This window comes from Bacillus sp. SM2101, from assembly GCF_018588585.1.
GTDB classification, from domain to species: Bacteria; Bacillota; Bacilli; order Bacillales; family SM2101; genus Nanhaiella; species Nanhaiella sioensis.
This window is the reverse complement of record NZ_JAEUFG010000009.1, coordinates 57,672-232,873: the sequence shown is the minus strand read 5'-3', so window position 1 is coordinate 232,873 and position 175,202 is coordinate 57,672. Positions and strand designations below refer to the sequence as shown.

Genomic DNA, 175,202 nt, shown 5'->3' with positions numbered 1-175,202 from the left:
ACGGTAAGTACCTTGCGCTTCCTTAGTGGTTGGTCGATGTGTACCCCCACAGTGGACTTTCACCACCTAGATAGTTGCCATGCCTGGCACACTAGAAAAAAGAGTACTCAATTTTCATGAGTACTCCAAGAGGGAGGAAAATTTGTGAACATTTACTTATTGTGCGACATGGATGACAAAGTAACAATTATTCAACCATGTTGTTTTTATAGTGTGTCGCATTTGTACAATAATTATGCAAAATAAAGCAGTCATTGAAGAATGAGTTCAAACTTACTTTGTAGCAACATATTCAACTTTAATACACCTATCCATAACAACAGTGTATCCTTTATCATTTAAAAAATGATATGCTTCTTCATTAATAAGTCCTAATTGAGCCCAAAAAACATCAGCATCTATTTCTACAAATTCCTTTGCAACGTCATAAAGTTTCTCTGACCGACGAAATACATTAACGATATCTACATGACCTTCAATCTCTTGAAGAGATTTCACTGCTTTGACACCTAATACTTCATTAACAGTTGGATTGACTGGGATGATTTCATATCCTGCATCCTGCATAACTTTACTAACTTTGTAGGATGTTTTTTCTGGATTGGCAGAGAGACCAACAACCGCAACCCGTTTACTTTTTTTTAAGATTTCTCCCAATTCTTCTCGATTTGGAATTTCAATTGCCATCTAATCATCTCCATGTATTAGTTATATACTTATTGTATCACTATCACCTTAAGCTCAGAAATAGAAATGCTTACGTATTTTAAAACAAATCACTATCCAATCTTATCTATTTACATACAAAGTACAAACCAATGTTACACCTCTTACTTTTGCGTGACTTGGATATGTTTTAACGAGTCAGAAAGGGCAGTCCAAGCACCTTCATTACCAAACGTTCTAGCCCAAGTAGCTATACCTGCCAGCTGATACGAATGTACAATTTGAGCTCTCTTTTGTAATGAATAGTCATTTTCAATCCAAATTTTATACATTGCTTGTTCTTTTTCATCCATATATTCGACGTAGTATTGTCCAGATTTTTCGTCATATGCTGGTTCTAAATTACGTTCATTCATCCACTCAAGGACAAATTCAATAGAATGCGCCTTTGAAGATACTTCTATTTCACCATTATCATTCTCTTTCTCTTCCCATATTCGTGTATATAGTGGGACACCTAAAATTAATCTGTCGTTAGGAATCACTTCTAGTATTCTTTCTAGATTATTTTCCACCCAAGGAAAACTTGCTACACTACCTGCAATAGGTGACGATGCCCAGTGTTCATCATACGCCATAACCATCATATAATCGACAACATCGGCTAGCTTTTCTCTTTCATAAAACTTAGACCAATTCTCACTTTCAGATATAAAAGTAACATCCATGCTTACTACTAGCCCTGCTTCATGCAAGTAAGGTGTTGCTTCTCTTACAAATTGTGTGACGAGTGGTCCATCTTCCAAATTAACATTTTCAATGTCAATGTTGATGCCATCTAGCTCATACATTTGACTGTATTGAAGTATTTGGCGAATAATTTTTTGTCTTGTATCAAAATCTTTAAATGCTTCATGGGTTTTTTCAGGGTCAAAATCGTTAGAAAATACAGCCCATACTTGATAATTACGTTGTTTAGCCCATTCGGAATATGCCGTAGATCCCAAATTTGTAACATCTCCCTCATTATTTTTCAGCGAAAACCAAGTGGGAGAAACTACATTTAAACCGTCCATCTGTGGCATTGTTGATGTATCAGGATTTTTAGAGTACACAGCTTCCCAAGTTAAATTTATAGGCCCATCTATTAACATTCTTTGTTCTGCACGCAAATCTCTCGATAAATTAACCGTCGTCGGTTTGTTTAAACTTATCGAATTCTTTTTAATATACCCTGCAATCCCGTTTTCCTTTCTGATGAAGTAATATTCACTATGATCATCTTTTTCAATAACAATAGATTCATTTCCATCTAACTCCGCAACGTATTTTGACTTAAGAGATGGCTCTACCCTCAATCTTGATTCATGCTCATTTAATTTATCTTTTACAACACCTGTTAACAATGTTTGACCGTGTTTTTGAACAATAATAGCGGATGTTTCATCATTCAGTTTCACTTCTATTGGATATATTTGTAATATTTGATCAATATTAATATAACGATCACCTGCTTCTGTAACTAAAGCAGGTACCTCTAACTTAAATGGTTCTTCATTTATAAAATAAGTTAACGACTCTGAAGGAAGCTGTAAAACTTTATTACTCGTAGTAATAATAATAGAGTTCGAGTTTTCATCAAAAACAATAGAAGAATCTATTTCTTCTTGAATAAATGAAAATGGGAAATAAATTGCGTCATCAACAACATACGCAGTAGACATCATCTCGCCTTCAAAAATAATGTCATTTTCCGCCTGAAAGTATTCAACACTTTCTGTTGAAGGTAATAAATAAATATATAATAAAATACTAGATACTATCATAATTAAAGATATACTTAATCCCATTACAATATAGGGTGTTTTAGTTTTTTTCTCTTTATAGGTTTCAAGCCTTGACATAAAATCCCCTCCTATCGACATATTACGCAATAAATCACAAATTGAAAAGAATAAATTCTTCCTTTCTTATAATTTTTTTTATGTTCATGAAATTGTATGGTGTTTTTAGATAGAAGTGGTAAAATGAAAGAAATAGAAACGTTGTTATCAAAGGAGATTCATAAATGTCAGAAGTAATGATTATTGTAATTGCATATCTATTAGGTTCCATCCCATTTGGGCTTATAGTTGGAAAAATAGGGTATAATATAGACATACGTGAACATGGGAGTGGAAATTTAGGGGGTACTAACACCTTTCGTGTATTGGGGAAAAAAGCTGGGATAATCGTAACTCTGGGTGATATTTTAAAAGGAACGTTAGCTGCACTACTGCCTTTTCTCATTGAAGTTGATATTCACCCACTATTAATCGGATTATTCGCATCAGTCGGTCATATGTTTCCAGTATTTGCAAAGTTTAAAGGTGGTAAAGCAGTAGCGACATCGGGAGGTGTTCTGCTAGGTTATCAGCCGTTGACTTTCTTGTTCGCTGTAATCGTATTCTTTCTTCTTTTGATTATGACAAGATATGTTTCACTCTCCTCTATGCTTGCAGGTGTTTTAACAGTCTTTTATAGCTTTTATACAAAAGATGTTCCGTTAATTATCGTAGTTAGTGTTTTAACAATATTTATTATTTATCGCCATAGAGCTAATATATCGCGACTAATTAATAAAACAGAACCAAAAGCAAAATTATGGTAACGCTTTAAGTCCAATCATACATAACATTTTTTCTCAAAGCTCTTTTCGTAAACATTGTTGTTTTTCACTACAAAATCAAAGCATGATGAGTATAATGTGAACTCAATAATTGTAAAATATAAAGGATGTCACGAGCTATAGATGTATACGTGCTTAAATTTTAGAACGTAAAGCAACAATCATTGTTTCACAACAACATATTACCATTTATAAGGAATTTCTATGTGAAGTTCCTTTTTTTTGTGGAAAAAAGCGACGTAAAATAAAACAATTTTTAATAATTTAGGACAATAGAACATACTTAATTTTTTCAAATTACATAAACTAACCCATCACCAGCGATATGAAAATTTATTTTACCAACCGTACTGAATTTAAATTAGTAGGTTATATATTTAGCAGATACTGATTTAAGCTTTTTCTTTGAACAAAAATGGAGGGAGAAGGTGTGCTAACATTTTTCTTTATTCTTTTAGGAGTATTTTATCTTTGGTTTTATTTATAGGTATGTAATGAGGGGGAATTCCCCCTTAAAATATACTTTATAATTTTTTTGCTAATTAAACATATTCCTAATTATATATTGCATTTTTATTACCTGATTTTATAATAATTGTTATAATTTATGTAAACAAAGAAATAGAGGTAAACATATGATGTATCGGAAAATTTTGTTCGTTTCATTAGGAACAACTGTAACAGTTTGTATATCCATTTTTAGTTGGTTTTTGTTAACATCTATTAATACTCAAAGCGTTCAGGTAGTTGTTAATACTCATCATAATAAAACTCATCACTTGTCCCAAAAAGACTTTACGACTAGCTTAACGATAGGAGCAGTAGGTGATATATTATTGCATAGTACAGTATATAACGATGCTAAAACATCGGATGGTTATGATTTTACACCTATGATGTCCAATGTATTTCCCCTACTAACAAAACCAGATATTACATTTGCAAATCAAGAATCCATGATTGGTGGTAAAGAGTTAGGAATTTCTACTTACCCACGATTTAATAGCCCTTATAACATAGCTGATACTATAAAGGCTGCTGGCGTTGATATTGTTTCTATTGCAAATAACCATACGCTAGATCGTGGAGAACGTGCCGTATTAAATGCTACTGCTTACTATGATAAAATCAATATGGCTTATGTTGGGGGATATCGTAGTAATCAAGATAAAGAACAACCACGTATACTTGTAAATAATAAGATATCAGTAGGTTTTCTTGCCTATACATATGGAACGAATGGCTTACCTATACCTAAAGGAAAGGAATACTTGGTTAATGTAATAAATGTTACAAAGATTAAAGAGGATATTAAAAAATTGAGGGCGGATGTAGATGTCATCGTTGTAAGTATGCATTGGGGAAATGAATATGAACGGTTCCCGTCTTTTCAACAGCAAGAACTTGCTCATTTACTAGCAAATGAAGGGGCAGACATTATTATAGGTCATCATCCACATGTACTACAGCCAATCGAGTGGATTGAAAGAGATGATAGCTCTAAGAGTATAGTCGTTTATTCTCTAGGTAACTTTCTGTCAGGACAATATAATGACTATAAAGATATAGGAGGATTATTTGAAATAACTGTAACGAAAAGTTTTTCAGGTAATGTAAATGAAATACACTTAGACAATCCAACATTTACTCCTACATATGTATCGAATCAATATCAAAGTAATTTCGAAACACATATTTTAAGTGAACTGATTAGTTCCAACAATGACCATCTATATGAGCAAATGTATAATGATACAATGGAACATATGTATCAATGGCTAGATGAACAACCTTAGCATAATATTTCATAGTAATAATAGGCTCTTTTGTATTTGTATTTATACAACATTACGATAGTAAAAAGAATTTTTGGATACTTATCAATGGATACTTATCATCATATTATAGAAAAGATGCCACGAAACTATTGTTGAATGCTTGCAAGGTAGCCGTATCGGAAGGTGAGGCTGGATCTCACCTCCCTTCTAAGGAAATATTTGAAGCTAGACATTATATAAAAAGACGCTTTTGTTTAGAACGAGAAGCAACAACCATTACGAAAACAGCTTAATAAAAAAGACGATCTGAAAGTAAAAAAACTTGAAATTTTCTTTCAGACGTAACGGCTGTCTCAATAGTATATGTGGTGGCTATGGGATGCCTTTTCTTCATGTTATTGTAAAAGCTTTGTCAATTAACTAATATTTCTCTAATCCATTCCGACATAAAATATAATTATCGTTGATTTTTTACCTTTTCATATGCTTCATGCCATTCAGGAAAATATTTAGCTATACTGATTGGGCGGAAAGAATCTTTTTTTACACACACATGCTTCGTCGTGCCACATACAGCTAACTGGCTTTCGGAATTGGTAATTTCGTAGCCATACACAACTCTCAACCCATCATATTCTTCAACCCAAGTTGTAATTTCTGCAATTTCTCCATAACGTATTGGCTTTTTATACGAAACATGTGCTTCAAGAACTGGACACAAAATTCCATCATCCTCCATTGCTGCATAGGAAAATCCTAAATCTTGAATATACTTTGTTCTGCCTACTTCCATCCATGTTAAATAATTTGCATGATTAACAACCCCCATTTGATCTGTCTCAGCATAACGAACTTCTATTTTTTTCTTTGATTTTAACAACCTTAATTCCCCCTATGAATTATAATGCTATTTTTATAATTTTAATTGTTAGGCTCTTTTCGTAAACTTATGTTACTACTTTACTTGAAATAGCAATATGATGAGTTTTATGAGTACTTAAAAATTTTAAAAGTAGAAAATGCCACCAACGCTACAAGAATGCGTGTTTAAATTTTAGAACAAATTGCAATAATCAATAAGAGAACAGCCCATTGTTATTTTACATGAAGAGAAGAGCAAGTAAAATATCGTACTTATAAAAACACTACACCATATATGTGAAATAAGCATGAATAAAGTTGAGTCTCTGTAAAAATGTCTATATTTATTTTTAGAAAAAGTATGTTCAAACAACAGTTACAGAATCACTATTTTCACAACAACCTCATTAAACAATAAAAGACATGAGCCCGGTTATTCCCGAAATCATGTCTTAAATGTGACTTAATTGTAGCTTTAAAGTCTTCTAGGTTGGCCTTTGGGGAGAATATTACTTATAACCGTTTTCACGGTCTTGAGCTTCATCTTTAATTTCTTCTCTCATCGCTGCAATGCTTTCTTCTCTACGTTGATTTTTTGCCTCGATTTGCTCTCGTTCTTCATCACTAGCAAATTCCATCGTATCATGTGCTTCCTCAATATTTTCAATCGTATTTTGCACCATATCTTGTAACTTTTCTACATTATCACTACGATCATCAGGCTTTGGTCTATTAGTCAATACTAACCCTCCAATACAAATTGTATATTGTACATCACTAGTGTGTTTCAAACCTCTTGAAATTATGATTAGAAGTCCGTTAAAAAAATCAATGAAATTGCTTTTGTTAATTACATATGAATGACTGATGTGTATGGTATGTTTTTCTAGCGTCTAGAGAAGAAAAGATGCACCGAACGTTTAGTATATTCATGTATTACTCTTTAACGGACAGCAATGTTTAGATGTAAGTTTCAAGTTAATTCATAGGCTTTTTTCAATATTGTTAATGTTTAAAAGTAATACACCTACACTTTAACAAAGTGGCACTTTTTCAACTTTATATTGATAATGAACTAACAAAATACCCTCGATATGGTAAAGGTTAATAAATAAATTCTAGTAAAAAAAGCTAGAAGCGATTTCATGCCTCTAACTTATTTATGACTATGACAACTTTTGCTATAGGAGAATACATACAAATATTGAACCTTCTTATAATTAACTAATTACTAAGGGCTCTAAAGCACAATATTTAATAACTTCATTCACCTTTTGTTTGAATGACATCTGGTTTGTCACCAGATTGATCTTGCATTTTTTTCCCTTTATTACCACCGAAGCCTCTAGGCTGAGTTCCGATATGATTTGGTGTATAATGACTACGTTTATCATTAAACTGTTTTGCCATGTATAACCCCCCCTTTTCATCATTTATTATGGTCAAGTTGACCTTATTCATGTATGAAAGGAGCAAATGTTTTCATCTGTAAAACTATTGGATTTTTCTGATCATTTTCTGTTCAAGCTTTAATTCAATTCTCTCTAGTGCCTCTTGATCTTTTAATAATTCTTTTTTATTTTCTCGTACCAATTCCTCAAAAGTAACTTTTTTAATTTTTCGCAATTTTCTCACCATCCTTTATATATTATTTTAACGTTAGTATTACCCAATAAACGTATAAATTATTACAACTTTTCGAAAAATCATTATTATACAAACACAAAAAAAGAAACTATCTTTGATAAGTTTCTTTTCCTCACTTTTCACATTTGGCTTTTTTTGCAAAGATTGTTGTTCATTCAAAAATATTAATACTAAGTCGATTAACAATAGTGACATCTTTGCTACTATTGCAAATATTGAGCTCTCTTAAAACTCCATAATGTCCTTTTACCATTATATATAACAACAAAGTTTATAAAAAAAGCCTTACATTTTGTAGCATACATCCTACAAACGTTTATTTTCTTTATGAATTAGCAAAACATCGTTTCTAATTCATATCATCAACAAACTTTTCCATCTTTTCATAAGACAGTTGACCCACAAACTTATTTCTAATTATCCCATTACTATCAATAAAATACGTAGTAGGGATTGATAATACTTGAAAAATCCTATTTGCCTGATCATCTTCATCTAACAGAACAGGAAAAGTCATTTCATATTCATTCACAAAACTCTCAACATCATATTCTGGATCAACATTTACCGCTAAGATCACAACATCAGAGCCGTATTTTTCATGAAATAACTGAAAATCAGGTATCTCTTCTTTACATGGTGGACACCAAGTTGCCCAATAGTTCACTATTACTTTTTTTCCCTGTAGATCAGAGAGCTTAATTGATTCTCCAGTTAATGTAGGTAATTCAAAATCAGGAGCCTTATTTCCTACTGCAATACCTTCAACAGCAGCTTCTGCGTTACTAGTTTTTTCATCAACATCAACGATATCAGTACCATTTCCAACATGTTTGGCAACTTCTTCAATGCTACCATCTTTCCCAGCAGATACTACTTGCCAAATACTTACTCCAATAAAACCGATTATTAAGATCCCAGCTATTATTTTTTTCATTCCAACGCTCCTTAAATACCATGGTGAAAAATCATGTAACGTTATATTGTTTATTATAATTGTTTATATGTAATAATAATATTTCTCTTTATAAACATTTTATGACAAGCTCTATTCACACACTTAGTTGCTTTTTTCCTTACATAGAGTCACTGATGTATATTATAGAGCTTTTATAGTCTTTAGTGAAGAAAAGGTGCCTCGAACGTTAATGATATTTGTGTTTAAATTAAATCTTATTACGAAAAGCAATTATAAATGTGGACATTGCCGTTAACTAAGCCTCTTTGCTTACACTTTGTTGCAATTTTTCTTACTATAACTCACCGATGTATATTATAGAGATTTTATAGTCTTTAGTGAAGGAAAGATGCCTCGAACGTTAATGATATTTGTGTTTAAATCTTATTACGAAAAGCAATTATCAATGTGGATATTGTCGTTAACTAAGGCTCTTTTCTTACACTTTGTTGCTTATTTTCCTTACATAGAGTCACTGATCTATATTATAGTACTTTTATAGTCTTTAGTGAAGAAAAGGTGCCCGAACGTTAACGATACTAAAGACAGCTATCAATACCGAAATAGTCTTTAACAAGGCTCTTTGCGTAAGCATTATTGCTTTTTCCACTTACATTTAGTTACTAATCTATATTATAGAATTTTTATTATGTTATAAACGTGCTTAGATCTTATTATTAAAAAACAATATATGTGTAAACTGTAAAAATAACCTTACAAAAAAGCGTCAAAAATCAACGCTTTTATTGTAAGTAATTCTAATGTTAATGATTTGACGGCTCAGCAACTTTCACTAATAATTTGCCTAAGTTTGTACCTTTAAATAAGCCAATAAATGCTTCAGGTGTATTCTCAAACCCTTCGATAATCGTTTCTTCATATGTTAATTTTCCTTCTTTTAACCATTGTGCTAATTGTAGAACCCCTTCGCTTGCACGATGTGCATAATCACCTACTAGAAACCCTTTCATTAAGGTGCGGTTTTTAATTAAAGTAGTTTGAATGCGAGGTCCAATGTCTTCTTGCAAATTATATGCAGAAATCGCTCCACACACTGGGATGCGTGAATGTACATTTAAATGTTTAAATACTTCATCAGACACATTTCCTCCAACATTTTCAAAGTAGACATCTACCCCATTAGCACATGCGCTTGCTAATTCATCTTTGAAATGTTCACTCTTATAGTTTATAGCTTCATCAAATTTAAGTTCATTTACTAGGTAGTCGATTTTATCTTGAGAACCTGCTATCCCAACTGTACGAGCGCCTTTGATCTTCGCAATCTGCCCAACGATCATTCCAACAGCCCCTGCAGCCCCCGATACAACAACAGTCTCCCCTTCTTTCGGTTCACCAATATCCAGTAAACCAAAATATGCGGTTAAGCCAGTCATACCGAGAATTCCTAACGCAGTCGAAATTGGTGCAAGGGATGGATCAATTTTCTGGAGCTCTGATTCATGGACAACTTGATTTCTAGCCCATTTCTGAAAACCTACAACGATATCCCCTTTTATCAATTTCTCTGACTTTGATTCCATTACTTCACTAATAACACCACCGACGATTGGTTGATGAAGTTCATATGGGGCAGCATAAGACTTCCCTTCCCTCATTCTTCCTCTCATATATGGATCTACAGATAAGTATAAAGTTTTTAAAAGAACTTCCCCAGAATTGAGAGCGGGTAAATTAATTTCTACAAAATTAAAGTTATCATTGTTTGGAACACCTTGCGGCCTTGAAGCTAGTTGAATTTCTTCACTACGCATATTTGAATCTCCTTTCTCTTTCTATACTACAAACTACCCTACACCGTTAGATTATATACTAAACTGTTCTAAACAAAAAAGAAGTTGATTTCATCATAACAATAAAAATATTGAACGTAATAAATTTGGCAGTTAGACTATATTATCTGACCAAGTGTGTTGATAAACAAACAGGTAGTTGTCCCTTTTTCTTCTACTATTCAAACTAATTGATTTATATACGATTTTTACCTATTGCTAGATACTTTTAACAGGGTTGTCATTATATTAATTATAATTGATACTCCTACAATAAGGTCATTTTGATGTCCTTCCTTTTAAGCTAAAAAGCTGTTAAGAGTTTAAGTACTGTATCATAAACAGCTATATAAAGAAAAAGGGCCAGACCTTTATACTATATTATGCAAAAATGTTGGTATACTCCCTTTCACATTATATAGAATTAGTCAGACCCTTTTTAACTTACTTAATATATTCTAAATTATCCGTGTAATTTGTCACGAAGAACCATTTGTAAAATACCACCGTGGCGATAGTAGTCAATTTCAACTTCACTATCAAATCTCACAAGTACTTCGAATTCTTTTTGATTACCCGCTTCATCAGTAGCTGTCACTTTTACATGGTCTCGTGGGCTTACAGATTCATCGATAGCAACTTCGATTGTTTCTTTCCCTGTTAACCCTAAGCTTTCAGCACTTTCACCTTGTTTAAACTGTAGTGGTAGAACACCCATAAGAACAAGGTTACTACGATGAATACGTTCAAAGCTTTCAGCAATAACAGTTTTGATTCCTAGAAGGTTCGTTCCTTTTGCAGCCCAGTCACGTGAACTTCCCATTCCATAGTCATTGCCAGCTAATACAACAAGTCCTGTATCATCTTCCTTATACTTCATACATGCTTCATATATTGACATGATCTCGCCAGTTGGCCAATGAGTTGTCCAACCGCCTTCTGTACCTGGAGCGATTTGGTTACGTATTCTAATATTAGCAAATGTACCTCTTGTCATCACTCGGTCATTTCCACGTCGAGAACCGTAAGAGTTAAAGTCTCGTGGCGTTACACCTTGTTCTTGTAGATATTTACCAGCAGGAGTATCTTTACCAATTGACCCTGCAGGTGAAATATGGTCTGTTGTGACAGAGTCTCCAAATTTAGCAACTACACGTAAGCCTTTTAAGTCTTGTACTGTACCTGGCTCTTTTGACAACCCTTCAAAGAACGGTGGATTTTGAATATAAGTAGAATCTTCATCCCAACTATACAATGCTTCTTCAGAAGTCTCTATTTCATTCCAACGCTCATTGTCATCAAATACTTGTTCGTATTCTTTTCTAAACAATTCTGGTGTAACAGTTTGATTAACAACTTCTTTTACTTCTTCCATAGTTGGCCAAATTTCGTTCATGTAAACGTCGTTACCGTCTTTATCTTTTCCAATTACATCTTTTTGCAATTCAATATCAACAGTACCTGCAAGAGCGTAAGCAACAACTAATGGAGGTGATGCTAAGTAATTTCCTTTGACTAAAGGATGAATACGGCCTTCAAAATTTCGATTACCAGAAAGTACTGAAGTAACTAATAAATCATTTTTCGCAACTGCTTCTTCAATTTCCTCTGCCAATGGACCTGAGTTACCGATACATGTTGTACAACCATAACCTACTACGTTAAAACCAAGTTGCTCTAAGTATGGGAGTAAACCAGCATCTTTAAGGTATCCAGTAACAACTTTAGAGCCAGGAGCTAATGATGTTTTTACATATTCAGGAACTTGCAAGCCCTTTTCAACTGCTTTTTTCGCTACTAATCCAGCTCCCACTAAAACATATGGATTTGAAGTATTCGTACAAGATGTGATAGCAGCAATCGCAATCGCACCAGTTTCCATCGTTGTCTCATTACCGTTAGCTAATTTGACAGCTACTTTTTTATCAAATTCAGCTTTATCTAACCCAAATCCTTGGTTGCCAGCTTCTGCTGTTAAAGCTGTATTAAATGCTTCCTTCATTTTAGTAAGTGGTATTAAATCTTGTGGACGTTTTGGTCCTGATAGGTTTGCTTCTATTGCTGATAAGTTTATCTCAACCACATCAGTAAAGATAGGATCTTCTGCATCAGCTGTAAAGAACATACCATTAGCTTTACAGTAAGCTTCAACAACTTTCACTTGTTCTTCTGAACGTCCTGTTAAACGCATATATTCAAGCGCTTCCTCATCAACTGGGAAGAAACCACAAGTTGCCCCGTATTCTGGAGCCATATTAGAAATTGTCGCACGATCTGCAAGTGGTAATTCAGCAACACCTGGTCCATAAAACTCAACAAATTTTCCTACAACTCCTTTAGCACGAAGTACTTGAGTTACTTTTAATGCTAAATCAGTCGCTGTAGTGCCATTCGGTAAAGCTCCTGTTAGCTTCACACCAATGACTTCTGGAACTGGAAAATAAGATGGTTGTCCTAGCATACCTGCCTCTGCTTCTATACCACCAACACCCCAGCCTAGAACTCCTATACCATTGATCATTGTCGTATGTGAATCCGTACCTACAAGTGAATCAGGATAAGCTATAAATTCCCCATTCTCCTCTTCAACCGCTTGAACAACATTTGCTAAATACTCTAAATTTACTTGGTGAACGATACCAGTAGCTGGTGGTACAGCACGATAATTATCAAAAGATTTTTGAGCCCAGCTTAAAAATTTATAACGCTCTGCATTTCGCTCAAATTCTAAGTCCATGTTAAAGTTTAACGCATCTGCACTACCTGCTTTATCAACCTGTACAGAGTGATCAATTACTAAATCTACTGGAATTTCAGGGTTAATTTTATCTGGATCTCCACCCATATCTGCCATAGCTTTACGCAGTGACGCTAAATCAACGACAGCTGGTACTCCTGTGAAATCCTGTAAAATAACACGTGATGGCTTAAAAGGTACATCTATGGCTTTTATATCCTTAGTACCCCATTTAGCTAAATTTTCCACATGATCTTTTGTAATTACTCGACCGTCAACTTGACGTAAAACTGATTCCAACAAAACTTTAATAGAATATGGTAGGCGAGTAATGTTACCTAATTTTTGTAAAGAACTTAATTGAAAATAATTATACTTTTTTCCATTAACCTCAAATGAAGAACGTGCTTGAAAAACGTCTTGCTTTGTCATTTGTCCTTCCCCCTGTGTCGAAATTTTAAGAATGTAGTCTCAAAAAACATTCTGAGCGCACATTAATTTGAACATATTATTAATATGTTCAATAATTAGTTGAGAGTATTATCGAAAAATATCATTTTTTCTCCCAATTCTAAATTACTTCTCATCCATCTTAATACAAGGAAGATTATAAGTAAATATCAATAATGTTATTGAAAATGATAAGTTTCCCTTATTATACATATTTTTTCCCTTGCAAATAAAAAATAGTAGTGTATGCAATTTATCAACAAAAATTGTAATTATAAAGATGATGGAGGTGAAGAAATGGGCAAACGTAAAGCAAACCATGTCATCCCTGGTATGAATGATGCAAAATCACAAGGAATGGGTGCGGGTTATAATGAAGAAATGCAAAATGAGCCATTGACTGCTGAGCAAAGAGCAAACAATAAGAAGAGAAAGAAAAATCAATAAAAGATACCAAACCTTTTCGTAAATTTTGATCATGATTAATGCACGAACCTTGTTTTATATAACATTACATCATAAAAATATTCTGAACAAAGTTTCAAGGACAAGTGCCATTTCGCAAGAATACACCGCTTCTCTTGTGAAATGGTTATTTCATTATTACATTAAATAAGTTCAACTCACATCAATTGAATCTAGAAAATTTCAAGAAACACGAAATTAACATGATGAAGACAAAAAAACCTGCTCAGGCAGGTTTAAGGTGTATTATTGATTTCATTTACAATCGTGTGTAAATCTTGCTGAAATTGCTCTAGTTTCGGCTTTTGGTTTTCAGAGGCAACTTCAAGTGCATTATTTATTTGTTCGTAAGCTTCATTTATTTCATTAGATAAATGTTTTAATTCAGATCCATAATCCGCACGATTCTCTACGATATTATTGTATACGTCCCTAACTTCCTCTGTACCTTGTTGTGCAGCTTGAAAAGCTTGCTGTTTATTTTTTTGATAAGGCACTTAATGTCAACTCCTTCAAATAGATGGAACTTTCTTAGCTAGTATAGACAAAGCTTTTCATATCTATTCATTGAATAAAAAAAAACTATACTGTCATCCTAAAAAAGAAGGAGGAGATTTATCCATGGATGAAAATAATACTAAAGGAATTCGTAAAAATGCTCCTGATGGTGAAAACCCTGGTCAGCCTGAGCCATTAGACGGATCGAAAAAAGTAAAAAATCATAACCATACGAGACAGAAGCATAATAAAGGACATGATATGTAAAAAATCATGAAATCCTATGTAATATATCAACTATTACATTTGCCTCTTCTACAGTCACAGTTCTAAAATCTAGTACGACCTTACCTTTATTAATTCTAGTAACAATGCTCGGTGTGCTCCTTCTTAACTGTTGTGATAGCTGTTGAGACGATTTGCTATGGTGCTCTACTGTTACAACATATGTGGGGAGAGTAACTCCTGGCATTGTTCCTCCGCCAATTTCGGATTCATCTTTTAATAAAGCGAACTTATAATCATTTGTTTTGGTGTTAACCGATTCTATAAAATGCTCAGAACGTTGTTTAATCGCTTCGGTCGTTTCCAATATATCTCGCAATGTTGGGATCTCAAGTATATTACCTTTCAAGTATGATAAAAGTGTATCTTCAAGTGCTGCAAAAGTCATTTTATCAACTCTTAAGACTCGTGCAAGCTGATGTTTTTTTAACAGATCAATAAGAGGCTTTTTCCCAACAATTATTCCTGCTTGAGGACCCCCTAATAATTTATCACCACTAAAAGATACTAAGTCAACTCCTTGTTTAAGGATGTCTCTTACTACAGGCTCATTCCCAATGTCATTTTTCTGAAAATCGAATAAACTCCCACTACCTAGATCTTCATAAAATATCATGTCTTGATGCTTTTCTTTAAGCTGTACAAGATTTTGTGTAGGTACTGTTTTAGTAAATCCAATCGTTTTAAAGTTACTCGTATGCACCTTCATGATCATCGCAGTTTGCTCATTAATTACTTCTTCATAATCGTGTAGATGAGTTTTGTTTGTCGTCCCAACTTCCTTAAGGGATACTCCACTCTCCTCCATAATAGCTGAGATTCGAAATGAACCCCCGATCTCTACAAGCTGCCCTCTGGACACAATGACCTCTCGATCCTTTGCTAATGCTCTTAATACTAAAAATACAGCAGCGGCATTATTATTGACAACCATCGCAGCCTCAGCACCTGTCACTTTACTAATAATGTTCTCAATGATGTCATGCCGAGAACCCCTGGTGCCCGAATCAAGGTCAAATTCTAAATTGGAATAGTTTGATGCAATTTCTGCTACTCTCTTTACAGCTGAATCACTTAAGCGGGCTCTCCCTAAGTTTGTATGTAGGATTACTCCCGTAGCATTAACTACCTTTTGTAAATGATATTCAGACATTGACTGTAGTTTAGCTTTAACTTTAGAAAATATATGATCAATCATGGAGGCCTGCCCATGAAATTGAATGATATATTCATTAGATAAAAGCTGTTCTCTCAATTGATTCACTTCGGTTTGAATAACTTGAGTCAACGTTGGCTCGTCTATATTAAACTCTAATAACATAGTAAAAAATTGATTGTTTTTTTGCAATATATGTATTGGTGGTATTTGTCTTAATAAATCAATTCTCATGAAATCTTCCCCAGTCCATTTTTTATCAATTATTTTTAACCATTTTAATTGTTGACACCTTTTTCGTTCAATCATCATATCATATCCAATAGTATATTTCTGGAGGATAATTCAAATGGTTAATAACAAATATCCTAAAGCGATGCAAATCCAGTGTATTGAAGATTGGATGGAGCAATTTTTTCATGACTCTTTCTATCAAATAATTGACGAGCAACAATTTAGAGTTGATTTATTTGAGACTGAACATGAATATATAGTGGAAGCAGAATTACCAAATGTGAACAAACAGCATATTAATATAACTAGACACAATAATGAGGTTTCAATTATCGTTAACAAAGATGAGCAAGAGGTAGTTGAAAGAAACGTGACTCTTCCATTTTCTATTGAATCGAAAGAAATGAAAGCACTGTTTCATAATGACATTTTAGAAATTTATATTAGTAAAGAAGCTAAAACAAATGTTCAAACACAACATATTAACATACAGTAATATCCTATTCATCTTCTACAGTATTTCGTAGAAAATTTGACCGCAAAAATAAGCATCAGTCACAAGCTGTGAACAGATGCTTTTTAAATTGCTCTGATTGCTTTATAAGTGTACCGCTACCGAGATAAATGGGCTATTTTGCAACCTCGGTCAGGTGAAATAAAGTCTCCACATCATACACCAATGTTTATGTTATTTTGAACATGTTCACATCTTATTCCATTTATTCTTTTTGCTCAATCATATTTATAATTTCATTGGGATCCGGATGTTCACCAGTTTCAAGTTTTGAATAAATCTTCTCACCATTAACTGAAACTTCGAAAGCACCACCTGAACTTGGAATAAGCTCAAGACTTGTTATTTTAGAATAAAAATGAGAAAACAACTTCTCTGCGAAACTCGCAGCTCTAGGTGCATAGTTTCACTGCATACAAAATTCTACGGATACTTTGTAATTTTTCACAACTATTCCTCCAGTACTAAATTAATTATTTCAGCATATGCCTAAGTAACATGGGATAGCAAATATTTTGCAACCACTTTTATTGTAGTACATCCATTATTATATCGTAAAGTTACTTAAACTATTGGTTTTTTTTTATTGTCAGTCTATACTTTTATTAACGGAGGTGAAGATGATGAGTGAACATGAAAAAATCCGTTTAACTGCGTTATCAACAAAAGCTGGTTGAGGCTGTAAAATTGGTCCACAAGACCTAGCGCAAGTTTTGCGCTATTTACCTGAACAAAAGAATAATCCAAACCTTCTGGTCGGACATGAAACATCCGATGATGCAGGAGCCTACAAAGTAACTGATGAACTAGCATTAGTACAAACTTTAGATTACTTTACTCCAATCGTTGACGATCCATATATGTTTGGTCAAATTGCAGCTGCGAATGCATTGAGCGACCTATATGCGATGGGAGCTACGCCAAAAACAGCATTAAACATTGTCGGTTTCCCAATCAAAAAACTAGGGGCAGAAATTCTAGCACAAATCTTAAAGGGAGCTGCTGATAAGGTAGCAGAAGCAGATGCACTAATTATTGGTGGGCATTCCATTGATGATCAAGAGCCTAAATTTGGGTTATCCGTTACTGGCTTTGTTCATCCGAATAAAATATGGAAAAATATTGGTGCTACAGCTGGAGACGTATTAGTGATTACGAAACCACTCGGTGTAGGAGTTTTAACAACTGGCATTAAACGCGATAAAACTACACTCGAACAGACAAAACAAGTTACAGCCATCATGGCTCAGTTGAACAAGTTGGCAGCTGATTTGTTACAAAAATATACACCAAGTGCTGTTACTGATATAACGGGATTCGGATTACTTGGACATGCAAGTGAAATGGCACGAGGAAGCAATGTAAGTATGTTAATTGATTACTCGAAAACACCTCTATTAGACGGTGCACATAAGCTAGCACAAAATGGAGTAATACCAGGAGGCTCAAAAGCCAATCATAAGTGGCTAAAACAATTTGTCGCATATGGTACGAACATCACTGAAACTGAACAGTTACTATTATGTGATGCCATTACTTCGGGTGGGCTCTTTATAAGTATGCCTATAAACGAAGCAAAATCGTATGTAGAAGAGCTACATAATAATGGTCTTGAAGACGCAGCCATTATCGGGCGTGTAATAGAAAAAGAAGATCAGTTTATATACGTTCAGTAAGTTTTTACTTTAATTGAACGTATATACGAGAAATAATGGTTAAACCATTACAAACTAAGTTGTTCACAAGCCATGAAATGATTATAGCAAAAGGTCCAAAATGTAGAAGCAGCGGGAATCTATTCTGAACCGCTGCTTCTTATTTGAACCCATACTCTGTTAGAGTCTTCTCTCATTGTATATTTTAATTTATCAATCAGTTCAAGTAATGGTACTAAATACTTCCTAGATAGTTGTAGAACATCTTTAGCGTCTTTAAGCTCAAACTGTTTCGGAAAATGTGAGCGTAGCTTTGTAATAGCTTCTTGTAACGCTATAAAATGAATATAGTATTTATCACTCATACGTACTAGTTTTCCAGTAGATATCAAATAATTTCTTAGTTCTTCAGCTTCCCTATCGGGTAATCCTGATTGTTTTACATATTCTGCCCAAGACAGAACTGTGATTCCGTCCTTTCGGATCGTTTGAATCATATTCTCCATTCGTTTTGACCATTGTTTAGGATAACTAGGAGTAAAGCAACGCATTGAGATAAATTGCTCTTTCTTAATAAATATATCTTGATCAGACGTTTGATTAAGTACAAAATCAAGCACTTGTGTTGGATATTTGGTAGAAAAGTGTTGAAGTAATTCCGCTTTGTTGATTCCTGTTCTTAATGGATAACGAACATGGTAAGTATGTAAATATGATTTCATCTCTTCAATTATATTAAGGATAATAGCATTTAGAGTAACTTGGTTCTTTTTAATAACAACAAACTCTGGATGTAAGACCAATTCACCTACCAGGCGTTCGTCAATCGAACTACGCTTATTAATGTCAGGTATGGAAATGATACCAGCTTGTTCGATCATATCTAGTAAACGTTCTTTCGGAGTCCCTTTCATTTTGCTATGCAACATAGATACTGTATCTTTGCCAAATCGGTATTTCTGACCATTAGGGTCAATTACCCATCCCCCACCAATTGTTTCTACTGGAGTAGGCCTACGAATGATAAAACGATCTCCTCTTGTCACAACCGTAGACTCTGCTAAACGGAGTTGACAGAGAATTTCCGCATGATCTTCATCACTATTAACCTCATTACGATCAAAGAAGACAATTTTCGCCATTATTTCAGCTGTTCCAATGTGGCATTTTACTAGAGACCTTTGTTTTAGTGTGTGCTTAACATGCTTACTAAGTGAAAGTGCAATATCAATCGTATTAGTTACTAAATAAGATTCTGAAGAAGAAACTAACACATCACCACGCTTCACTTCATCACGTAAAGACGATACATTTATAGCTATTCTTTGTCCAGCCCAAGCTTCATCTACTGGTTTGCTATGCATTTGCATTTGCCTTATATTTACTCTTTGGTTTGAAGGTAGTATCGTTACTTGCTCATCTTCCCGCACAGACCCATCAAAAACTGTTCCTCTTACGACTGTGCCTTGACCTTTTAACGTAAAAACTTGGTCGATTGGCAAGCGAAATGCATGTCTTGTATTTCGTGGAGAGATAGTCCGTAATAGTTTAAGTAATACCTCTTTAAGCTCATCTATTCCCTTGTTTGACAAACTATCAACTAAAAGGGCTGGAGCATATTCAAAAACTGTCCCTTGTAACTCTGACTGAATATCTTCTTTAACGAGTTCAAGCATTTCGTCATCTACTGTATCTATTTTCGAAATTGCAATAACTCCATGTTTAATTCCTAAAAAAGATAATATTTCTAGGTGTTCCTTCGTTTGTGGCATGACACCTTCATCGGCTGCAATTACAATAACAACAACATCTATGCCAGCCACTCCTGAAATCATCTGCCTAATAAACCGTTCGTGACCAGGACAATCAATGATTGAGGCCAACATGTTTTCATGAAGGTGCAAAGGTGCAAAACCTAACTCTATAGTAATCTTGCGCTCCTTCTCCTCTTTCAATCTGTCAGTATCTACATTTGTCAACGCTTTCGTTAAAGCTGTTTTTCCGTGATCTATATGACCAGCTAAGCCGATCGTATAATGCTGCTCTGTCATGTAACATCACCTGCAACTCAATCACAATATTACATTGTAATTTCTCTTTGTATGATTTTTAAAACTGATGAAGTAAAAACCTATTCTATGCACCTTTTAGATAGCTATTGGCGAAAAAACTACTAATCACACCATCTTAAAGGCATAATTTTTGAGTGTCAGAACTCGAATACTTGATATATGCCATGACATTTTATTACGCAATGGTAGCTGCTTGTTCTTCTATTGCCCTTTGCATATCTTGGTTAGTTGCACGTTTTTCAACTTCATCTAGTAGATCATGAATCTTGTTTTCAAAATACTGTACTTCTTCTTCTGTTAAGGCATTCTTCATTTTTTCTGTTAGCCCATCAACCTGCTCTTTCTCTGCTTCAGTTAGATGCTTTGCTAATCCTCGCATGAAAAGACCTCCGTTAATTTATCAGTACTGCTATTATATCATAAAAACCTTTAACCGTTAGATCATTCATGCGACTACATTAACCTTTTTTTAACACGTTCAAGTCCATCCACTTTTGTTCTCTCTGTTTTAATTTCTCGATGTAATAATATATTTTCAGCTGCCATTCCTGATAATATTGAAATACCGACTAAATCTGTAACATTACACGGTGAAAATAAATATGTTGTGGCTAATATTGCAGCCACTGAACCTATTAAAAAATCCGCAATAAAACCAACATCATAACCTTTTGGCTGTGTCCTTTTTTTGGGGAAGATGAGAACTCTTTTATTACGAATGAGATGGGCAATAATTCCCGTAACTCCCCCTACTATCGCCGAAATTAACACGGTTTCAAGTAGCATTTCTCACCTCAACCTCCTTTTAGTTGTAAAAGCACTAAAATTCCATTTAACTTCCTTTACAATTTTACAAAACCTAAGCATGTGACTGCATAGATAGCAGTTAATAAAGAGTTAATTCGATATTCAATTGCATAATATAGGTTTGATAGAAATTGGAAGCAATAGTTTTAATAGTGGGTAGATATTTTAATAAATATATTGGGGATTGAATTTATTGGAGTAATAAAAGTAAAGTAGATCTTATTTTTCTTAATTTTCAGTCTTTTTCAAACGTTTCTAAAGCTTGTTCACTGTCCTTTAATAGGCTATATTATTATTTATTATCATAACATATATATAAACATTATTTTCCTTTTTTATCTTATAATTATAAAAATAGGAATATGTACTTGCATAACTCTTGTTTTACTATAGTATTCAAGTACTAGTGTATATATTGTTGGAACAAATACCTTAATTAACATCCTTCAATTAATCACTAGTATTATTATTAATATATAATTATCAGGTTCCTTGAGTTAATCTATTAACCATTAAATTAATATATGCAAAAAATTTCTCTTGCCGATATTATGTAGTGAATTGTATAATGTTACTCGTAAATTACTATTAATAATCTAAACTTTATCAATGTGGGGCTGGGTGTACATCTGGTGAGTGCCACGGTCTTCAAAACCGTTTGAGAGGCGCGTGTCGTCTTTGGTGGGTTCGATTCCCATGCAGTCCCGCCAATACACATTACGGCATAAGGGTTTCTAGTGATTAAAGAAAGACTGGTATGATCATCCGTAATGAAAAACCGTTACAGTCTGGCGATGAAACTGTCCGCTTTCAAAAATTGAAAGGGGCTATTTTTATGCGTAAAAAAACTATTACGAGAAGATACAATCGCGACAATTCCTCAAGAGAACGCGTAGATTTATCGATGTCAATGAGCGAGATGTTCGAACAATTTATGTATCTCAAGAAAGCCGAAGGACTCACAAATAGAACTATCGACGAATACTACATTCACTACGAATATTTTATGCGGTATGCTGAAACTGATCTTCCACGCGAGGAAATGACGACAGAATTATTTTGCAGCTGGATTGCGCACATGATTGAGGAGATGGAACTAGCGCCAGTTTATATTAATATTCGAGTCAGAACTATGAGGGTATTTGTGCGCTATGCGTACGAAGAAAAAGGTTGGATAGACGAGCCGGTACATAAACGGTTTAAACCAATTAAAGCGCCGATAGACATAATAGAAGCATATACAAGTGAGGAAGTTAAGTGAATGATAGGTGTGATTGATGATTAAGTATATACCTCGCTGTAAAGGACGAAACTCATGCCGATTTAGACGATGTTTTTACACTTTGCGTTTTTAATCCTCGTATGATTGTTGACTTTCATTTTAAAGCCGGCGAAGAATGCGGTTAAGGATAAAACTTCGCCTTGCTGAACTAGCAATTGACTCCGTTTAATTATGGACGGGGATTTTTTACTTCTCAGGACGGAAATTACCGCATACATTTGAAAAAACTAATTAACAAAGGAGGTCGGTACAAAGATGTTTGCCTATGTAACGAATTTAAGCGATGGTACTGTCTCTGTTATAGACACTAAAACCCATTGCGTGATTGCTACGGTGCAAGTCGGTGCAAACCCTCGAGATATATCCTTCACTCCTGATGGTAAGCTCGCTTATGTAACTAATAGCGGTGATGTTACTGTTTCCGTTATTGACACGAAAACCCATTCTATTATTGCTAATGTTCAAGTAGGTGCGGCTCCAACTTCCGTTGAAATTACACCTGACGGTAAGCTCGCTTATGTGACGAGACGAGGAGATACTATAGTTTCTGTCATTGATGTGAAAACGCACAGTGTGATTACTACTGTGGATGTTGGTGATGGCCCATTTTTTATTTCAGTTACACCCGACGGAAAACTGGTTTATGTGACAAATTCGGCCGCACCGGGTACTGTATCCGCTATTGATGTTAAAACGCACTCTGTTATTGCGACTATAAATGTTGATGGATTTCCACAAGATGTCAAATTTACACCTGATGGGAAACTTGCTTATGTAGCTGGCTCTAATGGAAATAACCCTTCTATTGTCTCCGTTATTGATACAAAAACACACTCCGTAATTGCTTCTGTTACTATAGGACTTATGGCGTTTAAAATTGCGTTTACAACAAACGGCAAGCTCGCTTATATAACTAACGCTGGAACTGGCCCTCAAGCAAGTAACTCCGTTTCCGTCATTGATGTAAAGACGCATAATGTGATTGCAACAATTCAGGTTGGTGGCATTCCGTTTGATGTCGCTATAACACCGGATGGAAAACTCGCTTATGTTTCTGTTGCCGGTAGCAATAATAATAATACTATCAGTGTTATAGATACTAAAACACACTCTATCATTTCTAACATAATTACTGGTTTTGTAATCGGCACCGCCCTTTTTATAGCTTTGTCCCCTGATGGAAAATTAGCGTATTTCCCAAACACAATTGGCATGGGTATAGTTACAGCTGTTGACGTTAAGACTCACTCTATCATTGCCTCCATACCAGTAGGTTCGGAACCCCTCATTATTGCCTTCACACCGAATTAACCCCGCTCATTTGAACGGGGCTTTTTTGCGGAGGTATTCACCGATTGTTCCGTAGTATTCTCCGCTAACCTATTTATTATTATAACATCGTAACCACTTGCGCCCTCGTACACGCCTCCTCTATCCGTTCACCATTCGATATACCTTCCGCTTTCGCCCACGCAACAGCTTCCGCTAATTCTTGTTCGTAGGCTGATTGCGTTGGTTCAGCCGGCTTATACTCGTACCCAACATGGCGACAAAATGCCCGTACAACTGCCTCCGGGTAATCTTGCCAATCGTTAAGTAGTTGCGCAACATCATCCTTTTTCGAATCGAATTATACTCAGCGTCAATTAACGAAATAATTTCGTTTATTTCTTCAATTTTGTGCTGTCGTCGGTCGTATTCGAGCCATTCGCCATTTTCCCACGCCATAAGATCATCCTCCTTTCCGTTTTAGTACACGCGAAAAAGCCCGCCGTCGATGGCGAGCTTATATTTAGTTTAAGTAGGTTATATTAATGCGACGTGAAAGCGATAGCAACTGGATTAGAGCCAACTGGGACAGTTGCGATTATTGAATGCGTTTTTACATCAATTACTGAAACATTATTACTACCATTATTCCCCACATAAGCAAGTTTTCCGTCGGGTGTAAAAGAAACAAAACGTTGTTGACTACCCACTCTGACTACCGCTATGATTGAATGGGTTTTAGTATCAATGACCGTGACGGTATTTCCATTTCGAGTAACTACATACGCTAATTTACCATTCGGTGTAATTTTTACGTTATCGGGTCGATTATTAACGTTACCTACTTGAGTCGTATTTATAACTGAATGAGTTTTTATATCAATTACTGAAACTGTCCCTATATTATTTTGATTTTCACTCACAACATAAGCAAGCTTTCCATCTGAGGTAATTGCGGCATCTTGCGTAGAATTTGGCACAGCCACGTTAGCGATGACCGAATGAGTTTTAATATCTATAACCGAAACAATGCCTGGTTCGCTAAAATTCGAAACATAAGCAAGCTTGTTGTCTGGGGTAATTGCAATTGTATTCAGAAAGTCGTTAACTGACAACGTCACGATAACTGCGTGTGTTTTTGTATCAATTACTGACACTCTACGATCCATAGCATTAGATACATAGACAAACTTCCCATCGGGCGTAATAGCAATATTCCCGGGTGCGTCTCCCACGGTAACAGTCGCAATTACGGAATGTGTTTTAACATCAATAACGGAAATAGTGTTATCAGTCTGAACACTAAATATCCCTTGATTTGCGACATATGCTAATTTCCCATCTGGTGTAAATTTCACATCAACCGGACTACTTCCGACCGGTACTCTTGCTATAATAGAATGTGTTTTAGTATCGATGACTGTTACCGAATTAGTACCGAAACCACCGTTCGTAACATACGCAAGCTTTCCATCCGGTGTGATCGCTATATTGGTAGGGGAACCACTAACTGTAAGCCTTGCAATCTCACTATGTTTCTTCACATCAATCACAGAAACATTACCGGTTGAAGTTTCGTTAACAACGTAAGCCAGTACCATAGCGTACCGACCTCCTTACAATCGTTTTTACCAATGTATGCTAACTTAAAGATCAAAGTGATTTTTTGAATCCGTAAAGGAGCCTATACATAAACGGTTTAAGTCTACTAAAGCCCAATTAATCCTAAACTTCATCATAGCCAATGGCTCAGACAACTTTGTGAATGAGTGGGCTAAGAATGCGGTTAAAATGTGATTGAGCACGCGAAAAAGATCGAGAGAGAATGCTTCACCTTGCTATATAAGCAATTTACCCCGCTCAATAAGAACGGGGCTTTTTATTCTAACGGATGAAATTACGCATACACTGAAACAAAACGTATATAAGGAGGTCGGTACGATGGTACTGGCTTATGTTGTGAGTATGTCACAGAATGAAAATGTAACTGTTATAGACACTAAAACTCACTCCGTAATCGCAACCATTCCTTCTATAAATTTTCCAGCTAATGCTAATATCGCTATTACTCCAGACGGAAAGATCGCCTATGTGTTAATTTTAGATAACATAGATAATATTAGTTTAGTATCTGTCGTTGATACGAAGACACATTCAGTTATTGCAACCGTGCAAATAGGAAGTAATATAGGGTTTGTCCCACAAAATGCAATTTCCTTTACACCGGATGGAAAACTCGCATATGCAACTGTAAGTGGAGGAAATATCGTAACTGCCATAGATGTAAAAACACACTCTGTCATAGCTACTATACAGGCAGATATGGTACCAGATGATTTTGTCTTTACTCCAGACGGAAAACTCGCTTATGTTCTTAATGACTTTACACCAGGTAGTGTGTCTATCATTGATACAAAAACACACTCGGTTATTGCAACTGTGCCAGTAGATAACAGACCGAATTCTATCGAGATAACACCAGATGGACAACTTGCCTACGTAACGAACCGATTTTCCGAAAACGTATCGGTTATTGATGTAAAAACACACTCGGTCATAGCTACTGTTGTAGTTGGAATAGCACCTATCAAAGTAGCTTTTACTCCTGATGGGAAACTCGCATATGTTGTAAATTCAAATCCAAATGGTGTGGGTTCAGTTTCTGTCATTGATGTAAAAACTCATTCTGTTATTAAAACAATTTCTATTGCTGGTACCGGAGATGCGCCGAACAGCATCGATATTACACCTGACGGAAAACTGGCTTATGTAGTTACTAGGAACAGAAATATTGTCACAGTTATTGACATAAAAACACACTCGGTTATCACTATTATTCAAGTGGGCAATAATGATCAACCTCAACGTTTTGTCGCTTTCACGCCAAATGGAAAATTAGCATACGTGGGAAATGACATCGATGGAACTGTATCAGTAATAGACGTAAAAAACCATACTGTAATCGCAACCGTTGACGTTGATACGAACCCAGCTGCTATCGCCTTCACGCCAAATTAACCCCGCTCATTACGAACGGGGTTAATTTGGGGAGGTTTTCACTGATTGAGGAGTAAAGTTCCCCGCTTACCTACTTCTTATTCTCCAAGATCTGATATGCATCGTCAACATTTGGTGTTTAATACACCGTACCTCCAACCGTTCTCCATTCAGAATACCTCCTTACCCACACAATTTCTTTTTGGTCATCGTATGACTCATACACACCTCCTCTAACCATTTCTCATTCGAACTGTATGACGCTATTGAGCTTATTTTTAGACAGGTGTGAGGTCCTTGTGCTGATTGATTGATACCGTTAGAACTTAATGCGTGCTAATTTCGTCGTTTTCAATCTTCTACAAATCTGACGTGGTCGAAATGATAGTTCCTTTTATATTGTTTGCACTTTAGTATTAAACTGGGTAAATATCTTAATTTATAGTCAACATTTGTGTATATTTTACATTACATAGATGACGCTGTTCTTTAAATAACTTCAATCTAATCTCCCCTCCCATGAGCTGTTATTGTTTCATTTTGCTTTTCTCTATAAACAAACATAGCCTATAATACATTTTTTTGAAAAACTACATTCTAGCTTTGAGAATCAGTGCAGCAAACGACAAATAGAGTGCTTAAAATATATATGACTTATAAACTGCATCAGTTACCATTTTACATCTAAAGTAACACAATTTTTATTTATTATGTATATTCTGTAAAGAGGTGATATCATGCAGCTACAAGCAATAAACTCATCAAAAATTGAAGCAGTGGGATATGATAACAACGGGATGATTTTAAGGCTTAAATTTAAATATATTACTTGTGACTACTACGAAGTTCCCAGCGAAGTATACAGAAACTTTATGGCAGCATCTTCAAAAAATGGATATTTTACAAAACATATTAAAAATTCATACCGTTATTGTATCGTTTAAATCATATATATGAGAAATAACTGCTATACAAGTAGTTATTTCTTGTTCCTCTCAAAGATCTACACTGTAATATTTTAGATGAGACACGAGAACAGTATGTATAGATTTTCCCATGTTATGTATTCCTCTTTATCAATAACAATGGAAAAAACAAGTTTTTGCGGAACTTTTCTTTTTGCTCTTTTTATAAACTTTGTTCTTTTTACTTCTAAATCCATCGTTTTAATAGTAGAAAATTCAAAACAACACAATCAAAGAGAAAACACTATACATATAGATCTTGCCACAAGGATGCTTCTCCCATTAATTTATATAATCAGGTATACGTTTAACATATACTTTATATTTTAATGTACGAAAATTGTTACAATTAATGTCGAAATGTTATTTAAAACATTTTCATAGAATTTGTTGCTTTATAGCTCAAACAATAATAATATTAATTTTGATGTTATGAACGTGAGAATTTTTTGAGGTGAAAAAGATGTTAACTGGTTGGTTTTTATGGTTTATTCTGTTTTGGGTTGTTTTTCTTATTGGCATGTTTGCAATCGGAGGCTATTTCATGTTCCGCAAATTCTTCAAAAGACTTCCGAAAGAGGATGGTAAATCCGAATTGGATTGGCAAGATTATTATATTGAAAAAACGTATCACTTGTGGCCTGATGACCAAAAAGCTTTATTAGAAGAATTAGTTAAGCCAGTACCTGAACTTTTTAGGGATGTTGCCCGCCAAAAGATTGCAGGGAAAATTGGTGAAATAGCATTAGAGGAAAAAGCAAACTCAATTACACAAAGTCTAGTCATTAAGGGGTATATTTTAGCAACACCTAAGAGAGATCATAAATTTTTAGTTCGCACATTACGAGAAAAACAAATTGATCTAACACCGTACGAAAGTTTTTTTTAACACATTAAAATAGGCTGACTCAATTAAAGTGCTCCCTTTAAAGGTCATTTTAATTGAGAACAGCCTATTTTTACGTTTGCTATCATTGTTTGTTGTTTTCATATTAAGAGTAAACGGTGCTTTATGCACCTTATCATCACTAATTTCATCAAAATCGATTCTATTTTGGTAACCGTTTTTGACAAGACCTATGCTAAAAGCTCTTCAAAATTTGCAAGTTTATAACGATTCGTTCGTGGCTAACCTTGATGTATAAATCTTTCTATATTGAAAATACATTGCAATACGCCAAGGTACAATCATGCCAAAAGCTAAAATCCAAAACATACCACTTAACTCAGCATAGTTAATTTGTGTGCTTAAGTATGATTTAAAGATGATTCTTATGATAAGTAGCCCTATTAAAATGAATACAAAAGCTTTTGATCTCTTTAAATATATATCTTCCCCTCTCACTTCAAACTTAGAAGTCTTAATTAAAAGTATTGAAAAGAGAGCCCCGACCGTCAATGCTTCTATCAATTCAGCTGAAGAAACACGAAACATCGGATGGATAAACATCAATGCCCCCGTGCTCATAAATATTGGTGGTAATACTATTTTTTTAACATTCGTAGGTTTCTTGGCCGCTTTCATTCTAATTAAGATGACAGCAATCGCCATTAAAATTGCAACTATTGATGAAGCGTAAATCAATCAAATCAATCCTTTGCTTATTTATCTATAAAGTTTATTATACGTAATCATCATTATAAACGATAGTAGATAAATAAAAAAACCATTTAAGTCTTTTCTTAAATGGTTTTTTACATTAGCTTTTTTTAACTTATGTTGCGATCGTCTAGAACATCAAAATGAGGTTCTATGCTATCGTCTTTAAATTAGGTGATTTCCGCGACTTTACATCCTTAGAGCTAACACGATTATATCAATCGCTCGTAGCATTTATGCCACTCTTAAGACCAACTGCTCAAATTTTATGAATAATAGCAAAAACTTTTCTGAATGGAGCTTAGTTGTAAAGAAGAAAAGCATGAACTTTAGGGATAGTGTCGTTAATTCCTTATTACCAAATTACGTCAACAGAAACCTAAACATTTTATCGACTTAAATAACTCGATTAATAGCTTCTATTACACGACCCTCATCGAACGGTTTAACAATAAAATCTTTTGCACCTGCTTCTATTGCTTCAACAACCATTTTTTGTTGTCCCATCGCTGAACACATAATAATTTTTGCATGTGGATATTTTTGTCTAATTCCTTTAACTGCATCAATTCCACCCATACCAGGCATTGTTATATCCATAGTTACCAAATCAGGTTGTAATTCATCGTATAATTTAATCGCTTCATTCCCGTTTTCACCTTCACCAACGACTTCGTGGTGTGCTTTCTTTACTATGTTTCCAAGTGTCATACGCATAAATTTCGCATCATCAACAATTAATACTCTTGCCATACAATTCTTCTCCCCTCGACTCTAATAGCTCTATAGTCAAAAAGTCGTAACATCATATACTTTATCGAAAAATCACAATTTTTTCAATACTTTTGTTGTGATATGAAAGTCCTCATTTATTATAAAATGACCGTCTAAAAAATTAACGGGAACAAAAGTCCCCGTCACTCCTCTTAAGTTAAAACCCTGTAAAACCACCAAAAAATGGCGTAAGATAAATCGTTATTTTCGTCATTAAGTCAAAAAACAACATAATTCCAAAGACTATCATTATAAATCCACCAATTTTCATAATGGTTACATTATGTTTGCGTATCCAGTGCATTTTTCCTATGAAAAGGGATAGGATTAAAAATGGTATTGAAAAACCTAAAGAGTACGCAGTCATGTATATTACTCCTGAACCGGGATTGGCTGCAGCTAGCACTAATACACTTGAAAGGATTGGACCAGTACAAGGTGTCCAACCTGCTGCGAATGCCATACCAATTAAAGAAGATCCTACATAACCAGATGGACGATTTTTAAATTCGAGCTTTACGTCTTTCATCATAAATTTAGGTTTAAAGACTCCAATTATAACTAGACCAAAGAAAACAATTAATATGGCACCAATTTGCCTTATTAAATCTTTGTAGTTAATAAAAAATTCTCCAATAAATGATGTACCAAATCCTATCGCAACAAAGATTACTGAAAAACCAAGTAGAAAAAATATTGTATGTAATAAGCTTCTTTTTGCTAATTTGGTATTTTCATCTTTCAATTCTCCAACAGAAACACCGGTGATATATGATAAGAATGCTGGATATAATGGCAAACAACAAGGCGATATAAAAGATAAAAAACCAGCTCCAAATGCTAGAAAGATGTTAACATCAGCCATTTAAACAACTCCTACGTAGTAGATTCTCTTTATATTCTAGCAAATAAAAGAGGTAAATCCTCATTTGAAATTGTGACATATTTGTGTCGAACTTACTATCTCTGTTCATGATTTCCTTAAAATACTATTTCTTCTAATTTATCAGATTGACCATTTTGTAAAATAAACATTTTATAGTATAGGCCTTTTAATTGAAGAAGCTCTTGGTGAGAACCTCTTTCAACAATCTCACCTTTATGGAGAACGAGAATTTGGTCTGCGTCTTGGATTGTTGAAAGTCGATGAGCAATTGCTATTGTCGTTCTACCCTCTCTCATTTTAGATAATGCAGCTTGGATGGCTTCCTCAGTTTCAGTATCGATATTTGCGGTTGCTTCATCAAGTATAAGTACCTTTGGGTTTGTTGCAATTGTCCTTGCAAAAGCGATGAGTTGACGTTGACCACTAGAAAATGTTGACCCTCTTTCAACTACTTCTTGATTATATTTATTCGGTAGCTTATCAATAAATGAATCAGCTTGGACAAATTGTGCAGCTTTTTTCAAATCCTCTTCTTTTATAGAATTATTTTTCAGTTTGATGTTATCAGCTACCGTACCAACGAATAAAAATGGGTCTTGAAGGACGAGGCCAAGACTAGACCTTAATTCCTTATTTTTATATTTTCTAATAGATACTCCATCAATAAGAATATCTCCTCGATTAAATTGATAAAAATTCATTAACAGGTTGATGATCGAACTTTTCCCGCTACCAGTATGCCCAACCAAAGCAACTGTCTCTCCTTTTTTTGCAGTAAACGAAATGTTCTTTAAGATATCTTGTTTACCATCGTAAGAAAAACTAACATTTTTAAACTCAATATTGCCAACTTTGATCAAAGGATTGTTATCGCTATCGCTTTCAGGTGCTAGTTCATTTTCATCCATTAAATTGAATACTCTATCAGCTGAAACAATGGCTTGTTGATAAAGTGATAATCTCATCATCATCTCATTAACAGGCTCAAAAAAACGGTCTAAATAGCTAATAAATGCATACAGTACTCCAATTTCAATAGGTCCATCCATTGAAATTATCCCGAAATAAGAAAGCACTAGGATTAATGCCAATGTAGCAACTACGTTTATAGCTGGACGTAATAACAAACCATCTAATTTAATATTCTTCATTCCCGCACGAAAATGACCTTCGTTAATATGAGCAAACTCTTCTCTTAATCTGCGTTCTTGTCTGAAAACTTGAATGATTGCCATACCTTGAAGGGATTCATTTAGTTTAGCATTTAACTGACTCAACTTTTCACGCATATCTTGATAATATTTAGAACTGTAACGACGATAAGTTTTCATAATAAGAAAGATAATTGGAATAAGGACTAAACAAAAAATTGCTAATTGGACATTTAATAAAAACATAGCCACGAAAATACCAATTAAAAATACACCGTTTTGAACGAAAGTTGCTAACACACTTACAAACATATCTTTGATTGCTTCTGTATCATTCGTTACTCTAGAAACAATGCTCCCATCAGGAGTTTTATCGAAATACGATAAACCAAGTTGATGCACTTTATTAAATACATCAATTCGTAATTGCTGAATAATCTTTAGTGCTATTTGCTGAAACTTTAATAATTGGAAATATTGAATAATGACCTTAGCCAAGATGGAACCTAAATATCCAATTGCCAACAATAGAATCGGTCCATATTCTAAATTTTGTGGCGTTAAATAGTCATCAATAAATATTTTGACTAAGATTGGACCGATGATATCAGCTGTTGTTGCAGTTATTAATAAAGTAAATGCAATGACAAAAGATTTTTTATGGGCTTTCGTATACGAAAGCAGTCGAAACAACACTTGACGCTGCTTTTTAGCAGAAATTGATTTATCCATGTTTATCCTCCAAATTCAACAAGTGCTTCTAATTGCTGAGTAACATACATCTTTTTATACCAGCCAGCTTGATTCATTAGTTGTTCATGAGTCCCTTGTTCCATAATTCTACCTTCATCTATAACTATAATGAGGTTTGAATGTTGAATAGCACTCAATCGATGAGATGTTATCATTGTTGTTTTGCCGTTACGGTTGTCTTTTAGAGACGAAAGAATTTTCTCCTCTGTCTTCGCATCTACGGCTGATAAAGAATCATCTAAAATAAGAAGTTCTGGTTCCATCAATAAGGCCCGTGCAATTGCTATCCGTTGCTTTTGTCCACCTGATAATGAAACACCCCTTTCTCCAACTATTGTTTCATAACCATGTGTAAATCCGATAATGTCTTCATGAATATGAGCTAGCTTTGCTGCATGCTGTATTTCAAATATTGATGCTTCTGGTTTAGCAAAGGCTATATTATCTGCTATTGTACTTGAAAACAAAAAATGATCTTGTGGCACATAACCTATGGCACTACGTAATTCATGCAAAGAATACTTCTCAATAGGATGTTCCCCAAATAAGATTTCCCCTTCATATTTATCGAACTTTCGTAGAAGGAGCTTTAAAAGAGTTGTTTTACCTGCACCCGTTTTACCTACAATACCAATTGTTTCTCCTTTTCGTAGTTTAAATTTAATTCCATGTAAAACATTTTGCTGTTCATTAGGGTACGTAAAGCTATTAATATCATAGGTAATATGACCAGAAGGAATTTTCTTACTATCTATTGAATCATCGGCAATGTCGATTTTTTCAGATAATAAATTAGACACACGGTCATATGATGCTCTTCCTCTTTCCACAATGTTAAACAGCCAACCAAAAGCCAGCATAGGCCATATAAGTAAACCTAGATACGTCGTAAATGAAACTAACTCTCCTAATGTCATCTCACCTAGTAGGACATATCTGGAGCCAAACCCAACTGCCAAGAGAAAAGATAGTCCAACAATGAGAGATATAGTAGGGTCAAACAGCGAATCAATCCTAGCCACAGTTACATTCTTTTTGACGACGTCTTCAGATTGTTCAAAAAATGCCTCATTGTCTTCTTTTTCTTGTCCAAAAGTTTTAATAACTTTTATCCCGCTAATGCTTTCTTGAACTTTGTCGTTTAAAGAAGAAAAAGCTTCCTGTGCTTTATGAAAATGTTTATGCAATAATGTTCCGTAAAAATTGGTTGCTAATGCCATAAAAGGCAAAGGTATTAGACTAATTAATGTTAATTTCCAACTAATCGTGGCTGCCATCGTAATTAATACAAAACCACCAGTAGCTACTGAGTCGACAAGTGTTAATACTCCCGCACCCGCTGTTTGCTGAATGGCTTGAATATCATTTGTAGCATGTGCCATTAAGTCACCTATACGCTTTTTTTGGTAAAATGATTGAGACATTTTTGTGAAATGTTCAAATAATTGGTTTCGTAACAACCTAGCCAGCTTTACTGAAGATCCAAAAATCATCATCCTCCATACTAAACGGAGAAAATAAACTATAATAGTAACCGCAATTAGTAACAACATCCACTTTAATAAGAGATTAATAGATAACGTCTGATCATTAATATGATCTACAACAATCCCAATTACTTTAGGCGCAACAAGTTCCAGCATAGCTACTATACACAACACGAGAATTCCAAAAATATATGACTTTTTTTCTTTTTTAAAAAACCACATCAAGTCTTTAAAAACACTCATCTTTTGTCCCCCATTGAACTCAGTCAAGTAAGCTTGAAAATCGCTGTACTAAGTTAAGTCTCTTGCCTCACCCTCTTCACCAATAAGATTTCATCGCTCAGTGAGAAAGTGCTTGATATTTACTATGATAAGGTATGTACATATACATAAACATTAAAAATAATGTTTATTAGTATTGCAAAGAAATAATATGTATGAATAATCTAACATATACGAAAACTTCATAACAGTTTATTTGCAGACCATCTTCATTATTTGTAATCGAATTCATAAAAAGACACCCAACCATTTGAGTGCCTTACAACTTTATTTTATTTGGTTGTTCATTGCTTTCATCATTTGATTAATTTTCTTTTGTGATGGCTTTTGACCCATTTGCGCCATCATCACTTTCAACATTTGTTCATTAATAGGTGGATTTTTCTTAAGATAGTTCATCATATATTTTCGAGCTATGAAAAATCCTAGAGCAACTCCAGCAATTAAACCTAAAGATACCCATAGAACTATTTCCCACATACTATTTTCCTCCTTCAAATTGTCTACATTACAGTGTACTAAACCAAATACGATTATACAATAGTTAAGCACAAAAGTCTCAATAAGAAGTAATTTTTATAAAAAACATGTCATTTTATTATTTTTTACAGAATATTCAAAATATTATATATACAATAATGGTAATGAAAGATTCACTAACATTACTATAGAGCATTCATTTTAACTGGTTTTAACCAGCCATACCGATCGAGCTGTATATCCATTGCTAAGAAACATGGGTCGAATTTTCTTATTATCTCAAAAAATACAGCTTCAGCTTCATAGCTTCCTTCAGCAGTTAATTGCATGTATTCTTCATATACGACTAATTTTGCATAGCTTTTGTTATCAGGCAATAATATGGAATGAACCTTACGATGAGAGTTATTATCGTTCTGGTTGTGTAGTTGTTTCACCAATAATTTGTGGATTGTTTGAGTAGGAATTGGTTGAGTTATATACTCAATTTGTTTTTTTAGTAATTGTTTTCTTGCACCATTAGCATGTTCATAATCTACAAACAGCTGTAATAGCATTTTCTCTCGTCCAAAATAATGCTTAGCAAATTGTTCTTCAATTAAATAAATACGATAGTGTCTCACAAAGTTCCCTCCCTTATCCTACATATTTAATTTAATTATAGACTTGTCTTATTTAAATTATTGTCTTATTCCGCAAAAATGAACCACTTGTTTTGCCGAATTCTGTCTAATCTCTCTTTTAATGATAATCACCTATTTTATTTATGAGCGTATAATATAAAAGTTGAAAGCTACTTACACATAGATAAATGTTTTTCCTTCTAAAACAAAAAACATGCATACAATTCGTGTAATATAACAATTAATGCGAAAACGACGACCAAGCGAAAATAGCTTAACAGAAAGATTGAAGGAGGTATGATAAGGTGTTTAACCCCAAAGGTAATTGTGATCCTAGTGCATACCATTATCAAATAATATATAATTCCCCTCCATGCCTTAACGACTATCATATAAACCATACTAGTCGACACCCATATAACAACAGACAATTTCCTCCTGTTGACACTACAATGTTTAGTAAATCCGCAAAAGAAATGCAAAAGTTGATGAGTGAGGCCGCTTTAGTTCTAAATAAAATTGCTTACTCTAAGGAATTTGCACATCAGGTCATGACCGCCGCTCAAGAGTCTCAGTTAAATAAAGTTGAACAATTAATTAAATCAACAGGGATTACTTCAGAAGTTGAATGTTCATTTAATCCAGATGGTATTACAATCACTTTTATTTTAGCAACTAGTGAAATTGATTGTTGCCATTTAAGTATTATTTTGCGTTGGAGAAGTTAAGCTATCGTTCCTATTCTAAAAGAAAAAAATGTCTGCGAAAACAGCCTAAAAAAAAGAGCCCTTGAAAAAAGGCCCTCTTTTGCTTATTTTTGTAATAAGTTCTTTACTTTGTTAACTACATTTTCAACTGTAAAACCATACTCTGCCATTATTTTTTCTCCAGGTGCAGATGCGCCAAACTGATTGATCGCTATAATTTCACCTTCATCGCCAGTATATCTTTCCCATCCTAATGAAGAAGCCATTTCAATTCCTAAACGTTTTTTAATGTTTTTAGGTAAAACAGCATCTTTATATTCTTGTGGTTGTTCTTCAAAACGATCCCAAGATGGCATACTAACAACTGATACATGAATGCCATCATTAGCTAATGACTTCTGCGCCTCAACAGCTAGACTAACCTCTGAGCCAGATGCTAAGAGCAATGCATCTACATTGTCATTATTTGTTGGAGACACAACATATGCTCCTCGTTTTACACCTTCATATGCATCACGCTTCGTGTTTGGTAAAGTCGGTAAGTTCTGACGTGTAAGCACAAGTGCGTGTGGCTTATCAGTAGCTTCAATTGACACCTGCCAAGCTGCAGCTGTCTCATTGGCATCACCCGGTCGAATGACTGATAGACCTGGCATTGCACGTAGGGCTGGTAGCTGTTCAACTGGCTCGTGAGTTGGTCCATCCTCACCAACAGCAATACTATCGTGCGTAAATACATACGTTACTGGTAATTTCATTAAAGCTGCTAAGCGAATGGCAGGACGCAAGTAATCAGAAAATACAAAGAAAGTCCCACCAAATACTTTCACACCACCATGAAGTGTCATACCGTTTAGAGCAGCTCCCATGGCAAACTCACGTACACCAAACCATATATTTTTTTCTCCATATGAATTTGGCATAAAGTCATTTGACTCTTTAATCATTGTTTTATTAGATCCTGCTAGATCAGCAGATCCACCTATAAATTGTGGAACACTATTAGCAATAGCATTTAATACCTCACCAGAAGAGGATCTTGTCGCTAAGCTACTTCCTTCCTCATAAGTTGGTAACTCCTTTTCCCAACCATTTGGAAGTTTCCCTGTAATAGCTGCTTCTAGTTGTGCTGCTAACTCAGGGTATTGCTCCTTATACTGAGCAAACATTTGGTTCCATTCATCTTCTGTTTTACTACCAGCATCTTTCACAGTAGCAGAGAAATTGTCGTACACTTCAGACGGTACATGGAAATCTTCTTCAAATGTCCAGTTGTAAGCCTCTTTCGTTAACTTTAACTCATCTGCACCTAGTGGAGATCCATGTACTGCCGACTTACCTGACTTATTAGGTGCTCCGTAGCCAATGACTGTTTTAATCTCAATCATCGTTGGATGGTCAGTATCTGCCTTCGCTTCTTCAATAGCCTGCGATAATTCTTGTATATCATTACCATCTTCAACACGAATATACTGCCAGCCGTATGATTGGTAACGGTTTTTGATACTTTCAGAGAATGACTTATCGAGGTCGCCGTCTAAAGATATATCGTTTGAATCATATAACACAACTAGACGTCCTAGCTTAAGGTGACCTGCTAGCGATGCCGCCTCAGCTGATACACCTTCCATTAAGTCACCGTCACCACAAATTGTATATGTGTAGTGGTCTACAACATTAAATGTATCTTTATTATATGTAGATGCCATATGTCTTTCAGCCATAGCCATACCAACAGCCATCGCGATACCTTGACCAAGTGGCCCTGTTGTTGCTTCAACTCCAGCAGTATGCCCATATTCTGGATGCCCTGGTGTTTTGCTTCCCCATTGACGGAAATTTTTAATATCATCCATCGTTACGTCATAACCACTTAAATGTAATAAGCTATATAATAGCATTGATCCGTGCCCAGCTGATAATACAAAGCGATCACGATTAAACCATTGAGGATTAGACGGGTTGTGGTTCATATATTTAGTCCACAACGTATATGCCATAGGAGCAGCTCCCATCGGCATGCCTGGATGTCCTGAGTTAGCTTTCTCAATTGCATCAATCGATAAAGTTCTGATTGCAGCAATAGATAAATCATCAATATTAAGTGACATAAAATACCACCCTTTCAATCATTATAGTACATATCATATATTCAAAATGAACAAATGTACATACATTGTGAAAAAAAGATACATTTTGTTCAAGAAAACATCTTTTCTTAGTATGTACAAAAAACCATACATAAAATGATGTATCCTTAAACTTCCTTCATTCAGCTTATAATTTAGGAAGATTATAAAATAAAAATTTACGAATGGTAATAACTCTAGCCTTAATGAAAACGGCTATTCTTACTCTTTTTTAATTTTGTAGGCGTAACATCATTTCCTTCTTTATCTACTACTTTTACTGAATGTAAAGTATTTTCCATCGAATTACGAAACGATTGAATATATTCCTTGCGTAAATCCTGTTGTTCACGTTTTTCTTCATCCGTTAACCCAGATGATTTAGATTTTTTTGACAAATAGTTAATACGATTAATTTTTTCATTTGATAACACGTCAATGCTCCCTTTCTATTCAATAGGATATTATGTTCTGTACATATTACAAGAAGAGAGCTTCATTTTCAACGGTTTTGTTTTAGTACAAAAAACTAAAGACTTATACAATTAGCAATTGCTGGATTTTTTCTTCTCTGAAAACATTGTCAATCGGCTAATAATTACGTTTTAACCTTCCACTTTAGTTGAATACAATGATATTGCCAATAGTGTCATTTTAATAGCCTATTTTCATACAGACTGTTGCTTTTCAGACTAAGAATTAATCACGTATACATCTAGCTTTTGTCGTACCTTCTCTACTTATAATTTTGGGGACCCAATCAAAACTCCGTCTTACTGTCTATTCCTTTATTATAATAGCTACCAAGTTTCGAAAGGCTGTTTTCGCATTGATGATTGTTTTTATATTTAGACTCAACTGCAGATTGTGGCATCTATTCTTCTCTACAACGATGACTAACATGTAAAGCCACTTTTCTTGGTACTAAAGTAATAATAATAGTAACAAAGCTTACGAAAAGTGCCTTTCAATAACAACGTAATAAAAGTATACAATTGTAACTTGTATACTACAGCATTCGTTCATTCTATTGTTAGCCATCTACTCTAAATTATTATGCATATATTCTTTATAACGTCGATGTACCGTTGCTTTTGACACATCAAATCCAAGACCACGTAATGTTGCCGCTATATCTGAAAACGTGAGATTATTTTGTCGTAACCTTATGATTTCCTCAATAGGTATTTCCTTTCTTTCTCTACCTGAGCTTACATGGATGTTTTTTAAATTTCTCTCAGGTCTATATCCTTCTTCGATAGCTCGTTTCATTCCCCGTTTAATTTTTAAATTATGTATTTTCCGTTGATATTCCTCAACAATGCTAACAATTTCCAACATCATGGAATCAGCTTCTGACAATTGTAACTCTCCATTATGATGAACTGTGTATATTTTAACTCTTTCCTTTAAAATAAAATGCAGCAAAGCTATTCTTGCATTACCCCTACCTAGCCTCGTCTCATCTTGTATTAAAAGGGCATCGATATGCTGTTCTTTAATTACATTCAATAACTCATAAATGCCATCTCTATCCATGTCATATCCGCTTGCCCTTTCTACAACCACTTTCTTTACATCAAAATGGTAACTGTTTGCAAGCTGGAGTAATTCTGCCTTTTGACGTGTTAATGATGTCTCCTGTGTTTGCTTATTTGTACTAACACGACAATATATTATTGCTTTTTCCATTTCTACCTCCGATTAATTGTTAACTGCATAAGTATCATACATTTTATTACCTTCTGATTTTAACACTGGAATATAAATTTCATCACCATAAAAAATTCTATCAGGAGCTATTTGATTTACATCCTCTACCCAACTGATAAAGTCATTGATTGATAAATCGTGACTGTTACTATACTCGGACGCAATATCCCAAAGTGTATCTCCATCTTCTACTTTAATAGTAATGTAATCATTTTTCTCGATATCCTTATAAGAAGTAATTAGTGCAAAAGCAAAGCCGATAAAAACAGTAAAAAACAAGATATAGTAAATTTTAGATTGTTTCATAATAAGTCCCCCTGATTAACAGAATACTTGTTCGTTTTTAGTTATTGTATACGAACAAATGTTTTATGTCAACATTTTTACGAACTTACGTTTGTTATACATAACAAGTCGTGCTATAATGAATGAAAGTAAAATCTTTCTAGTATATCCTTACAGTATTAATAGATGATCTTAATTTTTAAATGTTATGAACGGGTATACATGCTAACAATAGAAAAGATTATTATAATGAGGTGCTAACGATGGCAAAATTATCGAAAAGGCAACAAGACATACTAGATTTCATAAAACAAGAAGTACAATCAAAGGGATATCCACCTTCTGTTAGAGAAATTGGAGAAGCGGTAGGGCTAGCTTCAAGCTCAACAGTTCATGGTCATTTATCTCGTTTAGAAAGTAAGGGACTAATCCGTAGAGACCCAACGAAACCTAGAGCAATTGAAATATTAGATTTAGATCCTGCTGATGTAATCCCAAAAAATAACGTCATGAATGTACCGATCATAGGAAAGGTAACAGCTGGTCAACCAATAACAGCAATTGAAAATGTTGAAGAATACTTCCCTCTTCCTGATAAACTTGTATCCCCTGACGAAAATGTATTTATGCTTGAAGTAATGGGAGATAGCATGATTGAGGCCGGTATATTAGATGGGGATCACGTCATTGTTCGGCAACAACAAACTGCTTCAAATGGAGATATCGTTGTTGCAATGACAGAGGATGACGAGGCAACAGTAAAAAGATTTTTTAAAGAAAAAGACTATATAAGACTTCAGCCAGAAAACTCAACTTTAGAACCTATTATTCTTCGTAATGTAGCTATATTAGGAAAAGTAATCGGGGTGTATCGTACCATCCATTAAACACTATTGTACATAACGAATGTATGATCTATTCTTTGACAAACAGTCTCTTTTAAAAGGTTGTTCCAATCAGTTTGATTAACATACAGGTTAGCAGTCCACAATGCTTTTTAATGTATTCATACGATCTCATATTATAATCCAATCCTTAGCTTAGAACCTCTGAGCTAAGGATTTTTTTGTCATATTGTAAGCTCCCTCCGAATTCATTTTGATTGGCTATTTTCACAATGGTTGCTGTTTTTACTTTTAAGATATACACACGTATATATCTAGCGTTCAAGACACCTTTTCTAGCTCCTATAAAACTCATAATACTGTCCATTTTTAGTAAAAAAACAAAATTCAAGCAAAAAGTCTTTAGTTTAAATTTATCATTCAATGATTTTCTTAGTCACTTTTTCTCATATCCCCCACTATGCCACCAATTTTATGCTTGTTATCCCGAGATTAGACTTGACGGTCTAGACCATTCGGTCTAATATATATAATAAGCAAGCAGCATTAACTATCAGGCTATTTCAGCATAGCGTGTTTTTTTGCACTAATAAACACGAATACAGCTAGATTTCGTGCCATCTATTCTCATATAAAACGATGGTATTCTTTATCTTCAGGATAAAGAACTATAACAACAAAGTTTACGAACAGAGTTAACGATTAAGATTAAAAACTTGTAGGAGATGATGTAATTGACGCGAGGATTTAATAAAGAATTCGAACATTCAGATGCGTTAATGCAAGCAGCATTAAATGAATTTGTGGAAAAAGGCTATGACAAAGCCTCATTAAATCATATTTTGAAGACAGCGAATATGAGTAAGGGCTCATTTTACTACCATTTTAACAACAAGGAAGATCTTTACTTAAATCTCATAGACATGTTGATTCAAAAAAAGCAACTATTCCTTGTCAAGGTTATGAATCCAAGTGATTATTCCAAAGACATTTTTTCGATATTTAAAACACAAATCAGAATTGGAATGCAATTTGCCAATGAATATCCAGATATTAATCGTTTTGCAAACAGCTTTATTAAAGAAAAAGGAACTCCCATATACGAAAAGGCGTTGACAAGGCATAATTTTCAGGATAATGACCAAATGAACAAGCTCATTGAAGCATCCTATAACAAAGGTGAAATTAGGCAGACACTACCACTGGAATTCGTCCAATCACTAATTGGTTTCTTGTTCACTAATATTGTGGATGTAGCGGATATGTCAAAGCCTGATCACTATGAGTCAAGTCTAAACCACTTAATTGATTTCCTTAAAAATGGCCTGACAGATCAATAATGATCTTAACCATCACATGTTGACATCAGCAAAGTAGGTGAAGATTTAAGTCTCTACCTGACTAACTGATAATTTGGAGTAAGGTATATGCTACATCTGTGCATCGTTGAAGTAATGGTTCCTTTCTGCATTCAATTATTTTTCAAAATAACGAGCTTAATTTGAAAAGGAGAGTTATTATATGGCCCAATTTGATTATCCTGTAGGATACCATGATTTTCATAAAACAAAAATTATAGACTATCAAATGAATCGGTGGTATTCAATGGGATACACACGAAAAGAAGACATGGTGGATGCAGCTACCAGAATAAAAAAGTTAGAAGATTGGAAGGAGGAAATGATAAAGCAGGCTGAAAAAGCTATTGATGAAAAACGCATAATGAATGGAACATTTTATTACAGGGCTGCAGAATTTTTTACTCATCCGAATGACCCAGATAAATTAAGACTGTATGATACATTCATTGAAATGTTTTATAATGACCTGTTTGTTGAACATGATATTGAACGTTATAACATACCCTACGAAAATGTATACTTACCTGCAATGAGACTACCTTCTAACAATAAAAATGCCAGAGGAACAATTGTCATTCATGGTGGATTTGATTCATTTATGGAAGAGCTATACTCAATGGCAAGCTATTTTGCACATTTAAACTATGAGGTCATATTATTTGAAGGTCCAGGGCAAGGTGGTGCCTTAAAAAAATCTGGCTTAGCACTTAGTTATGAATGGGAAAAACCAACAAAAGCCGTTCTAGATTACTTTAAGTTAAATGACGTAACCTTATTAGGTGTGTCCATGGGTGGCTGGCTTTGCTTCAGAGCAGCTGCGCATGAACAGCGAATTAAACGAGTGATTGCTCTTAGTATAGCCTACGACTACATGAAAATCCCCCCACCTATTATTGAGAAGTTTGCTTTATGGCTTTTCAAACATCCTAAATTAATGTATTGGATGGCTGATGTAAAAATGAAGATGATGCCGCAAGAAAAATGGGGAACCGATAATTTAATTTATATTACTAAAACTGATACTCCGTTAGATGGTGGCATGGCATTATTAGAATTCAATGCTGCACATTTAAAATCAGAACACGTTACACAAGATGTATTAATATTAACAGGGTCAGAAGATCATTTTATACCGCTAAAAATGCACGATATTCAAGTAAAAGCTTTAACGAATGCAAAGTCTATAACTGAAAGAATCTTCACTAGAGATGATCATGCTCATAATCACTGTCAGGTGGGAAATTTCGGCCTTGCTCTCAGAGTCATGGCAAATTGGTTAAATGAAAAAGAATAACAATTTTGTAGGATTAGAAAAATAAAGATAAAGCTAACCTGCTGAAGAAAACCCATTAACTAATATAAATCAGTTAATGGGTTTATAATTTAAGTTGTTTTTCGTATTAAGAAAGAACACGTTTCAACTAGAAATTCTTAGCATTTTTTCTTCTGTACAACGATGACTAACATATAAAACCTCGTTTATGGGCCTTTATTTAAAAATACAGTTAGTTTTATTTATTCTCCCCCTCCTCCTCCGCTGTCACCACTGCCCCCACTGTCGCCATGACCGTAATCAGATGAATATAAGCCTACACCATTTCCATCATTGTTACTACTAGTTGATGAACTTGTCTTATGAATACGATGTTTTGTTCTGTTAGCATTTCCAGTACTAATCGCAGTAATGGCAATAATAATAACTAACAAGATAAACCCAAATATTATAAATTTCATACAAACTCCCCCAAATTTAGTTATATATATAATATACGAATAAAAATAGTAGGAAGTTTCATGATTTTGGCAAAGAATGCGGATTGAAACAGCAATACATTAACATTTCTACCTAGTTCAGATTTTTCTATTGGCTGTTTTCACATTAATTGTAGATTTTCATAACAGGCTGGTTTTTGTATAGAATGTAGTTTGCGTAACAAAATATAACTCGTATAAAACTAGTATTCGAGACAAGCTTCTTCTATAAAACGATGACTGTTGAGTAAAACAGTATCTTTATCATCTGTTTTAGGAACTATAGGAACAAAGTTTACAAAAAGCGCCTTATAATAAGCGCTAAACACGTTCGGCACCTTATCTTCTTTAAAGACTATAAAAATCATATCATACTCATCCAGTTGCTCAAATGTAGGTGAAAAAATGCAACAAAGTTTTCGAAGACCCTTTCTTATTAACTACTTATAAAGCGTAACAATTCATTAAATGCATGCTTAGCAGATAATTCACAATAGTTCTCTGAGTTGTTATCGCTAAATCCATGATTTGTTCTATATTTTTTAATGGTGATTTTTTCTTTATCGTTTAGTTTAGTAATCAATTGATCGACATGAAATGATTTTTCATTCTCTGGGAAAATTAGTAGTGTGGGACAAGCTGGGATCATGTCAATAAAGTCCCTTATCCTTGAACCGTAATAACTAATAACTCCATCGCAATTCTGGTCTTCACTGCACAGCCATGCGACTGTCCCACCTACACTATAACCAAGAATAAAGATTTTACTGTATTCCTGCCTAGATTTTTTTAAAAGTGCCTTAACGTAGGTAGCTGCTCTAGCAAATCCGACTTTATTAACAAAATGGTGATAAGCCAATTTCTCCTCATCGTAATGAAATTGATTGTTTTCACTATACAAATTGGGACAAATCACATCGAAGCCTTTATTGAATAGTTCTTTACAAATATGTCTCATATGCTCATTTACGCCGTATATTTCATGAACAACGATCACTAATTTGTCTGATTTATTTTTGTAAGAAATCATTTACTTTACCCCTAATAATTATTGACCTAATTTCTTCAATGTATAATTGTGCTCATACATTGCACACTTAACCATAAATGCAGAGCGTATTCTTTTCTTTATAACGATGACAACCTTATAACCTACTTGTTAATGATGTCATTTGTTTGTTAACAATAGTTAAAAAATGTTCGTACAGAACCTTTTCTACAACATATAGACTCCTCAATTGTTCGGATTTGTAATTAGAAAAAATCTTTAATTGATTAATTATTGAGCGTATTTTCTATAATGGGTTCATTCTGTTTACCTTATTGTAACTTTGATAAAATTAAATAATAGTCTATTAATTTGTAAATTTTTCTAGTAGAATAATTAACAACTTTAATTAGGCTGGCTTTTTTACAAAAATTTGAGTGTTCAATAGTTTTTAAAGATTAATTATAATTAACTATTCCATAAAGTAAGTGGAGGGATAATCATATGAGTAAAAAATGGCAATCAAAGCAGCAATTCATAGATCTTCTTTGCCAGCTTGTAAGTATTCCTAGTGTTACTGGTTCTCAAGCAGAAACATGGTTACCACAATTTGTAATATCTGAACTCGAGTCACTACCCTATTTTCAAAATCACAAAGACCATATAACCTTACATGCAACAGACGATGGACGTTATTTTGCGTCGGCTCTAGTTAAAAGGTCTGACAAATGTAAAAAAACCGTCATTCTCCTTAGCCACTTTGACGTCGTTGACGTTGCTGATTACGGCAACCTCCATCACCTTGCCTTTGATGCGAAAAAGTTAACAGCATATTTCTATAAACACAAATTTGAAATGGCAAAAGAAGTAAGCGATGATTTGGAAACTGGGGATTGGTTATTCGGAAGAGGTACGATGGATATGAAATGTGGCCTGGCTATGCACATGGCAATGATTGAGTTAGCATGTAACGGGGATTTTGATGGAAATATTTTATTGCTAACAGTTCCTGATGAGGAAGTGAATTCTGTAGGTATGAGAGCTGCTATACCTACCCTTCTTGAATTAGCAGATACTCACAAATTAACATATACTGCTGTACTCAATTCGGAACCGATGTTTTCACGTTTTCCAGGCGATCAAACAAAATATCTTTATACCGGAACAATTGGCAAAGTTTTGCCCGGATTTTTTTGTTATGGCAAAGAAACACATGTTGGCGAGCCATTTTCAGGACTAAATGCCAATTACATGGCTTCAATCATTAACGATGAATTAGAGTTAAATACAATTCTTTGTGAAAAAATAAATAATGAAGTAACCCCTCCACCAACTGCCCTTATTCAACATGACCTACAAAAAGAATACTCTGTACAAGTAACAAATAAAGCTGTGACGCTCTTTAATGTATTCATGTTTAAAAAACCAATGAATAAACTTACAGACGAATTAAAAAAAATTACGGATACAGCTGCCTTACGTATCCAACAATCATTTGTTGATAAAGCTAGCAGCTTTGCAGCATTAACAAATTCTGAAACACCTTCCCTACATGTAAAAGTTTATACGTATGAAGAGCTCGTTACATACGCAAAAGAAAGGTACGGAAGTAAAAGAATTGAAGCATTGCATCAAGAAATATTCGAACAGCATAAGCAAAATCTAGATGATCGAGAGCTTTCTATTACTATAGTTGATCAACTTTCTTCTTTATGTAAACATTTATCACCAATGATCGTTCTCTTTTTTGCTCCACCCTTCTATCCAGCTGTCTATTCCCATGAACATCCAATGATTCAACAAGTTATGTCAGACTTAAATATCCATGCTAACCGTATGCACAACATACTATTTCAGCAAGTGCTGTTTTTTAATGGTATATCCGATTTAAGCTATGTCGGACTCCAACATTCACCATCATCCATTCAACCATTAATTGCTAATTTCCCACTTTGGGATCATGGATATTCACTGCCAATTGAAGATTTAAAGCAATTAGATATACCTGTATTAAATGTTGGACCAATAGGACGAGATGCTCATAAATGGACAGAGAGATTAGATGTTAATTATACTTGTGACACGTTGCTGGAGTTGTTCCCATACTGTATCCAAAGATTATTTGATTACTCGAAGTCTGATCAAGGTTGTTAAATGTATTTTCTCCTTCTGCCGAAAAGTCTTCAAAAAGATGAACTAGATATATACCATCATTCCAAAGAGGTTACGTGATCGGGTTCATGTCGTTTAATTTTCTGGAATGTTTTATAACAGAACAAAAACATTAAAACGTAGAATTCTTTTATTGCACATTTCACTGCTGTTGACTACAATAGAAAATATTCTTAAGTGAAATGAGTGATATACTTTGAAGCAAACTAAGGTTGGAGTCTCTTATACAATTATAGCGTATGTGCTTTGGGGAATACTGCCATTATATTGGAAATTGATTGAGCATGTTCCTGCTAGTGAGATACTCGCTCACAGAATTATTTGGTCCTTTATATTTGTTTTATCAATTATTATCTTTAAAAATAGATTTATGAATTTTAAAAAAGAGTTTAATTCATTACTAAATCGACCGAAGAAATTGGCAGCTGTATTTCTTGCAGGGGTTTTAGTAAGTGGAAACTGGTTTATATACATTTGGGCGGTAAATACCGACCACCTTATTGAGGCTAGTTTGGGCTATTATATTAATCCCCTTTTAAGTGTATTACTCGGTGTACTCGTCTTACGGGAAAAATTAACAAAATGGCAGATTATATCTGTTCTCTTTGCGGGGATAGGTGTAGGAATATTAACGTTGCAATATGGAAAGGTCCCTTGGATTGCATTATCATTGGCACTATCCTTTGCCTTATATGGGTTAGCCAAAAAATTAGTTAAACTGGACTCACTGTTCGGTCTCGCAATAGAGACCTCTATCGTTACTCCAATTGCTTTCATCTATCTTGGAACGATACAAGCACAAGGCACAAGCGTGTTCTTGTCGAGTTCTTTCAGCACAGTGTTATTATTAATTGGAAGTGGAGTAGCAACAGCGATACCATTACTATGCTTTGCAGAGGGAGTAAAACGCATTCCATTATCAATGAATGGTTTTTTTCAATACTTAGCTCCTACAATAAGTTTATTAATTGGGGTGTTTATTTTTAAAGAAGAATTTACAAAAGTTCACCTAGCAAGCTTTACGTCCATTTGGTGTGGTCTTGTTATTTATACAGCTTCAAATTTACATCTTGGTAAACAAACAGAGAAGAAAACTCTACGTGCGTGAACATTAATTCAAGACTTTGTGCGCTAAGCTTTTATACTATTATAACTAGCTGAATCTTCACGCCATTCATCTAAGTTTAATGAAGAAAAGGTATCTCCAGTGAGAGTTGCTTTCGTGTTTATGTCTAAGAAAAACAATCATCATTGTAAAACAGCCATCATAACAACTGACAAATAGAAACAGGTAATTGAATATACGCACCTGTTTCTATTGCTAGATAATTAGCATACAAGCTTAATATATACTTTTTTACATATTTAACTTTATTCAGCCATGGAAGAAGTTTGCATCAAAAGCGTTTTTTATGTGGGTTAATTCATTGAATCTAATATCTGTAATCAAAATGGTACCAATGATAAATATCATAGCCCCGCCACCAAAAAAAACCTATGATCACACATAAAAATATCACATTAAATATGATGCCTCTTCTATTACCTTCTCTAAAATTTTGTATTATTTTTTCAACTCCATCAATTAAGAACCATCCCCCCATAGACAGAACTCCTAAAAACGGTCTGCCGAATACTAACTCGACACTCCCGAAAACTAGCAAAGCTACTTTCAATATCCTATATATTTGTTTTAGTATTTTAGTCAATCTATTTTCAACTCCATCATTAACATTTTTTTAAGAAATTTTTTCGGTTAACATTCTTCGAAATAAAATTAGGCTATTTTTATAAAAATGGACGGTATGATGAATTTTGTGAGAGTTCAATAAGTAAAAAGTAGAAAAGATGCCACGTATACGTGCTTATATCTTAGTAGGAAAAGCCCCAATCTGAAATAGCCTAGCCTTAAATTATGTAAGCTGCCCTCCTACCATTCTATAAATCCTTAGATTATTAGCTTTTTATAGTTAGGCTCTTCTCTTAAACTTTGTTGCTAGATCAATAGTCTTGAAACTAGAAAAGGTCCGAAAAAATAGATGTATACATACTTTTATCTCAAAAGTAACAATCAATTAATGCGAAAAAAGCCTTTACTTTTAATAATATCATAGTCTATTCGTTATTTTTTAATGGTATTTTATTACATAATAACGTTTTCCGTAAATTTAGTTACCATTGTACAACAAACGAACGTCGTAATTTTAGATTAATAGGTTTTAGAAAAAAATGTTATGAACCGTAGTTGAGGCGTTAACTTCTTAGTACGAGAAACAACTGTTATTGCAAATGCATGCTAAACAAAAAAACATTACTCCTCATTAATGAGGGTAACATTTTTAAGGGTTATGCTTTTTTATAAATATAAGGTTACGAGGCAATATCTTTTTTTCGATAAACAGTAAATGCCCCTAAGAAACTCACTGTTATGATTAAGAGCATAATTATCAAGTACAGAGGTTTTATCGTGTTATCAATCATGATTGAGGCAGAATCAACATATTCGAACGGTGTAAAATATTTTATTGCGTCAAATTTATCTGAAATGCCAGATATGATATCTAAAAAGTATGAAATTAATACAATACCTAGCGATATGGAGATTATATTTCTCGATTTTTTCATCACACTAGATATGAAAAATGCTATTGCCGCAAATGTTAAATGTAGTAGAAAAGGTGCTATGGTGATTAGAAAAAATGTTGTTGATTCTATAGGCTCATCACCTGCAATCGTAAAACCAATGTATGTGATTAACGACAATGCTATATTAAAGACTATTAAAGATAATAACACAGCGCATAATTTTTGTCCTACAACCTCCGTTCGAGTTAGCGGTTTAGAAAGCAAAAATTCTGCTGTCTTCTCACTTTCTTCTTTAACGAGAATACTAGAAGCTAGTAGGACCGCGTATATACTTCCGAACAATGTTGTAAACAAATAGCCTTCAATAGCATAAAATCCAAGAACCGTATGCAAGCTAAATTGATCCATGTTAAATGCCTGAAGCATAGCTTCTGGGTAAGCATTTAACAATTGGTCTAATGTTTCTTGCTGCTCAGCAAATGAAGGGTACATACTTAGCATCATTATGATTAACCCTCCGAGAACTGCTATCCAAATCCATAATGCTTTCTGTGCTTTTGCAAACTCCCTTTTGAATAACATTGCTTTTCTCCCCTCAATTCTCATAATAGTGCATGAACACTTCCTCTAATGAAGGTTCCTCAATGTTAATATCTCTTAATTTGAAATTGTATAATTGTTTAATTAGCGCAGTCGCGTTACCACTATATAAAAAATGCATTTCATCACCAACTACTTCTTGATTAATAACACCCTCTAAGTCCAAGCCTTGAGGCGGATGTTCAGAGAACAGAATTGAGACTTTTTTAAATTGATTATGGCGGAGCTGTTCAATCTGTTCTACTTTCAATACCCTTCCCTCTTTAATAATTCCTACTCTATCACACATTTTTTGTACTTCACCTAAATAATGCGATGAGAAAAAAATAGTTGTTCCATCATTCCTTAACTCATGAAGTAAATCAAAGAACGTTTGTTGTATTAACGGGTCTAATCCACTTGTAGGTTCATCTAAAATTAATAGCTTCGGTTGATGAAGAAGAGCTTGGATTATTCCTACTTTTTTTCTATTCCCAAATGACAAATCTTCGACCTTTCTCGTTAAATCTAAATCTAACCTTGCCGCTAATTCATTAATTTTAGCTGTAGCATCTAGTTTATAAAATTTCGAAGAATATTGAAGTAGATCTTTGGCTTTCATATCATCGTAGTAATGTACCTCTGAAGGAAGATAACCAATTATTTTACGAATTTCTTTCGAATCTTTTACTACATCCATTCCGAAAACAGTAGCACTTCCTTTCGTAGGATATATTAAGTTTAATAATGTACGGATGGTTGTACTTTTCCCTGCGCCGTTAGGTCCAATAAATCCAAATATTTCTCCTTCTTCTACTTCTAAGGTAACATTTTCAATTCCTCGATTTTTACCAAAAAACTTCGTTAAATTATCCATCTGAATGGCATTCACGGTATTCCCCTCTTTCTATTAATGAGAAAACATTTCACTTTTTGTGCTTTTTATTTCTCTTATTAAAATAGTATCCACCTCTCCTCACAAATAGCACATAAAATAAAGATGGCATAGGGGCTTGTATTAACCCAATGATTCCCCACAGCCAATAGTTATGCCCATGTCTTCTTGCGTCAAAAAATAACAAGGTACTTTGAGTAATTAGTATGATGGCTACAATTGGTATAACAACTAATTCTTCGCTAGTCATCCATCAGCCACCTGCTTATCTTTTGTAAAATAAACGATAATTGGAAGGATGGCAGTGACAACAAGTTGTAATGCAACAAAAATTTCTGGCGATTGAGTTAATATCACAATTAACCCGGAGCCTACGGTCAAGATTATCAAAATGTATATGAGTATATCTCGTATAAATTTCTTTCTCAAAGCTAATTTATCCGCTATTATTTTTTGTTCAAGCCAGTTTAAATCTGGTGTTTCGATTGAGAACTGATGATCGATACTTGCTAAGCCTTTATTAACCTCTTCCACAGTGCTCTTATAGCTTTTTTTGTCGTCGATGTGTGTTACTTTGTTTTTCGTCACTAATTTTCAACTCCCTTCTAATCTTATCTATACCATAATGAATACGTGATTTAGCCGTACCTACTGATATATTAAGCATTTTTGATATTTCTTCATACGTATATCCATAATAATGCTTTAGTACAATCGGGATTCGATAATTACTAGCTAATTGTCCCAATGCTTGATTAACATCAGCCCACTCCTCATTTTGAGTTTCAAACTGCCATCTCATTTCCCGCAAAGCTTGCATTTGTTCAAGCCATTTTTTTTCACGTTTGTTTTTTCTACATTGATCTATATAAACATTTGTAGCGATAGAAATGAGCCACGAAGAAAAAGCCGACTTCCCATTGTATAACCTTATTTTTTCTATGCATTTTGTCATCGTTTCTTGAGCAAGTTCCTCTGCCAAATTGTAATTCATTGTGACTTTTATTAAATACTTTACTAAAAAGGGATAATGATGTTGAAATAATATTGCAAAAGCTTGTGAATCTCCTCGTTTTGCATTCTCTATCAATTCCTGTTCCTGCATACCCACCCTCCTTCATGGGAACCCAAACACCCCAACCTTCGAGTCAATAATAATACGCTATACATGATAGATTCGTTCAAAAAACCTTACATAAATGCGTAATAATTTTGAAAAGTATATTTAGATGACAGTGAACTATGATTATTCACTGCCTATACATATTATAAACAAATCTTTAGCTTAAGATTAAAACGATTAAAGTACTCTTGAAATAACGTTGTATTTTTACGAACATTTTTATTAATTTATTTTATATTATTCGTGATTTAGTTGACATCTATTTAAATAATTGTTATATTATCCTCTGGTTAGAGCAAAAAAATAATATTTGTAAATTCACAATATAAAGTCAATGGAGGATTTCTCATGAATTTTGATTATGATGTAATTATTGTCGGTGCAGGACCAGCTGGTATTTTTACTAGTTATGAAATTTCGTTAAAAATGCCTCATGCCAATGTCCTATTAATAGATAAAGGTCACGATATATACCGTAGACATTGTCCAATTCTAGAGAAAAAAATCCAAAAATGCCCTCCACCAGCTGGAAAGAAAGATTTTTCAGGTTGTTTACCAGCATGTTCAATAACAAACGGGTTCGGTGGAGCAGGAGCATACTCTGATGGAAAATTTAATATTACAAGTGAATTTGGTGGATGGATGACAGATTACCTGCCTAATTCTGAAGTTGTTGATCTTATAAAATATGTTGATCAAATTAACTTACAACACGGAGCTACAGAAACAATTACAGACCCATTAACTTCCAAGGTTCGTGACATTGAAAAAAGAGGTTATGCAGCAGGTTTAAAATTATTACGTGCTCAAGTTCGTCACCTTGGAACAGAACAAAACCTTCAAATACTACAAAGTATTTATGAATACTTAAAAAGAAAAATAGAGATGAAATTTAAAACTGAAGTTGCCGATATCATTACAGAGAAGAGTGACGGTCATCATACGGTGAAAGGAATCGAACTTACGAACGGTGAAATTATAACATCAAAAAAAGTCGTTATTGTTCCTGGACGTGACGGTTCCGCGTGGCTATCAAATATATTTAGAAAACGACGACTCAACATGATAAATAACCAAGTAGATATCGGTGTTCGGGTTGAGACATCAGATATAGTTATGGAGGAAATTAATACACATTTATATGAGGGTAAATTTGTATTCAATTCTTCTGTAGGAACAACCGTTCGGACGTTTTGTAGTAATCCATCTGGTCATGTTGTTGTCGAAAACCATTCAGGGATCATGCTAGCTAATGGACATTCGTACAAAGATCCTAACTTAGGAAGTAGCAATACTAACTTCGCTCTACTCGTATCACATAAATTTGCTGAACCATTTGATCAACCAAATGAGTTTGCACACGAAGTATCTAGATTAGCAAACCGTTTATCAAACGGCGGGATTATCGTTCAAAAGTATGGTGATATCTTAAAAGGTCGCCGCTCAACTGAAAAAAGAATGAAGGAAGGATTTTTAGAACCAACTTTAAAAGAGGCCGTACCTGGAGATTTAGGTCTTGTATTACCTTATAACACGATGAAAAGTTTAATAGAGATGACAGAAGCACTTAACCACGTTACTCCTGGTCTTGCATCTGAACATACACTTTTTTACGGAGTTGAAGCAAAGTTTTATTCAGCACGACCGAATCTTAATAATAAGTTTGAATCAGAAATAGATGGACTTTATGTTGGTGGTGATGGGGCTGGTATCACTCGTGGTCTTGCTCAAGCTGGTGCATGTGGTGTATGGATTGCCCGTGATATTATTGAAACAATTAAATAGTTCAGTAGTTTAATAATATCAAGTAACTACTTTTTTAAAACCACATGGGCATCAATATAACCCATGTGGTTTTCCTCGTTGCTATTATTTGTCTTTTTAATGTTTGAACTACGAATTTTGTTATGATGCTGCAGACTCATCCACCTTTGCAGATCGTTTATTTTGTGACAACATTAAAGTAATCGCCATGCCGATAAATGTAAGCACAATTCCAATCATTTGTAGAAAGCTAGGTCGAAAACCTGTAATCATTGTATCGAGTAAAATGGCTACAATTGGATCTAAAAAAACTAACGCTGATATTAAACCTGCTGATAGATGTCTCACACTTCCAAAAAACAAAAAATAGACAACACCTGTATGGAGTGATCCAATGAGTGTTACAGCAATCCAATTACTTGTTTCTAACCCCATAAACGCTTCAAAATTAACAAGAGGTAATAACAAAATCGCGCCGAGTGTTGTTTGAATGACAGTCACTGCATATGAACTTAATTGGCGAATGTTTTTGCTTAATAGTGTAAGAAAAGCATATAACACAGCTGCTAAAAATGCCCAAATGAGACCAGATGAAAGTAATTGGCCAAATGGTGTATTAGTTCCTAAACCCGAAACGAGCATTGTTCCTAGAAAGCAGACGCTTATCGTTAATACAGTCACAACAGTTAACTTTTCTTTATAAAAAAGACTACCAAACAGTAAAACAATCACAGGGGCTAAATAATAAATTGATACAGCAACAGTGACAGGCATCATTTCGAATGCTTTAAAAAGAAACACCCAATTTAGCACTAATATAAGACCACAAAAAATAATTTGTTTTACTTCATGTTTGTTCCACTTTTCCGAAGCGAATTTTCCTGTTAATAACCAAAATACGCCTAAAAAAATTGAAGCAAAAACACATCGCACAAAAACTAATTCAAACGCATGAAGTCCAGTTTTTGCAGCTACAAATCCAATAGATCCAAAAATACTCATAGCTACAATCATGCCAACCATTGCTGCAGATTTCTTTGATCTCGAAAACTTTGTCTTCACTAACAATGCTCTCCTTTTTGTCCGACTTTAGTTTATTTCTATTGGAAATGCACTATATACTCTGACTGACATTAAATATTAATTATAAATAATTTCAAAAGCATTGTAAAATTTGCAAAATAATAAAAATTAAAGTAATGTACAAGTATTAACGATAATCTCGATTACTTCAAGATTACTTGTTATTTTTCATGAATGTTTTATTAAAAATTGCATATATTAAATTTTGGACGAATTGTTTTAGAAAGTAAATCGTTTCCTGAACAAATGGAGCTATCCAAAATCGGATGGCTTCTCTTGTTACATCACTTAGGAGGTTGATTGGATGGTATTTGGCAAAAAGGTTATCAAAGAAATTGAAACAGAAGAAACAAAAATATGGGTATGCTCATCTGAGTTGTGTAATTGTTGGGTACGAGATAATTTTAGAAGTAAAGACCAAACTACTTGCCCCGCTTGTAATAGTGAGATGGAGATGGCATTTAAAGAGTTGGAAATCGTTCCTAATAACTCCATTATTTCATAACCTCAATAATATTATCTATCAACGAACCATATTAACCATTAACAAACCATTTCTATAAGCATAGTTTGTAGCCACAATTACGATCCGTGCCATCATCAGGTGACCTAATATGACAATGATGGCACGGGATTGATTGAAACATGAAATCGTCCAAGGACTGTCACAAATTGACTTAAGCCACTAATCTCCTGGTAGAAAAACCACCACCTTCATAGGTAGCAATCTCCAACACTCTTTACAATTAACTTAAATTCTCCCATGAAATTCAGCTATTTTTTCTTTCATTTCAAGTCTTTTGCTCTCGATTTTTCTAAATTTACGCAAAGATATCAATGATATGATAGAAAGAAGGAAAAACCCTATATAAGTGATATTATGATTTTGCTGAATAATATTTGTTTTCATCAATTCCATCTCCTCCCCAAGCTTTATGAAGCACTATTCCCATTCATACATTTTTTCTATTAAAATCGATACCTAGTCTAAAAGTGCATGCTCTCAGCTGCATGTAAATCCACCGTGCCGTTCAAAAAGAGCTTTTCATTTATGTATTAATAAATATTAATCCACCTTCTATTTTTTGCACTTTATTATAACATCTATTATACGATTTATAATGATTTTTACGTACCCTAAATAATTTTAAAGTATCATACTAATATTTTCCTAAGCATTCCTGTTGCATTGCGACAAAATTAGGTGTATATTTTATATTATAATAATTAGGAGGCTAACTAAATGGATGATTATCTCAACCATGTTGGTTTCAACTTAAAAGTAGTTGCTAGAACACTTACAAATATACAGAATAACAAATTAGAGCAGCACGGAGTAACGATCGCACAATACCGCGTCCTTTATCATCTAAAAGAAAAGGAAGGCTTATCACAGTCAGAGCTACTTGATGCTTTGCAAATTAAACCTTCCTCATTGACAGGGTTAATTGAACAACTTGAGAATAAAAAACTTGTGACAAGAAAATGTGACAGTAAAGACGGACGTTTAAAAAGACTCTATTTAACTAACCAGGGGTCTGAAAAGATTGAACAGTTATGGAATATTATTGTCGAATTAGAAAATGAGCTTACAAGTGGATTTTCACCAGAGGAAAAGGCCCTTATGGTATCTTGGTTAAAGAAGTTGAAAAGAAATACTTGCAAGGAAGCAAATGAATAAAGAGAGTATAATCTTGACTCCCCTCTTAGATATCATCTACCAAATATCCATATCTGACTAGTTCATTAACATTAACCACATTGGTTAATGTTAATTATATTATTGCCACTTTAAGGATGATGGTTGGAAAAAAATATTTAAAAATAGTTAGGAAGCTAATAAATTACAAATGGGGGAATATGCATGAATAATAGAAGTGAAATCTTAGGTACCGAACCAATACCCAAACTATTGTCTAAGTTATCGATTCCTGCAATGATCGGCATGTTAGTTATGTCGCTTTATAACGTTGTTGATACAATTTTTATAGCTAAAGGTGTAGGGACACTTGGAGTTGCTGGCGTATCAATAGCCTTTCCTTTGCAATTGATATTGTCTTCAATAGCTGCTGCCATTGGTATAGGTGGTTCGGCAGTCATATCAATTAAACTTGGGCAAAAAAAGCAAGAAGAAGCTAATCATGTTTTTGGTAATTTTCTTGCTTTATTACTCGGCTTAAACTTAATAGCAATTACTCTTGGACTTTTATTTCTAGAACCGTTACTACGACTTTTCGGTGCAACGGATTCCATCCTTCCTTATGCAATGGATTATTTAAGCATTATTTTATTAGGAATGATCTTTTTTGCATTTGCTATGTCTTCGAACAATATTGTACGCGCAGAAGGTAACGCAAAAACAGCCATGATAACAATGATTGTTTCATCGATTATCAATATTATCCTTGATCCTATATTTATTTTCACATTAAATATGGGTGTCAAAGGTGCTGCCATCGCTACTATTATTTCACAAGTTGTTGCAGCGCTTTATATATTTAATTATTTCTTTATAAGTAAGAAAAGTAGCTTGAGCATTTCATTTAAACATCTCAAACTAAAACTATCATATATTAGATCCATTTTAACTATCGGCTCTTCTGCTTTCATTAGACAAATCGCAGGTAGTATTATGTTTGTTGCAGTAAATAGGATGTTAATTATTTACGGTGGTGAGCTTGGGGTAGCAGTATTCGGAATGATTCATAAGGTAATGGCGCTTTCTGTCATGCCGATGTTCGGAGTTATTCAAGGCTTGCAACCTATTGTTGGCTTTAACCATGGGGCGAAACAGCCTGAACGTGTGAACGATACAGTAATGTTATCCATTAAAGTAACAACAATTATTTCAACTGCAGTATTCGTAATTGTCCTAGCATTTGCTAAACCATTAATTTCAATTTTCACATCTGATGTTCAGGCAATTACGATGGGAGAAAATGCGCTCAGAATTATATTTGCACTCATGATCACAGTTGGTTTCCAAATGGTAATTGGAGGTGTTTATCAAGCACTTGGCAAAGCTAAACCAGCATTCATATTATCAATGGCTCGCCAAGTATTATTTTTAATCCCTCTCGTTTTATTATTACCTCGTCTGTATGGATTAACAGGCGTATGGCTTGCTTTTCCGCTAGCTGATTTGTTTGCATTTATGATAACTTTTGCCTATGCATGGAAGGATCGTATAATTACTTGGAAGAAACAAACACAAAATAGCAATGCAAATGCCTCCGCCTAGTATAAATTGACAATAACTGCAATGACTGTATTTTCCCTTACATTATGTTTTTTTTAAAATGATGACAATAGTGTTTATTCTCCCTACTTATAATAAATATTACTTTTTCTACACACATAGTATATTTATATAGTAAAAAAGATTGATCGGCATAGCGATCAATCTTTTTTAGGTTCTATTCACGAAGTTTGTTTAAAAAGGATTTGTATTGGACAATAAATACCAACTCACCTACTTTATTAAAAATACTATAAGAATTCACAAAAATGATCTTGATTTACAGCTATACATGCATTAATATGGAAATGCTTGCAGAAAATACAGGTTGCTTTGTTAACTCGACTATGTATTTAGCAATTAACTAATGTACTAATGTTAACGTTACCACTTTTAGAAAGGGAGACACGGATGAAAATTAAAACAAAACTGTTACTTTCATATTCATCTTTAATAATAATCCTCATTATACTGGGGAGTTACGCCGTTGTTAATATTTCTAATATTAACGAAAACGGCAAACATATAGTAGATGAAAGACTAGTACCTACCTCTTCAATTGGTAGAATTGCACAGTATGCTAGTAACACGCGAATTGAAATGCTCCAAGCTTTAGTCAATGAAGATAGTTCAATGACAGCAAAGGCGAAAATTAGTATGGATACCGTTGATCAAATGTTACTATACTATAAGGAAAATTCAATGACTGCTGGAGAAAAAGAAATTTTTCAACAATTAGAAGATGATTGGGAACTATTTAAAGAACGAGTCTCTGAAAATACTGAGTTTATTATGCAAGGTCAATATGAAAAGGCTCGTGAAGGAATTGCATTAAGTGGTGATCAATTCGACAAAGTTGAGGACAAAGTCGGAAAACTCATGAAGGTTAATATAGATCTTGCTAATGAACTATCATCACAAAACAATAAAATTTACCAATCTACAAAAACGTTATTATTGATTGGTCTAGTCATAGCAATAATCACTTCCTTTGTTATCGCACTAGTCGCAGGAAGGAAAATTACTAATCCTTTAAAAACGATAAGTATGCGTGTAAGTCAAATTGCTGATGGAGAATTAACGGGTGAACCCATCAAAATTAAGACTAAAGATGAATTATTTTTGTTAGGAAATGATATCAACACAATGCAAGATAATTTAAAAGTGTTAGTTAATAATGCAGCTGAAGCAGGAGATCAACTAGCAGCAGCAGCTGAAGAACTAAGTGCAAGCACAGAGCAAAGTTCATTAGCTACTGAACAAATGGCAACACTGGCTCAACATTCGGCTGAACGTGTTGAGAAACAACTACAAGGTATTAATAATATTTCTTCAACGATTAAGAAGGTATCTGACAATACATTAGAAATAGCACTTAACAGTAGTGACATGGTAGAAATCTCTAAAAAAGCAACGGCGGCTTCTGAAAATGGCTCTATTATTGTTACAAAAGTGGTTGAACAAATGAATATGATCACTAATATAGTAACTGACAGCACAAGTCAAATATATCAGCTTGACCAAAAATCCAATAAGATTAGTAATATTATTAATATTATTACCGATATATCAGAACAGACTAACTTGCTTGCCTTAAACGCTGCCATCGAAGCGGCTAGAGCCGGAGAAAATGGTAAAAGCTTTGCTGTTGTTGCAGATGAAGTAAGGAAACTAGCAGAAGAAACAAAGCAATCCGCATCACAAATTGCTTCTGTATTACATGAGATACAAAATGAAACAAGAAGCTCTGTAAAACATATGAGTGAAGGTTCAGACAAGGTAAATGAAGGCATTACGTTAACAGAAGAAGTAAATGACGTATTCGGCAATATATCTCAATTAATATCTGACGTTGCTACGAAAGTAGACGAGGTTATGCGTTCTATCCAAACGATGGCTGAAGCAAATGAGCAATTAGTTTCAAGCTCAAAATCTGTAGAAGAAATGGCACATTCATCTGTTTTAGCAAACCAAGAAAGTTCTGCAGCTTCTGAAGAACAGTTAGCTACTACAGAAGAAATCACAAGTTCCGCAGAATCCTTATCTGCCTTAGCCGATAAATTGCATAATCAAATATTGAAGTTTAAAATAACTAAGTAAAATTCACTATAGTTAACGATTCTTCGATGGAACTGTAGGAATGACATTAAGTTTACTTATCACTTTTTATAAAACTCAATAAGTTACAAATATAAAAAGCGTGTTTGATAAAAGATTGATCAAAGCACGCTTTTTATGTATTCTCTTTTCCACACTCTATTATCGTGCTGGCTTCTTATATTCATATGTCGAAACCATTCTCTTTTCCTTATGCATGTGATAATACAGATTAATCACTAACAAGCTATCTTTCATTACTGGTATTCCTAAAAAAACGTTTAATTCATAGTTAAAAAGTGATTTCTATGAGTAAACCTAGGTATGTATTATATGGTTAAGTGAGATTTTTTAATAATTTTCCAGCCTTGCCTTTCCATGCATTTGCTAAGTCTGTACATTTTAAAATTTCCTCTATAGCTTCTTTATTCTTCTTATCATGAAATAAAACTTGGTTAGCAGACCAGATGGACACGTTATTTTGTGCACGCTCGATCAATTTGATCTCTGAGTTACAGTTCACAGCACCTTCTTTAATGACCTTAAAGAAATAACCAGTATACCCTGTTTCTACGAATCTAGATAGTAGAGAATCAATTTCGTTGAACTTCGAAATCGTATTACAAGGAATTCTGCCCTGTGAAACTTGAACAATTGCATCTCCAAGAGCAAATATATCTCCTATAAAAATATCTTTCTCAAGCATATTCCTCACTGTTATATTTTCACCAAATGCTGGTGGTTCAATAGATTTATTAAACTCTTTTTCAAACTGTAAGTAATGCTCGTATGGATAAACACAAACCGCCCTATCTGGACCACCATGATACTTTTGATTAGCTACTCCATCACCTACAAACCCCTCTGTTGTTAAAAACGCTTCCTCAATGATTTGTTTCCCTATGCCTGAATCTTCGGTTTTTCCATTCCAAACATAACTTTTGGGTTGCCCAATACTTATAGAAACTATGTTTCTTTCCATGTTAATCACCTCAATTTTCCATTAACGTTTTTATTCTAGCTGTTATTTTGAATATGTTCAACATTTTCCTTTTATGCTCAATTGCTTCATATAATAATCTTAGGAAATTGAACATCGGCAAATGAAGTGACAACCCTATCCAAAGCTCATCTGCAGAGGTGTGAACTTACGCAACAAACGTCTGTCATTATTTAATAAGAAGGAATGATGACAGTGAACACATTAAATGTTAAGAACGGTAATACAAAATTTATAAAATCTGATTCGTAACTTTATTACTTTTTCGCTGTTTACATCATGCGATACGACCAAACGTTAATTCGATTTCCATCAGGGTCAAAAAAGTGGAATCCTCCCCACCCTTCCAATGGATTCCCAGCAATTTCTGATAATTCCATATGCTGATCTTTGAGTCTATTATATGTTTCATAAAATTTATCTGGTCTAATATCAAAATATGTACGTACTGCTGGATTCCCTCTAACTGGTTCATTAATTTTTTCTAGAAAAATATTATCCATCAATGTTTGTTGATGAACATTGAAGTCATAGGCATCTTCCGTTTGAAGATGAGCATATCCTTTCTCTGTGTGTTCAATGACCTTCAAAAAACCTAGATGAGTTGTATACCAATCAACAGCTTTGCTTATGTCGGTGACACCGATTCTTGCATTTATCTCACCAAATCCTAATAGTCTAGCATCAGGGTAATGATCCTTCTCTGTAGGATTTTCAAAAACTGTAAATCGAGCATTTTCAAACCCATAAAAATCAAACGTTTTCAAACCATTTACTAATGTGACCTGTTTTGAGTATGTAATGCCATGCTGTTCAAAATAGTTAAGTGTATTTTCGATACTGCCAATCTCAAAACACAACCTAACATTACCTTCTTCCGCAGTTTCATTTATGAAATGGTCTATATCGGAATCAAATGATTTTACCGTAACTACTCCTTGTCTAGGCATTTTCAAAAAAGCTTTTTTCCCCAATGGCGTCTGAACCTGATCTAAACACTCCCATCCCATATGTGTTGTGTACCAAATTACCCCTTCGTCAAATCGCTCCCACGAAACCATGATGAAGCCTCCATCCCAACGAAACATAACCAATCACGCTCCTTAATATGAATATCTACATATATATCCTAAACCTTAAAGTGGGTTTAATGTCAACATTTTTTGGAAATTCTGTTTTTAAAAACGCTTTCATAACATTCTTTGCTATAGTCCAACCTAGAAAATAAAGAAGTCGTTTTCACAACAAGCATCTATTTAAAGTATCCAAAGATGCTACGAACGCTAGATGTACCTCCTTATATCTTACTAAGAAAAAAACCTAAAACAAAAAAAGAAACTCCTTTTATGTAGAAGTTCCCATGTTAAAATTGCAGTTTTTTCGTGAATTTAATGCTATTAGCACTGAGTAAATACAGCTAATTATTCTTATTAATCATCGTTGGTACAAAAATATTATTTTTTTCCTTTGTTTGAGACGACTTATTTTCCCATCTACCGCTTCCATAGGAAGTTTGCCAATACTAATCCCAAAATTACCCGTTAGATGTAACACCTAAACTAACGTAATATTCATTGCCTAAATAGACCAAAATGCGTTAATCCAAAACTTCAATCTTTCCAATGGTTGCTTGCATTGGGCTACTATCTAAAACTTCACCATCTATTCATACTTTAAACTTCTTATCTTTTTCCAAGCTGCTTTTATCAACCGACTTTCCATAGCTTAGAATAATATTTCCGGTGTTTCCTTTTTCAAAAAAAACACCTTGTTTAACTTCCATTTCTATTGATTGATTATTAAGTTTTATTATTTCCCCAATAAAGTCTGATTCGGCTAAATATTCTTCATTATTGTTACAGGCTGAAAGCAATATTAAAAACAGTAAATATCAAGAGTGATATCCTTATTGTCATTATTGGACACCCACCATAAATTCAATATATTTACCTCGTTCCAGTAGAGCCGTGGCCACCTCTATTTTCATTATTTAGAAAGTCTACTTCCTTAAAAGTCACATGCTGCATTTTTTTTATCATTCTAAATTGACAAATCCGATCTCCAAATTCAATCTTAGTATCTCTCAGAGCATACGCTGGGAAAAACCATTGATCATTATCACCTTTATACGACTCATCGATTACCCCCATTGAGTTTGTTTGGATGATACCGAAATTTTTAAATGTACTTGATCTAGGTACAACATGCGCTTCGTACCCATCAGGGAGTTCCATCGCAACACCAAGAGGAATTAAACAGAACTCTTCCTTTTGGATTACTACAGTTTTAGCTGCACGTAAATCAATCCAATCCCCAACTTCAATTTTATTGATTTTTGGTAATTGATTATGAAAATACTTTATTTTTATCGTTAATGACATTTATGTTTTCTCCTCTACCATGGACTAATTTATATAGTAAAAATAAAGTAAAATAAAGTTATGCTAAAAACTATTGTCCATACTCTATTAGTATAAACCGTTTTATTGTACGAACCCTGTCTATGTTCTTTAATGACAGTATTTATCTTTATGCGATATCGCAACAACCAACAAAAAAGATGCATAAATGCACCCTCGCTAAGCTGTTATGTCACGTTTTAACGTTTTAATGGATAAAATTAAATAAGTGATTACAACTGCACCAATGAAGAATATAACTTTAAGATATATTATGGCTGACAAAAAGAAAAATGTATAAAAAACTGAGCTCCAAATAATCAAGACCCCTATTATCTTTGGTTTCATAGGAATCGCTTTATGCTCCCGATAGTTTTTTATATACTCCCCAAGTATTTTATTATTCATCAACTTATCATATAATTTTCTCGATGATTTAGCATAACAAAAGCCTGCTAGTAATAAAAAAGGTGTAGTCGGTATTAAGGGCAATATGATACCTATGACACCACATATTAAAGCAACTGTTCCTATTACGATCAATACGGTTTTTTGAAGTGTTTTCATAACCGAACTCCTTGCTGCTAGATTAAATAATTATATTTGTCAAAAAATAACCAAGTATTATGAATTAAATTGTTTAGAGTTAACATTAGCAACATTATAACACCGTAGATAAGGAAAAGCTAACCGTCGGCGGTATGCATACTTAATTTTTATACAATGTTACCATTAAATATTTATCTAGACTTTTTTCCATTGTTGGTATGTTACTACGGCTATTAGAGTTTTATATTGCTAGTTATTAAAATTTATAAAATCCCCATGGAATATAGTAGCTTTTCTCAATATTTCTTTCTCGTTAAGCGTATATATATCCATTTGAATTAATGTCATTATTTTCGTAAGGTGGAGTTTTTTCACTACATGTAGTTATAATGTAGTTTTCCTCTTGGATTACATATATCTCATCATTTAGCCTCCAGTCAAATAATTTTGCTATTAAACTGACTATTTAAATGTATTCTACTCATATTTCATCAACATAAAAGTGTGAGTTGCACCCTATCTTTTATCAAGCTTCTTTTCATACACTTTGTTGCTATTGATACCACGATAAATAATTTTATTCAATCTTCATTTTACATAAGAGGAGTTATGATCGTGTTTATTTCTTAAAAACATTTTTAAATAAAACACCTTTATAGAACATAAAAACCAATAAGTTTTACTTATGTTAAGTATACATTAATTCGTATTTTAATTATAAATAAATGGGTTATATGATAAAAGATATGAAAGGAGGGATTTATATTTATGATGATTTTACTAATATTAATAGGGATCTGCGCATCATTTATTGGAACATTGGCTGGTAGCGGTGGACTTATCAGTATGCCAGCTCTACTTTTGCTTGGTGTACCTATTCATTCAGCTATCGCTGCAGCCAAATTTTCAAATATATTTAGTTCATTTTCTAGTTTTTATACGCTGTTATGGAAAAAAGAAGTTACTTTCTCTTCAGTAGTGGTTATTGTTCCTTTAGCCTTACTTGGAGGGATTGCAGGGGCACTTTGTGCATCTGTATTATCTGAACAACAAATGACGATGATTGCAATTGTATTACTCAGTTTTGCGTTAGTGGTGAATTTACTAAAGAAACTACCACAAGAAAAAGTAGTGAATAACATCATTCTGAAAAATACACACCCTCTGTTATTCTTCATCGGAGTGTATGACGGTTTATTTGGACCAGGACAGGCTACCATATTATTGTATACCCACTTATACAACGGATTGTCATATATTAAAGCAGTGGCTTTTACACGTTTTCAGACCTTTATGAGCTGTATCGGCGCATTTTTCACCTATTTCTTTGCTGGTTATTTCGATTGGCAAATCTCGATATTGCTAGCAACAGGTTCACTAATTGGTGGACTCATAGCTGTAAGAGTTGCTACAAGGCTCTCAACAAATCACGTAAAGAATCTCCTGAGAATAGTAACTACCATACTAATTATTCAACTAATTCTAAGTATATGACCACCTGAATTTGAGACTATCCTTATATTAATAAACGAAAAACGTGGCTACACGGTATTTCTTGAAAAGGATTAACTACCAATAATAATATAGCTTATATTCCTTTGGGACTAGAGAATGTAGCACGAGCAATTTGCTACGAACGCTATGCGTATATGACCTTATATTTAAGGACAAAAGGCGTCAATCAATACGAAAACAGCCTTGAACAAATACCTAAATCACCATGAGTTAAAACTAAGGGTGGTGTTTCGTTACAAGTAAGAGAACATTGAATTTCATATTGGAGGTGTGCAAATGAATGATTTTCAACAAATTATCCAAAACTAGAACTTTGTCACCTTACTACTTGGATGTTAGTGTTTTGACGAACGATGCCAGCCATATAACTAACGTTAGCAGATTTTCTTCTACGATTCATTTGCGAATAAGACTTCTAGAAATTGTAAAGTAATGCTACCCCTATGAAACTATCAATCATCATTTATTAAGTGCTCAACCTATTCTCACCCATATCTTATAAAAAAAATAAACTTTTGTTTATCCTATTGACAATTTAAATTATCGTAATATGATTAATCATAAGTTTTTGAAAATTCGATAATTTATAAGGTGGCTATAATATGAAATATGGATTTGCTAAACGAGTTCAACATTTACAAGGGTCAGAAGTTCGAGAGCTATTAAAAATCATTGAGAGCGGAGATGTAATTTCTTTTGCTGGTGGTTTACCTGATGAGAGTTTATTTCCTATTAAAGCTGTTGAAGATGCTTTCGAAAAAACATTTTTATCAGGAAAAAAATCTCTTCAATATGGTGTTACCGAAGGCTTTACTCCACTACGTGACTTGATTGTTGAGCTTTTGAAAAAACAAAAAATTGTAACAACTACTAATGAATTATTGTTAACGACTGGTTCACAACAAGCGATTGACCTTTTTTCAAGGATAATGTTTAACCCTGGTGACATCATACTAACTGAAAATCCAACTTACTTAGCAGCTCTTCAAGTTTTTAAATCATGTGAGGCTACTATATTGCCTGTTTCAAGTGATGAGCACGGCATGTTACCTGATGATCTTGAATATAAAATTAGAAAATATAAGCCGAAATGTATTTATGTTGTACCAACATTTTCAAACCCTACAGGTAGAGTATGGTCTATGGAACGTAGACAAAAGTTACTAGAGTATGCGAAAAGGAAAAACGTTATTATATTTGAAGATGATCCTTACGGACAAATAAAGTTCGATGACCAAGAATACTTACCTGTTGCAGCACTGGACCAGAGCGGGACTCAGGTTGTTTATACAAGTACGTTTTCTAAAACCGTAGTACCAGCATTACGCACAGGATGGATTAAAGGTCCTCACCAAATTATAAGGATGATGACACAGGCAAAACAAGCTGCAGATCTTCATTCCAATTCTTTATCTCAACAAGCACTCTATCACCTTTGTACAGACTTTAATCTTGATAATCATATTAAACAAATTCGAGCTGTTTATCATAAAAGAATGAAAATCATGCTGGAATTGTTGGATTCAGCTAATATACCAAACATTTCTTATGATATTCCGAAAGGTGGCATGTTCTTTTGGGTAACTCTCCCTGCAAACATTGATGCTACTAAATTATTGACAGCTTGCATTCAAAAAGGTGTTGCGTATGTACCAGGTAAACCATTTTATGTTAGCTCTCCTGAACTAAATACTCTACGCTTAAACTTTTCTCACTCGACTCCCGACAAGCTTAGAGAAGGAATGGGCACTTTAGTCGACGTGTTTGCAGCTGAAAGCATGCTTCCAAATGTCTAACTTGACATCGTACCTGCAATAGTTCATTTGTTCTTTACCAGTTTGACCTTCAACCCCATGATTGACTAATAATGCTTAAGGATTGTTATGAGAGATAAAGACCTGTGATAATAATTGATTCAGGTTGCATTCCTGAACGTTTTAATTTCACATGCCCCATTAGCGGTAATTTTAAATAAAAATACTTCAGAGGCACTAACATAAAGCTTTATCGCCAATTTTCATCGAACGGAAATAAAGTTCTTAAAATATATCATTACCAAAATTGCAACAGTATACAACCTTCTAACCCTCTAAAAAGTTAATGCTTCTGCAGTCATCACTAGCACATTTGTTAGTGATGACACAGCATTATCACAAAAACCATTATTTCTGAAATAGCTAAAGTAACTAAACATAAATGGGGTTAAGTCCTTGTTGAATAGCTTATGTAAACCGATCTTTCTTATCATTACAGCTGTATAGCATTGTAATAATTAGGCTTTAAATCATTGTAATAGCATAACAGCTAAGTTAATAAAGGCAGCACCTATTATTTCAGTAAGGTAGCCATCCGGAGCATTCCATCTATGAATATGTATATAAACATCTGTCATTGCTTGTCAATATCATTATTAAAGCTTCAACCATTCCTGCCACTACAGTTGGAACTTATTCAAACAGTGCACACACACTTTACTTTCAGTAAAGTGAGCTTTTGACTGTTTTCCATAACCCCAGTCATGATGACATTAGCTTTTTTCTTTGTCCTCCCCCCTCACTTGTCGCCTTCCTTTTATTTACGGTTAAATCTTCAAATTAATATTATATGGTCGTTCTACACACTCAATCCACTTCAATAACAATAACAATATAATTTCCAGGCTTTAGTGAAATTTACACTAAATAAATGATCAGGTTTCGTAGTATAAAGGAACATACCTCTACTTAGATGGTTGAAAACTTATAAGTTCGTTGAGCACATTGCGTATTGAAGCTCTCTGGAATTAGATTTAGTAATAGTTTTTCAATCAAAAAATGTTGTGAGCGCTTATCTCAATTGGAGTGAATTAATAAGGTGACAAAGGGTCACTGATGACAGATTTATATGTGGACGTATACGATAGTAAGTTTGTAAGAAAATTTTTGTATTTTATTACAACTTTTTTGTAATCTTATTCGTCTGTATATATAAAGGCTAAAAAGGAGGGTTTTTCTAATGAAAATACAAATCAAAAAAATTTTAGCAACACTTATCATAGTTCTTGTTTTTATAGAGTTCATTAGCATAGCGTTCTCGGATTACATATTTACACCTTTCCTTATAATAGATGGAAATATTAGTCTTTTATATTTTATTTTTTCCTACGCAATCATTACGTGCATAATTTTACTTGGCTGTATGTTATTCATAAATATTATGATTTCTACTTTTTCACTTAAAAAATAAATCTAGCTACTCTACTAAATTTTCTTAACTATGGAGAAAAGGCCTGAGTATAATGTTTTTCCTGATTATATTCCTATCATTAATGAGAAAATAGCAAATATTGTATTCATATGATCTTAAAATGCCTTTAATCTTTTCACTACATATTTAAGATAAAAAAGATTACCAATGTATTAAGTAAGTAAAAAACCAAACCATCAAAACAAAACGGTTTGGTCTATTGGTAATTAGGTTATCTATTCATTCTTCCGCTTTTTGAAAACCTTAAACAGCTTGTACGAACATCTAACCTCATTTGAATAATATGATTTGCTTGCTAGTCAATTTTTGACTGCTCATCCATTTACCTCTATCGCTTCACGATCTGCCCAATATAAATCTGAAAAAATTTCTGAGAAAGCGTCAACACTTCTTTCAAGTTCTTCAAATGTATTGTCTACACCGCCTATTTCTAACGTGATAGCTTTACTAGATATATCTTGATTATATATTCCATTTCCATCTTTTTTTGATTTTTGATATATTCCTCTACTAATTCCAGGGTACCTTTTATTCAGCTCTGCATTAAGTTTTTCGACAAATTGTTTATTTTGCTCATAATTTATATTTTCCGTTCCTAATACAAAATATAATGTTGCGTATTCAATTCCATTAATCATTTTAGTTGTAACATCTCTACGTGCCGAGTCCCGATGTATATCAATATAGTACTCTACATGACTATTGTTATTTGTGTTGACTTCTAAAATCTCACGAGACAAGTTATATGACATTGTTGTTTTCCATTCTTTCTCATGCAACTTTGCTGTCATATTCGTTTGATCATGATGTGCTCCGATCCCTTCTTTAAGGAGATTAGCTGATAAGCGCTTACCTAGTGCAACGACATTCACTCGATTATCATTACTGATTGCATGATTTGGACTGCTAGCATCTTTTATATATGGTAAAAAAGATTCCCAACTATGCGTCTGATAGATATATACAGTCTTATTTGGTATATGATCAACAAGATTATTTTCAACTAACATTATGTTTTCATCCTGTTTTAGTTTTTCTGTTGCGACTTCTCGTTCTTTTAATAAAACTTCAATTGGTGGTGACGATTCAAATACGTACTCAGTTTCTTCGGTTATACTCGTTTTGTTTAAGGAGGAAGTTATGCCTGGTAATTCTCCGCCAAAAAATGTTGTTGAATCACTTAGAATAATATTTGTGCCAAATTGTAGAATAGATTCAGCTATATTCTTAATAGAAAATAAATCATTCTCACTTTCTTCTAGAGTAAAATGTTGATTTTCTGCCTTCAGAAAGTGAATTAGTAGGTCTTCTGATTCTACATTTCCTAACGCAGTATCAATAAAGCTAGATTCATATTTAACGTTTAAGCTAACGATTAATGTTGATATGAAGAAGATGAAAAATATCAGCATTGGAATACTAGTCATGAGCAATAACCTTTTGTTTCTATACGGCTTCATAAATATAATCCCCCCTATGTTAATCTATATGCATAGAAAGGATACAATATATTAATTTAATAAAATAATATAAAGAATAGTAGATTATACCACTAATTTCCATTAACACTATTAAGTACAGGTGGTCGGACCTATTGGCTTTATCCTCATATGTTATAAAGAAACAGCTTCTAATTCGGAACCTTATATATATCCCGTATAAATAGATTTTGTAATAAAAATTGAAAAAATCTACTGATATCATACCGTAAATCATAAATTTAATTTTTTAGTAGAATGTGATTACTGTGGATATTTTAATGGTATTTATAGAGATACAAAGGATAAACTGTTTCCAATGATCTTTAGGATTTTGAAACAAATGACCTTTGGGTATTACTTTGGTAGTTTTAGCGATAAAAAGACATTGTAAAGTAGTTCAACCAATTTCAACAGTCGTAGAAACAAGCAGAGAAAGTTCGAGGAGCAACAAGAAGGTTATTAGGCATTGGTAACAGTTCCGATAAGAAGCTTTTGTACTGACTGATTTATGACTGTGAAGAAAAATGATTCCTTTCAATTTACGTTGTTAGTGAATCCTTTTCCATTAGCAACACATTGATAATTCACAATAACTAACCAAGCGGTTTTATATCCAAGTACTTACTATGCTACGTTTATCATTCTAAAAATGCATGTTTTCACATGCCAAATATAAGTTTCTTAGGTATTTTAATCATTTTTTTATTTTCTTGTCATTTTCCTACACAAGTTATAACCATTAGCATAAAATATTCTATCTTACTATATAGTATGATTTACCCTTTTAGGAGAACAATTGGCTTTTTGTAAAGATCATCGTTGGAATTTACTATTTTGACATCCAGTAATAAAAAGCTACTGTTATGATAATAAGCTTAACAACAAAATATGGATTATATAATCAACCCCAAATACAGGAAAGCATCCTGTAACCGAGAAACAGCTGAATTGCTATTACACTAATAATCTTCCTTCTTATAAAGTTTAACAGAGTGGTCGGAGCCACTCTGTTTTTTATTTTGACTCTATTCATAAACTTCGTTGCGATCGTTTCAAAACTAGAATATAAAACTGTCGTTTACTCAGCATTCACCATTTTTTAGAAGAAAAGATACCACTACATCCAGTTGTTTTCGTGTTTATTAATTAGTACAAAAAACACTAACCTATGCAAATATAGTCTTTATTTAATTTAGCTACTACTTTCCCACATTAACGCATTGTGGGTCAGATCCCCGGCACTAAAACAATTTTTCCAGTTGTTTTTCTTGCTTGTAATAGTGTATGAACGTTTGCTGCTTCTGCTAATGGGTATACGCCTCCAACTGTTAATTTTAATTGGCCTGTCTGTACATATTGAAGTAATTCTAATAAGCTAGATTGGAGGAGCTGTGGTTTACGCATAATTTGTGGTAAAAAGAAACCAATAACCGATTGGTTACGTCTCATTAACTCTGCTGGTTGCATTGTGCTCATTTCTCCACTAGCTACACCATATATGACAAGTCTACCGAATGGTGCTAAACAACGGACTGTTTTATTAAATATATCTCCACCAGCCATTTCAAGTGCTACATCTACACCTTTACCTTCTGTCGCTTTCTTTACTTCTTTATCCCAGCCGTCTACAGTGTAGTTTACAGTTACGTCAGCTCCCATCTCTTGGGCGAGTGCTAACTTCTCATCAGTACTAGCTGTTGCTATTACTTTACCTGCACCAAATAACTTAGCGAGCTGAACGGCAAGTAAACCGACTCCACCAGCAGCCGCATGAACAAGGACTGTTTCACCTTCTTCAAGGCGCCCCATTGTTTTTAAAATATGATAGGCACTTAATCCTTGTATCGGCAAAATAACAGCATGGTTATAATCAACCCCATCAGGTATCGGTATGACTGATCTTTCATCGACCATCGCAAACTCTGCATATCCACCTGATTCCATGATAGTCACAACTTTCGAACCTATACTAACAGAAGTAACATCTTCTCCAACTGCAACTACAATACCAGCAACCTCGCCTCCTAAAACATACGGTAATGTTGTCTCAACTACATACTGTCCTTCTCTTCTCGCTGTATCAGCATAATTTACTCCGATGGCTTTTACTTCAATTAATACTTCATTGCCTTTAGGCATTGGTTTATTCAAATCAACATATTGTAAAACTTCTGGTCCACCAAATTTATCTATCTGTACTGCTTTCATAGTCATATTCCCCTTTTCTATTTACCTTTAAATTGTGGCTTTCTTTTTTCTTTAAATGCGCTAACACCTTCTAAATGGTCTTCAGTATGAATCATCAACGTTTGTGTAATTCGTTCTTGCTCCAAAATATCATCTAATGATGACTCGTAAGATCGATCAATGATTTTCTTCATCATTCCATAAGCTTTACTTGGACCATGGGCAAGCTTCATCGCTAGCTTTGTCGTTTCAGATTCAAGGCTTTCAAGTGGAACAACTCGATTTAATATACCTAGTTCTTTAGCTTGGTCAGCGGAAACTGTTTCTCCACTAAAGAATAATTCTTTAGCACGATATGGCCCTACTAACCTTGGAAAGAAATAGGACCCTCCTCCGTCTGAAATTAGTCCTACTTGTGAAAAACTAAAGACAAATTTACTGTTGTCAGCTGCTATAATAAGATCACAAGCCAATGCTAAATTAAACCCTGCGCCCGCTGCAAAACCATGTACAGCTGCAATAATTGGTTTAGGTAGATCTTTCATAAGCTTTATACATTCATTTAGCTTACCAATATGATCGTAAATTTGTTGTGACGAAGCTACGCCCATAGATTTTACATCTCCACCTGCACTAAATGCTCTACCTGCCCCTCTAATGACCACAGCTCGAATATCATCATTGTCTCTAGCTATTTCCATTGCCTCTGATAAACCTAGTATCATATGTGAACTAAACGGATTAAGGCTTTCTGGCCGATTCAACGTTAGAACCATAATAGGGCCTTCGATATTAACAATTAGGTGCTCATTTTGCATTTCTATCAGCCTCCCTTATTACTAGTTTCGCAGCTTATGATATAAGCCAGCCACCATCGACAACGATATCTGATCCGGTCATATATGAAGCTTCAGATGATGCCATGAAAGCTATTACATTGGCTATTTCTTCTGCTTCGCCTACCCTACCCATAGCTGTGCTTCTCTCAATCGTTTTCATAAACCGTTCACTTTCAAGACTTATTTCAGTCATGGGTGTTTTAATAAAGCCAGGTGATACGGAGTTCACACGGATTCCAAATTGTGCAAGTTCATGAGCAAGTGTTTTAGATAAATTTACCACCGCTGCTTTTGCAGCACTGTAATGAGGTAAAGTTGGCGCAGCTTTATGGCCTGATAATGAAGCGACATTGACAATTGTTCTGTCTTTGCGCTTTCCTTCATCCTTTTCACTACTTTCCGCCATCAGTTGTCCTAAATATTTAGAAACGAGAAACACACTTTTTAAATTTGTTTCTTGAACAAAATCCCAGTCTTCTGTTGATGTATTAAATAATCTAGAAACGGGGGATGCTCCTGCGTTATTTATTAAAATATCTAAGTGACCATAGTTTTTTTGTACAAAAACAGCTAACTCTGTGATACGTTCTTCATTTGTTACATCTGCCACGAAATATTGAACAGCATTTCTATTGACCTCTTCATTAATTTGTTTTGATACTGTTTCTAATTTAGATTGAGTCCTTCCTACTATTAGAACATCAGCGCCCTCTTTTGCTATTCTATGAGCTGCTGCCTCACCTATTCCACTACCTCCACCGGTGATCACTACGACTGTGTCAGAAAATCTCATACATATTCACTCCTTTTTTATTTTGGCTCTTTTCGAATAGATTGTTGCTGTTGTAATCTGATTAATACTATAAAAAGCGGTATTATATTGTTAGTCGCTGTACAGAAAAATAGATGTCATGATTCTAGTTGAGTACGTGTTTACTTCTCAATACGAAAATCCAAGCGAAAACAGCATTTATTTTACTTAAAGTTTTAAATAATCAAAATATTTTAAGTTCATGTTTGTAACAATACCTATCAGTTATTTATGTGTAAATATTGGTTTGCGTTTTTCTAAGAATGCTTTTACACCTTCTTTTATATCCGCAGTTTGAAACACTTCTTCAAATAATTCTGCTTCCCTTTTAAGACCGGCTTCAACCGTTAATTGGCCACCTTCTTGTATGGCTTGTTTACTGCGTGATATTGCAGCAAGTGAATATTGACAAATGGTCATTGCCATCTCCTGCGCAGCTAATAAGCCCTTCCCACTTGCCACTACTTTATTTACAAGGCCAATACGCCAAGCTTCTTCCGCATAAATAGGTTCCCCAGTGAAGATCATTTCCTTTGCTCTAGCTTCCCCTATCAATCTAGGGAGTCGTTGAGTACCTCCTCCACCTGGAAAAAGACCTAGCTTTATTTCTGGCAATCCTATTTGCACGTGATTTTCAGCAATTCTAATATCACATGCTAATGCTAACTCACAACCTCCACCAAATGTTATCCCATTAAGAACAGCAATCGTAGGCTTGCTAAATGTATCGATATAGTTCAGCACGTGATGGCTTTCTAAAAATTTGCTTTTTAATCCAGTTTTCCCTATTAAACTAGGAAACTCACGGATATCTGCGCCAGCCATAAATGCTTTTGAACCAGCACCAGTCAAAATAACAGCAACCACTTCAGTATCATCTTCAAGCAATAAAAATGTTTCTAATAATTCTTTACTTACTGAGCTACTCATAACGTTTAACGGTGGGTTATTAATGGTTACTATCGCTGCACCATTTACTTTTTCGTATTCCACATTAGGCTCCATTATTGCTTCACCTTTTTGCTTGAATAATCATAAAAGCCTTTTCCCGTTTTTCTTCCTAACAAACCTGCCTTTACCCTTTCTTCAATAAAAGCTGGTGGTTTATCTTTTGGATTTCCAGTTTCAGCGAAGCGCTGCTGCATAACATAATAACCTACATCTAATCCCGATAAATCCATTAATTCAAACGGTCCAATCGGATGTTTCAACGCTTGCTTTACAATCAAGTCGATGTCTTTATAATCAGCGACTCCTTCTTCATATAAATACATCGCTTCTTTTTGAAGAGCAATGAGAATTCTATTTGCAACAAACCCTGAAATTTCTTTACGTAGTAGAATTCCTTTACGGTTAATTTTTTCGCAAACATCTAAAGTAATTTGTGCAGTTTCTTCTGAAGTTTGCTCACTCATTACTACTTCAACACAATCCATCACAAGAGGCGGGAAAAAGAAATGCATATTACAAACCTTCTCAGGACGTTTTGTTGCATCTGCGATAAGTGAGTTGACGATCGTCGAACTGTTCGTTGCTAAAACAGCATGTGCTGGCGCATACTCATCTAACTTTTTAAATACCTCGCGCTTTATTTCAAGTTTTTCTACAATTGCTTCTATAACAAAGTCAGCTTTCGAACTTGCCTCTTCTAAACTTTCAGTAAATGACAACCTTTTAAGGGCTGCTTCTTTTTGATCCTCAGCTATTTTACCTTTCATTACCCATGTTTCCATAATCGACTCAAGACTTGTCTTAGCTTTTGTTAATGATTGTGAACTCACATCTTGAATTATTGTTGAAAATCCACCTAATGCGCATAGCATTCCTATTTGATGTCCCATTTGTCCAGAGCCGACTACACAAATATTCTTAATATCTTGAATATTCATAATATACCCTCCTTTATACTGACTAGTTAGTATGTAGATCTTATTCAAACCCTAGCAAAACTAGAGTAGACTTAACTTATTCTTTTTGTATTCCTCGTAAAATCATATCAATATATATTTCTGCAACATCATGATCAGATTTTGTCCCTGCTGGATCAAACCATTGATACGTCCAGTTTGTTACACCTAATATACCAAAAGTAATGATGTCTATTTCAAGGTCCTTACGAAACTCTTCCTTCGCGACACCATCAGCTAGTAGTTGCTCGATATTCAGTCTGAATTTGTCACGTTTCGTTAGAATTTTTTGAAGATGTTCATTAGTTAAATTTCTTAGTTCTCGTAAGAACACTCGTGCACTTGGCCCTTGTTCTTTTATATCCGTAATAAGCAATAATACAACATCCTTCAGCTTTTCCTTACAGCTTTTTTTATTATCTACTAAAATTTCAAGTTGATGTTGTAGCAGATCGTCGATGTAATGTAGATGAATATCCATTAATAGTTGTTCCTTACTTGAAAAATAATAATAGAACGTTCCTTTTGTTACTCCTAGAGCATCAACAATATCTTGTATAGAAGTCTCAGTAAATCCTTTTTTCTCAAACAGAAGGATGCTCTGCTCTTTAATACGTTGTTTCAAAGTTATATCCTCACATTCTATATTTTTTAATGGAATTATAACACAAAATATCACCTCTAATTTCTATATTAGTTAAATCTAGATTTGCTTGATATTGTTTCATTAGGCTACTTTCGCAATGTTTATTGCTTTTATAATTAAGTTATAAGCATGTATACAACAGTGTTCTTAACATCTGTATACATATTAATTATTAAGTTCCTATAAAACTCATCACACAAACCATAATTATAAAAAAACAACTTTACGAAAGAGCATTTCATTTATATAGTGTGTACACGACTAACCCCAATGGCATTTTAGAATTCTGTTGTTATAATATCGGAAAAACAGTATATACAATAAACTCTTTTAGCGGTGTTTCTATGATAAAAAAAGAACGGAAACATATCGTTAGACAATATGTATCTTAATCAATATGCTCCCTGTTCGTCTTGAATCATCTTTCAAAAAGATTTTACGTAACATTATTCTCCCGTAAAGCACGCCTTAATATTTTTCCAACCGTCGTTTTCGGTAATTCAGCCTTGAACTCTATAATTGTTGGTACTTTGTATGAAGCCATATGGTCTTTGCAATAGTTAATAATATCTTGTTCATTCGGTTGTTCCCCTTGCTTAAGAACGACAAATGCTTTTACTGTTTCACCCCTATATGCATCCTGTACTCCAACCACTACAGCTTCTTGTATAGAAGGGTGTTCATAGAGAACTTCCTCTATATCACGCGGATAAATATTGAAACCGCTTGCAATAATCATGTCTTTTTTTCGATCAACGATATACAAGTATCCATCCTCATCCATTCGAGCAATGTCCCCTGTATATAACCAACCATCACGGAGAGTGTGCATCGTTTCATCAGTCATGTTCCAATATCCTTTCATGATCTGAGGCCCTGAAACGATCAGTTCACCAACTTCCCCTGCTGGTACCTCTAGCTTGCCATCTGCAATGTCAACGATTTTAAAATCAGTTGAAGGGTATGGAATCCCAACACTTCCTGTTTTTCGCTCAGCGAATAATGGATTAGAATGTGTAACTGGACCTGATTCAGACATGCCGAAGCCTTCAACTATTTTAGAGCCAGTTTTTTCTTCAAATGCTTTTAGTACTTCCACTGGCATTGGTGCTCCTCCACTATTACAAACCTTAATACAATCAATTCCGTAGTCAGTGGCATTAGGATGATTTAAAATAGCAATAAACATTGTCGGAACTCCTGGGAAAATCGTTGGTTTTTCAGCTTTTATCGTATGCAATACTTCCTCAACATCAAATCTCGGTAGGAGGACCATTGAAGCAGCATTAAATATTGAAAAATTCATACATGCCGACATACCAAAAACATGAAAAAATGGTAGAACTATTAAACAACGCTCTTTACCCTTTTCTACATCATTTTTGAAAAACTCTTGTGCTTGCACATTATTTGCTATTAAATTACGGTGTGTTAGCATAGCTCCTTTTGGTCTACCAGTCGTTCCACCTGTATACTGTAGGACAGCTATATCATGTTCAGGATCTGTGTCAACTGGACTAACAATTCCGTTTCCAACTTTCATAAACTCATAGAAGGATATGTCTGGTTTATATGTTTGATCGTTTGGTTGTAGACTAACAACTATAATATTTTTTAATCCTGTATTTTGTTGAATCGCCTTCACTCGAGGGTATAACATATCTAGGACAACAACAGTTTGCGCCCCAGAATCTGCTAAAATATATTGCAATTCTCGCTCTACCAGCATTGGATTAATTTGTGTTACGATTGCTCCTGCAGCCAACACCCCATAAAATGAAATGACATATTGAGGACAATTAGGTAGCATAATTGCAACGCGATCACCTTTATTAATTCCTGACTGTTGTATTGATGATGCAAAAGCTTGAACAGACATATTTAATTCTTTATATGACATCTTTTGTTGGTAGAATAAAATAGCATCATTTTGTGGGTATTCCTCTGAAGTATTTTGTAAGATTTGTGGTAATGTTGTGTTAGGAATTTCAACATCTGTTGAGATATCATCTGGATAATGGTTTAACCAAACATGCTTATCAGTCACGAAACAACCCCCAAGTTATTATTTTTTCTAAGTTAACCCTCAGATGTAAGACAATTTATTCTCACGTATCTAACAACTTACTTTTATGAAAAATAATTTTGATAGGGTATTTGCAGCATTTCATCTATAAACGAAAGATAATATGTTGTTTTGTTGAATTTCTGTTTTTACAATTTATGCGAAGCTTTCAATATTCATGATAGATTCACAATTTTAATACTATCACCTCCAATTCGATAACGATTGATAAATGTCCAGTCATTTGTCATGTAATACTCATACAAAACTTAAAAAAAATATTCTATAATGACTATGTTATTAATAATTATCATATTTTCACCCATGCCATAAACATATGAAATCAACCAGCCTTCTCATATAAAATAATTGGTAATTTGTATAAAAAACTAACAACTCACTGAACTAATTAGTTAAGTAACAGCAAAGTTGAGGAAGTCTAGTTGATGGATTGTATGAAAGTTTTAGACATTTCACATATGTTTAGATTCTTTCAGTTATACAGAGAAGAATGTCCTTTAACGAATTAAAGTTTACTTAAAGGATTCCAAATTGAAAAATTAAGATGGCTTTTCAAGCTCTTGTTTAAGCTTCAACATACCCTTTTCTGCTCGATTTTTAATTATTATTTTTGCTATTGGCATAAAGAAAACATTGGCTAACCTCGAATGGTTTCTACTCTCCATTTTCCAAGTAACAAGGGTACTACCTATTGTTTTAGCCGAAAAAGTAACTGTCATTCTTTCCATCAAAGGTGGAAAATCACCATCAGTTACGAACTTTGAATTATGTGTTGATTCAATGACAGTGATTGGTATTGATTTTTTTATATTGAAAGGTAGTTTCGTTTGTTCAGTATATTTTTTACCTATTTCACCGTGAGCTAGCGTATTATTAGAGGTCATTTCTATTACATTAGGAAACCATTCTCCGAAATTTTCCATATTAATTACATAATTATATACATCTTCTATTGGTCTGTTAATTTCTGCTTGTTTTTCTGCTAGGAATATCAACATAACGCCCCCTCATTTTTGTCCTATGTATATTTGAACTAACCGGTTGGTATGTTTGATAATTCTATCATATTATGTAAATCATAGATACGCAAGTTTTTTCACTGAATATTTATACAATCTAATATTAAACTATGTAACATACACATAAGTCTGCATTAAGCAAATAAACACGTACAAAACGACCGTTCGGATCATCTCTTCTCCTGTAACATGATAACTAGCATTTAAAGCCACTTCTTATAGTACAAAATTCGTGATTATAGCAATAATATTTACGAAAATAACCTTCAATTATAAGTAGTGTCTTAAACTATACTTGTATTTTTGGGATTCTCCCTAAATGTATATTTGCCTTATGGCATAGGCGTGGAGAGACGATGATTAAAAGATAAAGAAGGTAATAGCAGTATGTTAACATTTGAATATTAAATTTCCTCTCCTTATACACAAAGCTGTTATAACTGTAATATGCTATAAAAATGCTGTGACTGTAATTATATTGGGGTGAAGTTAAATGTCCGAAAACTCAGCAGGCTTTAGTGTACGTCTTGCCGCATTATTCTTTGATTGGTTACTTATTGGTTTACCCATTACATTTATCGCATATTACATTTTCAATGAACAAAGTTTCCTACTAAACGAATTTGAAGTAATCTACGGAACCTTACTTCCTGTTTTTTGGAAGGGATACACAGTCGGAAAAAAAATAGTAGGTATTCGAATTGTTAAAATAGATGGCACCAATGTTCACCTCGGGACTATGGTTTTGCGTGTCATAGTTGCAGGTATCGTATATGGTTTAACACTTGGTATAGGCATTATTGTCAGTATATTTATGGTTCTGTTACGTGAAGATAATCGCTCAATACATGATTTTGTTGCAAACACATACGTGACTTATGATAATTAGCTTATAAGTCACGTATGTGTTTGAACATCGTGGATCAAAAGAATAGACTACATTTACTGCATGGCTCTATTGAGGAACTTGACTACTAAAGACAATTATTGCAATTTTTAAAACCCGGATTTTAGTTATACTGTTTACTGCTTTAGCACTAATTGTTATTTTTTAAAGTAAGGGAAAACACGTACACAACTAAAATTCGGTCAATCATTTCAATATTCACCAGATATTTAAATTTATGAGAATAAAGCAACCAAGAATACGAAAATAGTCAAAGAAGCTTTTATGAAAATTATCCTTATTTTAAACAACCTCAATCGCACTGTTAAAAATAAGCTAGCTATATAAAGAAATTAACGATTATTGTTTAACGTTTTAGTAAGTGCAATCGCTGTAATAGATGCTCCAATAGCTTGAAGCCAACTACCTAAACTTGACAAAATTCTTCCCATTTTCTCTTTGCCATTTATTATGTAAAGAATACCAATTGCTAACAGAGCCGCACCGAAAGATTGAATGCTATTTCCTAGAGCCAACAGATCTGATGACCTAAAAACAGCACCCACTGCGCCGAATGAAGCCCCGAGTGATTGTACACTATTACCAATCACTCCAATTTGCAAACCTTCATCTTCATTTTGTGCCTCCATCATTGCAGCACCTACAGCACTTGCAGCAGACCCTCCTGCTAGTAACCAATTCCCAAAAATAATCAAATCATTACCTTTGATATTTTCAGCTAGTTGTTGTTTTTCTCTTCCTATAGCTCTAAAAGAGTTCCCTACAGCTTTTAAAGAATTTCCTAGCACAATAAGTTGGTCATTAACGGCTTGTTCATCAACCCGTCCAGATTGCCCAATTGCAGCTATAACACTCCCAACAACTTGAATCCACGCACCAAGAACTTCTAATTCTTTCCCCTCAGTCACCACCCGCCTTGCACCACCGTTCTAAAAACATTGATACATTCATTGTATTCAAGTGATATAAATTGTTATGGAGCAAGGCCTACACCGATCGTATAATTTTTTCAATACGTTTCCTATTATTTATTTTGTTACAAATTCAACATAATTAATAGCTAGATGGTCCATCGCTTCACAGACCCAAAGGAACCTTAAGCCTTATTTTATACGATGATCAACAATCAAGGACATCCTTGGTTAATTAATAAAAGTCTAATTGCTCACGGCTTGGGGATTGGGCATTCTTATTACTGTAAGGAGCCTAACAAATCAGCAACAGAACGATACCAACTACGTACGTCATATAAGCCAATACCAACAATATCAATATGATCTGTCGAATTGAATTCACCCAAATAATTCCATACCCCTTTTTCAGGTAACCCTTCGTAAAATACTATCTCGTCTGTGGATCCTAATGTTGGTCCATCCATTGAATTTGTATTGACTACACCATCATTTTTCCACCAGTCACTATTAATAGTAATACTACCGTTTTCTGTATATTTTCCAAGAAAATCACTAAGAACGTATAATATTGGGTTCATAAATAATTCAGGTTTATGATTTCCTGACCATATAGATGGGTAAGTTTGTTCCGTGGAAACTGAAAAATAATATGTACTAGGTTGTGCTGATACCCAGCTATTTATTTCACGTGCACCTTCTGGGCTGGCATCCCATTCTGCAGTATCTTTCGTATCGTTCCAAATAGAACTGTTATATACACGATTAGCATAGCTTTCAAATGTTTCCCCTTCTCTTCTTTTTAGTCCCCATTGATCTAGCTTAAAGTCATATAGAATATTGTCAGTTTTTCCTGTTAAACTTGCTGCTAAAGCTATTATCTCCTTTGTCATTGGAAAAAAACTGTCTACTAATCTTGTAGCTGTAGATCCATCATGCGGAGAAGATATAGTAAACACACTACTAACCATTGAAGAAGTCTCTTTCTTAAAAAGAGATGATATGTCGTTTGAATCTGATACAGCTAATTCATTTTCGTCCCCATGTTCCAGCAGCTGTGTTAATAAACGAATCGTTTGACCGCCTAAACTATGACCAACTAAATGTATTTTATTCACCTCTCCAGTAGTGGAATTCACCTCTCCCCATTCAGGATAAAAACCACTATATGTTCTACCGTAACGATCATGACCGTGCTCAAGTGAATGTACCTCACCGTAATCAACTGTTCCTCCTTTGATTTGGGCAAACAACTCACAGGCTCTATCCCAGTTGCTTGAAAATGGTCCAACTGCTGCACTGTATGTCTCATAACCATAGGAATTTAAATCTTTTTCAATATCCGTTAATCCACCCCAATATCGAAAACCTAATAACTCATCACGTCCCCACCCTACTAATCCATGAACTAGTACAATTGGGTAATGATTAATCCTAGCTAAGCTTTTCTCACTTGGTAATAGATTCTGAGGAAATGGTTGTGGGTCAGTTAATTGATCACTAAGAGTTGTAAAATTACTATTCTTGAATGAGGAAATCTGCTCAGCGCCAACATTGTAAGGGCTTACAAAAAGAACGACACTAATAACAAATAAAACAATCATTCTAAATATTTTCATCGCACACCTCTATTGTTTGAATTTTTTTAAAATTTAACATCTTTGAAATTTATAGTCAATATTTATATTGAATATTTCCTTTATAGAATCGATAGTTCTAGTTGTTCTTTTAATACTTGTAGTCCTATACAACTATCAATATTTTATATTTTTACATTAATGTTATATTTTAACTGTTTACATTATGTATATAATGTTATGTTTGTCCAATTTATACTAGAATTGTAGATATTGATGTAACAAGTCAAACATTATTTTCGAACTAGTAGTTGTTATGTAAGACTAGAATTGTTAAATACTAGTCTAAGATATCATTAATTACAAATTTATATTTTCCTATACTGGTCTAACTTGAATGTGATAGGTCCAATGACTTGTGCTTGTGTATTAGCTTCAATGTTTTCAACTGTTAGTATATATGATACTTTACCTAGCGTCGGTTTTGTATCTACATGAGTAAAGCTATCTATCGCAAAATCATTACCACCCTCATCTAGTTCACTTTTAGCACTGAAGATAAGATTAGAAGCAACGATAGAATTCCTATACACCTTATATAACAAATCAGGATTACCTCCACCATCTGAAACTTTTGCTCCAACGGTAGCATTTATTACGATCATGTCGCTCGGTCTTATTTTTTCAAAAGATGAACGTGCTAATTCCAGTGGGTCCATACCTATGTCCATCATAATACTCTCAGATACATTTGTTGGTAATACGAACTGATTCACATCGACTAGCTCTATATTGGAAGCTAGGTTACATGTGCATTTACCACTTTGCTCTGTTCTAATTTGCTGAATCACAAAAGATAGTGGTCCTACTACAGAAGCTTCGTCATTAAAAGATGTTTCAACCTCAACAGTTAGGATGTATTTTACCTTTCCTAATGTTGGTTTAATATCTACATGAATGAAGCTATCAATACTAAACTCATCTTGAAATGTTTCATCTATTTCCGTTCTTGAACTAAAAATGAGATTAGCATCATTAACCGAATTTCGAAATATTTTATACAACAATATTGGACTTTGCATAAGCGCTTCTGTACCTACGGTAGTCTTCAAGAGAACAATATCATTTGGTCTTATTTGATCTAAAGATAACTCTGCCAGCCTTAAAAACATTGGTCCTACAGGAATCATCCCATCTTTGAAGCTTCCAGACTCGTTCGGTGATAAAACTATGTGATTTAAATCTACAACTGTCTGTTTAACAGCTTGAGTACACATGCATTTGCTTTTTAGTTCTGCTCTAATTTGCTCTATAACGAAAGTAATAGGACCAACTACAAAAACCTGCTCTTGGCTTTGTTCTATAAGCTCAACGGTAAGGATATACTTCACATTGCCCAATGACGGATTTATATCCACATGAAAAAAGCTATCAATGCTAAAATCATTCTGATTATCATCTAATTCAACTCTACCACTAAATATAATATTGGCTTCACTAATCACATTTCTATAAACTTTATAAATTATATCTGTGTCTCCACTTCCCTCTTCTACTCTAGAACCAACAGTTGCATGAATAGATACTTTGTCTGTCATTCTTACATCTTTTAGCTGCAGCTCTGCTAATTGGAGAAATTGTGGTGACAAAGGGATCTCTTTCTCAACACTGCCAGATGTATTCGGATTTAATGTAAATTGTTTTGTTTTAATTAATGTCTCTTCAACGTTTTGTAGACACTTACATACTTGTTTTCTCATTTTATTCCCCCCATTTATGTCATAATGTATTCTATGACTCTAAGGTGCTCTTTGGTATGGGGATTATTCTTATAAATAGTGATAAAATAAAGTATAATAATACACAAATTCTGTTGAGATGTAGTCCTCATCTACTAGAACTTGTTACATATTATCCTAATAGAATTTATTAATCTCTTGTCGAAAAAAAATTGCTATTTTAAATAATGCTTAGATTCAGCATTAATTGTTGCTTTGCGTAATAAGAACTAAACACGTATATATTTAATGTTCGGGACATCTTTTCATCTTTAAAGACTTGAACAATCATAAAAAATACACACCAGTTGCTCAAATTCAAAAAAAGAAACAGTTTTTGAAAAGAGCCCTTACCACTGTCGTTTTCGCAGCAAATTAATTGGTGCTTTGCGTAATAAGAGCTGAACACGAATATTTTAACGTTCGGGACATCTTTTCATCTTTAGATACTTAAAAACCGTAAAATACGCATAAGTTACTTAAATTTAAATGAAGCAGCAATAAAGTTTTTGAAAAGTGCCTTAACTAATGTTGAACAATTAGATAGTGGTTTATCAAATTGACATTGTATAATAGCTAAAAAAATGTCGTATGTAAATTGAATACATGTTATCTCTTAAGCATAAAAGCTACCAATTCGTCCAATCTAGACCTGTCAATATGGTCACATCCTAAATACGATAAAGTTTACTAATCAATAGTAGTATTTTGAAAGGAAGATATTTATGAAAGTTGTATCCTGTGTTCCAGCAGCAACCCATATGATTAATAGTTTAGGCTTAGATCAGTTTTTAAGCGGGGTTACGTTTGAGTGCCCATCTTCTAAACCAAAAGTAGTTAGATCAGTACTAGAAGATAACCAATTGACCTCTTCAGAAATTAATGAAACTGTCTCTGAATATATGGAAGAACAAAAATCGCTCTATTATATAGATCAAGAATTACTTGAACAAATTGAACCCGACATCATGTTCACTCAACACGTTTGTGACGTTTGCCAAATCGGAACATCCTATGTAGAAAAGGCTATATACCAATTATCGAAGCAGCCAAAAATTGTACCGCTTATTCCAAAAAATCTTAACGATATTTTTGACAATGTCATAACAGTTGCTAATGAGCTGGGTTCTGAACAAAAAGGAATAGATGCAGTTAAAGATTATAAGGATAGGCTTAATCAAATTCAAAGAAAATTGATGGAAAGTAACAGAAGAAATAGTCAAGTTTTTTTCATGGAATGGATAAATCCAATTTATAACTCGGGTCATTGGATTCCAGATTTATTACACCTAGCTGGGGGAGATGATATTTTTGCAAAGAATGAAGGGCACTCTAACCCCATAAAGTGGGAGGACCTAAAACAATATGATCCCGAAATAATAATTATTTCACCGTGCGGATATGATCGGAAAAAGGCCGTTGAAGAAGTAAAACAACTCCAACAACTAGATGGTTGGAAACAGCTGAGAGCTGTAAATAACAATAATGTTTACCTAGTTGACCCAAATCTATTTACACAACCTAGCATCGGTGTAATAGATGGTGTAGAGCTTTTGGCAGCTCTTTTTCATTCAGACATAATCTCAATGCCTAAACATCTTACAAGAAAATATATTAAGATATAAATAGTTGGGGTTTATCCCCCAACTGTTCGCCACATTAAATCACTGGGGGTCTGACCCCCTCTTGCTGTATTTCCGCCTTTTCTTCTTTTTTAGGGTCTAAATGAAACGGATTTTTATTATTTTGATTCAGTTTATCGACTTCCATACTAACTCCAATTGAGGCACCAGAGTTGGTCGTTGTATCATTTAGAATTCCATCTTGGCTAGTAGGGTTTGTATGATATGAATGTTCCTCAAAACTCATTCCTTTTTTAGGCATGGACCCACCTCCTTTACGTATATCATTTGTGTTCTAGACAAATCTATACAAAATAATATATAAAGGAAGCAAGTTAAAAAGACATTCGTTTCCAATCGTTAAAAAACAAATCTTTTCGTAAATTCTGTTCATATGTATACAAATTTACCACAGTAAAAAAGAAGATTAATATCATATTATAGAAGCAAAGATTTCAGGAATGATCATCGGATAAAGGGGTATTCATATTTCGAAAAGCAACATTAATGCGCAAACAGCTATAAATCAAATAGGATACTCAAAAACTGAGCATAAAACCTTATTATATTCAAAAAATAGGGGATCATATATTTATATTGAAGTAACAATACTTTCAAAGCTACAATTACTGTTTGTTGACTCTCATTGGGGACAACTTATGGATCTTTACAATTGAATGGTAATTTTATAGTAGGAAATAAATTTAAATGCATCCACAACTTACTTTTATATATATATTGACACTAACTATCTACAACTTTTTCGAGAGGAATAACTGTAGCACTTACTCTTAATTCAGGATGATAACGTATTGATATCGATATTTTTTTCTATTTAATGAAAGGAAGGATATTTAAGTACTAGAAAAATCTCGCTATTCATTGAGTCTTTCATATTCTAGCTTTTTGTTTAGTTCACTTAACAATTTATTTTGCTCCTCTTGCTTTTCAATGATTGTCATTAAGTGCTTTTGAACATTACCCATAAAAGATAAGACAGTAAATATAATAACTAGCCATAGTACATATATTACTATTTCCACAATATTCACTTCTCCTTTCTTAAATCCTGTACGATACGATTTAGTTCGGATTAAGGTAATTTTATGTTGCCAAAGTGTATGCTTTGTATGACCTCCGGAAGAAATTGTTTTTCACAATGAAAAACTCTCTTAGCCAAGCTATGGACAGAATCGTGTTTTAACACATCAACTTTACGTTGTGCTAATATTTTTCCCTTATCATAAACTTCGTCGATGATATGAACAGTCACCCCTGTAACCGTTTCTCTAGCCCCTAATACCACTTTATGAACGTTATTCCCATACATACCCTTTCCACCGTATTTCGGTAATAGAGATGGATGAATATTAATAATTCTTCCTGAAAAAGCTTCTAATGTTTTTGGACCTATTTTTTTTAAATACCCACTTAAAATGACAAGGTCTACACCGTGCTTCACCAAGGTATCTCTAATATGTAAATCCAGCTTTGTTGAGTCGTTAATAGTATTGTTGCTAATGTGATATGACGGAACCCCTTCTCTCCTTCCAAATTTCAAAGCTTCTGAGTTACTATTATTACTTATTACAACACTCGCATTTGCTGATAAGCTCCCCACTTTAATCGCTTCTACAATTGATTTCATATTACTACCACCGTGAGAAGCTAAAAACCCTACCTGTAATAACTTCTTTTCTACCTTCGGCTCTTGATTAATTTGCATGTTAGATACACCCCACATAGAAACTTCACTTAATTTCATAACGAACTTACAATGATGAGATTGACTATATCATTCCACTGTTAGTTTACCAGCAATATCCTAGTATTGACAGGGTATTTTTACCTTTATTGGTATATTTATAGAAATAACCTGTTGTTTTTTGTAAAGGGTGTTTTGCCATCAATTATTGTTTTTCTTATTGAGATTTAAACAGCTACACTACTTGAGTTCGTGGCATTTACACTTTTCTAAAAAGGTGACCAAGGTATATAACCATATGTTTCAGTTCAACTTTGCTAACCGCAGCAACAAAATTTACGATAAAAGCTTATGTAAATAATAAGTGCTTTGAACATAAATGCTATTTGTCGGTTTTAAATAAATATTTATATACACTTTTAATATTGCTTCATTGAGTTTCAACAAGTACTTTTTGATAATAACCAACTTCAAAAACACTTGATCCGTTGTCTAAAGCTTCTTGTTAAAACACTAGTTCATTAATAAAAGAAAGATACGATATTGGTGATGGAATCAGGTGAAATGCGATATTCGTGTCATGATAAATTAGCGTATTTATCATTTGCAGTTTTTAGACCATCCAATAGATGTACCCCTTTATTAGCTATTAATCAAACAATTCCTTAAAATAAAACTCTCGATTTTCTATATATCTTCTCGTAATTTGATAATGGCTCGTTTGTTCATAATCAATTGTGCTTATTGGTGAAGTATCAAAAGAAAGAATTTGTGCATTTGGGAATCCCAATAATATCGGAGAATGTGTTGCAATGATAAATTGAGAATATTCTTGTAGTTCATGAATTATACTTAATAATGATAGCTGCCGTGTAGGAGATAAAGCTGCTTCAGGTTCATCTAACAAATAGATCCCTTTGCGATCAAACCGATTTGTAAATAGAGTAAGAAATGATTCACCATGAGACTGTTCGTGTAATGATTTCCCCCCATATCCCTGATAATGATAAGCTCTATCCTCTCTTGCTAATTGATCTAAGTAACTTGCAAAATGATAAAAGCTTTCTGCTCTTAAAAAAAATCCATCAGTCATTTTCGGAAGCCAAGAAAGACGAATGTATTTACTTAAATGTGACTGCGATGCATCTACCTCATATATATTATTCCTACTCCCACCTGCAGTATGAAAATCACATTTATCAGCAATTGCTTCAAGCAAAGTTGATTTTCCTGACCCATTTTCACCGACAAAAAAAGTGACATTACTCTCAAAACGGATTTGTTCCATTGATCGAAATGCTTGTATGTTAAGGGGATAGTTAGCTTTTTCTCCAATTTTTTCTTTTAAGAAAGTTAATTCTCTTAGATACATGATATTCTCCCTTTTAATTATTCCATTACATATGTGAGAGTTCATTTTACCATAGTCAGCAGTATCAAATGAACAGAGACAAGGCTTCAAGATACATAAACCTAGTAACAATAGGAAGGTACTCATTGATGTTGGCACACTATTGTTCATTTAACTAATTTTTATTAAGAAAGAATTTGTTGCGCTAAGCGGTGCTTTTACACATTTGTACATTGTTGCATCCTATTCAATAAAATACCTCTGTTTTCCAATTGATTGTTATTTATAGTTCTAAGAAATAAACGCACACATACTTCTCTACCCTTTCAAAGGTGACTAGTGTGGCAAACTTTCTCTTCAAATAAGAAACAGAGGCACCAAAGCTTACGAAAGAACTCTAAATAACAACACTAAGGAGAGAGGGATGCGAATAAATGAAACCCAAATTATCTGACGATCAAATGCTTCATATTATATCAGCTGGATTAAAAAAATCACATATACCTAAACACATTATTATTATCGGAGCAGGGTTAGCAGGGCTTGTTGCAGCATCATTATTAAAAAATGCTGGACATAAAGTGACCATTTTAGAAGGAAATGATAGAGTTGGAGGTCGTGTACATACGTTACGTTCTCCATTTAGTAGTTCTCAATATTTTAATACTGGTTCTATGCGGATTCCTGAAAATCATCGATTTGTCTTAAGCTATATTAACAAGTTTAAATTGCCTACAAATCTATTTATAAATCAAACCCCGTTGGACAAAATTTATATAAATGGGACCCATACTACCTTGAGTACGGTTAAGTGTAACCCACATATTTTAAACTATCCTTTGGATGAAACTGAAAGTGGTAAAACTGCAGTAGAACTGTTGCTTTCAGCCCTTCAACCAATTGTCAATTTTATTCAGCAAAATCCAGAGAAAAATTGGAAAATAGCAGAAAAAAAATACCGAAAATATTCATTTGGTTTCCTCCTACAATCTTATTTTTCATATGGTGCAATTGATATGATTGATACCATGCTTGATTTAAAAGCATTTTCTGGCGTATCTTTAATCGAAGTATTACGAAAAATGAGTTTCTTCACCGCAAACATACGTTATTATGAGATAACTGGTGGAATGGATTATTTACCACGAGCATTTCTGACACAATTAAAAAGCGATATTCTATTTAATCAAAAAATGATAAAAATCATTAATAGAAAATTTAACGTAGGTATTGAAACTCTTCATCAAAAAAATTTAACGCTAAGCACTTTTACAGGTCATCTTGCAATCGTGACTGTACCCTTTTCAACCTTACGCTTTGTGAAGGTTGAACCTTATGATTCCTTATCCTATGAAAAAAGAAAAGCCATTCGGCAACTTAACTATATGCCTTCAACAAAAATCGCTATTGAGTTTAAAAGTCGATTTTGGGAATATGCAGCTCAATATGGAGGTAAGTCGATTACAGATTTACCAATACGCTTTTCGTATTACCCCAGTTATGGTATTGGAACGAAAGGGAATGCAGTTGTTTTAGCGAGTTATACATGGGCGGATGAGGCATTAATATGGGATAGCTTAAGTGAAGAAGAACGGATTCAATATGCTTTAATAGATTTAGCAAAAATATATGGGCAACAGGTTTTCCTTGAATTCGTTTCTGGATCTTCCTTTAGCTGGAGCCAGAATCCATATTCTTCAGGAGCTTTTACAGCATTTGATCCTGGCCAAGAATATTCATTGGCACCCTCTATCCCTACACCCGAAGGAAAAGTACACTTTGCTGGTGAACATACGACCCAAACTGTCGGTTGGATGCAAGGAGCAATTGAATCTGGAATTCGGGTCGCACACGAAGTGAATGATTTACCTAAATAGTTACAACAATACTTCTAGCATAAGCTCTATTTTTACTCCCTCATTTAATCGTTTTGATATAATATGAATATTCTAAAGAAGTTTTCCTTTCATTGATCTGCTTACATAATTACAGGTTATTACCGTCTTTCAAGTGGACTGATTTCACAGTTATTGCTACTTTTCTTAATGAGAGCTGGACACAAATATAACTAACATTCATCATATCTTTTCCACTCTAAAGTCTATAAAGTCATATAATACATACTCAAATACAAGTCCTATGAAAAGAGCCTTAGATTAAGCGTAATAAATCGATAGCCACGATTGCATAATGCACTGCATGTCAAAATTAATAACCAGAATCCTCTGATGTGAGATTGTCAATCATCTTATAATCATACTTTTGTAGCGGTTTTTCAGCTGGTCCTTCAATGACCTCACCAGTATATGAGAATCTCGAGCCATGACATGGGCAATCCCATGAACGCTCCCCATCGTTCCATTCAACTTCACAACCGATATGTGTACAAGTTGTATCTATAATATGTAGCTTACCTGTATCATCTTTATAAGCTCCCTTTCTATGTCCGTCGACTGTAATGACAGCCCCTTCCCCTGTAGATAAATCACTAGCATCTTTAGATAAGATTTCAAGTTTACCTTTAATTAAATGACCTGCAACATTCGCATTATCAACTAAGAAGTTTTTCAAGCTAGGATTTAAATGAAATCTAGATGGGCCAAACATATGCTCATCGACTCTTATTTTCTTCAAGAGTATATCTTTAAATAACAAAGCTGCAACTGTTCCATTTGTCATGCCCCATTTTCTATAACCTGTTGCAATCATAATATTTGGCTGACTTAAAGTTACAGCTCCAATGTATGGAATATTGTCTAATGTATATAAATCTTGTGCAGACCAACGGTAAGCGATGCTTTCTATGTCGAAAACATCATTCCCAAACTTCTCCAAGGCATTGAAATGTGCTAACGTGCTTTTTCCTTCGCCCGTTTTATGCCCTTCTCCACCAATTAGAATCATTTCCTCCCCAGCTATAGTTGCCGAACGAAGTGAACGTATTGGTTGATCAGCACTAATATACATGCCTCCAGGGTATGCATCTTTAGCTTTTACAGCTATGATATACGAGCGTTCAGCATGTAATCTCGTAGAATACAAACCAGCACCTTCGTAAAACGGGAAATGCGAACATGACAAAATATAGTTTCCTGTTATACTAGCCCCTTCCCGAGTAAGAACTGATGGTTTATCCCCTGTCTTAATATTGACAGCAGTAGTGTTTTCAAAAATAAGTCCACCCTTTTCGATGATAACTTGTACTAGATGAGTTAAATATTTCACAGGATGAAATTGTGCTTGGTTCTTCATGACAAGCCCATTTTTAATTGTTATATTAAAAGGTATATTATCAACTAATCCACCCTCAATGCCAATTTTTTCATATGCTAGCGCCTCTTTCTCAAGTTTGCGTCTATATTCTTCAGTTGTAGCGTATATGTATGAATCTTGCTCACAAAAATCACAATCGATTTTGTTTTCTTCTACTGTTTCTTTAATAAAAGCTAAAGCATCTTTGTTCTTTTCATAATATAATTTAGCTTTATTCATCCCTATGTCCATACTATGAATAAACTTATCGTATATTAAACTGTGTTGTGCAGTAATTTTTGCTGTTGTATGCCCAGTGGTACCACTAAATAATTTACCTGCTTCTAAAATAGCTACTTTAAAGCCTTCATTCACTAATAGGTAAGCTGATGTAATTCCTGTTATACCACCACCTACGATAACAACATCAACTTCTGTATGTTCATCTAATGCTGGAAAATCCTCCATATCATTAAAGTTCATCCATAATGACTTTGAAGACTTAGGAAGTTTTGTGTTTTCATCATTGTAAGTCAATTTGAATCCTCCTACTACAATTTTTAATATTAGGTTTACCTACCATTTGATGACTATTCTTAAAAATACAACAACTGATGCTATTTTTAACCAAATAAAATATGCTTTGTAATGAATGTTTTAATTTTTAGAATACATTGACGGTAATAGCAATCTACTGTAAAGTAGACAATCATACTATTCGGGAAGTGGAACATTTTGACTACCTTGACTAAATCAAAAACAATGATGATGTCACCCATCTATTGGGTATTATTTGCAATTAGCGCTGGACATTTTATTAATGACTCACTACAAGCAGTTGTCTACGCCATGTTTCCTATCTTAGAACAAAATTTACATTTTACTTATACGCAAATTGGCTGGGTAGCCTTCGTATTAAATATGACATCTTCGATCATGCAGCCAGTATTTGGATCGTTCGCAGATAAACGTTCTGTTCCTTTTTTATTACCCTTTGGTACATTCCTAAGTTTACTTGGATTAATGGGGCTAGCACTTTTTTCAAATTTTTTCTTTATTTTAATCGCAGCACTATTCATTGGCTTAGGATCAGCTATCTTTCATCCAGAAGGGTCAAGAGTAACTTCGATGGCCGCTGGAGGTAAAAGAGGACTTGCACAGTCAATATACCAAGTGGGGGGGAATACCGGCCAAGCAATGGCACCTATATATACCGCATTTATACTTATTCCTTTCGGTCAAAAAGGTGGTCTTATCTTTTCTATCTTAGCAATAATAGGGATTTGTATACTTTTTGTTGTTTCATCATGGTATAAAAATCAGTTAAGCCATATGAATTATCACACAATGAAAAAAACTCAAGCTAAACGAAAGAAGCATAAATTAAATAGCAAAATTAAAACAGCTATGATTTTATTAGTGTTTTTTGTCTTTGCTCGTTCTTGGTACCATGCCGGTATTTCAAGCTTTTATCAGTTCTACCTTATTGAAGACTATGGTTTGTCTGTAACTGAAGCACAGTTTTACTTATTTACATTTATGATTGCAGGTGCAATTGGCACTTTATTTGGAGGACCACTAGCTGATCGGTTTGGAAATAAGAATATTATTATGATTTCTATGCTAGGCATCGTTCCGTTTACTATTGCATTACCGTATGTTCCTATACAGTTTGTTATGCCTATGTTCTTAATTGTTGGATTTATTATGATGACAAGCTTTAGTGTTTCTGTCGTCTATGCGCAGGAGCTTATGCCAAAAAACATCGGAATGGCTTCTGGTTTAATTGTCGGACTTGCATTTGGAATGGGAGCGATTGGCTCTGTTTTCTTAGGTACGTTTGCTGATATGTTTAATATTAAAGTTGTCATGATATTTTGTAGTTTCCTACCAATAATCGGGATTATCGCTATGTTGTTACCTAATGACAGTAAGGTTCGTGAGATAAATCATTCTATTTAAATAGCTAATGCTTAAGCTAATTTTAATCTTAATAATATTGAATAACTGAAGGAGCTGTTTAATAAGTCAGAAATCAGACTTATTAAACAGCTCCTTTGAAGTAAATTATATTTCCTGTGCACCAAAATCTAGTGCTTTTCCTGATTCTGTATATGTTTTTATATTACTCAAAATCATCCACCAATGTTGTTGTGCATTTTCATATGCTGGATGATTCTCTGTCCATTGATCATTAACTAATGTTAGTTTTGTGCATTTTCCAACTTGTTGCAATGAAAAGGATACTCTTGATTCAAGTTCTGAATGATTTTGATGATATGATGGACCAGGGTGTTCAATAAAGCTTAACAACTTATTTGGTTCACATGCTAAAATTTCACCATATACATGCACTGTTTTTTCTCCATCATTACCCGGTCCCACATACTCAAAAGACTCTCCTTTTGTAAATGTTGATCTAAGTTCACTTCCAAAAAACGTACTTCGAGTCCCTTCAGGTGATATAAGTGTGTTCCACACTTTCACTGGTGGTGCATCAATATAAAACTGGTATGATAACTTCATATGTTCCTCCTTAACTCTTCGTATTAGCATTTACGCAAACGTTTAAGTAATGCTAATATGGATTATAATCGTATATACATAACAAGTATTGTAAAAACACGACATAATAAAGAAATGGGAGGGGTTTAATTGAAAGTAAATTCACCTAAACCAAGTATGGGTGTTTTAAAATTTAATGACAGTGTGAAAGATTATACACTTACACGTTATCCACCTTCTCTTGAAACTAGCTTCTTTGTTAAACACTTTTGGATCGTTAGTTGGGATTTAAAGGAAAATGAACAGTTCTTTCAAGATGTTATTCCGAATCCTTGCGTAAATTTGATTGTTGAGCAACATAAAACAGGTATTTTTGCTCCTACAACGAGTAAATTCTCTTACCTAGTAAAAGGAAAAGGACGTGTTGTTGGGGTAAAATTCAAACCAGGTGGATTTTATCCTTTTACAACAAGATCAGTGGCTGAGTTAACGAACAAACCTTTGAAAATTCACGATGTTTTTGATATTGAACAGGAGTTGGTTGAGGAAACTGTTCTTTCATGCAAAGAAGAACTTGAGATGATTAAATTTGTGGAAAACATAATACGAAAAAAACTACCGCAACAAGATAATAATGTGACACTCGTAAATCAAATTATTGATCACATTATCTCAAATCATGAAATTGCTAAGGTGGACCAAATATGCCATCAATTCAACATTCACAAAAGAAAGCTACAACGCCTTTTCCAACAATATGTTGGCGTTAGTCCTAAATGGGTTATTAAACTATACAGATTACAGAATGCTGCAGAGATGATTGAGAAAACCCCAAATCTAAATTGGCTACAACTATGTAATGGTTTAGGATATTACGACCAATCGCATTTCATTAAAGATTTCAAAGCGATCATTGGCAACACACCAGATGAATTTGCCAAATTATCTTAGTAACATATGTTCGTTGTAGATTGGAATGTTATTTCTTCCTTTTACAACTTGTAAATATATCCCCTCTCATTTCACTGTTCTATTATTTTGTTTAGTAACAATATTTATAAGAAAAAACAATAGTGAAACTTATTCTCTGGATCATACGTATATATGTATATGAAAGGGGCTAACGCTATGAATAATAAAGGCTGTATTAAATGCGGAGGAACTGAGGTAGGATCAAAAGAGATTGCTACCTCTGGGACTGGACTTTCCAAATTATTTGATGTTCAACACAATACGTTTAAAGTTGTTTACTGTAAAAACTGTGGCTATTCTGAGCTATATAACACAAATTCTTCTACTGGAATGAATATCATTGATTTATTTTTCGGAGGTTAAGTAAGAGTCTATAATGGACTCTTTTTTTACTGCTTTTGTGATGGTTATTGTTTTCGTGGCACTGCATAAACAAGAACTTAACGAGTTGTGGATCTGCACTTAAATTTCTCTTGTATTTACGCTATTGTTATGATATATTTTGTAATCTCGCCACAAATAAAATTGGCGAATATTCTCACAAGGAGGTAACTGATCTTGACTAAAAAGACTCAAAGTGCCTTTGATAAAGAGAAGCAGCAACTCAGTACAATAGCTGCAGAGATTGAGCGCCAGCTTCACTTACTCAACTCTATACCTCAATATCATGGCAGTGATATCACAGAACAAGCGTTAGAGTATGCAAGAGAGACTAACCGACAAAACCTTCAAGCGTCTCTCAATGAACCTTATTTTGGAAGATTAGATTTCCAGGAGGAACTCAGCCCAAAACTAGAAGAATATTACATCGGGAAAATAGGTATTTCTGATGAACAAACTGGAGAAGTTCTTATTGTTGACTGGAGAGCTCCAGTAGCTAGCATGTTTTATTCGTTTGCTGGTGGTGATGACATCGCTTCATACAAAGCACCGGAAGGGCTAATTGAAGGTATTATTTATTTAAAGCGAAACATTGCTATTAGAAACAAGGAACTTGGTCGTGTTGTTGATACTTATGTAAAGGGACAATCTAATTTTTCAGGAAGCGATGAATTTTTAGTTTATAAGTTAAGTGAACAAAAAGATAATCGTTTAAGAGATATTGTCTCAACAATTCAAGCTGAACAAAATACCATTATACGATCAGAAATTAATTTACCTCTTATTATTCAAGGAGTAGCTGGTAGTGGGAAAACAACGGTCGCATTACACAGATTAGCTTATTTACTATATCAATATCAACATAATACTCAAGCTGAAAAAATGATCATCTTTGCTCCTAATAATATGTTTCTCGATTACATCTCAAATGTGCTTCCTGAACTTGGTGTAGGACACATAGAACAAACTACATTTACTGATTGGGCATTAAATATGCTAAATCAAGAAGTGCAATTACTAGATGAAACTAATTCTTTTTCAAAATGGTTCACTCTCCACGATTCAAGGCAAGCAATTAATGAAAATACACCAGGTAGATTTAAAGGTTCGGTTCGGTTTTTAAATAAAATTCAACACTGCCTACAATTCTATGAAAAAAACGTCATCCCTAATAAAGACTTTACTGGCTTAGAACATTCATTACTTAAAGCTGAAACTATTAAACAATGGTTTTACGAAGAATATATAACATACCCACTAGTGAAAAGAACAGAACGTACGATATCCCGCATAAAACGTTGGATTGAGACAGAGCTTCAACACATTGCTGACAAAAATGTCAGAGCTAAGGTAAAAAGAAAAGCGACTCAAGCATTACGGACATATACAAAGAGTTGGAACATCCAAACACCATTATCATTTTACAAACAAATCTTCAACCAAAAACATGTAAACTATTTGCCTGCAAATATTTTTGAGGATATACCTGATGAGATTCGTAAAACTACCAACAAATTACTTAATAAAAAACGAGTTGAAGTTGAAGACCTTGCTCCGATTGTTTATATTCACAACTATTTCAACGGGATCGAGAAACAAAAACGCTATCACCATGTTGTACTAGACGAAGCACAAGATTTCTCTCCTTTTCAAGTAGCTGTTTTGCAGGAAATGACTAGAAAGAATGCTTTTACAATCTTAGGTGATTTATCACAAGGTATTCACAGTTATCAAGGGCTAAATGACTGGCAAGAAATCTTTCAGCTGTTCGGTGAAGAGAGCAAGGAAGGCTATTTTGAACTAAACAAAAGTTATCGATCAACACTGGAAATTATTCAGTTCGCTAATAAAATTAAAGCTAACAATTCTCAAGCCGTTAATGACGCTGTTCCAGTATTTCGAAGCGGTGATAAAGTCAAATTGATAAATACAACACCATCAAACCGTATCAAAGTAATCACAAATATAATTCAAAAATATCAAGAAGACAAAGTAAAATCAATTGCCATTGTCGGGAGAACCGAACAGGATTGTGAGCATCTATATAAAAATCTTAATATATCTAAAAAAGAAATGACACTCATTACGACAAAACAAAATGAATTCAAAGGTGGCATCTCAATTATCCCTATTTATTTAACAAAGGGCTTGGAATTTGATGCAGTCCTTATCACCGATGTGGATCAAATAAATTACGGCTTAAATGATGTTGATGCCAAACTGCTTTATGTGGGCTGTACCCGTGCACTACACAAGCTAAGCATCCAATATTCAAAAACTAAATCACCCTTGTTGGGGGACTGACCCCCACCACTTTAAAGTAAAAAGTTTAATGGGCTACCAAAACCGAATGAAAAAATAAATACTCCGAACCTACCAACCGAGGACGAATTATTTTTTCAATAGTTCATATATACGTTTATCCGACAAATGTCAGAATTAAAAATATGTTACCTTAATACATTCATAAAAAGAGAGTCCTCGGGACTCTCTTTTTTTCAAGCTGCCATAACAGCTACTTATTCAGAAACAAGTTCATACTCGAGACTATCATTTAATAAGACGAAAAATATTTCTGTTTTATTTAAGCTGTTTTCACATTAGATTGTTGCTTTTCGTAATAAGTGCTAAACACGTTCCACATTTTCCACCTCAAAAGACGATAAAAATGATCATACATATTAGTTGCTCATATTAAAGAAAAAAACACTAAAAGTTTACTAAAAGATCCTTTATTTAGCGTCAAAGCTCCTTAAATGCTAAGTCTAACAAATACACGTTTTTCTTTTCTTCCCTATTAACTCTTTTTTCTCCATTTTCTCAATATATTCTTTAGCTAGTGGAACTTTACAAGCTGTGTTCCCCATATTCACCTTAACCTTACCAATTACTCCTGCTATCCGCTTTGCCTCCCCATGAAGTGGCTCATAATATGCTCCAACTGAGATAACAAATCCATTCATCACATAACGAACTCGATTTCTTTCATCATGTATCGTGTGTTCCACTTTTGTTAATAGTTTCATTATTTCATCTTGATCAATTAGTTCATCAGGTGTAATTGATAAATAGTTTGAAAAAACACTCCACCCTGCACAAGCAACATTTTCACTTGTGGAAGCAATCCATTCTCTAGCTAGTTCTAATGAAAACCGAGACTCCGCTGTAACTTGGGCTACTGAATATTCACTTATCATATACCAATTTGCTTGCTTCACCCAGTTCTGTAGTTGTTCCTTCGTCATTTGTTGAGGACTTACAGAAAGACCCGCCAAATACATAGCATCACTATTCCCCGAATTGTATAGTTTTAATGCTAAGTCTTGATCCTTCTTCACCTTTTTCACCAGGTGCTTTTTTAAGTCACCGATTTTCACTCCATCTAACGGCTCGCTTGCTCCATGTCTTAGCAACGTATTTTTCGTTTGTTCATTTCCAAGTTCCGATAGCTTTGTCATTACTTCCTCATATGTAATCAACGTATAACCTCCTTTTGAAATTTAAGATAGCTTCATTACACCAAAATCTTCACCATTCACTTTTGTACATAATCAATAATGTTAACCTAACACATCAACATCAAAACCAACTATTCCCATATATTTTTTTAATAAATCTCTTTAAATTCCTAGTTGTTGGATATATAATATATCTTGCATAATACAGTATTATCCATTATTGCTCTAATCTAACTTTTAAGGAGTTCCTATACTAAATGAATATATCAAATTACCAAACTGAACTATTGCAGGAAATAGAGGAATTGAGGATTAAAATGATTACTATGGGCCTAAAAAAAGGACTTCATCATGATGATACGATATACATTAGTAAACATTTAGATTTGCTATTAAATATATATCAAACATTATCAATTCAAAAATGATGAAAGAAATGCTTCTCAACAATTCTACCCACCTTTTCCTCTTATCATGCGCTACATTTAGTACTTTAGTATGAGTTTTCCTTCACATAAATATGCCCATTATCATGAAACATAATACCTACGAATCTCTTTGATTAATATTTATTACCTTCCCCTCATTTTGTAACAATTTTCTTTCTATGTAAATTAACTTATCTTCAACTGAAGAAATTCTGTTATTCATCCTTATCAACACTGGCGAATACAATAAAACCGTTACTAGCGCTGTTAGAAAAATTTCCATGGCTAACTCCCTTCATCATAATTCTTCCTTTTAGACTCTTATTGTAAACTTTGTTGCTATAGTATCTAAACTAGTAGATAAAGATGTCATTTTTCTCAACATTTATCGTTTTATAGTAAGACTACATAAAATCTAGTTGTATGCGTGTTTATTTTTTCTTACAAAAAAACAATAGTCTATGCAAAAATAGCTTTATTTTATGTATAGCTATTGCTTATATATTCTCTATGACTAGAACAAAATTCCTTCCTAGAAAGCATCATTAAAATAAAAATTAGTTTTCTCTCATATGAATAGCTAGTATGAACACATCAACAGTTTTTATACATTTCAATCCTTAATTGCTATTTGCTTAGTAAATATGATAGCAGAAAGTGTGGCACCAATTGCTTGTATCCAAGTTCCAATCTTAGATATTTGTAAACCAACTTCATCCATACTAACTAATAAGTATATGCCACCTATCGCTCCTAGCCCAGCCCCTAAAGATTGCAATATATTTCCTACAACTGCAAAGTCTTGTAGAGGAGCCTTAATCATGTTAGATCCAACTGCCGCAAAAGCAGCTCCTAGAGATTGAAATGAACCACCTAAAATACCAAGTTGAGTTCCCTCATCTTCTTCAATAGTGGTTGCTACAGCACTTGCTGTATTACCGGATGCCTGTATCCAACTTCCAAAAATAATTAAAGAATCCGCCTCAGTCCCATCACCCTGAATATTCATTGTTCTCCCTATCGGCTTAAATGTGTTCCCGACTGCTTGAAGACTATTTCCAACTCTAATGAACTGATTAGATAATTCATTATCATTTAAAATAGGTTCAGTTCTGCCAATTGCCGCAATAATGTTTCCAATAGACTGAAGCCATGAACCAATTAATTGCAAGTCAGTTCCTGTCCTTATCACCTCCAAATCCCACCAATCCTGCTTTTAGTTATTTAAGGTATTGTATTCAATTGGAGAGATATAATTTTGTGAAAAAGCCTAAATTATTTACAATTTATAAATATAGTTCATTATCGCCACTGGGGATCACCTACTTCAACCGCTTAGTATGTATTTCTGATTCACCAAGCAATTATATGTCCTTAATTTACATTAACTTCATTAAATACGAATACGAAGAATTGTTAATTATTTATACAATAAATTCTTCAATATCTAAAGGTCAAAACTATCCAAAAAAAGCTGATTTCTAAAGTAAATCAGCTTATTGTTGAACATAATCTACATTAAAATTACTAAACTAACAAGAAATAATGGAGATTTTTTATGTATACATAAAGTCCGTTTTATTTTATCGAACTTTATTTGCACTATTAATCCTAGTTCACATGTCATTTTCTACATAAAATTTCTCAACTTCTTGATCTATCGCTTTAACTACTTCTGGGTTAGCGTACATAAATAAAGTAACACCTTTTGAGCCATCTTCGTTTTCGACTTCTGCTTCAACACTTATCCTAGTTTTTTCCTCTTTAAAAATAACATTAAATGTTCCAATTTTTTTATCCTCATGTCTTTTTTTCATCATATGTATTTCTTTATTGATTAAATTAATATCATCTTCAGTAAAACCTCTATCAAAGATTGATGAAGATAATTGCATAAAAAAAGGTTGTATGTCTTCAGGGTCACAATTAAAATCAGATAATAATGGCTCATTATCATTGGTTAATACTCTCTTTTTAATTAGCAGAACAATCATGCTTACTAAAATGATTACCCCTAGACCAAATATTATAGATTTCATCCCCTTAATCCTCCCTTTCATAGTTGAATACAATACTATGAACTTTATTATTACCATATACCCTCAACAAATTCCCTTTTGTAAATTAGTCGCTCAACTTATAAGTACCACTATATATCGTCTAAAAAGATGAACGAATGATAATTGGAGAAGAGTTTACTTAACTTACTTGAAATTACGAACTAAACACTAAATGGGAAGTGAAAATCTTAGAAGTATGAAATATAGTTGAGGACTAACATATACAATAAAAAAAGGACTAGTGGTAGCCCAGTCCAAATTGTTGTAATATATCTATCTTAATAAAAAACATATCATAAGATTACAAATGTTAACAATATAGAATTAATGGATAGATAACCATTTTTTTCGTAATACTAATATCCTTGAATATCGTGTGATAGAATCAATTAACAAACTGAACTTATTAATAGAATAAAGTTCGAATTATCTTATCTTGCATCTGATCTAATGGATGCTATACTGATTAGCTTCTTACCAAAAAGATTTAGCTATTAATGTGGACTTTATCATCATCAGATGACTACAAATACCACTTCCCTATAATAATTACTTCCATTGCTACTCCCTGAAATTATTCTGTGTCTTTAACCTGTTGAGATTCTTTTTATTACGAGGGTGTTATGACATGATTTTGTATATCTTGAAATAAAAATAAGGACTAAATCGATTAGTATTAAGAGATTTTTTCACATATCTTATTGTGTGTTTTTAAATCGTTCTCGACCTCTACGATATCTTCAAAAGCTCTATCGTACCCGAGGTTACTCGGTTTCTTCTAAGCACTTCTTAGTCAAGTCTACAAACGCCTGTACAACTGGTGGAGCGTGTTCAAACGAGTTTGCTACTAAACCAATAGAGCGATAGTAATTTTCTTTTAACCTTACTGAAGTTATTTCTCCAATACAAACGGATAAAACCATTTTTGGAACAATACTTATTCCTAGGTTCTGTTCAACCATTGCACTTATTGTAGGATTATCTTCAATTTCACAATATATATAAGGCTTTACATTGTTTTCCTTAAATACTCTTTTAACCAGTGCATCACACCCACCCTTTGGCATGATAAACGGATTAGTAGCTATATCATGTATACTAATGTTCTTCTTTTTTGCAAATGTGTGATCAGCTGGTACAATGACATAGAGGTGGTCATCAACAAGGTTAATAAAGTCTAAATTATCTATTTCTGTTGCTGGTAAAAAACCGATATCCACCTCTCCTTGTAGAATCATTTTTCTAATTTCCTCATACCCACCCTCATAAAACTCCACTCGGATTGCTGGATACAACTTGTGAAATTTTTTAATAATAAGCGGTAATAATTGAACAGATACGCTACTAAAAGTACCGATACGAATGGTTCCTATTTCAAGGCCATTCATTCTCCCTGCCTCTTGCTTCATTAGTTCAGTTTTAGCTAAAATCTGTCTGATGTAATCAATGATTACCTCTCCCTCTTTCGTTAAAGTAATCCCTGACCGATTTCTATATAAAAGGGTTAAGTTAAGTTCTGATTCTAAGCCTTTTATGGCATGGCTAACAGCACCTTGTGTGAGACCTAATTTTTCCCCAGCCTTCGTAAAACTCTTTGTATCAACAATTGTATGAAACACTTCATATTGAAGTAATGTCATCAACAAACCCCTTTCTATTAATATAATTAATATATATCATTATAAACATTCGTTTGATTAATCCTAATCGTTGTAATAAGATTACAGCAAAGGGGGGCAATAAACAATGCAAACTTTACATTACACGTTAATAGACGTATTTACAAATCAAGCATTTGGAGGAAATCAATTAGCTGTTTTTAAAGAGAATGGCAATCTATCAACTGAGATGATGCAAAAAATCGCCAGGGAATTAAATCTTTCTGAAACGGTCTTTATGAGGCCTTCAAGAAGTGCAGCAGCTGATAAAGAATTACGTATTTTCACACCGCAAATCGAATTACCTATCGCAGGTCATCCGACAATTGGAGCTGGTTACGTTTTAGGGATGGACCGCATTTCTACAATGAAAATTAGACTTAATCAATTTGTATTCGAAACGGGTGTTGGCAATATTAATGTAACAGTAAAAAAAGAAAATGATATGATTTCTTTCGTAGAAATGAATCAAAAAACACCGGTTTTTGGACCTGTTTTTCATAATATTAAGCGCGTTGCTGAACTTTTAGCAATCTCTTCAGAAGATATTGATTCAAACCTTCCTATACAATCAATATCAACGGGTGTACCTTTCTTGTTAATTCCCATCCGTACGTTGTCTGCAATGGAAAGAATAAGCCTTCAAACAGACGTTTGGAATAAGTTTTTTAGTGAAGATAAAAATATAAAACATATTTATGCTTTTACAACTGAGACTATTTATGAGAGTTCAGATGTCCATAGCCGCATGTTTGCCCCAGCAATGGGTATTACAGAGGACCCTGCAACTGGTAATGCAAATGGCCCATTAGGAGCATATCTCGTTGAATATTCAGTAATTCCAAAATCTGAACAAACGTATAAAATTAGAAATGAACAAGGGATTGAAATGAAAAGGCCGAGCTTTATAGACATATCAATTAGTAAAAAAGGAAATGTATATGAAAACGTCTCAATTGGAGGTAGTTCAGTAATGATGGGTTCTGGTCAACTTGTTTTTGAAGTGTAAAATACGGAAACACAATACCTATGAATATTATACAAAGGTTATAAATACACGCATACCCGAGTTATTCAAGATTTAAGAAAGTATGCACAAAATCAGGACGAAAACTTATTGTACAAAACTAATATAGTTAAGTGAGGATTTTTTCGAAAGTATAATGCAAAGAAACCCAATGCCGACATGAAAAACAACAGCCTATAACGAAGTTGGTCTCAGTATAGTATTCTAAATATTATAAATAGGAGGAAAATTATGTTTTCTACAACTACACAATTAGAAAATTATTTATTATCAGTTCCACAAAAAATTAAATCTCTTTCAAATATGGAATATAAACCCATACAATCAAAATGGTCTAAAAAAGAAATATTAGGGCATTTATGTGATTCAGCTAATATAAATCACCAACGGTTTGTTGAAATTTTATCTGCAACGACAGCTTCAGTTTCTATCAATAACTATAACCAAGATTTATTGGTTAAGGTTCATAATTATCAGCATTCATTCAAAACAGATGACCTCATTATAGTTTGGGTTGGTTTAAATACACAAATTGTCAACCTCCTAAAACATGTTACGAAAGAACAGTGGGAATTACCATGCTTATTAGAAAATAAACAACCTGTAACTTTAAAATGGTTAGTTAATGACTATATAAACCATTTGAGCCATCACTTGGAACAGATATTTTCATAGTTTGCTCATGTTAAATATACTAAAACATCGGTTAACCAAGTCAATTGCTTCTCCTACAATAGAAGTCGACTTTAGCGGAAAGTTTTGTAATTATAAATGAGACGACATTACCTTTTAATACACCTAAAGACAAAACCTGTAACCTACTATTTATAGGTAGAGAGGTTGTGGAAAATTGGAAACATCTAAATATCATTCAACATCGATATATTTTTTACTTTTGTTAGTTCCCCTATTTTGGGGAGGGGCTTTTGGTGCATCTAAACATGTCGTTACAGAAATACCTCCTATGACTGCTGGTACGTTACGTTTTGGTTCAGCAGCAATCATCTTACTATTACTTGTCATCTACCGATCAGAATGGAATACAGAAAAGCTCAAAAGACATTGGTTCGGATTAACATGTATGGCCCTCACTGGTATATTTTTATATAACGGTCTTTTCTTTTTAGTAGGCTTGAAATATACGTCAGAAGTAAACGGCGCATTAATCATGGCTACAACCCCTGCTTTTTTAACAATGGGGGCTGTATTGTTTTTAAATGAAAAGTTTAATAGACGTTTAGGGTTAGGCTTATTTCTATCATTATCAGGCGTTCTAATCGTCATCTTTAAGGGGATTGATACAATTAGTTCTCTCTCTTTTAATAAAGGAGATTTATTGTTTGTTGGTGGCTTAATTTGTTGGGTCATTCACGGGTTAATCGGCAAAGTTGTTATGAGAGACGTCTCATCAACTCTCACAACATGTATAACGATGTTAATTGGTACTATTTTACTGGCGGTTTTTTCTATTATTGAAGGTGGTTGGATATACGTTGCAACTATGTCAGCACAATCATGGATTGAAATAAGCTACATGAGTATCTTTGCTTCGGTCATTGCCTTTATATTGTGGAATGAAGGAATTAGACGAATTGGAACTAGTAAATCTAGTATTTATATGAACCTCGTACCTATAAATGCCGCTTGGATAAGTGTAGTTTTGTATGGTTCTACACTTACGTTGCAACAAATTATTGGTATGTTTATCGTAATTTTAGGTGTTTATATCGCTACTTCTAATGAAAGAAATGTTGTCAAAAGCTCATAACATAACAAATATAAAACACAACTGCAAAAATTATTTAATTAGTAGTATTGAGATTATACTAGATCATGCTTTGGTTTTAGTAAACCCCTATTTGCAATGAGCAATATCGCCCCCACGCTTGCTTGTGGGGGCTTAAATATCTACTTTTCAAATCCAAGCAATAATACTTGTAGATGGGAATATGAAAAGCAAGATAACTTCTTACATTTTTTGTTATGATGAGCTTTATAAGAGGTATACTTTTGGAGGACAATACGTTGATTATTAACAAAATGTTGTTAAATGATGCATATCATATAAGTAAATGGAAATATGATGAACCATACACACTTTACAATTTCGATGATAGTCCTGAGGATATACAAGAACTGATGGATGGATCATATTTCAGAGTTCAATTGAACAACGAATTAATTGGGTTTTTATGTTTCGGTTACAATGCCCAAGTACCAGATGGACGAGCTGCTGGGTTATATAATGATAATGGAAAAAATTTTATAGATTTCGGGCTAGGTATGAAACCAGATCTATGTGGACATGGAAACGGCTTGTCATTTGTGCAAGCAGGATTAGAATTTGCCATAAAACGTTTTAAACCTAAATTCGTACGGTTAAGTGTTGCTACTTTTAATATCAGAGCCATATCGGTTTATAGTAGAATTGGTTTCAGCAAAGAGCAGACATTTTTTAATAATGAAACTGAATTTCTAATTATGAAATATGAGGTATAAGGAACCAATTGTTTTTAGGACCTTCGTAGAAATCTTGTATCAAAATTGGAAAAGCTATATGGTGGTTTTTTTAGATTTCATGCTTCCGAGAAAAAAATACCTCAAACGATAATTTCATACATGTTCATAGTTCGGAAGCAACAATATTCATGAAAACAGCTTTTCAAGCTGTAAACTTTGTCGATGCCTGATAGATTTTTTTTATTACACTTGTTTACATTTACATATTTATCCCTTTCTTAAATATAAAATAATTATAGGGGTGTTTGGTCTGCACAAGTCAATTAGTTTTGCTATTATCTTATTCATTATTGTATTTACAATTAGTTTCTATGTAGGCATTAGTTGTCTCGTTATCTATTTACTTAGTTTAATTTCTTCATTGGCAATTGAAATTTATAATTGGCATTCAATGATGTTAATTTCTTTGTTAAATTTCTTCTGGTTACTACCGTTTGATATCATTAGCAGCCTATTTAATGTATCAACACCAAATAAAAAAATTAATGACTTTGTAAAATTGTTGGGATTGTTAGTAAATGTAGCAGTATTTTCACTATTTGTTATTTGGCTCAATAATACCTTTACTGGCGTTTCATTTTCAAAGATAGGCCTCGTTTGCTATATCCTTGCAATGACTATAATTGTTCACCTAACCATGATTGGTGGCACAATAATTGAAGAACAAGATAAGAGAGTCTGACCCCCTTCACTTTAACGCGTTACACTACTGGTAGTCAGACCCCACATTTTATTCTTCTGTTTCGATAACTATTCCTTCTACGTGTTTACGGTTTAGGAGGTTATCTTTCTTTCGATAGTCTTTTGTTTTAAAAATAATATCAAAATCATAGTCTTCGGGATATAGTTCATCTCTTGCTATATACAACTGCATACGTTTATGATTAATTTTTCTTTTTTCATCCTTCACTTGAATTATATAATTCCCATATTGATCAGGTCCTTTGTACACTATACCAAGCTCTCCTGTTGACCCAATTTTCACATTATCTCCCATCTCAAAAAGCGTAAATTTTTCCTTAGCTTGTTGCGTGTTTTCCTGCTTATCTCTTCTTACATATTTATTTGATGCAATTTGCTTATCAAGCTCTCGTTTTTTTGACAGTGATGGTTGTTGAATCTCGTAGGATTTATGTTCTTTATAAGTTATAGAATGAGCTTTTTCAATAATTTTCGGGTGCATCCCTAACTTTAGTGCAATGCTAAATGCTTGGCTGTCACCACCTTCACCAATGAGCAAGCGGTAAGTTGGACGAAGTGTTTCAATATCAAATTCCATTGAACCATTACGGAAGCCTTCTCTCTCTGTCGCAAATTCCTTCATTTCACTAAAATGCGTAGTTGCAAAAATAGTAGCTCCTTTTTCGTATAATTCATCTAAGATAGAAATTGATAATCCCATACCTTCACCAGGATCTGTACCAGACCCAAGTTCATCAATAAGCACTAAGCTTCGATCATTGGCATTTGCTAAAATGTCAATAACATTTGTTATCCGAGAACTAAACGTACTTAAATTTTGTTCGATACTTTGACCATCGCCAATATCAACGAACATTTGTTGGTATATTGCAAGATGGCTACCTTCATCAACTGGAATGAATAACCCACATTGAACCATTAATGTAAGCAACCCAATTGTTTTTATCGTTACTGTTTTTCCACCAGTATTTGGTCCTGTTATAACAAGAGCGTGGTAACCATTTCCTAGCTGGACAGATAAAGGAACAGCATCTTCTCCAAGCATTGGATGTCTAGCGTTTTTTAAATTGATAATATGTGATTCATTTAGTTGAACTTTGTTACCCCCAATTGCTTCGCTATATTTCCCCTTTGCAAATAAAACATCGTAATGAATCATCGTTTCTACAGCCAAGCCTATTTCTTGTTGATGTGCTTCAACTAGCCCTGTTAAATAACTTAATATAGCCTCTATTTCAATATCTTCTTCAAACTTCAGACTGTCGATACGTTCTTGAATATTAGCAACTTCAGCTGGTTCTAAATAAATTGTTGAACCTGAAGCAGAAGCATCTACTAGATTCCCTTCAACTTTCCTTTTGTATTCTTTTTTAATTGGAATAACATATCGTCCATCACGTTGACTCACAATTGGCTCTTGAAGAAAAGGTTGATATTTTTTTGATTGTAAAATGTGTTGGACCTTATCTTTCAATCTCTCTTCTTCAATCAATAATTGCTTTCTAATTTTCTGCAACTGCTTTGTTGCGTAATCATCGACTTGCCCATGCTTTATACATCGAATGATTTCATCAGCTAAGTTAGGCAGATCCTCTATCGCATACACATATGTGGTGACTCGCGGTGCAATAAATTCCTTATCTTTCATAAAACGTTTAAGCTTCATACTGCTGTCTAAAAATGAATGAATTTTCGTTAACTGTTCAGTTTTTAAAACAACACCCTTATTCATCTGCTCAATAATCTTTGTAATACCATTTAGTCCATGAATTGGGACTGATGCACTTTTCCGCAAAATAGAGACAGCTTCTTCTACTTCATGTAACCAAGCTTCAACTTGCTTCAAATATATCGAAGGTGATAGTTCCAATAAATGTTGCTTACCTTCCTCTGTTAATGCATATTGTGCTAACTCATTTTTAATGAAATCAAACTGTAATGCTTGAAATGTTTGTTCGTTCAATGTATTCTCCTCCAAATAAATTTATTTATTGTTATCCCTATAGCAATTTCTTCAATCGCAGATTCACGGTATAAAAACCACTTCATCTTCATAAACTCACCCTTTCCTTACACAAAAAGACCACAACGAACAATGTTCATTGTGGTCTAACTTCATACGAGTCCTTAAATCCAATTCGTCTATTATCTTACATTAAAGTTGTAATAGTTTCCAAAAAGTACACGTTCCACATAGATGAATGAACAATAATAATTATTATTACACATCTCATCAACATGTCACCTTATATGTTTAGACAGTAACTTACAAAGAAACCTAACTTTAATATACATAAAAAGCTGTGCCAAAAGACACAGCTAAACGAATAAACGGATACTGTATGCTATGACCATTGTCCTTAACATATCATCCAAAAAGCATACTTAAATAAGCTATCTGAAAATTCATTTTCAGCTTAGGCTTTTTGAATGACCGTATGAAATTACGGATTAGTTAAGAACGACCCCTAACATAAACAGAACTCCTTTATTATTTGTAATTTAATCAAGTAAATAATACATGTTGGTTAAAATAATGTCAAGTGTGTTTTTAAGCACAGGACTGATTATACTAACTGTTTGATGGAAAATAGGGATTTCTAGAAAGACATGAAGAAATTTTTAAATACACGTGTTAGTATTGTAAAAAAATAGTTGTGTGTCCACCTAATATTCTGTTTTACAGAATTTAAAACTGAAGAATACGGTTAAAACAAGGTAGTAGAAAAGATGCTACACATACTAATAATTTTCATTTTTTAATTATTAATACGAAAACAACAATAAATGTAATATACCCAAAGGAAAAGAATGATTATCTCCTATATTAAAGAAGACAACCATCCCTACTTAAAGTTAAAGTCATGACTATGAAGATATACTCTAATGGCTATGTTCAATTATATACTTGCTAGGCGAAATGCACGATAAAAACGGGCTCATCTCACCAATGAAAAAAATATGCAATTTGTGCATTGCACGAGTACATGCAGTATAAAATAGCATACGCTCATTTTCATCGACATAAATAGAACTAGAACCATTAAAAATAATTACAGCGTCAAATTCAACACCTTTCGCAAGGTAGGATGGAATGACAAGTACCCCACTTTCAAATGAACTAGTTGTTTTATTAATAAGGCGGAGAGTCAAATCATTTTTCAAACAATCGTATGCCTTCTTACTTTCATCAGCGGTTTTACAAATAACCGCTATCGTTTTATGATCTTCATGTTGAAGCTTGTGAATTTGTTGTTTCACTTTATCAATATGACTCGTGTCATTGTCGACCTTTGTCATGAAAGGTTTTTCACCCTCTCTGTTAAAGGCATCAATCGCTACATTTCCAACAAGGATCTCTTTTGTGAATTCTATAATTGGCCGAGTTGAACGATAACTACGTGTTAAGTCTATACACTCAGTTTGATTTTCTCCGATCATTTTCGTCAATAATGCAAATCCATCTTGAGAAGCTTGAGAATGAATTGTTTGATTCTTGTCACCAAGAATGGTCATTTTACTATTTGGAAATAAATATTTAATATAGGCAAATTGAAAAGGTGAATAATCTTGAGCTTCATCAATAAAAATGTGTTTTACAGCCGTATTTTTTTTGAAGCCTTCAAGTTGTTCCTTTAAATATAAGTATGGTATTGTGTCTTCAAAAGCTAATTCGAATTTTTCAATACGTGCGACTGTTTGATCACACATTTCTTCCCACTGATACTGAATACTTTTTTCCGCTTTCGGCATATTCATAAATTGATTAGTTGTAAATAACTGCATATATATTTTACGGATATCAACAAAACGTAAATGTTCCACTGCAGCCATCAAAGGTTTAAGGTGTTTTCTAACAACTATTGCTGCAAGAAGCTTTTGCTCGCGTCGGTAATCGTCAAATGTGTTATTAGACTTGTTGTTATCTCGTTGAAGTTTTCGGTACACCCGAGCATACACATCACGGTCTAATAATTCTATTTCATCTTCCACCCATTGCTTCTTACGTTCTGCTTTTTCAATTTTTTTCAGCTCTTTAAGCAACCATTCCACCATTAGCGTTAAACGGTTAGGAATCCGCATAGATGGATCAAACGAATAAAATTGTTCTTTTATTTGATCTGCTGAAATAACAACCTTATTTCTAAATGTTATATCTTTAAAAACCATGTCTCGTTTTTTCAGTTGATTAATATAATGATCTATTAGTATCATAAATTCCAAACTGGCTTTATATCGTATATTGTTCATCCTAACCGAATATATTGAATCTTTTGTAGCTGTCAATGTATATTCAAGCTGTTCATACTGATCTTCTAAGTCAAATTCTTCACCAAGTTGATGGTCTATATATTCTTGAAGAGTTGTTTGCTGCATATTATCCTCACCAAGCTCTGGTAGTACAGTGGAAACATAACTGTTGAACATTGAATTAGGAGAAAACAGCAATATTTGCTCTGCTTGCAATGTTTCTCGATATCTATATAATAAAAAAGCTACACGTTGTAGAGCAGCTGATGTCTTTCCACTTCCTGCTGCACCTTGAACAATAAGTAAGCGACTGTTTTCATTACGAATGATTAAGTTCTGCTCTTTCTGGATCGTTGCGACAATACTTTTCATCTGAGAGTTAGATTGATTACCAAGCACTTCTTGCAATAGTTTATCACCAATCGTAACACCTGTATCGAACATACTTACGATTTGGCTTTCATGTACAATAAATTGACGCTTTAGGTTCATCTCTCCTGAGATTACACCTTCAGGGGTTAAAAATTGAGCTTTCCCTAATGAATAGTCATAATATAAACTTGAAATTGGTGCCCTCCAATCATAAACGAGAAATTGTTCCGACTCTTCATCGTAATAAGAACGAATACCGATATAAATGTTTTCCATTTTACAATCCCCATCTTCAACAAAATCAACTCTTCCAAAATAGGGGGAATCTTTTAATTTATTTAAGGTTGTTATTTGTTGAAAGGCCTGTTTGTGGTTCCGTTCCCTTTCAGAAAGCATCTCCGCCTGTTGTTTAACACTAATAGCTGTTTCAGTAGCTTCGTTTGTATCATCTAAATTAACTGTCACATCATCCCAAAAATGCTTACGGATATTAATAATTTCAGCTTTAACACCACCTATATCTTTCTTAAGAGATCCAAGTTCTGCCGAGATTTTTTCGACTACAAAATCAACACGATGCTGTTCTCCTTGCCATTCCTTGTTAACTTTATTCATATAAGCACCTCTCAAATTAGATATTTTTCACTGAAAGCTTGACAGAAACCTAAAGAAATGTTAATATTAAATTGGGTAATTGCGATTATATTTATTTTTTATTCTGATCAAATCTAATTTTAACACAACCTTATTTTCGAATCAATATATATTTACATACAAAAAGGGGCATTTCTAAGTCAAAATAAGACATAGAAGTGCCCCTTTATTTGTTATAGAAAGGATCGATGTAATTTAATAAGATTTTTTTCAAAAACATCGATGCTTTTGTTACTAAAAATGCACAGCATAATGTATATTATGCTAGATGTATACGTGCTTTTATCCTAGAACGAAAGCATCAATCCGTGCGAAAACAACCTTATGTATCAGAAGTAAATATTATGGCTGTTAGGTTATCCAGTAGGTGATGTCTGCGCTTGGATTTGTTTGCCACTACGTTTTTCATTGAATTTATGTTTTAATTGCTCCTTTTCTTCCTTCGTCATCTTCTTATAATCTTTTATAAACTTTTCATATTGAGGTATAATCTCCTCTTTTAAACCATATGCTTTGATTTCACCTGCTTCTAACCAAAGAACCTTTTCACAGAAGTCTTTTATTTGACCCATTGAATGGCTAATAAAAAAGATGGTCTTTCCTTTTTCTTTAAAGCTATTCATTTTTTCTAAACATTTATCAGCAAATGTTTTATCACCTACTGATAGCGCCTCATCAATTACTAATATATCAGGATCTATTGACACTGAAATTGCAAATCCTAATCGAGACTTCATACCACTTGAATATTTTTTAACGGGTTGATCAATGAATTCCCCGAGTTCAGCAAATTCAATAATTTCAGGAGTTAACACTTTTATTTCTTGTTTCGAGAAGCCTAACATTAAACATTTCAGCTCAATGTTATCTCTTCCAGTTAATTCATTGTTTAAGCCAGATGCGATTGCTATAAGCGAGGCTTCACCGTTTATTTCAATACCTCCTGAAGATGGTGGTATTACCCCTGAAATCAAATTTGATAATGTCGATTTTCCTGAACCATTAATACCGACAATACCTATAGTATCTCCCTTTTCAGCTTTAAAGTTAATATCCTGCAACGCATAAAAATCCTTCCCATAGCCTTTAGGGAGGACGATATCTAACAGCTTATCTGAAGTTTTTTTATACATTTTATACTTTTTTGCAACATTGTTAAAAATAACAGTACTGTTCATATTTGCTCCTTCTATTAACCATAAAAATGAATATAGGCACTTTTACTATTCACAATTTTTATATCCATATTAACATAAATTTTTATGAATAGATATTTATTAACAACATACTCACCATCATGATTAATATTAGCTAGGTATCGTGCTGCAAACAGATCATAAAATAAACTGATCATACATCAGACCGTAAAGTAAATGAATTTTGTACATATTATAGTAAATGCGAACACCCTAAAGATGCTAATTCTTCCTCATATTTATCCTTAGGTAATCCCTTAAAATAATGACTAAGAGGATTAGATAAATTGTCACTTAGTTCTAAAATTTCTAATTCTTCGTAGTATAAAAATGCATCTAGTTTACCTTGAGCTCTCACCCATACACCAGCCTGATCTTTTTTTATTACATCATATTCTTTGCCAATCATGTCGTTAGGTGTAGCGATACCATTTTCATCAGTTATAGAATTTAAAACTTTTATCCTCATTAATAGTCCCCCTTTTCCAACTTACGTCTTCATGAACAAATCAATTACTTTCTTATATCAGGCTATCGAACTGTAGGGAAACAGTATCATGAACGTTAGTTGTTTTTACATATTATTTCTTCTTACGAAAACAATAATTAGGGTAAGCACAAGCAATATAAATCTTCGTGGTGAATGCTACGCTGTACCTGAACGAATTAATAATGAACAATTGGCATATATTAAGTTTTCCACACAGACAATATAAATATAAGTTTGATTATCGAACTATTTACTTTATTATACGGATTTGATTTGCGAAAAATACAGTAAGCTTTTAAAGATTTTGAAAAATTTTTGTAAATACATCAAAAGCTCATATAAATTAAAAATGCCATTGCAAGATTGTTTTTGTTAGATATATAAACCTAAGCAAACACTCCTGCAATAGCATGAAATCAGTTATTTATGTTTCGTCCATTTTGCTTTCTGACAGCAAACCTTTGTAAATAAAACTTCTTAATTTATCCCTCTTCAATAACTTCTTCCTCAAGCCCTAAAATCAATTGGTCCACCACTCTTGTGCTAGACATCCCATCTATATCATCAAAGAAATACTCTACAAATGGTTTTATTTTATGCATTTCGAAATTTTCATTTATAATTGTCTCAATTAGTTCTTTTGTAGAGCGTACTAGTGGACCAGGAATAAATGATTGGTACTCAAAGTAAAAATCTCTTTTCTGCACATATTCTTCAACATCATAAGAAAAGAAAATCATAGGTTTATCAAGCAATGCGTACTCAAAACATACTGAAGAATAATCCGTTATTAACACATCTGTTATAAATAATAAATCATTGATCTCCCGATACGATGAAAAGTCATAGAAAAAATCACCATACTGATAAGGTATACTAAAGTCATTTTTTATAAAGGGGTGTAATTTAAACAGAAAAACATATTCATCACTTAATGATTCGTATAGCTTATGTAAATTCAATACTTCCATAGGATAATAAGCGGATTGTTGACCATTCCCTCTGAAGGTTGGTGCAAACATAATGACTTTTTTACCTTTTAAAAATGGATAATCATTGTATAATTGTTCTTTTACTTCCTCTTGATAAGACTTATCAAAAAACACATCTGTTCTAGGGATTCCTGTTGCTACAACTTTTTCCCTATCAATACCAAAACCCTCAGCATAATATTTCCCAATATGATCAGAACTTACAATTGCTTTAGTATAATTTCTATGATTTTTTGATTTTGGTGAAGGCCCACCAGGTAGACCTATCCGACTAAACCCAAATTTCTTGAAAGCACCCACTGCATGCCAAAGTTGAATGAGTTCAGCATTTTTACGAATTTTCAAAGGATAAACCATCGGGTAAAAATCATCAAGTAAAATAACTTTCGATGTTGCCAAATGATAAGCTAACTCAACTATTTCTCCTATTGTCTTTTTATCAGTAATGCCTTCTTTAAATAAAAATCTGTATTTCCAATCAAATTCTCGACTTTGCATTTCTTCATAAACGAATTCGAAATTACCACTCATTTCAGTTCGACTATCTGATGCAAACAGCACTTTATTCTTCTCCATTGGTAACAATTTAAAAATGCTATACAGCCCTCTAAAACCAATTGTTTTTATGATTTTATATATTAAGCCATTGCTCTTATTTTTTTCAATAATCAGCCTAGAGGGGTCGATATCCATTAACTGTGTTGATCTTAATGTCAACGTCTTTTCATGTTCATCATAAGATGCTAAAAGATTATATCTCATTTCTTTTCTGTTAGAAAAATACTCCATTTTAGTTGTATAAAACTGATGATGTAAAAACCTCTCTATATTACCTAACGGATACATTCTACTGTACTTTTTACCATTATAATCTTGAATCTCTATTTCAATAAACATTTTATATAATGACGCAGGAAGAGGGTGTGCATTTTTAGAAATCGTCGCAAAATTTACCGTCCCAACAAAACCTGCCCATTTGTATACATTTACATCAATATTTTTTGATTTATCATCGTTAAATAATTCAACTAAAACATCTCTTAAAGGAATCGCTATTTTCTCCTTCTCTTCGTTAATTAAAATGAGACGTTTCTTTACTAAATCTTCATCACGCAAAGGAATATCCTGCAAATAATAATATCCCTTAATTTCCATAATTGCACCGTTCCAACTTAAATGTGATATGGTTCTCTTAGGTATAATCTCTTTTCCTGCATCTATCATACGTTTTGCAGATGGTAGCATATTTTCAGCATGATCAATATTTTTTACTAATAAATCTTCGGTATATGTTGTATTTTCATCATTAACATGTGTGTGTGAAGTTGCCGTAGGAAGATTTTTTCCCGCAGCAATCATCTCTTTTGCAGCACGTATTACCTCTTCATCATATTCATTGGTTTTGATAACCCCAACTTCTTCATTATAGTTTGTATTGTCATCATTTATCTTTAACTCATTAGGTGCTATTTTTTTATGTAAATTACTCTCTTTTAAGCCTGGTGAGTTCATTAAAGTAAACCCCCTTCTTTCTCTGTAATCATTCTGAGTGTGTATCAACCGAAAATATGAAATCAGTCACCCTTTTGGATACATGACCATCACTGGTTGGTAAAAAGCGTTGCCTAAACGTTGATATTAACTGATAATCAAATTCACCTTTTTTTATACAGTAAGCCAGTTCTTCGGAGTTATTGAAAAACGGACCAGGGATAAAATTTTTATAAGGATAATAGAAGTCTCGCTCTTTCCTATACTCTTCTAAATCGTTCGCATAAAATAAGATTGGACGTTGTAAAATACTATAATCAAATATAATAGAAGAATAATCAGTAATTAACATATCAGATAATAATAATAGCTCTTCAATACTATAATTCTTCTCAATTTGATAAATAAAACAAGAATGTTTTGGATTTATTGCTATTTTTTCCTGTACATAAGGATGAAGGTGCACGAGAACCGCATAGTCCTCTCCTAAAACTGAATGTAATGCGTGGAAATCAATTAAATAGTCCATTGATTTCTGATGATAACCATTTCCACGAAAAGTAGGAGCATATAATATCAATTTTTTTCCTGATAGTTCTGGAAATTCACCGATAAATCTTTGATAAACTGGCCTATGCTTTGCATAATCAAAAAAATAATCTGTTCTTGGTATGCCTATGGGGTATATTTTATTTGCAGACATATTAAATGCTTCAGCATAATATGGAATAACCTCTTCCGCACTAACTAATACTTTAGTATAATTGCCGTGTACTTTTATGTATTTTAAATATTCTTTAGATGGGCCATAACTCTTACTAATTGTACTATGTCCAAAGGTCTTAAACGCACCTGCTGCATGCCATAGCTGAATAATATCCACACCTTGTCTAGGGCTTATAATATATACAGGAAAAAAATAATCATCTATTACAAAGTATTTTGAAGTAGCCAGATGATACATTACCTTAGTCATATGTACTAAATATGTCAACTTCCCTATTTTACTTGCTGAATTCCTTTTAAATAACAATACATAAGAGATTCCTTTGTTTCTAGCTAATAGCTCTTCATAAACAAATTTTAAATTTCCACTAATCTCTTCAGAACGACTAGATGCAAAGGTTATTTTATTGGGATTGATCGCATAAAGCAGTGCGAAAATTTGATGCAAACTACCAAATAAAATTTTCACTAATAATGTTGGCAAAAGCTTCACATTTATCATTGAAATATCCTTCTTTGAATATTAGACATTTATATCTTCCATTCCAGTACAGTCTTGCCCCAAGATGTAGTTAAGTCTTTTTCAAAGGCATTGATAACATCTTTAATGGATCTTACTTCATTAACAGAGCCTACAAGTGTTTCTAAATAATCCACGATGTCAAGATTTGCTGCTAAAAAATCAACTGTATTCTTAAAGTCAATATAACCACTTCTACTGCTTCCAATGACCGTAATACCTTTTTCTAGAATCATCCTCGTATTAATTTCCACTGGATATTCAGAAACTCCTAAGATTGAAATGGAACCTTCAGGAATAATATAATCAATAATTTGGTTAATTGCATATTGACTACCAATTCCACCAACACATTCAAAGGCATGGTCGAACTGAACATCATCTGGTATGTCATTAATATTGTATACTTCATCTACAAATGAGAAGTTGTCTAACTTATATTGCGTTTTTCCAGCTACGATGACATGACAATCTCTATATTTTCTTTTTAATAGGAGTGCAGTAATATAACCTAAATTCCCATCTCCCCACACACCAAACCTTTTTCGACGAGTATGCGATAATCTCTCAAACCTTGACATGGCATGCATTGCAATTGTTATTAATTCAGTAAAAGCAGCAACAAATTCATTAATATTGTCAGGCAGAACTACAAAGCGATCTCTTTTCAGAAAAACATAATCCTGCATAAAACCGTCATAACCGCTTGATAAAAACCTGCTTGAACGTAGATAATTCTCAGCAATAATTTCATCCTCTTCAATAGGAGAGTTTGGAATCATAACAACCTTCGTCCCAGGACGATATTGACCATAAGGGTCGTACACGATCTCTCCCACTGCCTCATGAATTAATGCCATAGGTAGCTTTTTAGATAATGCAGCTTCCCCCCTAGTTCCAGTATAATACCGTTGATCTGCTTGGCAAATCGATAAAAATGTTGGGCGAACGATTAAACGATCTGAATTAATTGAACTATCCTTATATGAAATTTCAAATTGCCTTGGAGATACCAACCTATATACTTGATTAATCATGCTCAATATTCTCCTGTAATATTGCATTAGCAACCTTTAGATCATATGGAGTCGTAATTTTTATATTAAAAACCTCACCTTTAACTATTTTTACATCTTCACCATACAGTGAACATATTTTGCAAGCATCTGTCAGTTGTTCTTTTTCTGCTCGTGTTAATTTATTGTAATAGCCAACAAGTGTTTTTATATGGAAGCTTTGCGGAGTTTGCCCTTGGTACATCATACTTCTATTTGGTATATCAGAAATTAAGTTTCCGTCCTCAGATTGTATAATTGTATCAATTGCTTCTATTACTGTATCAACAGCATTATAGTGTTTAACTTGTTCAATATTCTCTTTGATGATTCTATGTGTTAAAAATGGACGTACAGAATCATGTGTAACAATATAGTCATCATCAAAGATCCCAACCGTATCTTCGATATAACGAATGCCATTCATAATTGACTCGTTGCGATCTTGACCACCCTCTAAGACTATAACTCGATCATTATCACCAATATACTTATTTATAATGTCCTTCGAATGATGAACCCACTCTCTAGGAGTCATGACTAATATCTTTTCAAAATCTGAATTTAAGATGAATTTTTCAAGTGTATGAATTAATATCGGCTTTTTGTTTAATGGTAGAAATTGTTTTGGCATATTCACATTACCCATGCGAGTTCCTTTTCCACCTGCAAGTATTTCTGCATAAATCATATACGAAACAACTCCTTTCATTTAAAATAGATCTTCGTCCAACGCTTTCAATCACTCTGAGAGCACTCATGCCCACGAAACTGACAAATGCTTATATCTAGGTTATAATTTCTTCTACTAATTTATAATAAATGCTTATAAAAGTAAATCTTTCCACTTACTTTAATTAATCAATATAGCCAAATATTTCGGAACAAGTTCTATACGTGAAACTGGCAATTATCATAAGGAGCACCTCTATAAAAAATCCACGAAACGATCTCGAAATTTTACATGTAATACAGAACCGATTAATAATAGTATGAAAACAATCCCCCAAAAATATAAAGTGTAAGTTAGATTGTCGATAAAGTACCAGTTTAGACCCAGTAGAGACGATCGGTAACCTTCAACAATATAATAAAATGGGTTTAATTTCATAATTAGTTGAATAAACTCTGGTAATTTCTCTACTGTCCATAATATCGGCGTTAAATATAATAGAACTCTGACGACTGATTGAACAACCATTTGTACGTCACGAACAATCGTTGCTAGTGTGGCTGTTATTAAAGATATAGCAATTAAAATAGCTATCGTAGCAGCCATAAAATAAGGTAGCTGTAAAAAGTATACCGATATTGAATAATCGTAGAAAAACAATATCACCATAATAATGCCAGTAAGTATAAGATGAGAGTAATACTTAGATGCGATAACAAATGTAGGTATGACACTCATCGGAAACTTCATTTTTGCTATGATCCTTACTCTTGAATAAATAGATCTCGAACCTTGTAAAATGGATTGAGAGATGAAAAACCAAACACTAATACCCGAAAGCATCCAAGGCAAGTAAGCGATGTCACCCACTCCTTTATCACCTCGTATACCTAACCCAAAGACAAACCAAAAGACACTAATTTGAATCATTGGGTTTAAGACCTCCCACAGGATACCTAAGTAGTTATTATTATTTGTACTTTTTAATTCGTATATAGATAAACGTACAATTAGATAGAAATTGTTTATATGTTCATTAATAATCGTCAATACTGATTTCATGCTGTAATCCTTTCCATAAAGCTCATTTTAACTTTGTTCTTACATGAACAACCACGATTGTCGAATAAATTAGGTTATTTTGGTTAGTATGTACTGAACAAGTCTGTTTGATGAATTTCCTTTTGAGTGTTCATTCCATTGATGATAAAATCTTAATATCAACTCGTAATTAAATTGATGGGTTAAAATAATATCGATAATTTCATCAGTATCATTCGCTACAGGCCCAGGGACAGTAGTTTCGTAATCTTGAATAACACCCTGCTCCTGTTGATAGATTGTTAAATCATAGGGGTAAAAAATCATTGGCTTTTGTAAAATTGCATATTCAAAAGGAATGGATGAGTAATCAGTAATTAAATAATCAGTGATCATCAATAACTCATTTGTACTCTTATAAGAAGATAAGTCAACAACGAAACCTTTGTATGTTTCCTCATAATCCACATTTACTTTAACCATTGGATGTAGCTTCAATATTAAAATATATTCCTCTTGCAGCTTTTCGTAAAGCTTGTCCAAATCCAGCTTAATATTGTAATTATTTAATTGACCATGCCGAAAAGTCGGAGCATATAATATTATCTTTTTATGTTTTAACAGAGGAAATCTAGAATAGAGTTCTTCTTTAATTTGACTTGTAAGTTGGTCATCATAAAAGAGATCTGTCCTTGGAATTCCAGTTGGGAGTATATGATTAGCTGGAATATGAAATGATTCCATAAATATTTGTGCCATTTCCTCTGAACCAACAACTACCCTGTGGAATTGCTTATACACTTGTCGAAACCTTCTTTGAGCTTTGTTACTCCTTTTACCAACCGATTTGTCTTGTAAGCCAAAGGTTTTTAACGCTCCAGCGGCATGCCAAATTTGAATGCACTCAACATTGTTCTTAAATGTAATTGCCGATAAAAATGCAAAATAATTATCTATGATGATTATTTTGGATGTAGCCAAATGATAAATAGACAAAAGCCAATGAATTAAATTCTTTGATTCAAACGTATATATTTTTGCTTCTTGAAAAATATGTTGAAGGTCTGTTTTTGCTGACGTTTTACACAAAATGATAATGTCAATTGACATAGATTGTTTTATCAATTCTTTATATAAAAAATGCGCATTTTCTTCATACGAAATAACGAATGTAATTTTTTTCTTCAGCTTGAATTGTTTACATAAATTAAAGACCAGCTTAAATAGAAGTAAATAACTCGAAATTAATAATTCCTTACCCATTATTCAGTAAATAACTCCATATTTTTTTTTATCATAGTTGTAGAAATACTCTTTGTTCTTGGCATATAAATAACATGACAATAATCCTCTAAATAGTCAAATTTCCCCTTCCAATCATCTCCCATAACAAAAATATCAACATTATGCGTAATGATATCATCAGCTTTCTGCTCCCAATTTTTTTCTGGAATTACTTTGTCAACGTAACGTATTGCTTCAATTACTTTTTTTCTATTTTCAAAATTATGATAGGATTGCTTATTTTTCATTTTATTAAACTCATCAGTTGATAAGCCAACAGTAAGGTTGTCGCCTAACTCTCTTGCTCTTTTCAGAAGGTTAACATGCCCCCAATGCAACAAATCAAACGTTCCATAGGTAATAATTTTTTTCATAACGTCTTACGTCCCTTCTTTTTAAAAGGCATAATATAGATGCAAGTATTGCAAATGAATGTATGAACAGGTTTCCACTAGCATAAAAAACTAATTATAAGATAAACATCGCTTGACAACAATACAAATATTATCAAGTGCTTTTTGAAGTAGGCTCTTTTCGCAGCTAGCTGAGGCATCTTGTATACAGAGAAAAAGATGATAACTACAATCGTTAATATACTTGTCTATTTTTTGGTACGAAAAATTAAAACCTTGAAAACAGCTTTTTAGTATCTAGCGCAATTCCTTTGTATAGAATAACAATTACACACCTAGACTCAATATCATAATTTTAAATTTTGTTAAAACATGAATAATTATCCTCTCTCACCAATACTTACATTATTGTTTATGACATCTATTTTACCAAAGGTTGCTGTATATATTAATTATTTTCTACTGATTGACGGGATTTCCAAAATAAATATACTCATAATACTAGTATATTTATCCGATATACCCTTAACTATACAAACATATAGTTCATTCATATATGTAAAGAAATGAATAGCTTCACTCAATTCCAAATATTTTGATGAAAGCAAAAATATGACTTTCATGCCAATAACACTATATTTTTAGTTGAATTTATGCGAAAATAACATTCTAGTGTATCTATATTATAAATTTTTTTCTACCAGTTTTAAGGGATACAATTATTGGATAATTATTTTGTAAATATATCGGGGGATATTAAAAATGGTTAAGTTTGATGAGGTTATGGGATATGAATTTGTTAACAATCGAATGGAAAACTTCTTAAGAGAAGTTCACAATAGAATGCAAGTTTCTCAAAAAACCTTTATCGTTACAGCAAATCCTGAAATTATTACATATGCTAAATCAAATCCATCATACGATTTAACCCTAAAAAAAGCTACCTACATTATCCCGGATGGAGCAGGCATTGTAATTGCTTCCAAAATCTTAGGTAAACCACTCAAAGAAAAATTAACGGGTATAGATTTTATGGAGCAGCTCTTAAATATTGCAAACAAGCATCGTTACAAAATTTATCTTTTAGGTGCAAAACCTGACGTTATTGGCCTAACTGCGAAAAACATTCAACAACGATACCCACATGTAGATATCGTTGGATTTCACCATGGTTATTTTGATGATAATGATGAAACGATCATCTCTCAGATTAAGGAAACTGAGCCCGATATTGTGTTAGTAGGTCTCGGGTTTCCAAAACAGGAAAATTGGATTGCAAAAAGCATGCATAACTTTAATAAAGGGGTTTTCATCGGGCTCGGAGGAAGTTTTAATGTATGGGCTGGTGTAGTCAAAAGAGCACCAAAAATATGGAGGGATACTAATTTAGAATGGCTATATCGATTAATTAAAGAACCATCTAGGTTAAAAAGAATGATTGCCATTCCGAAATTTATGGTGCGAGTACTTAAAAAGAAATATCATCGAAGCTAAAGTAATATTGTTAGCGAATATTCCCTCGTTTTAAACTTCATATTTTAAGATTTTTCCTTTTCTGCTACCCTTCATTATTTTGAGTTGTTCAACACATTCATAACAGTTCTTAATTTCCCATCTCTTTTCGGTCTACTGACAAGCTCACCTCCACAATTCGGACAAATATTTTTGACTTCAGCGCTACATTGAGGACAAAATGTACATTCATAAGAGCAAATATAAGCATCAGCATCCTTCTTTAACGAAATATCACACCGCTGGCAAACTTTTTTCATTTTTAACCCCATCTTGCTTCATCCTCTCTTTTTCTTTTTACATTCAATTTCGCTGGGTTACATAGCTTGTTACTTTGCATACAATAAACATACTCACCTGTCATAAAGTTTATGAGAAGCTTTATCGTACACTTTGTTGCTCTTTTTACTTAAATTTGAGAGAACTGATACCTACTATATGATTTTAATAGTCTTGAAAAATGATAAGATGCCGCGCACATTAAATGTATCCATTTTTAGTTTTCATTACGAAAAGCAACAATTAATGTGAATACAGCCTTCATTAAATAACTAAGAAGGTCAGTCATCGAGCAAATATTTAGATTTTGCTATTTATCAAACTACAGTTGAAATTCATAATTTCTGCAAAACCAAAAGCTCTACAAATAGTCCCAACGAAATCATTGGTTGTTATTACTTCCATTTTTATCTTGCAGTTGAACTTTGAAAAGCAAAACATAAGAATACAAAGTATCTTATTCAGTCAGTTGTTTATTTCCTAAATAAAGAAGCCCATTCCCTTCCGCATGTCTGCTATAGCCAATTGGTTGAGTATGCTCAATTAAAATATCATATAACTCGTTTTCGCATATTTTTCTACCTAACTCTTTTTCTTTCTCATTTAACAACAAGGCTGCTGCACCAGAAACATGTGGTGTAGCCATCGATGTCCCAGACAGCCTAGCATATTTATTATTTGGATATGTTGACAAAACCTTAACTCCTGGTGCGACTAAATCAATTTCCTCATGTGTATTCGTAAAATCAGCTAGTCTTTTGTCAAAGTCGACAGCTCCGACCGACACGACTTCATCATAATAACCTGGGTAGCTTCTTTCTATTGTATCCACGTTTCCATCCCCCTCGTTCCCCGCTGCACATACGACTAAAATATCGTTATTGACTGCATTTTTTATTGCGGTATGTAGACTAGATACATTTTCTGGCCCTCCAAGAGACATGGATATAACACGAACTTTTTCACCATAGGGTCCACGCCAATTTATTGCATAATCCAATGCATCAATTAATCCCTTATAGCTACCTGATCCATCTTTGGATAATACCTTCAAAATCAATAGTTTTACTTCTGGTGCAACACCAACAACGCCATTATTGTTTAATGTAGCCGCTATTGTACCGGCTACATGCGTACCATGATATTGGTTATCATCAAAATTTGATACATCTCCACCATAATCGTTAGTAAAATTCCTTCCATCTATTATTCTATCTTTTAAATCAGGGTGTTCAATATCACATCCTGTGTCTAATACAGCAACAACAACATCATTTCCCATATATCCCTTTTCCCACTTACTTGGTGCTTCTATTAATGCTACTCCTTGTGGTATTTCGGTTGTTTTGTCAACAATTTGGTCAACCTTATACGGTATTAGTCGAATTTGACTCATTGAAAGTACCTCCTATCGATAATAGCACTTGCCTAGCTTTTTTTATTATGCCTCTTTTCGTAAATAGTGCTAGTTGTTATTGATACAGACTGTAAAAAGAGGTCTTAGATGATTATCATCATATAATAGAAGAAAAAGATGCTACGAGTACTAGTTGTGTTCGTGTTTATTGATTAGGATGAAAAACAACAATATATACGAAAACAACCCTAATTATGAATGTAAACCCCCATATTGAGATGAAAATGGACTGAAAGGAATTGTAACCATACCTGGGATTTTTTTATTTATTGAATTTTCAGATATTTAAAACGAGAATTATTCTTAATTTATACAAATCATAAGTTGGATACACTTAACAATATACCATATTTACCTATTATTTGCTATTAAATAACTTCTAAGATTTACACATTAATGCTCTTTTTACAACGGAATTTAGGATGAGTAAAATCTTAAGGTTGATACAATCAATTTGGCTAATGAAACTACCACCTACATAGAAAGAAGTTTTAACATGGTGTAGGTGCTTTGCTTACTTTTTTCAGTGTATAACACATAGCAGCTATTTTCTAGTAGCTCACTAAAATGGTTTAAATTAAGCATATTGACTGCTCTCATTAAATAGCTAACAACAATTTGTATAATAGATAACTTTACACAAAAAAGAGACAGAATAAAATCCTGTCTCCGCTTTAATGTTTCGTTTTACTTAATTATCACACAGCTTTTTTCTTGTCAATTTTCTCTTCTTCTCCCCAACACTCAACATTCTGCAAACCATCTACGTTTGATACGTGGAATACTGGGTTTTTACCGACTTTGAGTTGAGAGACATAATCATCCAATGTTTTGAAAGCAATTTTGCCTAGAAATGCGATAGCAATTAAATTGGTTATAGCCATTAATGCCATTGATAAATCTGCTAAATCCCATACGATTTGTACACTTGCTAACGAGCCAAATAATACCATTCCTAACGCTGCAATGCGATATAAGAATAATACCGTATTATCTTTCTTAATAAACTCAATGTTCGTTTCACCATAGTAATAACTACCGATAATTGAACTAAATGCAAATAAGAAAATTGAAATCGCAATAAATACGCTTGCCCAAGGACCAACATGTGAAACTAACGATGCTTGCAGTAAGTTGATTCCCTCGAAAGTTCCTGTTTGATATTCATTTGATAATAAAATAATAAATGCTGTTGCACTACATACGAATAATGTGTCAACGAAAACACCTAATGTTTGAATAAGACCTTGTTTTGCAGGGTGAGAGACTGTAGCTGTTGCTGCTGCATTTGGAGCACTACCCATTCCAGCTTCATTAGAGAATAAGCCACGTTTAACCCCATAAGAAATAGCTGCACCAACTGTACCACCGAGAGCTTCATTGAAGCCGAATGCACTAGATATAATTAAACTAAATACTCCAGGTATTGCTTGGAAGTTTGTAACAATAATAAATAAGCCGATGAGAAGATAGAATACCGCCATAACTGGTACAACAACTTGAGACACTTTTGCTATGCGGTTTATGCCACCAAATATTACGAGTGCCGATACTCCAGTTATAATTAAACCCATTACGAGACGACTTGTGCCAAAGGCTGATTCAAATGCAACTGAGATCGTATTTGACTGTACTGAGTTAAAAATCAACCCAAAGCTAATCGTAATGAATATCGCAAAGATAATCCCTAACCAACGTGCATTTAAAGCTTTTTCAATATAATAAGCAGGCCCACCTCTGAATCCATTTTTATCCTTAACTTTGTATATTTGTGCTAACGTGCTTTCGATAAAGCTTGTTGCACCACCTACTAAAGCAACGATCCACATCCAAAAAACTGCACCAGGGCCCCCAAGTCCTATGGCAATGGCCACACCGGCTAAGTTACCTGTTCCAATTCTTGTTGCCGCACCGATACAAAACGATTGAAAGGATGAAATCCCTTTTTTACCGTCTGCTGAGACCGTAGCTTTATCTGTCAACAGTCTAAACATTTCACCTAAAAGTCTAAATTGTACAAACTTCGTTCTAAAAGAAAAATATACACCTAAACCGATTAATAAACCTATTAAAATATAAGACCAAAGATAATTATTTAGTTCGGTAACAATGGTATTGAATAACTGTCCCACTTACTTTCCTCCTCTTGATGCATCACTTCTCCGCTGTTATGTACTAAATTATAAACAACGAAATAGAATATTGCAATAATTTTTTTAATATATCAAAAAATTATATTTATTAAAGTGATTTCTTATATTTATTATTTTTACAGTACTTTCATAAGTAAACTCCTACATAAATAGTGTATAAGCGTTGTATAAAGAAGCTACAAATCTATTAATCAAAACAATATTTCCTAGTTTTACAATTATCTATAATATAGTAAAATTAGTTTACAAAGGAAGGTGTTTGTATTATGACAATATTAAAAAACTTTAAAGATACCATTACTACTGAAGAGGAATTACGTACAATCATAGGAGAACCTAAACAAATGATTAATGATAAGGTCATATCTTTTGTTGATGAAAATTGTAAAAAGTTCATTTCACTATCCCCTTTTGTATTAATAGGAACTGCAAACGCTGATGGCTCCTGTGACGTGTCTCCCCGTGGTGACTGTGCTGGATTTGTTCAAGTTATTGATAATAAAACACTCCTTATTCCTGAACGTAGAGGAAATAAGAAGATAGATTCATTACGTAACATTCTTTCAAACAATCAAATTGGTCTTCTCTTTATTATTCCTGGTTTAGGAGAAACTCTTCGTGTGAACGGTAAAGCTGTTATTGTTAAAGATCAAGTTTTGCTAGAAAAGATGGAAGTGAATGGTGTAATACCAAGTTTAGGTATTGGTGTTGAGGTTGAGGAACTATACATACATTGTGCTAAAGCTATGCTACGTTCGAAAATATGGGACCATCAATCTTACCCTATGAAAGATGCATTACCATCAGCAGCTAAAATACTTGCAGGTCATTTACAGCTACCAAAAGATGCAGTTGATGATTTACAAAGCAACCTTGATGAAGCTTATGCGAACCGGCTATATTAACTCTATATAAAACTAAAACTTAAAACAAGCTATTACCGTGAGTGAGTTTTGGAGAATACAATGCTCACTCACTATGTTGAATACCGTAAACAGGTTCTTCTCTGTCTTGCCTAGTCAAAAATTTTCCTTGTTTCTGAAACAGCAATATTTTTTACTACTTTTACCTTTTTACGAAGGTTGGTAACTCCCGAGCAATAAACCCTAACATGTTCTTAAATTTATTTTTGCAATGGCTGCTCTAGCTTTTCTTCTAGTAGCTTGCTTAAACGACATACTCATACAACTCTCTACCATTTATTAGACTTTACCCTCTTGATTGTAATGAAAGAAACCAAAACTATGCCCCTATAGCTACAAAGGAAGATATACTATTCATCATGATTATACGATTAATATGGACGCCTACAATTGATTAGTTGTTCATATGTTATGCTATTCCCCCACCCGATTGAATAACTACATCTATATTACTCATGATCTCATTCGATTTATTTATAATTTTCATTTTGCATTTTTTAATTATTCACTACAAACAATTGCTGCTTCTGGAATTGTGATATATTAGAATTAAACAAGCTATTTGTTGCATGGCATAATTTTTATAGGTTACTATGGTATATATGTTGAGCATAACATGCATTATGAAGTAGAGTTACTTCTAAAAGATGAGAACAAACTTACAGACTTTTTGTATATTTGTAGCAAAATTGAGGTTTGTATGAAAAACACTAATCAACGTGAAAAGAGCAAATAATTGTATAGGAGGAAGCGTTGTTGATTGCATTTACAGATCAAATTGTAGTGAGTAAATCCATTGAAGAAACGTTTGATTATGCATCTAATATGGAAAATTCACCTAAAATATTAGCAAATGTAGATGAAGTAACAAAAATGACTGATGGACCAATTGGTCAGCATACTAAGTTTAAGGAAGTTAGAGAAATTCGAGGAAAAAAGGCAGAGGCTATCATAGAATACATATCTTTTTCAAAGAATAAATCTTACTCTGCTAGAAGTGCCCTACAAGGTCTTGAAACCATCTATCATTATGAATTCTCAGAAACTGAAGGTGGTACTAGAATAGACTTTTCCTGTGAAGTTAACACTAAAGGCTTAAAAATGCGAATTATACGCCCTTTCTTTATAAAAATTTTAAAACAAGAAGACAGTCAACATTTAACAAAATTAAAAGATGCTCTTGAAGCTAATTCTTAATAAAAACCAAGACAAGCAAAACCCTGTAATGGAGCTTTATAATGGAAAAACTGCCAAGACTATTTAATGCGCAGTAAAATCATTATGTAAAATAGTTTAATTACATCACAATAACAATGTAAGCACTAAATTATTAACAGTTATTACATGCAATAAGCTGTGAATGAATATTCTTTTATAAAAGCTTGTTTGCGAAAGATTGTTGTTCTTTGTACTAAACACGTATACAACTAGTACTCGTAGCATCATTTTTTCAATAGATCGATGACTTTTACGTAAAATGACATCTTTATCTTCTAGTATAAAAACGATAACAACAAAGTTTACAAAAAAAAGTCCTTATAAAAATTAAAATGATCATCGGAGGTATTTATATGGAATTAACTGTTTATCTTGCAGGAGAAATTCATAGTAATTGGAGAGATGAAATTAAGGAAAAAGCAAAAGCTTTACAGCTTCCATTAACATTTGTTGGCCCAATGGAGAATCATGACCGCTCTGACAATATAGGAGAGAACATTTTAGGTGAACAGCCAAATGCGATTTTTAAAGATGATGCCGCCTCTGATTTTAACAATTTCAGAACACAAGTGTTAATGAATAAAGCTGACATTGTCATTGCACTATTTGGAGAAAAATATAGACAATGGAATACAGCAATGGATGCAAGTGCGGCAATCACTTTACATAAACCACTTATTCTTGTACGCCCTGCATCATTGCACCACCCTTTAAAAGAGCTATCTAATAAAGCTAATGTAACTGTTGAAACTGTTAATGAAGCTCTAAAAGCACTTTCTTATGTTTTTGAATCATAGAATGCGTTTCAAGCGTATTTCTACACCATTTGCACTATAACATAAAGCTGATTTTGAAATAGACCCAAAGATCGAAAGGGTCTATTTCCTTTAGTAGGTCCAAGCAATGTTGTTATTAACCTTTTAGGTCAAATGCTATTATAGTGAAAAGCGTATACAGGGTATGAACAGTTTCTTTCAAATCCTAACTTTGTTGCTAATTTATGTGACGCAATATTATCGTGAGTAGTTTCCCATAACGGAATAAAGTTTCTTGCCAATCCATACTCAATTAATTTTGCTCCTGCAACGGTCGCATAACCTTTTCCTTGCTCGTTTTTATCAAAAGTTTCAACACTTATAAAATATGATTCATTATGAACGAAACCATTATTTTTACATACGGCAATGATTTTATTATTCTTTATAATTTTTGATCCAAAACGTGTCTCATTTATTAATTCACATTCCTCTTCTTTACAGCTAGATGTTACAATAGGAAATTGGTCAATTTGACAATCAACCTGCGATTCTATTTGCCTCGTATCAAGCTCTCTAAACTTACCAATATTTAATGTATAAATAGATTCCCAATGCTTTTTCACATCGAGATTAGATAAATTTGCGCTAAACTCTTTCTCCCACTCTTGATTTTCACTTTTATAAATTTCAAAAATGCTTTTTCTCTCTATTTTAAGAAACTGCCAAAGCGAATCAATTATGCTTCCATAAGTATGATTTTTAGGAATGTCCCCCTCACAATATAGCCATCTTCCAAGAGCCCAAACAATTGCAAAATTCGGTTGGATAACTGAATCAACGAATATCTTACCAGGGTAATTTCCGTAGATAACAGAAAGTGCTGGAATATATTGTTTATGACCTCGAAAGAAATGCTCGACTATTTCATACTGATTCTTGTGTAATTGTTCTAACATCATTTTCCTCCATTTGACTGCTATGAATTTCAAAAGGTTTTATGGATAGTATGTCACATTTCGAAAGAAAGAACTAGTTGACAGTTTAATAAAGTTCGAGTCTCTATACCAAACTGAAAAATAATGGCTAACTATCGTATTCATTACTGTCTTGCTTAAACGGTATATTTAATAGCTACAAACTACTGACAAAATTTAGAGCTAACAATCCACCATTATGAATATAAAAAACCATGTATACAAGGGCTACTAGGATACCAACACACTTTATATTTTTTTTGATCTCAAAGTCACATTCGCTAGCTATAAAGTAAAACTGTTTCTAACAGTGTATACATTTTGATCATGATCAATATTCTTATGTATTTTAATTAGTTACTCTGTTTATAGTTTTCAACCAAGTCTTTTAACGAAACATAAAAAAACTGTTGTGACTTCACAACAGTTTCTTCAATACATTGTTATTCAGTTTCCTTCAGTCACCACTACATCTTTTACATAAATAGAACCAGCTTGACCTGTTTGAAAGCCTGCAGGATATATAGTTGCTCTTAGCCAATCAGCATCATCATCAAATGTTTGGGTGATAGTTACCCGTTGCCATTGACCTGATGCCACATTTACCGTTTTGACTTGATCATTATTTCCATTATTCCCACTATAACCTTTAGCTCTTAAACGAATACTTAACGCTTGTTCCACGTCACTTTTCACGAGCATACTATAAGTGTATGTATGGCCGTTCGGATTTAAATTAATTGTATTGTTAACATACCCGCCATTACTTGTGGCTGTCAGTTTTAACATTGCCTCTCCATTATCAGTGCCATGCTCTACAACACTGTTAGTCGTGTCAAACACCTGGCTCCCCCACATGTAAATAGTACCTGTTTCACCCGATTGGTAACCCGCTGGATAGATAGTTGCTCTTAACCATTCTGCTTCTATATCAAAAGCTTGGGTAACTTCAACACGTTGCCATTCATTAGCTTGAAGATTTACAGTTTGAACACTATCATTATCTCCGTTACCTCCATTTAAATTACCCTGACTTCTCAAGCGCACACTCACTTGTTGGTCTTGTTCAGACATTAGCCAAACGCTAAAAGTATACGTGCGGTTGTTTGGATTAAGCTGAATTGTGTTATTTACATAACCATTCTCGTCCTTCGCAACTAGTTTTGCAACACGGTCACCATTCAGATATTTCACGTTTTCATCAAATTCAAACGATGTATTATTTCCTTTATTCCATGAATGAGGACTAAATGTATTTAGAGGCTGTTCCCATAGATTATTTACACTGTATTCAAACATAGCAGACACAGGCTTATGGTCTGATAGACCCTTCCCGTTGCTATCTAAAAAATCATCATGAGGAACATCATAATCAGTTACGTTAAGTGTAAGACCGTCACTGCCTCGAAACAAAATTTTATCAATACGCCCACCCGATTCACCAATATCAGGTATTTCACCATTATTTTTTATTTCCGCCCAAGCATCTGAAAAATTAGCATCAACAAATTGCCTTACTCCATCTGAATCTTTCCAATGGCTGTTAAAGTCACCCGTGACAATGACAGCATGATCTTCTGACCATTGTTCAATTTTTGACAATAATTGCTGAAAATTTTTCTTCCTGACAGTATAATCATCATTACTACCACCAGCATCTGCATGAACATTATACATGTCTATAAATACGCCTTCTGCAACTTCATGCCTAGCAAATGAAAATCCTTTAGGCGTTAAACAGTCAGAACCGTCCCCAAACACACCATGACAGTCATTCCAATCTTCACGTTTAAATTTAGTAAATGGGTAAATTGACATTCGATTTAAACCATCTCCAAATCCCATAATCCCTGAATGTGAAGACAGGTATTCATGTTCGACTGCTGAAATCAAATCACTATGATAATTAAAATCCTCTTGAACTAATACAACATCATAATCATTTAATTTAGGACTGATTTTCTCTGTGTTATTTGCGGGATTAGAAGATGATACAGGATCCCATAATCCAGCAACGTTATAAGTTAACAGCGAAAAACTACCTGTGTTATTACTAGCTCCTACAACTATATTCTTTTGACCAAAAAATGATAAACTAATGAGCATTGATAAGAAAAGAATAGTTAATAGCTTTTTCATACAAAATCACCCTTTTAATAGTTTAGTAGGCGTGTTAAGAAAATGAGATAAAGTACCGCATAAACACTTTCATTCGCTAATTCCTATTATATTTTGATAAAAAATATTAATTCTCGAGAATTAACTACATCCTACCATTATGTACATATATATGGAAAATTCTGAAATCGGTATGTTTCCGCTAAAATCCATAGAAATATTCGCTTTTTCTTCATAATACTTAATATTTCGAATATTTAAATAAATATATTAATAGTACATAAATTCTTTTATTGTAAAGGTTAACTACTTTTCAAGATCTACTTTAATGAATATATGACGAATAAGTTTTTTCTTCAAATCTATGTTTATCGTTTCTAAAAAACGAGTCTTATTTTTTCGTATTATCTTTTTTCCAAATATGTTTTATGGACTTTGTTTTTTTATAAAGGTGCTCGGTGGTTAAATCATTGACTAACAACTCGCACAAAGTAACAGTAGCAACAGAAGTATATGAACAGAGTATTTGGTAACAATAACATTCAAATATAAGTAGTAATTGCTATTATTAACTAATTCTTAAGAGGATAAGGAGCAAAAAGATGTCGGTGACTTATGTCATGCTTGCTGTTGTTTGGATATTAGGTTCATTGTTTGTTCTAGTAGATGCATCCTATAAGAGAGGGCAAAATCTAGGCTGTTTATGGTCATTAGTAGCACTCACGTTAGGTCCGATTGCAGTCATTGGATATATTTTGGTTAGAAACACCGAATAACTTTGTAACAGTGTGCTAAATAAAAACAATATTAAGTACATTATATTTACCTTGAGCATTAGATAGTGGCTAGTCAAGTTAGCGAGTTCTTTCGTTCGTATTTCTATTAAACTACTAAAAAAGATACATCATAGAAGGATGGTTTAAAAGAAAGGTTTTATATAAACTTTATTGCTATTTATCATAAGTTCGATCACTAAAAATTATAAATAATGGCTAATATGCTACAAACATTAGATGTATACGAGCTTATATCTTAGTACGAAAAGCAACAATCTGTGCCAGAACAGCCTTTTATAAACTTTGATTCTTTTTTTACCTTCGTAGGAGTAACTGATGTGGATGTTATAATTTTTATACTGTTTAGCTTCTTATTATAAAATGGAACAATTAATGTCAAAAAAGCAAAAAGCAAAAAAAAAGGTGACGAAAAGCTGTTAACTTTTCGTCACCCTCCAAAGAGGAATAAGTAGTGTGTAATTACATATTAACACGCTAACATCGACAATTAGTTACAAAAAAGTAACAAATGTCACATTATTGCATTACCCCTTTTTGTTGACTTGAGAGCTAATGTTTGAATGCTTGCTGTAATAAAAATCACAAGGTGCATCAGCTTTAACAGTTTGTCCTCGGTATGACACAGCTGGAGTAACGAATGACTCATCGTAATCGTTAATTCCTTTTACTACACATGATGTAATTTCTTCGCTTGTTAAAGTGATTATTGCACAACCTTTTGCAGGAAGTGAAATAGATATTTGTTCACCATCTATGCTCAGGTTATGTTCTTTTTCAATTTGTGAATTACTTAAGACATATAATGATTTTTTACCGTCTAGCTCATATAAAAACGTATAGCATTCGTCTCCAACGACACGCGACTTGTCAATATGAATATTCATTAAATGTGCAAATGTAGGTGAGATTCCACATGATGAGAATGGATTTTCTGGATAATACACAACAATTCCATCTCCATGTTCAACTGTATTGTATCGTTTAGAATCAGTAATTACACTTGCTAATATATCACATTTATCCATTGCTTCATCGTATTGTGGAACTTCACCGAAGAAGAATAGTTTACCACCGTTATTTACATATTGTAATAACTTCTCCTGTACAGCCCTGTGCATAAAGAAGCCACCTACAATTGAGATTGCACCTTGCTGTTGTAATTCTTCCAAAGAAGCTGTTTCTATATTAACAATCCCAAATTCACGCTGTTCTTTTAACATCGTAAGCATAAATGATTCCATTGCTTTATAGCCTGAATGTGGTGCCTTCACGCCCAATTTTTCAAAATCACGATCCTCAATACCAAATGAAGCTAAGTAACTATAAGGTGCATATAACCCCCACGCGTTTTCATGTCCACGCTTGCCTTCGGTAATTAGCTGTTCATTTTCTTTTAAATACGAAACTAGCACTTTTAACGCTTCGTATTTCTCCCCTGTTTCACCCTTTTCTGAAATAGGTGAGCAGTCGGGGTATGGACGTGCATGAATTGAATCAAGCTCATCAGTCCACCCGTCAGTGGAAATACCAGTATATACATTAAAGCCTGTAGCACCTAGTCCCATAGCTAACACTGTTTGGTAAAATGGTACATGATGATAAATATATCGCCAATCATATAGTGGATCTGAAAAGCCCCAGTTTTCCTCTAGATTTATACCTCTATCACGTTTTACGAGAAGTAAGTATCGTAAAAATGCTGTTTCATCATGAGAAACGACACCAATCCAGTTTGTAAAACCATAGCTAACATCCCAATGTTCAGGTACTACACGTGTTAACCAAAAATCAAAGCCTTTTGCCTCATTTAACGGAGGGTTTATATTGTTGAAAACAGGTAATGTTGAATCAATTGCACTACCCCAATTTGTGTATAAATCACCTAAATAACGATTTTGTGTCTCAGCCCAGTGTAAATAAGGTAAAATTTCTTTAACGTTCTCTTTCGTATGAATATCAAAAGACCTAGGCACAGGGATATCTTGATATGAAGTATAACTTGAACCAAACATGTCATTATACTTGTCAATTGAGCCAAACTGTTTTTGTAGTCTTTCTGCATGATATTCCAATCCACTTGGAGAGTAATCATATGCTATAACACTATGTTGTCCGTCTGAATATAATCCTTCATTTAAAATTTGTAACGCGATTACAGGTCCTGCCGGGTACGTAAATGGCTTAATTACAGTTTCATCACATACTTTAAACCAATCCTGCACTGCATTTGTAAAAGCTGCATCAAAAGCAGCAGGTAGGTTTTTATGCCATTTTCGCTCATTTCCTTCATTATCTAGCATTGCTTCAAACTCTTTACCACCTTCAACAAAATCAGGTAGTCCACCAAAATCGGTTTCAGCATGAATGAAAGGCCCCGGTTTCACAACTGCAAACATTTCTTTTTCTTCAACTAGTTTAATAAATGAAAGTACGTCGCGATTCCCTTGAGTTTCCCCAGAAAAATCTATCACATCTTTTCCATCAATCTTTAAATGATGGTGTCTCCACGGAACGTAAAATGTAACGACTTCGATTCCTGCTTCTTTTAATTTATCCAGTCGATCTGACCAATTCTCTGGATAGTCTCGGTAGTACGGATAATCTGCTGAAATAAACACAAATGGTTTCCCATCGCGATATAAAACTCCATCTTTTACATTAATCATTTGGGTATCCCCCATTCTATATTGTTTGTTCTAGTTTGTTAAAGCTTTTATGAAAAGCTACAGTAAAGGTGAGTAACAAAGGCATAATTCCAAACAGTGGTATTATAGTCGGGAAATATCCATAGATAACTCGTATTGATAATATTACGATAAATATCATTAATGTTACTACCGGATTGGCAACCCCTAATAAAAACGCATTTTTTATTACTTTAAAGGCTGAATCTGTCGTGATTGATATTAATGGAAGTGAATAAAAAATCGTTATTAATAAGAACATGCTGACAATTACTAGCCCTATACCAAAGATCGTCACTACCATGTTGTCAAATTGCTGTATGATTTGAAAATCGAGATACAACATAAATGAAACAGCTGCAGTTAAAACGCCAAGGATATTTCCTCGAACAAAGTTTTGTTTATATATTGCCCAAAATGTTGAAAAAATAGGGATGTTATCCTGTTCAACAATACGTTTTTTCATAAGATAACAAACAGCTATTGATGCTGGAAAAACTCCAAAAGCAACTAAACCAACGACTGTAAAAAGAAACCATAGTAGATTCAGCACGATGAACTGAAATATCATATCAGTAATAAAATAAAGTCGTCGCCCAGCTGAAGATTTAAGCATCTGTTTTCTCCCCTTTTTCCCCATTCAACTTATAAGTTTGTTAGTTTTTTGTAGTCCCGTTTTAAATGATCAAATACAGGCTTTGTTGTTTTGCGATCCATTTCAAATAGGCCCATCGTTTGATAAAATTGATTATGGTTTATATACCAGTCATAGACAGTCCAATAATTAATACCAGTTAAAAAACCCTCTTTATTTTCATGACCATCTGGTGTAACGGTAGCTTTTTCGAGCAAAGCTCGCAATGTTTCAGTATAAATGTGTACTTGTTTATCCTTCTCACTGCCATCTTCCCTGGACCAATATCCGTATTCAGTATTTAAAATAGGTTTGTCCGGCCATGCCTTATGAGCCTGTTCTAAAAAGTTTTTCGTACCTTCGTACGGTGTACTGCCATGGAATACACCAAAATACATCGTCCACCCTGCTACGTCAAGCGGTTCTACGGATTCATCCCAGTATCCTGGTTGGTCTGCTGCAGCGCTCTGCGTAATGAGTCGATGGTCGTTATACTTCATACGTAAGTCATTCACTAATCGTTCATTATGCTTCTTTCTTAATACGACCTCAACAGATTCATTTTGCGTACTCCACAAAATAATAGATGGACGATTATAGTTAGACAACACCATTTCGCGCCACATTTGTTGTGCATGAAGCCTTGTTTCTTCAGCCTCATAATGCTCTTTCTCAAATTGCCATAATGGTATTTCACTCTTTGCTGTAAGACCTAATCGATCAAGGATAATGTAAGTGTAAATGTGATTAGGATAATGTGATGTTCTCACAAAATTTATTGATAGGTCTTTCATTTGTAATAAATCATTAACGATACGATCAAAAGAAGCAGTTCTTCCAAAATTAGGCCATTCTTCATGCCTTGCTAAACCAACAAGAAAGATAGGTTTGTTATTTAATGTAATCTTTGTACCATTAGTGGAAACCATACGAATTCCAAACTGGGTAAAAAACTGATCTACAATAGAATGCTCTTTAGTAAGCTCAACCTGGCAAACGTATAAATTTGGTTTTCGAATATCCCACAGCTTTGCATTGTCTATAGTTATTTCCGTCGTCCAAATCGCCACACCATTCGCTTCAACGTGCAATGTTTGCTCGCTCGTACCGACAAAATGCTGGCGTTCACCTTTTATATCCTCTGCATACGGCGATTGCAAATAGGATGGCGCTTGTTCATTACCTTGAAAAAACTGTAATGAAATTGATATATTTTCTGCTATTTCACTACGATTTTCAACAACTAGTTTCACCTTTACTTTTCCTGATGTATCAACTGGTACAATATCACACCTGCTGATTTGTACCGGAGAAGATGCTTCAATAAATAAGTCATGAATAATGCCTGTATAATTGAAGAAATCAGTTCCTTCTGTAGCTGGAATAATGTCATAGCGACTCCCCCAAGGTGGGTTATCAACTCGAATGACTATTGTATTAACTTCACCAGCTCGTACAAAATTTGTAATATTAAATGCAAATGGTGTATAGCCACCTTCGTGAACACCTACGTACTTACCATTAATCCAAATATCAGCAACATAACTGATAGCGTATGCTTTTAGTATTGCTTGTTTTTCTTCCCAATCCGAAGGGACAGAAAAAGTTCGACGATACCAAACACCATCCTCATACGTTTCCACACCGTGGATACTGGCTTCTCCTGTCATTGCATTTTCCGGCAAAGGTATGCTGTGGGTGTTCAAACGTTCATCATTAAACTGTACGTTTGTGATACCTTGAGCATCTTGTTCTGTAGTTTTGACCCACTCAGCCGTTCGTTCAGCCATCGTATGTTCATGATTAGCTTGAAACCTCTCTTTTTTCCATTCACCTGCTAAAGAAATTGATTGCCTCTTTTGTGGATCAAATGAGGGCAATACAGTTCCATTTTGGAATGGAACTTCATGACCATTGATCGTTTTAAATGACAACGTTGATTGTAAATACATCCTTATCCAACCTTTTCATATACCAAATTAATTAACCTTTTACTCCACCAATATTAATACCCTTCATGATGTGCTTCTGTAAGAATAAGAAAACAATAATGAGTGGTAATGCAACCATAACCGAACCTGCAATCATTACAGGATATAATTCGGCATTTTTATCTGCTGCACTTATTAGTGCACCTAAACCGAGAGATAATGTGTAATTTTCTGGTGTTGTTATAACTACTAATGGCCACATATAGTTATTGTAATTCCACATAAATGTGAAGATCCCCAAAATAACAAGAATCGGCTTAGCTAATGGCATCGCGATTTTCCAGAAAATAGTAAACCAACTAGCACCATCGATGATTGCTGCTTCTTCAAGCTCTTTAGATAAACTATAGAAATGTTGGCGCATCAAAAATACATTATATACACTCATCGTAAACGGCAAGATAAGCGCCCAAAGTGTATCATATAGACCCAATTGGTTTACAATGATCATGTTTGGCACAAGTAGTACTGTACTAGGAATCATTAGTGAAACTAGTAGAATTTTAAAAATGACTTCCCTACCTCTAAAGTTCAACCTTGCAAAAGCATAACCGGCTAAAGAATTTAAAATTAAGTTAACGAAAGTTGCAATAACCGCTACAAACAGTGTATTAAAAAATAGCGTACCTAAATTTAAATATTCAAAGGCGTACTTGTAGTTTTCAAAGCTGAAATAAATACTGCCGTCATCGTGTCTTGGCAAAAGAGAAAAAGTAGTTGAAAATATATCTTTACTTTCTTTAAAAGACGAGGAGGCTAGCCAAATAAATGGTCCTACAAGAATCACTGCGAATATTGACAAGAAAATATACAAAAATATTCTATCAAATTTAATCTTCATCACATTCACCTACTCATCCATCTTTTCTGGAACAAACTTAAAGTTGATCCAAGTAACGATTAATATGATAACTAATAAAATGTAAGACATTGCTGAAGCAGTTCCCATTTCAAAATAACGGAAAGCATGGTTGTATAAACTCAACATGTACGACATCGTTGACCCATCAGGACCACCCTTTGTCATTAAATACATTGGATCGAAAACTTGAAAGCTTGCAATTAGTCCTGTAACGAGTAAAAAGAAAATCGTCGGTTGAATCATAGGTAATGTAATATAGAAGAAGCGTTGTATTGGATTAGCTCCATCGATTTTGGCTGCTTCATAAACACTATCTGGAATTCCCTTCATCGCTGAAATAATAATCAAGATGTTATAACCTAATCCTGTCCATATACCCATCACCGCTAATGCAGGTAACGCAGTTGTTACACTACCCAACCAACTATGATTGATTCCTAATAATTGGTTAACCATTCCAATGAGGGGATCTAATAAAAACACCCACATAGCTGCGACAGCAACAAATGAAGTTACATTAGGAACGTAATATGCTGTTTTAAAGAAGCCTTCTCCTTTTACATTGGCATTTAACGCAGATGCCAAAATGAGTGCAAGAAGTATCCCAATTGGTAAACTAAAGAGAATATATTTTAACGTTACCAGTAATGAAGGCCAGAAATTTGGATATTTCACCGAATCAAAAAGTAAATTCGTATAGTTTTCAAAGCCAACAAACTTAGGTGTGCTTCTCATGTTCCATTCTGTGAAACTTAGCACAAATGATAATAAAATAGGAAGTAATAAAAATATACTAAAATAAATGATCATTGGTAAAATGAATAAATAACCAATCTTAGTTTGATCATTAAGGGAACCTTTTTTGATGCTTTTACCTTTTTTTCTAGACGTACTCATACTCTAGATTCACCTCTTTTTCCCCGTAATTAATTAATAATTGTCTTATGTTCACATGAATCTCATTTGCAATTTAGGAAAATGCCAAGATCTTTTCCTAAATTGTGAACAAATCATATAAACAATTTAATTATTTACATTACTAAATTTTGTTAAGTATAACTATAACGTTTTTGCATTGATTGTTTTCGCCATATCACCACAACAAACAAATATAACTTACCCTCGATGATCATAAAATATCAAGCCAATTTACAAAAATGAGTCTTTTGAAAAGAAGGGGATGTCTAAAAGTCAATTCACGACTTTTAGACGTCCCTAGTTGAAAGTGTAGAACATGGATATATCAGTGTTTCTTTATCAAATTGTCATATTCTACCAACAAACAATTTGTATTATTCACTAAATAAAATATCGTTTGCTCTATCTTGAGCTGCACCTAACGTTTCTTTTGCATCTTTACCACTTAATGTTATTTCTTCTAAAGCAGTACCAATAACCTCATCATTTACTTTTAACCAATCTGTTAAGCGTGGACGTGCAACAGCTGTTTCCATTTGTTGTAAAAATACTGATAGATTTTCATCTTCTGCATATTTAGGGTCTTCAGCTGCTTCTAATTGAACAGGGAAATTACCTGTAATATCAGCAACAGCAATTGAATGTTCTTTAGATGTTAAAAATTTCACTAATCCCCATGCTGCTTCAGGGCTATCACTATTTTCATATACTACGATGTTATCTCCACCGATATTTGAATAAGATTGAACTCCTTCTTTAGAAGGAATTAATGCAACACCAAAGTTTAAGTCTGGGAAGTTGTTTTTGAATGTGTCAATTTCCCATGGGCCACTTATTTTCGTTGCTAGTTTACCATTTCCGAAAGCATCTTGGCTGTCACGAACTGCTAAATCCGAGTATTTGTATAAGCTGTTCAACAGTTCAGCTGCTTCAACTCCTGCCTCTTCACCAAACGTTGCTTCTGTTTCATCTGCATTTACCATACTTCCGCCTCCACTATGAACAAAAGCAGGGAATAACCAAGCTGCCCAGCCACCAGTACCGACTCCTTCATAAGCACCGATTTGATCCTTCGCATACACCTCTTCGGCCATTGCTACCCAATCATCCCAAGTTGCTGGTGGTGTAGGTACTAAATCTTTATTATAGAAAAGAGCTACAGTCGTTTGGTTAAGTGGTAATCCAAATAAATTTCCATCTACTACATTCGTGTCGAATGCGCCTGTGAAATATTGTGTACGATTAATACCATTTTCACCATCTGCATATTCATCTAGTTGAAGTAACGTACCATCTTCAGCAAACTTTGGCACTAACGGTTGGTCTAAGTATGAAACGTCAGGGTTTTTCCCAACAGCAATTGAACTATTTAACTTCGTATTAAAATCATCCTTTGGAATATATGAAGTTTTTACCGTTACGTCATTTGCTTCTTCATACTCGTCAATTAGTGCATTTAAAGAGTCTTTATGCTCTTTTGAACCTGGCTCATAAGCCCAAAATTCAATTTCATTGCCTCCTTTGGCACCTCCAGCTTTATCTCCTTCATCAGCAGTACCACAACCAGCTAAACCAATTGTTAAAGCAACAGCTGACGCAAATGGCATGAATTTTTTCATGTTAATCATTGTTAAGTTCCTCCTTATAGTTCAATATTTTCTATTAGTTTGTAGAGATTTCACTAATGGTATTCACAAATGTGACAAACATCTTTAATAGGACGTCCTACCAAAATATATGTTATCCACCTCCTTAAGGTGTTAACGTTAACATTTAGTGAAAAACTTTATAGACTCATAACATGAATCCAAAAGTTTTTTTCAGTAACTATTAAGTATCTACTAATGATGAATCTTTAATCTAACTGACTCTCGTTAATACTGCTAACAGAATTTCGTTTAACTAATGACGGCTTCATCATCTTTTGTACGACTTCACCTTCTGGGTTCTCAATTCTTTCTAAGACCAGTCTAGCCAGTTGTTTTCCAGCATCATAAACAGGCTGCTCAATCGTAGTTAGTGATGGATAAGATAATAAATCTATACCTAACCCATCAAACCCTGAAATCGATATTTCTTCAGGAACTTTCCTTCTTAATGTCCTAGCTGCCCTCATCGCACCTAATGCGAGTACATCGCTTGAACAAAAGAGTGCGGTTACATTTTCTTTTGTAAGTAAATCGAGTGTTTTTTCATATCCGCAATTTTCTTCATTAGCTGTAAATCTCATGAATTTATTCTCGACTTTAATTTCATGATCATGGAGTGCTTCGCAAAAACCGTGCAATCGATCAGTTGCAAAACGTTTGTTTTCATTAATACCAATGAAACCAATTCGCTGATGACCTTGCTTAATAATATGGTCAGTCATTAAATAAGACCCTTTTTTATTGTCAACATCTAACCAATCAATATCAAGGTCGGTGTGTCCGAATAAAACAATAGGTATATCCATCAAACTAGCGAGCCAATCGTCATCTGTCTTATCTAGACCCATTGCAATAATACCATCACATTTCAAAGGGATGTCACGATCTCTTCTCAAAAGGAATGAATAGTAAGATTTACTTAACTCCTCACTAATACCGGCAATCACATTCATTACGAATGGGTTAGCAGCCTCAAGCCTAATTGGAATGTATACGTGAATCACCTTTGTTCGATTAGATACAAGAGCCTTCGCAGCATGATTCGGTTTAAAGTCAAGTTCTTTCATATATTTCATTATTTTTTCTCTCGTCTCTAGCTTCACCTTCTCAGGTGTATTAATCACCCTTGAAACGGTTATTATCGAGACACCAGCGGCTTTCGCCACATCCTTCATTGTGGCCATGTTTTCCCCCTAAGTGACTGTTAACGTTTACATTGATATTATACTCCCGACGATAATTGACGTCAATAAGTTTCACTCGTTTTTTTCATACAATTATATGAATTGAATTTTCTGTTTCACCTGATCGACATATATCATTTCCATTTTAGCGTAACAACACTTGCAGGTGGAACTTTATATTCTCCTATGTTTTCTCTCCAACGAATTGATATATTTTGATCATTATCTGAATTCTTATTTGCAATTGTAACTACTATTGATTGATCAGGATTCATAAAGGCAACTACATCTAATTGTGTATTATCATTTTTTGCGTCTATTCGAATAGGGTTTCCCTCAATTGTCGGATGAACAAATTTGCTTACTTGCCCAAGGGCATAATATTCGACTTCTTTCCTTACTATACTCTCATCATTATCAACCGTATACACACCACGACAATTACCACAGCCTCCTAAATGAGGTCCAGATTGTTCATCTAATGCTAGGTTCCATAATAATACCATACTAGAATTATGCAACGGAGTACCTAAAATGATATTTTCCATATTCCACAGAAGATTGTCTTTAAAATTCGTAGCCCAACCTCCACCTGTTATTTCTGTCATATATAGTTCAGCATTCGGAAATTGTTCGCTTATTTTATCAAAGGCTTTACCGAAATCTTTAATTCCATCAGCTTCATAACCATGAAATGCGATACCTGAAATATAATTTGATGCATATTCATCTTCGAGGAGAACCGTACCATAATTAGCGATGTCTTCTTCAGCTCTAGTATTGTTATCTGTAAAATTGTGATCCCAGCCCATAATTTTTGTTTCAATCCCATTTGCTTCAAAGGCTGGACCTAAATAATTCCCAACAAAATCAGCCTGTTCAAAATGCTCCATATACATAGTTGGGTAATCTCCATGCATAAAATGAGGTTCATTTTGAACAGAGACATAATCGATCGTAAGCCCCTCAGTTTCATATGCCTTAATATATTTGACAAAATAATTTGCATAAACATTATTAAATTCTGTCAAATAAGCTCCACCTAATAACGAATGCGTTGTTTTCATCCAAGCAGGGGCACTCCAAGGAACAGATACTATTTTTACATTCGGATTGATTTCTTTAATTTGTTTGAGAACAGGAATGATAAATTCTTTATCTGGTTCAATTGAAAAATTTGATAATTCATTGTCAGTATCATATGGATCCTCTAAATCATTATAAGTATAATGCTTTCTTTCTCCAAATACAGGTCCTACAAAATCACTTGAGCCCATAGGCACTCTAACAACTGAAAGCCCTATTCCATTTTCTATTGAAAATAAACTTTCTAATATTTCATTACGCTCGGGGGAATTCACTATATTGTACGCAGAGCTATGTGATACAGCAGCCCCGTATCCATAAAATTCTTGATATTGTTTTTTATCATCAACAAGGATTTCTGTGTAATCATTATCCCCCTTCGATAAACCTTTACCCCACGCAAGGTCTTCTTGACGTTCTAATAGGGTGCTTTCATCACCTTTCGTTAGCCAAACTTCAGCAGGTTCCGCTTTTTTATTACTAAACATATTATTACCAGATACAATCACTACACCTATACCGACAACAATACAAGTAAGTAGGATCGTTATAACCAAACCTCTCTTCTTCTTTATCATCAATAATCCTCCCTCAACTCATCTTATGATAACGTTATCATAATTAAATAAATGTGTATGCAAAACACGATTTTATTACATTTGAATTTTATAAAATGGATGTCACAACGTCAATACATATTTTTTCTAATAATCTTTTTTTGACTATGGAATTCAATAGTTCTAAGTTTTACTTTCATTTTTAGAAATATACGTATTGAGTAAAAAAAGCCGGTACTTACCAAAACTAATGGTAGACCGACTCTAATAATTAGGCTTGTAGCTTTGCTTTATCTTCGTCCACTAACGCTCTACGTAAGATTTTTCCAACTGCTGTTTTTGGAAGTTCATCACGGAAGTCATAAATTCTAGGTACTTTATAAGCTGCCAAGTGCTTTCTACAATAGGCATCCAGCTCTTCTTCTGTACAATGTTGACCCTCTTTAATTACCACATATGCTTTTACTGTTTCACCTCGGTACGGATCTGGTATACCAGCAACAATCGCTTCTTGGATCTTTTCATTTTCATATAGAACCTCTTCTATTTCTCTAGGATAAATATTATAACCACCTGCTATGATCATGTCCTTTTTACGATCGACAATGAAGAAAAATCCATCTTCGTCCATATAGCCTAAGTCTCCAGTGTATAACCAGCCATCTTTAAGCGTTGCTTCAGTTTCTTCTGGCCGATTCCAATACCCTTTCATGACCTGAGGTCCCTTAACTAAAATTTCACCAATTTCATTTACTTCAGCAGACTTGCCAGTTTCCATGGAAAGTATCATTGCATCGGTATCTGGCCAAGGCACACCAATACTCCCCACTTTCCTCTTATCCCATACCATGTTAGCAATAACAGCAGGTGATGTTTCAGTAAGTCCATACCCCTCTACTAGACGTCCTCCACTAATTTTTTCAAATTGTTCCTGAACTTCAACTGGTAATGGTGCAGAACCACTTATACACGCTTCAATGGATGATAGGTCATACTCATTGATTTTAGGATGGTTTAATAAAGCTATATAAATTGTTGGAGCACCTGGAAAGATTGTAGGTTTGTGTTTATCAATAGCTTTAAGTGTATCTTGAGCATCAAACTTTGGTAATAATATCATTTTAGCTGCATACATTATCGAATAATTCATAACGGTTGTCATTCCATAAACGTGAAAGAAGGGTAGTAAACCTAAAACGCTTTCATTTCCTTTTTTGGATTTATATATCCAGTAATTACACATTGTTGTTTCAGATACTAAGTTCATATGTGTTAGCATTACTCCTTTGGATAAACCGGTCGTTCCTCCAGTATATTGTAGTAATGCCAAATCTTCGTAAGGGCTGAATTTAATATTGATTTCTTTTGGATCATAATTTTTTAACACGTTCTTAAATAAATTTGTTTTACTATTTTCTTCAATTTTAACTACAATTCCTGATTGCTTTTTTTGTATATAAGGAAAAATCATGTTTTTTGGAAATGGAAGATAATCTTTGATGGAAGTTACAATGACGTGGTCTATATTTGATTTCCCTTTTACGTTCATTACTTTTGGATATAATAAATCAAGACACAAAATGAACGTAGCACCTGAATCAATAAGCTGATGTTCTAGTTCTCTTTCCATATATAAAGGATTTGTTTGAACTACTACTCCCCCTGCAAGTAGTACTCCATAATATCCAATAACCGCTTGGGGACAGTTCGGAAGCATAATTGAAACTCGATCCCCTTTTTTTAACCCCTTGTCGACTAAAAAATTTGCAAATGATAATGACTGATCATAGACTTGACGAAATGTCATTTCTTTCCCAAGAAAATGAAGCGCTTTCTTTTCTGGGTACTCTAATGCCGATTCCTTCAAATACTGGTGTAATGTTTTTTCCTCATAAGCAATAGAAGTCGGAATTTCCTTCGGATAATGCTGAAACCAGACTTTTTCTTTTCCCATCTTTTTTCCCCTTTCGACATTACAAGACATACACACATTACTAGTATAAAACAAAATTGTTAGTTTTTTAATATATTTTTGAATTTTTTTAATATAATAGAACTAACCCCCAGCACTTTATCACATTAACGTACTGGGGGTCAGGCTCTTAATTAACTTTTTTCTGTTTTTCTTTTTCTTCGTCAACTAAAGCACGACGGAGTATTTTTCCTACTGCTGTTTTCGGTAATTCATCACGGAATTCATAGATTCTCGGTACTTTATAAGCAGCTAAATGCTTTCGACAAAATGCATCTAGTTCTTCTTCGGTACACTCTTCACCCTCTTTAAGTACAATGTATGCTTTCACCGTTTCACCACGATAAGCGTCTGGAACTCCTGCGGCAACTGCCTCTAATATTTTGCTATTTTCATATAGCACCTCTTCTATTTCACGAGGATAAATATTGTAGCCACCAGCAATAATCATATCTTTTTTGCGGTCGACTATGTAGAAAAATCCTTCTTCATCGACATATCCTAAATCTCCAGTTAAAAACCAACCATCTTTGAAAGAAGCCTCATTTTCTTCTGGACGGTTCCAATAACCTTGAGTAACTTGCGGTCCTTTAATAGCGATCTCACCAATTTCATTAACTTTTGCAGGTTCTCCTGTCTCCATAGAAAAAATGATGCCATCTGTATCAGGAAATGGGATACCAATGCTTCCTAATTTGCGTTTCTCCCACACGGTATTTGCTAGAGCAACCGCTGATGTTTCAGTCAGTCCATAACCTTCAACTAGCCTTCCACCACTTACTTTTTCAAATTGTTCTTGTACTTCTAATGGCAGAGGTGCTGAACCCGATATACATGCTTGGATCGAAGTCAAATCATAATCCTTAATTTTTGGATGATTCAATAATGCAATAAAGATTGTCGGTGCCCCTGGAAATACAGTTGGCTTATGTTTATCAATTGCTTTTAATGCATCACCAGCATCGAATTTAGGTAGCAAAATCATTTTTGCTCCATATAATGCTGAAAAATTTAAGACTGTGGATAAGCCATAAACATGAAAAAATGGTAAAATACCTAAAACTATATTTTCTTTATCATTATTTTTATATAACCAATGATGGCACATAGTTGTAACTGACGTTAAATTATTATGTGTGAGCATAACTCCTTTGGATAAACCAGTTGTACCACCAGTATATTGTAGTAAAGCTATTTCATCTGGAGATACTTCGATGCTCAACTCATGGGCTTCATAGTTCTTGAGAATACTCTTTATTTTATGGGTATTACTATCTTCTTCTATAGTAACTACAATTCCATGTTGTTTTTTCTGAATGTAAGGATAGATGAGGTTTTTCGGAAATGGCAGATAATCTTTGATGGAAGTTACAATGATGTGTTCAATTTTTGTCTTACCTTTTACATTCATTACTTTGGGATATAGTAAATCAAGGCATAAAATAAAAGTTGCACTAGAATCTAATAGCTGATGCTCTAGCTCTCTTTCCATATATAAAGGATTTGTTTGGACAACTACTCCACCTGCCAAAAACACTCCAAAATAACCAATAACAGATTGAGGACAATTAGGAAGCATTATGGAAGCTGTGTCACCCTTCTTAAATCCCTTTTCTTTTAAGAAGTTAGCAAACTTAAGCGCTTGTTCATACAGTTCAGCAAATGTCATTTCTTTCCCTAAAAAATGAAGCGCTTTCTTTTCTGGCATTTTGCTAGCAGTTTCCTTTAAAAATTCCTGCATCGTTTTTTCTTCATATTTAAGTGATTTTGGTACTTCCTTAGGGTAATGCTCAGTCCAAATCTTTTCAACTTGTTCTATATTCTCCACATTTCATCCCCCTTTTTACCTATTTTCAATTAGGCCCTTATTTTAAGTATAAATGAAATTTGAAAGTTGTCTATTATATTTTGAATTTTTTAATTATTTAGTAATTAACATCCCTCATCTCACTGGTGCGAAAACATCTTAGTGGGATGAGGGACTACCCTTTAGAACCCGAGAGCTTTTATAATTTTTTGTCCAGGCATTCTATTCTTTCCTTTATACGGGAAGCTATGGATGTGTATAGCAGGGTTAAAGTTCAATTCAATGATTGCATAGTTTTCTTCAATTTTATTTTTTGTTATATCAGGAATCACCATGTCAACACCACAAATAGTTGCGCCAGCTGCTTTTGCTGCCTTTATTGCAACCGTTTTATACTCGACTGGAATCTCATCAGTGTAATCAATACTGTCACCGCCCGTGCTAATATTAGAATTTTCTCTTAAAAATATTCGTTCTCCATGCTTAGGTATATACATAAAGTCTTTTCCCTGTTCTCGTAAAAACATCTTTTCAGGCTCTCCTAAATCTATTCTTTCCAAAGGAGTCTTATATCCCTTTCCTCTCAGAGGGTCTTTGTTTTTTTCTACGACTAATTCTGTTATGTTACTATATCCATCTCCAATGACATTAGCAGGAACTCTATTAAGTATCCCAACAACATCATCACCGATAACAAGAAATCTGTATTCTTTTCCATCAACAAATTCTTCAATAAGGATAGAAGTGTCATGTGTAAAAGCCATTTCTACTGCTTTTTCAAATAAGTGTCGCGAGAACACGTTTTTTAAAATTGTAATTCCTAATCCAAAGTTTGTTGACTTTGGTTTAATAACTATGTCTTGATTGCAAAATAAACGATACGCGTTTTTTGCCTCATTTATATTATTATAGTATTCACCATTAGGAACCTTTATCCCCGCATGGTTTAGTACTTTCTTAGTTACTAGTTTGTTCTCCATAATTAAGACTGTGCTATATGAATCCAAAGACGTTTTGGTTGCTTGCTTCACATACTCTTGTTTAAATCCATCGTCCAATAATACAAAATTTTCCTGTCTATCTAAAATCTCGAAATTCACGCCCGTTTTAAGTGCATTCATTAGTAGTATTTGTGTGGACAATTCAAGATCTTCATGGTGCAATAAGTTAAATTTCTTTATTTTACTTTCCTTCAAATGAACTTCTGCTAAATTTAAATGATAATCAATATACGAGTGCTCCTTTACCCCCTTCGATATCACAGAAGAAATAGTTATTTCTGGATTATCAATCTTCTCTTTGGCGCTTCTAATGATTTCTTTGTACTTATTTTCTTTCATTCCAAGTTGGAGAGCTAGATCTAACATCTTATCCAATATGTTATGTCCCCAATCATGCATACTTATTTTTTCGTGTTCATTTTTTAGCAACATTAACTGTGGCTTTCTACCTAAACTTGCAACGAGATTATGATTCTTTAACGCTATATTTTGATCAATGCCCTTCGTTTCCTTTTCATTGATAAAGAGTGTGAACAGGATAAAAAGATGGAAAAATTCTAATGTATTAAGATCTATTCCCACTTTGTGCAATGGATTAAGATCTAAAATCCTAAATTCTACATAAGCAATGCCGTCTTTACTTAATGAGCTTAAATAATTTTTTTTATCATGAGGTTTTAATTTAACTGGGCTGTAATATTCCTCAACCCTACTTATCTCTCCGGTTTTAATTAACTTATTCAGGTCACGTAAGTACTCTTCAACATTACGGTGAGAAACATGAAAGTTTGTTTTATTTCTATAACCACAAAGCCCATTTCTGAAAGAGCTTCCATATTCTAAATTATTATGTGAACGATCATCACATGTCGAGTCAAAACATTTTTCGGACACACTGGCCCCAAATAAATAGATAAGAAGCCATCTATATTTCAAAAAATTTCTACTGACTTTTAGATAAACCTCATTTTTAAACTCTTTAAATGAGAGCCCAGTGCTTAATTGTTGATGTATCATTTGTAGAAAATGTTCTGTAAAAGAAAAGTTAAAATGGATACCAGAAATGAGCTGTTTTTTCTTACCATATTTTTCAGCCAACTTCATTCTATACTCTTCAGCTTGGTGGCCTTTTGCAGATGAATCATATCGAGCTATAGGAATCGTTTCTTCATTTGGTAATAGAGGCGGAGCGCTTTGAGGCCATAAATATTCATCCTCAAGCTCAAGTGAGACGATATGGTGAATATTTTCAAGAAAGTTATAGCTTTCTTGTATTGTGCTACATATAGGTGTAATCATTTCTATTTGACTTTCAGAGAAATCAGTTGTGATAAAAGGGTTTTGAAGCTTATTTCCAAATCCTATTGGATGAGGTGATAAAGCTAATTTACCTGTACGATCGACTCTGACATTTTCCTTTTCTAATCCAAAATTCCCTTCAAATACACCTTTTTCAAGACCCAATGTTTTTATTTTATTTAACAAGTTTATCGTTTCTAACATCCTCATACTCCTTCTGATGTTTATTACATCTATATATGTTGTTCTTTTAGTAAGGCTGTTTTCACATTGATTGTCGTTTTTCGTAATAAAAAGGTAAATACGAATAAGCCAAGCGTTCGTGGTACCTTTTCTCATTTAAAATGAGGACCATTGCATAAATTAATTTTTATGACAGCCCTAAATGTATCTCAATAGCAACAATGTTTACGAAAAGAGACTTTTATAAACTTTTTTATGGTGACAACATTGTAACCAAGCAAAATGCCACGTGCAGCTCGTTCATAGTAAAAAACAATCAATGCACATCAGCTTTAATACAAAATCCTCTATATTAATCAAAAATATTTGATGATCATCCCGAAACTTTAAGTTCCCTCAAGTTTAGTACACTTAGGTTATCAAAGTGTATAAACTGACAGGTACTGACGAGGATTCAAGCCTTAAAATCCTAACCATTTCATATGTATAAAAACACTGCAATCTTTAATATAAATTAATCAAATATTTTTGATATATGTACTCATCTTATTATGATAACCTCAAATAGTCAACTATAATTCAACTTAAATTACTAGGTTACTTTAACACACTACCGTACTGATGTTCTGATACTAAATACATATTTCAAATTGCTGGGCATACAATCTAGTGTTATCTATCTATTGGCTGTTTTCGCATGAAGCGTTTTTCTCCCACCTAGCAAGTATTTCATTCAACCTGTCTACCTATAATATTCGCTGTAGCCTGACCTAGCATTTAACATTTTCTAAAAATAACATTTATCGAAAAGAGCCTAACTATCTTTGAAGGGGGATAATTTCTTATGAGTAGATTACCTGAACCATATAAAATAAAAATGATAGAGCCAATTCGGTTGATTTCTAGAGAAGAAAGAAAACATAAGTTAATAGAAGCTGGTTACAATCCTTTTTTATTAAAAAGTGAAGATGTATATATTGATCTGTTGACAGATAGTGGAACAGGTGCTATGAGTGACAGACAATGGTCTGGACTCATGCTTGGGGATGAATCATATGCCGGGAGTCGTAACTTCTATTACTTAAAGGAGACAGTCCAGCAATTGACAAATTATCAATATGTCATCCCCACTCATCAAGGTCGTGGTTCAGAGCAAGTTCTATTCTCACAATTAATTAAGAAAGGGCAAGCTGTGTTAGGAAATATGCATTTTGATACAACAAAAGCACATATAGAGTTGAATGGTGGAAAAGCAGTGAACCTCGTTATTTCTGAAGCATACGATACATCAAATCAGCATCCTTTTAAAGGGAATTTTGATACAAATAAATTAGAATCCTATATTCAACAGCACGGTGAGGAAAGTATTGCTTTTATTAATGTGACGATTACGTGTAATAGTGCTGGGGGACAACCTGTTTCTATAGAAAACATAAAGGCTGTTTCCAAAATCGCCAATAAATATCACATACCTCTCATTTTCGATGCAGCTCGCTTTGCAGAGAATGCATATTTTATCAAAATGAGAGAAGATGGCTATAAAGACAAAGATATACGTGCCATTGTAAGAGAAATGTTTGCATATGGAGATGGCTTAACGATGAGTGGCAAAAAGGATGGGCTTGTCAACATTGGTGGACTCATTGTAATAAAGGAAGATGAGAAATTATTTCAACAGTGTACATCAACAATCGTGCTATTAGAAGGTTTTCCGACGTATGGAGGGTTAACTGGAAGAGATATGCAAGCTCTTGCTGTTGGATTAAATGAAGTTGTTGAAATTGATTATTTACACCACCGCATAAGCCAAGTACAGTTATTAGGAAAACTATTAGTAAGTTATGATATCCCCATTCAAGAGCCTATCGGAGGCCATGCTGTTTTTGTTGATGCAAAAAAGCTGTTACCACACATTCAACCTAGCCAGTTCCCAGCTCATGCGTTGGCTTGTGAATTATACATTGAAAGTGGTATTCGAGGTGTTGAAATCGGCTCTCTTTTATTTGGAAGAGATAGCGAATCTAGAAAGGACGGGTTGTCAAAGTTAGAATTACTTAGATTAACAATACCGAGAAGAGTATATACTGATAATCATATTCAATACGTAGGAGAATCGTTAGGAAAACTGTCTCATAAACGTTCCCAAATAACTGGTGTTCATTTTACTTATGAACCAACTATACTTCGTCACTTTACTGCTCGCTTTAAACCTATCTAGCCTCAACATAACACGATAATCGCCTTTTTCTATGAATGATCCATTCATTAGAAAAAGGTTTTTTTATTGGATGTTTTCACCTTAATTTTAGCTATCCGTAACAATATCTAAATACAAATATAACTAACATTCTCGGCATCTTCTCTTTTATAAAGAATATAAAAATCATATTATAGACTTCATCTCCTTCGAATGTAAGTAAAAAAAGCAGCAAAGTATACGAAAATTTTCATGTAATCCCTCCTTTGAATAAAGGCAGAACAGCCTCTCTTCCAACACACAACTAATGAACGTTGATCTATTTAGAACAGCTAACATTTTAGTTCATCTAAGCATGAAAACTTATGCCTGATGTTAACCATCCTATACAGTAAATGTATAAATACAATTCACTGTTCTCATATTAATTGGACTCAATTACCGTTTTTTAAGGAAGAATGAAAGGTCCCAGTTATATTCATAATGTAAGAGCCTTCCCCTTAGTAAGAGTTTATACATTAAAAGGTTAGTGATTATAAATAGTTTAAATTATTAGAAAAGTAGGAATATTTAAAATAGTTATAAAAACCTAAGGATTTATGAGCAATCTTTGCTATTTATTCATAAAATGAGGAAATTGTAGTGTTGACTCTCAACCGATAGAATGATAAATTTTAAGAAAATTACAAAATAAAGTAAATTCAAGGATACCTACATGTGAAAGCGGTCTATTTCTTTATTTATGCTGCATGAATGATCGTGTTCCTTGAATGAATTGCGAATAAATATTTCCCAGTGAAGTAAGCGTCTCTGTAGCCAAACACCAGAATGTAATGCCATTAAGTCGTAATACAAATAAAAAGATGCATAATTATGATGAACTATTAGAGTTCAAGAATTGAGTACAAATTTTAAAGAATTATGATATACGGTGACAATTGTATAAAACGATGTTTTTTTGTGGAATTTTTGTGTTAATAACAACAAAAATGCTAAAAGAGCCTTTGATAAAGCCTCAAATTTATATGTTCTATTTTCTTTCGCTGTTTTCTCATGAAGTTTGTATTTCGAATACCTAAACAAAAATTATAGCCCTTATCCAACGTATTTTAATAAATAGTAACAAAGTATACGAAAAGAGCCTCATTATTTTACTCTTAACGAATGGAGATGTTATGTATGCTTTTTAATGACAAACCTTGTGGAAATTATACGATTGATCGAATCGAAGGTGCGATAGCTGTCCTATTATATAGGGAAGATACTTCTAAAGAAATAAATTTACCATGTACAATGTTACCAGTTGATGCAGTGGAAGGAAGTTTGTTGGAATTATCTCTTGATAACCAAGATCATGTACAAATTAAATTATTTCTCGAAGAGACAGAAAGTGTACGAAAGAGTGTAGAAGCACTACTACAGAAGTTAAGAGGTTGAATTAAAACAAGCTAGCATCGTTAATATTTCATGCTAGCTTCAAGAAATATATGGAAACATCCAATACATTTTTCTTCCATCTTTTAACCTATCTCCAAATTACCTTCAAATTTTTTATATGTTACAAATAAACATTGATACGTAGCTCTTACTCCATGCTCATCTCGATAATTATTATCATATTGTTTAATTACTTCTTTAAAAAACGATGGTCTCTGACAGGATTTTCCCGCATTGCTATTATTGGCTCCTATTTTCTTTATTGCAGTAAAAAATTCATGCACTGTCTGAAAATATTCTATTTCAAGGTCTTCTTCGACCCGAAAATTTTCAATAGGTATTTCATGACTATTATTAAACGCTCCCTTACTGAGGTTTGATAGCTCTAACATCGTGAAAAATGATTGCCCTGGTGCAGTTTCCATTTGAAGATTTAATACCTGTTTTGCGCTATCGTAGCTTGAATGAAGTTCACTGAAAGTAAGATTTCCAAAGGTGGAAAATGAGATTACTCCTCCTTTATTTAATGCTTTTCTCAGCTTTGTTAACATAAGAGGCAAATTATTTAACCATTGGAAGGTCGCATTCGAAATAATTATATCGTAACCTTCAAGCATTTCTATGTCTTCGATATCTGCGCATAGAAATGTGACGGCCTTGCCATTCAATCGCTTTTTCGCTATGTCAATCATACCTGGAGCTAGGTCTACAGCTGTAATTTTTGCATGAGGAAAATTGGTATATATTAAATTTGTTAAATAGCCAGTTCCGCAACCAATTTCTAAAATATTTAACCTATCCCCATATGTAAATGATGAAAGCTTATTCATTAATTTTTGCGCCATCTTTTTCTGTACGATTGCGTAATTATCATAGGTTTCTGCTCGTTGACTAAAGCGCTTTTTTAATAGCTTCTTATCAATCATCGTCTTTCCCTTTCTTCTATAAATTCCTTAATTAAATTTGCACAAGTTTCTTCCTCGGTAAAAAATGGTATATGGCCAGAATGATGAAGAATGTGTAGAATTGAGTTTGTTATCTTCGTGTGAATATACTTGGAAGCTTCAACTGGGCATATATTATCTTCCACCCCATGAATTAATAAACTCGGGACATCAATGCTTGCTAATTGTTCCCGAACATCTTGTTCAATGAGGTAATCTAACCCTTTTATGAGAGTATTTAAGTCGTTATCAAGAGCACCCGCTATACACAATCGTAAAAATTTATCATAATCTCCCATTTCATGCTCATGTACAGAAAACATTGAGTGATAAAATGCCTGTAATGTTCTGCCTTTATCTCTTCTCAGTTGCTTCTTCATACGTTCTACAATTCGTGGATTCCACCCCGAGAGATAATTGTCCATAATCGTAAAACGACTCGTTCCTCCTACTAAAATTAAACCATCAATATTTTTATGTTTAGTAGCAATATTTATTGCAGCTATTGAGCCCATTGACCATCCTAGGAGATAAACCTCTTTAGTTTTATCATTTAAGAAAGAGCCCACTCTTTCTTCCAGGTTTGCTCCAGAGATGATGTCTTGCCAGTCTATAAAATTAAAATGGAACAATGGTTCTAAAAGATGGGTCAATGGTATAAATACTTCCTTTTCCATCCCCCAACCTGGTAACAAAACAAGATGTTTTTTTGACATATTAAATCACCCCTAGACTTTTCCCAACATAAATTATCCTATCCAAAGCCCAATTAATATCTTCGCGTGCTTGAGCTGAAGTAATAGTAAAACGGACTCTCGACTCCTTCTCAGGAACTGTAGGGGGTCGAACCGGGATTGCAGCAATACCTTCTTGTTGAAGTAATCTAGCAAAATGTATTGACCGGTCATTTTCCCCAACAAGTATCGGCACAATCTGTGTTTCACTACTACATATATTAAATCCATTTCGTAATAATTCACTACGAAAATGATAAGCTAGGTCGTGTAACGACTGTCGCTTCTGACCTGCTTGTTGAGCAATTTCAATTGACTTAATTATCGAGCCTAGAACAGCAGGTGGTAATGCAGTTGTATAAATCAAACTGCGCATTCGGTTGATTAAATAGTCTATTAACCACTTATCACCAACAACATATGCACCATAAGAACCGAGTGCCTTGCTAAAAGTCCCCATTTGGATGTCCACCTTACTTTGTAGGTGCTCCATTTCCGCATAACCTGTGCCATTTTCCCCATAAACACCCGTTGCATGAGCTTCATCAACCATTAACAATGCATTATAGCGTTCTTTTAATTCGACAAGTCCTTTGAGGTCAGCAATATCCCCATCCATACTAAACACCGTATCTGTAACTATTAATTTCCTTTTCTCTATTGGTTCCCTTTGTAATAAAGCCTCTAAGTGATTTAAGTCTTTATGTCGATAACGTCTATGCTTTGCTCGGCTTAAAACAATTCCATCTACTATACTTGCATGGTTTAATTTATCACTAAACACTACATCATCTCGCCCGGTCAAGGCTGAAATAACCCCGATATTTGCTACATATCCACTATTAACAATTATTCCAGCTTCTGTGTGTTTCCATTTTATGAGTTCTTTTTCAGCCTTATCGTAAAGGGGATGACTTCCAACTATTAATCGTGACGATGTAGAGCCTACACCATAATGTTGAATAGCTTCAATCATTGCATGTTTCAAACGTTCGTCTCCAGCTAGTCCTAGATAGTTATTTGAGGCAAGGTTTAACATTCTTTGCCCTTCTATCGTTAACCATGCTTGATCAGCATTTTCTGTCATTACGAGGTACCTTCTCGCTGATTCGTTATCTAATGCTAATAATTCATCTTTAATGTCTTTTTCCCATCTACTTACGTGTTCGATCGTTATTCTACCTCCCACACCATATACGTAAAGAGGCTTACTCTGAATACCTGAGCTCGCCTCTTCTTTTCTAATATTCTATATTGCTACTAAAAGGAACCTTCCTCAATTTCAAAACCTAGATCTTCGATCATTTGATGATCAATTGTTGCTGACTGCCCTTCTGTCGTTAGATAATCACCTACAAAGATTGAATTCGCTGCATACAATCCCATTACTTGAAGAGAACGTAAATTAATTTCTCTTCCACCTGACATTCTTATTTCTTTAGATGGATTTATCAAACGGAACAAGGCAAGAACTTTTAAACAAAAGCGTGGATTTAGTTCATCCATTTTTTCAAGCGGCGTTCCTTCAATAGCATTTAAGAAATTAACTGGAATTGAATCAGCATCAATATTACGAAGCTCAACAGCTATGTCATATAAATCATTATGTGATTCTCCCATACCAATAATACATCCAGAACATGGTGAAATGCCGGCTCTTTTGACATTTTCCACGGTCTCAACTCGATCATCATATGTATGAGTTGTTGTTATTTTTTCATGATGCCCAGCACTAGTATTCAAATTATGGTTGTAACGGTCTACTCCCGCTTCCTTTAATTGGTCCACTTTATCATTAGAAACAATACCTAAGCAGGCACATATCTTTAGTGGCATATCTTCCTTAATTTCCTTTACCGCAGCAACTACTTGTTCTACTTCTTTATCTGTTGCACCACGTCCGCTCGCAACAATACAATATGTTCCTGCTTTTCGTGCCATAGCTTCACGAGCTCCACTTACAAGCGTATCCTTATCAAGAAGTGTATATTTTTCAACTGGTGCATTAGAAACAATAGATTGAGAGCAATAACCACAATCTTCTGGACATAACCCACTTTTAGCATTAATAATCATATTTAACTTCACTTTATTACCGTAAAAGTGCTTTCTAACTTTGTATGCTGACTGTAAAATAGGTAATAGTTCTTCATCTGGAGCCGATAGTACACTTAGTGCCTCGTCTCTCGTAATTAATTCCCCTGCTAACGATTTTTCTGCTAACTTATCCCATTGTGTAACATGAACTAGATTTTCCATATAATGTCCTCCTATTTACCCTTATCTTTTATCGTAATTAACATTTTTATAGTGTATTGCTATTGAGACTAAATTAGGATATTAACTATTAAATTTATACAAATGAGAAAAATGCCACAAACGCTTGATTTATAGGTGCTGATTTCTTAGTATGAAAAACAATGAACTGCCCTTTTTTATTAAGTAATTTACGCGTACGTCGAATGTTTGTAACCTTTTCTATAAACGTAACAATTGAATGAATTTACTTCTTGCTTGATTATTTTGAACTGATTACGAATTTATTGCATTTAATAAACTAGTAACCTTTATTTTTTCATTTACCATGTCCACAACTTGTTTTCGAGTGGCCCCCTCCATCCAAGGCATAACTCCTAGTACAGGAACATCAGTAAACTCTTCAATTAAAGCTGGATTCGTTTCTTCAGCAATACCGTATTCATCTTCTTTCAAACCATTAATAATAATACCTAAAACATGAAGCCCAGACCTTTTGGCAAATTCAATTGTTAGCAACGTATGGTTGACAGTACCCAGGTTGGGTCGTGCGACGATTAATAAGGGCAGACCAATCTCTTTTGCAACATCAGACACTAAATAGTTTTTGCCAAGAGGAACTGCCAAACCACCAGCACCTTCAATTAAAAAAGTACTATGTGTTTTTTTTACGCTATGCCATGCTGCAATTACACCATCTATTGATACATGTCTTCCTTCTCTCTTTGCCGCAACATACGGTGCAAGTGGTTCTTCGAATTGATAGGGATTAATTTCTTCTAATGAATTGCCATCAAGTGACATCTGCTTTAAAATTGCTGCGTCACTTTGTGGATCATCACGACTCATTCCACTAAGCATTGGCTTAAACACACCGACGTCTTGACCTTTATCTTTTAATACAGCTGCTAAAGCACCCGTAACGAAAGTTTTTCCTATTTCTGTATCTGTTCCCGTTATAAAAATACCGCTACTCATTAAATTGAGACCCCTCAGTAATGATATAAATTGATTCTTTCATAATTGACATCATCGCTTGAAGATCATCATTAGTGCTCGCCAATGGTGGCATAAATACGACGACATCTCCTAGTGGTCTCGTAATCATTCCTAGCTCCCTCATTTTCAATGTTACGTTGTAGCCGATACGCTTTTCCCACTGAAATGGCTCTTTCGTTTGTTTGTCTTTTACAAGTTCAATTCCTGTCATCAAGCCCACTTGCCTAATATCCCCAACATGGTTTAACTCATAAAATTCTTCAAACATTTGATGGACATCTGCGGATTTCTTTTTAACATTGTCAACTATATTTTCATGCTCAAATAACTTGAGGTTCGCTAAAGCTACAGCACATCCTAATTGATTTCCTGTATAAGAATGACCATGAAAGAATGCTTTCATTTTCGTATAATCATCATAGAAAGCCTCATAAATTTTCTCGCTCGTCATCGTAATTGCAATAGGAAGATATCCCCCTGTCAGCCCTTTACCAGCTGTCATAATGTCTGGCACGACCCCTTCATGATTACAAGCAAACATCTCGCCAGTCCTACCGAAGCCAGTGGCAACTTCATCAGTAATGAGGAGTACATCATATAACTTACAAAGTTTTTCGACTCCTGCTAAGAATCCCTTTGGCATGTTAATCATGCCTCCAGCACCTTGCATCATTGGTTCTACTATTAAAGCAGCAATTTCGTTATGACGCTCTTCAAGTAGTAATTGCAGCTTGTGTAAGCATTCGTCACGACAAACATCAGCATTAGCAGATGGATGACGATATATGTATGGATACGGTGTTTTATAGCTGTCAAACATTAATGGTTTATACACTTTATGAAATATATCTATGTCGCCAACACTTACAGCACCAACAGTATCACCATGATATCCGTTGTTCATTGTAATAAACTTTTGCTTTGATGTTTTACCAATGTTTCTCCAATATTGGAAAGCCATTTTTAGAGCAATTTCAACTGATGTTGCACCACTATCTGAATAAAAAACTCTATCAAGTCCTGGAGGTGTTAGGTTGACGAGCTGTTCAGCAAGCTCCGTCGCTGGTACATTTGTCATTCCTAGTAAGGTTGAATGTGCTATTTTGTCTAGCTGCGCACGAATGGCATCATCTAGCTCTTTTTTTCTATGTCCATGAACGTTTAACCATACAGAAGAAAAACCATCATAATAGACCTTTCCTTCAGTATCTTTTAACTTAACCCCCTCTCCACTTTCAATAATGAGAGGATCCCTTTCATAGTCTTTCATTTGTGTAAAAGGTAGCCACAAATGCTTTTTGCTTTTTTCAATTAATTGCTCATGATCATTCATTAAAAAAACCCACCCCTTTTGTTAACTAAAATTAAAATCAAGTTAACATATAGCTATTTTAATCTAACCATGTCGCAATAAATCTGTCAAGATTACTTACAATTATATGGAAGACAACATACGTTTATATCCTACGATTATTTAAACTGAACCCTTCCTAAAACGCTATTAGATAGTAAATTAACATTGACCAGCTGATATGTTCTATTGCTTTGAGGCTCATGTTAATAGTTGTGGTTTAGTAGAACATTTTTAGTATGATACAATTCAAAGTTTAAATAATTTCTAAAATAGCATAAGCAGTAATTGTTCAAAAAATGATTGCTAGTAGCTAAACGAAGAGAGTGGTAAAGGGATAGTAATAAATGTATAAAGTACCATTTATAATAGTATCGTAGCCAGTTTTATGGCTTTATCTAAAAGAATAAGGGGGAAAAAGACATAATGATCCAAAAATGACCGTCTATTGGATGATCAATGTGCTTTAACACGTTTACACAGCTACTAGTAGAAAAGGAAGAATCGCACCTCCCCCTTGTGGATTGGTGTTGAAATGGTCGCAACTGATTTTCTCAGACGTTTTCTTTTTCATAACGAAAAAATTAGCCAATTTTTCATCATATTTTAGGCAAGGAATTCTTGAAATAAATGTAATGATTTCATACTCATTTTTAAAAAACATGCATTGTATGACGGTTAATTAAATCAAACCGTTTCATAAATTATTTGACATACTTCATGAAATTGATATAAACACCCTAGGACAGAGATACATACTAACAAAAATATTTGGCATATAATATAACATCTCCTTTCATTTTAAGACCTTCCTAAATTTTTTTCATATTTTTCTGGGGAGGTCTTTTTATTTGTTCATCAAATTAGTTAAGGAATTTCTTTTTGATTTCTGGTGTAGGTAACATACATTCTGTTCTACGCCCAAACCATTTATAGCGGTTTTTTGCTACCCAATCGTAAACATAATCACGAATTGGTACAGGTATGATCCTACACAGATAGAACACCTTCCATAAACCCGGCAAATATTTAGACACTTGAAGTGCTGCAGTTGATTTTAAATAAAAGTTATTCCCATCTATAAAAACGAAGCTATCAACATTGGTTGGAATTTGATATGTGACTAACAATTCCTTTGCAGCTTCTGATTGCATAGCAGTAAAACACAATGCATCCGTCTTATCTCTCTTTAGTAAAAACTGGACAGCTCCGTTACATAAATTGCAAACCCCATCAAAAATAATAATCGGAGTCGTGTTGTCATTATTCATCATTACTCTCCACCTAGTTGTTTATTATGTTGAACTTATTATTCTTCTGATTAGATAACGGGATCTTTCTCAAATGGTAAGTTCTAATCAGCAAATAAAATTTAATGCTTAATTCCAAGAATCTCATCCTTCTTGAATCAATTCATGTAACAGATTGTTTTCACGATGGTTGTTATGTACTTCGTATTGAAATAAGCAATTAGAGAACTAGCTCATAATGGCATTTTTTACAGATAATTGTTTAACTTTTTATTAAGTACTTTTCGTAAACTTTATTGTTATTTTCAAAATGGGCATTATGATGAGTTTTAATAGAGCTCCATAATTTTAAGAGAGACCTGATGTCACGAACGCTAGTTGTATACGTGCTAATACGTTAGAACAAAAGCAACAATCAATACGAAAACCACCTTAAAATAACTCCTATCGAAAAAAAGGATGAATATCTACAATACATACTTTATACATTAAATGTAATATATGTCCATACACTAAATAATACTTCTACAACTTAGACTGATGATTGTGGATGATTTATTTAAATATGGAGGGAAATATTGTGACGAAGAATACGGTAAGCTTGATCGTTACTATTGTTGTTGTAATTATCATTGTTATTTTACTTAGATAATGCTTAAACATAATGTATTATCATTCGATTTATATACGAAATTAATAACACCTATAATATATATACTCATAAAACGTAAAAAAGGGTATTCCTTAAGTCGATTATTAACGACTTAAGGAATACCCTTTTTATTTATATACTTTGTCAATATTCTTCTGTACTTAAAACCTTCTTCATAATAGTATCTTTCGCTATCGTTTACTTAATTCAGAAATGATGTTTTGGGCATCGACATATTCTTTATACATATTGTTTACAATCGTATCTACTGATTCAACAGCTTTAATTGACCCTACACCATGACCTGACGACCAAATATCCTTCCATGCTTTTTTATCAGATTGTGGATTATTAAAGTCAACACTTGCTTTTGCTGCTAGTTTATCTGGATCGAGACCTGCTAATTTAATACTAGGTGCTAGCATATTTGCAGGGATACCTGTAAATGCGTCCGTACAAATTATATCCTCACATGAAGAGGAGACTAACATGCCCTTATAATCTTCTGTCGCCATGCTTTCGCTAGCAGAAATAAACCTTGTCCCCATATAAGCGAGATCAGCTCCAAGAACCTGTGATGCTAAAATTGCCTTCCCATTAGAAATTGATCCTGCTAGTACTAAAATACCATCAAAAAATTCACGAACCGCTTGAACAAAAGCGAATCCAGATATTGCGCCAGTATGTCCTCCAGCACCAGAGCTTACAAGTACAAGTCCATCCACATTAAGAGAAGCTGCTTTCTTAGCATGTTTTATAGAGTTAACATCCGCAAAAACTTTACCTCCATATGAATGAACAGCTTCAATAACTGCAGCTGGATTACCAAGCGCCGTTATAACTATTTGTGGTTTATATGTTTTTATTAATTGTAATTCTTGATGCAAGCGTTCGTATGTCGAATGAACAACTAAGTTCGCTGCCCAAGGCGCAACTTTTTTATTAGGATTTGCAGTCTTATAGTCACTTAACTCCATCGTAATAGTAGCCATCCATTTATCTAATATGTCAATTGTACGAGCATTAGGTGCTGGAAATGATCCAATTATTCCTGCTTTACACTGTGCTAAAACTAACTCAGGTCCAGAAACTAAAAACATAGGCGCACCAATTACTGGTAGTTTTAGTTGTGAGCTAATTTCGTTAGGTAATTTCATTTTAATCACTCCTTTATCATTTACTTACTTGTAAGTAAATTCTTTATTATTCAGAAGATTAACACAATTATTATTATTGTGCAATTATTAGTTCTTCATATTAAAGAATCTATAATGTTTTTATTCACTGCAATTAAAATTAGACCAGTGAGATATTCGAATGGTAATTAGGTCGTAATTGTGCTAAATTGGACAAATGCCATGAAAATTTCTGTCCCATTTTTAGTAATCTCATGTACAATAGGAATAAAAGTATTTTTCAATAGATTTTGGGCAAATGGGTTGTGGATAAGCTTGCCTACTTCGTAAATTGCCCTTTTAAAGTTATTAAATTTTACAGTTCTTCACGAAACACCGGAGAATAGAAATTATAAAGAAGGATGAGAAATTTGAAAAGAGGATCAAAAGACGTAACTCCTGAAAAAATTATAGATGTAGCAAAAGAATTATTCTTTCGAAATGGATATAAAACCACTAGTTTAAAAGAAGTAGCTGATGCTCTCAATGTGACTCGACCAGCAATTTATCATTATTTTAAAAGTAAAGATGAAATTATTTTTTCAATTATTGATAAGGTTACTTGGAAAATTACTGATTTTGCAAAAATCACCTTAGCAAGAGAAGATATAAAGGATCATGAAAAATTTCATCTGCTCGTGAAACAACATATTTTATTAATCTTGGAAAACAAAATGGACATTGGTTTGTTTTTTGATGAAAAAAAGAATTTATCAAATGATTTAATTAATAACTCATTACAGCATATACGTTTGTATTATAAACATGCTACTAAACTATATAAAAATGCTGTATCATCAGGTGATTTCGTAGATATCCCACCGTCTATCGCAGTTCAAACGATTTTCGGATCATGTAATTGGGCTTATCAATGGTACGATGCTAACGGTCACCTTTCAAAAGAAGAAATAGCAGAAATGATGTCTTCATTGCTATTAAACGGTTATAGAAGCAAATAAAAATATGAAGGAGGCGGGCAATGAACAAATCGATACTAATGGCTCTCATTTTCGTTTTGATTTCCACTTTCATTTGGAATAATAGTGTATTTGCTCAAATTGATAAAATTGAAAATGCAAAAATCATAAACTTAAATAGTGAAATTGAAACGATTCATGAATTAGATGGGTCAGTATACTATTATTCATTTTCAATTGAACAACATGGAAAATTCATACTGGAACTACTAACTGAGACAGAAATATTAGATACATATACAATCCTAGATCAGAATAAAGAAGAAATACTATCAAACCCTGCACCCTCAACGTGGATTTTAGGATTACCTAAGGGCTCATATTATTTAGCAGTTTCGACAAAACAAAATCCAGCTGCAAATGTCGAATCATTTACTTTACAAATTAATTTTGAGATAGACAAATATTTCAAAAACTCTTTAGGGACAAATGAAATAGCAAGCGCAACACCAATTGCATTAAATACAACCTATCAAGGTTTTCATTATGCAGACGAGAATGACTACTTCACATTTCAACTCACTCAAAAGGAACGAGTTGGTATAAAAGGAACTTACGCTAATGCAACCTTGTATGATTCTTTAACTTTTAAATTACTAGACGAAGAAAACAATATTATCAATTATGCTTTAGCTACACCTGAAGGCGGCTTTTTTGAAGCTGAATTAAGCGAAGGAACATATGTTATTGATGTGTGGGGATCTTCTCCAGAAGGATATTATGACCTTGAGGTAACAACAAGTGATTTTAAAGACTTAGCTTTAAATCATTGGGCAGTAAAGGAAGTTCAATTTTTATCAGATTTTAATATTATTAAAGGCTATCAAAATGGTAACTTTGGTCCTGATGATGAGGTTAGACGTGGACAGGCAGCACTTATGTTCGTAAGAGCTCTGAATCTTGACTTGGATAACCGTCCTAATCCAGGGTTTGAAGATATAACAGCTGATCATATTTATTACAAAGAAATCGCAGCAGTTGTTGATGAAGGAATCTTTCCTAAGGGAGAGAGATTCAATGCTTTCGATCCACTGAAACGAAGTGATATGGCCTTTGCTCTAGTAAATGCTTATGATTTACAAGGCACTTTTAACGGGGACATTATTGATGTTGATAAGGCAGAGCCAAATTACCTCTATATCAATACATTAGCTGCTAATCAAGTCACTAACTTATATAGTGATGGCACATTTAAACCAGAAAGTGTAGTCAATAGAGCACAGTTTTCAGTGTTTTTTGCTAGAATACTTGACGAAAGATTTAAGTAAGAAAATGATTAAACATGAACTTGTAAAGGTCCAAACTACATTTCGGTCATAAATTTGTGAAGGAATGTTGCATTAGCAACAACCTCCTGAAAGCAGCAGTTTGCACAGAAAAAGCATTTAATGAAAAAGATAACATTTTTCATTAAATGCTTTATTTTTTAGAGGTCCGATCGGACAGCCTCTTACTTATCTATGCCTTTCTCTACTTTAATTTTTAATACCATGACAAAAGTCTCTTCTTGGATCATTTCGTCAATTCCAGCCTGAGTATAGTAGTCATAGGGGCGTAAAATTGTTTCATCATTATGCCGGAAGAATGCTAATACTCTTGTTTCGCCCGATTGTAATCGAATCGTATCTTCTAAAAAAGCATAATAGAATTGACTAGCACCTTTAGAAAAATATGAATCATTTACTTCAAGGGCTTGTGGTCTCTGCATTGTCGCTGGAGAATATAGAAAGAACAAATCTTGGTCTGCGGATTCAATCATACCAAACCCCATTGAGCCTGTAGAAGTATTACGTGGAGCCCTCCCATAGGATAACTGTATTAACGGAGAAGCTTTTATCTTTTCTCCATCCTCATATCCTTCAAGCCAAATATTAACCCAGCTTTGATCTGCATACGGAAGTTCAAGTTCAAAATCAAGTAACCAACCTAGATTTAGCTCCTTAAAGATTTTCTGATGAGATGAATCTGAATCTTCTTTTTTCGAAATATATGCGACATAGTCGATATTTTCCTCAATTGTTGTTTTCTTTGAACATGAAGTTACAGCCATTAAAGATAGAATTAGTAATATTCCAAAGATTTTTCGAGCATTCACACGCCTATCACCTCTTAAGAAATTAACATCAAGTTATTCATTTTATTAAATGTACTATTCCATGCTTATTATTAATATGGCTATTTATTTCACATCAATTTTATGCTTTAATATATACAGGTATTTTCATCCTATTATAAAACACGTGTAACGTTCTTCGCAGAAAATTCACCAATACTTTTCTATAAAAAAAGCGCCTCATACCCTTCACTTAGCAAAGTGAAAGCTTGAGACACTTTTATCAAAAATCCTTAATGGTTACTTTTCTTCTCGCTAACCACCTGGACAGTACACCATGCTTGGGTGATAAGAAAAATGTGATAGCAAAGATGATCCCAGCAGAAGTTGCCATTGCTCCAGCGATTGATACATTCCATAAGACGGCTGCATAGTATCCAAGAACAGCAGCTAACACTCCGATAAGTGCACTTATGACGAGCATGATACTAAGCCTTTCTGTTAATAAATAGGCTGTTGCTCCAGGGACGATGAGCATCGCAACAACAAGAATCGCCCCTACACTATCGAAGGATGCAACAGTTGAAATCGATACCATCCCCATAAGTAAATAGTGTATAAACATAACTGGAATTCCTAATGCTAGCGCCATTTCTGGATCGAAGGAAGCTATTTTTATTTCCTTATAAAATAAAATAATCAAAATGAGGTTTATGACAAGTACAGAACCTAACATCCATACTGCCTTTGGACCTAAATTGTAACCCGCGATTTCAATTGTATCCCATGGGATAAATGTGATCTCACCCATCAATGCATGATCAACATCTAGATGGACATTATCAGCGTATAATGAGAGTAGAATGACGCCGACTGCAAACAGCGAAGTAAAAACAACACCAATTGCTGCATCTGATTGTACTCCACTTGAATCAAGAAGTTGAACAAAAAAAGCAGTAAGTAAGCCTACTATAACAGCCCCTATTAGCATGTTTATTCCGTCTAAGCTATTGCTTATTAAATAAGCTCCAACAATCCCTAATAAAACTGTGTGACTAATTGCATCTGCAAGCATAGCCATTTTACGCAATATTAAAAAACATCCGATCATGCCACAAGTAATACCTACAAGTGAACCAGTAATTATAATCCAAGCTGCATAACTCATGAGCTTGCCCCTCCATGTCCTTTTACCTTTTGTCGATGCGTTTCAGTTGATGTAGGGCTAAAAACAGTGTGTAAGCTGCCTTCCGAACTAGGCACTAGCTTTGGTTGCCTTCCGTATTGAATTAATAATTTCTTCAACTCGTCAACTACATTTTTCGGTAAATCTAATATTGATGAATGATTATCATGCTTTACATGAAATGCTGCAAATTTCATTTCGTGCATTAAATAAATTTCCATTAATCTATGTTTCAAAACTACATTATAAGCTTCATATAAACCTTTTTCGGTTAAATGCCATGAAAGATTAGGTTCTTTTTTCACAATACCTTCTTTTGAAAATTGTAATAATACTTTGTTTAACTGTCGACTCGATAGAGGCCGTTTTTGGTTAATCTCTCTTTCATCAATTGCACGGAGATAATGCCTATTGTCAGTATTAATCATTTCTTCAGCAAAATCATATAAAGATAGTAATATATTTTCCTTCGCTACGAGTTTTCTAAGCTTTAGCAAACGAATTCCTTTCATTAATAAGCCGCGATTTGGTGCAAAAATCATTGAAACAAGAAAGATGATAGTTGCCGCGACGATAATTAACGGACCTGTAGGCATACCTGTTGTTGTCGTACTAATTAAAGTACCTAATATACCTGAAACTGCACCTATTGCTCCAGAAATAATGACCATGTAATCAAGCCTCTCTGTCCAATAACGCGCAGCTATGGCAGGTGTAATAAGCATAGCTGCCATGAGGACAACTCCAACTGCTTGTAAACCAATGACAACTGCCCCAACTATTAGTACCATGAGTAATGCATTTAAAACACCTGTTGGTAATCCAATCCCCTTTGCAAACTGAGGGTCAAATGTTAGAAGCTTAAATTCTTTAAACAATAGTAATGTAATAACGAGCATCGTTATAGCTACACCAGATATAACTTTTACATCCGTACCTATTAGCGATGCAGCCTGCCCAAAGATAAAGTCGTCTAAACCGCTTTGATTCCCCGAACTGTTTTGTGCAATAAATGTTAATAAGACAATTCCAAAACCAAAAAACACAGATAGAATTAAGCCAATCGCCGTATCTTCCTTAATTCTCGAAAAGGATATAATAGACTGTATAAAATAAGTTGCTATTAAGCCTGAAATTGCTGCACCAATTAGAAATAACACAATTGACTTTGAACCGTAAAGTAAAAAAGCTATACATATCCCAGGTAAAGCAGCATGTGCCATCGCATCCCCTAGTAAGCTCTGCTTTCGAAGTAATGCAAAGCTCCCTAACACACCGCTAGCTATCCCTAATAAAACGGTTCCTATTAACACCCATTGAGTATTTGCATCTGATAACGTGCTAATGAGTGTAGCCCACATAATATTTCACTCCTATTGTTCAACTAATGCATTTCCGTGTTCAAGAAATGCCAATCGTCCACCATATGTTTTTTGTAAATTATCAATTGTAAATACTTCTTCTGTAGGACCAATTGCGATTTTCCTCATGTTTAAAAGCAGCACCCAATCAAAATATTCCTTTACTGTTTGTAAATCATGATGTACAACGAGCACTGTTTTTCCTTGTGATTTTAATTCTGTCAATAAAGCAATGATTGCTTTTTCAGTAGCTGCATCGACTCCAACAAAAGGTTCATCCATAAAATAGACTGTTGCATCTTGTGCCAAAGCTCTTGCAAGAAACACACGTTGCTGTTGTCCACCTGATAACTGACTAATTTGTCTATTAGCAAATTCCTTCATCCCAACTTTATCTAGACAAGAAAGAGCAAACTCTACATCCCTCTTATGCGGCCTGCGAAACCATCCAACGTGACCGTATCTCCCCATTAAAACTACATCTAATGCATTGGTTGGGAAATCCCAATCAACAGAGCCTCTTTGTGGTACGTACCCTACAAGCTTTCGTTGAGCTTTATACGGCTTTTTATAAATTTGAACATCTCCACTTGCCTTAGGAATTAACCCCAGTATTGCTTTAATCAACGTCGACTTCCCAGCTCCATTAGGACCGATTACACCTATAAGCTTTCCCTCTGGAACAGTGAAGCTCACTTCTTGTAATACGGGCTTGCGATGATATGCAACTGTGACATTTTCTACTTGTACTGGATTCATCATTTATACTCCTTTACACATTATTTCAACGCTGAAACAATCGTATCAATATTATGCATATACATTCCTTCATACGTACCTTCTTCAGTTCCTTGTTCCCCCATTGCATCTGAATACAATGATCCCCCAATCATTACTTCATGTTCTTGTTCTTTTGCACCTTCAACGACAGCATTAATTGATTTTTCAGAAATACTACTCTCAATAAATACTGCTTTAATTTTTCTATCAACTAATAAATCTACTAAATTTTGAACATCTTTTAGACCATACTCTGAATCAGTACTTAACCCTTGTAAACCCATTACCTCAATACCATATGCATCGCCGAAATAGCCAAATGCATCATGAGCTGTAACGAGAACACGACTTTCTTCAGGTATTTGAGCGAGCTGTTCTTCAGCGTATACCCTTATTTCTTTTAAAGTGTCAATATACTTTTCAGCATTGGCATGATAAGTATCAGCATGCTCAGGGTCCAATTGAGCTAACCCCTCACTAACGGCTTTTACAGAATATGCCCAAAGGTCAGTATCAAACCAAACATGCGGGTCTATAGCTTTTGTATCTCCAGGTTTTGCTAACAGCATATCTTCAGGAACTGTCTCACTTACAGCATACGTAGGCTTTTCAGCTCTCATTTTTTCAAATATTTCGTTCATTTTCCCTTCTAAATGTAGTCCGTTATAAAAAATAATATCTGCTTCACTTAATTTTTTAATATCCCCTTGAGAAGCTTGAAATAAATGGGGATCTATCCCAGGCCCCATAAGTGGTGTTACTTCCACATACTCACCGCCTACATTTTCAACAATATCTGCGATTTGACCGATTGTCGTCGTAACCGTAATAAGGCTATCTGATTTATTAGTTTGTGATGTATCATCACTACATCCAGTAGCTAAGATGATAACAGTTAACAAACTAGTAAGCAATAACATTAGTTTTTTCTTCATATTAAACCCTCCGCTTTATCTGTTTTTGATTAACGCTATTTTATTGGACTAGTGCAACTTTTGAACAAAAAAATAATGTTCATTAGCTACTTTTGTATATTATGCCAATAATATAGGAAGTTTGAAATACATTTTTCATTACCGCCAATTAAATAGTCAAAGACAATTGTTTTTCCCTAAGGAAACTTTATCAAAAGATATGCCCATTTGTCAATAATGAAATTCATTATTA

151 protein-coding genes, 1 tRNA gene and 1 pseudogene are annotated in these 175,202 nt (G+C 33.8%); 48 read left to right on the top strand and 105 right to left on the bottom strand.

Annotated features, from left to right (window positions below; translation table 11 throughout):
- Positions 1-273 precede the first annotated feature (273 nt).
- Both JM172_RS11310 and JM172_RS11305 read right to left on the bottom strand, forming a co-directional pair.
- Complete coding sequence (locus JM172_RS11310; protein WP_214482404.1) at positions 274-687, bottom strand: CoA-binding protein; 414 nt, start codon at positions 685-687, stop codon at positions 274-276.
- A gap of 143 nt (positions 688-830) precedes the next feature.
- On the bottom strand, positions 831-2,570 hold the full coding sequence (locus JM172_RS11305) for a glycosyl hydrolase family 18 protein (protein ID WP_214482403.1): 1,740 nt from the start codon (positions 2,568-2,570) through the stop codon (positions 831-833).
- Between the two features lie 164 nt (positions 2,571-2,734).
- Here JM172_RS11305 and plsY point away from each other — a divergent pair, with 164 nt between their 5' ends.
- The gene (gene plsY, locus JM172_RS11300) at positions 2,735-3,316 is read left to right on the top strand and encodes a glycerol-3-phosphate 1-O-acyltransferase PlsY (protein ID WP_214482402.1); all 582 of its coding nucleotides are present in this window, start codon (positions 2,735-2,737) and stop codon (positions 3,314-3,316) included.
- Positions 3,317-3,969: 653 nt separating this feature from the next.
- Positions 3,970-5,130, top strand: coding sequence for a CapA family protein (locus tag JM172_RS11295; RefSeq protein ID WP_214482401.1), 1,161 nt, complete (start codon positions 3,970-3,972; stop codon positions 5,128-5,130).
- Positions 5,131-5,569: 439 nt separating this feature from the next.
- On the opposite strand, the gene JM172_RS11290 is transcribed toward JM172_RS11295, so the two are convergent.
- The 7 genes from JM172_RS11290 to acnA form a co-directional block, all read right to left on the bottom strand.
- Complete coding sequence (locus JM172_RS11290; protein WP_214482400.1) at positions 5,570-5,992, bottom strand: acyl-CoA thioesterase; 423 nt, start codon at positions 5,990-5,992, stop codon at positions 5,570-5,572.
- A 490-nt stretch (positions 5,993-6,482) separates the two neighbouring features.
- The gene (gene tlp, locus JM172_RS11285) at positions 6,483-6,713 is read right to left on the bottom strand and encodes a small acid-soluble spore protein Tlp (RefSeq protein ID WP_214482399.1); all 231 of its coding nucleotides are present in this window, start codon (positions 6,711-6,713) and stop codon (positions 6,483-6,485) included.
- A 523-nt stretch (positions 6,714-7,236) separates the two neighbouring features.
- Positions 7,237-7,383, bottom strand: coding sequence for an acid-soluble spore protein N (locus tag JM172_RS11280; RefSeq protein WP_214482398.1), 147 nt, complete (start codon positions 7,381-7,383; stop codon positions 7,237-7,239).
- Positions 7,384-7,467: 84 nt separating this feature from the next.
- Positions 7,468-7,608 (bottom strand): FbpB family small basic protein, encoded by a 141-nt coding sequence (locus JM172_RS11275; protein ID WP_410629344.1) that lies wholly within the window; start codon positions 7,606-7,608, stop codon positions 7,468-7,470.
- A 361-nt stretch (positions 7,609-7,969) separates the two neighbouring features.
- Positions 7,970-8,557 (bottom strand): TlpA family protein disulfide reductase, encoded by a 588-nt coding sequence (locus tag JM172_RS11270; RefSeq protein WP_214482396.1) that lies wholly within the window; start codon positions 8,555-8,557, stop codon positions 7,970-7,972.
- Positions 8,558-9,342: 785 nt separating this feature from the next.
- Positions 9,343-10,353, bottom strand: coding sequence for an NADP-dependent oxidoreductase (locus tag JM172_RS11265; protein ID WP_214482395.1), 1,011 nt, complete (start codon positions 10,351-10,353; stop codon positions 9,343-9,345).
- Positions 10,354-10,834: 481 nt separating this feature from the next.
- The gene (acnA, locus tag JM172_RS11260) at positions 10,835-13,540 is read right to left on the bottom strand and encodes an aconitate hydratase AcnA (protein WP_214482394.1); all 2,706 of its coding nucleotides are present in this window, start codon (positions 13,538-13,540) and stop codon (positions 10,835-10,837) included.
- A gap of 315 nt (positions 13,541-13,855) precedes the next feature.
- On the opposite strand from acnA, the gene sspO reads away from it, so the two are divergent.
- Entirely contained in the window at positions 13,856-14,005 is a 150-nt protein-coding gene (sspO, locus tag JM172_RS11255; protein ID WP_214482393.1) for a small acid-soluble spore protein O, read from the top strand.
- Positions 14,006-14,259: 254 nt separating this feature from the next.
- Here sspO and JM172_RS11250 read toward each other — a convergent pair whose 3' ends face one another.
- Positions 14,260-14,520: a hypothetical protein gene (locus JM172_RS11250; RefSeq protein WP_214482392.1), complete on the bottom strand. Its 261-nt coding sequence runs from the start codon at positions 14,518-14,520 to the stop codon at positions 14,260-14,262.
- A gap of 124 nt (positions 14,521-14,644) precedes the next feature.
- On the opposite strand from JM172_RS11250, the gene JM172_RS11245 reads away from it, so the two are divergent.
- The gene (locus tag JM172_RS11245; RefSeq protein ID WP_214482391.1) at positions 14,645-14,788 is read left to right on the top strand and encodes a small acid-soluble spore protein P; all 144 of its coding nucleotides are present in this window, start codon (positions 14,645-14,647) and stop codon (positions 14,786-14,788) included.
- Between the two features lie 4 nt (positions 14,789-14,792).
- On the opposite strand, the gene selA is transcribed toward JM172_RS11245, so the two are convergent.
- Positions 14,793-16,271: an L-seryl-tRNA(Sec) selenium transferase gene (gene selA, locus JM172_RS11240; RefSeq protein ID WP_352223325.1), complete on the bottom strand. Its 1,479-nt coding sequence runs from the start codon at positions 16,269-16,271 to the stop codon at positions 14,793-14,795.
- A gap of 40 nt (positions 16,272-16,311) precedes the next feature.
- On the opposite strand from selA, the gene JM172_RS11235 reads away from it, so the two are divergent.
- Entirely contained in the window at positions 16,312-16,692 is a 381-nt protein-coding gene (locus JM172_RS11235) for an Hsp20/alpha crystallin family protein (RefSeq protein WP_214482390.1), read from the top strand.
- Between the two features lie 223 nt (positions 16,693-16,915).
- Here JM172_RS11235 and JM172_RS11230 read toward each other — a convergent pair whose 3' ends face one another.
- Entirely contained in the window at positions 16,916-17,125 is a 210-nt protein-coding gene (locus tag JM172_RS11230; protein ID WP_410629504.1) for an Rdx family protein, read from the bottom strand.
- 208 nt (positions 17,126-17,333) lie between these two features.
- Here JM172_RS11230 and selD point away from each other — a divergent pair, with 208 nt between their 5' ends.
- On the top strand, positions 17,334-18,386 hold the full coding sequence (selD, locus tag JM172_RS11225) for a selenide, water dikinase SelD (RefSeq protein ID WP_214482388.1): 1,053 nt from the start codon (positions 17,334-17,336) through the stop codon (positions 18,384-18,386).
- A 119-nt stretch (positions 18,387-18,505) separates the two neighbouring features.
- Here the strand turns inward: selD and selB are convergent, their stop codons facing one another.
- The 3 genes from selB to JM172_RS11210 all read right to left on the bottom strand — a co-directional run bounded on the left by selB (position 18,506) and on the right by JM172_RS11210 (position 21,223).
- Positions 18,506-20,416 (bottom strand): selenocysteine-specific translation elongation factor, encoded by a 1,911-nt coding sequence (gene selB, locus JM172_RS11220; protein WP_214482387.1) that lies wholly within the window; start codon positions 20,414-20,416, stop codon positions 18,506-18,508.
- 196 nt (positions 20,417-20,612) lie between these two features.
- Positions 20,613-20,816, bottom strand: coding sequence for a hypothetical protein (locus JM172_RS11215; RefSeq protein WP_214482386.1), 204 nt, complete (start codon positions 20,814-20,816; stop codon positions 20,613-20,615).
- Positions 20,817-20,890: 74 nt separating this feature from the next.
- Entirely contained in the window at positions 20,891-21,223 is a 333-nt protein-coding gene (locus JM172_RS11210; protein WP_214482385.1) for a DUF4257 domain-containing protein, read from the bottom strand.
- 634 nt (positions 21,224-21,857) lie between these two features.
- On the opposite strand from JM172_RS11210, the gene JM172_RS11205 reads away from it, so the two are divergent.
- The 3 genes from JM172_RS11205 (at position 21,858) to JM172_RS11195 (ending at position 23,837) form a co-directional block, all read left to right on the top strand.
- Positions 21,858-21,954 (top strand) — tRNA-Sec (locus JM172_RS11205).
- A 296-nt stretch (positions 21,955-22,250) separates the two neighbouring features.
- Positions 22,251-22,505 carry a hypothetical protein gene (locus tag JM172_RS25645; RefSeq protein WP_483297252.1) on the top strand — a complete coding sequence of 85 codons (255 nt, stop codon included), beginning with the start codon at positions 22,251-22,253 and terminating at the stop codon, positions 22,503-22,505.
- Positions 22,506-22,781: 276 nt separating this feature from the next.
- Positions 22,782-23,837: a cytochrome D1 domain-containing protein gene (locus tag JM172_RS11195; protein WP_214482383.1), complete on the top strand. Its 1,056-nt coding sequence runs from the start codon at positions 22,782-22,784 to the stop codon at positions 23,835-23,837.
- 174 nt (positions 23,838-24,011) lie between these two features.
- Here JM172_RS11195 and JM172_RS11190 read toward each other — a convergent pair whose 3' ends face one another.
- The gene (locus JM172_RS11190; protein WP_214482382.1) at positions 24,012-24,254 is read right to left on the bottom strand and encodes a hypothetical protein; all 243 of its coding nucleotides are present in this window, start codon (positions 24,252-24,254) and stop codon (positions 24,012-24,014) included.
- Between the two features lie 83 nt (positions 24,255-24,337).
- Positions 24,338-25,396 carry a cytochrome D1 domain-containing protein gene (locus JM172_RS11185; RefSeq protein WP_214482381.1) on the bottom strand — a complete coding sequence of 353 codons (1,059 nt, stop codon included), beginning with the start codon at positions 25,394-25,396 and terminating at the stop codon, positions 24,338-24,340.
- Between the two features lie 340 nt (positions 25,397-25,736).
- On the opposite strand from JM172_RS11185, the gene JM172_RS11180 reads away from it, so the two are divergent.
- The 3 genes from JM172_RS11180 to JM172_RS11170 all read left to right on the top strand — a co-directional run bounded on the left by JM172_RS11180 (position 25,737) and on the right by JM172_RS11170 (position 28,646).
- On the top strand, positions 25,737-26,813 hold the full coding sequence (locus JM172_RS11180) for a cytochrome D1 domain-containing protein (protein ID WP_214482380.1): 1,077 nt from the start codon (positions 25,737-25,739) through the stop codon (positions 26,811-26,813).
- A gap of 716 nt (positions 26,814-27,529) precedes the next feature.
- Positions 27,530-27,736 carry a KTSC domain-containing protein gene (locus JM172_RS11175; protein WP_214482379.1) on the top strand — a complete coding sequence of 69 codons (207 nt, stop codon included), beginning with the start codon at positions 27,530-27,532 and terminating at the stop codon, positions 27,734-27,736.
- 484 nt (positions 27,737-28,220) lie between these two features.
- Positions 28,221-28,646, top strand: a complete 426-nt coding sequence (locus JM172_RS11170; RefSeq protein ID WP_214482413.1) for a DUF2621 domain-containing protein — start codon at positions 28,221-28,223, stop codon at positions 28,644-28,646.
- Positions 28,647-28,865: 219 nt separating this feature from the next.
- Here JM172_RS11170 and JM172_RS11165 read toward each other — a convergent pair whose 3' ends face one another.
- From JM172_RS11165 to sirA, 7 genes are all read right to left on the bottom strand, one after another.
- Positions 28,866-29,342, bottom strand: coding sequence for a CcdC family protein (locus JM172_RS11165; RefSeq protein ID WP_214482378.1), 477 nt, complete (start codon positions 29,340-29,342; stop codon positions 28,866-28,868).
- A 411-nt stretch (positions 29,343-29,753) separates the two neighbouring features.
- Positions 29,754-30,110: a response regulator gene (locus tag JM172_RS11160; protein WP_214482377.1), complete on the bottom strand. Its 357-nt coding sequence runs from the start codon at positions 30,108-30,110 to the stop codon at positions 29,754-29,756.
- Between the two features lie 178 nt (positions 30,111-30,288).
- Complete coding sequence (locus tag JM172_RS11155; RefSeq protein ID WP_214482376.1) at positions 30,289-30,996, bottom strand: cytochrome c biogenesis CcdA family protein; 708 nt, start codon at positions 30,994-30,996, stop codon at positions 30,289-30,291.
- 116 nt (positions 30,997-31,112) lie between these two features.
- Complete coding sequence (locus JM172_RS11150; RefSeq protein ID WP_214482375.1) at positions 31,113-32,900, bottom strand: ABC transporter ATP-binding protein; 1,788 nt, start codon at positions 32,898-32,900, stop codon at positions 31,113-31,115.
- Between the two features lie 2 nt (positions 32,901-32,902).
- Positions 32,903-34,651, bottom strand: a complete 1,749-nt coding sequence (locus tag JM172_RS11145; protein WP_214482374.1) for an ABC transporter transmembrane domain-containing protein — start codon at positions 34,649-34,651, stop codon at positions 32,903-32,905.
- A gap of 306 nt (positions 34,652-34,957) precedes the next feature.
- Positions 34,958-35,170 (bottom strand): YneF family protein, encoded by a 213-nt coding sequence (locus JM172_RS11140; protein WP_214482373.1) that lies wholly within the window; start codon positions 35,168-35,170, stop codon positions 34,958-34,960.
- 185 nt (positions 35,171-35,355) lie between these two features.
- The gene (sirA, locus tag JM172_RS11135) at positions 35,356-35,793 is read right to left on the bottom strand and encodes a sporulation inhibitor of replication protein SirA (protein ID WP_214482372.1); all 438 of its coding nucleotides are present in this window, start codon (positions 35,791-35,793) and stop codon (positions 35,356-35,358) included.
- Positions 35,794-36,098: 305 nt separating this feature from the next.
- Between sirA and JM172_RS11130 the strand changes: the two genes are divergently transcribed.
- Positions 36,099-36,521, top strand: a complete 423-nt coding sequence (locus JM172_RS11130) for a YuzC family spore coat inner layer protein (protein WP_214482371.1) — start codon at positions 36,099-36,101, stop codon at positions 36,519-36,521.
- Positions 36,522-36,604: 83 nt separating this feature from the next.
- Here the strand turns inward: JM172_RS11130 and tkt are convergent, their stop codons facing one another.
- From tkt to yneA, 4 genes are all read right to left on the bottom strand, one after another.
- Positions 36,605-38,611, bottom strand: a complete 2,007-nt coding sequence (tkt, locus tag JM172_RS11125; RefSeq protein WP_214482370.1) for a transketolase — start codon at positions 38,609-38,611, stop codon at positions 36,605-36,607.
- A gap of 221 nt (positions 38,612-38,832) precedes the next feature.
- The gene (locus tag JM172_RS11120; RefSeq protein WP_214482369.1) at positions 38,833-39,063 is read right to left on the bottom strand and encodes a DUF896 domain-containing protein; all 231 of its coding nucleotides are present in this window, start codon (positions 39,061-39,063) and stop codon (positions 38,833-38,835) included.
- A 607-nt stretch (positions 39,064-39,670) separates the two neighbouring features.
- On the bottom strand, positions 39,671-40,321 hold the full coding sequence (locus tag JM172_RS11115) for a YneB family resolvase-like protein (protein ID WP_214482368.1): 651 nt from the start codon (positions 40,319-40,321) through the stop codon (positions 39,671-39,673).
- Between the two features lie 12 nt (positions 40,322-40,333).
- Positions 40,334-40,648: a cell division suppressor protein YneA gene (gene yneA, locus JM172_RS11110; RefSeq protein WP_214482367.1), complete on the bottom strand. Its 315-nt coding sequence runs from the start codon at positions 40,646-40,648 to the stop codon at positions 40,334-40,336.
- A gap of 242 nt (positions 40,649-40,890) precedes the next feature.
- Between yneA and lexA the strand changes: the two genes are divergently transcribed.
- The 3 genes from lexA (at position 40,891) to JM172_RS11095 (ending at position 44,127) form a co-directional block, all read left to right on the top strand.
- On the top strand, positions 40,891-41,514 hold the full coding sequence (lexA, locus tag JM172_RS11105; RefSeq protein ID WP_214482366.1) for a transcriptional repressor LexA: 624 nt from the start codon (positions 40,891-40,893) through the stop codon (positions 41,512-41,514).
- A gap of 692 nt (positions 41,515-42,206) precedes the next feature.
- Positions 42,207-42,812, top strand: a complete 606-nt coding sequence (locus JM172_RS11100; RefSeq protein ID WP_214482365.1) for a TetR/AcrR family transcriptional regulator — start codon at positions 42,207-42,209, stop codon at positions 42,810-42,812.
- Positions 42,813-42,993: 181 nt separating this feature from the next.
- Positions 42,994-44,127 carry an alpha/beta fold hydrolase gene (locus tag JM172_RS11095; protein WP_214482364.1) on the top strand — a complete coding sequence of 378 codons (1,134 nt, stop codon included), beginning with the start codon at positions 42,994-42,996 and terminating at the stop codon, positions 44,125-44,127.
- A gap of 221 nt (positions 44,128-44,348) precedes the next feature.
- Here JM172_RS11095 and JM172_RS11090 read toward each other — a convergent pair whose 3' ends face one another.
- From JM172_RS11090 to JM172_RS11080, 3 genes are all read right to left on the bottom strand, one after another.
- Positions 44,349-44,567: a hypothetical protein gene (locus tag JM172_RS11090; protein WP_214482363.1), complete on the bottom strand. Its 219-nt coding sequence runs from the start codon at positions 44,565-44,567 to the stop codon at positions 44,349-44,351.
- Positions 44,568-44,788: 221 nt separating this feature from the next.
- Positions 44,789-44,953, bottom strand: coding sequence for a hypothetical protein (locus tag JM172_RS11085; protein ID WP_214482362.1), 165 nt, complete (start codon positions 44,951-44,953; stop codon positions 44,789-44,791).
- Between the two features lie 68 nt (positions 44,954-45,021).
- Positions 45,022-45,615 carry a dienelactone hydrolase family protein gene (locus tag JM172_RS11080; RefSeq protein WP_214482361.1) on the bottom strand — a complete coding sequence of 198 codons (594 nt, stop codon included), beginning with the start codon at positions 45,613-45,615 and terminating at the stop codon, positions 45,022-45,024.
- Positions 45,616-46,077: 462 nt separating this feature from the next.
- Between JM172_RS11080 and JM172_RS11075 the strand changes: the two genes are divergently transcribed.
- Both JM172_RS11075 and rarD read left to right on the top strand, forming a co-directional pair.
- Positions 46,078-47,727 (top strand): M20/M25/M40 family metallo-hydrolase, encoded by a 1,650-nt coding sequence (locus JM172_RS11075; RefSeq protein ID WP_214482360.1) that lies wholly within the window; start codon positions 46,078-46,080, stop codon positions 47,725-47,727.
- A gap of 214 nt (positions 47,728-47,941) precedes the next feature.
- On the top strand, positions 47,942-48,853 hold the full coding sequence (gene rarD / locus JM172_RS11070) for an EamA family transporter RarD (protein WP_214482359.1): 912 nt from the start codon (positions 47,942-47,944) through the stop codon (positions 48,851-48,853).
- Between the two features lie 325 nt (positions 48,854-49,178).
- Here the strand turns inward: rarD and JM172_RS11065 are convergent, their stop codons facing one another.
- From JM172_RS11065 to sigY, 6 genes are all read right to left on the bottom strand, one after another.
- Positions 49,179-49,454: a hypothetical protein gene (locus tag JM172_RS11065; protein WP_214482358.1), complete on the bottom strand. Its 276-nt coding sequence runs from the start codon at positions 49,452-49,454 to the stop codon at positions 49,179-49,181.
- Between the two features lie 661 nt (positions 49,455-50,115).
- Positions 50,116-50,913: an ABC transporter permease subunit gene (locus JM172_RS11060; protein WP_214482357.1), complete on the bottom strand. Its 798-nt coding sequence runs from the start codon at positions 50,911-50,913 to the stop codon at positions 50,116-50,118.
- A 13-nt stretch (positions 50,914-50,926) separates the two neighbouring features.
- A complete protein-coding gene (locus JM172_RS11055; RefSeq protein WP_214482356.1) occupies positions 50,927-51,802 on the bottom strand; it encodes an ABC transporter ATP-binding protein in 876 nt (291 codons plus the stop codon).
- A gap of 34 nt (positions 51,803-51,836) precedes the next feature.
- Entirely contained in the window at positions 51,837-52,055 is a 219-nt protein-coding gene (locus tag JM172_RS11050; RefSeq protein WP_214482355.1) for a sigma-Y antisigma factor component, read from the bottom strand.
- Positions 52,052-52,393: a YxlC family protein gene (locus tag JM172_RS24770; RefSeq protein ID WP_214482354.1), complete on the bottom strand. Its 342-nt coding sequence runs from the start codon at positions 52,391-52,393 to the stop codon at positions 52,052-52,054. Before JM172_RS24770 ends, JM172_RS11050 begins: the two co-directional genes overlap by 4 nt.
- Positions 52,347-52,910: an RNA polymerase sigma factor SigY gene (gene sigY, locus JM172_RS11040; protein ID WP_214482353.1), complete on the bottom strand. Its 564-nt coding sequence runs from the start codon at positions 52,908-52,910 to the stop codon at positions 52,347-52,349. Before sigY ends, JM172_RS24770 begins: the two co-directional genes overlap by 47 nt.
- Before the next feature lie 366 nt (positions 52,911-53,276).
- On the opposite strand from sigY, the gene JM172_RS11035 reads away from it, so the two are divergent.
- Positions 53,277-54,713: an NAD(P)/FAD-dependent oxidoreductase gene (locus JM172_RS11035; protein WP_214482352.1), complete on the top strand. Its 1,437-nt coding sequence runs from the start codon at positions 53,277-53,279 to the stop codon at positions 54,711-54,713.
- A 120-nt stretch (positions 54,714-54,833) separates the two neighbouring features.
- Here the strand turns inward: JM172_RS11035 and JM172_RS11030 are convergent, their stop codons facing one another.
- Entirely contained in the window at positions 54,834-55,754 is a 921-nt protein-coding gene (locus tag JM172_RS11030; RefSeq protein ID WP_483297251.1) for a DMT family transporter, read from the bottom strand.
- A 325-nt stretch (positions 55,755-56,079) separates the two neighbouring features.
- Here JM172_RS11030 and JM172_RS11025 point away from each other — a divergent pair, with 325 nt between their 5' ends.
- On the top strand, positions 56,080-56,280 hold the full coding sequence (locus JM172_RS11025) for a cold-inducible protein YdjO-related protein (protein ID WP_214482351.1): 201 nt from the start codon (positions 56,080-56,082) through the stop codon (positions 56,278-56,280).
- A 246-nt stretch (positions 56,281-56,526) separates the two neighbouring features.
- On the opposite strand, the gene JM172_RS11020 is transcribed toward JM172_RS11025, so the two are convergent.
- Entirely contained in the window at positions 56,527-56,685 is a 159-nt protein-coding gene (locus JM172_RS11020; RefSeq protein ID WP_214482350.1) for an LPXTG cell wall anchor domain-containing protein, read from the bottom strand.
- A gap of 333 nt (positions 56,686-57,018) precedes the next feature.
- Here JM172_RS11020 and JM172_RS11015 point away from each other — a divergent pair, with 333 nt between their 5' ends.
- From JM172_RS11015 to JM172_RS25635, 4 genes and pseudogenes are all read left to right on the top strand, one after another.
- The gene (locus JM172_RS11015; RefSeq protein ID WP_214482349.1) at positions 57,019-57,456 is read left to right on the top strand and encodes a MarR family winged helix-turn-helix transcriptional regulator; all 438 of its coding nucleotides are present in this window, start codon (positions 57,019-57,021) and stop codon (positions 57,454-57,456) included.
- A gap of 183 nt (positions 57,457-57,639) precedes the next feature.
- On the top strand, positions 57,640-59,016 hold the full coding sequence (locus tag JM172_RS11010) for an MATE family efflux transporter (RefSeq protein ID WP_214482348.1): 1,377 nt from the start codon (positions 57,640-57,642) through the stop codon (positions 59,014-59,016).
- A 372-nt stretch (positions 59,017-59,388) separates the two neighbouring features.
- Positions 59,389-60,165: pseudogene (locus JM172_RS25640) on the top strand (MCP four helix bundle domain-containing protein); the annotation flags it as partial.
- Positions 60,160-61,113: a methyl-accepting chemotaxis protein gene (locus tag JM172_RS25635; protein WP_483297254.1), complete on the top strand. Its 954-nt coding sequence runs from the start codon at positions 60,160-60,162 to the stop codon at positions 61,111-61,113. The pseudogene JM172_RS25640 and the gene JM172_RS25635, both read left to right, overlap by 6 nt.
- A gap of 334 nt (positions 61,114-61,447) precedes the next feature.
- Here JM172_RS25635 and JM172_RS11000 read toward each other — a convergent pair whose 3' ends face one another.
- From JM172_RS11000 to JM172_RS10985, 4 genes are all read right to left on the bottom strand, one after another.
- The gene (locus tag JM172_RS11000; protein ID WP_214482346.1) at positions 61,448-62,092 is read right to left on the bottom strand and encodes an MOSC domain-containing protein; all 645 of its coding nucleotides are present in this window, start codon (positions 62,090-62,092) and stop codon (positions 61,448-61,450) included.
- A 290-nt stretch (positions 62,093-62,382) separates the two neighbouring features.
- Positions 62,383-63,171 carry a VOC family protein gene (locus JM172_RS10995; RefSeq protein WP_250886619.1) on the bottom strand — a complete coding sequence of 263 codons (789 nt, stop codon included), beginning with the start codon at positions 63,169-63,171 and terminating at the stop codon, positions 62,383-62,385.
- A gap of 885 nt (positions 63,172-64,056) precedes the next feature.
- On the bottom strand, positions 64,057-64,491 hold the full coding sequence (locus JM172_RS10990; protein ID WP_214482344.1) for a dUTP diphosphatase: 435 nt from the start codon (positions 64,489-64,491) through the stop codon (positions 64,057-64,059).
- Between the two features lie 198 nt (positions 64,492-64,689).
- Positions 64,690-65,076, bottom strand: coding sequence for a YbaN family protein (locus JM172_RS10985; protein WP_214482343.1), 387 nt, complete (start codon positions 65,074-65,076; stop codon positions 64,690-64,692).
- 750 nt (positions 65,077-65,826) lie between these two features.
- On the opposite strand from JM172_RS10985, the gene JM172_RS10980 reads away from it, so the two are divergent.
- On the top strand, positions 65,827-66,552 hold the full coding sequence (locus tag JM172_RS10980) for a sulfite exporter TauE/SafE family protein (RefSeq protein WP_214482342.1): 726 nt from the start codon (positions 65,827-65,829) through the stop codon (positions 66,550-66,552).
- Between the two features lie 623 nt (positions 66,553-67,175).
- A complete protein-coding gene (locus tag JM172_RS10975) occupies positions 67,176-68,369 on the top strand; it encodes an aminotransferase-like domain-containing protein (protein WP_214482341.1) in 1,194 nt (397 codons plus the stop codon).
- Between the two features lie 1,764 nt (positions 68,370-70,133).
- On the opposite strand, the gene spoIIP is transcribed toward JM172_RS10975, so the two are convergent.
- From spoIIP to JM172_RS10930, 9 genes are all read right to left on the bottom strand, one after another.
- On the bottom strand, positions 70,134-71,279 hold the full coding sequence (gene spoIIP / locus JM172_RS10970; protein WP_214482340.1) for a stage II sporulation protein P: 1,146 nt from the start codon (positions 71,277-71,279) through the stop codon (positions 70,134-70,136).
- A gap of 1,248 nt (positions 71,280-72,527) precedes the next feature.
- The gene (locus JM172_RS10965; RefSeq protein ID WP_214482339.1) at positions 72,528-73,508 is read right to left on the bottom strand and encodes a quinone oxidoreductase family protein; all 981 of its coding nucleotides are present in this window, start codon (positions 73,506-73,508) and stop codon (positions 72,528-72,530) included.
- 17 nt (positions 73,509-73,525) lie between these two features.
- Positions 73,526-74,305 (bottom strand): enoyl-CoA hydratase/isomerase family protein, encoded by a 780-nt coding sequence (locus JM172_RS10960; RefSeq protein WP_214482338.1) that lies wholly within the window; start codon positions 74,303-74,305, stop codon positions 73,526-73,528.
- A 34-nt stretch (positions 74,306-74,339) separates the two neighbouring features.
- Positions 74,340-75,119 (bottom strand): SDR family NAD(P)-dependent oxidoreductase, encoded by a 780-nt coding sequence (locus JM172_RS10955; RefSeq protein ID WP_214482337.1) that lies wholly within the window; start codon positions 75,117-75,119, stop codon positions 74,340-74,342.
- Positions 75,120-75,362: 243 nt separating this feature from the next.
- Positions 75,363-76,142: an enoyl-CoA hydratase gene (locus JM172_RS10950; RefSeq protein ID WP_214482336.1), complete on the bottom strand. Its 780-nt coding sequence runs from the start codon at positions 76,140-76,142 to the stop codon at positions 75,363-75,365.
- Positions 76,142-77,026: a 3-hydroxyacyl-CoA dehydrogenase family protein gene (locus JM172_RS10945; protein ID WP_214482335.1), complete on the bottom strand. Its 885-nt coding sequence runs from the start codon at positions 77,024-77,026 to the stop codon at positions 76,142-76,144. Before JM172_RS10945 ends, JM172_RS10950 begins: the two co-directional genes overlap by 1 nt.
- A 76-nt stretch (positions 77,027-77,102) precedes the next feature.
- Entirely contained in the window at positions 77,103-77,669 is a 567-nt protein-coding gene (locus JM172_RS10940; protein ID WP_214482334.1) for a TetR/AcrR family transcriptional regulator, read from the bottom strand.
- 457 nt (positions 77,670-78,126) lie between these two features.
- A complete protein-coding gene (locus JM172_RS10935; RefSeq protein ID WP_214482333.1) occupies positions 78,127-79,737 on the bottom strand; it encodes a long-chain-fatty-acid--CoA ligase in 1,611 nt (536 codons plus the stop codon).
- Positions 79,738-80,315: 578 nt separating this feature from the next.
- Positions 80,316-80,771 carry an SRPBCC family protein gene (locus JM172_RS10930; RefSeq protein WP_214482332.1) on the bottom strand — a complete coding sequence of 152 codons (456 nt, stop codon included), beginning with the start codon at positions 80,769-80,771 and terminating at the stop codon, positions 80,316-80,318.
- A gap of 517 nt (positions 80,772-81,288) precedes the next feature.
- Here JM172_RS10930 and JM172_RS10925 point away from each other — a divergent pair.
- On the top strand, positions 81,289-81,684 hold the full coding sequence (locus JM172_RS10925; protein ID WP_214482331.1) for an RDD family protein: 396 nt from the start codon (positions 81,289-81,291) through the stop codon (positions 81,682-81,684).
- A 350-nt stretch (positions 81,685-82,034) separates the two neighbouring features.
- Here JM172_RS10925 and JM172_RS10920 read toward each other — a convergent pair whose 3' ends face one another.
- The 3 genes from JM172_RS10920 to JM172_RS10910 form a co-directional block, all read right to left on the bottom strand.
- Positions 82,035-82,613: a DUF6944 family repetitive protein gene (locus tag JM172_RS10920; RefSeq protein WP_214482330.1), complete on the bottom strand. Its 579-nt coding sequence runs from the start codon at positions 82,611-82,613 to the stop codon at positions 82,035-82,037.
- A 281-nt stretch (positions 82,614-82,894) separates the two neighbouring features.
- The gene (locus JM172_RS10915; protein ID WP_214482329.1) at positions 82,895-84,232 is read right to left on the bottom strand and encodes an esterase/lipase family protein; all 1,338 of its coding nucleotides are present in this window, start codon (positions 84,230-84,232) and stop codon (positions 82,895-82,897) included.
- 326 nt (positions 84,233-84,558) lie between these two features.
- Complete coding sequence (locus JM172_RS10910) at positions 84,559-85,950, bottom strand: hypothetical protein (RefSeq protein WP_214482328.1); 1,392 nt, start codon at positions 85,948-85,950, stop codon at positions 84,559-84,561.
- A 743-nt stretch (positions 85,951-86,693) separates the two neighbouring features.
- On the opposite strand from JM172_RS10910, the gene JM172_RS10905 reads away from it, so the two are divergent.
- Positions 86,694-87,593, top strand: coding sequence for an ABC transporter substrate-binding protein (locus JM172_RS10905; protein ID WP_214482327.1), 900 nt, complete (start codon positions 86,694-86,696; stop codon positions 87,591-87,593).
- A 34-nt stretch (positions 87,594-87,627) separates the two neighbouring features.
- On the opposite strand, the gene JM172_RS10900 is transcribed toward JM172_RS10905, so the two are convergent.
- From JM172_RS10900 to JM172_RS10885, 4 genes are all read right to left on the bottom strand, one after another.
- The gene (locus JM172_RS10900) at positions 87,628-87,852 is read right to left on the bottom strand and encodes a hypothetical protein (RefSeq protein WP_214482326.1); all 225 of its coding nucleotides are present in this window, start codon (positions 87,850-87,852) and stop codon (positions 87,628-87,630) included.
- Positions 87,853-88,465: 613 nt separating this feature from the next.
- A complete protein-coding gene (locus tag JM172_RS10895) occupies positions 88,466-88,633 on the bottom strand; it encodes a hypothetical protein (protein WP_214482325.1) in 168 nt (55 codons plus the stop codon).
- A gap of 50 nt (positions 88,634-88,683) precedes the next feature.
- Positions 88,684-89,355 carry a phosphoribosylglycinamide formyltransferase gene (gene purN, locus JM172_RS10890; RefSeq protein ID WP_214482324.1) on the bottom strand — a complete coding sequence of 224 codons (672 nt, stop codon included), beginning with the start codon at positions 89,353-89,355 and terminating at the stop codon, positions 88,684-88,686.
- Between the two features lie 589 nt (positions 89,356-89,944).
- The gene (locus JM172_RS10885; RefSeq protein WP_214482323.1) at positions 89,945-90,667 is read right to left on the bottom strand and encodes an AAA family ATPase; all 723 of its coding nucleotides are present in this window, start codon (positions 90,665-90,667) and stop codon (positions 89,945-89,947) included.
- A 413-nt stretch (positions 90,668-91,080) separates the two neighbouring features.
- Here JM172_RS10885 and JM172_RS10880 point away from each other — a divergent pair, with 413 nt between their 5' ends.
- Positions 91,081-92,523 (top strand): flavin monoamine oxidase family protein, encoded by a 1,443-nt coding sequence (locus JM172_RS10880; RefSeq protein WP_214482322.1) that lies wholly within the window; start codon positions 91,081-91,083, stop codon positions 92,521-92,523.
- A gap of 331 nt (positions 92,524-92,854) precedes the next feature.
- On the opposite strand, the gene JM172_RS10875 is transcribed toward JM172_RS10880, so the two are convergent.
- Positions 92,855-94,435, bottom strand: a complete 1,581-nt coding sequence (locus JM172_RS10875; RefSeq protein WP_214482321.1) for an FAD-dependent oxidoreductase — start codon at positions 94,433-94,435, stop codon at positions 92,855-92,857.
- Between the two features lie 198 nt (positions 94,436-94,633).
- Between JM172_RS10875 and JM172_RS10870 the strand changes: the two genes are divergently transcribed.
- Positions 94,634-95,860 (top strand): MFS transporter, encoded by a 1,227-nt coding sequence (locus JM172_RS10870; protein WP_483297250.1) that lies wholly within the window; start codon positions 94,634-94,636, stop codon positions 95,858-95,860.
- Positions 95,861-95,965: 105 nt separating this feature from the next.
- Here the strand turns inward: JM172_RS10870 and JM172_RS10865 are convergent, their stop codons facing one another.
- Complete coding sequence (locus JM172_RS10865; RefSeq protein WP_214482320.1) at positions 95,966-96,424, bottom strand: SRPBCC family protein; 459 nt, start codon at positions 96,422-96,424, stop codon at positions 95,966-95,968.
- 129 nt (positions 96,425-96,553) lie between these two features.
- On the opposite strand from JM172_RS10865, the gene JM172_RS10860 reads away from it, so the two are divergent.
- From JM172_RS10860 to JM172_RS10850, 3 genes are all read left to right on the top strand, one after another.
- A complete protein-coding gene (locus JM172_RS10860; protein ID WP_250886618.1) occupies positions 96,554-97,354 on the top strand; it encodes a helix-turn-helix domain-containing protein in 801 nt (266 codons plus the stop codon).
- A 177-nt stretch (positions 97,355-97,531) separates the two neighbouring features.
- Positions 97,532-97,738, top strand: coding sequence for a zinc ribbon domain-containing protein (locus JM172_RS10855; RefSeq protein ID WP_214482319.1), 207 nt, complete (start codon positions 97,532-97,534; stop codon positions 97,736-97,738).
- Between the two features lie 195 nt (positions 97,739-97,933).
- Entirely contained in the window at positions 97,934-100,060 is a 2,127-nt protein-coding gene (locus tag JM172_RS10850; RefSeq protein ID WP_214482318.1) for a HelD family protein, read from the top strand.
- 461 nt (positions 100,061-100,521) lie between these two features.
- Here JM172_RS10850 and JM172_RS10845 read toward each other — a convergent pair whose 3' ends face one another.
- Positions 100,522-101,232 carry a DNA alkylation repair protein gene (locus JM172_RS10845; protein ID WP_214482409.1) on the bottom strand — a complete coding sequence of 237 codons (711 nt, stop codon included), beginning with the start codon at positions 101,230-101,232 and terminating at the stop codon, positions 100,522-100,524.
- A 239-nt stretch (positions 101,233-101,471) separates the two neighbouring features.
- Here JM172_RS10845 and JM172_RS10840 point away from each other — a divergent pair, with 239 nt between their 5' ends.
- Complete coding sequence (locus tag JM172_RS10840; RefSeq protein ID WP_214482317.1) at positions 101,472-101,642, top strand: aspartyl-phosphate phosphatase Spo0E family protein; 171 nt, start codon at positions 101,472-101,474, stop codon at positions 101,640-101,642.
- A gap of 613 nt (positions 101,643-102,255) precedes the next feature.
- Here the strand turns inward: JM172_RS10840 and JM172_RS10835 are convergent.
- The 3 genes from JM172_RS10835 to JM172_RS10825 all read right to left on the bottom strand — a co-directional run bounded on the left by JM172_RS10835 (position 102,256) and on the right by JM172_RS10825 (position 105,342).
- Entirely contained in the window at positions 102,256-102,834 is a 579-nt protein-coding gene (locus JM172_RS10835) for a DUF6944 family repetitive protein (RefSeq protein ID WP_214482316.1), read from the bottom strand.
- A gap of 424 nt (positions 102,835-103,258) precedes the next feature.
- A complete protein-coding gene (locus tag JM172_RS10830; RefSeq protein ID WP_214482315.1) occupies positions 103,259-103,681 on the bottom strand; it encodes a hypothetical protein in 423 nt (140 codons plus the stop codon).
- Between the two features lie 785 nt (positions 103,682-104,466).
- On the bottom strand, positions 104,467-105,342 hold the full coding sequence (locus tag JM172_RS10825) for a LysR family transcriptional regulator (RefSeq protein ID WP_214482314.1): 876 nt from the start codon (positions 105,340-105,342) through the stop codon (positions 104,467-104,469).
- Positions 105,343-105,448: 106 nt separating this feature from the next.
- Here JM172_RS10825 and JM172_RS10820 point away from each other — a divergent pair, with 106 nt between their 5' ends.
- From JM172_RS10820 to JM172_RS10800, 5 genes are all read left to right on the top strand, one after another.
- Positions 105,449-106,369 carry a PhzF family phenazine biosynthesis protein gene (locus tag JM172_RS10820; RefSeq protein ID WP_214482313.1) on the top strand — a complete coding sequence of 307 codons (921 nt, stop codon included), beginning with the start codon at positions 105,449-105,451 and terminating at the stop codon, positions 106,367-106,369.
- Between the two features lie 249 nt (positions 106,370-106,618).
- On the top strand, positions 106,619-107,062 hold the full coding sequence (locus JM172_RS10815) for a DinB family protein (RefSeq protein ID WP_214482312.1): 444 nt from the start codon (positions 106,619-106,621) through the stop codon (positions 107,060-107,062).
- A gap of 175 nt (positions 107,063-107,237) precedes the next feature.
- Positions 107,238-108,155, top strand: a complete 918-nt coding sequence (locus JM172_RS10810) for a DMT family transporter (protein WP_250886617.1) — start codon at positions 107,238-107,240, stop codon at positions 108,153-108,155.
- A 272-nt stretch (positions 108,156-108,427) separates the two neighbouring features.
- A complete protein-coding gene (locus JM172_RS10805) occupies positions 108,428-108,886 on the top strand; it encodes a GNAT family N-acetyltransferase (protein ID WP_483297253.1) in 459 nt (152 codons plus the stop codon).
- A gap of 415 nt (positions 108,887-109,301) precedes the next feature.
- Complete coding sequence (locus tag JM172_RS10800) at positions 109,302-109,589, top strand: hypothetical protein (RefSeq protein ID WP_214482310.1); 288 nt, start codon at positions 109,302-109,304, stop codon at positions 109,587-109,589.
- A 48-nt stretch (positions 109,590-109,637) separates the two neighbouring features.
- Here JM172_RS10800 and JM172_RS10795 read toward each other — a convergent pair whose 3' ends face one another.
- From JM172_RS10795 to tagD, 11 genes are all read right to left on the bottom strand, one after another.
- On the bottom strand, positions 109,638-111,572 hold the full coding sequence (locus JM172_RS10795) for an endonuclease MutS2 (protein ID WP_214482309.1): 1,935 nt from the start codon (positions 111,570-111,572) through the stop codon (positions 109,638-109,640).
- A 920-nt stretch (positions 111,573-112,492) separates the two neighbouring features.
- Complete coding sequence (gene helD / locus JM172_RS10790; RefSeq protein ID WP_214482308.1) at positions 112,493-114,847, bottom strand: RNA polymerase recycling motor HelD; 2,355 nt, start codon at positions 114,845-114,847, stop codon at positions 112,493-112,495.
- Between the two features lie 395 nt (positions 114,848-115,242).
- Complete coding sequence (gene tagH, locus JM172_RS10785; RefSeq protein ID WP_214482307.1) at positions 115,243-116,064, bottom strand: teichoic acids export ABC transporter ATP-binding subunit TagH; 822 nt, start codon at positions 116,062-116,064, stop codon at positions 115,243-115,245.
- Positions 116,065-116,275: 211 nt separating this feature from the next.
- Complete coding sequence (locus JM172_RS10780) at positions 116,276-116,551, bottom strand: hypothetical protein (RefSeq protein ID WP_214482306.1); 276 nt, start codon at positions 116,549-116,551, stop codon at positions 116,276-116,278.
- Between the two features lie 503 nt (positions 116,552-117,054).
- Entirely contained in the window at positions 117,055-119,076 is a 2,022-nt protein-coding gene (locus tag JM172_RS10775; RefSeq protein ID WP_250886616.1) for a CDP-glycerol glycerophosphotransferase family protein, read from the bottom strand.
- Positions 119,077-119,104: 28 nt separating this feature from the next.
- Positions 119,105-120,283, bottom strand: a complete 1,179-nt coding sequence (locus JM172_RS10770) for a CDP-glycerol glycerophosphotransferase family protein (protein WP_214482305.1) — start codon at positions 120,281-120,283, stop codon at positions 119,105-119,107.
- A gap of 29 nt (positions 120,284-120,312) precedes the next feature.
- On the bottom strand, positions 120,313-121,338 hold the full coding sequence (locus JM172_RS10765) for a ribitol-5-phosphate dehydrogenase (protein WP_214482304.1): 1,026 nt from the start codon (positions 121,336-121,338) through the stop codon (positions 120,313-120,315).
- Entirely contained in the window at positions 121,331-122,047 is a 717-nt protein-coding gene (locus JM172_RS10760) for an IspD/TarI family cytidylyltransferase (protein ID WP_214482303.1), read from the bottom strand. The genes JM172_RS10765 and JM172_RS10760 overlap by 8 nt, the downstream gene beginning before the upstream one ends.
- Before the next feature lie 237 nt (positions 122,048-122,284).
- Positions 122,285-123,091, bottom strand: a complete 807-nt coding sequence (locus JM172_RS10755) for an ABC transporter permease (RefSeq protein WP_214482302.1) — start codon at positions 123,089-123,091, stop codon at positions 122,285-122,287.
- Between the two features lie 69 nt (positions 123,092-123,160).
- Entirely contained in the window at positions 123,161-124,333 is a 1,173-nt protein-coding gene (locus tag JM172_RS10750; protein ID WP_214482301.1) for a CDP-glycerol glycerophosphotransferase family protein, read from the bottom strand.
- Complete coding sequence (gene tagD, locus JM172_RS10745) at positions 124,333-124,728, bottom strand: glycerol-3-phosphate cytidylyltransferase (RefSeq protein ID WP_214482300.1); 396 nt, start codon at positions 124,726-124,728, stop codon at positions 124,333-124,335. Before tagD ends, JM172_RS10750 begins: the two co-directional genes overlap by 1 nt.
- Positions 124,729-125,469: 741 nt before the next feature.
- On the opposite strand from tagD, the gene JM172_RS10740 reads away from it, so the two are divergent.
- Entirely contained in the window at positions 125,470-126,201 is a 732-nt protein-coding gene (locus tag JM172_RS10740; RefSeq protein WP_214482299.1) for a WecB/TagA/CpsF family glycosyltransferase, read from the top strand.
- 74 nt (positions 126,202-126,275) lie between these two features.
- Here JM172_RS10740 and JM172_RS10735 read toward each other — a convergent pair whose 3' ends face one another.
- From JM172_RS10735 to JM172_RS10725, 3 genes are all read right to left on the bottom strand, one after another.
- A complete protein-coding gene (locus JM172_RS10735; protein WP_214482298.1) occupies positions 126,276-126,491 on the bottom strand; it encodes a DUF1272 domain-containing protein in 216 nt (71 codons plus the stop codon).
- A 464-nt stretch (positions 126,492-126,955) separates the two neighbouring features.
- Entirely contained in the window at positions 126,956-127,894 is a 939-nt protein-coding gene (locus JM172_RS10730) for a S8 family peptidase (protein ID WP_214482297.1), read from the bottom strand.
- A gap of 719 nt (positions 127,895-128,613) precedes the next feature.
- The gene (locus tag JM172_RS10725; RefSeq protein WP_214482296.1) at positions 128,614-130,047 is read right to left on the bottom strand and encodes an alanine/glycine:cation symporter family protein; all 1,434 of its coding nucleotides are present in this window, start codon (positions 130,045-130,047) and stop codon (positions 128,614-128,616) included.
- Positions 130,048-130,334: 287 nt separating this feature from the next.
- On the opposite strand from JM172_RS10725, the gene JM172_RS10720 reads away from it, so the two are divergent.
- The 3 genes from JM172_RS10720 to JM172_RS10710 all read left to right on the top strand — a co-directional run bounded on the left by JM172_RS10720 (position 130,335) and on the right by JM172_RS10710 (position 133,006).
- A complete protein-coding gene (locus JM172_RS10720; protein ID WP_214482295.1) occupies positions 130,335-130,973 on the top strand; it encodes a pyridoxamine 5'-phosphate oxidase family protein in 639 nt (212 codons plus the stop codon).
- A gap of 774 nt (positions 130,974-131,747) precedes the next feature.
- On the top strand, positions 131,748-132,188 hold the full coding sequence (locus JM172_RS10715; RefSeq protein WP_214482294.1) for an SRPBCC family protein: 441 nt from the start codon (positions 131,748-131,750) through the stop codon (positions 132,186-132,188).
- 374 nt (positions 132,189-132,562) lie between these two features.
- The gene (locus JM172_RS10710; RefSeq protein ID WP_214482293.1) at positions 132,563-133,006 is read left to right on the top strand and encodes a YtoQ family protein; all 444 of its coding nucleotides are present in this window, start codon (positions 132,563-132,565) and stop codon (positions 133,004-133,006) included.
- Positions 133,007-133,134: 128 nt separating this feature from the next.
- On the opposite strand, the gene JM172_RS10705 is transcribed toward JM172_RS10710, so the two are convergent.
- Positions 133,135-133,923, bottom strand: coding sequence for a GNAT family N-acetyltransferase (locus JM172_RS10705; RefSeq protein ID WP_214482292.1), 789 nt, complete (start codon positions 133,921-133,923; stop codon positions 133,135-133,137).
- A 465-nt stretch (positions 133,924-134,388) separates the two neighbouring features.
- Positions 134,389-136,080, bottom strand: coding sequence for a phage head spike fiber domain-containing protein (locus JM172_RS10700; protein ID WP_214482291.1), 1,692 nt, complete (start codon positions 136,078-136,080; stop codon positions 134,389-134,391).
- Positions 136,081-136,661: 581 nt separating this feature from the next.
- Between JM172_RS10700 and JM172_RS10695 the strand changes: the two genes are divergently transcribed.
- Positions 136,662-136,835, top strand: coding sequence for a hypothetical protein (locus JM172_RS10695; protein WP_214482290.1), 174 nt, complete (start codon positions 136,662-136,664; stop codon positions 136,833-136,835).
- A 545-nt stretch (positions 136,836-137,380) separates the two neighbouring features.
- Here JM172_RS10695 and JM172_RS10690 read toward each other — a convergent pair.
- From JM172_RS10690 to gshAB, 11 genes are all read right to left on the bottom strand, one after another.
- Positions 137,381-139,522 (bottom strand): beta-galactosidase, encoded by a 2,142-nt coding sequence (locus JM172_RS10690; RefSeq protein ID WP_214482289.1) that lies wholly within the window; start codon positions 139,520-139,522, stop codon positions 137,381-137,383.
- 16 nt (positions 139,523-139,538) lie between these two features.
- Complete coding sequence (locus tag JM172_RS10685; protein WP_214482288.1) at positions 139,539-140,156, bottom strand: YesL family protein; 618 nt, start codon at positions 140,154-140,156, stop codon at positions 139,539-139,541.
- A gap of 29 nt (positions 140,157-140,185) precedes the next feature.
- Positions 140,186-142,126, bottom strand: coding sequence for a glycoside hydrolase family 2 TIM barrel-domain containing protein (locus JM172_RS10680; protein WP_214482287.1), 1,941 nt, complete (start codon positions 142,124-142,126; stop codon positions 140,186-140,188).
- Between the two features lie 31 nt (positions 142,127-142,157).
- Positions 142,158-143,006 carry a carbohydrate ABC transporter permease gene (locus JM172_RS10675; protein WP_214482286.1) on the bottom strand — a complete coding sequence of 283 codons (849 nt, stop codon included), beginning with the start codon at positions 143,004-143,006 and terminating at the stop codon, positions 142,158-142,160.
- Positions 143,007-143,015: 9 nt separating this feature from the next.
- Positions 143,016-143,924 carry a carbohydrate ABC transporter permease gene (locus tag JM172_RS10670; protein ID WP_214482285.1) on the bottom strand — a complete coding sequence of 303 codons (909 nt, stop codon included), beginning with the start codon at positions 143,922-143,924 and terminating at the stop codon, positions 143,016-143,018.
- A 395-nt stretch (positions 143,925-144,319) separates the two neighbouring features.
- Complete coding sequence (locus tag JM172_RS10665) at positions 144,320-145,573, bottom strand: ABC transporter substrate-binding protein (protein WP_214482284.1); 1,254 nt, start codon at positions 145,571-145,573, stop codon at positions 144,320-144,322.
- A 227-nt stretch (positions 145,574-145,800) separates the two neighbouring features.
- The gene (locus JM172_RS10660) at positions 145,801-146,778 is read right to left on the bottom strand and encodes a LacI family DNA-binding transcriptional regulator (RefSeq protein WP_214482283.1); all 978 of its coding nucleotides are present in this window, start codon (positions 146,776-146,778) and stop codon (positions 145,801-145,803) included.
- 134 nt (positions 146,779-146,912) lie between these two features.
- Positions 146,913-148,442 (bottom strand): glycoside hydrolase family 30 protein, encoded by a 1,530-nt coding sequence (locus JM172_RS10655; RefSeq protein ID WP_214482282.1) that lies wholly within the window; start codon positions 148,440-148,442, stop codon positions 146,913-146,915.
- A gap of 250 nt (positions 148,443-148,692) precedes the next feature.
- Positions 148,693-150,375: an AMP-binding protein gene (locus JM172_RS10650; RefSeq protein ID WP_214482281.1), complete on the bottom strand. Its 1,683-nt coding sequence runs from the start codon at positions 150,373-150,375 to the stop codon at positions 148,693-148,695.
- Between the two features lie 148 nt (positions 150,376-150,523).
- A complete protein-coding gene (locus JM172_RS10645; RefSeq protein WP_352223333.1) occupies positions 150,524-152,212 on the bottom strand; it encodes an AMP-binding protein in 1,689 nt (562 codons plus the stop codon).
- Positions 152,213-152,382: 170 nt separating this feature from the next.
- Positions 152,383-154,704: a bifunctional glutamate--cysteine ligase GshA/glutathione synthetase GshB gene (gshAB, locus tag JM172_RS10640; protein WP_250886615.1), complete on the bottom strand. Its 2,322-nt coding sequence runs from the start codon at positions 154,702-154,704 to the stop codon at positions 152,383-152,385.
- A gap of 823 nt (positions 154,705-155,527) precedes the next feature.
- Between gshAB and JM172_RS10635 the strand changes: the two genes are divergently transcribed.
- Together JM172_RS10635 and JM172_RS10630 are read left to right on the top strand one after the other, a co-directional pair.
- On the top strand, positions 155,528-156,901 hold the full coding sequence (locus JM172_RS10635) for a tryptophanase (RefSeq protein ID WP_214482279.1): 1,374 nt from the start codon (positions 155,528-155,530) through the stop codon (positions 156,899-156,901).
- Positions 156,902-158,059: 1,158 nt separating this feature from the next.
- A complete protein-coding gene (locus JM172_RS10630) occupies positions 158,060-158,317 on the top strand; it encodes a DUF3006 domain-containing protein (protein WP_214482278.1) in 258 nt (85 codons plus the stop codon).
- 83 nt (positions 158,318-158,400) lie between these two features.
- On the opposite strand, the gene bioC is transcribed toward JM172_RS10630, so the two are convergent.
- The 8 genes from bioC to JM172_RS10590 all read right to left on the bottom strand — a co-directional run bounded on the left by bioC (position 158,401) and on the right by JM172_RS10590 (position 167,660).
- Positions 158,401-159,243 (bottom strand): malonyl-ACP O-methyltransferase BioC, encoded by an 843-nt coding sequence (bioC, locus tag JM172_RS10625; protein ID WP_214482277.1) that lies wholly within the window; start codon positions 159,241-159,243, stop codon positions 158,401-158,403.
- Entirely contained in the window at positions 159,240-159,977 is a 738-nt protein-coding gene (locus JM172_RS10620; RefSeq protein WP_214482276.1) for an alpha/beta fold hydrolase, read from the bottom strand. Before JM172_RS10620 ends, bioC begins: the two co-directional genes overlap by 4 nt.
- Position 159,978: 1 nt before the next feature.
- Complete coding sequence (gene bioF, locus JM172_RS10615; RefSeq protein WP_352223286.1) at positions 159,979-161,184, bottom strand: 8-amino-7-oxononanoate synthase; 1,206 nt, start codon at positions 161,182-161,184, stop codon at positions 159,979-159,981.
- A gap of 71 nt (positions 161,185-161,255) precedes the next feature.
- Positions 161,256-162,254, bottom strand: a complete 999-nt coding sequence (bioB, locus tag JM172_RS10610; protein WP_214482275.1) for a biotin synthase BioB — start codon at positions 162,252-162,254, stop codon at positions 161,256-161,258.
- Positions 162,255-162,527: 273 nt separating this feature from the next.
- A complete protein-coding gene (gene bioD / locus JM172_RS10605; RefSeq protein ID WP_214482274.1) occupies positions 162,528-163,229 on the bottom strand; it encodes a dethiobiotin synthase in 702 nt (233 codons plus the stop codon).
- Entirely contained in the window at positions 163,222-164,583 is a 1,362-nt protein-coding gene (gene bioA, locus JM172_RS10600; RefSeq protein WP_214482273.1) for an adenosylmethionine--8-amino-7-oxononanoate transaminase, read from the bottom strand. Before bioA ends, bioD begins: the two co-directional genes overlap by 8 nt.
- Positions 164,584-165,464: 881 nt before the next feature.
- Positions 165,465-165,872 carry a thiol-disulfide oxidoreductase DCC family protein gene (locus JM172_RS10595; protein WP_250886614.1) on the bottom strand — a complete coding sequence of 136 codons (408 nt, stop codon included), beginning with the start codon at positions 165,870-165,872 and terminating at the stop codon, positions 165,465-165,467.
- An 822-nt stretch (positions 165,873-166,694) separates the two neighbouring features.
- Positions 166,695-167,660, bottom strand: a complete 966-nt coding sequence (locus tag JM172_RS10590) for an NAD(P)H-dependent flavin oxidoreductase (protein WP_214482271.1) — start codon at positions 167,658-167,660, stop codon at positions 166,695-166,697.
- Positions 167,661-168,049: 389 nt separating this feature from the next.
- Here JM172_RS10590 and JM172_RS10585 point away from each other — a divergent pair, with 389 nt between their 5' ends.
- Both JM172_RS10585 and JM172_RS10580 read left to right on the top strand, forming a co-directional pair.
- Entirely contained in the window at positions 168,050-168,637 is a 588-nt protein-coding gene (locus JM172_RS10585; RefSeq protein WP_214482270.1) for a TetR/AcrR family transcriptional regulator, read from the top strand.
- 20 nt (positions 168,638-168,657) lie between these two features.
- Positions 168,658-169,923 (top strand): S-layer homology domain-containing protein, encoded by a 1,266-nt coding sequence (locus JM172_RS10580; RefSeq protein WP_214482269.1) that lies wholly within the window; start codon positions 168,658-168,660, stop codon positions 169,921-169,923.
- Positions 169,924-170,105: 182 nt separating this feature from the next.
- Here the strand turns inward: JM172_RS10580 and JM172_RS10575 are convergent, their stop codons facing one another.
- The 5 genes from JM172_RS10575 to JM172_RS10555 form a co-directional block, all read right to left on the bottom strand.
- On the bottom strand, positions 170,106-170,750 hold the full coding sequence (locus JM172_RS10575) for a hypothetical protein (protein ID WP_214482268.1): 645 nt from the start codon (positions 170,748-170,750) through the stop codon (positions 170,106-170,108).
- A gap of 241 nt (positions 170,751-170,991) precedes the next feature.
- A complete protein-coding gene (locus JM172_RS10570) occupies positions 170,992-171,876 on the bottom strand; it encodes a metal ABC transporter permease (RefSeq protein ID WP_214482267.1) in 885 nt (294 codons plus the stop codon).
- Positions 171,873-173,255, bottom strand: coding sequence for a metal ABC transporter permease (locus JM172_RS10565; protein ID WP_214482266.1), 1,383 nt, complete (start codon positions 173,253-173,255; stop codon positions 171,873-171,875). The genes JM172_RS10570 and JM172_RS10565 overlap by 4 nt, the downstream gene beginning before the upstream one ends.
- Positions 173,256-173,267: 12 nt before the next feature.
- Positions 173,268-174,014 carry a metal ABC transporter ATP-binding protein gene (locus tag JM172_RS10560; RefSeq protein WP_214482265.1) on the bottom strand — a complete coding sequence of 249 codons (747 nt, stop codon included), beginning with the start codon at positions 174,012-174,014 and terminating at the stop codon, positions 173,268-173,270.
- A gap of 20 nt (positions 174,015-174,034) precedes the next feature.
- Positions 174,035-174,970, bottom strand: a complete 936-nt coding sequence (locus JM172_RS10555) for a metal ABC transporter solute-binding protein, Zn/Mn family (RefSeq protein WP_214482264.1) — start codon at positions 174,968-174,970, stop codon at positions 174,035-174,037.
- Between the last annotated feature and the right edge of the window lie 232 nt (positions 174,971-175,202).

Bases quoted from the DNA above. Each gene is read 5' to 3' on its own strand.
- JM172_RS11310 (WP_214482404.1), bottom strand. From the start codon at position 687: ATGGCAATTGAAATTCCAAATCGAGAAGAATTGGGAGAAATCTTAAAA.
- JM172_RS11305 (WP_214482403.1), bottom strand. From the start codon at position 2,570: ATGTCAAGGCTTGAAACCTATAAAGAGAAAAAAACTAAAACACCCTAT.
- plsY (WP_214482402.1), top strand. From the start codon at position 2,735: ATGTCAGAAGTAATGATTATTGTAATTGCATATCTATTAGGTTCCATC.
- JM172_RS11295 (WP_214482401.1), top strand. From the start codon at position 3,970: ATGATGTATCGGAAAATTTTGTTCGTTTCATTAGGAACAACTGTAACA.
- JM172_RS11280 (WP_214482398.1), bottom strand. From the start codon at position 7,383: ATGGCAAAACAGTTTAATGATAAACGTAGTCATTATACACCAAATCAT.
- JM172_RS11270 (WP_214482396.1), bottom strand. From the start codon at position 8,557: ATGAAAAAAATAATAGCTGGGATCTTAATAATCGGTTTTATTGGAGTA.
- JM172_RS11265 (WP_214482395.1), bottom strand. From the start codon at position 10,353: ATGCGTAGTGAAGAAATTCAACTAGCTTCAAGGCCGCAAGGTGTTCCA.
- acnA (WP_214482394.1), bottom strand. From the start codon at position 13,540: ATGACAAAGCAAGACGTTTTTCAAGCACGTTCTTCATTTGAGGTTAAT.
- sspO (WP_214482393.1), top strand. From the start codon at position 13,856: ATGGGCAAACGTAAAGCAAACCATGTCATCCCTGGTATGAATGATGCA.
- JM172_RS11245 (WP_214482391.1), top strand. From the start codon at position 14,645: ATGGATGAAAATAATACTAAAGGAATTCGTAAAAATGCTCCTGATGGT.
- selA (WP_352223325.1), bottom strand. From the start codon at position 16,271: ATGATTGAACGAAAAAGGTGTCAACAATTAAAATGGTTAAAAATAATT.
- JM172_RS11235 (WP_214482390.1), top strand. From the start codon at position 16,312: ATGGTTAATAACAAATATCCTAAAGCGATGCAAATCCAGTGTATTGAA.
- selB (WP_214482387.1), bottom strand. From the start codon at position 20,416: ATGACAGAGCAGCATTATACGATCGGCTTAGCTGGTCATATAGATCAC.
- JM172_RS11215 (WP_214482386.1), bottom strand. From the start codon at position 20,816: ATGCGAGGATTAGCAAAGCATCTAACTGAAGCAGAGAAAGAGCAGGTT.
- JM172_RS11210 (WP_214482385.1), bottom strand. From the start codon at position 21,223: ATGCTACTTGAAACCGTGTTAATTTCGGCGATAGTAGGGGGAGTTACG.
- JM172_RS25645 (WP_483297252.1), top strand. From the start codon at position 22,251: ATGCGGTATGCTGAAACTGATCTTCCACGCGAGGAAATGACGACAGAA.
- JM172_RS11195 (WP_214482383.1), top strand. From the start codon at position 22,782: ATGTTTGCCTATGTAACGAATTTAAGCGATGGTACTGTCTCTGTTATA.
- JM172_RS11190 (WP_214482382.1), bottom strand. From the start codon at position 24,254: ATGGCGTGGGAAAATGGCGAATGGCTCGAATACGACCGACGACAGCAC.
- JM172_RS11185 (WP_214482381.1), bottom strand. From the start codon at position 25,396: ATGGTACTGGCTTACGTTGTTAACGAAACTTCAACCGGTAATGTTTCT.
- JM172_RS11180 (WP_214482380.1), top strand. From the start codon at position 25,737: ATGGTACTGGCTTATGTTGTGAGTATGTCACAGAATGAAAATGTAACT.
- JM172_RS11175 (WP_214482379.1), top strand. From the start codon at position 27,530: ATGCAGCTACAAGCAATAAACTCATCAAAAATTGAAGCAGTGGGATAT.
- JM172_RS11170 (WP_214482413.1), top strand. From the start codon at position 28,221: ATGTTAACTGGTTGGTTTTTATGGTTTATTCTGTTTTGGGTTGTTTTT.
- JM172_RS11160 (WP_214482377.1), bottom strand. From the start codon at position 30,110: ATGGCAAGAGTATTAATTGTTGATGATGCGAAATTTATGCGTATGACA.
- JM172_RS11155 (WP_214482376.1), bottom strand. From the start codon at position 30,996: ATGGCTGATGTTAACATCTTTCTAGCATTTGGAGCTGGTTTTTTATCT.
- JM172_RS11150 (WP_214482375.1), bottom strand. From the start codon at position 32,900: ATGGATAAATCAATTTCTGCTAAAAAGCAGCGTCAAGTGTTGTTTCGA.
- JM172_RS11145 (WP_214482374.1), bottom strand. From the start codon at position 34,651: ATGAGTGTTTTTAAAGACTTGATGTGGTTTTTTAAAAAAGAAAAAAAG.
- JM172_RS11140 (WP_214482373.1), bottom strand. From the start codon at position 35,170: ATGTGGGAAATAGTTCTATGGGTATCTTTAGGTTTAATTGCTGGAGTT.
- tkt (WP_214482370.1), bottom strand. From the start codon at position 38,611: ATGTCACTTAATATTGATGATTTATCTATTGCTGCAATCAGAACTTTA.
- JM172_RS11115 (WP_214482368.1), bottom strand. From the start codon at position 40,321: ATGGAAAAAGCAATAATATATTGTCGTGTTAGTACAAATAAGCAAACA.
- yneA (WP_214482367.1), bottom strand. From the start codon at position 40,648: ATGAAACAATCTAAAATTTACTATATCTTGTTTTTTACTGTTTTTATC.
- lexA (WP_214482366.1), top strand. From the start codon at position 40,891: ATGGCAAAATTATCGAAAAGGCAACAAGACATACTAGATTTCATAAAA.
- JM172_RS11095 (WP_214482364.1), top strand. From the start codon at position 42,994: ATGGCCCAATTTGATTATCCTGTAGGATACCATGATTTTCATAAAACA.
- JM172_RS11090 (WP_214482363.1), bottom strand. From the start codon at position 44,567: ATGAAATTTATAATATTTGGGTTTATCTTGTTAGTTATTATTATTGCC.
- JM172_RS11085 (WP_214482362.1), bottom strand. From the start codon at position 44,953: ATGATTTTTATAGTCTTTAAAGAAGATAAGGTGCCGAACGTGTTTAGC.
- JM172_RS11080 (WP_214482361.1), bottom strand. From the start codon at position 45,615: ATGATTTCTTACAAAAATAAATCAGACAAATTAGTGATCGTTGTTCAT.
- JM172_RS11075 (WP_214482360.1), top strand. From the start codon at position 46,078: ATGAGTAAAAAATGGCAATCAAAGCAGCAATTCATAGATCTTCTTTGC.
- JM172_RS11060 (WP_214482357.1), bottom strand. From the start codon at position 50,913: ATGTTATTCAAAAGGGAGTTTGCAAAAGCACAGAAAGCATTATGGATT.
- JM172_RS11050 (WP_214482355.1), bottom strand. From the start codon at position 52,055: ATGACTAGCGAAGAATTAGTTGTTATACCAATTGTAGCCATCATACTA.
- sigY (WP_214482353.1), bottom strand. From the start codon at position 52,910: ATGCAGGAACAGGAATTGATAGAGAATGCAAAACGAGGAGATTCACAA.
- JM172_RS11035 (WP_214482352.1), top strand. From the start codon at position 53,277: ATGAATTTTGATTATGATGTAATTATTGTCGGTGCAGGACCAGCTGGT.
- JM172_RS11025 (WP_214482351.1), top strand. From the start codon at position 56,080: ATGGTATTTGGCAAAAAGGTTATCAAAGAAATTGAAACAGAAGAAACA.
- JM172_RS11020 (WP_214482350.1), bottom strand. From the start codon at position 56,685: ATGAAAACAAATATTATTCAGCAAAATCATAATATCACTTATATAGGG.
- JM172_RS11015 (WP_214482349.1), top strand. From the start codon at position 57,019: ATGGATGATTATCTCAACCATGTTGGTTTCAACTTAAAAGTAGTTGCT.
- JM172_RS11010 (WP_214482348.1), top strand. From the start codon at position 57,640: ATGAATAATAGAAGTGAAATCTTAGGTACCGAACCAATACCCAAACTA.
- JM172_RS25635 (WP_483297254.1), top strand. From the start codon at position 60,160: ATGCAAGATAATTTAAAAGTGTTAGTTAATAATGCAGCTGAAGCAGGA.
- JM172_RS11000 (WP_214482346.1), bottom strand. From the start codon at position 62,092: ATGGAAAGAAACATAGTTTCTATAAGTATTGGGCAACCCAAAAGTTAT.
- JM172_RS10995 (WP_250886619.1), bottom strand. From the start codon at position 63,171: ATGGTTTCGTGGGAGCGATTTGACGAAGGGGTAATTTGGTACACAACA.
- JM172_RS10990 (WP_214482344.1), bottom strand. From the start codon at position 64,491: ATGTCATTAACGATAAAAATAAAGTATTTTCATAATCAATTACCAAAA.
- JM172_RS10985 (WP_214482343.1), bottom strand. From the start codon at position 65,076: ATGAAAACACTTCAAAAAACCGTATTGATCGTAATAGGAACAGTTGCT.
- JM172_RS10980 (WP_214482342.1), top strand. From the start codon at position 65,827: ATGATGATTTTACTAATATTAATAGGGATCTGCGCATCATTTATTGGA.
- JM172_RS10975 (WP_214482341.1), top strand. From the start codon at position 67,176: ATGAAATATGGATTTGCTAAACGAGTTCAACATTTACAAGGGTCAGAA.
- spoIIP (WP_214482340.1), bottom strand. From the start codon at position 71,279: ATGAAGCCGTATAGAAACAAAAGGTTATTGCTCATGACTAGTATTCCA.
- JM172_RS10965 (WP_214482339.1), bottom strand. From the start codon at position 73,508: ATGAAAGCAGTACAGATAGATAAATTTGGTGGACCAGAAGTTTTACAA.
- JM172_RS10960 (WP_214482338.1), bottom strand. From the start codon at position 74,305: ATGCAAAATGAGCACCTAATTGTTAATATCGAAGGCCCTATTATGGTT.
- JM172_RS10955 (WP_214482337.1), bottom strand. From the start codon at position 75,119: ATGAGATTTTCTGACACAGTCGTAGTGATCACCGGTGGAGGTAGTGGA.
- JM172_RS10950 (WP_214482336.1), bottom strand. From the start codon at position 76,142: ATGGAGCCTAATGTGGAATACGAAAAAGTAAATGGTGCAGCGATAGTA.
- JM172_RS10945 (WP_214482335.1), bottom strand. From the start codon at position 77,026: ATGAATATTCAAGATATTAAGAATATTTGTGTAGTCGGCTCTGGACAA.
- JM172_RS10925 (WP_214482331.1), top strand. From the start codon at position 81,289: ATGTCCGAAAACTCAGCAGGCTTTAGTGTACGTCTTGCCGCATTATTC.
- JM172_RS10915 (WP_214482329.1), bottom strand. From the start codon at position 84,232: ATGAAAATATTTAGAATGATTGTTTTATTTGTTATTAGTGTCGTTCTT.
- JM172_RS10910 (WP_214482328.1), bottom strand. From the start codon at position 85,950: ATGAGAAAACAAGTATGTAAGTGTCTACAAAACGTTGAAGAGACATTA.
- JM172_RS10905 (WP_214482327.1), top strand. From the start codon at position 86,694: ATGAAAGTTGTATCCTGTGTTCCAGCAGCAACCCATATGATTAATAGT.
- JM172_RS10900 (WP_214482326.1), bottom strand. From the start codon at position 87,852: ATGCCTAAAAAAGGAATGAGTTTTGAGGAACATTCATATCATACAAAC.
- purN (WP_214482324.1), bottom strand. From the start codon at position 89,355: ATGAAATTAAGTGAAGTTTCTATGTGGGGTGTATCTAACATGCAAATT.
- JM172_RS10885 (WP_214482323.1), bottom strand. From the start codon at position 90,667: ATGTATCTAAGAGAATTAACTTTCTTAAAAGAAAAAATTGGAGAAAAA.
- JM172_RS10880 (WP_214482322.1), top strand. From the start codon at position 91,081: ATGAAACCCAAATTATCTGACGATCAAATGCTTCATATTATATCAGCT.
- JM172_RS10865 (WP_214482320.1), bottom strand. From the start codon at position 96,424: ATGAAGTTATCATACCAGTTTTATATTGATGCACCACCAGTGAAAGTG.
- JM172_RS10855 (WP_214482319.1), top strand. From the start codon at position 97,532: ATGAATAATAAAGGCTGTATTAAATGCGGAGGAACTGAGGTAGGATCA.
- JM172_RS10840 (WP_214482317.1), top strand. From the start codon at position 101,472: ATGAATATATCAAATTACCAAACTGAACTATTGCAGGAAATAGAGGAA.
- JM172_RS10830 (WP_214482315.1), bottom strand. From the start codon at position 103,681: ATGAAATCTATAATATTTGGTCTAGGGGTAATCATTTTAGTAAGCATG.
- JM172_RS10825 (WP_214482314.1), bottom strand. From the start codon at position 105,342: ATGACATTACTTCAATATGAAGTGTTTCATACAATTGTTGATACAAAG.
- JM172_RS10820 (WP_214482313.1), top strand. From the start codon at position 105,449: ATGCAAACTTTACATTACACGTTAATAGACGTATTTACAAATCAAGCA.
- JM172_RS10815 (WP_214482312.1), top strand. From the start codon at position 106,619: ATGTTTTCTACAACTACACAATTAGAAAATTATTTATTATCAGTTCCA.
- JM172_RS10805 (WP_483297253.1), top strand. From the start codon at position 108,428: ATGTTGTTAAATGATGCATATCATATAAGTAAATGGAAATATGATGAA.
- JM172_RS10800 (WP_214482310.1), top strand. From the start codon at position 109,302: ATGTTAATTTCTTTGTTAAATTTCTTCTGGTTACTACCGTTTGATATC.
- helD (WP_214482308.1), bottom strand. From the start codon at position 114,847: ATGAATAAAGTTAACAAGGAATGGCAAGGAGAACAGCATCGTGTTGAT.
- tagH (WP_214482307.1), bottom strand. From the start codon at position 116,064: ATGAACAGTACTGTTATTTTTAACAATGTTGCAAAAAAGTATAAAATG.
- JM172_RS10780 (WP_214482306.1), bottom strand. From the start codon at position 116,551: ATGAGGATAAAAGTTTTAAATTCTATAACTGATGAAAATGGTATCGCT.
- JM172_RS10775 (WP_250886616.1), bottom strand. From the start codon at position 119,076: ATGAACTCACCAGGCTTAAAAGAGAGTAATTTACATAAAAAAATAGCA.
- JM172_RS10770 (WP_214482305.1), bottom strand. From the start codon at position 120,283: ATGATAAATGTGAAGCTTTTGCCAACATTATTAGTGAAAATTTTATTT.
- JM172_RS10765 (WP_214482304.1), bottom strand. From the start codon at position 121,338: ATGATTAATCAAGTATATAGGTTGGTATCTCCAAGGCAATTTGAAATT.
- JM172_RS10760 (WP_214482303.1), bottom strand. From the start codon at position 122,047: ATGATTTATGCAGAAATACTTGCAGGTGGAAAAGGAACTCGCATGGGT.
- JM172_RS10755 (WP_214482302.1), bottom strand. From the start codon at position 123,091: ATGAAATCAGTATTGACGATTATTAATGAACATATAAACAATTTCTAT.
- JM172_RS10750 (WP_214482301.1), bottom strand. From the start codon at position 124,333: ATGGGTAAGGAATTATTAATTTCGAGTTATTTACTTCTATTTAAGCTG.
- tagD (WP_214482300.1), bottom strand. From the start codon at position 124,728: ATGAAAAAAATTATTACCTATGGAACGTTTGATTTGTTGCATTGGGGG.
- JM172_RS10740 (WP_214482299.1), top strand. From the start codon at position 125,470: ATGGTTAAGTTTGATGAGGTTATGGGATATGAATTTGTTAACAATCGA.
- JM172_RS10735 (WP_214482298.1), bottom strand. From the start codon at position 126,491: ATGGGGTTAAAAATGAAAAAAGTTTGCCAGCGGTGTGATATTTCGTTA.
- JM172_RS10730 (WP_214482297.1), bottom strand. From the start codon at position 127,894: ATGAGTCAAATTCGACTAATACCGTATAAGGTTGACCAAATTGTTGAC.
- JM172_RS10720 (WP_214482295.1), top strand. From the start codon at position 130,335: ATGACAATATTAAAAAACTTTAAAGATACCATTACTACTGAAGAGGAA.
- JM172_RS10710 (WP_214482293.1), top strand. From the start codon at position 132,563: ATGGAATTAACTGTTTATCTTGCAGGAGAAATTCATAGTAATTGGAGA.
- JM172_RS10705 (WP_214482292.1), bottom strand. From the start codon at position 133,923: ATGTTAGAACAATTACACAAGAATCAGTATGAAATAGTCGAGCATTTC.
- JM172_RS10700 (WP_214482291.1), bottom strand. From the start codon at position 136,080: ATGAAAAAGCTATTAACTATTCTTTTCTTATCAATGCTCATTAGTTTA.
- JM172_RS10695 (WP_214482290.1), top strand. From the start codon at position 136,662: ATGTCGGTGACTTATGTCATGCTTGCTGTTGTTTGGATATTAGGTTCA.
- JM172_RS10690 (WP_214482289.1), bottom strand. From the start codon at position 139,522: ATGATTAATGTAAAAGATGGAGTTTTATATCGCGATGGGAAACCATTT.
- JM172_RS10685 (WP_214482288.1), bottom strand. From the start codon at position 140,156: ATGCTTAAATCTTCAGCTGGGCGACGACTTTATTTTATTACTGATATG.
- JM172_RS10680 (WP_214482287.1), bottom strand. From the start codon at position 142,126: ATGTATTTACAATCAACGTTGTCATTTAAAACGATCAATGGTCATGAA.
- JM172_RS10675 (WP_214482286.1), bottom strand. From the start codon at position 143,006: ATGAAGATTAAATTTGATAGAATATTTTTGTATATTTTCTTGTCAATA.
- JM172_RS10670 (WP_214482285.1), bottom strand. From the start codon at position 143,924: ATGAGTACGTCTAGAAAAAAAGGTAAAAGCATCAAAAAAGGTTCCCTT.
- JM172_RS10665 (WP_214482284.1), bottom strand. From the start codon at position 145,573: ATGATTAACATGAAAAAATTCATGCCATTTGCGTCAGCTGTTGCTTTA.
- JM172_RS10660 (WP_214482283.1), bottom strand. From the start codon at position 146,778: ATGGCCACAATGAAGGATGTGGCGAAAGCCGCTGGTGTCTCGATAATA.
- JM172_RS10655 (WP_214482282.1), bottom strand. From the start codon at position 148,442: ATGATAAAGAAGAAGAGAGGTTTGGTTATAACGATCCTACTTACTTGT.
- JM172_RS10650 (WP_214482281.1), bottom strand. From the start codon at position 150,375: ATGGGAAAAGAAAAAGTCTGGTTTCAGCATTATCCGAAGGAAATTCCG.
- gshAB (WP_250886615.1), bottom strand. From the start codon at position 154,704: ATGTTAGAAACGATAAACTTGTTAAATAAAATAAAAACATTGGGTCTT.
- JM172_RS10635 (WP_214482279.1), top strand. From the start codon at position 155,528: ATGAGTAGATTACCTGAACCATATAAAATAAAAATGATAGAGCCAATT.
- JM172_RS10630 (WP_214482278.1), top strand. From the start codon at position 158,060: ATGCTTTTTAATGACAAACCTTGTGGAAATTATACGATTGATCGAATC.
- bioC (WP_214482277.1), bottom strand. From the start codon at position 159,243: ATGATTGATAAGAAGCTATTAAAAAAGCGCTTTAGTCAACGAGCAGAA.
- JM172_RS10620 (WP_214482276.1), bottom strand. From the start codon at position 159,977: ATGTCAAAAAAACATCTTGTTTTGTTACCAGGTTGGGGGATGGAAAAG.
- bioB (WP_214482275.1), bottom strand. From the start codon at position 162,254: ATGGAAAATCTAGTTCATGTTACACAATGGGATAAGTTAGCAGAAAAA.
- bioD (WP_214482274.1), bottom strand. From the start codon at position 163,229: ATGAGTAGCGGTATTTTTATAACGGGAACAGATACAGAAATAGGAAAA.
- bioA (WP_214482273.1), bottom strand. From the start codon at position 164,583: ATGAATGATCATGAGCAATTAATTGAAAAAAGCAAAAAGCATTTGTGG.
- JM172_RS10595 (WP_250886614.1), bottom strand. From the start codon at position 165,872: ATGAATAATGACAACACGACTCCGATTATTATTTTTGATGGGGTTTGC.
- JM172_RS10590 (WP_214482271.1), bottom strand. From the start codon at position 167,660: ATGAAATTACCTAACGAAATTAGCTCACAACTAAAACTACCAGTAATT.
- JM172_RS10580 (WP_214482269.1), top strand. From the start codon at position 168,658: ATGAACAAATCGATACTAATGGCTCTCATTTTCGTTTTGATTTCCACT.
- JM172_RS10570 (WP_214482267.1), bottom strand. From the start codon at position 171,876: ATGAGTTATGCAGCTTGGATTATAATTACTGGTTCACTTGTAGGTATT.
- JM172_RS10565 (WP_214482266.1), bottom strand. From the start codon at position 173,255: ATGTGGGCTACACTCATTAGCACGTTATCAGATGCAAATACTCAATGG.
- JM172_RS10560 (WP_214482265.1), bottom strand. From the start codon at position 174,014: ATGAATCCAGTACAAGTAGAAAATGTCACAGTTGCATATCATCGCAAG.
- JM172_RS10555 (WP_214482264.1), bottom strand. From the start codon at position 174,970: ATGAAGAAAAAACTAATGTTATTGCTTACTAGTTTGTTAACTGTTATC.